The organism is Owenweeksia hongkongensis DSM 17368 (assembly GCF_000236705.1).
Taxonomy (GTDB): domain Bacteria; phylum Bacteroidota; class Bacteroidia; order Flavobacteriales; family Schleiferiaceae; genus Owenweeksia; species Owenweeksia hongkongensis.
This window is the reverse complement of record NC_016599.1, coordinates 2,076,172-2,306,857: the sequence shown is the minus strand read 5'-3', so window position 1 is coordinate 2,306,857 and position 230,686 is coordinate 2,076,172. Positions and strand designations below refer to the sequence as shown.

Here is a 230,686-nt window from a genome sequence, read left to right as displayed (position 1 = left end):
TGGTGGTGCGGCCCAAATATGATACACTACCAGATAAGCGACTGCTGAAACTAGGAGCGGTATCTCTTTATAGAGACTCTCTTAAAGTTGATCAGCAGTCCATTGATTTGAACCGTATTGAGGGCGATCCTGTAATTGTTAAGGTAAAGTTTCAAGCCAGGTCAAGGAGCAGTTGGTTTAGTAAACACTTCAGAATGCATGAGTCTATTGATCTCGCAGAGGTGATTTTCTATGAAGCGCAATTGGATGATGAACAGATCCGAAAAGTAGAAAGCTATTTAGCTTTAAAATATTCTATTAAGATTGATCAGATTTGCTCTAAGAAACAGCCGGAATACCTAGATCTTTCAGGTAATGGACTTTGGAATTATAAGGTGGATGCACTATACAATGAACAGATCATGGCTTTGGGTCGTATGGATCGTGCAAACTTTTTCCAAAGTCAGTCATTTTCACCAGACTCAAAGCGTTTACAGATAGCATTAGATTCACTGGTGATATTAGGCGAAAACCCTCCTGTCTCTATTCAAGACAGTTCACTTATGATAGTGTCAAAAGGATCCGATAAATTAGGAAGACAATGTGGCGGGAATCCTGCTGACTATTTGTTCAAAATCAAACTATTTGATTGGGTAAGTAGCGCAGGTACTTTGCTTATCCAAATGGATACTTTGTTGAACTATACTAATGTGATGGTTTCAGATGGAATGAATAGTGTTCCTGGTACCTATACTACACTTGGAAACAGTACCACTCTTAGTGTACCATTGGCCACATTGAACGATGCTACCAACTATTTTATAGTGGGTGTGGCTACACCAGACACCTGTAATCCCCTTTATAATGTAGCTTTTCGCTATTGTGATAGTGCAGGGTACAATGGGCTTGATCTTGGCCTTGATACTGCTGCACTTCCTGTGGATTGTAGAATAGTAAGCCTGGATGATGGAAGTGTTTTTGACACTCTTGTTTCTCAGCCATTTATCCAGTTATCTAACATGGACGCTGGACATTATGAATTACTGGCTTCCAATCAAAATGGAGTGATTTTGCATTCCGTATTCGCCTTTAACTCCTGTCCTTCGCAGTATTTTATGCATGATGGAGGAGCAAGTCCAGGCTCTCATGATTTTGTTTTTTCAAGTGCCGAAACTCTACCTTCCACATTTAGTTCTGGTAGGACGAGTAATAAGGAAGGCAACTCTATCTATACAAACTCTGCCACTGATTCAGGTATCGGTCATAAAGCCACAAGTCAAAAAAACAGTACCGAAGAGTCGATAAATATTTACCCCAATCCCATACCTCGTGGTGGAAATGTATATGTAAGTTTTTCGAACCTAGATGATCAACAGTTTACGATTCAAATAATGGATAATAAGGGAGCTTTGCTAAGGCAAGAAAACTTTACCCCCAATCTTGGTAATAGGAAATACCAGTTTCCATTAAATGAACCTGGTACCTATTTGGTTCGGGTGCTCCAATCCGCTGATCAATATACTTTACAGACCATTGTTGTAAAATAATCTCAATTAACTTCTTCTTATTCCTCTCATCCATGAAAAATCAAATTGATTTTACGACCAAGGTGGCTGCCTTTGTCATGATTGCCACTATGCTTGGCAATGACCTTATTGCCAGCACAAGGGCTATGCTAAATTTTAATCCGGCTGCGATAAATTATATTGAAGTCGATAGTTTTTCATCTTCAGTTCCAATAGTTGAAGAGCATTCGGAAAATCGAGAGGAAGAAGTTTCATCAGCAAAAGATGAAGAAACTTCACCTTCAAATAATACTGCGTGGGAGGCTAGGTTAAAAACGACTTCAATAGCCTATCTAGGATATCACCACCAAGACCCTTTGCATATGCCAGAGGATGATTTCTTTGAGTTCACCGTTCCTGAAGACTTTAAGACCTACAAGAATGTAATCCTAGAATACGATATTCAAGGGTTGGAAGACGGCCATAATATCCCCAAATCAGTAAATGGGCGGCCTGTTTATTATGGTTCATCAATAGAACCAGGAACGGACTGGCAAAGAGTTTCGGTAGAGTTGAACGAGGCGGAGTTAAAGCCAGGAAATAACACAATACGCTTTGGAATGCCTGAAGGTTTTGGCAGTTCTGTAACCGTAAAAAATGTGGATCTCCTTTTCACTAATGATGAGAGTACCGCTCCTTTAAACGACCGTATGGGTAGAATTGAAGCTAGTGAAGCTGACTTTACCATAGAAGAGCGTTTGGATGAAGATCGACTATTTGAGTTGCTGTCCATGGATATGCCGTCTATTCCAAACGATATAAAAAATGTAACCCAAGGAGCTGATGGTTTCTTACTGGAATCCTTCAAAAAAGATAGTGCTCGCATTACAATAGCTTACCAATCTGACGTAGTTCCATCAGGTTCTGGGATGTCAAGGCTACATCTGTTTTACTTTGATGACGAAAGGCGCACTTGGAAGGTTGCCAGTAATCTGAATTTTGATCCGATAGCTGGAACCGTAACAGGTCAGGCTCCGTCCAATACGGATTATTTTGCTGGGCTAATTTCTTCACCAGAAATGCCAGAAGCCAGTGCTTTTGTGCCTACGGCTATCAGTGACATTAAAGCAGCCAACCCGGCAGCAGGAATTAGCATGATAAACCCTCCCAGTGCTTCGCGTACAGGCGAGGCCTCGGTCAGCTATCCTATTGATATTCCTGCAGGTAGAGCAGGGCTAACCCCATCCTTGATGCTTAACTACAGTAGTGATGGTGGTGCTGGTTGGCTAGGAATTGGATGGAGTATTAATGTACCTCAAGTTGCAGTAGAAACGAGTTGGGGAGTACCCACATTTGGTACGGGAGAAACAGAAGGTTATTTACTGAATGGAAGTGCCTTATATATGGAAGGTGGCTTACGACCTAATAAAACCGCTATGTCCTCAAGTCGCGCAAGTGGTGATGTGCAGTTTATAGAAAGAACAATTAATTCTTATAAGACAATAACAAGAAAGGGTTCTGCCCCTAACAATTATTATTGGGTTGAAAAACATGCAGATGGTACAGAATATTTTTATGGTACCACAGATGGAACTTCTTTTGACGCAAGCTATGTTTTATCAGATGGTCCTGGCGGGAATATTGTAAAATGGTTTTTGGCGATGACAAAAGATCGCTGGGGTAATTACATCAAATACTACTATGATATTGGAACAGAGAACTCAGCAACTGATGCAAAAAAGGATGGACATTATGCTGTTCTCTCAAAAATAGCTTATACAGGCTTTGATGGAGGGGATGCACCACGTTACATCGTAGAGTTTAAGAAAACAAAAGACCGTCAGGATGCTACAATAAACTTAAAAGCCGGCATCAAAGAGCTTGACTATCATTCATTGAATAATATCAAAATACGATATGTAGATCCAAACTTAAGTAATGATACTGTAGAAATAAGCAGATACCATATGACATATGGAAATGGAGATTTTGGAAAGAAGACGCTCCTCAGCATTACCAAGTATGATAAAAATGATGACGAATTTCATGAACATAGTTTTACCTATCATACCTCAGGAAATCGGATTACTTATGGAAATCCTACTCCAATCAATACCAATATTGGGCCCTTTAATAACTTGTTTAGTGGTATGGATGATAAAATCAAGAAAATTGCGCTTCCACTTAGCCAACAAGCAGAGCCTTCAAGTATTAACTCCTCCGTTACTTCGGGCTGGGGAGCTGGAGGTTCGGTAGGGTTGGGTGTCTGTTTTACCGGAAGTAGTTTTATTCCAACCAAGGCATGGACTTTTTCAGGAAGTATGGGGTTGTCACAAAGTGTTACTCAATCCAAGATAAATTTAGATGATTTTAATGGCGATGGATTGCCCGATATTATGTTTGATGCTGGTATTCATAAAGCGTATCTACCATTAAAAACTCAAGCGGATGGTAGTCAGTTTTTTGGTAAATCAAGGAGAATTTCACAACCTGGTTCATTAAATGAATCGATGAGTATTTCATTCAGTACGGGAGTAAATTTTGCCATGCCATTAAACGCGTTGTATTACGGTTTGAATTATAATAACAACCGGTCCTTTAACTACAGGTATTTGACAGATTATAATGCAGATGGTTTTAAGGACTTGGTAAATCAGGGGGTGGTATACTTTGGGAGAATGAATCAAGCTGGTGATTATAGTTTTGATGTTTCCAGTGAACAAACACCAAACCCAGTAATCAAAGGGACATCTGCCTCCACTTATACAGATGACGAGTCTTTACCAGATTTGCAAATGGTACGTACTTGGGAGGCTCCAATGGACGGCTATGTAAATATATCAGGAACGGCTACTTGCGATGTTAATACTGTGGATGGATTAAGACTGGGAATACAAAAGGGTTCAACATTTTTAGTGGCGATGACAGATGTCTCAGGAAGTAGTTCTTTGAATATGGTAGCCAATAATGTTCACGTGAACCGAGGGGAGAAGATTTTGTTTAGAACACAGTCTAAAAATAATGGATATTCTGACTTAGCCTACTGGAACCCTAAAGTAAAATACACTAATAATCTGTCGCGTGTAGACCCCAATGGTATAGACTATGCAGAAAGCACCTATGAAGATGGTTTTATGCTATCCGCTAGCCAAGGTGTTATAACAACCGATGACAAGTACATTAAGGTATCATGGCCTGCTCTTAATAGTAGTGTCAATCTTACCGATGACGTGACGTTCAGAATTTCTGCTCTTTGGACACCTAATGGAGGAACATCCTCGAGTGTCTTTTCATTTTCGAATAAAATAAGTGCTGGGTCTCCACTGAATCTTACAGGTAATTTTGTAGATAATAATGGTAATCCAGCAAATTTTGTGAATTCATTTTTAAAAATCCCGGGTTACGGGACTGGAGGAGAATGGAATGTTTTTTTCCAAGTATTAAGTTCATCTAATGTGGACTGGAAAGCAATTAATTGGCGTCCTGAGGTGAGTTTTGGGGATGACCCATGTGGTCTACCTACCAGAAAAAAATACCCATCGGTAATGTATCATACCTATAATAAGGTACTTCAATTAGAGGCATCATATCCAGTAACGACTTCAGGTGCAGGTTCAGATCAAATGCGATTTTGGCCTGTTGTAAGCTTTAGCAATGTACTTTCTGCATTTACTACCGATGAAATATCTGAAGGATCTCCAAAATATGCTTGGTTTGTTTCTAAAACGGCTGGAGGGTTATTGAGTAAAATGGTCCTTAAAATAAACACCAATGGAACCTATGCGTACTATACGGATAAAAGCTACTCGCAGGTTGTTACACAGGCTAGTTCATCAACTGTTTATGGATTTAGCAGAGAGCAGGTGTTGGAAGGAACTGCTCATGTGGGATGGTTTTGCCAGGATAAGTTGTTGGGCGCATTTTTACGGTCTTCCACCTCTTCTATTTCCTACAAAAATCTCACCCAAGGGGGAATACAAGAAGCGACAAGCGTAAATTTTGACGTGTTTGCTATCAACCGGACAGCACTACAGGATTATCATTTGGGTTGGGGACAGTTTTGCTGGAACGATGCAGACAATCCTGATGCACCGATTGGTGTGAGTGAGATGCAGTTAAATTCCTCAATGATATCTGAAGAAAAAAACTATCAAAAAAACGAACCTGAAATATCCGATATGCAACAGGAAATTACAGAAAGCAGCCCCACACCTGCAACTGATAAATTCCACATGCTTATTGCTCGGAGATGGGAAAGACCGTCTCGCCTTCCTAGCTACATCAAAGAAAATTATGCAAATGGCAGCGATGAGAAACTGGACTGTTGGTCTGCATGGAATGGACATGAAGGAGTTTATGCAAATGATGGGGCTACAAGTCCTGGTAAATTTGCTGAGTCACCAAGAATGATCAAACCTACAGTTCCTGCAAATTCTGGAAATTACTTAGCTGAAGGAATTCCAATTGTTACAACCAGTAATTCTTTGGCTGATAATGTTACCGCTGCAGCTGGTTTACTAGGACAATCGGAAACCCGTAACATTGGTAGTGCCTTCAATTCGAAGCCTCAAACAGCATATTTGGATATAAATGGTGATGGCTATCCTGATATTATAAAGTATGACAATAGTGACCCTAAAATGCAAGTAACGGTTCCACTAGGGGGTTATGCTAATGAAACAGACTTTTTTGACTCGGATGGAAATTTGGGTAAGTCCATATCAGAGTCTGTTACCATGACGATTGCAGGGTCTTTTGCCAACAACGACAAGAGATTTATGAAAACTGGAAATGTTAGCGGTTCTGCTGGTCTAGGGTCAAATTATTCTGAATTCGAGTGGTTGGATATAAATGGGGATGGTTTACCGGATAGAGTTTCATCTGATAACAGCACTGACATATTAATAGAATACAACAGGGGCAATGGGCTCTTTGAGGCAGTGTCGGTTAATACAAGTTTATCCCAATCTAGTTTGAATAAATCCAATTCTACCAGTGGAAGTTTGGGACTTGGCTTGTCTAGCTTAGATGATGCCACTGACAAGGTTGGTGGAAGTTTTAGTGCTGGTATTGGCTTAAATGTTACAGGAGGTGAGGTTGCGAAACAGTTCATAGATTATAATGGCGATGGCTTATTGGATATTGCAGTTTCAAGTGGAAGTGCAGTAAGTGTGTACTATAATCTAGGGACTGAATGGAGTGGTCCTTTTGGAATTTCTGGTATTGATTTAGGTAAGAGTGAGGCTCTTGGTGTATATGGAAACATTGCAGGAACATATAGTTTTCCATCTGCAACCGTGCCACCTGGTGCATCGATAAAAACCTCGCTTAGTGGCAATGCTCAAGCTAATTTTGCTCTCAACAAAACCAATAGCACGCTTCGTGATATGAATGGTGATAATATCCCTGATATTGTGAGTAGTGATGGTTTTGGTAAGTTATCAGTTCGTTACGCTACAAATGTCATTGGAAACAGTAATTTATTAAGTACTGTGACAAATCCACTTGGCGGTAGCTTCAGCATTAATTACCACAGAGAAGGTAATAAATATGGAAATTATCCTGTAGCAATCAAAACTAGTACTTCCGCAGATAATGAAGTAATGGTGTGGGATATGCCATATAGTAAATGGGTTTTATCTCAGGTGGTGATTGACGATGGTTTGGATTTACAGGATCAAGGAGAAGATATTGATGGGGCTGACGATATACAACTTAGTTTTAAGTATGATGGAGGTATTAAGAGCAGACGAGAGCGTGACTTTATTGGGTTTACAAGAGTTCAAACTTTAAGAGAAGCTGACAATCCAATGCCTACTGTTAATACAGATCCGATAGCCAGATATACCTCTACTGTAGTAGAGTATTTTAGACCATCAAGCACTTCGCCACAGGAAATACGAAAGGCTGAGTATTTAAAAGGATATCCATTTTTTAATTATAATTTATATCATGAAGAAGGGTGGTGTGATGTCGAAGGAGATTTGGTTCCATGTCCATTAATACAAGATATTAAAAGAACAAAGAATACTTATGAATACAGGAATGTAATTCAATCTGGAAGCTCTATTGGTATGCTTGAAAAACCTTATGACGAGTTTGTTTTAGTAAATGCAAACGCCCTTAGTGAAACGCAAACTATTTTTCCAGCCCTAATTGAAAAGGAGGATGTAACTTTCCCTGATTATCAGGAGGAAAGCTTGTTTCATTCTTTGGTTTATGAATTGGACTATGATGAATATACCAACGTGACCTGGTACTCAAGAAAGGGGAGCAATGTTATTAGTGGTGTTTCGGATGCTATTGTAGGTGTAATTGACAATTCTGAATATGAATATTTGGAGGACAACAGCCACTTTTATGGCGAGCTTTACGGTTTTACATACCCGTTTAACGATTTTGTAGTAGACCCCAATACTGGAGAAGTGTGTTTTACCCTGCATTCAGATGATTTTGGGCATCATGGTTATGAAGATATTAATATTTGTGTTCCTGAATATGAGTTTCAAAGTCCAAATTCATGCACATCGCAAGGTGGCGATAACCCTCCGATAGAGTTGGTTTTTAGAAAGTATGTAGTTAAGACAACGAATATTACAAAAAAGCAATATGACTGTAATTATCATGCGCCAATTATTGCTGAGATGGATTATTTCCCCCTTGATAATAAATCAGATTATCGAGCGAATGTCTTAAAAAGCCACAAAATATTTATTGGTGTGAATAATTCACCTGGGTTCAGAAGAGGAACCAGCGTAGAGTTAACAGGTAATGGTAAGGGTGTTGCTAAAATTAAGAACGAACTTAATTTCACGGGCTCTAGCTTTACACAAACGGATTTACTTTATGATGGTTTTGGAAATGTTACAAAAATCACATCTCCAAATAACTTGAATAATGAAAGGTTGGTTACCAATTATGAATATGAAACTGACTGTAATCAGTTTGTAAAGCGTGTATGGAATAGTTATGGTGATGAGGCTTGCTATAAATATGAACAGCGGACAGGAAACCTGCTTCGACAAGTTGGGATCAATGGACACGCAACTGCCTATCAGTATGACGGTAAAGATAGATTAAAAGCTGTTTATGGCCCTAGAGAGTATGCTAATCCTGGATCAGCAGCTACAATTTCTTTTGAGTATTATCCAGAAGGTACTGCTGGGGGAACTGTTCCTGTTGCTATAACCAGTCACAATATGGGGGTTTCTGGTACTATGGCCTCCAACCCTCCTTCAATTAATTGTGATAGTGATGATAACTTCAGTAGCAGACCCTCAATGTCTCAGGTGATGCAGACCGCCACTTTTATAGATGGAATGAGTCGTGTTGTTCAGGTAAAGAAGGATGCTGCAGGAAACCTGGAAAGCTCAGGCGTTTATTCTTATAAAAAGGTTCGTGAAGTATCAGGAATAACTGCTTATGATTATTTAGGAAGAGATAGTGTAACAACACTATCCATGCTTGAAGATGGGGCTGATCCAATTTCAGTTATAAATACAGGGGTTTCCAGTACAATAACAAAATCTGTTGCTTATGATTATGTAGGGAAGCCGATTCTTCATGTTGATATACGTGAGCAGGGAGCTACCGTACAAACTCAAATAAAATATAGCTGGAGTGAGGTAAACACCCCATTTGCTGAGAGATGTTTCAATATTGAGACTAAGGTTAACTCAAACAGAACATACACAAATTTTATAAATGCTGAGGGGCAAACGATTGCTAGACAAACAAAAGGGAATTCTTCTGGGGTAAGTCAGTTCACAACTTTTGAATTTGATGCATTAGGTCAATTGTTAAGTAGTACAGACCCTATAGAGCTTGAAACAACTTATGGATACGATGCTTTTGGTAGAATAACTTATGAAATTCATCCGGATAGAGGTAGGACGGATTTCACTTATGATAATGCTGGTAATTTAATTAAACAGAAAACCCCTTTAACTGGTACAGCAGGAATCACTATGGACTACGAATACAATCGAATTAAAAAACGAGTAATGGCTGACTCAGAGTCGAAAAAAACTTATAATGTATATTATTCTTGGGGTAGTGAAGGAGACGGTAAAAATGGTGCTGGAAGAGTTGTTTCCGTAAATCAGGGTAGTCAAAATACAGTGAAAGAAGAATATACCTTTGATGAACTTGGAAATCGTATTACTGAGGAAAAGCAAATATGGACGTTGGACGGGGGTACAAGAAAGTACGACTTTCAATATAAATATGATTCATGGGGTAGGATGCGTGAAATAGTTTATCCTGATGCCGAGATTTTAACCTACAATTATACGCCAACCGGGGAATTACTTGGCATGGATACGCATCATGAGGCAGCAAACCCAATGGATGCGTCCATTGTGGATAACATTTATTATGATGGTTTCGGAAATATTGTGCAGCTAAATTACAGTAACGGAACAACTACAGATTTCGAATACGATAGTTATTCAAGAAGGTTAACAGGGTTAAACTTACTCTCAGGAACAGGAACATTATGGTCAGATAATACAACTTCTAGGACAAATTTATTGACTAAAGATTACACCTACGATCCATATGGAAATGTTAAGACGGTAGGTAATGAAGCCTCCGGTTTTGACTATGACCAAACCTTAGGTTTTGCCTTATTTGGAATTGAAGGTGGAGAGTATGATATGCAGTATAATTATGACGATTTGAATAGGTTAAGTTCAGCTTCAGGTATGTTTGATGGCAGGCCATTAGATTTATCTATGACGTATGATGATGCGGGGGGATTGCTTACGAAAAATCAGGACTTTGATGGCATTGCTTACGAACTGGAATATGAACTCGATACGGAAGAAGAGCTTGAGAAAAGAAAAAGTCATCAGATTAACTCCATTACCGATCACACTACTACTGATGAAACCATTTACCATTATGATGATGCGGGAAATGTAATCCAGATAGACCTGCCTAATGAGCAGCAGGATTTTATTTGGAATGAACTAAATCATTTACGCGGAGTTATGAATGATAATGGAATTTCTCATTATGTGTATGACCAAAATGGGGAACGCATAATGAAAGGAAATTATTTATCTTCTCAAGGTGGATCAAATGAGTCTTTTGACATAAGTAATATGACGCTAGATGGATATACACTTTATGTGAATCCTTATTATGTGGTTACCAATTATAACAATACTGCTGAAGGATCCAAGCACTACTACATGGGAAGTCAGCGTATTGCTAGTGGGCAAATGAGCTATACCTTAACTCCAAAGGTTGATTTTCCACCAGAATCCTATAGCCCCACAAGCCCCGAAACTCCCGGGGGAATAGTCGATTTGCACGATTTATTTTCTAAATTAGCAGTAAGACGAGACCAAGCTTTTGATATAGATTTGTCAACATTGTTAGAAGCTCCGGAGTTATCAGATTTAAAACCTTTTGAGGCCTATGAAATGGCAGTGAATGAGAGTCCATGCCAAACGCTAGAATGTAGGTGCGCTGAGAGTATCTATTGGACAGAGCAAAGTGGTGAAGACTGCGAAGCAAAAAAAGTGATGTATTGGTATCACCCTGATTATCTGGGTAACACGGAGTATGTTACTAACTCAGGAGGACTACCTCATCAGTTTTTCTGGTATAGCCCGTGGGGTGAACCTTTGGTAAGTCAAGATCTTGGGTTTTTATCTGGTTTTAGGTCTCGTTATAAGTTTAACGCCAAGGAACTGGATGAAGAGACGGGGAATTACTACTACGGGGCCAGATATTATAATCCGCAGACCAGTGTGTGGTTGGGAGTTGATGCGATGGCTGCAAAATACCCAAGTCTGTCACCTTACACCTTCGTGGCAAATAATCCAATAATGTTGATTGACCCAGACGGGAATCAGATTGATCCTGCTTTGCTGGATGAAAATAGTCCAAATTATTGTGCTGAAACAGCTCAAGCATTTTTAGACTTTGCTCAAACAAAAGAAGGACAAACCTTTCTTTCTGACTATGCGTCCGAGGGGCAGACTATTGCTGGAGTTACCTATTCGCAGGGCAAATATGATAAGGAGGGATTAGATGTGAAGTTTGATTCCAAAATTATTACAAATAAAGATGGTACTATCAGTAGTGCAAATGGTGTTACAGATGTTGATTTGGATGGAGAAAGGGGTAAAATCACAATCTCACTAAACACAGCTTCAACCAACGAGAATAATTCTAATTATTTGAGTGGTAATATTGGTAAAGGCGAGTATATGTATAATTTGGTTGGAACTATTACTCACGAGGCTTTTATTCATGGAGATCTTTTTGCGGCTGATTTCTTAGATGGAGGTGGTTTTGATTATTCAAATGTACCGAGCACAATAAGTGGTAGCCCGCATCACTATGCATCTAGGAGAGCCGCTCAGAATGGTAACGGGAGATTCTATAATCAAGGATTTAGGATTATGGGACAGATGAATACAAAGTACAAGCAGAATTATTCTAGAGAGCAGATTGTAAATAAGATGTGGCACTTTAGATATTAGTATTATGTTAAGAATATTGTTAGTAGCTCTATGTTTATTTGTTTGTTGTTCGTGTGAGGATGAAGTGTCAGATCAACGGGGCGTAATAGTGTACCAAACAATTAGTTTTGATAGTAACGAATTGATGCAGGTTGATTCTGTTTTTTTTGAAAGAACGGATTGTGGGAGCTTATATTGGTCAAGCGTTTTTGGTTTCAAGTTGAATTTATTATTTGAAAATGATTCAATTAGCTATTGTGATCTGAAACTTAATTGTCGTTGCTGGAAGATTTACGATTTAAAAAATGCAAGTAGAGTTCTTACTCCAGTTGTAGAAAAAAATAAAAATCTTGGATTTATTATGCCTAGTGATACTCGTTTGGTGGAAGTAAAGGAATATCAAATTCATGAAACTAGCACAAGGGTTTTTAAGTTCAAGGTTGATGAATTAGAAAGCTCGCATAGGTTTCGATACGTCTACTTTAGTGGAGAGTTTGGTTTTCTTGCTTTTGCGGATCCGTTGGAGAATAAGTATACTATATCTAAAGGAGGTGATTTTGAAAACAGGGATTTGAGAGTCTTAGGTCTATTGGTAGATAAGGTTCTCAGTGATAGTAGTTTTTTTGAATACCCTGTGTTTATGCCTCCTCCTCCGGTTCCTCAGGGTAGTAGTTTATCGAATCAATAGATTGAATTTCTCCGAAACCTAAAACGTAAAACCCCCGGTAATGTTCCATAGGTGGCTTTTATGATTTGAGGTGTATTTCTTCCTGTAAATAAGTGTCTTAGAGATAAGGTTTGTCTTGATAGAAACCTTACGTATTAGTAAATACTTCTGATAGAAGAGGATTATGAAGGCTTTTTAGAACCTCGTGTTCCATAGGTGGCTAAGTTATTGTCTACTTTTCAATTCCTTTGTTCTAAAAACAAATGAACTGTAGGTACTGTGATGCATTATGTCATAAAAAAGGGATGCGAAATGGAAGGCAAGTATACCGCTGTAAGCTTTGTCAGAAAAGTCAGCGAAAAAGCTACATTAGGCAAAAATATTGTAATGAGCATCGAGAAACGATAGTCATGTTAACCTTAGAAGGAATGAGTATAAGTTCTATTTCAAGGGTACTTGCTATTCCTAAATCTTCAATTTGTAGGCTACTGTTACAAGCAGCGAAAAAAATCCACTCTCCTGAACTAAAAAATACAAATGAACAGTTTGAGATAGACGAACTCAAAACTTTTATTGGCAACAAAGGAAATGAATGCTGGATCTGTTATGCCATCGAGAGGAGTACTAGAAGAGTGGTTCATTTTATAGTGGGAAGGCGGACAAAGAGGAACATTAAAAAAGTGATACAAGCTGTGCTGAGCCTTTCTCCCGGCAAGATTTATACAGATGGATTGAACGTATACCCCAAGCTTATTCCAAAAGAATTACATTCCACAGAAAAGCGGCAAACTAATCACATTGAACGTCTGAACCTAACTTTAAGGACTCACTTGAAAAGGCTGAGCCGGAAAACAATCTGTTTTTCTAAAAGTGCTAAGATGCTTGCAGCTTGTTTGAAAATTTACTTTTGGAAAGATAAGTTTCAATATGCTCGACCTATGTTCGACCATTGCAATAATGCTAGAATGTAAATTGGCTTACATATCCTTATTCATGGGGTTTTCAGGAAATGCAGGATTGAGCCCTGTCAGAGTTTCAAACTCTGACTGAGCTTTTCTCTACGCTAAGGCAGCGAAAGTATTTTCAGAGGATTCACCCCAATGTCTTCCTCACCTTCATTTGATTGGCTACTGTGGTAAACACCACAATGGTAACTGAACTAACGGGCATTAAAATGGCACATACAAGCGGGCTCAGAAGTCCGGCTATGGCAAAGCTGAGTCCTATTACATTATAAGATAGAGAAAGGATAAAGGCCTGATAGGTTACTTTTTTATTCTGCTGGCTTAGTGCTAAAAATTTATCCAGGTGTGCAAATGAGTCTGCCATTAAAAGGGCGTCACTGGCAGGGAAGAAGTTTACATTTTTTTCGCAAAGGCTGATGCCGACATCACTTTGCTGTAAAGCCCCGGCATCGTTTAACCCATCACCAATCATAAGCACTTTTGCATTTTGCTTTTGCAATTGCTGAAGGTGCTCCAGCTTTTGGTGGGGCGATTGGTTAAAATGCAGTTCAGCGTTGCTGCCAAATATTTTTTCGAATCGTTTTTTCTCCGCTTCATTATCCCCACTAAGGAGTGAGATATTGTACTCCTCTTTAAGTGTAGCGGCCAATTCACCAGCTTCTTCTCTTGCTTTTTGAAAAAAGGAAAAGTAGCCTAACGCCTTATTGTTTTTCTCCACGTAAACTGAAGTCGTTTCGGCCCGTTCTTCCAGTTTTAGGAATGAGGCCTTACCCAAACGGTAATTATCATTTTGAATAATAGCAGAAACGCCTTCGCCTGTGGCTTCGGTAAATTGGGTAGCGTGCGTGGCGCTGGCCTTTGTAATATTCAGGAAAGTTAAAAGCGGTTTTGCCAAAGGATGCTGGGCATTTTTTGCAATAGAAGCTATAGCAAGTTTTTCATCAAAGCTTAGTTCATCACCATGCCAGTTTACCTGAATTTGATCTTGATGGGTGAGGGTTCCGGTTTTATCAAAAACGATATGCGTGATTTTTTGCAGACGATTAATTACATCCGAATTTTTAAGAAAAAAGCCATGCTTACCAAAGGCACGCATCATACTTCCGGAAGCAAAAGGTTCGGCCAGGGCCAGGGCACATGGGCAGGCTACAATAAGCACAGCGGTAAAAACGGTTATGGCTTTTGAGGCGTCTACAAATGACCAAGCTACTGCCGAACCGATGGCAATAAGAATAATGGCGGGGGTAAAATATTGCGAGATTTTGTCCGTAAGACCTCGGCTGTTTTTGTGAGCATCATCTTTAAAGCTATCACGGCTCCATAGCGAGCTTAGGTAAGAATGATTTACAGAAGTGGAAATTTTGAACTGTGCGGCACCGCCACTTATTCTAGCTCCGGCAAATACGGTTTCGCCCGCCTGCTTTTGCACAGGGATGGATTCTCCGGTTATATAGCTGTAATCTACCTGCGCATCTTGCTGTAGCAAAACACCATCGGCTGGCAATACTTCGCCTTGGCGAACTAGAACGACATCACCTTCCGAAAGATCATCTATGGAAATTGGTTTTTCAGTTCCATCCTTTAATACAAGGTTTGCGGCAAGCGGTAAAAAGGATTTTAAATCGCGGTCAAAGGTGAAGTTTTCATAGGTTTTTTGCTGATACCATTTCCCGATAAGGAGAAAGAAAATAAGTCCGGTGAGGCTGTCAAAATACCCGGCACCAGTGTGTGAAATAACTTCATAAGCTGAGCGCAAAAACAAAACACTCACTCCAAGGGCAATAGGAAGATCGATGCTAAGAACCCCTGCCCGTAAAGATTTTATGGCATTTATAAAATAATCGCGACCACTAAATAAAATCACGGGCAAGCTAAAGCCCATCATTAGGTAGCGGAAAAATACCTGTAGAGATTTATCTGCCGAAAGGCTGTTGCCAAAATATTCAGGAAAGGCAAGGAGCATAGTATTTCCAAAGAAAAAACCTGCAACTCCCAATTGAATTAATAAGCGGTTTTGCTTCTTTTTGGCACCTCCTAGTTTGGTTTGAAAATCTGGTGTATAACCGATGTAATCTAAAAGTGCGGCCAGTTGCGAAAGGGCAATCTGATCACTTTTGAAAGTGATACTCGCTTGTTTTTTTGCAAAATGCACATTCACTTCCATAATGGACTCTTCCACATCGGGAAGGCTTTCTAAAAGATAAATGCAGCTGGAGCAATGAATAGACGGCAGGTGCATGTTGATGTGCACAAATTTTCCTTCGTCAAAATCGAGAAGCGAAGCCTTTATTTTTGGTTCATCGAGGTAGCCATATTTTTGATGATTGAGTCCCTCGGGGGCGAGGATGCTTTTCTTTTCGGTAAGCAATTCGTCTACCACTTTACAACCGTAGCAGCAATATGTTTTTTGACCATCATCGCTGCTAATTTGGTCTACAACAGGCTGGTGGCAGTGTGTGCATTCAAGTGTAGAAACGGCTTTGCTTTTCATGCGTCAAAGTTGCGGTCAAAAACTTAGGGTGCCAATGACTTAAGTCATATTTTTGTTCCAATATATGAAAACACCTAAAGAAAATTTTGAGGCTCCATCACATTGCCAGCTCTGTAAAAACAGAGGTCACAGCGCCTTTCATAATTTAGGTGCGGAGGACTTGGATAAAATCAGTGCGCTTAAAAGCTGCGTATCCTTTAAAAAAGGTCAGGTAATAATGAATGAGGGCAGCAGACCTCAGGGTGTATATTGCATTCACAAAGGAAAAGCCAAGGTGTACCGAGTGGGTACCGAAGGCAAAGAGCAGGTTATCCGCTTTGCAACGAATGGGGACCTTATTGGGTATAGAAGTATTTTGAGTGACGAGCCCATTAGCGCTTCAATTTCGGCCATGGATGACACGTATGCCTGCTATATTCCCAAATCTTCTTTCTTTCAGGTAATAGAAGAAAATTCAAAGTTTTCATTGAATGTACTTAAGCTTTCTTGCCATGAACTCGGTGAGGCCGGGAAAATGATTGCCAGCCTGGCGCAAAAAACGGTGAGAGAAAGACTAGCGGAAGTATTGCTCATTCTTAGAGCTACTTTTGGCGAAGATGAAGAAGGCTATATAGACCTGAAACTCACCCGCGAAGAAATTGCCAACATGGTAGGGACGGCTACCGAATCTGCCATTCGATTGATATCTGAATTGAAAGATCAGGAATATATTACTACCCAAGGAAAGCGTATCAAGCTCTTAGATGGACCAGCCCTGCGACAGATTGCCGGAGTTTTTGAGTAGGCTGACAAAAATCATTTTACATACTGTAACTCACCTGTAATTTGGCGTTATAATCTTAGCTGAATAATTGTGAGTCTGGAAGATATAAAGGAAGCGTTGCGAAACCTGCTGCCACCAATGGTTGATGAAGCTTTGGTGGAAAATCTGGCCTTACAGAGTTCCCATATTATTTTTGAACAGAAGGACGAATTTCTATTTCGTGCGGGAGACCTTTCCAAAGGATTTTATTGGGTGCTTTCCGGGCAGGTGGTAGAAAAAGTATCGGATAAGATAAGTGTGCTTTCCAATAGAGGCGCCATGGTGGGCTTGGAAGAACTTTTGGAAAAGAGAAAACACATTAGCGATTGGTGCACTACCTGCAAAACTGAGGTTTTGTTTATTGACAGTCGTTGTTTCAAAAATTTAGAAAAACTTGATGTGGGAGGCTTGGTGTCAGAAGAATTGGCACATCGATTAGTTCAGCTAAAAGCTGCTTGCCAGAGTAATCCAAGTGTACTGATACGCCCTGCTTAGTGATAATTTATATTAATCCTGAATTGCAAGGTCCTCTTCTTAAGGTTGGTCAAAAACTTTACATTTGCTTACAATGAGAGCTTTAGCATTCATAATGGCAGCTTATATTCTGGCTTTGGCATTTATGCCATGTGCTGATAATCCATCGGTACATGATGAGGCAGATGACCATGCTGTAGTGCTGGCCGATATTGGTAGCCCTTGTGGCGATCATCATCACAATCCTGAAGACACCTGTTCTCCTCTGTGCTTTTGCAATTGTTGCCACACACATGTAAATCATGAAGAAGCTCACTTCTTCTTTTCATCAATACAGCATCAAACTGTATTAAATAGTTTCTACAACGGAAGAGAAACCTCTTCGTTTGTCAATCCTCCACTCCGTCCTCCGCAAGTTTAGTTCACATATAGCAGGTGTATGTCCTGCATTTTCACATAGTGTTGAACTAAATTTTTAATCTATGATAAATAGAATCATAGCTTTTTCCATTGAGAATAAGCTAGTAATAGGCCTGTTTACAATTGCCCTTATTGTAGCAGGTATATGGAGTGTGAGCAAGGTTCCGCTGGATGCGGTGCCCGATATTACCAATAATCAAGTGCAGGTAATAACTCAGGCTCCCAATTTGGGCACAGAAGATATTGAGCAATTTGTAACCTATCCGGTGGAGGTGGCCATGGCCAATTTGCCGGGCATTCAAGAAATTCGTTCCATTTCTCGTTTTGGAATTTCGGTGGTTACCGTGGTGTTTGATGATGACATGGGTACTTACCTTCCGCGGCAGCTGGTTTCGGAAAAGCTTGTGGAAGTAAAGGATGAAATTCCGGCAGGGTTTGGAGAACCTTTTATGGGGCCGATTTCCACCGGGCTTGGTGAAATTTACCAATATACACTGGCCGTGGATTCGGGTTATGAATATTCAACGATGGAGCTGCGTAGCATTCAGGATTGGATAGTGCGAAGACAAATGGCCATGGTACCAGGGGTTGTTGAGGTAAATGCTTTTGGTGGTGATATTAAGCAGTATGAAGTTGCCGTTGATCCCGATGAATTGCGGGCTATGGGTGTTTCCATAATAGATGTTTTTACGGCTCTGGAGCAAAATAATCAGAACACTGGTGGTGCTTATATTGAGCGAAACCATCAAGCCAATTTTATTCGTGGTGAGGGCTTAGCGCGAAGTGTTGAGGATATTGAGAATATTTTGGTGAGCAGCCAAAATGGTATTCCTATTAAGGTGGGGGATTTGGCCACGGTGCAAATAGGACGTGCGGTGCGCTATGGTGCTTTTACCAAAGATGGCAAAGGCGAAGCCGTAGGCGGCATGATACTAATGCTGAAAGGTGCAAACTCTAATAATGTAATAGAGGATGTAAAAGACCGTTTTGCGCAAATTGCTGAATCATTGCCGGAAGGCGTGAGCATCGATCCTTTTTTGGATAGGAGCACGTTGATACAGGAAACCACTTCTACGGTTTCCAACAACTTAATGGAGGGAGCCCTCATCGTAATTTTTGTCCTGGTATTCCTTTTGGGAAACTGGCGTGGAGGATTAATTGTAGCGTCTACAATACCCATGTCTTTGCTGTTTGCATTTATACTTATGAATGCTTTTGATGTATGGGCAAACCTTATGAGTCTTGGCGCCATCGACTTTGGGATAATTGTGGACGGAGCAGTGATTATAGTGGAAGGCACCGTGTTTTTGGTTACCCGAAGGGTGATGAGTGGTGGTAAGTTGAACCGAAAAGAGCGCGACAAAGAAGCTTATTCGGCATCTTCCAAAATGATGAATTCGGCCTTTTTTGGTCAGTTGATTATCCTCATCGTGTTTTTACCAATCCTCTTTTTAGAAGGTGTAGAAGGCAAAATGTTTAAGCCCATGGCGCTCACCTTTATGTTTGCCATGATTGGTGCAATGATACTTTGCCTCACCTATGTTCCCATGATTTCGGCTTTGTTCATCAAGGTTTCCCCAAAGCATAAAGCAAGCTGGGGAGATAAATTCATCACTTGGCTAGAAAACAAATACGAGCGTGGATTGAATGCTGTAATTCATCACACCAAGTTGGTGATAGGCATTGCGGTGGTATTATTTGGCATAGCCATATTTAGCTTCACGCGAATGGGTGGTGAGTTTATTCCACAGTTGGATGAAGGTGATATTGCATTTCACGTTATCCTACAACCAGGAAGTGCTTTGTCTGAAACCATTGATGCTACAACGAAAGCTGAGCAAATTTTGCTGGATAATTTCCCTGAGGTAAATCATGTGATGAGCAGGATTGGTGTGGCGGATGTGCCTACTGATCCCATGCCTATGGATGTGGTTGATGTAATAGTTACCCTAAAGCCCGTTGGTGAGTGGACTTCTGCAGAAAGCAAAGATGAGCTGGTAGAGAAAATGAAAACGGCTCTTAACAATTTGCCCGGAGTAAATTATGAATTTACACAGCCTATCGAGATGCGTTTTAATGAGCTTCTTACGGGAGTTCGTGAAGATGTTGCTATTAAATTGTATGGCGAAGACTTAGATATTTTAGCCGCCAAGGCAGCGGAAATAGGAAGGCTTATAGCACCGATACAAGGCGTGGGAGATATGAAAGTGGAGGCCACAAGTGGCTTGCCGCAAATGACGGTTCGCTATGATCGTGCAAAGCTGGCGCAATATGGTGTGCACGTAAACGAGGTGAACAAGGTAATTGAAACTGCTTTTGGTGGAGGTACTGCAGGGGTGATATTTGAAGGAGAGAAGCGATATGATTTGGTGGTGCGTTTTCATGAAGATTACCGCCAGAATATCGGCAATTTGCAAAATATGTATATCACCACGCTTGGCGGTTCGCAAATTCCGCTTAGTGAATTGGCTGAGGTAAGCTATGAGCCAGGCCCGATGCAAATAAGCCGTGATAACACTAATCGAAGAACCTACGTGGGCGTGAATGTGCGCGACCGCGATGTAAAGAGTTTGGTGGAAGAAATCCGCGACAAGCTGGATGCTGAATTAGACTTACCAGCCGGATATTACATTCGCTTTGGTGGTGCTTTTGAAAATTTGGAACGTGCTACCGGAAGATTGAAAGTAGTGGTGCCAATAGCTCTTGGACTTATTTTCATCCTCATCTTTTTTGCACTCAAATCTGTAAAACAAAGCCTTATGATTTATATGTCAATTCCGCTCGCGGCCATTGGTGGCGTGTTTTCACTAATGTTAAGAGATATGCCTTTTAGTATTTCGGCTGGGGTAGGTTTCATTGTTCTTTTTGGCGTTGCCGTGCTTAATGGCCTTGTGCTCATCAGTGGCTGGAATGAACTGAAAGAAGAAGGAGAGCAGGATTTGGACAAACGTATTCGCATGGGAGCAAAAAGAAGAATCCGCCCGATTATGCTCACAGCCCTTACAGATGTGTTGGGCTTTTTGCCCATGGCACTTTCTACCACTGCCGGAGCGGAAGTTCAGCAACCCTTAGCGACTGTTGTGATCGGTGGACTCATCACATCTACACTTCTTACGCTGTTTATCCTTCCTATTTTATACAGGTATGTGGAGAGCCGCGAAAATGGTTTCAAAGTTTCTCCAGCATTGGCAAGTATTCTTCTATTGGTGGGAATTTCAATTCCTGGTTTTGCTCAGGAGCAGCCAGTACCGGTAAGTATGGAGTGGGCGATAAACAGAGCCTTGGAAAAATATCCATCAATTCAGGCTTCGCAGTATCAAGTGGAGCAGCAGCAGAAATTGGTAAAAACAGGAGTAGATCTGGGTAGTACTCAACTATACACTGGAGGTGAAGAAATAGAAAGAGGGCAAACCGATGGGGTGTATACTATGATAGGTATTCAGCAGCAAAACATTGACGTGTTTGGAAGTTTTTCAAAAACCAAATCTCAAAAGCGGCAGGTAGCTTTAGCGGAAGCCGCCCTGAATTTGACCAAACAGCAACTCGTGCAGCAGGTAAAAATGGCTTATGGAAACATGATAGTGGCGCAGCGTAAATTAGAGCTTTACGCAAGTTTGGATTCTATTTATGAAGAGTTTGATCGCGCAGTAAGCTTGCAATACGAGGTAGAGGAAATTTCCAGACTAGCTTATGTGGCAGGTGTAAACCAAGTGAGGCAGATGAGTGTGCAAGCCGTGAAGGCTGAGTATGATTATAATTCAGCTTTGCAGCGATTTAACCTTTGGATGGTGAGCGACACCTTGTTTGTGCCCGATGAAAATACAGCCTGGGCAAAGACTGAGCTTGCCGTAAATGATATGGAGCAAACGATTGATGCACACCCACTTTTTCAAATGGCAGAGAAGCAAGTAGAACTAGCAGAAGCCGAGCGAAAAATGGCAGGAGCTAATTTTCTACCAAAGCTAAATGTGCAATATGGTTTGCAGGCAATAGGTATGTCTGAAGATTTTTATACCTACCAATTTGGTATTTCTATCCCTCTCATTTTTAATGGAGAAATGGGCCGAGCACAAGCGGCTAAGGTGGGGCAATATGTAGCGGAGGAGCAACGAGATCAGGCAAGAATGGAATTGCAGGTAAACCTCAATGCTTCTATAAATGAGTATGAAAAATGGCTGCGCACTTACGAGTTTTATCAAAAGGAAGTGTTGCCATTAACCAAAGAACAGCGCGAGGCCGCGCTTCTGGCTTTTGAAGAAGGGGCTGTGGATTATGTAGGTTTTATTCAAAACATAAAAGAGTCAACGCTGCTGGAATTGCAGGCACAGGAGGCTTTGCAGAATTATTTACAGGCGCGATTTAAGCTTGAGTATTTGTTGAATAGCAAGAACTAATAAAGATTTTTAAGAATGAAAATTTCAATTAATTATAAAATAATACTGCTAGCCCTGATGATGGGTCTGGCGGTGGTTTCGTGTAAACAGGCTGGCGAAAATACTGGTGAGGAAGGTGTTCGCGATGGACACGCTCATGAGGAACATGGGCATGAACATGATAATCAAGGAATAGTACGATTAAACTCTGAGCAAGCCAAAGTGCTGAATTTAAAAATAGGGCCAGTACAGCAAAAGGTTCTCGGTGGTGGCGTTCGGGTAAGCGGCAGCTTAAAGGTGCCACCTCAAAATGAAGCCACGGTGACGGCTATTTTTGGTGCAAACATCCAAAGTATAGAAGTGATAGAGGGCGATGATGTGCGAAAAGGGCAAGTGTTGGCCTATCTAAGTCATCCCAATATCACACAGTTTCAGAGCGAGTATTTGGACGCCTATTCTCAACTTGAATATTTGAAGAAAAACTATGAGCGCCAAGAGAAGCTCTACAAGGAAGAGGTAGCCAGCGGCAAAGGGTTTGAGCAGGTAAAAGCTGATTACCTGAGTACTCAAGGTAAAGTGGCTTCACATGAATCACAGCTGCGTCAGTTGGGCTTAAACCCAAAGCAAATTCAGGAAGGGAAATTTTATGATCGAATACCCGTAGTGGCACCCATCGAGGGTTCTATCACTGCTGTGGAAATAAAAACGGGACAATATGTATCTGCCGAAAAGGACCTTTTTGAAATTGTAAATACCCATCATATCCATGCCGATCTTATGGTATTTGAGAAAGATGTGTACAAGGTTGAAAAAGGGCAAATGGTAGAATTTGAAGTGAAAACCATTCCCGGAAAGGTGCTAAGTGCAGAGATTTTCTCGGTTGGGAAGGTTTTTGAAGAGGATCCCAAAGCGGTGCATGTGCATGCTGATATTGTAAACAAAAGTGGTAAGCTAATTCCCGGCATGTATATACAAGGACATATACTTACCGATAGTGCTTCGGTGCAGGCTTTGCCAGAAGCTGCCATTGCACAAATGAATGAAGAAGAGGTGGTATTTATGGAGGTGGATTCACATGATGGTGAGCAGTCTTACAAGCCTATGAGAGTAAAAAAAGGAGCTGCTGCCAATGGCTGGGTAGCTATCGAGTTTTATGAGAAAGTACCGGCAGATGCAAAGTTTGTGCAAAACGGAGCTTACTATCTGGTGGGCGAAATGCAGAAGAGCGAGCTGGAGCATAGTCATTAGATGAATTTGAAATAGGTCATCTAATCCTAGATAAAATGCCGCTTCGGTTATCTGAGGCGGCATTTTGAGTTTTTTGATAAAGAATATTATTCTATCCGGAAGTCGGAGTTGGCTAGTGTTATAGCCTCAATTCTTAATCTATTGTTAAATCATTTATGGGGTAAACCTTAACAGGTAAAAAGGCGTTAGTCTTTCTACTTCAATTTTAAAACAAAATACAATGGAAGATACATTCAAGAAAATAGTATACACGGGCCTTGGCGCATTATCATTGGCTAAATCTAAAATGGATGAAGTGGTGGATGACCTTATCGATCGCGGTCGCTTATCGCGAGAAGAAGGCGAAAAGATCGCGAAAGATTTTAGGAAAGACTCAGCAAGTTCAAAAGAAGCTGTAGAAAGTGAGCTGCAGCAATGGATGGAAAAAGCATTGAACAAAATGGACATTGCCCGCAGGAAAGACCTTGAGCAACTGCAAAAGCAGGTAGAAGAATTACAGAAAAGGGTGACTGTGCTGGAAAGTAAAAATTCGGGAAGTGAGCCTCTGATAAAATGAGTAGAATTTCCCGTTATCGCCAGGTAATACAAACCTTCGCCAAGTATGGTTTTGCAGATCTGGTGGCTGAGCGCTCGTTGCGCAATTTTTTTAAGCGTACCAAAGCTTCAAAGCATGGCAATGGAAAGCATGGAGGTTCCAGAGCTGAGCGCATACGCTTACTGCTGCAGGAGCTAGGGCCTACTTATGTAAAGTTGGGTCAGCTGCTCAGCAATAGGCGCGATATATTGCCCGAAGAATGGATAAAGGAGCTGGAGCATCTACAGGACGAGGTGGAGCCAGTTTCATTTGCTGAGGTGGAAAAGGTGATTGATGAAGAGCTCGGGAGCAATCGGAAGAAGCTTTTCCGGTCGATAGATTCTGAGGCTTTGGCGTCAGCATCCATAGCTCAGGTTCATAGAGCTGAGTTATACTCTGGAGAGAAAGTGGTTCTCAAAATTCAAAGGCCGGGAATAAAAGCTACCATCAAAGATGACTTCATGATAATTCGTGATGTAGCCGGGCTGTTGCTAAAAAACTTTAAGGAGCTTGAAAATTACCAGCCTTTCCGGTTGATAGACTCTTTTGAGTCTGCCATAATGGAAGAGCTCAACTTTAAGCGGGAAGCTATTAATATCAATCGTTTTCGAGAGAACTTTAAAAAGGATGATCGCATTTACGTTCCGCGAGTGTATCAGCAAATGTGTACCTACAAGCTCATTTGTATGGAAGAGGTATCGGGAACCAAGATATCCGATTTAAAAGAACTTCGCGACAAGCATACCGAAAAGTTTGATAAGCTGGCTGCATTAGGCACTGACCTTTATTTTAAGCAAATATTTGAGCATGGCTTTTTTCATGCCGATCCACATCCGGGCAATGTATTTATTTTGGATGATGGACGTGTGTGCTTTTTGGATTTTGGAATAATGGGATCTTTTTTGCCGGAAGAGCAAGATGACCTTGCTGAGCTTATGATACACATGTCCCGTAAAAATATAAGCAGAGTATCGGGCGTTTTACAGCGAATGGCTATCAGCAGCTCCATTCCCAATGAGCGGGCTTTTGAGCGCGATCTTTATGAAATGCTCGAAGTATTTGAGACTGTGTCACTGGATGACTTTCCACTTAGTGACCGCATTCAGCGATTTAGAAATATACTCACAGACAACACTATCGAGCTTTCGCGGAATTATTATTTATTAATGCGCTCTATGGCAGTTTTGGAAGGCGTTACCAAGCAGCTTGAGCCGGATTATAATGTGTTTGGAAACCTGCGTCATTATGCCAAGGAGCTAATGATAAAACGATACCACCCCAAACGAATGGGCAGCAGGGCTTTTGATATACTGGAGGAAGGTTCCATATTTTTAAAAGAGCTGCCTTCTGATGCTAAGTCTATTGTTAAGAAAATGCGCGAGGGGAAATTCCAGATGGAGTTTAAGCACCAAAACCTGGGAGATCTCTACAAAACCTTTGATATAGTAAGTAACCGTATTTCTGTATCCATATTGGTAGCAGCCCTTATTATTGGCTCATCCCTTATTGTGCTGGCCAATATTCCCCCTTATGTTTTTGATAATGTTCCCATCATTGGATTTATAGGTTTTGTGATTTCGGGGCTGCTTGGGTTGTGGTTGGTGATTAGTATTTTGAGGCATAGGAATTTGTAGATGGGTGACGCAACCTGTGGAACCAGCAGAGGTTTTCTTATCTACGGAAGCTTCAAATAGGTATAAAAACCTCCACGCTTTTACAGGAGGTTTCATTTGTGAGGCCTTGGGGGCTTCCCGATATCCGCTATCGCTTCACCGGGATAAACTTCTGCACCCTCGGGCACAAAAAAACCCTCACGCTAGGCGCAAGGGTTTTATAGTGGGCCCTCGGGGGCTCGAACCCCGGACCAAATGATTATGAGTCATCTACTCTAACCAACTGAGCTAAGGGCCCTATTTAGTCCCGTTTCTTTTGAAATCGGGCGGCAAATATAATGTATTATTCATTAGTTGCGCAAGAGCTCGTTGTAGTTTCAAAACAGTTTTGGATTTTCCTTTTGCCACCTCGCGCGAAAAGTTTGGGTATTATGAAAAGAATGGAGTATCAGTGTCTGAACAAATCTTAAGCTAACTGTGGGTGACTGATATAAATTGCCTTTATAAACATCAGCAAAAGTCAAGCTTTTAGAATGGACATCAAAACTAAGAAATGATATAGTTGCAAATGCATGAGGCCCTTCCTATCAAAGACTCCAAAAAGCACTATTTTTTGTAAATGATTTGAACTACGTTAATTCAAATCAACTCCTGCATTATCTATGGAATTATAAAATGTGGGATGATATTTCTTTTTGAAGTGAACATTTTTAAAATAGATGAGAAAAAAAAGTGAATTTTTTTTTCAAAAAATGATTTATCACAAAATAGTGATTATTAAAAGCTTGAGTATTTTTTTTATTGAAAATATACTTTACAACGTTTTGTTTTTTAGTGAGTTAGGTGATTTTTAGTGAACTAAAAAATTACTTTAGCGGAGTATTTCTACATAATGTGGAAATATTCGTCAATGAAACTTTAATACTCAAACTCCAAATTAAATCAATCGTAGACTCCAAATCCACTTTTTACAAACTGAGACAAAACCTTAGCTAATAGTTGAAATAGCTACCTGGTTTTAAACTTTCCTCTAAGAGGAAAGATGGGATTTCTATGTCTATCCGATCTTAAAATAAGTAATCAATTAATTAAATATATCATGAAGCATTGCTCTACTCCAGGCTCTGTTTTTTTGCAATGGTGCCATTCATTGCTCAAAATTGGCCAGCCATCAAAATTATTTACTCTTCTCTTACTCCTGCTGGGTTCTGTGGCTTTCGGCCATGGTGTTTTAGTAGGTTATCAGATAGGTAATTTTCCAAATGGTAACAATACCCGCGTTTGGATTGAACATTGGCATGGACATGCTACTTCCGTATCAAGTTATCCATTGCAGTATCGTCTTATACAAAATGGAACACCAGGAGCTCTAACAACTACCTACGCTACTGGCTATTCCAATGGTGTAGATACCGTAGGGCTACAACAGGCCAATGGTGATATTGTATTTTTGCCAGGTGCATGTGGGAGCGCAAATACTGAGAACAACTGGGTATACTGGGATTTTAATTTAACTGCTTGTGGGAATAATGTGGTTGATTTTGAAATCATAGCAGGAACAGCAGCTACAACGGAAGAGGGATGTGCAAGCCTTTATCCACAAACCATTACTGGTGTAAATGTGCCAGGCATAAATGCTCCGGATGTAGCAATACACACTTGTCCACCATATCAAACTTCATACTCTATCGCTGCTAGCGATCTTTCCAGCTACTATACTATAACAGCGTTATGCGACCCTAATCCCACTACGGTTTTGAATTATATGGGACAGACGTGGACAGAGGGAACTACTCCGGTGCCTAATTGGAGTTTGCCCAAAACTGGGGATACTGTGGGTATTACTGTTACCGATAATACTACCGGTAGAAGTTCCCACACCACTTTCATGGTAAGTTTTAAAGATGCAAAGCCACCTCGGTTTTTAAATTTTCCCTCCGATACTACTATTTATGGAGATGCTAACTGTCAGGCGGTATACAATTTCACTATGCCTCAAGGTGTAGATGGATGTACCGGAACAGCTACAGTTTCACAAACGGCAGGCCCTTCAAGCGGATCTACCTTAAATTTTGGAAATACAGTTTATAGTTTTAAAGTTAGTGATGCCGAAGGCAATGATACTACAGCAAGCTTTACTGTGTCGGTAGCTGATACCTCTTTCAATTTTTCAGATGTAAGCGTGCAGGTAGGAACTAATGGTCAATGTAACGCCTACGTGACTCTTCCTACAATTTCAACCACTAATAATTGTGGAAGCTTTTCAATTTATAATGATCGAACCTATAACACCAATGCAAGTGGAACTTATCCAGTAGGTACAACAACTTTAACATGGTATGTATATAGTTATACCACTGGCAAGCAGGAGATTTACACTCAGAAAATTATAGTGGTTGACAATGAAGCCCCCACAATCTCTACGCGGCCAGCAACTGTTACTCTGGATGCAAGTGGAAACGGAGCATTAGTTTTAGCTGATGTAGTGGTATCTAGTAGCGATAATTGTGGTGTTGATTCAGTTTCTCTGGGAAGAAGTACATTTAGTTGTGATGATGTGGGAATTCATAAGATATCTGTTATCGGATATGATATACATGGCAATCAAAGTATAGATTCAGTACAGATTACTGTAGTAGATACTATAAGCCCGGTAATACAGCCAGTAGCGCAGCAGGTATATTTAGATGTGAATGGCAATGCCTATTTGGATACAAACATACTTCTTAGCTTTGCTACTGACGCTTGTTTGGATACTGTTATTGCTAGTCAATACGCTTTCACATGCACTAACCTAGGTCAGCAAACTGTAAATCTTACTGCTACTGACGAGACGGGTAACACCAGAGTGAGAACTTTGTCGGTTACCACGCTTGATACGGTGAAGCCATCAATCCTAGTAAAAAATGTTACTACCTACCTTAATGCTTCGGGAAGCGCCAGCATCAATGCCACTTTTATTGACAATGGTACTGCAGATGCATGTGGATTGGACACTATTATACTATCTAAATATGATTTTGATTGTGGCAATGTAGGTGCAAATACGATCACATTCACCGCTAAGGATGTAAACAATAATTCAATCAGCACTACAGCAATAGTAACTGTGGTAGATACAGTTGCACCAACTATTCAGTTGCCAATAACTCCCGCTGATACTGTAGAAATCCACTTGGATGCATCAGGCAATATGCCAGTTATGGTGCCGACTAATGCATTTGTATCCAACGGTATGGTGTCGGATAGCTGTGGTATTGACACGGCATATTATGACATTGATACAATTACCTGTACTCATGTTGGTTACTTGCCTATTACCGTTCATGCTAAAGATATCAATGGAAATTCATCATCATTGACTTTTCATTCTGAGGTTTTCGATACGGTCCGACCAACAGTTGTAACTCAAAATCACACTGTATATCTTAATGCAAGTGGAAATGCTACTATTACCACAGCTGATATTGAAAATGGATCTACAGATGCCTGTGGGGTGGCAAGCTTCAGTCTTAGCGAAACTAGTTTTGGTTGTTCAAATGCAGGAGCCAATACCGTGTACCTTTCAGTTATTGATGTAAATGGTAATGTGGATTCTGCTTCGGCTACAGTAACTGTTTTAGATACTATCAGTCCGGAAGCAAAAGTGCAGAGTATTACTGCCTACCTCGATGCTTCGGGTGTGGCTACCGTTACCGCTACTGATGTAGATAATGGAAGTTCTGACAACTGTACCTACACTTTGAGTTTATCACAAACAACATTTGATTGTACTGAAACCGGTCTTAACCTGAAAACATTTACCGTTACTGATGCTAGTGGAAATAAAGATTCTAAAGATGCGTGGATTACAATCAAAGATACCATTAGTCCAGAGCTACATCTTTACAAGTCAATTACTGTTTCACTTGATCAATTTGGAAATGCGACCATCGCACCTTCTCAATTAGATAGTGCTAGTACTGATAACTGTTCTAACCTATTATTCTTTACAGTTAGCAAAACTAAATTCAATTGTAGCAACCTCGGTTCCAATACAGTTACCGTGACCGCTCATGATAATAAAAATAACAGCACCGCAGGTACGGCAATCGTTATAGTAAAAGATTACCAAGCACCAGTGGTGGTTACTCAAAATATCACAGCTTACCTTGATGGTAGCGGAAATGTATCGGTACTGCCAACAGATGTAAATAATGGAACCACTGATAATTGTACCGTGGATAGCCTTTGGTTGGATAAAGACAATTTTAGCTGTGCTGATATGGGTCAGAATATCGTGAAGCTTTATGCAAAAGACCAGAGTGGAAATGTAGCTTTGGCCAATGCGGTAGTCACTGTGGTGGATACTATAAGCCCAATGGTAAGTGCACAAAACATCACGGTTTATCTTGATGCCAACGGTGCAGCCAGCATTACTACTGCTGATATCAATAATGGTAGCACAGACAATTGTGCGATTCAATCGCTGAGTTTGAGCAAAACTGCATTTGATTGTTCAGATGTGGGAGCAAATACGGTAACATTTACTGCGGTAGATGCAAGTGCAAATAGCACCACTGCTGCAGTTACAGTTACAGTAATGGATACTATCAACCCTACGGTAGTTACACAGAATATTACGGTATCTCTCGATGCTACAGGTTCAGCCACAATTGCTGTCTCAGATATTGATAATGGAAGTTCTGATAACTGCGGGGTGCACTTTTCTAGCTTAGATATTACCAATTTTGATTGCACCGATCTTGGAGCTAATACGGTTACATTAACTGTTTTGGATAACAACGGAAATTCTAAAACAGCTAAAGCAACTGTATCTGTAGAAGACAATACGGACCCTACCGTAATCACACAAGACATCAGTGTATATCTTGATGCTAATGGTGCTGCTTCTATCACTGTTTCAGATGTAAACAACGGAAGTTTTGACAACTGCGCTATTCAAAATTTGAGCTTGGATAAGACTACATTTGATTGCTCAGACCTTGGTGTAAATACAGTAACACTTACAGGTGTAGATGGAAGTTTAAACAGCGCTTCGGTATCTGCAACGGTTACAGTAATAGATACTATTAGTCCATTAGTTTATGCACAAAACCACATGGTTTATCTTGATGCCAATGGTGCAGCCAGCATTACTACTGCTGATATCAATAATGGCAGCACAGACAATTGTGCGATTCAATCGCTGAGTTTGAGCAAAACTGCATTTGATTGTTCAGATGTGGGAGCAAATACGGTAACATTTACTGCGGTAGATGCAAGTGCAAATAGCACCGCTGCTGCAGTTACAGTTACAGTAATGGATACTATCAACCCTACGGTAGTTACACAGAATATTACGGTATCTCTCGATGCTACAGGTTCAGCCACAATTGCTGCTTCAGATATTGATAATGGAAGTAGCGATGCTTGTGGAATTCAAAGTATGAGCTTGGATGTAACCGGTTTTACTTGTACCGAACTTGGTGCTAACACCGTAACACTTACGGTAACGGATAATAATTCTAACGTAAGTGTGAAAACGGCTACAGTAACAGTAGTAGATAATGTGACGCCAATTATGGCTACACAAAATATCACTATCTACCTTGGTGCTACCGGAAATGCAGCTATCACTCCTAGTGATGTGAATAATGGAAGTACGGACAATTGTGGAATTACTACCTACAGTCTTGATATAAGCACATTTGACTGTGCAGATCTTGGTCAAAACTTGGTGATACTAAGTGCTACTGATGCTAGTAACAACACAGGAACAAAGAGTGCCTTTGTAACGGTGTTGGATACTATTGATCCGGCCATTACCAATTTGCCGGCAACTATTACTGCTTATGCTCCGGCTAATCAGTGTGCAGCAAATGTGCAGTGGCCTGCAATTATTGGTTCGGATAACTGTGGAGTTTCTATGGTTACAACTTCAAAAGCAAATGGTGCTTTGTTCCAGCTAGGAACTACGGTTGTAAATGTTACTGTAACAGATGCCAGTAGCAATACAATTAGCCAAAGCTTCAATGTGGTAGTGGTGGATACTGTAGCTCCTTCTGTGAGTAATGTGCCAACCAACTATACTGTGATTCCAAATACCAATAGCTGTGATGCTGTGGTGAATTGGATAGAACCAGTAGCTATTGATAATTGTGGTGGTGTTACCTGGACTAAGTCTCACCTTCCGGGTGCTACATTCCCAGTTGGAAATACTACTGTGACTTATACAGCAACTGATAGTGATAACAACGCTACAACAGTAAGTTTTGTAGTTACTGTAACCGATCAGGTTGCACCTGTGGTAAGCGGTGTTCCTGCAAATATTACAGTAAGTGCTGATGCTGGAAGTTGTGATGCAACGGTAAGCTACACCATGCCTGCTGTAAGTGATAACTGTAGTGGAGCTGTTATTTCAAGCTCTCATGCTTCAGGAAGTGTATTCCCAATAGGAACCACAACTGTAACATTTACAGCTACCGATGGTGCTAATAATGTAACTACAGCGAGCTTCACGGTAACGGTGGAAGACAAGCAAAGCCCAATAATAAGCAGCATGCCTGCAAATGATACAGTAGGGTCTTGTGGAGCTACTTATACTTACGCTATGCCAGTTGCCACTGATAATTGTTCTAACGTAAGTGTGGTACAAACTTCAGGGTTGCCAAGTGGAAGTATTTTCCCGGCTGGAATTACAGTCAATACATTTAAGATTAGTGATGCCAATGGTAATGACACTGTGGTAAGCTTTACTTTGGTTGTTGTACCTCAGGGCATGCCTAATCTTCCAAGTCTACTTGAGATTTGTGCAAACATGCCAGCTGTAGAATTATCCTTTGGACAGAATATGGTTTGGAGTGGTAAAGGCATCATTGCCGCGGGTACTCAGTTTGATCCTGCAGCAGCAGGAGCCGGACGTCACCAGCTTAGTTATGTGTTTACTGATGGAATGGGTTGCGATGTGAGCGGTAGTATTTCTGTTACTGTGTTGCCACAACCTATCAAGCCAGTTGTTTCTAGAATTGGATCTACCACCTTGAGCACTGGAAACTATAACACGTACCAGTGGTATCGCGATGGAGTTCTTATTCCTGGAGCTACCAATCAGAACTATGCTTATAACCTTGGTGGTAATTACCAGGTAATGGTAACCAACAACTCTGGTTGTGAAAACTACTCTCATGGAATGGTAGTAGGCCAGGCAGGTGGTGGAATTGGAATTGAAGAAAACCTATTTGGTGATCTTGATTTATACCCGAATCCATCTAATGGCGTAATAACTATTGACATCAATAGAAACGAGCTGGAAGAGCTTAGTTTGGTAATCTTCAACACAGCAGGTAAGATGGTGTATGAACTTACTGAGCAGACTTCTTACGAAGGAAAATTGAGCATTGACCTATCGCATCTACCTGATGCAACCTATATGCTTAGAATTACTTCGGGAGGCGAAGTAGCTGTGAAGAGAGTAGTTATCTATTAATCCAAGACCTTACAAATAATTAGAAAGATGAAAATTTCAATAAAACATATAGCCTTTGCCACCCTGCTTAATGCAGGGTTGGCTTACGGCCAAAACAATCAGCCAGAACTAAAAACCTGGAGCGTGGGAGCACGTTTGGTTCACTTGTATGACTTGCCTTCGTATAAATACGACACCGAGACAAGTCGTGATATGAAAGGACTAAATGGCGATAACACAAAATTTGACCTTGGAGTAGACCTTTATGTAGAAAAACAATTCACTCCTTTTTGGGGAGTGCAAGTAGGTTTTAGAACAGGAGGCCTTACCGGTGCAAATGAAGTGGAGTATTATGAGAACAGTTTTTATGAGGGTACCGCAGATTTACTTTTTAACCTGAGCAATCTTGATAAAAGACACATGGACAGCCGATGGAATTATTATGCTCGACTAGGTATGGGTATGGGTAATTTTACTTCTGAGAGATACTTGACTTTAGATGATAGTCCAAACGGAAACTTTGACGACAATTATTGGGAAGGACGAGTAGGCGCTGGTCTTCAATATGAAATCAACTCTTCATGGAGAGTAGAGTTGGATGTAGCTTATAATCTAGCCTTTAATGATGGTTTTGATGGTTATAATAATTCTACAGGGAACGATCCTTATCTGAGCACGGGCTTGGGTATAGCGTACACTTTTGGTAAAAAAGAGAACAATCCAATGTACGGGGTGAATTTCTTTAGCCCTGAATATTTTGGTGAGCCAGAATCGGCTAAAGTGGATAATAGACCGACTGCTGCGGATAGTGCTTTAGCCAATGAATTGACGGGCGCAAAATCTCAGATGGAGGAAATGAATGCTTTGATCGCTAAGCAAGAAGCTGACTTAGCAGAACTGAAAGCTCAAAAGCAGAAGGTAGAAGCACCAAAGACCCAGAGAGAGTTTGTGTTTTTTGCCTTTGACTCAGCAATATTGAGTGAGGATGCAAAGCGTGAATTGGCAAAAACAATGGCTGAAGTAACGGGAGCTATTAAGGTAACCGGATACGCGGATAACACGGGTGATAGCTCTTATAATGAAAAGCTAAAGATGCGTAGAGCCGAAGCGGTAAAGCAATTTTTGGTTCAAGGGCTTCAGATGAGCGAAGAGTCAATTACTGTTCAACTAGCCGATGAGGTAAAGGATTTGAAAAATAATGAATTCTTAAATCGGAAGGTGGTAGTAGAATTTCAACAATAATTTTTTGGATGTTTTAGGGAATAGGAGAGGTCGCCAAATGGCGGCCTTTCTTTTTTTTGTCCCGTCCTAAATAACCGATACAGGTTTTTATATAGATTAAACATAGTAATTAAACCTTGGTGAAGCTAGCTTCACCAAGGTTTTGTTTTTTATAGGATTTTATTTTGACCTGATCTTGTTTATGCATTTGTTCTGGAGTGTTCATTTGGCAGGAGAGGTGTGGCCTTTGTTTATTATAAATGCTTACACTGTCTTCCACCAAAGGCTTCATGATGTCTAGTTTATCGGCCTTTACTACTTCAATAAATTCTTGCTTTAAAATACCGTTTATACGTTCCGCTATGGCGTTGGCATATGGGTCATAAGACTCTGTCATGCTACAGGTTATTTTGGCTTTAGCCAGTTGTTTTTGGTAATCGGTGCTACAATATTGTAGGTCTCTGTCTGAGTGATGGATCAGAGGTTGGCTAGGGTATTTTCGATTTTTGATAGCTTGCTTTAAGGCAGATAGCGCACCATCCACACTCAAACTGTTTGATACATTGTAGCCTACTATCTTTTTTGAGTAGGCATCGGTAACTAGAGCCAGGTACATGGGGTTTTCTCGGGTACCCACATAAGTTATATCGGCCACCCAAAGCTGCTCTGGCCGGGTAATGGGTAAGTCTGCAATCACGTTTTTGTGTTTGCGGAACCTATGGTGTGAGTTGGTGGTAATATGGTATGATTTCTTGGGTTGTATTAACATGTGATTTGCTTTTAGAATGTGGAACAATTTATCGCGACCCACGCCCAGTGCTTGCAGCTCTGGCTGTAGCAAGTGGTAAAGTTTACGTGTGCCTAGCCGAGGCATGGACATGCGCTTTTCCTGCACGAGTGATACTACTTTTTGCGCACGTTGCTTTTTGGCTTCTTCGGCTTTAATGGCGCGATAATAAACTTGACGGCTATACCCGAACAATCTACAGGTAGCCGTTAGGCTTTCTTGGTAGTGTTCTTTGTATTGGTTGACTGTTCGGGTAAGGAGTTTTTTCTGATTGGAATATTGTACTCTTTCTCGGCTATATCTATCATCATATCAAAGATGATCGCCTTTTTGTCGGCTCGTTCTATTTGATGTTCCAGCTGCTTTTTCTGCTTTTCTAATAGCCGAACTTTTTGCTCTAGTTCCATCAGTTTTTGTTCTGGAGTTTTGGGCATTTGTATTGGAGTTTGATTTTCCCAATCAAAGTTACCATACTTTCTTAACCAACTCAGCACAGTACTGCGAGCCTGAATGCCATATTTTCGGACTGCTCCATGCTGACTTAACTCGCCCCGTTCTATTTCTTGGACAACTTGCAGCTTGAAGTTTAAGCTGTAATCTTTTTGTGTACGCTTTACGTAGCCATTGTCTTTCATAAGGTTACAAATTTGTGTAACGCTATTTCAGGACGTGACATTTATTCCAATAAAAAAACCCTCTCGTTTTACTGAGAGGGTTCTTCCCACTTACCTAAATTAACTACTTGCTACTTTGCTTTTTTAAGAGCCTATCTAAGTTTTACCTGGCAGCTCACCATGTAGGTGTCACCGTTGTAGATGTCTATGGTGTACACACCTTTACTTAGCTTCTTTTTAGGCTCATATTTCATTTCGATACGTCTCGTTACTTCAAAGTCGCCCATTGGTTCCAAGCTTACCATCAGGTCTGATCCATCTTCTATGTCTAGCAAGGTGGCGGTAAGTCCATCTTCCTCCTTATCTATCACGCTACCGTCAGGCATGGTGATTTTGAACTGTACATTCTCCACCACATTCTGAGGAAGGTCAAAGCCCATTTTCAGCTTTTTGGTTTTACGAGCCACCACAGTCAGCTTTTCGCTTTTACCACGGCTGGTTTCCATGCGATAGTTGTTTGCAGCAAAAGCTTTCATTAAATCATTACTAGACTTAAGGTCTTGATTTTTGTTTGTAAGGCTAGCTATTTGCTGGGTAAGGTCACTGTTAGCTCCTTCAAGGCTGGCAATTTGTGCTACAAGGGCTGAAACTTGATTTTCGAGGTCAGAACGCATTTTACGCAGGTTGGCTAGTTCCTTGGTGTTTGAAGTGTTCTTGCCTGCTACTTTCAGTTGACTTTCCTTTTTAGCAAGATCGGCATTGGCCGTAGCCAAAAACTTATCCAGCTCTTTATTTTTGCCTTGTAAGGCAGCCAGCTGCTTTTTGTAATCATTTATTTCTTTATCCAGAGCCAGCTTTTCAGAAAGCACAGTCTCATTTTTCAATTTGGCACCATTCAGCATTTCTTCAAGTGAACGGTTAGAATCGTGAATTATCATCATTGCGATAAGCGCAACAAAAAATAGTGCGGTAGAAGTAGCCGCTATAATTTTATTTCTTCTGTCTGTTGTTTTCATTGCTTAGAAAAATTAATTGTTGTGTTATTTTCTGAAGCAAATGTGCGCCCGTGGAATTAGGACGGAATTAAAACGAAATTAAAATGCGATTAAAATTATGAGTAGGGCATAATGAGGGTAAATGTGGTGCCTTGTCCGAGGGCGGAGGTGACGTCAATTTTGCCGTTGTGCAGGTGTACGATACGATCTACCAAGGATAATCCAATACCATGGCCTTTATAACCCAGTGCATTTGTACCTCTGTGAAAGGGTTCGAAGATATGCTTGAGTTCTTCTTTGGCTATTCCAATTCCATGATCTTTAAAAAGTATATGGAGGTGCTTTGATTTTGGAAGTACAAAGATTTCCATCTTATGATCATCTGAATATTTGCATCCGTTTTCAGCCAAATTGGAAATTGCGGTTTTCAATAGCTGCTCATTTCCGATAACGGTAAGCTGCGCTTCATCTTCCATCGTTTCAGAAAAACCAATCTCTATGAAGTAGTCGGTGTTGCGTTTAGTGAGCTCTTGCTGCACTTGCCAAAGTAAGTCATCTACGCGCACTGGTTTTATATCTACCTGTGAAGTTTCAGAGCTGGCTTGCGCCAAAAGAAGAAGGCGGTTCGAAGTATGATTGAGGCTCTTCATATCATCCAATACGGATGCCATCGTATTTCTGTATTCCTCCTCGTTGCGGTCTTTCATTAGTACAACCTCCAGCTGCCCGGTAATTGCAGTGAGTGGAGTGCGAAGTTCGTGAGATGCATTGGCGATAAAGTTCTTTTGCATCTTAAACGCCTTTTCGAGTCGTTCTAGCATTTGATTAAAAGTATGAGCCAGTTGTGATATTTCATCCTGATTTTTACCTTCATCCAGCCGCAGATTGAGGCTGGTAATACTAATATTATTTACACGCTCTACAAGTTTAGAAATAGGATGGAGCGCCTGGCCGGCAAATAACCATCCCGAAATGGAAACAATGATGATGCTTATCGCAAAAACAAAAAGTAAAATGTTTCGAAGGTTTCGAAGTTTGCTCAATCCATAAATGTCCTTTCCGGCAGCTATTACCACAAAGCGATCATAGGTGTCGGCAAACATAAAGCCTACCACTTCGTAGCCATTTTCCTCATAGCGCACCTCTTCTTCCAGTCGTATTTGGTCAATTAGCTCTTGCGATATTTTTAAAACTCCTTTTTCACCAGTATTAAATATCCGTTGGTTTTTGTAGTTGAAAATCACAATTTTTTCCTCTGGCAGACTTGAAGGATTGTCCTGCTCCATCCGTTGCAAAAGCTTGGCGTCAACTTCCTCCACCTCTATAAGTAACTTGGCAGTGTTTCGGGCTTTGTTAAGCAGGCGGTTATAAAAATCATCTCTACGATAATCGGCTGATGAAATATAAATAGCCAATGAGGAGAAGAACAGAATGAAGGCCACAATGGCAATAAATCGGTAGGTAAGTTTCTTCCGGATTTGCATCGCTATTCGGCATTAAGAATATACCCGGAGCCAATTTTGGTATGGATGAGTTTGGTGTCAAAATCTTTATCCACCTTTTTACGTAGAAGATTTACATATACATCTACCACGTTAGTGCCCGTGTCAAAGGTTACTTCCCATACATGCTCTGCAATCTCTGACCTTGAAATCACACGCCCTTTGTGGCGCATGAGATATTCTAAAAGCGAAAATTCTTTAGCGGTAAGCTCAATCACTTTTTCGTTTCGTAAAGCCCGTTTCTTGTCCAAATCCAGTTCAAGATCTGCCACCTTTATTTTGTTGCCCACGCTCATTTGACCGGTGCTGCGTTTTAGTAATGCTCTAATGCGGGCAAGCAATTCTTTAAACTCAAAAGGTTTCACCAAATAGTCATCCGCTCCGGCATCAAACCCTGTGAGTTTATCATCAGTAGTGCCAAGGGCAGTAAGCATTATGATGGGCACATCTGGGTGAGTCTCCTTGATGCTTTTGCAAAGTTCGATACCATTGATGTAAGGAATGATTATGTCCAGCAGAATGATGTCATAGGAATTTCGTTGAGCCATCTTCAAGCCCATTTGACCATCATAAACCACATCGGTTTCAAAACGTTGTTCGGATAAACCCTGGTTTAAAAAGGCCGCTACTTTAGGTTCATCTTCTACAATCAGGAGCTTCATTCAATAATTTTATTTGGTATAAAAGTATTGTTTTCCAGCACTCATTTACATAGTAAAATGATGATGTAGAAAAGAGAAAATACTATCAGGTAGAATCCACTGTTATGTGCTTAAACCTTCTTCTCGCGGCTCTTTTTATACAATTTGGCTACGATAAAAAATACTACACCAAGCATGAGTAAAAGTCCGAAACCTAACCACAGTCCTTGAAGGTTTTTCCACACGGCCAGCATCACTATTGCGATAAGAACGAGAGTGGGCAACTCGTTGTAAAGCCTAAACCCAAAACTACTGAATGAGGTAGGCTCGGTGCGCAGTTTTTTCATTTGACGATAGTTGCTAAAGTGATAGGCAATGAGGCCAATTACTAAGGTGAGCTTTACGTGCATCCAGGGTTGATTGAGCCAGGAAGGGTTGATGATAAGCATGCCAAGGCCCCCGGTCAAAGTCATTACCATGGCGGGTGTTTGAATGATATTTAGCAGGCGCCCTTCCATTATTTCATACTGCTTACGCAGGATGGTGCCCGTTTCGTCATTTCTATCCCAGGCCTCGCGGTGATATACAAATAGGCGTACGATGTAGAATATTCCTGCAAACCAGCTTACAAAGCCAATGATGTGAAGAGATTTTAAAAAGAGGTAGCTCATGTGGCAAATGTACAGTGTATTGTAAAAAAGAAAACCCCGAATTTCTTCGGGGCTATGCGGCCTTTGATATGTGACTCCTCCCAAATCAATGGGCCTAAGATTTAGTGTTAAACTAAACCTCTCTCAACTAAACTATGTCAAATGTAGAGAAAATTATGGGGAGACCATCGAGCCAATAGGGTATAAATGATAAAGCCCCGGATTACTCCAGGGCTTTGTGGTCCTTGATGTGTGACTCCTCCCAAATCTTGGACCAGATTTAGTGCTCAACTAAACCTCTCTCAACTAAACTAACTTGTGTGATATTTGCGGCTTATAGCCGAGTTACCACAATATTTTACTTGCTTTGAAGCAAGTTTTTCCATGTTTCTTGACTTGAACTTGGGGTTAAAAATAGAACGCAATAAGCGCTTGAAAATATCAATTCGTTGAATGGATAATACCAAAGGATAGATTGGTAATTTGGCCTGATGAATAGATTTGCCAAGTAGAGCCATCAAACGGAACGAGGCAATTGACTCAAAAATAACGTTATAAACTACAATGGATACAGAAATCTGTATAGTGGGCGCGGGGCCAGCTGGGGCTACGCTTTCTCACTTTTTGACCAAGGAAAAAATAAACCATATAGTTCTTGATAAGGGCAGTTTTCCCAGAGATAAAATATGTGGTGACGGCATTACCGTAGATGTGCTCAATGTGCTGAAGCGAATTAGTCCTGAGCTGCAAGAGCGATTTACTCAAGAGTCTGAAATGTTGGCTTCCTGGGGATTTTGTTTTCATGCTTCAAATGGCAAAGAGTTGCGCTATGACTTTAGGGATAATGGCTTCCCTATGGCGCCATTTTACACTTCTCGAAGGTTAGATCTTGATGATTTTTTGGTTCGAAACCTTACTGATGAATACGGCAAACTTTTAAACGAAAGCGAAGTAATAGGAATTATCCGCCATGATGCAGGTGTGGATGTAACTTATGTCAATGGAGGTGTAGAGCATGTAATAAAGGCCAAAATGATAATTGGAGCAGAAGGTGAAAAGCCTATCGTGACACGTCATTTGGGTTTGGAGCACTTTCGTGAGAAGGAGCATTTGATAGGGGCACTACGTGTCTATTACAAAAATGTGAAAGGATTCCATGATGGGAATCACTTGGAATTCTTTTTTGATAAAGAATTGCTGCCTGGATATTTCTGGGCATTTCCACTTAGTAATAATGAAGCAAATGTTGGATTAGGGATGGTGAGCACCGCTATTTCTGATAAAAAAGTAAACCTCAAGAAAATGCTCGATCATGTGATTGAAAACAATATGAAGGTGGCAAGGATGTTTGCGGAAGCTGAACCTTTGGAAAAAACCAGAGGCTGGGGTTTGCCCATAATTACGCCCAAGCGGCAAATTGCTGGCGAGCGATTTGCATTGATTGGCGATGCTGCGGGAATGATTGAGCCTTTTACCGGAAAGGGTATTGGCCCGGGCATGATGTCGGCACGGATTTGCTCCGAGCATATTGTGCAGGCCTTGAAGGACAAAGATTATAACATGACGCACTATCAAGAACACATGTACAGGTATTATAAAAGTGAGATAAAAACGGGCTACACTTTACAGAAAACTTTAAAGTATCCGATTGCCTTAAATAGTGTTCTTGGATTGAGTAATTTGTCAGCTATCAAAAAGTGGTCGCACAACAAAATGGTAACCGAATGGAACAGATGGATATAAAAAATAGGTGGGGGAAATGGGCAGGAAGCTTAGCTGTAATGGCAGTTTTGTTGCTTGTAGTTTTGCCTACAAAGGCCCAAAAGTCGTCCCTTTTATGGAAAATAGAAAACCCGGAAACCCAGGCCACTTCCTACATATTTGGGACGTATCATTTAATTGGCTCAGCGTATTTGGATGAAAATGCTCCTGTGAAAAAAGCTTATGAAGAATCAGAAACTGTAGTGATAGAAACGGAGCTTGATTCATCGGCAATGATGATGGTGGCCATGAAGGCGATGATGCTTGATAACTCTTTGAAGAGCTTGGTAGATAGCGCAGATTATGTTTTGCTAAAGCAAGAAATAGAGCCCATCATTGGGATGCCCATTTCACAGTTTGATAATGTAAAACCCATCATGCTTTCTACGATGTATTCTGTAGCAAAAGCGCAGGAGGTAACTCCTAAAGATTTCACTTTTGATGGAACACCGATAGACTTATTTTTTGCGGAGGATGGAAAAGAGAAGGGTAAGAAAGTAGTGCCATTGGAAACCGCCATGGAGCAAGCTGAAATTCTTTTTGATAGCCAAACGGTGGAAGAGCAAGCAGCAGCTTTGGTAGAAAATGTGAAAGCGGAGTTAGAAGATGATTTGAGTGCAGAGATTTTGGATGCCTATCAAAAACAGGATTTGGATAAACTATGGGAACTAAGTCAGGATTGGGACGAATCGATGGGTGAAATGACTTTATTGCTGGATGACCGAAACAAAAAGTGGATTCCAAAGCTTAAACCTTTGTTGGATGAAGGAAAGGCTTTTATAGCGGTTGGAGCCTTGCATCTGCCTGGTGAAATGGGAGTGCTTGAGTTGCTGAAAGCAGAAGGGTACGTAGTCAGTAGTAGGGAGTAAAAAAACATTGAAAGTATGAAATCTGAGAAGGTAAAATTCAAAAACAAAGAAGGAGTAGAATTGGCAGGTAAGCTGGAATTGCCGTTAGATAAGCGACCTGATCAGTTTGCCATTTTTGCGCACTGTTTTACCTGTGGTAAGGATTTAAAATCTGAGCGAAATATTGCTTTGGCGCTTACGCAAAAAGGATGGGGTGTTTTACGATTTGATTTTACAGGCTTGGGTCAAAGTGGTGGCGATTTTAGCGACAGCAACTTTACTTCCAATGTGAATGATCTTTTTGCTGCTGCTGAGTTTTTAAAGGAAAACCACAAGGAGCCTACATTGCTTATCGGTCACTCCTTGGGTGGTGCAGCTGTGCTTATAGCTGGTGCCAAAATGGATTCGGTTCGGGCGATTGCTACTATTGGGGCTCCTTCGGAACCTGACCATGTGACTAAGCTTTTTACGGAAAGTATAGAGGAGATAAAGGAAAAAGGGGAAGCTAAAGTTCTATTGGCGGGCCGAGAGTTTTCTATAAAAGATCAGTTTGTAAAAGACCTTGAAAACACTAAAGTAGATGAGCTGATAAAAGAGCTGAGAGGAAAGGCTACTTTGGTAATGCACTCTCCACAAGATGATACCGTTGGTATTGCCAATGCGCGTCATTTGTATGAAAAATTACACCATCCCAAAAGCTTTGTAAGCTTAGATGGAGCCGATCATTTATTGAGCTACCCTTCGGATTCTGCTTATGCTGGAGATATGATTGCCAATTGGGTTCAGAGGTATGCGCCTGCTAGGGTAGCGGCAGCTCTTGAAACAGATGAGCAAGTTGTTGTTCGATTGAATGATGGCCCATTTTTAACAGAAATATTAGCAGGAAAGTATCACATTTTGGCCGATGAGCCAAAGAGTGTTGGTGGCGAGGATTTAGGTCCTAGCCCTTATGAATTAGTGTCGGCTGGTCTTGGTGCTTGTACCGCCATGACCATAAAAATGTATGCTAATCGAAAAGATTGGCCGCTAAAAGAAGTGAAGGTTCATTTGAGTTATGACAACAGCTATTTTGAAGATATAAAGCATTGCGATAGCGAAGAGCGCAAGATTGGAAAGTTCATCAGGATAATAGAGGTAGAGGGCGATTTGGATGAAAAGCAACGAGAGCGAATTTTACAAATTGCCAATAAATGTCCGGTGCACAAAACACTGGAAAGCTCGTCAGAGGTGGAAACGAAATTAAAAGAAATATGAAAAATATAGGAGCCGCTATAGCCATCGGTTTAGCTTTGGTAATTACTGCCATAATTGCTGTAAGCGGCATAAAGCAACGGAATGATTATGATGACACCATCGTAGTTACGGGACTTGGTAAAAAGGACTTTGTAAGCGACTTGATTGTATGGAGCGGAAGTTTTAGCCGACTGGAGATGAACTTAAAAGAAGCTTATGCCAAGTTGGATGCTGACCGTGAAATTATTCGTAAGTACTTTGTGGAGCAAGGGGTAAAGGAAGCTGAGTTGGTATTTTCAGCGGTAGATATTTCTAAAGATTATGAATATGAGTATTTACAAAATGGCAACAGCAACCGGGTTTTTAGAGGGTACAGATTGAGCCAAACGGTAAAGATAGAATCAAAAGAGGTGGATAAAGTGGAGAATATAAGCCGTGAGGTTACAGAGCTTATCAATCAAGGTGTGGAGTTTAATTCAAACTCGCCTCAGTTTTATTATACAGGTCTTTCAGATCTCAAACTTGAAATGATTTCTGCGGCTACTAAAGACGGCCGTTTAAGAGCAGAGCGAATTGCAGAAAATGCCAGTGCAACGCTGGGAAACCTTAAAGAGGCCAGCATGGGAGTTTTTCAAATAATTGCCCAAAACAGCAACGAAGATTATAGTTGGGGAGGAACGTATAACACCTATGCTAAAAAGAAAACGGCAACAATCACCATGCGCTTGGAATTTGCAATTAGGTAAATTTAACATAGCTGAGGGTAGGAATTAAATTACATTTGCGTCACCAAAATCGCATTTGACATTTTCACTCATGAATCGTGTATTTTTTGACCTTCCGGCCGTAATAAAATACGATAATATTCCCCTTCGCGAATGCCTTATGGAGGCTTTGCGTACGATTACCAAAACTCCGATTGACCAGCAGGATCTTAGCTGGAATGAGAACTGTAGCGGAGTGCTTATCAATGTTTTTAGAAACAATCTTGGACGCTTCCCATCCAATGAAGAGTATGATGAGGTTCGCGCCCTTTTTAGGGAAAACCTGAAAAAGCTTTTTATTGAAGAAGAGGAAATGTTTGACGTGTGGCCAGGTGTTCAAAACGTATTTGAAAGCATTGAAAAAAGAAAAGACTGGGAATATTATTTGGTGAGCGATTACTGGGAGATAGGTACTCGGTTTATTCTTGACTCTTGTGGGGTACACAGCGGATCATTAAAAATGTGCACAGCTGATAATGCTCTTAGCGGCAGCGATGCTATTCAGCGTATACTCAACGGAAAGGGAAAGTCAAAAAATAGAGGCGAAGCCTTTTTGGTGGTTTCTTCGCACACTAGCACAGCCAAGCATATTGCCATAGATCAGCCAAGTCTTACCATAATCGACCATACTTCCATTACATCTTCTGATGATGTTTACCCACGCTTTTCAGAGCTTTTTGCGGTAGAGGGCTAATCTTGTCTTTTGGCTTAATATTGGAGTAGCCTTTTTATTTTAGAACAAGATTCTAACCTTTTGGTTAAATTTTAAAATATTACTTGCAATGACTAATCCATCACCAGAGTTACCTGGAAGAATAGCAGCTATATATCAATCCCAAAAATTATTTTTTGAGAGCGGATCTACTCTTTCCTATAAGTTTAGAAAAGATCAACTCAAAAAGTTGAAGGATGTGGTGGTTGACTATGAACCACAAATTTTGGATGCGTTGAAGCAAGATTTTTCCAAACCAGAGTTTGAGGGTTATGCCACAGAAGTAGGCTTTTTGCTTGAAGAAATAAATTTCACTTTAGAAAATCTGAGCGGATGGATGGAGAAGGAAAGAGTAAGTAGCCCGCTTACTAGTTGGCCTTCTAAGAGCTACATTTTGCCATACCCCAAGGGAGTAACTTTGGTAATTGGTCCTTGGAATTACCCTTTTCAATTGGCGCTGGCTCCTGTGGTGGCTGCGCTGGCCGCGGGAAATACGGCTATCATAAAGCCGCCAGAACAAACGCCCAAGACTGCAGCTCTTATTAGTAAAATGATTGGTGAAAACTTTGATTCGGGTCTATTGGCCGTGGTTGAAGGCGAGGGGCATGTGGTAGTTCCAGAGTTGATAAACAATCACCGATTTGACCATGTATTTTTTACGGGGAGTACCGGTGTAGGAAAGAAAATCGCAGAAATGGCAGCTCCACACCTTAGCCCAGTTACGTTGGAGCTCGGTGGAAAAAGCCCTGCTATCATTGATAAAACGGCTAATTTAAAAGTTGCGGCAAAGCGAATAGCTTTTGGCAAATGGGTAAATGCGGGGCAAACATGTGTTGCTCCAGATTATCTTTTGGTGCATTATGAGGTCTATGACAAGTTTGTCGAAAATCTGAAAAATGTAATTACAGATTTTTATGGCGATGAGCCTCTAGGTAGTAAGCATTTGGCCAGTCTTATCAACAAGAAGCATTTCGAATCACAGTTAGAATATTTGTCTGAAGGGAAAATCATTTTTGGAGGTAAAGCCGATCATCAAAAACTGAGAATAGAGCCCACGCTTATTACCGATGTAAAGATGGATGATAAGCTTATGCAGAATGAAATCTTTGGACCGGTGCTGCCCATTTTAAGTTTTGAAAGCATTGAAGAAGCCAAGACTGTGATTGCTGAAAATCCTAATCCTCTTTCGCTATACGTTTTTACTTCAGATAGCAAATTTGAAAAGAGCTTTATTGAAAGAGTAGCTTTTGGAGGCGGGGCAGTAAACAATGCTCTTGTACATCTTAGCAATCCTGAGCTGCCTTTTGGAGGTGTTGGAAATAGTGGTTTTGGCAGCTATCATGGTAAATCAGGTTTTGATACTTTTTCGCACAAAAAAGGGATTATGAAAACCGCAACCTGGTTTGATTTAGCAATGAAATATCCGCCTTATGGCAAATTTGCTTTGAAGATGATTCGCTGGCTTATGAAATAAAAAGGTTGTTGAAACCTTCGGCCAGCAGTGGGTGGGCAAAAATGTATTCCTGCAGTTGAGGTGCAGTAATGCCTCCTGAACAAGCCATTTGTAGTACTGTCATCATTTCTCCGCCATCCACACCCAAAATGGATGCTCCAAGAATCTCTTCGCTTTGAGGATCACAGAGTACCTTTATTTTACCGTAGGGTTCGTTTTTTTCAGCAGCACGCGCTACAGAAGACATTGGCATTTCATACAATTTGTAATCTAAATTCTTCTTTTTAGCCTCTTTCTCATTTAAGCCAAAGCGGCCAAGGTGAGGATCAGTAAAAAGCGTGTAAGGAACAGTGCGATGTAAAGTGTTTCTAACTTTTGGCTTCTCAATATTAGCTTTTACCACACGATAATCATCGTAGGCCATGTGGGTAAATTGTGGTGTGCCTGCCACCTCCCCTAAAGCATAAATATGTTCTATCGAAGTGCCCAAAACTTCGTTCACTTCAATTACTCCTTTATCATTCACATTTATCCCGGCAGCTTCTAACCCTAGGTGATCAGAATTTGGAATACGTCCAGCAGCTACAAGTATTTTGTCTGCTTTTAAGGTTTTACCACCTTCCAGTGTCAAGCTTACTCCATTACTCTCTTTAGTAGCCTTTTCAGGAGATTTATTTAGATAAAAAGTAACCCCTTCTTCTTCCAGTTTTTTCTGAAGAAGTTCAATGATATCATCATCTTCTCGACCGACTATTTTATCCCCATGATTTACCACAGAAACCGAAGTGCCAATGCGGGCAAACATTTGCGCAAACTCTAGCCCAATGTATCCTCCCCCAATTATTATAAGTGATTTTGGCTGCTCGGTTAGTTCAAAAATGTTTCGATTGGTAAGGGGACCCACTGAATTTAATCCTTCTACTTCTGGCATGCGCGGGCGTGCACCAGTATTTATATAAAAGAAGTCCGCAGTATGCTGCTCATCAATTAGATTAAATCCTCTGATACTTACTGTTCGATCATCAATAAAATGAGCACGACCTCGAGCTAGTGTCAGGTTTTCGGTATTCTCAATATTGTCTGTAGAACCTTCACTCCAGGTATTGCGAATATCCCGAACGTGCTTCATCAATTTTCCAAAGTCAAAGGAACTCTGAACCGTTAGACCTGCGTATTCAATATGTTGTGAATGATAAATTTTGCGAATGGCTTCATGCATGGTTTTGGAAGGAGTGCAACCAGTATTTACACATGTTCCTCCAACTTTATCTTTTTCGATTATCAGGGTGCTCTCACCTCGGTTTGCCAAAAATATTGCCAAAGGAACTCCGGCTTGCCCTGAACCTATGACTATATGTTTGAAGTGAGCCATGTTTTATTTTTTTTCTTCCTTACCCTTTTCTTTTGCTTGATCTTCGTTCTTCTTATCCCCGTTGAATATTGTTTTGAAAAAGCCCTCGTCTTCTTCAGCGTCATTTACACTTTTCAGGTTTACTGTGCTATCAATATTCTTATTAAAAGATTCAATAAAGGCATTCCTAATTATATTTCCCAAGGTTGTCCAGATGGCAACGTCTGTATCCTTTATATTACCTGAAAAAGGAACTTTAGTAGCAAACTGATCCTTTTTTTGGTTTTCAAACACCTCAATTACTCCTCCCACTACTACTTCCCAAGCTTTGCGCCAAAAGGTGGTAGTACTGTCATCTAAATCTACTACGGATACATTATTGATGAGCGGTTTTACGTACCCATCATACTTTCCATCTTTCATAGCCACTTCTGAAGATACATATAAATTTCCTTCCTTAAAGGTGAAGTTGGCGTAAGCATCAGTAAAGTCTTTCAGATAAGTCAGCTCCATTTTGTCTATTTCCATAGAAAAATCAAAATCAGGAATTTCTTTTAGCACATTTATATCCATCTGCGCATTTAATTTTCCATTACCTGAAGTATTAGAACTCACTGCAACGTGAGAAGGTAAAAGTTCACCTTCATCTACCACATTTCCAAGGTTTGTAGCAAGCACATTAAAATTGGTCAACCCGACATCTACATTAGGGTCAGGTGAATAGTCCTTGTAGCGAATATTCCCATCTATAATCTCAAAGCGGTTAATTTGAAGAGGTACCAAATCCTTTACAGTTTGCACCCAATCATTCTCTTCACCAGCCTGTACTTCTTCACCATCTGGCTCTACGGCAAATATTAATTTCGGTTTCTCTACAATTATTTCACCGACTATAGCTCCGTTAAAAAGAGCTCTCCATTCTATGGAAATGTCAATAGCTTCTGTTGCAAAAAAAGGCTCTGGAAAATCTCCGTTTAGCTTATCAAGTTTCAATGAGTCAATTCGGTAAGCTCCTCGCCAAAGCGCAATGTCCAGATCCTTCACTTCACCCCTATAGCCTTCAATATTATTGAGGGTTTTGTTTACATATTTAAGCGCAATTGGCTCTAATAAAAAGTTGAGTATGACTAGAAGGACAATTAGTCCTAGCAAAATTTTTCCGAATGTTTTCATATAGAGATTGGCTATTCGCCATTAGAGTTATCACTACTTTGAGAGCTAGAATTTCCAGGAGTAGTTGATACCTGTTTGCTGTAGGTGCTAAAAATTGATTTAAAATCTACATCACCAAAATCGAGGGTGCGAATAGGGAATGGGATTGGCACATCATTTTTATCAAATGCTTGCTTAATTCCAATCACACCTTCATCTTGTTTGGCTAAGTATTCAAAGTGTTTATTGGTAAAAGGAATCCAGTAGCGAATCACAAAATTGATACTGCTACCGCCAAAGTCAGTGTAATAAATTGTTACATCATCATTGGTAAGCCCTTCTAAAGATTCAATAGCCTCTTTGGCCACTTTTTTCGCTTTAGGTAGGTCTTCACCATATGTAACCCCCACTGAAATATCAATTCTTCTCTTACCCAATTGTGTGTAATTTATTATTGGATTCTTGAAAACCATTGAATTAGGAATTTGTACAATTTGCCCCTGCATGGTTCTTAATTCGGTAGTCCGAAGGTGAATGTGTTGAATTATTCCAAAGAAGTCATTGGTTTCAATAAGGTCGTCAATTTTAAACGGCTTGCGGATACTCATCATGGTACCAGCAATAAAGTTTGATGCTATTTCCTGAAAGGCAAAACCTAGGGCTAATCCAATTACACCGGCACCGGCTAATAATGAAGTAACGGCACCATCTAATTGTAAGACGCTTAACGCGATAAAAGTTCCTATGGCGACAACGCCTAAATAAAGTATGCTGCTTAGTAGAGATTGCAGGCTTTTATTGTCAGTAATTCTTCGAAATATTTTTTCGAAAAGTTTTTTGAGAAGCTTTCCAATAAGCACAAAGGCTACCACAATGAGTATAGCAAGCACAAAGTTGGGAAGCATTTCTACCGCTGTCTTAATCCAGGCTTCGAGTTTGCCTGTTACCAATTCATAAGCCTTGTTTATGTCAAAATCTACTTGCTTATCCATGGTTTATTTTTTTGTTCTACTTACGAGAGTCTTTTTTATAAGGTTTGCCACAATAAGTACTGATACGGTGATTAAAACTTGTTTTATACGTTTTTTTGGGGGGTAGTGATAATTGGTGAGTTTGCGGAATACACCAATAGCCATTTGACCCCAGTACATTCCGTTTTGAATGGATCCTGCAAAATCCCTGGTTTTATCCGAAGTAGTAAGAAATGACTGATGACGACTGTTACGTTCCGCCATCAATTCTTCTATACGTTTATCAAGCTCCCTGCTGTTCATCTTCTATCTTTTCATTATTAGAAGTTTCTGTCATCGCAGAAATCACAATGTTCGTAAAGGGTTTTATTAAAAGAGTTTTCTTGTATTTGACTGAAACGATCAACCAAATGATATATATTACAGTGGTAATCCCAAATCCAATAAGATGATTGTCAAAAAAACTTGAAAGCAAGAATCCAATCCACATTCCCACCATAAGTACGCATAGGTGAAACATCGTAATAATGAATATAGCGCTAAAGACCATGCCGAGGAATCGGGCTAACTCTTTCACTACTTTGAGTTTGATTAGCTCCTTTTCAGTATCAAAATACTTTTGAAGGCCTCCAAATAGTTTATTTATGATGTCTTTGATGTTCATTGATTTAAATTGAGGGCGCGAAGAATTTCGCGCCCATCAAAAATAGATATTAGGCGTTTTCCATTTTGGATTTCACCTCGTTTTTCAATTTTCCAGCCTCCTTTTCCACCAAGGCAGTTTCTCCTCGTAGGCTTCTTTCGGCAGACTCTTTAACTTCTTTTAATGAATTCATAGCTTTACTAGCTACGTCATTAATGGCATCTTTAGCCTCGTTGGCTTTTTCACCCAATGTTTCGCGAGTTTCTTTTCCACTGGCTGGTGCCAAAAGAATACCTGCTGCAAAACCTACGGCAGCGCCTAGTAGGGTTCCTAAGATTACGTTTCCTGATTGATCACTCATTTTGTTACTGATTTTTAAATTAATATGATTTAATAGAACTACCTGGGTTGTTCTTGATTTTCAACCCGCTGAAGAAAGTTGTTGATAGACTCTGAACTATTTTTCCCGAATCCATCCTGCAGAAATCCATCTACCCCAGTATTTGTAGATAATGCATAAAGCACTTCGTACTCTGCTTCATTGTCTTTATTTACAAATCTGTAGGTGCCATTTAAAGCTACATCATTTATACCAAACTGATGGCCATTTTTATCCTCAATATGATCACCATCTGAAGATAATTGAAAGCAATTTGTATAACCTTTCTCTTCTAGCAATCTTTTGGTTTGCTCTAAAGTAGAGTAGGGGTCGTGACGTGGGGGATCTAGTTTCATTTTATCAAGGTTTATATAAATAATAATGATCAGAGGCTGGTTTTGTTCAAAGCTTCACACGGATTTTTACAATTTTATTGCAGCATTGCTTTATTTCGTATTGTGAAGTTATAAATACTGGAATCTATAATTTGAATTATGACAGATTTTAAAGCCTATAGAATAAAAGTTTTAGGTAAAGTTCAAGGCGTATTTTTTAGAAAACACACGCAGGAAAAAGCCACTGTGCTTGGGCTCGTGGGCACGGTAGAAAACTTAAAGGATGGCAGTGTTTTGATAAATGCTGAGGGTGAAGAGACGGCTTTAAGTAATTTACTGAACTGGTGTTATGAGGGGTCCCCAGCATCTGTGGTATCCGATGTAAAGCATGAAGAGATAAAAAGCGTTGGATATAGTAGCTTTTCGATAAAGCGCTAGTTGCTAATCGCTAACTTTGCCGCATGGATTCTAATAGACTTAAAAAAGTAGCCGGGCAGGTTCAGAAGGATTTGGCCGAGATATTTCGCGAAATGGCGCAATCTCAATTTAAAGGGTTGTTGCTCACTGTATCCCGCGTTACCATTACCACCGATCTTTCATTGGCTCGATGCTATGTGAGTGTTTTTCCTGCTACAGATAAGCAGGGAGTGGTGGATTATCTGAATGAAAATAAGGCGGCTATCAAAAATAATTTGGTGCAAAAGCTGGAAGGGCAGCTTCGCAAAATGCCGGATCTGGTGTTTTATTTAGATGATTCTTATGATCAGGAAGAAGCGCTTAACAAAATATTGAAGGGTGGTGGCGAAAGCCCAATAAAGTGAGTTTTTCGTCCTACATAGCCAAGAGGTATTTTTTTTCCCGGAGCACACGCAATGCTGTGAATGTGATTTCGGGAATTTCCATTTTTGGTATTCTTGTAGGTACATTGGCGCTTGTAGTAGTAATGAGCGCTTTCAATGGATTGGAAAGTTTGGTAAAAGGCTTTTACAACACTTTTGATCCCGACCTTAAAATTTCCCTCAACGAGGGGAAGTATTTTTCAGAAAATGATATTCCGGTTAATGAAATTGGCTCTACCAAGGGAGTGGAGGATTTCAGTCTTATACTGGAAGAACGTGTTTTGTTGGGTTTTAGAGAGAAGGAATACATCGCCAGCATAAAGGGTGTTAGCTCATCATATTCCAAAGTTACTCGTATTGAGGACGCCATTACCCATGGAGAAGATTTACTGAATAGCAAAGGCGTTCCGCGTGCTATATTAGGGGCAGGGGTAACTTATTACCTGGGCTATGGGCGGGTTGCTTTTCAGGATCCAGTGCAGGTTTTTGTTCCGCGTAAAAATGCTTCTGCGTCCAATTTTAATACAGCCTTTTCTTCCGAACTCATTTATCCATCAGGGGTGTTTAGTATTCAGCCAGATTTTGATGAGAAGTACATGATTGCATCTATTTCCTTTGTCAGGAATTTACTGGACAGCCCTTCAGGACTTTCGTCAATAGAAGTAAAGGTAAATGAAGGAGCGGATTTACAAGATGTAAAGTCTCAGCTTAAAACCTTGCTTGGAGATAAATTCAAAGTAGAAGATCGTGATGAGCAGCAAGCGATATTTCTCAAAGTGATGAAAACTGAAAGCTTATTCACTTTTCTGGTTTTTGCACTCATTTTGGCCATTGCCTCTTTTACCATTATGGGCTCACTAAGTATGATGATGCTGGATAAAAAAGATCATCTGCGCACCTTATGGGCCTTAGGTACAGAAGTAAAAGTTTTACAAAGTATCTTCTTTAAAGAGGGTTTGCTTATCAGCTTTGTCGGTGCAGGTTTTGGCTTGGTGGGAGGTGTGCTGCTTGTTTTGGCCCAACAGCATTTTGGCCTCCTCGAAATTGGTGAAAGCTATGTGGTAAATAACTATCCGGTGGAATTGAAGTTGACGGATGTGGGCCTTGTATTAATTACGGTATCCGCCATTTGCGGAATAGCATCATGGCTTACTTCACGCAGGTTGACGGATAAATTTCTAAGGGAAGTTGCGGTTTAGATAAGAATCATTTCGTCTTTAAAGGTCAGAGGTATTTTGTCCAGGGTATCTCTAATTTCTGAAACATCATCCGAGGTTACCAAAGTCATTCTATAAGGTTTGAAATCTTTTATCCCTTTAAAGTAATTGGTGTAATGTCTGCGCGTTTCTTTAATTCCCAATTGCTCTCCTTTCCATTTTAGAGCCATCTCAAAATGCTGGCGAGCAGCTTCTACACGTTCGGCAATAGTTGGAGAAGGTAGTTTTTCTCCTGTTTCAAAGAAGTGTTTTATTTCATTAAAAACCCAAGGGTAGCCAATGCTTGCACGGCCTATCATTATACCGTCTACATCGTAAGTATTGCGCATATGCAACGCCTTTTCAGGAGAATCTACATCGCCATTGCCAAACACAGGAATGTGCATGCGAGGGTTGTTTTTTACTGCAGATATTAAACTCCAGTCCGCTTCACCCTTGTACATCTGCTTGCGCGTGCGTCCATGTATGGAAATAGCTTTTATACCAACATCCTGAAGACGTTCGGCAACCTCCACAATATATTTGGTGTTTTCATCCCAACCTAAGCGAGTTTTTACCGTTACAGGTTTGTTTACCGCTTTTACTATTTCAGAAGTCATGCTCACCATCTTAGGAATGTCTTGCAAGATACCAGCACCGGCTCCTTTACAAGCCACATTTTTTACTGGGCAACCGTAGTTGATGTCAATTATATCTGGGTTTGCTTCTTCTGTAATGGCAGCGGCTTCTCGCATAGATGAAATTTCGTTTCCAAATATTTGGATACCTACTGGTCGCTCGTATTCAAAAATGTCAAGCTTCTGCACGCTTTTGGCCGCATCTCGAATCAGGCCTTCACTGGAAATAAATTCCGTGTACATTACATCTGCTCCATGCTGCTTACATAGCGCTCTAAAGGGAGGATCACTCACATCTTCCATAGGTGCTAAAAGCAACGGGAACTCACCAACTTCTATATCTCCAATCTTAACCACGGATAATCTTATTTTTGGCAAAATTACGAAATAGATAACAGGCAGATGAAAGGAGTATTTAGCGAGAAGAGTGGCACGTTTCAATTCATGCTGATTGTGCTTTTAGGTGTAGCAGGGGCAATGGTATTCTCTTTTCTTGGAGTGGTTTTAGTACCCTTGTTTTTTCCTATCTCTTTTGTAGAACTGATGGAAAACATAAGTTCCATCACTAGCGGGAATGTCGGTATTTTGAAGTTTCTTCAACTGTTTGCTGCCACTGGTACATTTGTAGTTCCAGCGTTGGTGGCGGCCTATTTGTTCTCAAACAAACCAAAGGGGTATTTAAAGGTCAATAGTTTTCCAAAACCAATTTTAGTTGTATTGCTTTTGGTAGTAATATCTCTTGGAGCAAATGCCGTATCTGACTTGTTGTATCGTTTCACCGCAGCTATTCCGTGGCCTGAAGCTTTACATTTTATTAAAGACATATTGGACAAGGCAGAATCAGCAATGACGGCTCAAATGCAGAAGTTCTTGATAATGGAAAATGTGTGGCAGTTTGCATTTTCTTTTTTGGTGATGGCCATATTGCCTGCTGTGGGTGAGGAGCTTTTGTTTAGAGGGGTTATTCAGCGAGTTATGAAAAGAGGTTTTGGAGGAATGCATCTAGCGGTTTGGGTTACTGCCTTTTTGTTTGCTCTCCTGCATCAGCAGTTTTACGCTTTTCTTTCTATAATGGCTCTTGGGGTAGTTTTAGGATATATAAAGGAGTGGAGTGGTTCTATTTGGGTCCCCATCATTCTTCACCTAATTAATAATGGTGCTATTATTTTGGGAGTATATTTTCTTGAGCTTCCTTATGATAATGAAGGCATGCTTGGGGATAAAGTAAACTGGGCTATCAGCCTTCCAATGTTAGTGGTGTTTGCAGCAGCCTTGCTGGCTTTGAAGAAGACATTTGACACCTCAAATAAAAGCCCCCTCAGCAAAACTGAGGAGGCCTTGAAAATTTAAATTCCGTTAGGAATATTATTTCTGAATAACCATTCTTTGAGAAGATGCATAGTCACCACTTCTTAGGGTTACTACGTATACTCCGTTAGTTAGGTTTTCAGTCATTAGCTGCTGCTTGTAGTTTCCACTACCTACATTTCCTAATTCAATAGACTTTACAACCACTCCAGTAATGCTAGAGATTTGGATAGTGTATTCTCCAGGAACTTTCACACTATACTCCATCCATGCATTGTTAGAAGCAGGATTAGGGTAGATGGAAGAAACTTCACCTTTAGCTACATCAAGTTCAGTAATACCAACTCCGCTGTTCATATTGTACATCAGATCATAATAGATATACTGTACAGAAGATGTTACTAAAGTACGATCATCATTAGTAAACTCAGTAGCTGTAGCAGGTACATGAATTTCACCATTGGCATTCGGTGCATATACAATGTGAGGAAGGTTAAACATGTTAGCCGTTCCTTTGTCAGACTGATTGTTGGTCATTACAGAAAGTGGTCCAAGTTGGTCATTATCCACATCAAGGCTTCTCATTTTAATATCCGGAAACAGATTGTCTGCAATTCCAAAGGTTAAGATATCAGTGTCACCGTAAGCATACACAAGCACCGAACCATCAGGGGTACGTGCCACTTGAGGTCGGTTGTCTTCAGCTACCTCAGCTGCAGGGCCGTATTCACCACGGAAGGTACTCGCTGTATCAATAAGGTGTGCTTCCCATGAGCTACCGCCATCAGTAGAGTATATATCCACAATCATGTTTAATGCTGAGTAAACAGAAAATGCAGTACCGGAAGTTCCAGTAGATGTAAGCGTATTATTTGCAGATGGAACTACGTTACAAACAATGTGAGGGTTGCCATTTTTGTCAACTACCAAATCATGTTCAAAGGCAGTAGTTAAAGCACCAATTGCCCATGCCGGGTATAGATCAGATAGACTATCTAGCAAAGTATTACCATGGTTGGTAATTACTAAATTATCTAGATTAACACCAGTCTGTGCACTCCATGTTTTACCACCGTCAGTGGTTTTGATGATCGTTGGTGAGTAAACTCCATAAGGAGCAACATTTGCATCGTCCAAATATCCAATTCCACTTATATAACCCACGCTTCCATCAGGTGAAAAAGCTACTTTGCAGTCACCAAATACTGCGCTTCCAGTAGTACCTGCAGTGTCAATTGCAAATGGGAAATAAGCTTTGCTAAATGACTGGTCTAATGATTTTGTACTAGCATTCCATCTTCCCTTAGTTAAGATGATGGTGTCATTGTACAGCACAGATCCTGAGGTTACATCGTCTCCCTGGTTGATTCCTACTACCATTTGAGAATCGGCTACATAGGTAAAGTCATCAGAAACCTGGAAGAAAATATCATTTGCAGGGTCGGTGGTTAACTCTGTTACATTTAAATCAGTTCCATCAAGTTGGATTGATCCAAAAACCTGGCCACCCCATGAGCCAGCGCTATTTGTTCCATTTAAAGTAGGTGCAAAAAATGCCAAATACGCTGAATCTGGCTGGGTGTTTCCAGTAGGGTTTACTATCACACCTTGAGGATAACGTGCGGGTCCATTAAGCGCACCTTGTGCGCCAGTTGGGCTCCAGATAGGACCTTGGTCAACGCTCCAGGTAGTTCCGCCATCTTTTGATACATCATAGCGAAGATGTCCGCTAGTTTGTGAAGGAAAAAGTCCTATGTCATTTCTATGTGTAAATGTGATTGTATTTATACTTGGGTCGACCCATAGATAAGTTTTAGATCCGAATGCAGTGGAATAGCCATTAGAAGCTTTTCCCAATGATGTACTTACCACCGATGTTCCTTTTTTAATAGGAGTGTAGCTTCCTTCATGGGCAACATTGCCTTTTACCTGGCTATGCGTGACCTCAAGTTGGGAAGACTGCTGTGCTAGAGCTGGTATTGCTGCCATTGCACAGATCCAGAATAATCCTTTTTTCATAATCAAAATTTTAGGGTTTAAAAATCAAAATGGTGCAAATATTTAATCCAGAATATTTGCGGTGTTGAATATAACAAAAAAAGACCGTCAGTTGTTGACGGTCTTTTTCAAAATATTTGATGTCACGTCCTGAAATAGCGTTACACAAATTTGTAACCTTATGAAAGACAATGGCTACGTAAAGCGTACACAAAAAGATTACAGCTTAAACTTCAAGCTGCAAGTTGTCCAAGAAATAGAACGGGGCGAGTTAAGTCAGCATGGAGCAGTCCGAAAATATGGCATTCAGGCTCGCAGTACTGTGCTGAGTTGGTTAAGAAAGTATGGTAACTTTGATTGGGAAAATCAAACTCCAATACAAATGCCCAAAACTCCAGAACAAAAACTGATGGAACTAGAGCAAAAAGTTCGGCTATTAGAAAAGCAGAAAAAGCAGCTGGAACATCAAATAGAACGAGCCGACAAAAAGGCGATCATCTTTGATATGATGATAGATATAGCCGAGAAAGAGTACAATATTCCAATCAGAAAAAACTCCTTACCCGAACAGTCAACCAATACAAAGAACACTACCAAGAAAGCCTAACGGCTACCTGTAGATTGTTCGGGTATAGCCGTCAAGTTTATTATCGCGCCATTAAAGCCGAAGAAGCCAAAAAGCAACGTGCGCAAAAAGTAGTATCACTCGTGCAGGAAAAGCGCATGTCCATGCCTCGGCTAGGCACACGTAAACTTTACCACTTGCTACAGCCAGAGCTGCAAGCACTGGGCGTGGGTCGCGATAAATTGTTCCACATTCTAAAAGCAAATCACATGTTAATACAACCCAAGAAATCATACCATATTACCACCAACTCACACCATAGGTTCCGCAAACACAAAAACGTGATTGCAGACTTACCCATTACCCGGCCAGAGCAGCTTTGGGTGGCCGATATAACTTATGTGGGTACCCGAGAAAACCCCATGTACCTGGCTCTAGTTACCGATGCCTACTCAAAAAAGATAGTAGGCTACAATGTATCAAACAGTTTGAGTGTGGATGGTGCGCTATCTGCCTTAAAGCAAGCTATCAAAAATCGAAAATACCCTAGCCAACCTCTGATCCATCACTCAGACAGAGGCCTACAATATTGTAGCACCGATTACCAAAAACAACTGGCTAAAGCCAAAATAACCTGTAGCATGACAGAGTCTTATGACCCATATGCCAACGCCATAGCGGAACGTATAAACGGTATTTTAAAGCAAGAATTTATTGAAGTAGTAAAGGCCGATAAACTAGACATCATGAAGCCTTTGGTGGAAGACAGTGTAAGCATTTATAATAAACAAAGGCCACACCTCTCCTGCCAAATGAACACTCCAGAACAAATGCATAAACAAGATCAGGTCAAAATAAAATCCTATAAAAAACAAAACCTTGGTGAAGCTAGCTTCACCAAGGTTTAATTACTATGTTTAATCTATATAAAAACCTGTATCGGTTATTTAGGACGGGACATGATGAAATGTTATAGCTCTCCGAACACTTCTCCCTTACGGGTAGAATAGTTTATTTTAAGAGCTTCAGCTTTTCTCAATTCTTGCTTGATATCCGAAACTAATCCCATTTTTACCTTTTCATCAGCTTTGATAGAAACGGTCATCAATGGGCGTTCAGCTTCGTTAATTGCATTTCTCTCTTCGATTACGTACTGCTGTATCTCTCCTAAACGAGCAAAAGCATCATTAAGTTGAATACGTGGCTCAGTACCTACTTGGGCTTGAAGATTCTTTTTAGGCTTACCTACATAAATATAGGTAACCAGGTTTTTCTTCTCCAGCTTCTTGATTTCAGTAGCGAAGGGTTTTTGGTTATCTACCAAAATAGTAACCTCACGCATTACAGTGGTAACCATAAAGAAGAACAAAAGCATAAATACGATATCCGGCAGCGATGCTGTAGATATTGCGGGTGTTCCACCGCCTGAATTTTTCTTAAACTTTCCCATGATTACTTATAAGTTTAATGGTTCTGCTTCCGATATCTTTTGCGGGTAGGCTTCCTGAACTTGCTTGGCTTGTTCTTCACCTAGCTCGTCAAAGTTCTTTCCATATTGACGTTGTGCTAATTCATTACGCAACTCATTGTATGCAGCAACTAATTCGTTTTGCACAGCAATGTAAGTTTTGTAAGAAGTACCACGGTCATTCTGTAATGAAACAATAGCTTTTCCAGGACTATCAGAAGACAAAGGGCTTTTAATTCCTTGACAATAGTCACATTCACCATTACCATTGTTATCTAAAAACTTCTTTGCTAAATCTCGCAAGTCTTCAATTTCAGCATACTCATCTTCTACCAATAATTGATCATTGGCATTTACCAAAACGGTAAAAAGATTTTTCTGCTTAATGGGGGGTGGGTTCTCCAGTTGCTCTGGCTCCCACGGTGGTAATTTTGTACTAATACCGGAGTCAACATCCATAGTGGTGGTCACAAGGAAGAAGATCAATAGCAAGAATGCGATATCTGCCATTGAGCCTGCGTTGATTTCGGGTATTGCTCTTTTGCTTCTAGCCATTTTTACTAAATAAACGGGTTATCTCTACATAAATTATAGATAACACAGCTAGGGCCATTAAAATATAAAAGGCGTATAGCCCGGCACCTACCATGTGCGATGAGCCTTCGGTAACGTCAAGCTTGGCATACATGCCAGTGGCGTCAGAGCCAGTGCTAAGCACGTAAGCAAGACCGCTAACTACGGCCAAACCTACAATGCCGAATAGAGCACTTTTGGCGGCTTTTGGATTTCCAGCTATTTGTGCTACACCAAATATCAAAATGGCAATAATGCCGATCGCGATTAGTGCATACGAAGCATAGATTCCAATATTAATTATTGTCTCGTTCATGCTTAAATATTATTTGTGGCTTGCACCGTGCTTAATCAAAAGGTCGATCAAAGAGATAGAAGAATCTTCCATCTTGTTTACGATAGAGTCAACTTTTGCTACAATGTAGTTGTAGAAAATTTGAAGAATCATAGCTACAATAAGACCGAATACAGTAGTAAGAAGTGCTACTTTAATACCTCCGGCCACAAGAGATGGGGAAATATCACCAGCTGCTTCAATAGCGTCAAATGCTCCAATCATACCAATTACAGTTCCCATGAAACCAAGCATTGGTGCTAGGGCGATGAAAAGAGAAATCCAAGAGATGTTTCTTTCCAAAAGACCCATTTGTACAGATCCGTAAGAGATAATTGATTTTTCAACTACATCGATACCTTCATCCATACGGTCAAGACCTTGATAGAAGATACTAGCTACAGGACCACGAGTGTTACGGCAAACTTCTTTTGCAGCTTCAACACCACCACTCTGTAGGGCAGTTTCGATTTCGTCCAAAAGCTTTTTAGAGTTTGGAGTAGCCATGTTAAGGTAAATGATACGCTCAATACAAAGAGCTAAACCTAAGATAAGGGTAAGCAATACAATACCCATAAATGAAGGGCCACCTTCAATAAACTTCTGCTTAATTACTTGGTGGAAAGATTGCTCCACTACCACTTCCTCTTCAGCAGGGGCTTCTTCTTTGGTAGTTTCCACGGTAACGGGTGTTGCAGTTTCAGCAGCGGCTGCAGAATCTGCTCCTTCAGTCTGCTGTTCGGTAGTGTCGGTTGAACCATCTTGTGCTACAAGATTAACAGTTCCAAAGGCTACAAATCCAAAGATAGCCAGTATAGAAAGTGCTTTTTTCATTGCTCTTTTATTGATTTAAAAATTTTCGTGAAAATATAAAACATCCAGCAAAGCAAAAGTTTTTCGTGTCTTTTTTATTCTAATCATGTTTTTGTGAAGGTATTTTGATTCCATGGTATAGACTACCATTTTTAATTAAGGTTGTATTTCAGGTGGTTAGGATTGTTGAAATTGTTATAATTCGGTAACAGCGCAAATCCTGATGTCAATATTAACATTAAGATAACATTGAGCTGTCCTGTACTGACGGGGTACTAAACTCATTTTACTGCCTAGTATTAACTCAATTACAGCAAAATTATTTGAACACTCATAGCTCCGTGCGCACCAATAACCAACGACTGTTCTATGTCAGCAGTTTTTGATGGGCCGGCAACAAATAAGCCGAAGGAAGTGGAATTAAGGCCAATCCTTTCGTAAGCCTCGTGCATGTCTCCCACTATTTCGTTTTGATCCAACAGTACTAAAAGGTGTTGTGTGATAAATGGAAGAATACGCTCGGGTAAATTCTCATCATCAAACCACATGGCACCGTTTTCGGCTACAGCAAATTGGGCCTTTAAAATGACAACCTCCAACTTTTCTAAATTATGAGGGTCATCGGATAAAACGGTATTTCCTGAATCAAATTCTTTTTCAGCAGAGAATATAGGTAGGTCACTATCTAGGTTTCGAAGCCATTCTTTTGCGTCTTTTTCAGAAACCATTCTGCTTCCGTTTGCCAGAGCCGATTTTTGAAAGGTCAGGTTGATATGATTGGTGTCATGCTGATAACTTGGGACTTCAGGAAGTAAAGTTTTTTCTTGATTGAGCCCGCGGATGGCTTGCAATATCTGATTTCGACTACTCATCTTTTCCATTTTTGTGATACCATTCCTTGAAACTCATTTTTGGAACTTCAGGTAACTCTCTATGCTTTCCCCAATCGTTCAGGCTATTGTAAACCAATGGGCGAGGTAGGTATTTAAGACCGATTCTTGCCATTTTTATTACTCCTTTGTATATAGTAGGATTTGCGAATACCTTATCAGCAGCTTTTGAAACTGCTTCTTTGCTGGCTGAAACCTCATGATTTTTGGCTATTTCCTGACGCCATTCATAAAGCTGTTCGTGTATGTTTATTTTAACGGGACACACATCACTGCAGCTTCCGCACAGGGTGGAGGCAAAGGGTAGGGTGCTGTATTTTTTCAGATCTGTTCCCGGTGATAGAATCGAGCCGATGGGCCCAGGAACTATTGATCCATAGCTATACCCGCCACTCCTTCTATATATAGGACAGGTGTTCATGCATGCACCGCAGCGTATGCATTTCAAACTGTTTTTGAATTTTTTGCGGGCAAGTTGCTTGGTTCGCCCGTTATCAACCAATACAATGTGAAGTTCCTGACCTTTTCTGGGTTTCAGGAAATGTGAATTGTAATTGGTAATGGATTGTCCCGTAGCGCTTCGTGCCAGCAATCTTAGGAAAATACCCAAGTCCGCCATGCGCGGAATGATCTTTTCGATACCCATGCAGGCAATCTGAACATCAGCCAGGTGAGTGCCCATATCGGCATTTCCTTCATTGGTGCAAACCACAAAACCACCCGTTTCAGCAATGGCAAAGTTTACTCCTGTAATAGCTGCTTTAGCACTCAAAAACTTTCCGCGAAGGTGAGCCCGTGCAGCATGGGTGAGGTACACTGCATCTTCTGAGCCTTCTTCGGTATTCAGCTTTTGGTGAAACAGTTGCCCGATTTCCTTTTTCTTCATGTGGATGGCGGGCAGTACGATATGGCTGGGTGGCGTTTTAGCTAGTTGCATAATGCGCTCTCCCAGATCGGTGTCGATTACCTCAATTCCGTTCTTCTCCAAATAAGGGTTCAGATGGCACTCTTCCGTAAGAATCGATTTGCTCTTTACAATATGTTCGGCATTGTTCTTCTTGAGAATATCAAGTACAATGCGATTGTGTTCTTCTCCATCAATGGCCCAATGGACGTGAATACCATTGGCGGTGGCGTTTTTTTCAAACTCTTCTAGATAGTTGTCAAGGTTGGAAAGCACGTTGGCTTTTACCTGTGATGCGAGTTCTCGTAGCTCTTCCCACTCGGGAATGGAATGACCCGAAGCATCACGTTTTTTTCGAACCTGCCATAGAGTTTCGTCATGCCAGGTTACCTTGTCCTGATCGGTCAGAAATTTGGCCGCTGCTTTTGGGTGTCCATTATTGCTCATGATAAACTCTCATTTAGAATTTCAGCAAAATGCATCACCCGAATATTTTTCTTCTGTCTTTTGATCAGCCCTTCCATGTGCATTAGGCATGAGGAGTCACCAGCAGTAATAATTTCAGCACCATGCTTTTCGTGATCGCTAATTCTGTCATTACCCATCCTCACCGAAAGTGCTTCTTCAGCTACGGCAAAGGTTCCTCCAAAACCACAGCACTCATCACTGCGCTCCAGTGGTATGAGATCTACTCCGTCTATAAGATTAAGCAGGTATTGTGTTTTGTTGAAGTCAGGAATGTTCAATTCAGAGGATTTAGCCAGGCGTAATCCGCGTAGCCCATGACAACTGGAGTGCAGGCCAATTTTATGGTTGAAAGTTCCCGGCCATTCTTTCACTTTGAGTACATCAGTAAGAAATTCACTGAGCTCATAAATATTGTTTTTTACCCGACTTACATTGTTATTTAATGAATCCGGATAATGCTCTTTTACATGCAGGGCGCAGCTTCCTGAAGGAGCCACGATATAATCGTAATCGGAAAATACATCCACAAAGTGATGCATGGTTTTTTGAGTGTTGGCCTCAAAACCGCTATTGGCCATTGGTTGTCCACAGCATGTTTGTTCCATAGGGTATTCCACTTCGCATCCCAGCTTTTTGAGAATATTAAGTGTTGCGATTCCCACTTTTGGGTAAAACTGATCGATATAACATGGTATGAACAAGCCTACTTTCATAGATGTGAAAGGCTTACAGGTTCGTGCATCTTGGTGTTGTATTTACTGGCCAGGAATCCGGGTTCTATTTTGCGGTTGCTTACCAATAAAGCGGCTCCAAGTGCGGTGCCCAGGGCGAAGTCAGTGATGAAGATTCTGCAGTTAGGCATCATTAATCCGAGTATGCTTACAAACATAATATTGGAGCTAAATCCACCGTCAATATAAATCTTTTCAACTCCTGAATTACCGATAGCAAGATTGGCGGAGGCCACTTGAAGTTCACACAGTTCAATTAAAAATCTATAGTAGGCTTCTTCGAAGGTTTCAAAAATGGTGTAATCATTCTGAGCTGCCTGGGTAATTCCAAATGCTTCCGGTTGGAGGTATTTGAATCGGAATTTCTTCCCTTCATGGCTTTTAGCCTTTAGATATACTTCCGGCTCAAAAGTCAACTTTTTATAGTATCCCATGGATAGGTTGAAGTGGGCATACAAAGCGCGAATTTGCTCTTTGTGCTCTTCACCCAAAAATAGTCGGCTGGCCTTTATGCTTCGCCCGTCCATTCTCATATAGGTGAGGCAATCTTTGTCCAGTTCACTTTTGGTAAGTGGCTCGTTGTTGAAGTAATTCATGCAAATACTCCAGGTGCCGGTAGAGATGAGCATAAAGGGCTCGGGGCTTACATTCAAGTATGGAATAAGTGCCGAAGAACTGTCGTGAACACCCACGCCCACATCAATAGTTTGACCTCCAATTTGAGTTGAAAAACAGCTATTGCTCGGAACTAATTTCGGTAGCAGAGGGTAGATGTTTTCATCATGCATCCATTGGTGATATTCCTGTTTTTTGAAATTCCAAAGACCAGTATGGCAGCCTAGGCTGGTATAATCTGATACCATTTTACCACTGTAGAGGAAACTTAAGTATTGCGGAAAATGAAGGCTGTGCTTAATATTTTTGAAAATTTCAGGCTTGCGGTATTTTAAATAATACAGTTGTAAACCTGAGTTGAGCATTCCCATCACGGGGCTCGAAGAATTTATGGCGAAATCTCGCAGTCCACCATTTTTCTCGAGAAACTCCTCAAGTAAATCTTCAGGAAACTCTTTGAGGTAATTGTAAAAGCTAGAGGCAACAGCATTGTTTTTATCCAGATGAACCAATGAAGCACCATAAGTGGAGAAATTGAGATGCTTGACTTTTAGGTCGGGATTTGCAAGGGTTTTATCCATGCAATCCTTCATCCATTTTTCCAACGTCTTCAGGTCTTCCGAAGGGAATCCATCTTCATCTTCAATTTGTTCCAGGCGAGTGTACTCTCTTGAAATTTCATTGAGGTCATCGTCAAAGAGGAAAAACTTCTTGTTGGTTTTTCCAATGTCAAATATGGCGGTTACTTCATGCTTTGCCATAACCTTACAGTCCTGTTGAAATAGTTTTCAAGCCGCGCTCGTCAATCAGTTGATCTCTCACTTTAAACTGGCGGTAAGCTTTTATTGGATTCAAAGCAGCTCCGGCTTGTCTTCTGGCTTCTGCCAAAAGCGGACGTAAATCCATACGGTAAGCATTCTGAAGAATTTCTTGAGCTCCGGTAATGTCATTGCTTTCTTGTGCCTGGTCCAAAGCTTTGCGATCTACCACCAAAGCCTGAGCATAGGCTAGAAGAATCGCGTCAACAGACTGTAAAAGGTCTTCCAAAGGGTCTTTCATATTATGACTGGCGTCAATCATCCACGAAAGATCAGGGTTGGAAGTGTTCAACATTCCATCAACAAGCTCATTGAAAATCAGGAATAACTGATAGGGCTTTAAGCTACCAACGGTAAGGTCGTCATCGCCAAACTTACTGTCATTAAAGTGGAAACCGCCCAGCTTATTTTGCATCATAAGTGTAGCCACAATCTGCTCGATATTGGTATTTGGCAGGTGGTGCCCCAGATCAACAAGGCTAAGTGCTTTGTCTCCCAGTTTTTGTGCAAGCAAATGTGAGGTTCCCCAATCCTGGATTACCATCGAGTAGAAGTAGGGCTCATACGGTTTGTACTCAATAAACACTTTCCAGTCGGCTGGCAAGTGATTGTATATTTCCTGCAGCGACTCATAGGTGCGTTCAAAGGCTTTTCTAAAATTGTTCTGACCAGGATGTGAAGATCCATCAGCCAACCAAACGGTAAGCGATTTTGACCCCAGATCTTTCCCGTAGTCAATCACTTCTTTGTTGTGATCAATTGCCTGCTGGCGAACAGCTGCATCCACATGGCTCAATGAACCATATTTATAGGAGTACTTGGCGTCTTCCTGATCCTGAAAAGTGTTGGAATTTACCGCATCAAATTTCAGGTTTAGATTACTGGCTAGTTGGCGAATGGCCTCTGGATTTTCGGGGATGTCCCAAGGAATGTGAAGGCTGATAGCACCACTGTTTTGGTTGAGTTTATGAATCAGGCCAACGTCATACATTTTCTCCTCCAAAGTGCGTGGCTCGCCACCACCACCGTAGCGTCCAAATCGTGTACCTCCTGTACCCAATGCCCAGCTGGGAATGGCTACCTGAAAGTCTTTTAGTTTTTGGATGATGGCATCCAGGTCATGCTTATCGCTTAGCGTGGACTTCAAATTGTCATACTGTTTCTGATGATCAGAAAGGGCAGACTTATTCGCGTCCTCAATATTTTGGTCGTTAAGTATCATTCTCGAAATTTAAAAAAAGCCAACGCACTTTAGAGGTGCATTGGCTACGTTAACACAGAGATCGGGAGTTACCTGGTAAAAGCAGCGGCTACACCGCCATCAACATTCAGAATGTTGCCTGTACTTTTAGATAGGTGTCCTCCCACGAATGCAAATACCCCATTTGCAATATCTTCAGTACTTATGATTTCGTTCAAAAGTGTACGTTTAGCGTAGTGTGCAGGAAGTTCTTCTACGCTTATTCCATAGGCTTTGGCACGGCCGGCAGCCCATTCACCTTCCCATATTTTACTGCCTTCAATCACGGCATCCGGGTTTACCACGTTTACACGGATTTTATCCGGGCCAAGCTCAGCAGCTAATAAGCGAGACATATGTATTTGTGCAGCTTTGGCGGTGCCATAACCCACGTTGTTAGGCCCTGAAACCAGACCGTTTTTGCTGGCAATGTTTACAATGAAACCACCCATTTTCTGACCTTTTAGTACAGAAGCTCCTGCCTGGCTTACTTTAAATTGTCCTTTTACAATTACATTTTGTAGAAGATCCCAATCCTTGTCGGTGGTCTCATTTAGTGGTTTTGAAATGGCCAGTCCGGCACAGTTTACCACAATATCTACTCCACCAAAGGCCAGTGCAGCCTGATCGAATGCATTAGCAATAGAAGCATCAGATGTTACGTCAAGTTCGGTCTGAACTGCTTCATCTTTTCCAAAGTCTTTAACGGCTTCTTCCAGTCTTTCTTTGCTGATGTCGGTAAGAACTACGCAAGCTCCTTCTTCAGCCATTTTATCAGCTATAGCTTTACCTATTCCTCCGGCACTACCGGTTATCAGCGCTACTTTTCTAGAAAGTGGTTTTTCCTTAGGCATACGCTGAAGCTTGGCTTCTTCCAATAGCCAGTATTCAATGTCAAAGGCTTCCTGAAGTGGTAGAGAAACATATTCTGAAACAGCTTCAGCACCCTTCATTACATTGATGGCATTGATGTAAAACTCGCTGGCTACACGGGTAGTTTGCTTGTTTTTGGCAAAGGAGAACATACCAACTCCAGGCCATAGAATAATTACTGGATTTGGGTCTCTTAGTGCCGGGCTATTAGGATGCTTATGATCTTCGTAATACTTGGTGTAATAAGCTCGGTAATCTTCAAAAGCTGTGGCGAGTTTTTCGCGCATCGCGGCAAAATCACTTACATCGCTATCAGCAGGAAGGAAGTCGAGTACTAGCGGACGAATCTTAGTTCTCAAAAAGTGATCGGGGCAACTGGTGCCCATTGGCGCCAATTTTTCCAGATCATTACTATTGATAAACTCAAGTACGCGCATATCATCCGTGAAATGGCCAATCATAGCCGCTTCGCTGGAAGCTAATCCTCTCAATACAGGTGCAAGTTTTGCGGCCTGTGATTTTCGCATTCCCTCGTCAAGAGAGTTAATTTTTACTCCGCCAAATACTGACCTTTTCGTTCCGTAATTGTTTTCCAAATATTCAGAAGCGCGATCAATTACTGAAAGGCTATTGATGTAGCAATCATAAGCAGTGTCACCCCAGGTGAAAAGCCCATGGCCCCCAAGAATGATACCTCTGATTCCGGGATTTGCGTTCAAGGCATCTCTTAACTGAAGCGCCAGGTCAAATCCAGGACGTTGCCATGGAATCCAAGCCAGTTCTCCATTAAATAGATCCTTGGTTATTTGCTCACCATCTTTGGATGCGGCAATAGCAATGATGGCATCCGGATGGAGGTGATCAATATGTTTGTAAGGTAAAAAAGCGTGTAAAGGCGTATCAATTGAAGGAGCCTTTGAGTCCAAATCATAAATACAGTGATTGAATAGGGCTACCATTTCGTCCTCAAACTCGATGCCGCGGTATACATTTTCCAGCGCACGAAGCTTGTCTACATAAAGCCCTGCAAGTCCCGAGCGGGTAAGTGTGCCGATGTCACCACCAGAACCTTTTACCCACATTATCTCTTTTTCCTGATTGGTCAAAGGATCTTTTTCGATGGTCTTGCAGCTGGTGTTACCTCCACCATAGTTGGTGATTCTAAGGTCGGCACCCAGAATGTTGGATCTGTAAAGAAGAAGAGCAACTTCGTCACCTTTAAGTTCAGCTGCTTTTTTTTCGTCCCACAGGTAATCTACGTGCTTATAGCTTGTATCCACGTCCATGATTTATGTCTTAAGAAGTTTATTTTCCATTATCGTGATTCGAAAGTAGGTCATAGGTTGACCATAGCTATCCTGTACTGTAAGGTAGTGTTGTAACTTTTTTTGGATGAAATACCCAGTGTAAGTTTATGTAATTGGGCTACAAACCTTGGTGGAGCTGATGGTTGAGATAAATCCATTTTTTGTAAAATTGTAGACATGAACCCTCGTTTTTTAGGATAATCTTAACGATTGATGGTGTTCTTTAACTCTCAGGTAACACTATGACGGAATTTTTATTGAATATCCGGATTGATCCCAATTCGGACAGACCTAAGTACAAACAGCTGGTGGATGCCATTATAAGAGGTATTGAGCATGGTCAGCTTGGATATGGCCAAAAAATCCCTTCTATAAACAACCTTAGTGCAGAGTTTCATCTTAGCCGGGATACGGTTGAAAAGTCATACATGGAGCTAAAGCGTATTGGGGTAATACAGTCGGTAAGGGGTAAAGGCTTTTATATAAAGCATGCTAATCCGCTGAGTAAAATTAGGGTGATGCTTCTCTTTAATAAGATAAGTGCGTACAAAAAGGTTATCTACAACAACATCATTAATACGCTTGGAGATAAGGCTGAAGTGAGATTGTATGTGTATCACTGCGAAGCGAGTTTGTTCAAAAAGATACTTGAAGAAAAGAAACGTAACTATGACTACCTGGTGATGATGCCTCATTTTAAAAGTGAGAAAGAGCACGATGAAATAAGACACATTCTGGAATCCATCTCACCAAAAAAACTGTTTGTACTCGATAAGCATCTTTCCCGGATGGATGGTGATTTTGGGGAAGTAGTTCAGGATTTTAAAGAAGATATATATAAAGCACTGGATGAGGCGAAGCCATTGCTGGAGAAGTACAACAGGATAAATCTCGTTTTTCCCAAAAAGGTGGAGCACCCCTATCCATTAGAAATAATGCAGGGCTTTAGAAACTTTGTTGTGAATAACAATTTCGCTTTTGAGATTATGGATGAGATTCCTCCCGGCCATTCGGTTAATGAGGGGGAGGTATATATCACTATAGAGGAGACAGATTTGGTAAATATCATTAAGGCGGTAAAGGATTCAGACAATCTTGAGCTGGGGAAAAACATAGGAATCATATCCTATAATGACACACCGCTCAAGGAGGTGCTTGCTAATGGCATTACCGTGATTACAACAGATTTTGAGGAAATGGGTGTTACCGTAGCCCAAATGATTCTTAACAAAGTGAGATATAAAACCAAAAATACTTTTAGATTGATAAAAAGAAACTCCCTTTAGTGGGTTTCGGTTCTTTACATGACAGTACAGGATATCCCCAAATAAGAGGCATGCTACATTAGCCAGACTACTAATCTTATCAGGTAAAAATATAGAGTATGCAAATCATATCAGGGATTCTGTTTCATTTTATTGGAGGTGTTGCCTCGGGGAGTTTTTACACTCCGTATAAAAAAGTTAAAGGTTGGGCTTGGGAATCTTTCTGGATAGTAGGGGGGATATTTTCCTGGCTCATCGTTCCCTTTATTGCTGCCACACTTACTATAGATGGCTTTTGGGACATTATAGCTAATGCAGATGTCAGCACACTAAGTTGGTCATATACCTGGGGTGTGCTTTGGGGGATTGGGGGGCTTACGTTTGGTCTTGCAGTTCGATACCTGGGAATATCCCTCGGTCAAACCGTAACCCTCGGTCTTACTTCAGCATTTGGTTCGCTTCTTCCTCCTATCTATAGAGATATTGTAAATGCCGATTCGGGTGAAACATTTACCGGGATGTTGGCAAACACGGGTGGTCAGATAGTTTTGCTCGGTGTTTTGCTATGTCTTATCGGAATTGCGGTAAGCGGCAAAGCTGGCGTAATGAAGGAAAAGGAGCAGACACCTGAAGAGAAACAAACCAGTGTTAAAGAGTTTAACACCAAAAAAGGATGGGCTGTAGCTATTGTTTCCGGGGTATTGAGTGCTTGTTTTAATTATGGTATAGAAGCGGGAAAACCCATGGCTAATGTTGCTGTAGAAGCCGGGAATAATCCTTTATTTCAAAATAATGTAACCTACATCGTGCTGCTCTGGGGTGGGCTTACTACCAATTTTATCTGGTGTATGTATCTCAATAAAAAGCACAAAACTTTTGGTGATTATACCAATTCAAAAACGCCACTGTCTTCAAATTATATCTTCTCAGCTATGGCCGGAACAATCTGGTTTATGCAGTTCTTCTTTTATGGAATGGGGGAGAGTAAAATGGGAAATGGAGCCAGTTCTTGGATACTTCACATGGCCTTCATAATTCTTATTTCCAATCTATGGGGAATTATACTCAATGAATGGAAAGGTGTGAATAGAAAAACAGCACTGACCATCATTTCAGGTATAGGTCTGATTATACTGTCGGTGCTTTTGGTGGGGTATGGAAATTCACTCTAAAATGTGCTAATATTCTTGTATTACTGCGCTTTAGGGATTTGTTGATATGAATATTTTTTTTGAGAGAGCAGGACAATACAGGATGGTTCGGATTTGAGGTCCATATATCTTTAGCAGTACAACAGGGTCGGATTTTGATAATTATTCAATAACTGAACCTGTCTCTTCAAAAAATAGATTTTTATCAAAAACCAACTTACTATGACAAAACGACTACACACAAATCTCCGTTGTTTCTCATTGATCAGCGCGAAACGAAGGGTGATGGTTCTGGGCTTATTTCTGCTTTTTATTAATAGCTCTTTAATAGCCCAATCCGGAGTAATCAAAGGGACAGTGAAAGCTTCAAACGGAGAGGTATTAATCGGAGCAACGGCTTACGTTGAGTCGCTTAAAAAGGGAGGGTCTGTTGATGCAGAAGGAAAGTTTATCATCAATGATGTGGCGGATGGAACTTATCAGGTTGCGTTCGAATTTATTGGATACAAGGATAAAGTTCAATCAGTAACCGTATCAGGAGGGGTTGGTACGGTGAATGCAGTTTTGGAAGAAAGTTCTGAGGTTATGGACGAGGTTATCGTAACGGGGGTTTTTGACGAGCGAACGAAACTTCAATCATCAGTGGCTATCTCTACCTTAAATTCTAAAGAGATTGCAAGGCTTTCGCCAACCAGTGCGGCTGATGTGCTTAAAGATGTTCCTGGAGTATTTGTAAACTCATCTTTGGGAGAAATCAGAAATGTGGTGTATTCGCGCGGTGTGTCGGCAAACTCTACCGATGGTGATAGAGGATACTATTACGTTTCTATGCAGGAAGATGGACTTCCAGTAACCAATGTAACTTACGGTAACTATGGGCCTGACTACTTCCTTAGAAATGACATAACCGTAGGGAGAGTGGAAGCGGTTCGTGGAGGTTCAGCTGCTATTTTTGGACCTAATGCTCCTGGTGGTATTTTTAACTATATCAGCAATACCGGTAAAAAGGATTTTGAAGGAGCTGTACGACTTAAGGCAGGATTGCTAAGCGGAGAAAATCCATATTACAGGGCAGATTTGAATCTTAGTGGAGCGTTGAATGAAACTGGAGATCTGACCTATAACCTAGGTGGTTTTTATCGCTATGATAATGGTTACAGGAACCCTGGATACGCCATGAACTATGGTGGTCAGCTCAAAGCAAATATTGTGAAGCGATACAGTACCGGTTCTATTAAGCTTTATGCTAAAATGCTTGATGATCACAATGCCTGGTTTGAGTTTTCACCAGCAGTAAATTATGATAATCCACAATTGGCTCCGGGTGTATCAAATACTGATGCGTATTTGCCATCAAAGGATTTGACCTTTAAATACAAGGACAACTTTGGTGAAGAGCACGAGTATGATCCTACTAACCTTGTGCATTCTAAAGATTATGCTGTAGGTATGGATTGGAATCAGTTATTGGGTAATGGCTGGAAGATCAACAACAACATGAAGTATACTTCTAAGCAAGCTAATTGGAACACGGGTGCGGTAATCACATTTGTTGGATTGGAGTCTGTATTTCCATACTTGTTTACCAATACATTGAATCCAAACTCCGCAGGAACCTATACTTTTACTGATATGGTAACCGGTCAGGAAGTAGCGCAGGTATTTTCAGCTTCAGGATTTGATCACACAGTAACAAATTCCGACAATCTTCCAGGACAGGATATTCAGGCTAACTCGGTGATGCTTCAAGGTTTGTTTGTAAACCAAAACCGCGTAAACGAACTGATGGATCAATTTATCATCTCTAAGAAATTGGATAAAATGACTTTCTCATTAGGAGGTTTTGTGGCCCAGTCTAACGTAAAGAGTAGAGCCAACCTGGCAGCAGTAGCTCTTAGTACTATTGAAAATCAACCGCACCCACTTAACGTGACTATTACTGATGGTTCAGGAAATGTTAAGCAGGTAACTGATCCTAACGGGGTAGCAGGTGCTGGAAGAGCAAGTTTTACAGGTTCTGATGTGATTCAAAACCAGGCTGCCTTGTTTTTCGGTCATAGCTGGGAAATTACTTCAAGATTGCACTTAGATTATGGAGCCAGATATGATGTGGTATCGGTAGATGGTACAAACCTATTAGCTTCATCAGGAGTGGATGACGGAACCGGTGGTGATGATGGGGATGTTTCTACCCTTTATGACAACTACGCTTATAGCGAAGGCGATCGTGTGCAATACAATCACACAGTTAAAACTTTCTCGTATTCAGCTGCTTTGAATTATATGCTAAATGAGAAGATGGCCATTTATGGACGCTTCTCTAATGGTAAAAAGTCACCGGATTTGCTGTATTATCTGAGTGCTAATTCAAAATTTGCTGCAAGCACTTTGGATCCAAAGGCACAGGATTTGAAGCAGGCTGAGATTGGTTTTAAAACGACTTTCAAGAACCTGAATATTATAGCGACACCATTTTATAGCTTGTTAAGTAATGTTCCTACTTCTACTACAGGGTTGGATACTGCAGGTTTGAACTACAATACGCCAATACTTTTAAATGAAATTGAAACTTTCGGTCTTGAATTGGAGCTTAACTATAAAATCAAGAAGTTTAGTGTAAGAGGTGTGTTTACCGCTCAGAAAGCTACAGCTAAGAAGTGGGAAATCTGGATTTTGGGTAATGATGGAATGGATGACGATGTAACAGAAGATTACTCAGGTAATGCTGCGGACAACAATCCTAAGTTTATGTTCAACATTAGCCCGGCTTACTCCATTACCAAAAACATTGATGTGTTTGCCAACTGGAGATTTATGGGAGCAAGACCTGCTAACGTAGCTAACACATTTGAGCTTCCTTCGTTCCATCAGTTTGACCTGGGAGCTACTTACACTCCTTCTCAAAAATGGGATTTGACATTTAATGTAGTGAATCTTTTGAATGGAACCGGAGTAATGAGCTGGCAAGCACCAGGAGGCTTCCCTGCGTCATTAGATCGCCAAGGGTTTACTCCTGACGTACTGGCTGCTGACCCTAACAGTACTTTCGGTATCGTTACCATTCAGCCAAGATCATATTACCTGACTGTAACATATAGGTTTTAAGAATAGTAGCTTAACAAATGGAGCCCGTCATGAGTGGACTCCTTTGCTTTAGGCAAAAATGATTAGGAACGAAGCAAAGGTTAAGGAATTAAATAAGGAAAGAATGAAAAGACAAAGTATAGCCGCATTAGGTTCTGCGCTAATGGTAATGCTCACGCAAGTGCAGTGTTCCAGTTCGGAGCAGAGCAAAGTTGTAGATGCGGACATTAGCGAATTGAGAGAGAGCTTTAAAACTCCGCCAAACGAAGCAAAGCCACGAGTATGGTGGCATTGGATGAATGGAAACATCAGCAAAGAGGGGATTAAAAAAGACCTACTATGGATGCACCGAGTGGGTATTGGAGGGTTCCAGAATTTTGATGCCGGGTTGTTCACTCCACAAATAGTGGATAAGAGACTTACCTATATGACTCCTGAATGGAAGAAGGCTTTTGCCTACACCACACATTTGGCGGATTCGCTGGGTCTTGAGATGGCCATTGCGGCTTCTCCCGGATGGAGTGAAACCGGAGGCCCATGGGTAGAGCCTAAAGACGGTATGAAAAAGCTGGTTTGGAGTTCTACGGGTGTGGAGGGTGGAAAGAATTTTTCTGGGGTTTTGCCTGCACCACCATCTGTTACCGGTGTCTTTCAAAATGTAAAGTATGCAAACCATATCGGTATTGCCGGTCCGGGTCCTGAACCTGGCACGTACTACAATGATGTAAGGATTATTGCTTATAAGCTGAGTGATAATGACAAGCCTATCAAGGATTACAATCCGAAGATTACAAGCAGCGGAGGCAACTTCAACCTGGCGCAGCTTACAGATGGCGATTTAGCGACAACTTCTTTTTTACCACCTAAAAAGGTAGGTGAGTATGTCTATGTGCAATATGGTTTTGATGAGCCAACAACTATTAGCTCGGTAACCGTTGCCGGAGGGGGTGAAGTGCCTGAGTTTAATGATATACCTGCTGAGGACTTTAGAACTTTGGAAGTGAGTGATGATGGTGTGAATTTTAAAAAAGTGCAAAACCTGCCCTTGGGAAAAATGCCGCAGGTGACGTATACATTTGATGAACCACTTACGGCAAAGTACTATCGATTTAACTTCATGACAGAGGAGACAAAGCCTAATAGAATTGCAGTTATGATGGGAATACCTCAGAATCCTCCAAAGCCGGAAGGTGTAGAAGTGGCCGAGATAAACTTGCACACAACAGCGCGCATTGCTGATTTTGAGGAAAAGGCTGGCTATGGTGTTCAGCGTGCCTACAAAGGATATTATAATGACTGGACACCTGCTTCGGATGATGCGGTAGATATCAGCACTGTGGTAGATGTTACCGATAAAATGGAGGCTGACGGAAAATTGAATTGGGAAGTGCCAGCGGGTAAGTGGAAAGTGTTGCGCTTTGGATATTCACTTACTGGTCGTCAAAATCACCCGGCCTCGCCTGAAGCTACAGGTTTGGAGGTTGATAAGCTTGATGCTGATGCCGTACGCGCGTACATCAACAACTTCTTAGATCAATATAAAGATGCCAGCCAAAATGGTATGGGTGACGGTGGTCCTTTAGACTTTATCATTACCGATAGCTGGGAAGCAGGAGTGCTTAACTGGACAGAAAAAATGCCGGAAGAGTTTGAAAAGAGAAGAGGCTATAGCCTTATTCCATGGATGCCTACATTGGTGGGTGAGGTGGTTCAAAGCCCTGAGGCGAGTGATCGTTTCCTTTGGGATTTTAGAAGAACCCTCGGAGAAATGATTAAGGAAAATCACTACGATGTGCTTGGCGAAGAGTTGCACAAAAGAGGAATGGGGCGCTACACAGAATCTCATGAAGTTGGTAGGGCCTACGTTGGTGACGGTATGGCCATAAAAAGTAAGGCTGATGTCCCTATGTCTGCATTCTGGACTCCGGGTGCTATCGGTGGTCCTGAAGAAGAAGGTCCGGCAGTGAGATATCAGGCGGATATCAGGGAGTCATCGTCTACTTCTCACCTTTATGGACAAAAGTATGTGGCTGCAGAGTCAATGACCGCAATCATGAACAGCTTTGCTTTTCATCCTGAAAAGTTGAAGCCCACGGCAGATATGGAGTTGGCGAGCGGATTGAACCGTTATGTAATACACACTTCGGTACACCAACCTTCGGATGACAAAATCCCGGGACTAGGCCTTGGGCCATTTGGTCAGTGGTTTACTCGCCATGAAACCTGGGCTGAGCAAGCCAAACCTTGGATTAGCTATTTGTCTCGGGGATCTTATATGCTTCAGCAAGGTCAAAATGTGGCGGATGTAGTGTATTACTATGGCCAGGACAACAATATTACTTCGCTTTACGCGGAAGAGTTGCCAGCAGTTCCAAAGGGTTACAGCTTTGACTTTATTAATGCAGATGCTATCAGAAATGAGTTGAGCTACAGTGATGGTACGTACAGCACCAAATCAGGTGTGCAGTATAGAATTCTGGCCCTGGATTCCAACAGCAAATACATGTCTTTGGATGTGATGAAAAAGATTGCTGAGTTTGCGAAAGCAGGAGGTGTAGTGGTAGGCCCTAAACCTGTGGGCAGCCCGAGCCAGACAGATGATCAGGAAGAGGTGACTAAACTAATAAATGAAGTGTGGGGCGGAAGTTTGAAAAATGTAATGGTTGATGCGAGCATTGCTTCTGCTTTGGAAAGTCAGGGTATAAAACCAGACATGGCTTATACCGGAAATGCAGACTTGAGGTTTGTACATAGAACTACCCATGGTGCCGAAATCTACTGGATTAGCAATTGTGAAAAGGGTAATACCCCAACCGAAGCTACCTTTAGAGTGAGTGGCAGAAAGCCTGAGCTATGGAATCCGCAAACCGGAGAAATCAACGAAGTATCTTATACCTCTAAAGATGGCTTGACAACGGTGCCTCTTAATTTGGTTCCAAATGATGCCATCTTTATAGTGTTTACATCATCAACTGATAAGGCATCATTCACCCTTCCTGAAGTTAAGGAGACTGTATTGGCAACAGTAAATGGACCATGGAATGTAGAGTTTCAGGCAGAGAGAGGTGCGCCTGCCAGCGCAACCTTTGAAGAGCTTAGCTCATGGACTGAAAATACAGATGCTGGAATCAAGTACTTCTCTGGTACTGCCGCCTATATCAATACCGTCAATGTTACTGAAGGTGATCTTAAAAAAGGTGAAATAGAGCTTGATTTGGGTGAGGTGAAGAACATTGCTGAGGTGTTTGTAAATGGCAAGTCTCAAGGCATTGTTTGGAAAAAACCATTTAAGGTAAATATCACCGAAGGTTTAAAAGCCGGAGAAAATGAAATCAAAATTGAGGTGACTAACCTTTGGGTAAATCGCCTTATTGGGGATGCTCAGCCAGGTATTGAGGATAAAATTACTTATACAGCAATTCCTTTTTATAAAGCCGAAGATGAGTTGCTGACTTCTGGATTGATTGGCCCTGTAGGACTAGTACTGAAAGTTGCTGAATGAGACTTGTATTAGGAAGATGAGGTTCATCTTCAAGGGATATTTGGTTATCTGATAGAAGTAAAAAGCCCGTGAAACTCACGGGCTTTTTTATTTGAAATCGATAATGCATGATTACTCGCTCCGATCGTGATCTCTGTGGGGGGACCGAGATCAAGTCAAAAGCTCTAAGCCGTGGCAGCCTTTTGCTTTTTGTTGTCCCACCTTTAGCTTGTGCGATGTTATGATTTGGTTGACTGTGTATTGCTTTGAGTTATGCTTTCCAGAAAAATCCGTGAAATAAGTGCAATCTGTGGCTACGTAATCTAACCCGCGTCATCCGCGTTACTTTTGGTCAGAGATTTGAGATTACTCGCTCCGATCGTGATCCCTAGGGGAGAATGTTATCAAGTCAAAACCCAGTAAGCCTGCTGGCGCAGACTATGGTTTTTAGTTTTTCGATTTTCACTTGAGCAAGCTCAGCTCAATGAAAAAACTAAAAACCCCGTAGCACATTGTGCTACGGGGTTTTGTCTTGCGGAGAGAGCGGGATTCGAACCCGCGGTACGGTTGCCCGCACACACGCTTTCCAAGCGTGCTCCTTAAGCCACTCGGACACCTCTCCTTTTGGAAGGGCGCAAAATTACAAAACGCAACCTAATTGGAAAGCTCTCCTCGTAGATTTGTTTGGTAGAGCTCTGCAAAGTCTTCGGTAGGGAAATTGGCCAGCAAAAACATCATTTTAGTGAGCCCAGCTTCAAAGGTCATATCTCCACTACTGATAACGCCCATTTGCTTTAGCGCTCTACTGGCTTCATATTTTCCTTGAATCACTCCACCACCACTACACTGTGAAATGTTGACCACTTTTACACCACGATCTATTGCCTCGTGTACGGTTTCTAAAAACCATGGGTCGGTTGGAGCATTGCCAGAGCCAAAGGTGCGAATCAGCAGTCCTTTGATGGACGGGTTTTCAATGACCGGTTTTATAAAACTTTCCTGCATTCCTGGGAAAACTGTGAGTACGCCAATATTGGGATCGAGCTGGTCATAAAGCTTGATGCTGTCTTTGGTAGGATGCTCAATAAAGGAGTGATTATACTTTATATGAACTCCCGCTTCGGCTAGCTTTGGGTAATTCAGCGACTGAAAAGCCTCAAAATCTTCAGTGCTCATTTTGTGAATTCGGTTTCCCCTGAAAAGGGCATACTCAAAATAAACGGCTACTTCAGGAATCATGGCAAGGTTATCCTTTCTGCGAGCCAGTGCTATTTCCAAAGCCGTCAAAAGGTTTTCGCGAGCATCCGAACGACTGATGCCTATTGGCAATTGTGCCCCGGTAAAAACTACGGGCTTTGCCAAATTTTCAATCAAAAAGCTAAGTGCCGATGAAGAGTAAGCCATGGTATCCGAGCCGTGAAGAATCACAAAACCATCATATTGATTGTAGCCATCATAAACACGTTTGGCCAACCTTAACCAATGCTCAGGTTTCATGTCTGAAGAATCGATTGGTCTGTCCAGGCTATCTGTTTCTATTTCACAATCGAGCAGGCGTATTTCCGGGATTTGCTCCAAAAGATGTTCAAAGTCAAAAGGCTTGAGACCGCCAGTTTCGGGATCTGTCATCATACCGATGGTGCCACCGGTATACAGCATCAATATTTTGGATTTGGTCATTTTTCGAAAATCGCTTTAGCGTTGGCGGTAGTAATCTTATCTACTTCGGCCAAAGGTATATTTAATAGGCTTGCCACACGAAGGGCCACTAGAGCTGTGTAAGCTGGTTCATTACGCTTTCCGCGATGAGGCATGGGTGCCAAATATGGAGCATCAGTTTCTAAAACCAAATCATGGATATTCAGCTTTTCCACCACTTTGTCGAGCCCGGCATTTTTGAAAGTAACTACACCACCAATTCCTAATTTCATATTTAGCGAAAGCGCACGATGGGCTTGTTCTAAGTTTCCTGTAAAGCAATGAAAGATGCCAAAGAGTTTGTCGTCATGATAAGCTTCCAAAATTTCGAAAACTTCATCAAAAGCCTCACGGCAGTGGATAACGATGGGGAGGCCCATTTCTTTGGCTTTTTCAATTTGAATAGCAAAAGCCTTGCGCTGCTCTTCCACGAAAGTTTTGTCCCAATACAGATCCATGCCTATTTCACCAACAGCATAGTATTTCCCATTGTCCAATTCCTCAAACATTACCGCCAGTTGTTCCTGATAATCTTCTTTTACCGAACCCGGGTGCAACCCCATCATAGGTTTGCACTGCGGATAGTTGGCCGCCAGTTCTTTTAGGTTATGAATACTTTTTACATCAATATTAGGAAGGTAAATTTCATCAATGCCTTGCTCTTTGGCGCGAGCCAGCATATCGTCAAAACCTTCTTTAAATTCATCAAGGTAAATATGGCTGTGGGTATCTATCATAGAAAACTGTTTGCGATTGCAAAAGTAGTTTTTCGTAAAGAGGTGACATTGCCGAAAACAAAAAAGCCCCAATATCTTTCGATACCGAGGCTTTCTAAAAATATATACTTAAACCTTAGTTTCTACAACTCAAGGGCTTTTTTTACCACATTGTCACCACCCATCAAAAGTTCTTGTGGGTTTTCCAAAGCTTCTTTTACAGCTACAAGGAAACCTACAGACTCACGGCCATCAATTACACGGTGGTCATAAGAAAGAGCCACATACATAATCGGACGAATTTCTACTTTTCCATCAATAGCTACCGGACGCTCAACGATATTGTGCATTCCAAGGATAGCACTCTGTGGAGGGTTGATAATAGGGGTAGAAAGCATAGAGCCAAATACACCACCATTGGTAATGGTAAAGGTGCCACCAGTCATTTCATCAACGGTAATTTGACCTTCACGAACACGGATCGCCAAACGCTTCACTTCTTTTTCTACACCAGCAAAGCTTAGGTTTTCGGCATTGCGAATCACAGGAACCATAAGTCCTTTTGGTCCACTTACCGCGATGCTAATATCTGCGTAATCGAAAGTGATCAAATCATCACCATCAATCATTGAGTTTACCTGAGGAAATTCTTTCAAAGCACGTGTTACCGCAAGGGTAAAGAATGACATAAAACCAAGGCCTACACCATGCTTCTCTTTAAAGTCTTCTTTGTACTCTGATCTAAGATCAAAGATTGGCTTCATATCCACTTCATTAAAAGTGGTAAGCATAGCCGTTTCATTTTTTACAGATACCAAACGCTTAGCAAGCTTTCTGCGCAAGGAGCTCATCTTTTTGCGATCAGAAGGACGAGCGGCACCAGTAGAAGTCCCCATAGAAGCTTCAGCTTTTACAGCGTCATCGCGGGTAATTCGGCCATCACGGCCAGTACCTTCCACAGCTTTTGCGTCAATTCCCTTTTCGTCAAGAATTTTGCGAGCTGCGGGCGAAGCGCTACCAGAAGCATAAGTTTCTTCTTTTTTGGCAGGAGCTTTTTCAGCTTTAGCTTCCTCTTTTGGAGCATCTGCTTTTGGCTTGTCCTCTTTTTTACTGTCATCACCACTTCCTTCTGGCTTGGCTGCACTAGTGTCAATGGTTCCAATTACCTGGCCCACTTCCACTTCTTCGCCTTCTTCTACAGATATAGAAATAATACCAGATTCTTCAGCTGGCATGGCAAGGGTAGCTTTGTCAGAGTCAAGCTCTACAATTTCTTGGTCTTTTTCTACGTAGTCGCCATCTTCTACTAACCACGAAGCGATTTCTACTTCTGATACGGATTCACCAGGTGATGGAACTTTAATTTCTACGCTCATCTTTATTTTTACTTTATGCGTTAAGTATATCTTTTATTAATTTTTGCTGACGTACAGCGTGTGCTTTGGACGACCCTGCGGCAGTACTGGCACTTGATGGTGGGGCAATAATCTCGTCAATCTCCACAGGGAAATTCATTTTGATATAATATGCTCCACCCATGTTTTTAGGTTCTTCCTGAGCCCAAATTATCTTCTCGGCTTTTTTGTAACTGCCAATCATAGTTTTGATTTGCTCATCAGCCAATGGATACAACTGCTCCAAACGAATGATGGCAGTATGCTCGGGAAATTCCTCATCGCGCTCCTTATCTATATCGTAATATAGCTTTCCGCTAAGGATAACTACGCGGGTAACTTTGTTTTTATCTTCGATGCGCGGGTCATCCAGTATTTCATGGAATTTACCTTCTGCCAAATCCTCAATCGTTGAAACCACCTTAGGGTGACGAAGCAAACTTTTTGGCGACATTACCACAAGCGGCTTACGGAACTCACGAGTCATCTGTCTTCTCATCATGTGGAAGAAGTTTGCTGGAGTAGTAGGGTTTGCTACCTGCATATTGTATTGCGCGCATTGCTGCAACCATCTTTCAAGGCGGGCACTGGAGTGCTCAGCACCTTGACCTTCATAGCCGTGTGGTAAAAGCAGAACAAGTCCGTTTTGAACTTTCCACTTGTCTTCGGCAGCAGAAAGGAATTGATCAACAATAATCTGTGCACCGTTGAAGAAATCTCCAAATTGTGCTTCCCAGATCACCAAAGTTTCGGGTGAAGCCATGGCATAACCATAGTCAAAACCTAAAACTCCATACTCACTTAATAGTGAATTGTATACAGCAAATCGGCCTTCACGACCCTCGATATTGTTAAGAAGGATGAACTCTTCTTCCGAATCCTCTACCTTGATTACAGCATGACGGTGGGAAAAAGTACCTCGCTCTACATCTTCACCGCTAAGGCGAACATTGTAGCCATCGCTTATTACCGAGCCATAGGCCAATAATTCAGCCATACCCCAGTCTAGCGCGTTCTTCTTCTCTACCATCTCAGCACGCTGCTTCAGTAGTCGAGCTATTTTATTGAAGAATTTTTTACCCTCAGGAAGAGTGGTAATCGTTTTAGTGATACTCTTCAGTTTATCAATGTCAAAAGAAGTATCAATGCTTCCATGAAAATCTTCTGGTTTGGAAACGCGATATTCTTTCCACTCATCTTCCATAAACTGGGTGATGGTGTTTTTCTCTATTTTCTTTGACTCATCAAATCGCATTTCAAGCATTTGACGAAAGTCTTTTTCTAAACCATCTAGAAATGCCTCGTCAAGTACACCTTCTTTTTCCAGCTTAGCGGTATATATTTCTTTCGGGTTTTTGTGCTTGCTTATACTCTTATAAAGTAATGGCTGGGTAAAACGAGGCTCGTCACCTTCGTTGTGGCCATATTTACGGTAGCAAAGTAGGTCAATAAAAATGTCGCGACTGTAACGCTGGCGGTATTCCATGGCAAATTGGAAAGCATGAATCACAGCTTCTACATCATCACCATTTACGTGAAGTACCGGTGCTAAAATTACTTTGGCAATATCAGTACAGTAAGTGCTTGATCGGGCGTCAAGATAGTTGGTGGTAAAACCAACTTGGTTGTTTATCACAACGTGAACCGTACCTCCGGTGCTGTATCCATCCAGGCGCTCCATTTGTACTACTTCGTACAAAATACCTTGGGCAGCAATGGCCGCATCACCATGAATAAGGATGGGCATCACTTTGGTTGCATCCCCATCATAATCGGTGTTTATCTTTGCACGAGCAATACCTTCTACCACAGCATCTACCGCTTCCAGGTGAGATGGGTTTGGAGAAAGGTTTAATTTTATTTTGTTGCCATTTTCAAGTTCTTTCTCAGTAGAGTAGCCCAAGTGATATTTTACGTCACCATCAAACTCATCTTCCTCAAATTCTTTTCCTTCAAACTCGCTGAAAATGTCACGCTGTGTTTTTCCAAAAATATTGGAAAGCACATTAAGTCGGCCACGGTGAGCCATGCCCACCACAAATTCTTTTACGCCAAGTTTAGCTGCGGTTTTTATACCAATGTCCATAGCCGGAATCAATGATTCGGCTCCTTCAATTGAGAAACGCTTTTGACCAACGAATTTGGTGTTTAGGAAATTCTCAAAAGCTACAGCCTCATTGAGCCTGCTTAAAATGAGCTTTTTGTCATCAGCACTAAATTGTGGTTGATTGTCGTGCTTGTTCAAGGTTTCCTGTATCCATTTTATCCTTTCCGGATTGCGGATATACATATACTCGACACCTATACTTTGGCAGTAAATGCGTTTAAGGTGATCAACAATTTCGCGTAAGGAAGCAGAGGATTTTAAGCCTAGCTCCTTAGCAGCCTGAAACTGGAAGTCCAGGTCTTTTTCGGTAAGACCGTAGTTTGCAAGATCTAAGGTAGGTGAATACTGCCTACGTGCTCTTACAGGGTTGGTTTCGGTAAAGAGGTGTCCACGAGTACGGTAGTCCTCGATAAGCTCCAGTACTTTAAACTCCTTTTTTATTTCGTCAACTATCTCAGCATGATTGAGCGCATAATCCAAGGCATGTCCGTTGGTATTTGGCTCATCAGCATATTCTTCAAGAGCAAAGTCATAGCCTTGAAAAAAGGCACGCCAGCTAGGCTCAATAGAGTCCGGGCTCTTTAAATATTTTTGATAAAGATCGTCAATGAAAGCAGAGTGAAGTCCTCCAAGAAAGGAAAATCTATCCATGATATTTTTTATTCAACAGCGTGAAATTGCCGACAAAATTAATACTTTCTAAAGAGTAGGAGTTGTTTGTGTGTAAGAGAGTTAAAATTTTGTAGTGTGGCTTTAATACCTTTGTGGTACAATAAGCGTTATGAGAGGTATGAAAAAGTTAATTATTCTACTATTGTTTGTTATGGCAAGTCCAGTGTTTGGGCAGGTTCAGGAGCGTTTTAAAAAAACGGAGAAGGATACAAATAGCCAAGAGCAAACAGAAAATAGAGAAAACCCATCAACAAATAAGCCCACACCATTTGCTGCTCAGCAGGAGCCAAAAAGTGATTTTTGGGATAATGTGATCATAGGTGGTGGTGTGAGTGCCACCTTTGGAAGTTATACTTCTCTATACCTTTCGCCAAGTGTGGGCTATAGGCTTAATGATAAGTGGGTAGTTGGTGGTGGCTATACCTATATGTATTTTAGGTCAAATTTATATTATGCAGGTGGTGGGAATTATGTGTCAGGCGCTACTTATGATAACACCATTCACGGGCCCAATGCGTTTGTGAATTTCTTTCCGTTCAACGGTTTTTATACTGGTGTACAATATGAAATATTGAATCACGATGTACCCTATTATTATGGCGCAAATAATTATGAAGAAGAGAATCAATGGACCTCGGTGCTTTGGTTACAAGCCGGGATTAGCCAGAAGATTGGAAATAACGGCTATGTGCAGCTAGGCTTAAAGTATAATGTACTTCACGATTATGATTCACCTTACGGAACTGCTTGGTTTCCCGTAATTGGTTTTATGTTTTAGACTCTTTGTTTGGCGCGTTGGTTAGCTTAATAGGGAACCCTTCGCCTTTATAATATTTCAATTCTACAATATCGGCAGGTAGCCCCACTCCAGAGCTGGTTAAGTTTTTAAGAACACTGGCAATGACGTGGCTCCTAATGGCGCCAGTGCCATCTTTGTAGTCAAAGGTTTCTACCCAAAATCGTACTTCAAGATTTACAGTGCTTACGCCCAAATCTTTAATGATCACCATTGGCTTTTTGCCTTCATACTGCAATACCTGCTTATGCTCCAAGGTGGCTGCAATGATGGTCTCTACCGCCTTTTCTACACTGTCTTCGTAATCAATTCCCACAATAAACGAAAGGCGAATAAACCCGTCTTTAGTATAATTAACGAGTTCCTCTTTTACAATGGTGTTATTGGGTATAAATACGTCTTTGCCATCAAAGGTTTTTACATGAGTGGTTCTAAGGTTTAGGCTGAGCACCTTACCCATCACTCCAGCAATTTCTATAGTGTCGCCAATGCTAAATGGACGGTTGAAGGCAAGAATAACACCAGCAATAAAATTGGCTCCAATGTCTTGAAAAGCAAAACCAATAACTAAGGCTCCAACTCCGGCACCCGCCAAAAGACCAGCTGCAATTCCAGTGAAACCCATTACATTAAATGCCAAAAGTACCGATAGGACGATAAGCGCCATCCTTAATATTTTGGTAAGGAATAAACTTAGAAGCTGGTCATCCAGGCGTTTGCTTAGCCTGTTTTGAAAAAGAGAAGAAAGCCAACGCGATATCATTATGGCAAGCACCAAAATGATAAGTCCTAAAATGAGCTTTGGAACGTGCTGTAAAAAGCTGTCCCAATAATCTAATACACTTGCTTTTATTTGGTCAATGGCATTCATTCTATTCAGGTTTTTTTCTATAACCTGAACTTACACCAAATTGTTGAGCCTTATGTGTCTTGTGAATATTGAATTCTGAAATAAACCTTTTGTGCTTCACGCGAAAGTATAGCGGCTGTAATGCAGTCAATGGGTGACTCTTGATCCATACAGTTTTTTGCTACATGCTCGTTCAAATCTATGCGGTAAAGCAATTCACCAAGCTGATTGCTGTGTACTTTTTCGCTTAGTATTTGCAGGGTTTCTTTGTAAATAGTTTCAGCATCATGCTCAGAATAAATGATGCGAAGATCTTTTTCCAGTTGGGCAATCAACTGGCTTTTATAAGAATACTGTTCCCCGGTTTTTTCCAGAAACTGGTTCCAGGTTACAGGTCGCGCTTGATCAGCCATTGTGCAAAGGTGGCAAGTTCGGTTTCTATTTCTGTGCTACCATTTGCATCTTTTAGATGTTTAATGGCTTCATCGTAAAACTCATTCATACGTGATTGGGCGTAAACCAAAGCTCCGGTATCTTTAAAAATACCTTTCACGGTTTCCACTTTTTCGGCATCACTTGCATAGTTAGCTTCCAGAGAAGCAAGCTGCTCAGGGCTGCTATTGTGTGTTGCGTTAATACGCAAAATGGTATTCTTATTATTAAGAATGTCGCCACCAGTAGCTTTTCCAAATTTTTCGGGGTCACCAAAGGCGTCCAAAATATCATCCTGAATTTGAAAAGCAATACCGATGCTTTCGCCAAAACTGTAAATAGCATCTGCCTGTTTTACGCTTGCTCCGGCAATAAGAGCTCCTATTTCCAGGGCACAGCCCAAAAGCACTGAAGTTTTAAGACGAATCATTTCAATGTAATCGTCTTCCAAAACGTCATCCTGAGTTTCAAAGTTGAGGTCATATTGTTGACCTTCACAAACCTCCAAAGCCGTTTGGTTAAACACTTTTATTACGGATGGTAAAATCTCCGGCTTCACCGAAACAATGTATTGGTAAGCTTTTACCAGCATGGCATCACCGCTAAGGATAGCTACATCACTATTCCATTTTTCGTGAACGGTTTTCTTACCTCTGCGCAAAGGTGCTTTGTCCATGATGTCATCATGGATAAGCGAAAAGTTGTGGAAAATCTCGATTCCAAGAGCTGGCACCAAAGCCTCTTGAGGGTCGCCTCCAAAAAGCTCGCAAGCTGCCAAAGTAAGGGCTGGGCGCAAGCGTTTTCCTCCCAGTGAAAGGATGTAACTTATCGGTTCGTAAAGTTCAATGGGCTTGTCGTTAAAATCCTGACGAGCCAAGGTGCGCTCTATCAGTGCGGTGTAGCCGTTGATTTTCTCCATAATTTAATCTTCCAAAAGGCGCATCAGATATTCACCATATCCGCTTTTTACCAATGGATTAGCAATTTCTCTTAGTTGATCAGCATTTATAAAACCTTGCTGGTAGGCGATTTCTTCGATGCAACCAATTTTCAAACCTTGACGTTCTTCTATCACATGAACAAATTGTCCAGCCTGCATAAGGCTGTTGAATGTACCGGTATCTAGCCACGCAGTACCTCTATCCAAAATGCCCACTTTAAGCGTACCTCTTTTTAAGTACTCTTTGTTTACATCAGTAATTTCATATTCACCACGAGCCGAAGGCTTTAGGTTTTTAGCAATTTCTACCACGTCATTATCATAAAAATAAAGACCTGGAACGGCATAGCGAGATTTAGGCTTTGCGGGTTTTTCTTCAATAGAAATTGCCTTAAGATTTTCATCAAAATCAACAACACCGTAGCGTTCGGGATCGGAAACCTGGTAAGCGAAAACAATTCCGCCACTAGGGTCTTTGCTTTCTTTTAGCAAATTGCCCATCTCTGTACCGTAAAAAATGTTGTCTCCTAAAACCAAAGCAACACTATCATTACCAATGAATTCTTCACCAAGTACAAAGGCTTGTGCAAGTCCGTTTGGCTCATGCTGAATGGTGTATTCAAATTTGCACCCGATGCGGCTACCATCACCCAAAAGTTTTTGGAAAAGCGGCATGTCATGTGGTGTGCTGATGATAAGGATTTCCCTTATTCCCGCTTGCATCAATGTGCTTAGCGGATAGTAAATCATGGGTTTGTCATAGATGGGCATCAGCTGCTTGCTTACGGCAAGTGTCAAAGGATGTAGTCGTGTTCCGGATCCACCGGCTAGAATAATTCCTTTCATGGTTTACGGGGGTTTTTGGTGTTAGTTATTTTCAGATTCGTCTTCATCCTCCTCTTCCTCTTCATTATTGTTGTAAAGAGTAATCATTGGATGATCAAAGTTTTTATTGGCTACCCTTCTTTCCAAACTCAGCAGCAAGGTAGGAAGCAATAATAGGTTGCTAAGCATTGCAATTATCAAAGTGATGGAAACGAGCATTCCTAAAGCTGTAATGCCGCCAAAGCTGGATGTGAGAAATACGCTAAAGCCAAAGAATAGCACAATAGATGTGTAGAACATACTTACGCCAGTTTCACGAATGGCAACCAGTACGGCATTTGAAATATTCCAGCCATTGGCTCTGAGTTCCTGCCTGTATTTTGCTAAAAAGTGAATGGTGTCATCTACTGAAATTCCGAAGGCAATGGAGAATACAAGGATAGTTGAAGGTTTTAATGGTATTCCAAAATAACCCATAAGTCCAGCCGTCATTAGTAACGGAAATAAGTTAGGAACCAATGAAACCAAAACCATAGCCGCTGAGCGGAAAAGTAGAGCCATAATTATGGCGATCACACTAATGGCCAAAGCAAGACTTACTATCAGGTTTTTGATAAGGTAGCTAGTGCCGTGAAGAAAAATAACAGATGCACCAGTGATGATTACATCGTAGCGTTCGGGATCAAATATTTCATTCACCTTGGCTTTGATTTGCTTCATCATTACTGCGCTTTCCTCGGTGTCAAGGTCAGCTGCCTGAATGCTAATTCGCGCTCTTTGCCCAGTGCTATCTACCAAGGAATTTAGCATTGAAAGACCTTCTTTCTGCTTTGGAATATAGCTGAGGATAAAGTTCTTCTCCTGACTGGTGGGTAGGCTATAAAATGAAGAATCACCATTATAATAAGCTTGCTTGGCAAACTTGATTCCGTCCACTATTGAAAGTGATTTCGACAAATCGGGCATAGTGGCTAGTTCGGCCTGAAGCTGATCTACTTTTTTGAGAAAAGATAAGCTTTGAACACCATTGCGCTTTTTGGTGTCAATTACAATTTCTAGCGGTACAGTGCCTCCAAAGTTCTTCTCCAAAAATTTAAGGTCCAGAATGAGAGGGTCGCTGTCCTTATATTCTTCGGTAATGTTTCCGGTGGTCTTTATCAAAGTAGTACCAAACCCTGCAACGATAGCGAGGCCAATCACCACCACATAAACAATCTTGCGATGCTTCGAAACAGTGTTTAAAAGAAAACCTATAAAACCGTTTATCCAGTTTTTTTCAAGGTGGTTGTAATGACGTTTCTTAGGTGTTTTGGAGTAGCTGTAAAAGATTGGAATTACAATAATGCTAATCACAAATACAATAAGAATGTTGATGGAGGCTACTAAACCAAACTCTTTAAGGATAATACTGTCCGTAAGAATAAGAGCGGCAAACCCAAGTGCTGTAGTGGTGTTGGTAAGTAAGGTAGCAGCACCAATTTTGCGGATAACGCGCTGTACTGCTTTTATTTTATTCTTGTGATCCTTGTATTCGGAGTGATACTTGTTGATGAGGAAAATACAATTGGGCACCCCAATCACAATTATCAAAGAAGGTATAAGTGCGCTCAGCATACTTATTTGATGACCAAAACTTGCAATAAGACCAAAAGACCAGATTACCCCAAGGATAACCACCGTCATGGTGATAAGTGTTGCTTTGATGCTCCTCATAAAAAGGAACATAATAAGGGTAGTTACAAAAAGGGATAGGCCCACAGTAAGACCAATTTCACTGCTGATTTTTTTGGTACTCGCCATACGTATATAGGGCAGTCCGCTGGCGTGTACTTTATGGCCCGTATTGGTTTCATAAGTAGCAACCACTTTTTTGATAGACTCGATAATGCGAACAATGCTTTTGGTGTAAAGCACATCGTCCCCAATTTGCACAAGCATCAAAGGGGCACGTTCATCTTTGCTGTAAAGTAGTTCTCGGTAAAAAGGAAGGCTATTGTAAAGCTTACCTAAACTATCGCTGGTGTTGGCGTCAAAGTTCTTTTCAAAGGAAACAAGTTCTAATTTTTTGAGGCTGTCATTGCGCACCAAATTGTACGCATTAATTGGAGAAAGGATGTTTTTTACCCCCGAAATGGTATCGAGGTTTTTCTCCAGACGCATCCAATCCTTGTAGCTTTCTGGCTCAAATACATTAATGTTTTCAGCGGCAAGAATTACAGTATTTCCCGATTGTTTGAATTCCTCCTGAAACTCTTGATAAGTTACCTGTGTAGAATCGGTGAGTGGGAGCAGGCGAGAAAACTCGTAACTCATCTCTATTTTACGCCCCTGAAAAAGCATAAAAGCGGTAGAAAGAATCACTATGCTCAGCATGGTGATTCGGTTTCTCAGTATTAATCGCGCTATGAATGTAAACATATTCTCTGCCTAATGAACCCTGTGAATTTCGGTCGGCAAAATAACGACAATTATATCTAAGACCTTAAACCTCCTTCAATTAAATGATTTTAAAAGGAGTATTTGGAAGTGATTTTGAAAGCAAAATTTTCTTCAAAGCTCGGAAGGCTCTCTGGGCCTAATCTATAATAAGTTCCAATTCCTATGGCCACAAGGTTTTGACTGATAAGTTTATTAAACTCTAAACCCGCTTCATAGTAGCCTTTGTCAGGAGTTTTGGTAGAAATGTTTTTATGTAAATCAGGGCTTCGAAGATCCCCCCACATGGCACGTGCCACCAATTCTATGTGTGGTGAAAATTCTTTTCGTCTAAATAGAAGTGATTTAAAATCCTGGCGAAACATAAAGTGAACATAGGTGTCGGACATAAACTCGTTAAAGCGCATGGTTTCAAAGCTGTGGCGATCGGCCAGCATAAAAGATCGTTTCCAAAAGTCATCGCTGTTTATCTGGTTTGCGGTGGCAGTGTAAAGTTTTGAATAAGGTACATCTTGCAATACGGTTCCCCCCTGAAGCTCAAAACTGGTTACGCCAAGCGCAATCTTTTTTATACGGTGAATTAGTTTTAGGTCTATTTTATCATAATCAAATTCGGAATCCCAAACTCCTGAGATACCACGAGTATATTGTAAATCAATTACAGGGTAGCCTGTTTCAAAAATTAGTTTACCAAAGTCAGGGCCCTCTACATATTTTTGAGATGGTACATATTGAGCGGCAGCCACCACTTCAAAATAATTGAAACCATTTACGAAGTTCCCATCATTAGATTCGTCATACCAATAATCACCCACCATGTAGCGATTTTCGCGTTGTGTCAATAGCTTAAGATGTACATTTGGCAGTGGGTCAAAAGTGAAGCCCGCGAAGTAGCGAGAGGTTTCATCCCACTGCGGAATGAAAAGCCTACGGTAATTATCTGCAAAAAAGCCAAGGGTAGGCTCTGCAATAAAATTTACTCCGCCACTTTCAAAAATGTCAAATTGATAGCCACCCAAAAGCTTTAGATTGCTATGCTTGTGAAGTATGATTTCACTGTCCCAGCCATATTTGGTTACTTCATCTTTAAAACCATAACCTACATATCCACCTATTTTAAACCACCTCGAGAATCGACTATTGGTGTGAGCTCCAATCCCTAAGCGAAATCCTTCGTAGGTGTTGTAACTAAGGATTTTATCAATGTCTAAGTCGATGAAATAGATGGGAACTTTCCCCGTGGCTAGGGTGGTTAATATCTTTAGTCGCTTATCCAGATTTTCGGCTTCACTAAGCGAATCCATAAAAGTATAGGTGCTTTGCTCTTGGCTGGAAATACTATCCACACGATACTGGTTCAAAATCATGTCAGCATTTGTTACGGCCAATTCATCAATGCTTACCTGAGCGCGGGAGACATCCTTTTTCTTAATGTCAGCTCCCACCTTTATATCCTTTAGGTAGGTTCTGGCGCGAGCTACAGGTTTAAAATTATTTAAAGAAATAGTTCCAAAACTGATTTCTGCGCTAAGCTGATCAGGAAACCAAATGTGTGGAGCGTAGGGTTTATAGCGTTGCTCAATGGCGATGCGAGTGCCGTCATTTTCATAAGGCTCGGCAATTACACTTTGTATGGCCCAGTCGGAAGAGTTGATGTATACCACACCTTTCAAAGGTTGGAATCCGTAATTGGGTTTTGGTCGATAAGAAATTACATAGACTGTGTCGGTAGGCGAGTTATAGGTAGTGTCTTCAATTATAAAAAAGTAGCGCTTAGTGCTTCCTTTGGTAATAGGGTTTAAGAAATCTTGGCCAGCAATGGAAATATAATCACTGTAAAAAGAGAAGGATTGCAGCTGTGTGATGAGTAAAGAAAACAAAGGATTTTTAAAACCTGAACTCCGGTTGGCAAGCACCGTTTCGTTGTCACGTGAAGGTGGAAGGTAGCTACGTTCGGTTACCGTTTCCATAAAAAACAGGTGTTGTTTTTCCATCATTTGGATAATGTCAAGATCTAAAGAGTCGCCTCTTGTCAAAGCTGAATCCAGCGTATTAGTCATTGCTGTGTCGGTAGCCAAACTGTCTTCATCGAGGGTGACCACAAATTTGCTGTAGGTTTTGTAGGTAAAAGAAGGAAGGTTTTCGGGAGCGTTTTCGTCTTTATGAGCTACAGCATTTTTGATAATTCTATGCGCAGGGTTTTCACCCGGAAATACAGCTGCCTCTTCAAGTTGCTCACTTGTTTCCACCATTGCAATGTTTAGCTTTGATTGTGTTGCCGTGATTTGTTCGCTTTGCTTTTGGTATCCTATAAATGAAAAATTGATGGTGTGAGGGCCAGGGTTTAATGTAAGGTTGTAGTTTCCGTCAATGTCGGTCGCAGTGCCAACTTGCGTATTGTTAACTGTTACATTTACAAATGGCATCGCTTTTTTAGTGGAAGCATCAATCACCTTTCCGGTAAGGGTGCGGACTTGGGAATAGCTAAAAGTTGCAAATAGGAGAGTGAGGAAGGTGAATAAATATTTTTTCATCAATTCATTTAGTTTGGGCACTATTGTATAGACACCCATTTGATAGACAAAGGTTGCTAGGGAGGAAAGATAAATCCAAAACTACTTTGGGGCAAAGTCGAATGCGTAAAAGAACAAAATCGAAAAATAGAGGGTTGTTGAAATAGATATTTTATAAATGAAGAAACCAAGTATTCCCGCCATTGCGTCCATCACAATTATTTTAGTTGCTGTTGGATTTTATTTTTTCAACAATGAGTTTCAGCAATGGGCAAACAAGGCTTATGATGCTTTTAGTACAGGTGAAGTAAAAGAGGTGAAGAAGTTTCTGGAGCCTTATCGTGAAATTGGATATTTGATTTTACTAGGAGCGTTTCTGTTTCAGCTGTTCTTGTTTTTTATCCCCTCAGTTTTGGTGATGTCACTGAGTATAATGATGTATGGCCCATGGCTCGGTGGAGGACTTTGTTTGCTGGGCGTATTTCTAGCTTCGGTGTTTGCATACTTTTTAGGTCATGCTTTGGGAACTTACACCATTGATAAAATTATAGGTCATGACAGTCGGGAAAAGATGGAGACATTTTTGGAGAAATATGGATTTTGGACGGTGACTGTGTTTCGGCTTTCTCCTTTTTTGAGCAATGATGCCGTAAGCTTTGTGGGAGGTTTGGTAAATATGAGCTTCTGGAGATTTATTGGAGCTACCATGCTTGGGATTACTCCGCTTACTATTATATTGGCCTGGATGGGAGAAGATACCGAGCGTGTGAAAATTGGATTTATGATTCTTGGAGGTATAAGTATTCTGGCACTTGGGCTATATATTTTTATTGATAAAAGGAAGGCCGCTAGTTGAGTGAGGAACTAGTTAATTTGTTAAATAGTTGATTGGTTTTGAGTTTTCAATTTTTACCACAGAGTTTACAGAGCTTCACAGAGTTTTCTTTGCGTGCCTTTCTTTGCGGCCCGCTCCGAAGCATTTCGGAGATTTGCATGAAAACGTAGCGCGTAGATGACGCGGATGAGCCCAGAGATAATCCGTGAAATTGATGAAATTGGTGGTTTGTTTTTACCACGGAGAGCACAGGGTTTCACAGAGTTTTTTGCGTCAGTTTCTTTGCGTTTATACGTGAAAATATAGCAAGTAGATTTAGCAGAGTTAATCCTTAGTCATCCAAACAATCCGTGCCATCAGCGTTCCAGTTTTTTCTTTGCGGCTTTGCGTGAAATTATTGCGTAAAACTTTTCCGCGATTACCCACACAATCTGTGTAATCAGTGTTCCAGTTTTTTCAACAAAAAAAGCAGGACCCATTTCTGAATCCTGCTCTTAAATATTAATATGTGTACCAGTTAACAAATCAACCAATACACTAGTTAACTAAATTACAAAGTACCTCTTGACTCTTGCTCTCTTTCGATAGCTTCAAAAAGCGCTTTAAAGTTTCCTTTTCCAAAAGAAGTAGCTCCTTTTCTTTGAATGATTTCGAAGAAAAGTGTTGGACGGTCGCCCACTGGTTTGGTGAAGATTTGAAGAAGGTAACCTTCATCATCTCTGTCAATCAGAATACCTAATTTCTTAAGAGGCTCCAGGTCTTCATCAATTTTACCCACACGGTCTAACACATCTGCGTAGTATACATCTGGTACACGCAAAAACTCAACACCACGCTCAGTCATTTGAGTTACGGTTTCGATGATATTGTCAGTAGCCAAAGCTACGTGCTGCACACCTGCGCCATTGTAAAAGTCAATGTACTCCTCAATTTGAGATTTCTTTTTACCCTCAGCTGGCTCGTTGATTGGAAACTTAATACGGCCATTGCCATTGGTCATTACCTTACTCATTAGAGCAGTGTAGTCGGTAGAAATATCTTTATCATCAAAAGAAATAAGCTGTGCAAAGCCCATTACTTTGGCATAAAACTCTACCCACTTATTCATTTCATTCCAACCTACATTACCTACCATGTGGTCAATGTATTTAAGGCCTACACTTGCTGGCTTGTATTCAGGATTCCAAGTAGTGTATCCAGGAAGGAAAGGGCCGTCATAAGCGCTGCGCTCTACAAAAATGTGATTGGTTTCACCATAGGTGCGGATAGCCGAAAGAACAGCTTTTCCATTTTCATCTTCAATGGTTTTGGGAGCAAAAGTAGACTCAGCACCACGCTTGGTAGTTTCCTCATAACTTTTTGCAGCATCATCTACCCAAAGGGCAACATTTTTAATTCCATCACCATGCTTGTCGATGTGTTCATTAATAGGGCCACCTTTAGTAAGAGGCGATGTAAGTACGATGCGAATTTTATCCTGTACTAATACGTAGCTGCTGCGATCTTTTACTCCGGTTTCTAGACCTGAATAAGCTAGTGGCTGAAAACCAAAAGCCGCTTGGTAAAAGTGAGCCGCTTGCTTGGCGTTGGCTACATAAAGCTCTACATAGTCGGTTCCGTTTAGAGGTAAAAAGTCTTCAGCCTCAGGGAATTCCTTCTTCAACTTCAATGAACTGTTATCGTATGTTGTCTCCATATCTATTATTGCTTTTTGGCAAAGGTAAGAAATGTGGTATAGGGCGGAAGTTTGGATTGGGTATAAATAATTTCCTTTCTTTGAAAGACTAATCTGACTCACCAAAACTCCCAAATGAAAAAACTAACACTACTTACCTTTTTTGCCTTGCTCAGTTCAATGGTTTTGGCTCAAACCGAATACATTTTCCACCAGAACGAATCCCTCGCCTTATTCGATTTGAAAATGGTAGGGAATAGTGTTTTTATTTCACTACAGTATAGAGATGGTAGTGGAAATGCGGAAAGTTTTATTGTACGCGGAGATAAATCAATGTCATACCGGGATACTTTGTTTCTTTCATCGGTGGCCCCTGGGAAGCGGGTGTTGTCAATAAGTGATCCTATTGGCGATTCTCTTTTTATTGTGCTAATGGCTAAAACGGAGTCTGGCCAACCTTATGAAAGCGAATTGCTATTTATGGACACAGCTCTAAATGTGAGCTCTCGTAAGGCCTTGCCGCCAACTACTGTGCTCCCTCATGATTTGTTGGTGGTTGGTGATTCTCTACTATATCTATATGGTGGTGACGTGTGGAGGCGAAGGGATTTTTATGTGGGTAAATACGACCTGAGTGGAAATCTTATAAAAGATACTATTTTTCTAAATGGGACGTACATTTTGGAGGCTGCGCTAGAGATAGATGGTGGAGATTTGTTGTTGATTAGGGGGGAGACTAGAATGCGACTGGACGGTGTTACCTTGGAGTTGGATACAATTGCAGGTTACGGAACCTCTTTCGTACATAAGGTTTTGCCGCATCCAGATGGACATTTTTATGTTACAGGATGGGTTATGGCTCAATCACTTCCAGTAGAGATTGGGGTTTATATACATAAAACCGATAGTGCAGGTAATTCGATTGATAGTGCAGCTTTTACTAAGCTTTATGGGTATGACATGTATACTTATTACAAGGAAGGATGTGTGTTAAAGTCAGGTGAGTTGCTGTTGCCATATAGGTGGGATAGTTTATACTTAGAGGATATTCCCTGCCTTAAGATAATGTTTGTGGATGAAAAATTACAGTTGAAAAAGACCATCACACGTTTTTTTAACCGGGATATTTGGGTGGTAAATAGCGTGGCTACGGATGATGGTGGAGCAATAATTATAGGGGAAATAGAGGACACTATGAATGGAGGTTACGATACCTACTACCTCCACCTCGACAGTCTCGGCAACTTCAGCCCACTCACTATTTTTGATACTGATGCTCCAAATCAGGGGCAATTGAGTTTATACCCCAACCCGGCAAATGATGTTATTTTTATAAAAGGACTTGACGATCAGGCTATAATTGACGTTTTTGTGACGGATATATCGGGTGCTGTGGTGGAGAAAAAGGAGCTTACTTACCCATTTCGCATGGAAACAAATCATTTAGTGTCAGGCGTGTATAGCTTGCTGGTAGCGGACAAACGTGGAAACTCATTCACGCTCAAAATGATAAAAAACTAAAATATGTGTCCCACGCGCTCTTATTCCTTCATATCATTATATTTGCGCCTTCATTAAAAAAGGTTGGTTGGGGTTGTCATGTCTTCTTCTAAGGCCTTTTAAAAAACGAGCCGCTGAAATTGATTTTATGAGATTGAAAGGAGCAAAGGAGAGTATTTTGGAAACTATTGGCGATACACCGCTAATTCGCCTTCAGCAGGCATCCAAAGACTTGAACACTAATGTATACGCTAAGTTAGAGTCATTCAACCCCGGACATTCTGCCAAAGACCGCATCGCTTTATATGCTATTGAAAAAGCGGAAAGGAATGGCCAGCTTTCGCCCGGAGGTACAGTAATAGAATCAACAAGTGGCAATACTGGCCGTAGCTTAGCTATGGTTGCTGCACTTAAAGGATACAAATGTGTTCTTTTTACCACCACCAAAATTTCTTTTGAAAAGAAAGCTTTGATGGAGGCTTATGGAGCCCAAGTGGTTATTTGCCCTAAAGAGGCTCATGCCGATCACCCGGAGTCATACTATGAGCGTGCAAAAACGCTTCACGCAGAAACTCCAAATTCAGTATACATCAATCAATATTACAACGATAGTAATGTTGAGGCTCATTATGCACTTACCGGTCCTGAAATTTGGAAACAAACCGAAGGAAAGATTACACACTATGTAGCTTGTGTTGGTTCTGGTGGTACCATATCTGGTACTTCTAAGTTTCTAAAGGAGCAAAATGCGGATATCCGAGTATTGGGTGTAGATGCTTATGGATCTGTATTAACGAAGTATCACACTGATGGTGTGTTAGATGAAAATGAAATAAAGCCGTACAAATTGGAAGGTGTTGGAAAAAGCATCATCCCGAGTTCCGTGCTTTTTGAAAATATTGACAAATTTTATCAGGTAGATGATAAGCCAAGTTTGCTGCGTGCTCGTGAATTGGCAAAAACGGAATCTATCATGCCTGGGCCTTCTGGTGGAGCAGCTGTAGAGGCTCTTTATCATATGAAAGATGAATTTACACCTGACTCTGTAGTGGTAGTTGTACTGCCAGATCATGGAGCAGGATATCTGAGTAAATTATATAGTAATCAATGGATGAGTGAAAATAATTTTCTCAATCGCGTTGATTATGAACCAAAAACGGTTGAAAAAAGCGGCTTGCAGCTGTAATAACTAAGGCGCTAAATGTTTACATTACATTTTTAGCACCTCTCTCAAAACGGAGTTTTAGGAAACACGATTTCCGCAAACAATATTAAGTATAGATTAGGGTATGGAAGCAACAGACCAAAAAGTGGGAACAGTTGATCTTTTTTCAAAGATCGTAACCAACAAAGGGCCATTAGGCCAATATGCAGACGCAGCAGAGGGATATTACATTTTCCCAAAGCTTGAGGGTAGAATTTCTAACCGCATGAAGTTTCACGGAAAAGAGGTTATCTGCTGGAGTATCAACAATTACCTTGGATTGGCAGAGCATCCTGAAATTCGCAAGGCTGATGCTGAAGCATCTGCTGACTGGGGGTTAGCTTATCCAATGGGTTCTAGAATGATGTCTGGAAACACAGATTATCATGACCAACTGGAGAATGAACTTGCCGAATTTGTAGGTAAAGAGAAGGCAGTATTGGTAAACTTCGGTTACCAGGGAATTATGTCTGCCATTGATTCTGTACTTGACAGAAACGATGTGGTAGTATATGATTCAGAAAGCCATGCATGTATTGTTGATGGTGTACGTATGCACTTAGGTAAGCGCCTTGTGTATGCTCACAATGATATGGACAGCCTTGAGAAAAACCTTCAGCGCGCTACCAAATTGGTAGACGGTACAGGTGGAGGTATCCTTGTAATTACTGAAGGTGTATTTGGTATGCGTGGAGATCAAGGTCTACTTAAAGAAGTAGTAGCTCTTAAAGAGAAATACAATTTCCGCCTTATGGTGGATGATGCTCACGGATTCGGTACTTTGGGTAAAACCGGTGCTGGAGCTGGAGAAGAGCAGGGTGTGCAGGATGATATCGATATTTACTTTGCAACTTTCGCAAAGTCTATGGCTAGTGTAGGAGCTTTCCTTGCTGGTGATAAAGACATCATTCAGTACCTACAGTACAATATGCGTTCACAGATTTTTGCTAAATCGTTGCCTATGCCATTAGTGGTGGGTAACCTTAAGCGTCTTGAGCTATTGAAGACCAAGCCTGAGCTTAAGCAAAAGCTATGGGAGAACGCTAGTTCACTACAAAAGCATCTTACTGATGCAGGTTTTGATATTGGTGTAACCAATAGCTGCGTTACTCCTGTATACATGAAGGGTTCTGTAGAAGAAGCTACTCAAATGGTGATGGATCTTCGTGAGAACTTCGGTATTTTCTGTTCAATCGTAGTATATCCGGTTATTCCTAAGGGAATGATTTTGCTACGCCTTATTCCTACTGCAATGCACAACGAAGAGGATATTGAATTGACTATTGAGGCCTTTAAGAAAATGGGTCAACGCCTTAGTGAAGGTTATTATAAGCAAGAAATGATCAATCCTGCAAAAGAGGGATAAGATCAATTATTATATAGTTTTAAGAAAAGGGATGCCGAAAGGTGTCCCTTTTTTTGTGAAATCAATTTAGCTATTGATTTCAGGCAAAGCACCCGAAATGCTTCGGAGCGGGTCGCAAATAAAACTCTGTGAAACCCACTGTACTCAGTGGTTAATATTATGGGTGCTCGGAGTTCTCCGTGGTCAAAACTTTACCAAAGCCAAAAAAAAGGAGCCCGAAAGCTCCTTTTACATTTTTATGTTTCAGTGTGGATTATTCTACCCAACTGTTCCAGTATTCACCATCATCAAGATCCAAAGCTGCTTGAGTAAGTCTTAGTGGCTTAAAAGTATCTACCATCACAGCCAGCTCTTCCGTTACCGTTTGGCCAATAGAACGTTCCATAGCTCCAGGGTGCGGCCCGTGAGGTATCCCGGCAGGGTGTAGGCTGATAAAGCCCTTGTCAACGTGATTACGGCTCATAAAATCACCATCTACATAATACAGCACTTCATCACTGTCAATGTTGCTATGGTTGTAAGGTGCAGGAATTGCTTCTGGGTGATAATCATATAAACGTGGACAGAATGAGCAAACCACAAAACCGGCTGCTTCAAAAGTTTGATGCACGGGTGGTGGCTGGTGTACTCTACCAGTTATCGGTTCAAAATCTTTAATATTAAATGCATACGGGAAATTGTAACCATCCCAACCTACAACGTCAAAAGGGTGTGTGGCATAAACCAATTCGTGAAGGGTTCCTTCTTTTTTGATTTTCATCACAAAATCGCCTTTCTCATCATGTGTTTCCAGGTTTTCAGGTCTGCGAAGATCGCGCTCACAAAATGGAGAGTGCTCAAGCATTTGACCAAACCAGTTGCGGTAACGCTTAGGTGTGTAAAGTGGAGAAAATGAATCCACAATAAACAGGCGGTTGTCTTCAGTGTCAAACTCAAATTGGTAAATCATACCACGAGGAATCACCAAATAATCACCATAACCGAATTTTATGTTTCCTAAAAAGGTGCGTAAAGTTCCTGTGCCTTTGTGCACAAAAATCATTTCATCAGCATCGGCATTTTTGTAGAAATACTCGGTTTGTGATTTGCGCGGAGCGGCCAATGAAATTTCAAGGTCATTGTTTACCAAAACGGCAACACGTGATTCAAGGTAATCATCAACGGGCTTTACATTCCAGCCTTGTAGCATGCGGCTGGTGATATTTTTACTCACCACTACTTTTGGAGAAACGTCTTTTTGACCAATGATTTTTTTCACCTGTGTAGGGCGATGTACGTGGTACAAAAGTGATGACATACCGTCAAAACCTACCGTTCCGAATAGCTCTTCGTAGTAAAGGCCACCATCAGGTTTTTTGAAAGTAGTATGTCGCTTATGCGGGATATTTCCCTGTTTATGATAAAAGGGCATATTTATTCTGATTTATGATGCCCCAAATTTAACAATTCTAAAACCCATGAGTAAATGATAATCATCAGGGTTTTGAAGAGAATGAAAAAGTCCTGCACCATAAACCTTCAAGTCTAGAAAACTTAAAAAGTTATTGAAAAAAAGAACCGCTCCAAAACTAATTCGAAGCGGTTCGTATTCCCATTTTTCTACAATCAATCTACTATTTCGTAATCTTATGCGCCTCACCTGTTTTAGTTTCCACCAAAAGATAAACGCCTTTTGCAAATCCTTGGGTTGGGATAGTACGTTTTGAATCTGAATCTACATCAAATTTGGTCATCAGTTGGCCAGTGGTGGTATACAGTTCAAAACTTAGGTTTTTATCCTCATCATTAATAATAGCCCATTCCGCAGAAGCGGTATTAAAGCTTAGTTGATAGTTTTGATTTGCCTTGTAAGCATTTATGCCTACGGTACGCACTGGCTGATTGTTATAGTTGTTTCCTAGGTTTTCTAGTAGTTCATTTATTTTCCCATAACCATGGTCAACATTCGCATTGCGAGCCCATACATATGCTGTTGCTACTGTAAATTCTTCACCTTGGTTCAGGTTAAATGGTCCGGCAATGGCGAGCGATTTTACATCATTGCTGCTATTGGGAGAGGCAAACCAATTGGTTGCACTACTAGGTAAGGAGTTGCCAGTGGTGTCATAAGTGTCACCTGGAAAGGAAAACAGTGTGGTAGGCCCTACATTATTTGCTACATAACCATCACCATTGTTATTATCTAAAAAGCCAGAAGGATTTTCAATGATTAAATCATTTCCATTTTTCCACTTGCTCTGCAGATATTGGTGATAGTCCAAAGGAGTATCTGGGTTACCTTGGTTACCAGGCATGTTGTAATAATGCATGGAGCCACTTAAAAGTATTTGCTCGCGAACACCTGTTGCTAAGTTTTCCGGTACGCATACACCACTGGCGTTTCTCACACCATCTCTACAACCATCTTTGTCATTATCCTTACCATCACCAAAAGGAGCTGGTGGGCCTTGTAACATTCGCATACCACATGTTGCTAAGTTTAAACCAAATCCCGCTGGGCCTTCATCATCTGAGTCTCCGTTATAAGAGAAAACACTATTTGCCCAAATATTGGTGCCATTCAAATCGTCTCTCGAATTGCCCAAGTCAAAGTCAGCAAAAATACCCATATAAGCACCAGAGTAAGATCTATTAGAACGATTGATAATGCGGTATTCGCGAAACAGAACACTGTCTTCAATACCACCGGTTCTATACCCATAAAGCATTGAGTGTACTTCTACACCAAGACCAACTCCGGCAGGGGTAGTTCTGCCGTTGGCGTCATTGAAAATAGTGTAAATGGCTTCATCACCTCTTATCTGTGGATAATCGCCATCCGCTGGAACATAATGCCCATCATTGTTTACATCCACAAAAGGGGCTAGATAGTAAGCTTCACCCATGGTGGTGTCGCCATGCGCAGGCCAGTCTGCTATTTCTTGAGGGATACCACCGGTATTACCATTTTTGAAATCGGTAAGTGTTTGAAGGTTTACCCGATATACTTTGTCCCATTTGGTGGTAGCATTTGGGTCATTTGAAACGGGCCCAGGCACAAAGTCCAATCCATCCTGGCGATAGGTTTGAGCAGATTGATGTAGCGTATTAGTGGACGTGTCATAGCTTGCCAGCCAAAGTCCATCAGCATATAGCAGGGTATTGTATGTAGTGTCATCAAAGGTTTGCATTTCTTCAATGCCACCATCTGAATATACACGGGCTTTTAAGGTGTTGATCTCTATAGAATCTACCGCTAATTGAGAGTAAGAAAATGTGGAAAAAAGTATTCCACCAATTGAGAGAAGTGTAGCTGATTTTTTCATGTTTAAGGGTTTTGTTTATATAGTTATGGACGCATAACATTTCAACCCGTTGCATGAAAAGGCCTACATATTTTAAGAATATTATTCTTCTCCCTTGAGATTCACCTTTTTATGACTATGAAATATCTTCTTTTGCTTTTTGCCTTGACGTAGTTTTTTTTGCTCTTCCTCTGGTAAATGAATTATTTCCTGACATTTTGGTGTGCAGGTTCCTTCGTGCTTTTCAGCACATTCATCACACTGTATAAATAGAAGATTGCACTCCTTGTTAGCACAATTTACATGCTTATCGCAAGGCTTTCCACATTGATGGCAGTGTGAAACCACTTCTTCAGAAATACCTTCACCAAGGCGGTCATCAAATACAAAGTTTTTTCCGCGAAAGCGGTTGGGGAGCTCTTTAGTCTTTATTTGACGAGCGTAGTCAATGATGCCACCATGTAATTGATTTACATCTTGAAAACCATGGTGTTTAAGGTAGGCACTTGTTTTTTCACAACGAATACCTCCCGTACAATACAAAAGCACTTTTTTGTCTTCTTTCCCTTTTAATAAGTTCAATACCTCGGGGAGCTCGTCTCTAAAGGTTTCGGCTTCTGGCAGCAAGGCGTTTTCAAAATGACCAATCTCACTTTCATAGTGATTGCGAATATCCACCACTACAGTTCCTTCGTTATCCAAAGCTTCGTTCCACTCCTCTGCATTTAGGTGTCGGCCTACATTGGTCACATCCCAATCATTTTCATTAAGGCCATCGGCCACTATCTTTTCACGAACTTTTACCGTAAGCTTCAGGAATGATTTGCCATCATCTTCTACCGCAATTTTGAAGGGAACATCTTTAAGTTCGGGATGAGAATACACCTTTTCTACAAAGGCCTCCCAGTTGTGCTCGGGTACATTCATCTGGGCATTAATGCCTTCGCGAGCTACATAAATTCGTCCGTTGCAATCCAACTCTTGCCACTCACGGTAAAGTGTGTCGCGCATATCCTGCGGATTTGCAAGAATAACATACTTGTAAAAGGAAACCGTCTTCCTTTTAAAAGTTTCGGCCTCGAGCTTTTTGATAAGCTGTTCGCGACCATACTTATTGATCATTCCTTTTTTTCCTGCGTTGGGATCCATTCTGCATCAATTTTAAAGCGCTGCAAATTTACAAAAGCTTGGGGCTATGAGCACAATGATAAATATCAGGATTGAATGAGATAACAATTCCATACAAGCTCGCTACCTTATTTTCTCGCTTTAGAAAGTAAATTTTTAACTAAAATAAAGGTTTACAAGGTGTGATTTTCTGTTGATTTTGGAATATTTTAAACACTTGATATTTATGAGCTTATAAATTGGTGCTTAAAAAATAAAGATGGACTTGAATTGCAAATAATGGCTGTATCTATCTGGTTGTGTGTGTTTTATGTTTGATTTTTTTGAGTAGGTTGCATATATTTGCTTTGTAGAAAAAAATTGTTCTACCGTCATTGAAACTCCAACCTTATTGATTCACTTTCCAATCCGCTTTTGTGTGGGTAGGGGATGTTATAATGGTAGTGAGTATGACGCATAATTAACTGCTCAATTACTATTATTATGAATCAATCTTTATTCTCCAAATCTTGGTTGCTACCTTGCCTATTGGTAGTTTCTGGTAGTGCTTTTTCACAAGATTTATTTGTAGACTCAGGAGATACTTTATGGGTAGAACCTGGAGGCATTCTCACGGTAGAAGGCTCCATTACTTCTAATGGCACTATCTATCTAAATGCCGATGCCACAGGCTATGCTCAACTGCTTCAAGTGAATAATGTGGGTAATATAGGACAGTTAGATATGGAAATGTATCTGACCGATATGACCACAGGCTGGCGTCAATTGGGGATTCCGTTTACCAATCAAGTTCAAAATCTTAACACAGATGGTATAAGTTTTATAACCAGTGCCAATGATGGAGGTGTGGCAGGTAGACGCAATATGTACTATTGGGATGCCACAGACGCTGGTGCCGGTGAAGCTATCGGCTGGACTGAAGCAGCCCCCACCACTACTGGCTCTCGCTCATACACAGTGTTTGGTGACCAAAATGGGGTGCATGACTTTACGCAAACTATCAGGATAGGAGGTACGCCTTCAAATGGTAATCAAGCGTTTGCTGTAAAAAACACCTATGACATTGGTCAAACAGGTAATGCAAACGCCCAGGGATGGAACTTCATCCCAAACCCTTATCCTAGTAATGTAAGTGTGGATAAGCTTTTTGCTTTAGGAAGTTTTCCGACTTACGAAGCTATCCATGTGTGGGATAATGTAAATGGCCAGTACGAAGCTCTTACATCTAGCGGAGTAACAGTATACAACACTAACGCTACAGCAAGCGGAGCTTCACATATACAGCCATTTCAAGGTTTTTGGATAAAAGTAGATGCGGATGGTACTTTTACTCTTGATAATACCGTGCGTGAGCCAGATTCTACGGCCACTGCTTTTATGAGTTCAAGACCTTACGATTTATTAAACCTAAGTGTTACCAATACCAATGATTCCACCTATGATAGAATGGTGGTTTTCTTTGGACCAGATGCCACTATAGGTATGGATAATGGATATGATGCCTATAAGATAAAATCAACCCGAGATGTGCCAACCATGTATATGGAGTACCAAGGATTGGAGCTGAGCATAAACCATCTGCCTGTGGCTGGGTACAGCATACCGGTTACCGTAAAAACACAACAAGCGCAAACCCTTCACACTTTTAGCTTAGATGACAATCAACTTGACCCGGCTTGGAAGGTGGAGCTCGAAGACCTGGCAGGAGGCAAGCGCATTGATTTGCGAAAGCAGGACATGACGGTGAAGGTGGATATGAATGACAATGACAAACGCTTTGTACTTCACTTAAATCAGCAAGGAGTAGCCTTGAATGCAGAGCAGACACTTCCAGAAATAGTGGGTTGGGTAAATGCTGAAGGACAAATAGGAATTAGAAAAATAGGCATGGACAACGGAACCTTAAAATTATATGGATTGGGAGGAAAATGCTTTGCCACCAAACGTATGGAGAGTGACCAAACCGTGCTTAGTCCTCGCTTGGCAAGTGGAGTATACCTACTACAATTTACTGACGATAATCTGAAATCATCTTCTACAAAAATATTAGTACCATGAAAAATATAAACACAATTGCTTTGGTGGCTCTCGTATTCATCGGGTCTACTTTATTGCTTAATGCCCAGCCTGGAAACCCTACTTCACCTGCTCCATTAGATGGAGGGATAAGTTTGCTGTTAGCAGCTGGAGCAGCATTTGGTGGTAAAAAGTATTATGACGCAAAGAAGAAAATTGATTAAAGTATAATTATGAAAAAGTATTTATTTACAGCAGTACTGATAGCAGCAAGTTTCATTACAGTAGCCCAATCAGGAAATGTTGGAGTGGGCACCACTGCACCACAGGCCAAGCTACACGTTGAAGGTAGCTTACGTGTAGATTCACTCAAAGCGATAGATTATTCTAAGTATAATTTGGTTTTGGATTCTGCATCAAAGAAGGTGGCAATACAGCTCATACGATCTAACCGGGATACCTTAGTTAGAATTTATGCGAAAACAGGTGGAAACTCAGTTCCGCATCTTACAGCTACACGCATTGTTTGGTCAGGTACAGATATCAATACGGTGCCATCTGCCTGGGACGCTTCGACAGGTATTTTTACAGCCCCCCACAAGGGTTTCTACCGCATTTCGACCAATCTCACTTTTAATCCCAACACGGGGAATAATGCACAGCATACTGTAATAGTAAGAAAGAACGGTGCTGATTTTGCCGCAGCTGGAAATTTTGATTCAAGTGGAGGTGGGAGCATTTACAAACCTGCGGGCAGCCTTTCCACCATGGTTGAATTAAATGCTGGAGAAACTGTTTCAGTATGGGCATTTCAAGGGGTTGGCTCTACCCAAACACTTTATAATTCGGTATGGAACTTTCTGAGTATTGAAGAACTCCCATAGGTTTGAATATTATCATTTGGTATATTATTGAAAATCAGTATTTAATTTTAAATCAATACCAATCTTACAGAAGCTAAAACGCAGTAGCTTTTAATACTAAAAACAGACTCTAAACAAATTTAATTGACATGAAAACAAAAATCATTATGGCCATATTAGTCTTAGCGAGTTATATAGTCAGCGCTCAATCAGGAAATGTGGGTATTGGAACTTCTTCACCACAAGCCAAACTCCACGTACAGGGCGACTTGCGGGTGGATTCGATGAAAACAGTGACAACCTCCTCCATGAAGGTTGTTTTGGACACTGCTACTAATACATTTGCGTTACAGTCCACCAGACCTGAATCGGATACTTTGGTACGTATTGCTGCCCAGACAGTTAATAATTCTATTCCCACTAATACAAGTACACTCATCGTTTGGTCATCTACGGTGGTGAATACCCTGCCCTCTGCTTACGATGCCAGCACTGGAATTTTCACAGCGCCACGTACAGGTTTGTATCAACTATCAGTCGGCACAATGTTAAGTTCCAACAATGCCAATAGTGACGAAGTCAATGTTTCTGTTTTCGTAAACAATGTTGAGATTGCAACAAGCGCAAACTATGATTCGAATGGGGGAACCAGCCAAAGTAAGCCTACTGGAAGCCTGATGGTATTAAGACCCTTGTCGCAAGGCGACACAGTGGAGTTTCGGATGTTTCATACTATAGGCTCCACTCAATCTTTAATAAATGAAAGCCGCTTCAATAATATGAGTATTGTGGAGCTACCTTAGGGCACATCTCAAAACTTTTAACTTCACCTTTCCCTTATGAAAAAACTATTCTTTCTTACCCTTATTTTTCCTTTAACAGGATATATAGCTACAGCCCAAACAGGAAACGTGGGGGTAGGTACCAGTTCACCGCAAGCCAAGCTTGATGTAAATGGGGATGTCCGCATAGGCAATGTGCCCCTCAAAACCAGCAATACCATGAATGTGGCCTTAGATACCGCTACCGGCCAATTGGTAAAACAAGAAGGTATTACCAAAGCTTCAGGTTTTGTAAATGCTGGAGTACCCGTTTCACTCGGAAACATAAGCGTTCAGGTGTCCACCAGCGGAAACCGTTCCTTAATGATACGGATGGACAGTACCGCCACGCTGAGCGGTGCCAGCATTAACAATTATCACGGGGGAGCGCTATCGGTGGGTGGCGCGTCCAGTACTGTGACAGGTTATACGCGTAGATCCGACAGTTTTGCAGGTGGCACGTTTTACCGCTGGCAATCTTCAGCAAACTTCACTCATCACGGCAATATTCAAACCATTCTTTTTACAGATGAGACAAATCGGTATGCTTACAGGGCCACTCTAATAATTGGTTCAGGTTATGTCAACAATTTCGTAAGTATCGAAAGGCTTTGATCACCTAACCAACTTAAAATTCGAAAAAAATGAAAACCAAACTCACAATTGTCGTATTTGCTCTGTTGGGATTTATGGCCAACGCCCAAACAGGAAACGTGGGGGTGGGCACCAGCTCTCCAACGGAAAAACTAGAAGTAAACGGAAATTATAAAGATTCCGCTTTTTCCACTACCTGGAAATCTCAAACGAATGGAGGCACTTATTACACATCGGACTATATTGTTATTTACAACGGTACTTTTTACAAAAATCTAACTGGCACAAACACAGATGCCACTCCTGATGCGGATGTTACAAACTGGGTAAATTTATGTCCAGTAGCACCAACACCAGAGTTTTTGCACGCCAGGATGAATGCAGATGAGAATGTACAAGTAAATAATAATATTGATAACCTTACGATATTAGCTTCTGCTGGCAATGTAGGTACAGCTGGCTTTAGTGCTGGTGGCGGTACTGTAACGCTTACCGCTGGTGTTACCTATAAATTAACAGCTGCTTTAAATGCGGTACATGTTGCAAATATGGATTATGTGGTCTATTCTTGGTACAACATTACGGCAGGAGTTAATATTGGAAATAGAGGTTTCTTTTACGCAGTTAATGACCCTGATAATATCTCATCACAACCAACTGCTGTAGCATATATAACACCTACCGTTACTACTACTGTAGATTTAAGAATAATTAGTGTAGGAGGTGTAACCACGGCTACAATAGATGCAGAATATGGATATATAACTGTGGAAGCACTATAAAGAATAGTTGCTTGATACTTTAGGCCGCAAAACCATAATTTTATTTGAATAAAAGAAATGTCGACTCAATGCTTGGGTCGGCATTTTATCTTTGTGCCCTTATTTAAAAAGAGATTCAGGAAAGGATATTGGTACGTGGCTCCTCGGGCCAAATAGGTATGACCTTATAAAAACACTTCGCCAGTCATATGGTAACAAGCGTAGCGGGTTCTGATATAAAAGAACCGGGAAAGAACATGCGCTAGGGGCCAACCCTTTTGAAGGTATAGATGCCTCTGATTCCGCTCGGCTGAAAGAGCTGTTGGTTTTAATGGTTTTTTCGCAATGGATGTTACACGTACAGTACCGAAGTATTTTTTACGTACCTAACCTTTTGGGGTTTTCAGCAGCTCAGACAGCTCCTCATTAAAAGGTTCCTCTTACAGTCATTCAATTAATTCTTCGCGACCGTACTTATTAATCATACCTTTTGTTCTTGGGTTGGGGCCTATTTTCCATCAATTTTAAAACGCGCAAGTTTGCAAAAGCTCACTCGAAGGGAGTTAGGACAAAAGTCAGTAATAGACGATGTAAATGATGGTGAAGAAAAGAAGAAAGATTATTCCAATATAGCTCAACCATCGCATGAGAGCAGAGGGCTGCTGGTCCTTGTCAATATATTTCCCAGTCACAAGCCTGAAGTTGACAAGTGCGATAATAGGAGCTACTATAAATGAGATGGTGGTGGCTAAGTCCACAAGGTCCTTTAATGAGGTACCAAAAAAGTAGATAATTATGTAAGCGCCAACTCCTACAAACAAAAGACTAAGGTGATAAGAACCCGTTTTGGAGGCTGTACTTTTATTTGCCGTATCACCTTGCAAAAGCAGGGTAGCCACTCTTTCTGTGGTGCGTGCATAACCGTCAAAAACTGCTATGCAGGTTCCAAACATTATAGAAAAACCAGAAGCTGCAATGAGTAAATAACTCCAGTCGCCCATGGTTTGAGTAAAGAGCTCAATAATACCATTAGCAAAAGCAGCTGAGTTGCCGGGCATGCTGTAGCCAGTACCGTATAATAGGTATGCACCCAACAGCAGAAAACAGGGGGCGAGGATGGCGGATACTATGTAGCCAAAATTAAACTCGCGTAGGGTTTCTCGTAATGAAGGTTTAAAGTTGGTTTGCTTGATGCGTTCTAAGGTCCAAAGGCTTGTCCATGAAGAAATATCCAAAGCAGTCGGCATCCACCCCATAAGGGCAATAGCAAAGGCAAACCCGGCACTTGATGGGTCGAGTATAGATGGTTCGAAAAATTGATGCTGAGAAGAAACAGGTCCTTTGATAAGAGTAAGAACAAATGCGACCACGGTGGAAAGGAGAAGTACTGCTCCAACAATTTTGATCAGTGAATCAAGAATTTTGTATTGACCAACATATAGAATGAGAATGCATACTACAAACAAAATGGGTAGGAGGTATTGAACGGCACCAGGCCCCAGCGAGGAAGAAATACCAAATAGATTATCAAAAAAACCAGCAGTAACAGCGCCCACTGCAGCTGTAACAAAGAACATGGTAGATAGCGTAACAATGGCGTATAACCAAAGCATCCATTTGCCCAAGCGAAGGTAGCCATCTATAATGCTGGTGCCTGTAGCATTTGCATAGCGAGAAGCATATTCAAAAAAGGGGTACTTAAAAAGGTTGGCAGCCATCACAGCCCATAGAAGTCCAAAACCATAAAGTGCTCCGGCTCGGGTGCTTTGCACCAAATGACTTACGCCAATACATGTGCTGGCAAAGAGTAGGCCGGGGCCAAGAGATTTTAAAAAATGGGCAAGCTTTTGTTTCATAGGCCCAAATATAGAGGGTAATTCAGTTAATGAAGTTTGTGAGTCTACTTGTAGTAGTTGGTTTTTGAAAATGTTGTAAACGGTTGTTTAAGTTTTAATAGATAATCTAGAATGCCGGCTCAATACTTGGGTCGGCATTTTTATCTTTGCGCCCTTATTCAAAAAGAGATGCAAGAAAAGATATTGGTACTTGGCTCTTCGGGCCAAATAGGTACTGACCTTATAGAAACACTTCGCCAATCCTATGGCAACGAAAATGTAGTGGCTTCAGATATTAAAGAACCAGCAAAGCACATTTTGGAGTCTGGTCCTTTTGAGATAGTGAATGCTATGGATCGTGACCGTTTGGAGGAAGTGGTGGCAAAGCACGGAATTACTCAGATTTATCACTTGGTAGCCATGCTTTCGGCTACAGCCGAAAAAATGCCTATGAAGGGCTGGGACCTTAATATGGTGAGTCTTTTTCATACGCTTGAAATGCTTCGCGAAAAGCAGTTCAATAAGCTGTATTGGCCAAGCTCTATTGCTGCATTTGGGCCAACTACTCCAAAAGTAGATACTCCTCAGCACACGGTAATGGATCCGGGAACTGTATATGGAATAAGTAAACTTAGCGGTGAGCTTTGGTGTGATTACTACTGTAAAAAATACGGGGTGGACGTGCGGAGTATTCGCTACCCTGGATTGATATCTTATAAAACTGAGCCAGGTGGAGGGACTACAGATTATGCTGTAGATATTTTCCATAAGGCAAAAAAGGAAGGCAAGTACGAATGCTACCTTGCAGAAGATACTGCCTTGCCAATGATGTACATGCCTGATGCGATTAAAGCAACTATCGGCATTATGGAAGCGCCAGCTGAAGATGTGAAAATTCGCACCAGCTATAATTTGGCAGCTTTTAGCTTTACGCCAAAGCAGTTAGCGGAAGCCATTAAAAAGCATATTCCTGATTTTGAAATCACTTACAATGTAGATAGCCGAAATGATATCGCATTAGGATGGCCTCAGGAAATTGATGACCAGGTAGCACGTCAGGATTGGGGTTGGAAAAACGATTTCAGCTTGGACGCTATGGTAGAAGATATGTTGAAAAATGTATAATATTATGAAAAAGACAATTGGCGTTTTAATGCTTGTATTGATTGCGTTTACCGGGTATTCGCAAGATTTTGAGGCTCTTCCAGATATGGGATTTGAAACCAAGGAAGACTACAAGAATCATGAAGCTGAGGTGCAAGAATGTGCTAATTACATTTTGAATCAAAATGTAGTGGACAATGAGCTGAATAGGTTGACCTGCACTGCTTTTATGATGGATTGGATGGAAGGAACACCAGATTATACTTTTAGTATAGGCTCTGAATTTATGGATTATTGCAAAGGGCAAATTGCCCTGCAAAACGTTTATATGGCTTCGCTGGTGAAGGTAGCATTAGATGGTGAACCTGGAGCTGATCCTCAACAGATAAGTGACAATGCGAGAGAAATATTTTTGGATTATTGCGCGGATGAGAACAACAAGGTGAAGAAAAATCGAGCAATTAAAAAGGCGCTAAAAGCACGCGAAGAAGCGAACAATGCTGAGTAATAAATTTGACGAATGTCCCGTCCTAAATAACCGATACAGGTTTTTATATAGATTAAACATAGTAATTAAACCTTGGTGAAGCTAGCTTCACCAAGGTTTTGTTTTTTATAGGATTTTATTTTGACCTGATCTTGTTTATGCATTTGTTCTGGAGTGTTCATTTGGCAGGAGAGGTGTGGCCTTTGTTTATTATAAATGCTTACACTGTCTTCCACCAAAGGCTTCATGATGTCTAGTTTATCGGCCTTTACTACTTCAATAAATTCTTGCTTTAAAATACCGTTTATACGTTCCGCTATGGCGTTGGCATATGGGTCATAAGACTCTGTCATGCTACAGGTTATTTTGGCTTTAGCCAGTTGTTTTTGGTAATCGGTGCTACAATATTGTAGGCCTCTGTCTGAGTGATGGATCAGAGGTTGGCTAGGGTATTTTCGATTTTTGATAGCTTGCTTTAAGGCAGATAGCGCACCATCCACACTCAAACTGTTTGATACATTGTAGCCTACTATCTTTTTTGAGTAGGCATCGGTAACTAGAGCCAGGTACATGGGGTTTTCTCGGGTACCCACATAAGTTATATCGGCCACCCAAAGCTGCTCTGGCCGGGTAATGGGTAAGTCTGCAATCACGTTTTTGTGTTTGCGGAACCTATGGTGTGAGTTGGTGGTAATATGGTATGATTTCTTGGGTTGTATTAACATGTGATTTGCTTTTAGAATGTGGAACAATTTATCGCGACCCACGCCCAGTGCTTGCAGCTCTGGCTGTAGCAAGTGGTAAAGTTTACGTGTGCCTAGCCGAGGCATGGACATGCGCTTTTCCTGCACGAGTGATACTACTTTTTGCGCACGTTGCTTTTTGGCTTCTTCGGCTTTAATGGCGCGATAATAAACTTGACGGCTATACCCGAACAATCTACAGGTAGCCGTTAGGCTTTCTTGGTAGTGTTCTTTGTATTGGTTGACTGTTCGGGTAAGGAGTTTTTTCTGATTGGAATATTGTACTCTTTCTCGGCTATATCTATCATCATATCAAAGATGATCGCCTTTTTGTCGGCTCGTTCTATTTGATGTTCCAGCTGCTTTTTCTGCTTTTCTAATAGCCGAACTTTTTGCTCTAGTTCCATCAGTTTTTGTTCTGGAGTTTTGGGCATTTGTATTGGAGTTTGATTTTCCCAATCAAAGTTACCATACTTTCTTAACCAACTCAGCACAGTACTGCGAGCCTGAATGCCATATTTTCGGACTGCTCCATGCTGACTTAACTCGCCCCGTTCTATTTCTTGGACAACTTGCAGCTTGAAGTTTAAGCTGTAATCTTTTTGTGTACGCTTTACGTAGCCATTGTCTTTCATAAGGTTACAAATTTGTGTAACGCTATTTCAGGACGTGACAGAAGCAAATTAAAAAATGTCCATCCAGACTGGATGGGCATTTTTTTTATCCTTTCTTTAGCGTAAGCACCGTTATCTCCGGCCATATTCCCACTCTTCCCGGGAAAGCTAGAAAACCAAAGCCACGATTCACATAAAGATAGCGTCCTAAATCCTCGTATAAACCAGCCCATTTCGGGTAGCGATATTTTACAGGGCTCCACTTTATAAACCCTGGAATTTCAATGCCAAACTGCATTCCGTGGGTATGCCCGCTTAGGGTGAGATGGATTTTTTGAGCGAAATTTTTCACTTCATAGTCAAAATGAGAAGGATCATGAGACATCAGTATTTTGAAGGAGTCATGCGCCAATCCTGAAACAGCCTTTTTCAAATCACCGTGTTGCACGAAGCCGTTTCCCCAGTTTTCTACCCCCACCAAGTCAATGGTGGAGTTTCCTTTTTTAAGCTGTACGTTTTCATTACGTAAAAGCCCAAAACCTATGCGCTCATGCACTTGGTAAAGCTTCTCCATGTTTTCTTGTTTGACAGCATCAGAAGGCCAGTTTACATAATCGCCATAATCATGGTTGCCCAAAATGGAGTACTTACCCATGGGTGCTTTTAGTTGAGAAAAAACATCTATCCATGGTTCCATTTCTTCAGCTCTATTGTTTACCAAATCACCGGTAAAGAGGATAAGATCTGATTGCTGCTCATTGATAAGATCAATACCGTACTGTATTTTTTCAGGATTGTCAAAACTCCCAGAGTGCACGTCTGAAATCTGAGTGATAGTGAGTCCATCAAACTCTTCGGGTAAGTCATCAAATGTCAAAGTCTTGTTGATCACGCGATAGCGATATCGACCAATAAGCACTCCGTGAATAATTCCGATAAAAGGAATGGCCGAAAGCACCAGTGCCGTTTGGCTTACAAATTTTCTTCTATCGGGAAGAAACTCGTCAGGCTTCTCTTTTGCAAATAATTTTAAAGTTCCTTCACCTACTCTCCAAATATCTTCGCTAAGCATTACTGTAAGTATAATGAGCTTGGGCACGATGGATAAAATCATGAGAGCCATCAAAAATGAAAAGCTGGTTTGAGGTGGGGTGTCGCGGCTAAACGTTAAGAAGGCATAAACCACACCTATCATTACGGCCACCGAAAATATCCAGTAGGCCATTCTGAAAAAGGAGCTTGCTCTAAAAGTAGTTTTGAAAGCCTGATAGGCGTAAAGATCAATAAGGACCAGAACCGCCAAAAAGATGGCGATGCGGATGAATAATGTGATTGAATTCATGAAAAATGTAAATGCAAAATTCTAATAATCAATGTGTGAAGTGGGTCAGCAAATATCCTTTTTAATAGGGAAGGCTGTCTCTGATGATAAACCTTATTTTTACGGAAATTTAGATTCAAATGTCCGAAAACCCCAAGAAACTATTCCTGCTAGATGCCTATGCCTTAATATTCAGAGCCTATTTTGCTTTTATAAGCAATCCTAGAGTTACCTCAAAAGGACTGGATACTTCGGCTATTTTTGGTTTCATCACCACACTTCTTGAGGTGCTTGAAAAGCAGAAACCGAGCCACATTGCGGTAATTTATGATTATCCCGGGCCAACCTTTAGGCATGAAAAGTTTGAAGCCTATAAAGCCCAGCGTGATGAAACACCCGAAGGGATAAAATTGGCAGTGCCTTATATCCAAAAGTTGATGGAAGCTTTTCGCATTCCTTTTTTGGGTGTAGAAGGATTTGAAGCGGATGATGTGATTGGAACTTTGGCCAAGCAAGCGGAGAAAGAGGGTTTTGAAGTGTTCATGATGACACCTGATAAAGATTTTGGGCAGTTGGTTTCTGAGAATATAAAAATGTATCGCCCAGCTCGTGCAGGCAATGGTGCCGAGATATGGGGAGTGGAAGAAATCAAAGCGAAATTTGATATTGATGATGTAGACCAGGTCGTGGATTACTTGGGCATGATGGGTGATTCGGCTGATAATATTCCTGGATTCCCTGGGGTGGGACCAAAAACGGCTTCTAAACTTTTGAAGCAATATGGCAGCATGGAAAATATGCTGGAGCATGCTGATGAAATCAAAGGGAAACTCGGTGAGAAAATCCGCGATAATGCAGAGCAAGGAATAATGTCAAAAATGCTGGCGCGTATTATTTGTGATGTGCCTATTCAGTTTGATGCTGAGGTTTATATTAAAGAGGATCCCGATACCGAGAAAATCAGCGAGATTTTTCAAGAACTTGAGTTTAGAACTTTATTAAAAAGGGTGACGGGTGAAGTAGTTCCAAAGGCAGCGGCAGCACCTTCAGCAGCTCCCGATGGACAAACGGATTTGTTTGGAGCGGTAGAGGAGATGGTAGAAGCAGCGCCTTCCGGTGAATATCAAACGATTGAAAATTCGGATCATTTATACCAATTGGTGGAGCATCCGCGTGAGCGAAAAATGCTGCTTGAAAACTTGATGAAACAGCCTTCGGTTTGTTTTGATACAGAAACGACTTCACTGGAAACAGCAGAAGCTGATTTGGTAGGAGTGGCATTTAGCTACACTCCTGGCATCGCCTATTATGTGGCCGTTCCTGAAGGGCAAGGAACTGAAATTATGGCTGAGTTCAAGCCTTTTTTTGAAAGAGAAGATGTTGAGATTATTGGTCAAAATTTGAAGTATGATATTTCTATTCTAAAGAATTTTGGGGTAGAGGTAAGAGGAAGGCTCTTTGACACCATGCTGGCTCATTATCTTATAAATGCGGATATGCGTCACAATATGGATGTGTTGGCCGAAACTTATTTGCATTATAAGCCGGTGAGCATTGAGACCCTTATCGGAAAGAAGGGGAAGAAGCAGGGCAACATGCGTGATGTAGACCCAAAATTGGTAAAGGAATATGCTGGCGAGGATGCGGATATTACATTTCGCCTGAAGCAAATATTTGAGCCTAAGCTTAAAGAAGGAAACGCCACTAAAGTATTTGATGAAATAGAGTTGCCATTGGTGCCAGTGCTTTCGGATATGGAGCTACAAGGCGTGAATTTAGATACTGAAGCACTTTCAAAGCTTTCAAAAAAACTTGAGGAAGACATTGCTGAGCTCAGCAAAGAAATAATTGAGCTAGCAGGTGAAGAGTTTAATATAGCCTCGCCAAAACAGCTTGGCGAAATACTTTTTGGTAAGCTAAAATTGCTTGAAAAACCCAAGAAAACAAAGAGCGGACAGTATGCTACTTCTGAAGATATATTGAGCGATTTGGCCAAGGAACATCGTATTGCTGAAGCTATTTTGGATTATCGCCAGATGGTAAAATTGAAATCTACCTATGTGGATGCTTTGCCAGAAATGGTGAATTCGAAAACGAAAAGGATACACACTTCATATAATCAGGCCGTAGCTGCTACAGGTCGTTTGAGTTCGGTAAATCCGAACCTTCAAAACATTCCAATCAGAACTGAGCGTGGAAGAGAAGTTAGAAAAGCTTTTATCCCCCGCGATGAAAATCACTTGATGTTGGCTGCAGATTATTCTCAAATAGAATTGCGACTGATTGCCGAGCTAAGTGGTGATAAAAATATGATGGATGCCTTTTTGAATGAAGAAGATATTCATACAGCTACGGCTGCCAAAGTTTTTGGTGTAAACCTGGATGAGGTAACCCGTGAGCAGAGGAGCAATGCTAAAACTGTAAATTTCGGGATTATCTATGGGGTGAGCGCTTTTGGCCTTAGCCAGCAAACCACACTGAGTCGTGGTGAGGCAGGTGATATTATCAAATCATATTTTCAAACCTATCCGGGAATTCAGGATTATATAGAAAGCCAAAAGGAGTTTGCTCGTAAAAATGGTTTTGTGGAAACATTGCTGGGAAGGAGAAGGTATCTAAAGGACATTAATTCTAGAAATGCGGTGGTACGAAGCCATGCAGAGAGAAATGCTGTGAATGCGCCTATTCAAGGTACGGCTGCTGATATCATTAAGCTAGCCATGATTAAAATATATGACGACCTAAAACCATTTGATACCAAAATGGTGCTTCAGGTGCATGATGAATTGGTTTTTGACGCACCAGCTGGTGAGATCGAAACTTTAAAGCCAATCATTAAATCTGCAATGGAAAATGCGGTAGACCTGAAGGTGCCGCTAACGGTAGAATTTGGGCATGGTAAAAACTGGCTTGAGGCGCATTAGCGTACTATAGGCAGAGTAAGTATCTTATTTTGTCTAACGGTTACTCTTCCGGTATTTGGGTCTACAAGCAAGATCTCTATCTCTGCAGTTGAAGATTCTGCATCACACTCTGCTGGAGCTCCACGCAGGCTGAATGATCTTCTGGGGTTACTCGTGAAATCGGTGTCTTCTACTTGAACTACTTGAATCTCTCCATCCCAGTTTTCTTCTAAACTTTGAATAAAAGCTTCATCCAAGCGGCCGGTAAAGAGTGTTTTGCATAAGGTATCACCAAGACCGTTGGTAATTACATCAAGTCTTGTACTGTCCACGGTCATGTCCAGCCTGTTTACAAATTCACCACTTGTGTAAAATTCACTTTGTTTAAAATTTGTTCCACTTAAGTCATCATCCAGAATGTCTTTTTTAAGGCAAGCCGATAGGCAAAGTCCAGTGATAAGTATGTATAGTATCTTTTGCATCAGTCTAGTGCTATAGTTAGTCCCACTCCGTAACCACCGTATCTGTTTGGCATAAAACCAACTTGGTCTACTTTGAAAGGATTTTTATCTTTTTCCAGTTCAGGCTTTGGATTTTGCTTTAGCCATTGAATTCCTTTATATAAAAAATAACTACTAACAGCTAGTGCAGCATACTCTACAAATTGTGCGTAGTAATAATTTCGATACTTGTCTTGTGCCTGATTGAACTCGGCTTCTTTTTCCGCAATATCTACACCGGCATATTTGTATTCTAGGTATTTGGCATCAGCTTCATCGTTTAGCTGCTTTCCTTTGAAGTAAGTGAAAATGAGAGCCCCGGCACTTATGGCGGTTGCCGTTACGGGCAATGCTACATGTACGTTTCGCTTCTTTACGTAAGCTTTCGTTTCTTCTAAATAACTAATGTAATTTTCGTTATTCTCAAATCGATAAAAGAAGCTTAAGATTTCACCTGCTTTGATTTCTATAACGGTATCTAAAACGGCCTTATTGGGACACCAAGCTTGTACAAAGTACTTTCCAGGTTTTAATTTAGCTGAGTTTCCAAACTCCATCAACTCACCGTCAATGGTTACAGCTTCAGCTGGAGGGGTGAGGTATAGTCGAAGAGTTCCTTCATTTTGAGCAAAAGCCAAAAGGCTAGTACTCAAAATAAGTGCGGTTAGTATTTTTTTCATTCAATAATGAGCTTTTGACTGTAAGTGTCCTCTCCATCAGTAAAGGACAACACATAAATTCCAGAGGCCAAATTAAGGTTTTCGATATTAAATAAAGAAGTGTTTTTATCAATAGTATAGTCACTTACCTGCTTACCATATAAATCATAGATCACGAGGTTGAGATCAGATTGTGGCTGCTGACTAAGGCTTACGCTAAAGTTTCCATTTGTAGGGTTAGGAAATACAGAAAGACTTTGATTAAGTGGTACTTCAGCTAGACTGATGTTGCTGGCAGTTACGTTTATGTTATCCAGATAGAAATTATTTCCACCACCCGATCTAAAAGCAAATTTAATTAGGATGGGACCTTCGCTCTCATACTTGTCAAGTGATATTGAAAAATTATCCCACTCTGAACTTGAAGGAACAAAGCCGCTAGTACTGTTATTTGCTGCCGTGGCAAGCTGTGCCGCTCCAATTATTCTTAAGGTGCCCCAAGTATTTCCGCAATCTGTAGATACGTAAATTATGAATAGGTCATTATTCAGTGTAACCTTTTTGGTGTAAGCATAGTCAAAGCTTAGTGTAAGGTTTTGACCAAAAATGGTCTGGATACTTGGGGAAATAAATTCGTCTATATCCTGATTAGTCTCAGCTTGAAAATTGTTGAGAAAAAGTGATTGCGAGCTATTATTTCCAGCTTTATTAGTAAGTCTATAAGTGGTAGAATCAATTCCCGAAATGATAGAAACCTCAGGCTTACTTAAAGAAGCGGCTTCAAAATTTTCGCTCCATTGAGCTAGGTTAGAAAATTGAGGTTTTACAGAAACAACTTGAACCTTGGCAGAGGTAGAAGTACCTGCTGCATTGGCTGTGGTAAGTGTTACATCATAAGCACCGGCTGTGGGGTAATATATTATAGGGTTTGGGTCTGTTGAGGTATTAGGTACACCTCCAGGGAAAGACCATGCATAGGTATCAGGGTCTCCATCTTCCGTTTGGTCGAAAAATTGAACGGTGTCACCAGGGCAAATTACCGAATTATCAATTTCAAATTCGGTTGTTGTTAAGCAGGCGGGAGGGTTTATAACACCCGTAGCAAGCATATTGCTGGCAGAAACTAATTGAGATCTATACTGTGATGAGGACAGCGTAGAGCGCATTGCATTTTTTTGAAGAGACGTAAAAGTATTTTGGCAAACTCCATCTGAATAATCCATAAAATTCTCAATCATATCCGGATAGTCAGGTGAATCGTTGTTGCAACTATTTTTATTAAGGTTGCAACCATAACTAGCGGATGCTACAGGGGGAGTGTCAGATATTCCATCTCCTTGATTACATCCACTTTGGAAGGTGTGGAGTAAGCCAAGATAGTGCCCCACTTCATGTGTAAGAGTTCTGCCGTCATATGCTGCGGTTCCTATTACTCCAAGTGCATCATTGCGAATTACGATCCCATCGGTTGATGCAGGCATCCAAGGGAAGTTAGCAAACCCCAAAATTATACCCGTAGTACTGCTGCTGCTCACAATGCTTTGAACCACCCAAATATTTAGATATTTATCAGGATCCCATTGCACAATAGTTTTTACTCGGTCTCTTGGGTTGGCATCTACAGATAGTGGTGTTGAAATACGATTGATTCCATCGGTACAATTACCGTTATCATCAATTTTAGCAAGAACAAACTCTATTTCCGCATCTGCTTGACGCGATTGAAAAATGGCTCTAATATTAGATGCATCAGGATTTTGAAGGTTGAAATCTTCATTTAGAATTCGTAATCCGTCAAGGATTTGAGCCTTGGATATATTGTCTTCTGGTGAGTCATATAGTATATGAAAGACTACAGGTATGGTTACAACGGCTTGTGTTTTTTTGCGGGAAAGCTCTGCATTTTGATCGGCTAGTTGAAAAAACTCTTGCCTTCTTTGTTCAAAAACACTTTCTAATTCTGGATTTTGATCGATGACTTCTGCAACGTATTCATCTGTACCACAGTGATGTTTTACCTGCTGAGCGTTTACATTCAATCCAAATACAATAACAGCAAGTAATACGAGACACTTTTTCATAAATAGGAATTTTAAAGGGAGCGCAAAATTAGTGATTTTCAATTAAATGACTTTTTTGCAGGTATGACGTTACACTGTTGCTAGGGTTTAATGACTTTGTTAGTATTGCAAAAAAAAACATCACTCCGTAAGACGTTTGCAATAAGCTTGCCAGCGACTCAGCTTAGTTATCAACATTTTAAGTTAAATAAGTTTGGTCAATTGTGAATTTTAGTTGTAAGTTTGCAGCCCCTTTTTAGAGGGGGAGATAAAACGATCGTAACAGGTTAAAAATAAAACAGTTGTGAATACAATAAGTTATAAAACTGTATCTGCAAACAAACAAACCGTTGATAAGAAATGGGTGTTGGTTGATGCAGAAGGGGAAGTTCTAGGAAGATTGGCTTCAAAAGTTGCTTATATTCTTAGAGGTAAAAACAAAGCGAATTTTACGCCTCATGCTGATTGTGGTGATAATGTTATCATTATCAACGCAGGCAAGGTAGCGCTTAGTGGAAACAAGGTGCAGGAAAAAGAATACGTTCGTCACACTGGTTATCCAGGTGGACAACGTTTTAGCACTCCTCAGGAGTTGCTAAAAAAGCAGCCAAACAAAATTGTGGAAAATGCCGTTCGTGGTATGCTTCCAAAAAATAAGCTTGGTCGCGATTTGTTCCGCAATCTAAAAGTGTATGAAACTGCTCAGCACAATCAAGAAGCTCAGCAGCCTACCACTATCGATCTTAACACTATTATCAAATAAATAAGATGGCAGTAACTCACACCATTGGTAGAAGAAAAACTTCTATCGCTCGCGTTTTCTTGAAGGAAGGTAGTGGAGAAATCACTATCAACAAGAAAAACTTCAAAGATTACTTTGATACGGCTACACTTCACTACAAATTGGAGCAGGCATTCGATCTTACTGAAACTAAAGGTCAGTACGATGTAACTGTAAATGTAGAAGGTGGCGGTATTACAGGTCAGGCAGAGGCTATCCGTTTGGGTATCTCTAGAGCACTGGTAGAAATCAACCCTGATTTCAAAGCAATGCTTAAACCTGATGGCCTAATGACTCGTGACCCACGCATGGTGGAACGTAAGAAATTTGGTCAGAAGAAAGCGCGTAAGAAATTTCAATTTAGCAAGCGTTAATATTTTTATAAATCGTTTAGTATCCAAATTCGTGGGGCACACTTCCTTAAGCTTGGTTTAAGAATGACCACCCTCGGATTGAGTTAGAGAACGTAAACACAATTAAAATGGCAGACAACAATATCAAAGAAATGCTGGATGCAGGTGTTCACTTTGGACACCTTACCCGCAAGTGGAATCCAAGCATGGCTCCTTATATTTTTATGGAGCGCAATGGTATTCACATCATCGATCTTTACAAAACTGAAGCAAAATTAGAGCAAGCTTGTGAAGCTATGGCTAAGATTGCTGCAAGTGGCCGTAAGATTATGTATGTGGCTACAAAAAAGCAGGCAAAAGACATTATTGCAAACAATGCAAATGATGTGAACATGCCTTACATTACTGAGCGCTGGCCTGGTGGAATGCTTACAAACTTTGTTACGATCCGTAAGGCTATCAAGAAAATGCAGTCAATCGATAAAATGAAAGAGGATGGAACTTTCCTTACCCTTTCTAAAAAAGAGAGACTACAAGTAGATCGCCAGCGCGAAAAATTGGAAAGACAATTAGGTTCTATTGCTGATATGACCCGTCTTCCAGCTGCTTTGTTCATCGTTGATATCAACAAAGAACACATTGCTGTTGCTGAAGCCAAAAACTTAGGAATACCTACTTTCGCTATCGTTGATACAAACTCAAACCCACATGCGGTAGATTTTGCTATCCCTGGTAATGATGATGCTACCCGCTCAATTGATGTGCTTGTAAGAAGAGTTACTGAAGCTATCAAAGGTGGATTGGCAGAAAGAAAAGCGGATAAAGAAAAAGCTTCAAAAGACAAGTTGAAGAAAGCCGCTAATAAAAAAGAAACTGCAGAAGTAGCTGAAGAAGGTACTTCTGAAGATTAAGCGATCTTAAATATTATTTCACAATAGGTTGATACAGGAGAAGGGATGAAAAGTGATTTTTATCCCTTCTTTAATTTACAAACACAAACGATAAATTTACAGCCATGGCTAATATCACAGCAGCAGACGTAAATAAACTAAGAAAACAAACCGGAGCCGGAATGATGGACTGCAAGAAAGCACTTCAAGAGGCAGAAGGTGATTTTGACAAAGCAGTAGATGTGCTTAGAAAGCAAGGACAAAAAGTAGCGGCAAAGCGTGCAGATCGCGAAGCTACTGAAGGTTGTGTGCTTGCAGGTGCTACCGCTGACAATAGCTTTGGTGCTGTTGTAAGCCTTAACTGCGAAACTGATTTTGTGGCAAAGAATGATAGCTTTATCGCTCTTACCCAAAAAATTCTTGACAAAGCTTTAGAAACTAAAGCGGCCAACACTGAGGCTCTTTTGAAAGAATCTATCGATGGTATGACTATCGAAGATAAACTTACTGAGCAAACAGGTGTGATTGGAGAAAAGCTAGAAATTGGTGGATACGAAGTATTGGAAGCTGCTTTTGTAGCTACTTATATTCACGCTGGTAACAAGCTTGCTGCAATAGTAGGAATGAACGAAGAAGCAGAAGAAGCTGGAAGAAACGTAGCTATGCAAGCTGCAGCAATGAACCCAGTATCATTAAGCCGCGATGGTGTTTCTCAAGAAATTATTGATAGAGAACTAGAAGTAGGAAAAGATCTAGCTCGCCAAGAAGGTAAGCCAGAAGCAATGCTTGATAAAATTGCTGAAGGTCGTTTGAACAAATTCTTCAAGGAAAGTACTCTACTTGAGCAAGATTATATCCGTGACGGAAAGTTGAGCATCACCAAGTATTTGGATTCTGTAAAGAAGGGCTTGACCGTTACTGACTTTAAAAGAGTTGGTTTAGGAGTATAAGCTTCAAAACAATTTGACATAAACCCCGTTACTCCACGAGTATCGGGGTTTTTTTGTGCCGAAAATTAAATTTTAACTTTCGTTAACTGTTTATAAGGCACTTCGTTATAAGTTTGCCAACCCTATATTCTGTGCAATCCCGCAATGGATTATATAAATGTTCAAAAGATGACTAAAAAATTATGTTTGATGTTATTGTGTTTGGCCACAATGACTCAATATGCTTATGCGCAAAACTACACCCTAAAAGGGCGGGTAAAAGATGCCGCAAATGGTGAGGACCTTATTGGTGCTGCTGTGGTGGTTGAAGGAGTTTCTGGAAAAGGCGCTACAACCAATACGTATGGTTTTTACTCTCTTACACTTGCAAAAGGAACTTATCAAATTAGTATCCAATACATAGGTTATCAATCGGTGATAAAGGAAGTGGTTTTGGATAAAGATGTGAGTCTGGATATAGAGTTAAGGGAAGAAACAGAAAGCTTGGAGGAGGTAGTTGTAAGTGCGGAGGCAGCTAATGCTAACGTGACTAAAACGGAGATGAGCGTTGCCAAAATTTCTCCTAAAGATGTAGAAACGGTGCCCGTTCTTTTTGGTGAAAAAGACATCATAAAAATGGTGCAATTACTTCCTGGAGTAAAAACTTCTGGTGAAGGTGGGAGTGGGTTTTCGGTAAGGGGTGGAGGTCTAGATCAAAACTTGATACTGCTCGATGAAGCCCCCGTTTACAATGCCTCACATCTTTTGGGATTCTTTTCGGTTTTTAATTCTGATGCGATAAAGGATGTAACCCTTTATAAAGGAGGAATGCCAGCAGAATATGGTGGTCGAGCATCCTCGGTGATGGACGTAATTATGAAGGATGGTAACGCCAAAAGGTTTGGTGCTTCTGGAGGCATTGGACTTATTTCTTCTAAGCTTACGCTTGAAGCTCCAATAGTAAAAGATAAAGGGTCATTTATTGTTAGTGGGAGACGCACTTATGCCGATTTGTTTTTGAAGTTATCCAGTAATGAGGATTTGAAAAATACTACACTTTACTTTTATGATCTAAACCTTAAAGCTAATTATCAAATTACGGATAGGGATAGAATCTATGTGAGCGGATATTTTGGTAGAGATAACTTTGGCTTTGATGATGAGTTTGGCTTTAGCTGGGGAAATGCTACAGGAACTTTGCGCTGGAATCATATTTTTAATGATCGCCTTTTTGGAAATACGTCACTCATTTATAGCGACTACGACTATGCTTTTGATATTGGTGCAGACGAAGAAAAGTTTACCCTTGAATCTGGAATTAAGGACTGGAATCTGAAGCAGGACTTCTCTTATTTTTTAAATTCAAATAACACTATCAAATTTGGCGCTAATGTGATTCGTCACAATTTTGTGCCGGGTAAAATAAGTACTGGATCTGAAAGCAGTTTTGCAGCTGAAGATATTGATGAGCAGTATGCAGTGGAAGGCGCACTTTATGTACAGAATGAGCAAAAGGTGGGACTTAGGTGGAGTTTTACATATGGTTTGCGATACAGCTTATTTGATTACATGGGAGCCGGAGAGGCTTACGAAATTGATGATGATGGGGTAGTAACTTCTACACAAGCCTATGGGAACTGGGAGTCGATACAGTTTTACAATGGGCTGGAACCCCGCGCTTCCGCTAAATACCTTTTGAACGAGAAGAGCTCACTCAAGGTGGCTTATAATCGAAATTATCAGTATATGCACTTGCTTTCTAATTCTACATCAGGCTCCCCAACGGATAGGTGGGTACCAAGTAGTAACAATGTGAAGCCACAGATTGCAGATCAAGTGGCCGCTGGGTATTTTAGAAATTTTAAAGATAATATGTTTGAGTTTTCAGCTGAAGTGTACTATAAAGAGATGCAAAACTTAATTGATTACCGTACTGGAGCAGACTTAGTTTTTAATAGTAGCGTGGAGACAGAGCTTGTTTACGGAAGTGGAAAGGCATATGGTTTAGAACTTTTATTGAAAAAAACCCAAGGAAAATTCACGGGCTGGCTCAGCTACACACTATCACGATCGCTTAGAGAATTTGATGACATTGATGATGGCAAGATATTTCCATCTCGACAAGATCGTATTCATGATCTATCGGTTACTGCAATTTATGCTTTTCACCCAAAGTGGACAGCTTCTGCCAATTTTGTGTTTTATACAGGAGATGCAGTTACCTTTCCTTCAGGAAAATACGAGTCAGCTGGTAGGCAGGTACCATATTACACCGAGAGAAATGGTTATCGATTTCCCAATTATCATCGCATGGACTTAGGCTTAACCTGGACCGTTAAGAAAACAGAAAAATTTGAAAGTAGCTGGAATTTCTCAGTGTACAATGCCTACGGAAGAGAAAATCCGTATATCATAAATTTTGAAGAAAATGAAGATACTGGACAGACAGAAGCTGTACAGTTTGCTCTTTTTAAAGCGATCCCATCAATCAGTTACAATTTTAGATTTTAAGATATTATGAAAAGGTTTTTAATACTTTCTGCCGTGGCACTCATATTGGCTTCTTGCGAAAAGGTTATAGATGTGGATCTCAACAGTTCCGACCCACAAATGGTTTTAGAAGCAAATCTTCCAGCAGGGGAGGATAGTTTGTGGATTTCCATTAGCCAAACAGCGGATTATTTTAGCAATGATCCAAATCCTGTAGTGGATGGCGCAGATATTGAATTCACTGATGGAGATGGAAACATAATGCAGGCTAGCCCAATGGGAAACGGTCGGTATTTAGTGATGGGAGTAAAATCGATGGTGAACAGAACCTACAGCATAAAAACAGACGTGCAAGGACAAATTACACAGGCAGAAAGTTATATGCCACCAACTGTCTTGCTTGATTCCATTACTTTTGAGTACTTCCCTCCAAATGATTTTTCAGATGCTTCATATAGTATCAATGTTGCCTTTCAAGATCCACCGGATACAATCAATTATTATCAAATTGTAGTGCGTGTTAATGGTCAGCCTGAAGGAGATATTACTGTTTTTAGTGATAAATTTAATCAGGGTACGTATCTGAATCTACCACTTTTTGGATATGAAATTGGGCAAGGTGATGTAGTAGAAGTGGAGCTTCAAAGTATAGATGCTGACGTGTATGAATATTTTGTTACCCTGGCATCAATAGTTAGTCAAACAGGCCCTCCTGGAATCGCCCCTGGAAATCCAACCACTAACTTAAAAGGTGATATTCAATTAGGATATTTTGGCACATATAGCCACAGCTCTATTTTGGATACCATTCAGTAGAATGATATGTCAATTTGATAATGTACTTACGCTCATAATGTATGCTAAGCACTTGGTCTTTAATGCTTGTTGCTATTCCAGCAAAGCGTTTACTTTTGCAGCCGCTAATGAATTGAGCATCGTAGGTTAACCTTAAGGGTTGAATAAATATAGTGACTATGGCATTCGGGATTTTTGACTTTTTATCGCTCATTGGAGCTCTAGGCCTCTTCATTTTTGGAATGAAGGTGATGAGTGATTCTATTCAAAAAGTAGCAGGCAATAAGCTTAGGGAGATTCTGGAAGCGATGACCTCCAATCGTCTGTTAGGCGTGCTTACTGGTGTGCTAATCACCACCATGGTGCAATCTTCATCAGCCACTACAGTTATGGTGGTAAGCTTTGTAAATGCAGGACTGCTTTCTCTCATCCAATCTATTGGAGTAATAATGGGAGCTAATGTGGGAACCACGGTCACAGGTTGGCTTATTTCACAGCTGGGCTTGGGTAAGTTTAGCATTGCCAGCATGTGTTTACCGATTATTGCTATTGGTTTCCCCATGATGTTTAGCTCTCGTGAAAAGCTTAAGCTTTGGGGCGAAGTGCTGCTTGGTTTTGCCATTTTGTTTCTGGGTCTTAATTTCATGAAAGAAGCAGTAGGCGGTCTCCAAAATGAAGAGTTGCTGAGCTTTGTAAAGAATGTTGACTACGCTGGTCAGCCATACATAAAACAGTTTTTTATAGTACTACTTTTTGTAGCTATTGGTACTGTGCTCACCATTGTGGTACAGTCGTCTAGTGCGGCCATGGCTCTTACTCTGGTAATGTGTAATGAGGGATGGATTTCCTTTCCATTGGCCGCAGCTATTATTTTGGGTGAGAACATTGGAACCACCATTACCGCCAATTTAGCGGCACTTATAGGAAATGTGCATGCTAAACGAGCAGCTCGGGCACACTTTGTGTTCAACGTGTTTGGCGTACTTTGGATGCTGGCCGTTTTTCCCTTTTTTGTAAATCTGATAGCCGGAGCCTCTGTTGATATTTTTGGAGCAGATCCCATGAAAACGGCAACAGGTATTCCTGCCGCGCTCGCTTTATTTCATACCTCATTTAATATTTTAAACCTATTAATACTGGTAGGTTTTGTTGGCTTTATAGCCAAAGTAGTAATCAAAATGGTACCTAGCCGCAGTGAGGATGACGAAGTATTTAGCCTCGATTATATAGGCAGTGGAATGATGGAAACGCCTGAGCTTTCTATTTTGGAAGCGCGGAAGGAGGTGGTGAAATTTGCGGATATCGTAAGGCGGGCCTTTAAATATGTGCCAAGGCTCGTTACCGAAATGGATGAGAAAAAGCTTAGGTATTATACCGATCAGTTGGAAAAGTATGAGGACATTACCGATAGGATGGAGCTGGAAATTTCAAGTTATCTGAGTAAAGCAGCCAAAGGTGAATTGAGTAGCAATGGTGGACATCAGGTAAGGAGTATGTTGAATATTGCGAACTACCTTGAACGCATAGGCGATATTTATTTAGAGATAAGCAGAAACCTTACTATGCGGAAAAAGAAGAAGGCATACTTTACCCAAGAGATGCGTGACAGAGTGGCTGAGATTGCCGCTTTGGTAAAGAAGTCTTTGGACCTGATGGTGGAAAACTTAGAGGCTTACGAGAGAGATATTGATTTTGCGAAGGCCGAAGAGTTGGAAAACGAAATTGATGAAACATACAAGCGCCTGCGTAAAGAGTATATTAAGAAAGTGGAATCAGGAAAATTCCAGGTAAGAAGTGGTGTTTACTATAGTGATTTGATTTCGGAGCTTGAGCGAATTGGTGACCACGTTCTTGGGGTGACTGAATCTTTGAAAAAAGACAACGAACTTATAGTGGAGGAATAAATATTCCTGGCGAAGTAGCTACATTACTCTTATTTCCCGCTCTATCTTTTAGAACTACCTCAAACTTTATGGTGTCTACATTGGCATTTGAAGGAAATCCTAAAAAGATAAAGGGAGCGTAAATATTACCTTCCAATATCTTATTTTGCCCTTCAGGGGTGATGTCTGGAAACCTTTGGTGGAAGTATAAACAACTGGTAGTGTCTACCGGAAATACTTCTTGGTAGCTGCCACCTACTTTTTCAAAGTAGCGAATAAATAAGTCGTAAGATTGTGAATTGCAAGTGTCGTAAGCATTTTGACTTCCGGAACCAATATCTCCGTCACCATCTGTGAACGCTAGGTTTAGCACAATTTCATCGATGGGGCCGTTTTCCGGCATAATTTCATAATCATCCCATTTAAGGTTAGGGGTGTCTGGAAATGCTTTGTCTTTTTTGCATCCCACGTAAGTGAGGGTAAGAAAAAGAGCGCAGAGTAGTATTTTTGGAAACTGTATTTTCATCGATTATATAAACGCAGCTATAGCATCAAACGTTGGTTAACAAGCAATATTTCAAAGATAGGGTTTTCGGTATACAGACAGAGGAGGAGTTTGAGCAATTAGCATTAGAGTTGTTTCGCTTTCAGGCTGAGAATAATACGGTGTACAAAGAGTATTTATCGTATTTAAAGTTACATGCATTCCAGATTGATCGTGTGTCGGAAATTCCTTTTTTGCCGATTTCTTTTTTTAAAACTCATCAGATAAAAACGGGTGTCTTTGATTCTGCTATTTCTTTCAGCAGTTCGGGTACTGGTGATGGAACTACCAGTAAACATGCTATTGCCGATCTTTCTGTTTATGAAAATAGTTTCAATACTGCTTTTGGGCAATTTTATGGAAATGCTAAAGATTGGTGCATTTTGGCACTATTGCCTTCCTATTTAGAGCGCCAAGGTTCTTCTTTGATCTATATGGCGGAGGCACTGATTCAGCAATCAGAAGATGCGGATAGTAATTTTTATCTCAATCAATGGGATGAGCTTTATGCTGTTTTGCAAAAGAAGAAAGGCGAGGGTAAAAAGACACTTTTGCTTGGGGTGAGTTTTGGACTTTTGGATTTTGTTGAACGTTACCAAATTTCATTTGATGATCTTACAGTTATGGAAACCGGAGGGATGAAAGGAAGGCGAAAGGAAATGATTCGAACGGATTTACACGCTATTTTGAAGCAAGGCTTTGGTGTAAAAAATATTCATTCGGAATATGGAATGACGGAGCTTTTGTCTCAAGGATATTCCAAAGGTGAGGGAAGATTTAACTGTCCACCATGGATGAAAATAATTACTCGACAAACAGATGACCCTTTTAGTGCAACTAGAAAAGGGAAAACGGGTGGAATCAATGTGATAGATTTGGCTAATATTGACAGCTGCGCTTTTATTGAAACTCAGGATTTGGGAAGAATTTATGAAGATGACAGTTTTGAGGTAATGGGGCGTTTTGATAATTCCGATATTCGGGGCTGTAACCTAATGGTAATTTGAAAATTTATGAAAAAACTAATTGCACTTGCTTTACTAGGATTGGCATTTACGGCCAAATCACAAATAATTGAAGAAACAGCCAAGGTTCTTTCAAAGCCAAGTGGCGAAGCACTTTTTAGCCTTGAGGCTGATGAAAAGGTATTTTCATTTGCACCAGAAGATGGCTGGTATAAAATCCGTAAGGAAGTGTATGTAGACCCAAAAAATGTGGTGGATGATAAGTACATCATTTCCGGGGCTGATTTCTTTACCAAAGAAAATGTGAAAATAGGAAGCACGTTGGCAGAGATAAAAATAAAAGAAGGTGTGAAGGTAGAGGCCTTTCGTGGCAATGACCGCTTTAGGGCAATTGTTGAAGGCTATCTGTTTAAAACAAAGTTTGTGGACGGAAGTGTACCCGAAGAAAGAATTTCTGAGCTTCTTGCCTTGAAAAACCGCAACGAGCAAGCCGCAGGTTTTAAGGAGTTATTCGAGACCTATAAGTTTGAAGAAAAGAAGTTTGAAGAGCTAGTAGTTCACGTTTATCGCGAGGAAAACAAAACCTTAAAAGAAGACAAGGATTTCCGTGTAATAATGATTTTTAGGGGAGAAACTAGCCCTTACGCTGTGATGACTAATGACCATGAGGTAACGGCACCTAAAATCAAGCAGACCTGGGAAGAGTATGACTTCAAGGTGATCTATTTTTACAAACCAACTTCTACGCAAGAGGAGTTAGTTCAGGATAAAATCTTGTATACGTTTATGGGTTTGTGAAAATATTAATGAAGCGCTCAGTTTATTTTTTCAATCAGAGGACATTGGATAGATCAATAAGCTCAATAGGCTTAACTCTAAAAACATGGGCTAAAAGAAACAATTGTTCAACCCTAAGCTTTTGCCGACCGCTTTCCATGCGGGCATAAGTAGGTTGAGAAACATTCAAAAAATCAGCTAGTACTTCCTGCGTCATTTCATTCTGTTCTCTCAAAGCTTTGATTTTTCCAGTTCTCACCATAACGTTAGTTGCATGAGGTACATAAAAGTATGTCTTCTCCTTGAAAAATAGGTAACTATAACTAGGTATGATGAATCGCTAGTTTTGGTGAGCTTCATTTTTAGGCTATTCACACATTGAGATTATTCAGATTTCGAATAAGCAAAAGCTTGGTAGCTATTTACCTTTATCTATTCACTTACATAACGTAATGAATACCTACAGAAAAATTGTTTAACATTTCAAAAAACCAAGCTTTATGGAAAAATTAGTTTATATACTACAACAGAGGTGTGCAGTATCGTGGATGCTATTAGTTTTCGCAGTGTTGCAAACGGAAGTGGCAATGGCACAATCATCCCTAGAGAATCTTTTTTATGAAAAGTATACAGTTCAGGAAGATGTATACTACTTATTGCCAGACTCCACCTCTCATAAAGATATGACAGAATGGGACTGGATAGACATGGAGCCACGGCATGAAATCCGAACACATGAAAAAGCAATAAGTCCAACTTGGCTGAAAACTGAAAGGATTGACATTGATAGTCTTAGCCCTATTGAAAGTTGGGAGAAGCCCATGGGGCATATCATTATTGATAATCTTGGGGCAAAAGTTTATTCACTCGAGGGAAACCTAATATCGGATCTACCCCATTCAGAGTTTTATCTTGCCAATGAAGATACCTTGATGGACGCTATCATAGAGGATGGCCTTTCGCCCATGCTTCCCTTTCCGCTATTTGAAGATTTGCCAATCGAAGAGCTACAAAATGGAGGATATGAGGTGAGTTATTCCAACCAAAGCTACACTATAAGTACTAGTGATGGGTCACACCAAATATTCATTGATCCTATAGAAAACCTGCGTGTTTATCAGAATTTTGATAATGTAGTTGACGAACCCTATTATAGTTTGGAGTCTTTTGTGACAACCACTCAAGGATATTTGAGGCTGGGGCTTTCAAAATCTAAAGTACGAAGACTTTCGAGAAAGGGAAAGTGCTTGGTAGAAGTCAGAACTGAATCTTACAGTGGCTATCAATTATTTTATGATGAGGCTATAATAACTGAGCAGGAGATTAACTTAGAGGATGATTTTGCAATGTTCCCCAATCCCGTGAGTAGCGTGCTTGAAATGACTTATAGCGGCACCGAGTTCGAAAACAGCGACATCAACTTTATTATACTGGATCAGTATGGTACAGAATACATTAACACTTCTATAAACCCAGCATCGGTGATGTACGTGGATGTCAATGCGTTGACCGCAGGGCTTTATATAGCCCGCTTTATTATGCCCGATGGTAACCAGTTTACCAAAAACCTTATTAAAAACTAAGCTATGAAAAACCTGAAATTATTACTAATAGCAGCTGTATGCGTGCTGACAGGAACGATAAAAACAAACGCACAATGTGATCCGGGCGATACGGTAATGGTAACCCTTGGAGATACGATAATGGATATTGCGCCTAAAGCATTGAATAATGTGGTGCACTTTTATAAAACAGCTTCAGATAGCGACCGGGTAATATTCCTTATGCCAGGCTTGGGCGGTGACCAGAATGCTTGGCAAGATGTACATGACGAAACAGATGGGGTTACCAATGAGGATCCGCTTTATGCTGCCCGAAAGGCTGAGGTGGTAAAGTTTGGAGAGCCAAACGGCCCTGGATATACAGAGGCTGCTGGACTTGCAGCCGCTGGTGGGGATATATATGACGACATGGTAATACAAAATCTGGCGTTTAGCCCGCCAAATCGTGAGAATAATATTGCTATTGGTCATAGTCAGGGAGGTTTGGCTCTTAGAGCTACAGATTACTACATGAGAAATACGTCTGGCAAAAACCCGCAATTTGGTGGCTTGGTAACCTTTGGTTCGGCCCACCAGGGTGCTGAGATATTGACCAATGGATTACCAGCAAGTATGGGGGGGCAGGGTATGATAGGGGATATGGCTAATGAAATGTGTGATGATTTACTTGCTGGGCCTCTTTCCGAAGCTATATACGGATCTAATGCATTTTATGCGAAACTGGTCAGACTACTAAATATTGATGATGATATTTTGGATGCTAAAACTGCATTTTGTGATTTTGTAACAGGTGATTCCGTACTGTCCGTTGTTGCAGCAAGTGTAACACCCAATATCACTACCGATTATATGGCGCATAATGAAAATTATTCTGGTTCAAATTATTTGCTAAATACGCTTAATAGCTATGCACCGAATATTCCGATGGTTGCTTTTTATGGAGAAGAAGAAGAGCCTGTATTTTGGAGACAAATGGGGTCTTTGCGTAAGGGTGTTTATACTTATAATGCGTTTCAGGCAGATCCAGATCAACAACACGTTGATGATGCTAATGACATGAGGATAAATTACTATACCAAGTATTTAATATATAAAGGTCATGCTGAATGGCAACAAAACCAAATTGATAAGATTGCTAACATGTGGCACTACTTTTTTAACCCTGTTTCTACTATCATACAGCTAAATATTCACACAAGTAAACGAACACGGTATTTGAAGGTGATGGGTGACTATCATGTAGGTTATGATTTCTTAAAAAACACCAATAAGCAGTGGAAAGCCATAATTGGTGCCTATAAAACAAACGTTCAGCAGAATGGCTATATTTGTGAATGTGAGGAGCTTAATGGAGGGAATGGGGTTTCGATAAATTGGGTGGCCACTGCGGCTGAGTGCCCTCCGGGTGTGACCTACTTGCCGGGAGGTATAAAAAGGATTTGTTTGCGTTATCCAAATATAGAAACCGTAGTAACCCATAAGCCCAGCGATGGTATAGTATTGGCCGAAAGCGCCAAAAACCTACCTGGGGCTACAGTAAACCCGGCTTTGAGTGATGACGATTATAAACTGGAAAACACAAACCATCAGCAATTGAGAAATAGTAGTGAAACACGGGAGAAGTTGAATAGGTTGTTTGATTATAATGACTATTCTAATTTCTTTATCACCAAACCGAGATAGATATGAAAATGGTATTCTATTTATCTATGCTAATTATGGCTTGGGCTTGCAAAAAGCCTGAGCCACTCTCTCCAACTCCACCCGGGACTAATGGTAAAGACACTTCGTTACTGCAAATGGTATGGAAAGTACCCATGGCACCTGATGAAAGACAATCGCAAGGAAGACAACCTCTAATGTATAAGGGCGACCTGATTTGTAACTCAGCACCTTCTATGAATGGCTTCTCAATTTGGAGACTGGATGGGAAGAGCGGTGAAAAAAAATGGAGTTGGAATGACTTCGGAGGAACTCCTTCCATTCCTTATAATAACCATCAATTAATTTATGAAGATAAGTATGCGGTGAATAATAATTATGAGACTAATGTGATTGATTTCGAAACGGGGAATCTCAGTTGGCAATATTTAGTTCCCAATAAAAATGGGCACCCAGGTATTACAGAGGTAGATGGATATATTTATCACAAGCATACTTCAACATCTTGGCCTGCGTCAAAAGTTTATTTGGTTAGATCTCCGTTCAATAACGTGAGGTGGGATACTATTTTTACATTGTATGCAGATTCAATAGATGGTTATTCACCATTTATACACGGCCCCACCTTATGGATGAGCCCTTCCAATGATAGCATATTGGTTATTCAAAACCGTAGCTGGAAGTTTGGATCTAACCAGGATGGACAGATTGACCTGTATGGTTACAATCTTTCTAAAAAGAAGGTGGAGTTTGTAATGGAAGACATTGAGCCAACGGGTAATTCCAATGTTCTTCCTCCCGTGATTGAAGATAACAGGGTGTACGTACTTGGAAACCGCAATCTGCACTGTATAGATTTAGTAAAGCGCGAGTTTATCTGGCAAAAGGGCTTCCCCGGATCAGGGCATCACTTAATGCTTTCTAATTTAATTATTGATGGAAACCGTTTGATAGTGAAGCCGGACAATGATGCTATTTATGCTTTTGATAAATATACGGGTGATTTGCTATGGCATACTTTTGAGGCAGGTCATAGCCCTTCGCACATGCAGTTTTATAATGGTATGGTGTTTTACACAGCGGAGGGCGATGGAAAATTGTTTGCCGTTCGTACCGCCAATGGCCAGATTGTATGGGAAGAGGATTCGCCCCATGATGGCGATAGGAAATACACAAGTGCTGCGTTTCAAAATGGTGTGGCCATCAATGAAGAGCTGGGCTATATCTATGTACACGATGAATACTTTATGATGTGTTTTAAACTCCCGGAATAATTTAACCCAAGTAACTAACAAAATGAAAGCAATTAGAACAACTCTCCTTTGCCTGTTATTAGCAACTTATGGCAATGCTCAAAAAGTAAGTGTAAGCCCTGTGGTTTCGGCAGGTTATTCTCTAATAAAGTACTTTAATGACGATGGGAGCAAATTAGAAACTGATGAAGGAAAGTTCCCTACTCCTGCCTATACCCGTGGCATGGCTCTTCGTTTTTCGATAGATTTATTTGATTGGATGGATTTGAGTTTGCAAATGGGAGTTCAATACACCTATTTCGATTTGTTTATTGATGGGGACTTTAGTATGAAAGGGTATGAAAATGCTCCAGACTACACTCTTGATTGGATACACATGGGATATGAACAAAATTTAATGTATTTTGCTGTTCTTCCTGAGTTTAGCATACTTCCCGAAAAGCAATTGTTTGTTCGCTTGGGGCCTGCCGTCAACTTCCCCGCCAAAGACGGATATTTAAACACAGGTTCACCTAGTTATAATCCGATATCAGTTATAGATAAAGATGGATATCACCATTACGGAGTTGAGGATTTTAATCCTAATCAGTCACACCCTTATATGCTTCTCTTTAACATTGGTGGCCAGTGGGGGACTGAAAAATTGAAATTCCTGGTAGAGGGTGGTTACATTCATATACCAAAGTCAAAATTTGAAAAAGGTGATTATGTGTTTAGCGGACATTATTTGCCTAGTACGGGCTTTAGTATACTTCAAGTTTCAGTTGGGGTTAATTATTATTTCAACTAACCCGCCACAGGCTCGCCATACACATACATCCGTTCGATAGTGGGTGAAGGCACACCACCAGCTTTTTCAAGGGTTACCGCAAAAGCATCAGCACCAGGAACTTTGCCCATAGCCATTAAGTTTTCTTTGGTGTCGTCAGCATCAAATACACCCATATCTATAGGCTTTCCATCTTTCAAGGCCCATAGTTGGTACTGCATTCCTTCGGGGGCATCAGGCAAAGCTTTTACGTCCAGATATACTATTTCTGATGTTGAATTCCAGTGTACATCGGCACGATATTGAGGGTCACGACCTTCAATGGCTTTCATAATAAAGGTGGCAGTTCCAGCATCTCTAAGCACTGCAAGGTTGCTTTGAGCATCTTTAAAGTTGGCTACCATCACCTCATTCTCACTTTCTAGTTCAGCAACTCGCAGTTGGGTTTTAGATATTTTCTCTTCTTTATCCTGAATAGATTGATACTGCATGGCATTGTAGCCAAGGCTAATAAGCAGTGCTACAGAAGCAGCTATTGCTATAGGTGAAAAGCCAGACTTTTTGTTTTCAGCGGGAGCCATGGTTCTTACCACTGGTTCTTGTTGTGTGTCTTTTTTGGTAGGAGTAGATTTTTGGCCTTGTGAATTATTTGCCGCTAAGGCAGCTGCTAATATTTCGTCTTTCCACTCGGGCTTGGGAGCCACACTATGGGCGGTAGCATAGCCTTCTAGGCTAGCACGCATTTCATCAATGGCCTGTTGCACTTCTGGGTGCTTTTGGGCCATTTGCTTTACCTCGGAAGCTTCGGCATCAGTAAGCATCCCTAGTACGTAGGTTTCAATAACTCCTGATTCTATGTATTCTTTAGTATTCAACTTTGTTCTTAGTTTTCCGGTTTAAAAAATTTGCGCAGCTTCTCCATGCCAGCTTTGGCTCTACTCTTCACTGTCCCCAATGGAATGTCAAATTCTTCAGAAATTTCTTTCTGTGTATACCCGCCAAAATAGGCGAGGTCAATCACTTGTTTTTGTTCGGCCGGAAGGCTGTCCACAACTTCTTTAAGCCCGATGTGATCGGGACTAAAACCTGAGTGGCTTTCAAATGCATATACGTGATTATCCAGCTCTTGGTTTTGGTTCTGGTTTTTATTTCTCTTAGAACGCAAATAGTCAATGCAATTATTGCGAGTAAGGTTTAGCATCCACGTGTACAACGCACCCTTGGTGGCATCGTACTTGGCATGGTACTTCCAGATTTTAATAAAAGTTTCTTGGAGGAGGTCGCGGCTGAGGTCGCTATTGCGCGTCATTTGCAAAAGCACCCCGTACAACGCACCGGAATAGGCGTCATATATAAAGCTCAGCGCAGCTTCATTACCAGCTGTAAATTCCTCAATGAGGTTTGCTTCGGTAATTGTGTGTGATTGATCTAGCAAAAGTTAAAGTTTAACTTGTTTAAACCCAAAATCCAGGATTTGTTCAAATCTAATCATATTACCTTAATGAGGAAATAGTTCTTCTTCCCCTTTTGAGCAAGAATGTATTGGCCACTGATTACATCATCCTGAGTAATCTTCTTTTCCAAAGTCACTTTATTTTTGTTGATGCTAAAGCCATTAGCCTGAATCATTTTGCGGGCTTCACCATTAGAACTAAAAATTTGCGTTTGCTGTGCCCCAAAGGCAATTATGTCCAATCCATCATTAAGTTCGGCAGCAGTAATTTCAAATTGAGGTACACCGGAAAAAATATCAGCCAGGGTTTCTCCATCAATATTGCGAAGTGAATCTTCTGTAGCTTTTCCAAAAAGGATTTCAGAAGCCTTAAGAGCGTTCTCCAAATCTTCTTCAGAATGGACCATGGTGGTCATTTCCTCCGCTAACTTCTTTTGTAGGGCACGCTCATGTGGAGCTCCTTTGTGCGCAGTTACCAAGCTGCTGATTTCGTTTTCATCCAGCATGGTGAAAATCTTGATATAGCGCTCAGCATCATCATCAGAAGTGTTTAGCCAAAATTGGTAAAACTTGTATGGGCTGGTCAGTTTCTTATCTAGCCACACATTACCTTCTTCTGTTTTCCCGAATTTGGTTCCATCAGCTTTGGTAATAAGTGGGCAGGTAAGGGCAAATGCAGTTCCTTGCGCTTTTCTGCGAATGAGTTCAGTACCGGTGGTAATATTTCCCCACTGATCCGAACCGCCCATTTGCAACTTGCAGTTCATTTCCCTGTAAAGGTGAAGAAAATCATAACCTTGTACCAATTGGTAGGTAAACTCTGTGAAAGACATTCCCTCAGCATCTTCGCTGGTAAGACGTTTTTTTACAGAATCTTTAGCCATCATGTAATTTACCGTAAGGTGCTTACCGATGTCTCGGATAAAATCAAGGAAGCTAAAGTTCTTCATCCAATCGTAGTTGTTTACCAACTTGGCGGCATTGGGCTCGTCAGATGTAAAATCAAGAAAGCGCTCTAATTGCTTTTGGATAGATGCCTGGTTGTGGCGGAGGTCTTCTTCCGTCAGCAGATTGCGCTCCTTACTTTTACCGGAAGGGTCGCCAATCATACCTGTAGCACCACCGATAAGAGCTAATGGACGGTGGCCTGCACGTTGAAAATGCTTCAACATCATTACTCCCACCAAATGACCAATGTGTAAAGAGTCGGCAGTAGGGTCGATGCCCACATAGGCCGAAGCCATTTCTTTTTCAAGCATCTCTTCAGTTCCGGGCATAATATCATGGAGCATGCCTCTCCAACGTAACTCTTCTACAAAATTTTTCTTCATCGGGGGATATAATTTCTTCGATTGACGGGCAAAAATATAACTTCGCGCAGGCTAATCAAAGATTACGAAAGGCATTGGACGAAACTATTTTGGTAACCGGGGCAACCGGGATGTTAGGAGCTCACGTTTTGTATGAGCTAACAAGTGCAGGCAAGGCGGTGAGGGCTGCTTATCGCGATGAAGCTAAGCAGGATTTGGTGGCCAAAATATTTTCCTACTATACGGACTCTCCCCAGAAATTATTGGATAAAGTACATTGGGTACAGGCTGACCTGATGAACATTGCGGATGTTGAAGATGCGATGTCTGGAATATCAGAGGTATATCACTGTGCTGCTTTGGTTTCTTTTGATGATAGGGATGACGACAAGCTGATGAGCGTAAATCCACAAACTACGGCCAATGTGATAAACGTTGCTCTGGAATTTAAGATTCGCAAACTGGTTCACGTAAGTAGTGTTGCAGCTTTGGGAAGAGCTACACAGGGTAAGCCTATAGACGAAAAAGCCCAATGGGTAGAAAGTAAACACAATAGTGTGTATGCAAAAAGCAAGTATCTCTCTGAGCTAGAAGTGTGGCGAGCTACTGAAGAAGGTCTTGATGCGGTGATTGTAAACCCAACTATTATTCTTGGTCCGGGAAATTGGAAGGAGGGAAGCGCGGCTATTTTTAATACGGTGGCCAAAGGTTTTAAGTTTTACACGGAAGGTGTAAACGGCTATGTGGATGCTCGTGATGTAGCGGCAATTATGGTAAAGCTTATGGCTAGTAATGTTTCAGCGCAGCGCTTTGTAGCTGTTGGTGAAAACGTAAGTTACCGTGAAGTTTTCAATCAAATAGCGGAGGAGCTTAATGCTCCCAAACCTACAGTACATGCCAAGCCTTGGATGGGTAATATTGTGTGGAGAATTGAAAAAGTGAAATCTATTCTATTTGGCGGAAGGCCCATGATTACAGAAGGGACGGCCAAAACTTCGCATCAAAAAAACTATTATACCAATAATAAGGTGCAAAAAGAACTTGATTTTGAGTTTCGCCCTTTAAGAGAAACTATTAAAGACCTTTCTGCTTTTTACAAGCAAGATTATTCTTCCTGACCTTTTTTTGTTGAGTCATTAAGCGAATCGTTTTGAGCCTTTACTTTCTTCGTAATATCACTTAAAGGCCGTGCAATAGTGGTTTGCTCGCGCATAATATCATCCTGAACAGAAGAGCGAGGAGCAGTAGCCTCTATCTTATTTAGGTTTTCAATTACCTTTTCATAAATCCCCTCCATCAAATCTGGATTGGAGGTGTAAAATCGAAAACTCTTTTCAAACTCTGCTTCGGTAAGATTGTACTTTTGATAAACCTTGGCTGTATAAACTGTAGCCGGAATAGTATCTCCCATTATTTTGTTCCCCACCTTAGCGCCTTCTACCAAGTGAAAATCGGTTAGGATTTTCACCATCATAGAGTCAGAAACAGTGCCCTCAGGAACAATTACTTCTACAGGATTGCCACAGGAAACCAGTGCAAATAATACTATCGGAATTAGCTTAGCGGTCAAATTCAAGGCGCATCCCTTTTTTGCTATCGTTGATTTTACCATTATCAAATACCACATTACCATTCACCAAAGTGTGAGTAACGCGTGAGCGGAAAGTAACCCCTTCAAATGGTGACCATTTACACTTGTACAAAATGTTGTCCTTATTCACAGCCCATGGGCGCGATGGGTCTAAAATCACCAAATCAGCAAAATACCCTTCGCGAATAAACCCTCTGTCTTTTACTTTAAAGATAGTTGCTGGATTGTGGCACATTTTGGTTACCAAAGTTTGGATGGTCATTTGCTCATCACGCACAAACTCCATCATGGCAGGTAAAGCATGTTGCACCAAAGGACCACCGCTCGGGGCGCTGGTGTAGGGTTGTAATTTTTCCTCAAGCGTGTGTGGGGCGTGGTCAGTAGCAATTACATCAATTCGGCCGTCTAGCACTGCTTTCAAAATAGCATCACGATCAGAAACTTCTTTTACCGCAGGGTTCCACTTTATGAGTGTTCCTTTTTCAGCATAATCTTCAGCAGAGAACCAAAGATGATGAACGCATGCCTCGGCAGTAATCATTTTTTTGTCAAGCGGCTCTTTGGTAAATAGCTCAGTTTCTTCAGCTGTACTTATGTGGAAAATATGTAGACGCGTTCCGTGCTTTTTAGCAAGCTCCACAGCAAAGCTGGAAGACTTTAAACAAGCCTCGCGACTACGGATGTCCGGGTGAAATTCAATCGGAATGTTATCGCCATAACGATCTTTATATTGCTCAAAGTTGAAGCTGATTATACTTTCATCTTCACAGTGAGTAATTACCGGTACCGGGCTTTCGCTAAAAATGGCATTCAATGCATTTTCATGATCTACCAACATGTTTCCAGTGCTGCTTCCCATAAATACTTTTACCCCTGGTATAAGCTTTGGATTTATCTTTTTGATTTCGTCAACATTGTCATTGGTCGCACCAAAGTTGAAGGCAAAGTTGGCCACCGAGTCTTGCGTGGCAATCTTGTATTTATCTTCAAGAATATCTAGTGTAACCGCTGCCGGACGAGTGTTGGGTTGCTCAATATAAGAAGTGATACCACCTGCAATGGCAGCTCTTGATTCAGAGGCAATGGTAGCCTTATTGGTAAGTCCGGGCTCACGAAAGTGAACCTGATCATCAATAACTCCCGGGATAAGATATTTGCCATTGGCATCTATCAAATGGGTGTCGCTGTTTATTTGGCTAAGGTGCTTATCAATTTTGGCAATGCGGCCATCTTCTACCAGCAAATCACCATCAAACACTTTACCCTCATTTACTATCCTGGCATTTTTTATCAGGACTCTTTTCATAAAAATAACTCTTGAAATTATTTATACCTCTTCATGATATTACGCATCTTAAGCTGTAATACCCCAAAAACTGCTTCGCGAATAATATTGTTCGACATCTTGGAAGTACCCACTGCACGATCAGTGAAGATCACAGGTATTTCCTTGATTTTAAATCCAAGTTTAAAAGCTACGTATTTCATTTCTATCTGAAATGCGTAACCAACAAATTTGATGCTGTTAAATTTGATGCGCTCAAGCACCGCCCTGCGGTAACACATAAATCCTGCCGTAGTGTCTTCTACAGGTATACCTAAAATTATACGGACATATCTTGACGCAAAAAAGCTTAGTAATACCCTGCTCATCGGCCAGTTTACCACATTCACACCCTTTATATATCTTGAGCCAATGGCTACGTCATAGCCCTCGTTGGCGCAAGTTTCGTAAAGCCTTACTAAGTCTTCAGGGTTGTGTGAGAAGTCGCAATCCATCTCAAAGAAATATTCAAAATCACGCTCTAGCCCCCACTTAAAAGCATCTAGATAAGCTGTACCCAAACCTTTTTTGGCTCCACGCTGCATCAGATGAAGCTCTTCGCCATATTCTTTTTGCAAACGCTGCACAATATCAGCTGTTCCGTCAGGCGATCCGTCATCTACAATGAGGACGTCAAACGGACGTGAGAGGGAAAAAACCTTGCGAATCATAGGTTCTATGTTATCCTTCTCGTTGTAAGTGGGAATTACTACTACAGCGTTAGACAATGGTTTACAGCTTTGATTTAAATATTAAAGTGGCAAAAATAACCAAACAAATGGCTCGCACGCGAATTCATCAAAACGATTAGTAAATGACATTGGTATAGTGAGGTGCAATATTTAACAATTTGTTTTGTTTTGTACTAGCAATTAAGACTACACATGGATTTTTACGGAAAAAAGAACCTTTGGAAATTTATACTTTTCATGTTTGCGGTGCTAATTGGTGCTGCTACTTTGTGGTACACGGAGTCCTTTTTGGATGAGTTACGCGATCAGGAGGTGATCAAAGTAAAGCAGTTTGGATTAGCCATGAGTAATATTATTCTAGCGGAGAATAATAGTAATATAATTTTTGAGCAGGAGTTCATTCAGTCAAACAATACGATACCTATTATTATAGTAAATGAGGGTGGCGGTGTAGTTATGAGCAGGAATGTTGATCTACAAAAGAGTAAAGATCCTAAGTGGCTTGCCAATAAAATGGCGGAAATGGAGGCTGAGTTTACGCCAATTGAAATTAAGGTGTCAGATGAGATTACTCAATACCTGTATTATCAAAACTCAATACTACTTACCAAGTTGAGGTATTATCCTTTTGTGCTTTTAGGTGTAATATCCTTATTCATTATTATAGCATATATAGCCTTTAGCAATGCACGTAAAAGCGAGCAAAATCAGGTGTGGAATGGTTTGGCAAAAGAAACAGCTCATCAAATAGGAACTCCACTTTCGTCATTGATGGGGTGGATGGAGTTGCTTCGCGCGAAAGAAACCGAACAGGTGATGGTAGAAGAGATGGAGAAGGACATTAACCGTCTTAACACAATTACCGATCGATTTTCTAAAATTGGCTCTAAGCCGTCAATTTCTAATCAAGATATTGTGGCGATTACTGAGGAGTCAGTTTCTTACCTAAAGGCTCGAAGTCCAAGGAAAGTAGAGGTGATTTTTAATGCTGAGGAGGCTGGGGCGTCAGCGCTAAGTGTAAAACTAAACAAACCCTTATATGAGTGGGTGATTGAAAACTTGGTAAGAAACGCCATTGATGCACTGGAAGGAGCCGGAAAAATTGAAGTACGCATAAGCGATATGGGTAAGCGCGTAAAAATTGAAGTAGAGGATAATGGAAAGGGTATTCCTGTAAACAAGCAAAAAACAATTTTTAGGCCTGGATTTACTACCAAGAGCAGAGGTTGGGGTCTGGGACTCAGTCTTGCCAAACGAATAATTGAAGAATATCACGGTGGAAAAATATTTGTTGCACAATCAGACCCCGGTAGAGCCACAATTTTCCGTATTTTGTTGGATAAAGAAACCTAGACTTGTCAGGCATATATATCCACATTCCGTTTTGTAGTAAAGCATGCGTTTACTGCGATTTTCATTTTTCCACTTCTTTGAGCAAAAAGAAGGAGGTGATGGACGCTATTTGTAAAGAAATAGAGCTTCAGAAACATTACCTGGAAGATAAAAATATCAATAGTATTTATTTTGGAGGCGGCACGCCATCCTTGATGAACAGTGAAGAATGGGAGCCTGTGTTTGAAGCCATTGATATACATTTCGACATATCACGCGATGCAGAAATTACACTTGAAGCGAATCCGGACGACCTTACTAAAGGAAAATTAAAGCAGCTTTATAGTTCACCGTTCAACAGGCTTTCTATCGGTGTGCAATCTTTTGATGAGGAAGATTTGCAGTTTATGAATAGGTCGCACAATGCGCTGCAAGCCAAACAATGTATTGAAGAGGCACACCATGTAGGTTTTGATAATCTAACGATTGATTTGATTTACGGAATGCCAGGTCGGAGTGAAGAGCATTGGGAAAAACAGCTTATGCAAGCTTTAGAATTTGACCTACCGCATATTTCGGCTTATGCCCTTACTGTAGAAAAAGAAACGGTGCTTGAAAACTGGATAAAGAAGGGTAAGGTGCAACCCGTGGATGAGGTGTTGGCTGAGCGCAATTATTATTTTTTAGGTAAGATACTGGAGCGAGCTGGGTATGAGCATTATGAAGTTTCAAACTTTGCAAAACCGGGAATGCGCGCCAAGCATAATTCCGCTTACTGGCAAGGTGTTCCCTATTTAGGTTTGGGGCCATCGGCTCATTCTTTTAATGGTGATTCACGCCAGTGGAACGTGTCTAATAATCATCTTTACGTTAAGGCCATTCAGGAAGATGATGTGCCAATGGAAAAAGAAACCTTATCGGTGGCTGATCGTTTTAACGAGATGGTGATGACCTCTTTGCGAAGATGCGAAGGGATTGATTTAAATAAAGTGGATCACGATTTTGGGGCAGATTTTACCGAGCACCTTTTTGAAGAAGCAAAGCTCATGATGAAATCGGGTAAGTTGGTTCATGAGAACCGACATCTTTTTATTCCGGATATACATCGCTTTTTTAGTGATGGTATTGCTTCGTCACTTTTCTATATTTGAGATTTTACAAAATACTTAGAGCATGAAGTTTACAATCGAGCACTGCGGTGATGCGTATGAATCTGATTTTGCCCAAGGCATAGATTTATCCTCTGTGTTAGGTCTTCCCGGCAAGGAGCTTAAAGCTTGGTGGGCAGATGATGTGGATATTTCTCCTGTGGTAAATGGCGATTGGATTGGAAGCGTAGAAAAAGGTGCGCCAGTAAATTTCTTCAACATTAAGTTCAATCCCCATGGAAATGGGAGTCATACCGAAACGTATGGGCATATTTCCAAGGAAAAAGAAAGCGTACACAATTATCTTAAGAAATATCACTTTGTAAGTTGGGTGGTAAGCCTAGCTCCCGAAAAAGCTAAAAATGGAGACTCAATAATTACACTTGAAGCTCTCAAGAAATCTCTTACCAAATGGCACGGGATTGAAGCGTTGATAATAAAAACAGGAGACTACAAAGATGGTCATGATTTTAGCGGAAGCAATGCCACCTATTTTGAACCTGAGCTTTTAGCTTTTATTCGAGATAGAGGTGTTGAGCACGTGCTGGTGGATTTGCCTTCGGTAGATAGAGAAGAAGATGAGGGTAAGCTTTTGGCACATCATGCTTTTTGGAATTATCCTGAAGATCCGCGCGATGGATGCACCATTAGTGAACTTTTGCAAGTGCCTTCACAAACTAAGGATGGACTTTATCTCTTGAATCTGCAAGTGGCAAGTTTTGCAAATGATGCATCGCCATGTAGGCCGGTAATTTATCCACTTACTAAAGTTGGTTTTTGATTTTAGCTTCTGAACATTTCGCTGCATTTACAATTATATTTAATACTTTTGCCGACCTTTTTTAGTATTAATCATTTGAGACAAAAGCCCGTAAGCTTATGAAAATGAAACTTTCGCATTTCACCTATGACCTTCCAAAAGAACTCATAGCTGATCGCCCAACCCCACATCGTGATGATAGCCGCCTAATGGTGGTAAACCGCAAAGCAGGAACTATTGAGCACAAGATGTTCAATGAAGTTCTTGATTACTTTGATGATGGTGATATCATGGTGTTGAACAACACTAAAGTTTTTCCAGCCCGTATGTACGGAAACAAGGAAAAAACTGGTGCCCGTATTGAAGTATTCTTGCTTCGCGAACTGAATGGTGAAAGCCGCCTATGGGATGTGCTTGTAGATCCAGCCCGTAAAATTAGAATTGGTAACAAACTTTACTTTGGTGAAGATGATAGCCTTGTGGCTGAAGTTATCGATAACACTACTTCCCGTGGTCGTACACTTCGCTTTTTGTACGATGGATCGTATGAAGAATTTCGCGCTAAACTTGCCGAGCTAGGTGAAACTCCACTTCCAAAATATATTGGTCGTGAGCCAGATGAAGAAGATGTGGATCGTTACCAAACGATTTTTGCAAAGCATGAAGGTGCTGTAGCAGCTCCTGTTGCTGGTTTGCACTTTAGCAAGCAGCTGATGAAGCGCATGGAAATAAAAGGAGTAGACTTTGCTGAGCTTACCTTGCACGTGGGATTGGGAACTTTCCGTCCTGTGGAAGTGGAAGACCTTAGTAAGCACAAAATGGATAGCGAGCAGTTTTGGATTTATGACGAAACCGCAAGAAAGGTGAATAAATCTATTGATGCCAAAAAGAAAGTGTGCGCTGTGGGTACCACTGCCATGCGAGCCATGGAAAGTTCAGTAAGTACTGATGGACACTTGAATCAATTTGACGGATGGACCAATAAATTTATTTTCCCTCCTTATGAATTTGAGGTGGCAAATTGCATGATTACAAACTTCCACCCGCCACAAAGCACATTGATGATGATGACTGCTGCATTTGGTGGTTATGATTTGATAATGAAAGCTTACAAAGAAGCAATCAAAGAAAAATACCGCTTCCTAAGCTATGGTGATGCCATGCTTATTATCTAAGCAATAAGACAATCCCTATATGTGAAGAGCCCCGTTTTCTGAAAAGAATTCGGGGTTTTTTTGTTGTGGATGTAAAGTTGGAGTTTTATGTTTTTATATATTTAAAAATCAATAACTAAAGACTATTACGATTATGAGAAAGTACCTTAAAGGGTTGTTTTTTCTTTCAGCTCTTCTTCAATGTCAATTATCCATTTCACAACCAAGTAGGCTGAAGTTTGATTTAGGAACACCTACTAAAGAATTTCAAGGTAATTTCAGATACTTTTTGGGGGGAGATGCTCAAAATGTGTATTCCAGGCAGCCTGAAGGAAGAGGGAACTTCATTTTTAAAATGTATGATGGTAGATATTATCGTGAAAAATACCAGGTGCATGTAGATGGTAAAACTGGTAAATATGGGGAGTATAAAGGTCTTGTTTTAAGCAACGGTTCGGCTAGAGTTTTTTCCAGTGACTTTGATGCAAAGGCCGATATAATGAAGCTATTAGTAAAAACTGTTGACAAAGATGGGAGGGAGTCTGATTTTAGCATACTTAGCCAGTTTGCAACAGATAAAAAAGGTACTGGTAACTATGTTGTTAGAGCTTCAAAGGACAATTCAAAAATAGTAGTCTTTAAGATATACCAATATGACGAGGAGGGTAATGAGAAAGCCGGAGTTGAAGTTTATGATTATGATCTAAAACTTCTTTGGAAGAAGGATTATGAGTTAGATTATTTGGATAAGGATTTTAGATTTCAAGATATAAAGCTGAGTAATAATGGGGATGTCTATGCTATTGGGAAGTATTTTACAAAAGATAATAGCATTTTAAGCATACATAAATTTACAGAAGCTGGTAATAAAGAATTGCCTGTAGAAATGGTGAATTATGGCATAAGCAACTTTGAGCTTGATGCGGATGCGGCAGAAGGGATGCTTTACTGCTACGGATGGCTTGTTCTATCTGGTGGAGGCAAGCAACATGGGGTGGATTTAAGAGTGGTGGATCAGCAGAAGTTTCTCTATAGTGAGGTTAAGGAGCTTGTGTTTAATGAAGAACTCACAAATTTACTTAGGCGTGAAAAGCGCTTTAAAGGTAAGCCACGAATTTTTGCTGATTTTGATTTCAAAGGTTTGGTTGCTAAACCAGATGGAAGCTTGTATTTGTTGGCTGAAAAGTATTATGAAAGAGGATATGAAAGCTCCTCAGGTCATAAAGTAACGGAGGAGAGGTATTTTGGTGAGATTTTAGCGGTGTCCATAAATGTAGAGCATAAAGTGGATTTTATGAAAGTGGTGCCTAAAAATCAACTAGCTAAGGCAGGAGATTTCATGGATGATAAGTATTCCTTTGCTAAGTTGGTGGATAAGGATGGTAATCTTCACATATATTATAATGACGACCCCGAGAATAAAAATTATGTACCGGGTACTGATGAACCTGCCGAAATGAAGAAAGTGGAAAAAAGTGTGTTGGTGGATTACACTATCATGGTTGATGGAAGCACCGAATACAATATTATAAAGCAAAATTCGTCAGAACACTTACCTGAGTTTCGCTTGAGTAAAAATATTGAACCGAATGTAACTTTGATTTCGATAGCAAAAAAACGTGGGGGCATGGTCTCAATAGGGACGATGATATTGCTTTAGTAGCAGAAGTAAATGAAGAGCCCTGTTCTCAATCAAGAATTCAGGGCTTTTTATATGGGTAGGTTTTTGCTCAAGTTTACTCTACTGAGTATCTTTTAAAGTCTTGATGCTTACTCCACCACCCAGCTGTTTTTTCCTTTTATCAAAGTATCCAAATCGCCTTCGCCTTGTATTTCTATGGCTTTGTTGATTTGGTTTTGCATGGCATCCTCGTAGATGAATCTATCTTCCTGATAAAAGATACCGAAAGGACGTGGACCATCATCGCTAAACATGCGGCTTAGCAAATGCGCTTTCATGGGGTCTTTAGAATCGTGAATCCACAAGTCATCGGTTGAATCTCCGTCTAAGTATTCTACTATTTCGGGTTTCCAACCATTCAGGCGCATAGCCTTTGTGTTGTTGGAAAAAAATAATGGTTCGCCCTCTACAAGATTGATGGTGGTATCTGGCTTTTGCTTTTTGTCGGTATACTGTTCAAAAGCACCATCATTAAATACGTTACAGTTTTGGTAAATCTCCACAAAGGAAGTTCCCTTATGCTGTTCAGCTTGTTTCAATATTTCACGCAAGTGAATAGGGTCGCGATCCATGCTACGAGCTACAAAAGTAGCATCAGCGCCAAGCGCCAAAGCCAATGGGTTGAAAGGGTGGTCAATGCTCCCTAGCGGGCTAGACTTAGTGTATTTTCCTAATTCAGAAGTTGGAGAATATTGTCCTTTCGTTAAGCCATAAATCTCATTATTAAAGAGAAGGATATTGATGTCGAAGTTTCTGCGTAAAGCATGAATGAGGTGATTTCCACCAATAGAAAGTCCATCGCCATCACCGGTAATTACCCATACGCTTAGATCTGGGTTTGCTGCTTTTAGCCCTGCCGCCACAGCTGGTGCACGCCCATGAATACTGTGCATACCGTAGCTATTCATGTAATATGGAAAACGTGAGCTACAACCAATTCCAGAAATAAACACCAAATTTTCACGCTCTATCCTAAGTTCTGGAAGAACGGTTTGCATCTGTTTCAATATGCTGTAATCACCACAGCCAGGGCACCATCGAACATCTTGGTCGGTGGCAAAATCTTTTGCTGTAAGGGTTGCGTTTGTGCTCATCTCAATTTATTTTTTGCTGCCGCGCGGCTGTGCCGCGTGTGCAAAGTAACATATCATTATCCGACTAATATTATTTCCAGTTCTCCTTTCTCTCCTGCATAATTTTTGGCGCTACTATACTTATAGTCCCAAGGGTTTCTAACAAAACCCGCTTTAACTGGGTTTTGATGGATGTAATTCAATTTTTGCTGGATAACATGATTGCTATAAACCTCAATTGGTTGGTTGTCATGCTGCCAAAGTTGATAATTTTTTACGTTGCTCGATTTAGCCCCAGCTTTTGCAAAAGTATCTAGCATCCTTTGACTGTTTATTTCATTGGGCTTTTCACTAATCACTTTAAGAAGTTGCCGAGCCGTAAAAGCTTTAAAGTCTCTTAGGATATCAGAAAGTGTAGATTTACCACCAGCACGTATCATAAGATGCACATGGTTGCTCATAATGCACCATGCAAATATTTCTAGCCCTTTCACTTTTTGACAATACCTCAAACTATCCACCACTATATCTTTGTAAGGGTCATAAGCAAATACATCCACCCATTCTACTACCGCAAAGCTTATAAAGTAAGCCCCTTCGGGGTTTCGGAATTTGTAGTTTCGACTCAAGAGGGTAGTTTAAAATTTTAGTTGGCACACGCGACACAGCCGCGCGGCAGCATAGGTTACTTAGGCGAATTTTTTTATTTCTTCAAAGATTTCCTTTGCTCTGAAAGGCAACCCTTGTATTTTATTTAAAGGAATAATTTGTCCTGAAAACTCTTGATTCAATACTTTGGAAAGCTGACCATTGTTAAGTTCAGGCACAATTATGGTATCAAACTTAGCAAGTGATTTTTCCAAATTATGATGGAAAGGGAAAAGATTTTTGAGGTGCAACTGAGAAACGGATAATCCTGCTTCTCTCGCCCAACGAACTGCAACTTTTGAAGCGCCCATGGTACTGCCCCAACCAACTACGAGTACTTTTCCTTTATCCTCACCTTGGACAAACTTTAATGGAGAATAGGTATCAGCAATCTTAGCCACTTTTTCCGCACGGGTTTTTACCATTTGCTCATGGTTTTCCGGGCTGTAGCTTACATTTCCTGTAATAGCTTCTTTTTCCAATCCACCTACTCTGTGCTCTTTTCCGGCCATACCGGGAATAGCCCATTGGCGGGTAAGATTTTCATTTCTTGCATAAGGTTGGTATTCTTCTCCTTTTGCAAAAGGAGGAGTAATCTTGGCAATGCTTGCTGCTTTTGGAAATTTCCAAGGTTCGGCACCGTTTGCCAAATATCCATCGGATAAAAGGATAACGGGTGTCATGCGCTCCACAGCAATTCGGCAAGCTTCAATGGCTGTTTCAAAACAATCCGAAGGTGAATTGGCAGCAATTACCGGAATGGGCGCTTCGCCATTTCTACCATACAATGCCTGAAGCAAATCAGCCTGCTCAGTTTTGGTGGGCAATCCTGTGGATGGGCCACCACGCTGTACATTTACAATTACCAGCGGAATTTCCAGCATCAAAGCCAAACCAAGCGCTTCGCCTTTTAGAGCCATTCCTGGACCAGAAGTGGCGGTAACGGCTAATGCTCCACCAAAAGATGCTCCGATGGCAGCAGTTACGGCAGCAATTTCATCTTCTGCCTGAAAGGTTTTTACACCAAAGTTTTTATTTCTGGAAAGAAAATGAAGAATATCAGAAGCAGGGGTAATCGGGTAGCCAGCAAAATATAAGTCCAGTCCCGACTTTTTTGCAGCTGTTATTAATCCTAATCCCAAAGCTTCGTTTCCTACTATATTTCTGTATTCACCAGGCTCAAGGTGTGCTTTTTCAATCGTGTATCTTGTGGCAGCTTCTATGGTTTCACCATAATGATAACCTGCTTTTAAGGCGCGAATATTAGCCTCGAGTATCTCCGGTTTCTTTTGAAACTTATCTGTTAAGAAATTAAGAGTGGGCTCCAAACTTCTGTGGTAGAGCCAGTAAATCAAACCTAGCACAAAAAGGTTGCGCGATTGATCTTTTTCCTTGTTTCCAAGGCTTAGGTCTTTTACTGCCTCACGGTTTAGCGCGGTTACATCTACGCGAAGAACTTTATAATCAGAGGAATTTATTCCCACAAGAGGATTTACATTCTCATCCATTTTTGCCAAACGCAAATTGCGCTTATCAAACCCACTTTCGTTGGCAATTAAGGTTCCGCCCTTTTTCAGGTTTTTGAAGTTCTTACTAAAAGCAGCGGCATTCATGGCTACAAGCACATCAGGCTCAGCTCCGGGAGTGTCAATCTCTACACTTCCAAAGTGAATTTGAAAACCAGAAACACCAGCCACGGTACCTATAGGCGCACGAATCTCAGCCGGAAAATCCGGAAATGTGCTGAGGTCATTCCCCTGTAGGGCAGTGGTATTGGTGAATTGGCTTCCAGCCAGTTGAATTCCGTCTCCTGAATCACCAGCAAAATGAATGGTGACCTTTTGAAGAACTTCTGTGTGCGACATATTTACGCTTCCTTGATCATTCCTATTTCTAACACTCGGCTAACTTCCGGGGCATGTTTTTTAATGGTCATTTCCACCCCACTTTTCAAAGTCATTTGGTTTACCGAGCAACCGATGCAAGCGCCATGAAGCTCTACTTTCACCGTGCCATCGTCTTCAAGGTCTATAAAACTGATGTCTCCGCCATCAGATTTTAGGAAAGGACGGATTTCATCCAGAGCAACTTTTATTTTATCTATCGTTTGTGCCTTATCTGCAATCATAATCATGCGTTTTCTTTGGCGGCAGAACATCCTGCCATCGTTGTAATTCTGGTAACCTCGGTTGGAGGCATTGTATCGTTTCTTTTTACCAATTCTTCCACCATACGTTTGGTGATTTCATCAAACGCTTTGCTTACGGGGGTGTTCACCTGAAGTGCGGCTGGGCGGCCCACATCACCGCTTTCGCGGATGCTTTGCACCAAAGGAATTTCACCAAGGAAAGGTACATTTAATTCTTGGCTGAGGTGCTTCACACCGTCTTTTCCAAAAATGTAATATTTGTTATCAGGAAGCTCGGCTGGAGTAAAGTGCGCCATGTTTTCAATCATACCCAAAACAGGTACATTGATGTTTTCTACCTTAAACATCCCCACACCTTTGCGGGCATCAGCCAAAGCTACAGCTTGAGGAGTACTCACAATAACAGCTCCGGTAATCGGCACTGCCTGCACAGTACTCAGGTGAATATCGCCAGTACCCGGAGGAAGGTCGATAATCATAAAATCCAGTTCACCCCAGTGGGCATCACGTATCAGTTGGTTCAAAGCTTTACTGGCCATTGGTCCACGCCAAACTACTGCCTGATCTGCTCCTGCAAAGAAACCTATCGAAAGTAATTTTACTCCGTAGCTTTCGACCGGCTCCATTTTGTTTACACCATCAATGGTGATAGACCCGGGTTTTACGTTTGGAACGTCAAACATGGTGGGCTGCGAAGGCCCATAAATATCAGCATCCACCAAACCTACTTTAAAGCCTTTTTCTACCAGGCTTACCGCTAAATTGGCCGACACTGTAGATTTACCAACACCACCTTTTCCGGAGGCTACGGCAATAATGTTTTTTACACCCTTGAGCTCAGCTCCACGAATCATGTTCGCTTCTTTCTGGGCTACTTCAGGGACTTCAAGGTTTATTTTGATTTTCAGCTTTTGATTTACTTCCTCGTGGATAGCTTTCAAAATCGAAACTTCAAGTTTCTTTTTGATGTGTAAAGCAGGCGAAAGGCTGATGGCGTCTACCACCACTTCATCACCAAAAATCTGAACGTTTTTTATATGCCCGGCTTCTACCAGGTTACTCTTATTGTCTGTTGATTGCACCGTTGCCAGCGCGTCTACTATTTCTTGCTTTGTATGAGCCATGAATCGGGTTTTCTTGCCTGCAAAGGTAAGTAATGTGGAAGCTTTCTAAATACTGATTTTAAAGAGAATATGTGGGTATAGGTTTTTGTGATGAGGGAGAGGGGTAGTCGATAGTCCACAGTCCACAGATCGCCTATAAAAAATTAGCAAAGTCAGCGAGAATCAGTGAAATCCACAAGTAATTAAATCCACGCAGATTCCACCGATAAGCTCAGAAAAAGAATTAGCAAGATCAGCGGAAATCAGCGAAATCTGCGTGCTAATTCAAGCTGTAGCTAAAGCCAATACCTCCACCAGCCATTAATAGAGGGTTGCCATAATCGGCTTCATTTCTCCAGAGTAAATTGGCTTCACCAAAAATATGCATTGCCCACGGGTTATTTCTTTTAAACCTAAATTGATAGATGGGTTTTAGGTAAAAGCCATATAGGATGCCGTATTTAAAATCATCCTCCTCGTAGCGGTGTCTTTTTACCCAATCGTTATCATCAATCTTTGTTTTGATTTTAGAAAGAAAAGGGAGGTATCCGCTGGCACCTGCTGTAAGCGTTAAACTGTGTTTTCCTTCAGCTGCTCTTATTTTATATCCTACTCCAGCCTTAATTCCTATTCCACTATAAATGTATTTAAAGGTCACTTCATCCGGAATGAAAGGGTCATTTGGCATTGATGGATAAAACTCATCCTGATAGTGTTCGGCTTGGGCATTTAAGTAAGAAACTTGTCCTTCCCAAATGAAATTAGATTTCTTAATGTTTGAACTATAGCCAAGGTTAAACTCAATACCAGGTGTTTTGGAAGTAGGGTCAGCAAAATTGAACTCATCTGGTTGCGAAAGCACGGAGGCATCAAAGAAAACCTGCTTTTGCTGGGCAAAGGAGTTTTGTGAAAAAATAAGAGTAAACAGCAATAGGATCGAGAAGTTGATATTTTTCATGTGAGAGGTTTATGAATTCAAATATAACATTGCTAATTACAGATGTTTCACGTTTTTTCCCCTCGGAATAACTTTCATTGCTTTGGGTGGGAATAAATGTATATCAAATCCGATAAAGTACTCTCCAAACGCAGACCATTCTTGATTTTTATCTAAGGCCCAGGCCAAAGCCATTCCTACATCTAAATGAAAAAAGCGGGAGAATGCCCAGTCAAAACCTGTGGCGCCACCAAAGAAGTTTAGACCTTTTTCATGGTAAGGTGTGAGCTCCTGACAAGCACAAAAATCAGCTCTATGATAGTTAGCTTCCAGAAATAATCTATGCTTTGTGGCGGGCAGTACATCAAGTTGAAGAAACCCTCCATACATATTAAAAGGCCCATCCCCAAAGTTGTTGTAAATACCAATGCGTTGCACCCCCGCTCTTAAAAAACGATTAAGGTCCGTGGCAATGTTAGTCGTCCAGTGGTATTCCCAATAATCATAAGGAGAACCATCGGGCATAGCATTAAGGTCATCATAAAGTATCGACCCAGAATTGCCAATAATGATGTTTCGAAAAGGTTTTACTTCCGCTCTCTGAGCTATGAGCAAAGTGCCTGACAGGAGAAGAATGAGTAGGAGGTGGGGTTTTTTCATATTCAGGATTTCAGAATAAAGAACGCAATCTGGAAAATATTCGTGCTCTGCTTTGGTGAAAGTTTATCTCTGTCGACCAAGGACTGCACATATAAATTTATTCTCCGTTAAAATTGCTCAAATCTGTTCTCCTGAATTACTCCCCAAATTTCTGCCTCACCCTATCCATAAAGCGCATTTCAAACTCTTCTTTTTGGCTCCAGTCGTACTCAGGTTTTATCATGTTCTCAATAAAATCTTCTGCTTCCTGAAAGCTTTCCAAAGTATTGATTTGGGAAATCACGCGGTTCAAATCTTCCTGCTGACCACCAAAAAGTTGGTTTACAAAAGCTATTCTATCATTTAGGCCTAGCGTAATTGCTCCTGTGCCGTAGCGCTCATTTATTGACGAACTTTTGCTTGGAGTTTTTGGCGCAGAACTTTGACGAAGTACTTCCTCCATTTGCTGTTGCTGTGGAGTTTTGTCGTCTACCAGTTCCTTTTCTATCACCGGGCTTTCGTTTATTGGCTCGGGTTTTTGCTGCACAGGTTGAGGTGGAGCAACCGATTTTGGAGCCTCAGCAATGGGTTCCACTATTTCTGGTTTCTCTTCAACTACCGGCTTTGGTGGCTCTGGTTTTGGGATTTCTTGAACAGGTGGCGGAGCAGGAGCTTCTACTTTTGGTTCAGGTTTGGGCGCTTCTTGTGCTGTTACTTGGGGCACGCTTTGCTTTCGCGAACTCACATAATTGAGCACCAAAAGTTTTTCATATAATGATTGTACCGAAGCCAGTTGCTGCTCGATGTCAGTAGCTTGGGTGTTATTGAGTATATCTTGGCAAATTTCTTCCAGTTCCTTTCTCACATATTCCTCCATAGGGGTGGGTATCTTTTGAGTAGTTTTGTGCTTTGTAAATTAAGGCCTGAAAGTACTAAATGTTTCTTGAAAACCCCGTAAACCAGCACAAACACACCGGATGGATGGAAGTGATTTGTGGTTCAATGTTTAGCGGAAAAACTGAAGAGTTGATTCGCAGACTAAAGCGTGCGCAATTTGCCAAACAAAAGGTGGAAATCTTTAAACCCATGGTGGACACCCGCTACGCGGAAGAGGATGTGGTAAGCCATGATAAAAATGCCATTCGCTGTACTCCGGTAGAAAATAGTTCCAACCTTCTCCTTTTGGGCGATGGTGTGGATGTGATTGGAATTGATGAAGCGCAATTTTTTGATGATGGTATTGTGGAGGTTTGCAATGAATTGGCCAATCGTGGTTCGCGTGTTATTGTAGCCGGCTTGGATATGGATTTTAAGGGAAAACCTTTTGGCCCCATGCCCAACCTTATGGCTACGGCCGAATATGTAACCAAGGTTCATGCAGTATGCGTTCGCACAGGAAATCTTGCCAACTATTCTCATCGAAAGACTACTAATGAAAAGCAGGTAATGCTTGGCGAACACTTAGAATACGAGCCGCTGAGCCGGGCAGCTTTTAATGAATTGTTAGCGGAGGAGAAGAAACAGAAATAGGCTAAGCAAGTACTAAGAATATGACCTGCTTGCATTAATTTAGGCACAAAATAATCTATGGCACAACTCGCGATTTCAAAAATAGCTGAATTGCTAAATGCTGAATTTTCGGCTCTTTATCCTTCTGAAATCGTTACTCGTATTTTATTGGATTCCCGTCAGTTTTCATCGGCTGAGGGTGTGCTGTTTTTCGCTTTGCGCGGAAAAAATCACGATGGACATAAATACATTGAGGATTTAGTAAAGAAAGGTGTCAGTCATTTCGTGGTGGAACAAATGCCTACCCAAACTTTTGATGCCAATTTTGTGGTGGTGCCCGATAGTTTGAAAGCATTACAGGATTTAGCTAAACACATCCGTGAGCAGTCATCGGCTGCTGTAATTGCTGTAACGGGAAGCAATGGCAAAACGGTAGTTAAAGAGTGGATGGGGCAAATTCTGCAAAAGCAGTTTTCTACCTGTCGAAGCCCTAAGAGTTACAACTCGCAAATTGGCGTTCCACTTTCGGTGTGGGAGCTGGAAGCCAAAAATGAGTTTGCGGTTTTTGAAAGTGGTATCAGTGAACCTGATGAAATGGAAAAGTTGGAGAAAATCCTTCAGCCGGAAATAGGAATCTTTACCAATATCGGTTCGGCACACGATGCTAATTTTGAATCGAACTCAGAAAAAATAGCGGAAAAGTTAAAGCTGTTCAAGCATTCCAAGCAATTGGTTTACGAAGCCAACGGAAGCAACTTAGCTAAGCAAATAGAAGTTTTTACGGAAGAAAGAGGGATTCAGCTTTTATCATGGACGCGGGAAAATGGCCCTGCTGATTTAAGAATTGAAGTGAAAATTGAAGAGGCACAAACGGTACTAATAGGTACTATGGACGAGCGTACGCACACTTTACAAATCCCTTTTACCGATGCCGCCTCTATCCAAAATGCGATTCATTGCTGGCGCCTGGGTTTAGAGCTTAGCTTGGATGAGGAGGAGATGAAAAAGTCTTTTGCCAAACTAAACCCGGTGGAGATGCGCCTTCAGATGAAAGCCGGGAGCAATGGCAATATTATTATAAATGACGCCTACAATTCGGATATGGAGTCGCTACGGGTGGCTCTTCATTATTTAGAAAACCAGGCTGGGAATCGGAAAAAGGTTTTAATAATTAGTGAGCTTCAGCAAAGTGGCTTGGCTTCTGAAGAGCTGTTCAGCAGAATGGCCGAGGTGATTAATCGCTTTGAGCTGGATGAGATAATTGCCATAGGTAAGGATTTGAAAAACGGAGCTTTTGCACTGAATTCCACCGCTATTTTTTACCCAAGCACAAAACACTTTTTAAAGAATATTTATAGCCATAGTTTTAAGCAATCGGCTATTTTACTAAAGGGCGCCCGCTCTTTTCATTTTGAAGAAATAAGTTCGGCCCTAGAGGAAAAGTCGCATCAAACGGTACTCAATATTTATATGAACCGAATGGTTTACAATCTAAATTACTTTAGAAGTAAACTCAATGGTGGTACGCGCATTATGGCTATGGTAAAGGCATTTTCATACGGAAGTGGAACGTATGAAATCGCCAATTTGCTACAGTTTCATAAAGTAGATTATTTGGGAGTAGCTTATACCGATGAAGGTGTGGCTTTGCGCAAAGCTGGGATATCGCTGCCGATATTGGTGCTCAATGCTGAGCCATCTTCTTTTCATGATTTGGTAGAGTACAATTTGGAACCAGAGGTTTACAGTTTTCATCAATTAGAAATGCTGGAAAATGCTCTCAAAAATTACAATCTCAGTGAAGCATTTAAGGTGCACCTAAAAGTAGAAACAGGAATGCACCGCCTGGGTTTTGTAGAAGACCAGCTGAAAGATTTAGCGGAAAAGCTAAAATCTCACAGACATATAAAAGTAGCATCGGTGTTCTCACATTTGGCAGCAAGCGATGACCCTGAACAGCGTGACTTTACGCTAGGTCAGGTGGCTAAGCTTAAGCAAATGACGGATAAGTTGAAAAGTGATTTGGGGTATAGTTTCCTTCGTCACATTTCCAATTCCAGTGGAATTTCGCAATACCCTGAAGCGCATTTTGATATGGTGAGGCTTGGCGTGGGCTTGTACGGTATTGGCTCCAATGTGGAGGATAAAAAGCATTTGAATGTTGTGAGTGATTTAATGGCCTCTGTGTCTCAAGTAAAACAGCTAAAAGTGGGTGATAGCGTAGGTTATGGCCGAACCTTTGTTGCTGAAAAACCAACAACTATTGCGGTAGTTTCCATTGGCTATGCGGATGGATTTCGAAGAAGCTTGAGTAATGGTGTGGGCGAAGTGGTCATTAGCGGAAAGCGCTACCAAGTGGTAGGCCGCGTATGCATGGATATGGTGATGGTGGACGTTACCGGAAGCGATGTAGCCGAAGGAGATGAGGTGGAAGTTTTTGGCCCCACCATATCGGTATATGAGCTAGCACAAAAAATGGACACCATACCTTATGAAGTGCTCACCGGAATTTCTTCCCGCGTAAAGCGTGTGTATTTTATGGAATAGTTTTTAGCTTAAAGCTTTATTCCACATAAGTGAAAGACGATGTATTACCTTTTCGGTGATGCTGCGCTTCTCATTAAGTTTTACCTCCTTAAAGTCACGATCCTTTCTAATCATCATAAACTGATAATCGTTTTCTACCCAAATGCTATAGGTTTCAAAAAGGTGCATGAACAGACCATTGTCTTCCACATTTTTGGCAATAGCGGTAAGCGGGATGGGCTGATCGATTACCTGAAGAACTTCGGGCTGATGAATGCGGTCGTACTCTATATATTTTGGGTTTGGAATGTTGATGAGGAGCGTGGTTTTCTCAGTCATAATGCTGGCCAAATTCTTAAAAAGATCAGCGTGGCGCTCAATGGGAATGTGCTCAATTACATCAAAGAGAGTGATAAAATCAAAGTCGCTTTGCTTGGGTGTATAATTCACTACATCGGCCGCATAGCCTTTTATAGCCGGGTTGGAAATGGAGGAGTTTAGCAGCTCAATAGATTTTGGGCTGAGGTCCACAGATTCCACAAGACCTGATTTTACCTTTTTAGAAAGAAGATAAGTCATGGAGCCAATGCCAGAACCGAGTTCCAAAATTCTGGAAGATGATGAGAGGCCATATTTTTTCATTCGCTGGTAAAGCGAAAATATGCGCTCGTTTACACCTACCTTCATTTGGTGCGCTGAAAAGTTGTCGTAAAAGTCTTCGATTTTCTTTTGATCCATGCTCGTTTTACTCTTCCGCCAAAAATAGGTTTTCTGCCGAAAGGCTAGCGCTTTTGGTCATCAAGAAAAAAGCGATAATGAAAACGAAGCTGAAGGATAAAATTATCCTTCTGATCATGGTTTAGCTGGGTGCGGTTGTCATTAAAGGTAGCTCCTGTAAATACAAAATCTACTTTGTCATCCGTGTCAAACATGCGGTAATGGCGAAAAGCAGAATGTCCCAGTTTCAGCATAAATACAAAGTTTTTCGCGGGGCTATAATTCATATATAGAAAAGGCTCCTGTGTAGATTTTACAATGTACTCATTACCGGAATTAAAAAGAGGGTCATTAAGATAATAGGATCGAAGCATGGCGTCAAAATGGATACCGGTGCTAAACTTGTCATTTATTTTATAGTTGATATCGGCATCAATAGGAAGCCTAAAATCCCAAGTCCATTTCTTATTTTCAGATTTATGATAAAAACCAGCCACTACAAATACTGCTGGACCATACAATGCGGAATTGTAAAATGCACCAAAGCGATACTGGGTGCGTTCGCTTTTTTTGTAGCTCACAATTCCGATGGCGCCCATTTGTACATCGTTCCAACCAAAGCCTTTCAGGTCACTGGCAATTTGCGGAAGCAACACATACTGACCACTCCACTTTTCATTGTGCTGCCATAAAACACCCAAGCGCGGACTTATTGTATATAAGTTTAGAACCTCTGTGTTAGGTTCCGGCATTAAAGTGGTGAGTTCGGCATGTACTCCTAGAATCCAAGCATTACCATCGCCAAATGGGCGGGGTACCATTATTTCAGCACCATATTCATTTATGCTAGTGGTGCCATCTACTCCGTCATACCCAGTGTTGGGCGAGGTGGCAAAGTATAGCTTCAAAGGGTCAATATATTCCTGGCTGTAAAGCACAGAAATAAGCAAGGTCATACAGAGTGTGGTGACTACTCTCATGAGGCTTGTGAAATGGAAATAGGGGTGTGTGACAAAACTTTCATTGCTTTATAGTAAAACAATACAAGCCCAAAGTAGGGGCAATTGTTTGCCGCAAAATTAGTCTAAAGTAATTGTGCTTTTACCAGAGGTTTTCTCAATGTGGCAATCACCTTCGTTCAGTACGTAATTTTCACTGGCTACCAGAAAAGAACCTTGGGAAGTAGTCTGATACGCATCGAAACGAAAAGTTGCGGTACCTGAAATTGCGGTATTGTCATCTGCTAAAATGTAAACTCCAGAAGTAGTGGGTGCTAAAATGGTAGTGTCACTAGTTGCCAAATCTATCCAATAAACTTCATTCAATTGAGCGGCAGTACCGTCCAGGTTTTTTACGGCAACAGTAATTCTTTTGAATTCCTCGGTGCAGTTTTCATCGTCTTTGCAAGAAGTAAAGCTAAAGGACAAAACCAATAACAGCATTGAAATTTGAAGGGTGGTTTTCATTTTAATGTTTTTGAGACAATTACTTTGGCAAAAGTATGAAACGGGGAATTGTGGGATTTGTTTTTGAAACAGAGGAGTACAAAAGTGAGAGTTATTGTGGAAGGAACGGGCGAGGGCTTCGCACGAATCAGCTGCAAAACTTTTCCAAAGTTTCAAACTTTGGAAAAGTTATAGAAGAGAAAAGGCCACCTCAATTGAGGCGGCCTTCATTATATCAGTACGATCGACTAATTTACAAGTCAACTAATCACCAATTTACTTCTCCGGATGATAATCCATAAGCTCGTCTAATGTTTCTCTGGAAACTGCGTGATAATTAGGGCGGGCCTTTTTATAAATATCCAAAGCCATATCTTTTTTATCGCTTTCAATCAAAGCTTTGTACGTAGGGGTAAGGAATTTTCTACGGCCCACACTTATCAAAAAGCTTTCTACTTTGCCATACACTGGTTCATAGTTGCTGCGTATAGTGGGCTGAAACCAAGCTGCAGAAATTTCGCTGTTTCCACTTTTAGTAAAGCCATACTCGGTATCAAGTGCTGCAAGTTTCTCAGTACCCATTTCGCGAGGAAGTCCGTTGATGAAATGTAGCCATTCATGAGTAGTCCAGTTTTCTGTAAGCTCTTCCATTGGCAAAATGTCGGTCATTAGCCACTGGCCGCGTGCAGTATCTACCACGTTAAAGCGATTAGACTTTACAACAGGAAGGTTATCAGGAATACCAGTTTCATAAATCCATTCATTAAGTTTAAGCTCATCCATTTGCTCTTTGGTAAGAAGGTTTTCTTCTAAGTAATCCAAAAATTGCTCAGTGGTCATCACGCTAAATTTGTTCATCTCAAAGTAGTTTTTTAGGAAAGCATCAAACTTTTCACGACCTACTTTTTCTTCAATCAAGCGAAGCATAAAATATCCTTTGTTGTAAGGAATTGAGGTAACACCATCATCTGGGTTTCTACCTTTCAGGTCAAGCTTAAGCTTGGTGTCGTTTGGCATAGTTTCCATCATGTCGTGTGCAGCTTCGATAAGCTCTTGGCGGGTAAGGCTGGCCAACATTTCTGAGTAATCCTTACCATATACTTTTTCCATAATGCGATGCTCAAAGTATACTGTAAAACCTTCGTTCAACCAGAAGTCGTCCCAGGTAGCGTTTGTTACCAGGTTTCCGCTCCAGCTGTGTGCCAGCTCATGTGCAACAAGGCTTACCAATGATTTGTCTCCCGCCAAGATAGTGGGCGTAGCAAAGGTTAAGCGTGGATTTTCCATTCCTCCAAAAGGGAAAGAAGGAGGAAGAACGATAATGTCATACTGACCCCATGCGTATGGCCCGTAAAGGCTTTCGGCAGCTTGCACCATGTTTTCAAGGTCAGAGAATTCATAAACGGAAGTGTCAAGCAGGCTTTCTTCAGCATATACTCCGGTGCGAGTGCTGATAGCTTTAAACTGCACATCACCAACTGCCATTGCAAGCAAGTAAGATGGAATTGGCTGTGGCATTTTGAAAGTATACTCTCCGGTTTCGTTACGCTCTTTTGGGTTGTCAGCACTCATCAGAGCAATCATGTCTGAAGGTACTTTTACCTTGGCATCATAAGTAAAACGAATACCTGGGCCATCCTGGGTAGGTACCCAGCTTCTTGCCAAAATAGCTTGTGATTGAGTGAAAAGGAAAGGCTTTTCTTTTCCGGCAGTTTGTTCAGCATCTAGCCATTGTAAGGCGCGTGCATTGTTACCGGTGGTATAAGTTATAGCAACTTTCTTAGCCTCAGGGGTGATGTCAATAGTAAGCGGGCTTCCCATGTTTTCATCAAAATCACCAACAGTAAATTTAGCTTCAGCGCCATCTACGGTTACTTTTGAAACATTAAGGTCAAAAATGTCAAAGGTGATTTGCTTTGCATCTTCTGAAGTTTTGATATCCCAGGTAGCAGTAGCGCTTATGGTTTTGGTGTCAAAGTTTACATTAGCATCCCAGTTGAGGTGTGTTACTACAGCTTCATCTGGTTTAGCGTAGGTATGCACATCTTCTACAGTATGCGTATGAACATGTTCTTCGGCTTTCTTTTCCACGGTTTCTTGATTATTGCATGAAAATAAAAGGGAACTTGCCCCTGCTGCAAACAAAAAGGTTTTAATTTTCATTATTGTTTTAATTTAAAGGCTGCAATTTGCAAATTTTAGTATGAATACACTTATTATAAAATTGATTGTAAACACACTTAGTGTTTTTATTGCCGCATGGATACTTGGCGACTCAGTAGCTTTGAGTGGTTTTGGCACCGCAATTTTGGTTGCTCTAGTGCTTGCGGTTTTTAATGTTACCCTTAAGCCAATCCTCGTTTTCTTCACACTGCCAGCCACTTTGGTCACATTTGGGCTTTTCCTTTTTGTGATAAATGCACTAATAATTATGGCGGCCGATGCGCTGATTAGTGGGTTTTATGTTGCCAACTTTTGGTGGGCTCTGCTTTTTAGCTTAGTCCTTTCGGTAGTTAATGCGATGCTTTTTAGTTTGGGAGATGGGGGACGGAGAGAAAGGGGGTAGTCGTTTCAAGCTCTAAATCCGAAGTTCTAAACTCGAAACAAAATTTCAAAGCATAAATTCTAAAACTCAAATCGCGGGAGTATTGGTTTAAATGACATTCGGGTTTGTTTCGGATTTATTTTTTAGGCTCCAAGTCATCATGAACCGCACGCTCCACTTCAGTAACACCCCCGCTTACAGTGTACTTCATTAAGTCAGACGGATTTACATTTAGAGGCTCCACATAACTAGCAGGAACCAAAAAAACATTCCCAGAAATATTATATGAGTGAGGAAGATACACCGTGATCAAGTCGTTAGAATCAGTTAAGTCTCTAAAATTTTCATTGGTAATAAAACCAAGCCTGCGCACTTCTGAGTTTTCAAAAAGCTTTACTACTACAGGTTTTTTAAAGCTCTTCTTGTCCCCCACAAAAGCGTTCAATAGATCTTTTACTGCAGTGTAAATTACATTAATGAGTGGTGCCCGCTTTAGGGTGCCTTCAAAGAGGTCGCTGATTTTGTCTGAGATTAAATGCCTACCAACAACGCCCATTACTGTGATAAATATCACCACGATAAGTAGACCTAGACCTGGAATTTGAATAGGAATAAGACCATCAATCATCATGAAGGCTTCATAGATTACGTAGAGCGTAACCGTAATAGGAACTACATAAAGTAGACCTTGAAGGAAATATTTAATTAGGCTTTTCATAAATTTTTAAGTGTTTCTTTATCCGCTTTTTTTAAGCTTGCCACTATCAAATCGTAGCTGTTATCAATCCATTCGCGCAGCTGGGCATTACTAAAGGAGCCATCTACACTTACCGTGTTCCAGTGTTGTTTGTTCATATGGTAGCCAGGCTTTACGGCCGAGTATTGCGCTCTTAGTTCCAAAGCTAATTCCGGGTCACATTTTAGATTAACGGAAGTTGGAGTAGCCTCCAAAGCCATTAGTGCAAACATTTTGTTCATAACCTTAAAAACGAGAGTGTCAGGCCCAAATGGAAGACCCTCGGTCACTCCTTTTTTGTCCAGGCAATACTGTCTTATTTCTTCAATATTCATCTTATCACTCTTTGTTTCGAGACCCCAAATTTCACACATTATTATTACTTTTAACTGATACACTTTTAAAGAATTGAAGGATGAGTTGGATGGGAGTGAATTTGGAGCAGGAACTGCGAACTGAGAGACGAAGAAGGGGAAGGAAAAGTGATGATGAAACGCTCCGCCTATTTAAAAAAATGCTGGAGGAGGATGATAAAATGGATGAACGGGTATTAGCCAATATTTTTGATGAAGAAATGTTGAAGCAGTATAATTTGAACCTTCTGGAGAAAGAGAGAATTTACAACTTATCGGATATAAAAAAGCTTTGCATCAATTACAGGTTGCGATTTCTGGACGCATCACTTTTTAGAAATGAAATACCTTATGAAGCCATTTCGAAGATTAAAAAAATACAAAAGCAGCAGGATGTTGAGTTGTCTGGTTTTAAGATTTTAGCTCCGGCTCCAATGTTTAATCTCCAGCGGAAGGATAGAGATCCACTTCTCTTTCTGAATTTAGGAAAGGATAATTTTTATCTAATACACAAATGGGGTGGTGAATTAAATCCTATCAGAAAAATATTAGTCTTTCCTTTTCGAAGTTTCAAAACCATCTTGTTATGTGTGGCTGGCCTGGCGGCACTTTTGGCGTGGAGTTTTCCTGATAGTTTTTTGGGCGGCCAAGCGAACTCAACAATTCGAGTGTTCTGCTTTTTTTACCTGTTTTTTGGGTTTTCGGCACTCACAGTATTATACGGCTTTAGCCGAATGAAAGACTTTAACTCCAATTTATGGAATAGTAAGTATACCGACTAGGCAGTAGGGAGAATAGAATTCACAAACTCCAAAACATCAGTGGCATCGTCAATTTTAGAATCACCAATGCGAGTTCTGCGCAAAGCAGTAAGGTGAGCTCCGGAGTTTAAGGCGATTCCAAAATCATGAGCCAGGCTCCGGATGTATGTCCCTTTGCTACAGCTTACGCGAAAGTGTACATTTTGCCCTTCAATAGCTGTTATTTCAAACTCACGGATGTTCACAACGCGGGCGTTTAGCTTCACATCTTCACCCTTACGAGCAAGCTCATAGGCGCGTTCTCCATCTTTTTTAATAGCTGAAAAAAGTGGTGGAACCTGCTCAATGTCTCCAATAAAGTTTTCGGTGGCCTTGTGAATGGCTTCTTCGGTAATGTGATTGGTAGGAAAGGTTTCATTTACCTCAGTTTCCAAATCATAACTAGGCGTGGTTTCGCCTAGCCGAATAGTGCCTGTGTATTCTTTTTCTTGCCCCATGTATTCATTTATTTGCTTGGTAAATTTACCTGTACAAATAATGAGAAGTCCGGTAGCCAGAGGGTCTAAAGTTCCGGCATGGCCTACCTTTATTTTCTTTAAAGAAAACCGTTTTTTAATAGCATACCTTATCTTGTTGACAGCGTCAAAAGAGGTCCATTCCAAGGGTTTGTCAATAAGTAGCACTTGACCGTTTTGAAAGTCACTAGCCGATTTGGAGGTAGTAGTCAAAAGCAAAGGTTGAAAGGATAGCAAGTGTACCTATAATGAAACAGTACAAAGCGAAATAATTGAGACTGGCACGTTTTACAATGTCAAGCATCCAGGCGCAAGCCCAAAGCCCAGTAACAAATGCACCACCGAAACCTAACATAAGATGCATAGGCTGGATTACAGTAACATCAAAAGCACCATCAAGAATATCTTTGGCCATTTTTCCGAAAATCAATGGAACAACCATTAAGAATGAGAATCGAGCAGCACGCTCTTTGTCCATTCCCAAAAGGATACTGGTAGAAATAGTGGCTCCACTGCGGCTAATCCCGGGCAGTATTGCTATTGCTTGAGCAACACCAATTATTAAAGCACGGCCATAGTTGATGCGCTTTTCACCTGATTTTGCATTGTTGGCAAATATTAAAAGAGCACCAGTAACAAGTAGCATGGCTCCTACTAAAAAGACCTGGCCGCTAAAAAGAGACTCAATAAAATCATTGAAGAACACCCCTACTATGGCCGCAGGTATCATTGATATAATGATACTAATACTCAGTTTACGGTGTTCATTGTCTTTAAATTCGAAAAGGCCGCGAATGATAGCAAATATGTCGTGGCGAAATACAATAATAGTAGCTAGGGCTGTGGCAAAGTGTACTACTACGGTAAAGAGTAGACTTTCTTCAGGTAAGCTATTATCTCCAAAAATGGCTTTGGCAAGTTCCAAATGACCACTACTACTTACAGGCAAAAACTCGGTAAGACCTTGGATTATCCCAAGGAATAAGGCTTCTAATCTACCCATTAAATGTTATTTTCCTTTTACCATTATCGCAAAAACCTCTATCAAAAGGCCGGCTAAGATAAAAATAGGAGCTAAAATTATTCTGGTAAACGAGAAGATTTCAGGATTAAACACATTTGGGTCATCACTACCACCACCGCTCATCAATATATAACCGATTACCATAAGCACGATTCCGCCTATGAGCATCATGTAGTTCTTTTTTTCAAATACAAATGTTTGATTTTCCATATCAGTAGTATAATTGATCTGTAGTAAGTTTTAAATATTTCCTAAGCGCAAAGAAGGTGCAAGACATTGAGATAAGTATCCCAGTCAAAAGCACTCCTGCATAAAGTAAAGCTAGCTTTACTGGGTTCTGCAGTTCAGTAAACCCAGGGACATTAAGGCTAACATAGTAAATTAATAGGGTAAGAAAACCCAAAGCCACAAGACTACCTAGTAAACCATGACGCAAACTACGCCAAATAAATGGCTTGCGAATAAAAGTTTTGGTAGCACCAACAAGCTGCATGGTTTTTATTAAGAACCTTCTTGAATATATGCTTAAACGAATAGAACTATTGATGAGTGCAATTGCGATTAAAGATAGCAGGATGGAGCCTGCGATAAGAAATAGGCCAATACGCTCAATGTTTTCGTTCATCATTTGAATGAGTGGTTTGTCATACACTACTTCATTCACAAAACTCTTCTTGCTATATTCTTTTTCCAAAAAAGTAAGTTGCTCTTCGTTTACATAATCCGCTTTGAGGCGAACTTCAATGCTATTCAATAAAGGATTGTATCCTAAAAAATCCATAAAATCCTCATCGAGTTCCTCTTTTAACTCGGCCGCTGCTTCTTCTTTGGAGATAAACTCGGTTGTCTTTACATAGGGAGTGAGCTCCAGACTTTTTTGAAATTGTCTTACCTCTACTTCAGGAGCATCATTGTTGATAAGGACTGTGATGGCAAAGTTTTCCTTCACCTCGTTGGCGATTACTCTTGCATTAATCACCAAAAGGCCAAACAGTCCAAGCACAAAGAGTACAAGCGAAATGCTTACTACTACTGAGATGTATGAAGATCGAAGTCTTCTTCGTGTAAATTTATCAGGTAAATTGCTCACAGATTATAAATTGCGGGCTAAAATAGAAAATTTTGAAGGCGTAACAGGTTAATGCTTCGTTAAAAGCAAACCTAAAGAAATGCTAAAGAGTAGCTTGTCTTTATAAACTTTTGAGGAAGACATTTTAAGATGCGTTTTGATTTTACGCAGTTCATCGATCTGAAACGTGGGAAGTTCAGGAAATTGTGTAAATATGCAGACCACCTTTGGCTTTGTTAAAAAGTATCATCTTAAAATAGAGTCATTAGAAAGAAGATAATTTATGAGTAAAGGATTGAAAAAGGCTTGGCCCTATATTGTAGTTCTTTTGTTGCTGGCTGCTGTAGCAGTTTTTACTGGGGATGAATTGCCATTTGACATTTTTGGAAATGAGAAGGAGTCGAAAGACTCTATTGAATTACCTGTGGACTCAGCAGTTGTAGATGAGGTGATTCCTGCAGATACAGTGATGGTGGATACTGTATCAATGGAGGTGGAGCCAAAGTTGGTAGATGAAAGCACGGTTAAAGAATGGCGACTAGTAGTTGCAAGTTTGCCTAATAAAGAGCATGCTGAAAGAATTGCAACTTCCTTGGGGGGCGAGGCAAACACAATATATGTGGAGTACTTGGACACCTATAGGGTGGTATATAACAGTTATAGTTCTTTGCCTGAGGCGCAAAATGGATTTGATGAAATAAGCCAGCAATACCCCAAGGCCTGGCTGGTATATTTCTAAGAAAAAAGAATGAACCCGCTTATTCTATTCGGGTTCATTCTTTTTAAGCAATTTTTTAATTCTTGTAGAAAGCTCTTTAGGGCTAAAAGGCTTGGTCATATAATCATCTGCACCTAGTTCAAAAGCTTTTAATACAGCGTTTTCTGAATTGAGTGAAGTAAGAAGTAGAACAGGAGCATGTGATCCTCTTTCTTTAAGGATCTTAAGAAGTTCAAATCCACTGATGAAAGGCATCATTACATCAGATATGATGATGTCATATTGAATTTCGTCAATTTTTTCAATAGCTTTTTCTCCGTCTTCGGCAGTATCTACCATATAGCCTTCTTTGGTAAGCTTAAAGGCCAGAGCATCTCTTATTAGAGGCTCGTCATCTACAATTAGTATTTTCACTTTATCAGTCATCGTTGGTGAGAACAGTATTTTGATACATTCCGCAATTTATAAACCAAAAGAGCAAAACGGATTGCGAATATATTATATATAGTAATTTAAACTATGCATAATTAGATAAGTAACGTAATTTTAGGTTGAAAAATTAATATTTCTAAATAAATTCAGTATTTCCCTATATGAGAAATTTACGGCCAGGATGTCGCATAGTGGTGCTTTCGGGTGCTGGTGTAAGTAAAGAAAGTGGCTTGGCTACTTTTAGAGAGAACAATGGACTTTGGGAAGAACATGACGTGTATGAGGTGGCTACTCCTGAGGCTTGGAACAGAGATCCGGAAGTGGTGCAGCGCTTTTATAATGCCAGAAGAAAACAGTTGTTGGAGGTTTTTCCAAACGATGCACATAAGTATTTAGCAAAGTTGGAAGAGGTATTTGAAGTAGTGGTGGTTACTCAAAATGTGGATGATTTGCATGAGCGTGGCGGTTCTTCAAATGTAGTTCACCTTCATGGCGAGCTAAGAAAGTCGAGAAGTACGTTAGATGAAAGTTTGGTTTATGATGTAGATGGATGGGAGGTAACGATGGAAGAAAGATGTGAGAAAGGAGGTGTTTTGAGACCGCATGTTGTTTGGTTTGGGGAAATGGTGCCTATGATTGAAGCGGCAGCATCTATTGTTCGAAGTGCTGATCTTTTGTTGGTGGTGGGTACTTCGCTTTCAGTGTATCCTGCAGCGGGTCTTTTGCATGAGGCTTCTAGCGATGTTCCAGTGATTTTGATTGACCCAGGTGAATTGAATACTAGTGGGTTGAGAAATGTTCATCATATTAGAGAAAAGGCTACCGTTGGTGTTAAAAATCTGGTATTAAAAATGTTGGAATATCAAAAGGATGGCTAGCTTAATAATAATGTTTATATTTGCGCCCTCAAAGAGAGGGGACCGAAAGTCCCCTCTTTTATTAGCACTACATGATTGATACGGAAAAAGTAAAGGAATTGACAGATGCGGCTATCAAAGAGCAAGGCGCTTTTTTGGTGGAGTTTTCTATTGGTTCTGACAGCAGAATAAAGGTTTTAGCTGATCACCCTGAAGGTATTACACTTGAAAAGTTGACAGCTATTAGCCGAGGTATTGAGCATAATTTGGATAGAGAAGAGGCTGATTTTGCCTTAGAAGTGTCTTCGCCAGGTATTGGTCATCCATTTGTTGTAGAAGAACAATATGCAATGAATGTGGGGCGATTGGTAAAAGTAACACTTCAAGACGGGACAGTGCATGAAGGAGATTTAGCTGCTTACGATGGTGATTCACTCACGTTGACTTGGAAAGAGCGTGTGCCAAAGGAGGTGGGTAAAGGGAAACGAACCGTAGTTCGTGAAGAGAAAATTGAGTTAGAGAGAATTAAAGAAACACGATTAGAAATTAGATTTTAATCAACAGTAAAATGGAAAATCAGGCTATAATAGAGAGTTTTTCTGATTTTAAGGAAGAGAAAAATATAGACAGGGTAACCCTGATGGCGATTATTGAAGACGCTTTGCGTAATCAATTGAAGAAGAAATACGGTGATGACGAGAATTTTGACATTATTGTAAATCCCGATAAAGGTGACCTTGAAATTTGGAGAAATAGAACCATCGTAGCTGATGGTTTTGTGGAAGATGACAACCTTGAAATCGAGCTTACAGAGGCATTGAAAATTGAACCCGACTATGAAGTGGGTGAAGAAGTGTCTGAGGAATTGAAGCTTATTGATCAGGGAAGAAGATTTATTTTGGCTTTCCGTCAAAATCTTGTACAGAAGGTGCAGGAGCATGACAATAGTATTATATACAAGAAGTACAAGGATCTTGAAGGAGAGATAATGACCGGAGAAGTACATCATGTGCGTCCTCGTGCAGTTATTATTTATGATGATGACCAAAACGAACTAGTACTTCCAAAGGATCAGCAAATCCCAAGTGACTTTTACCGTAAAGGTGATACTGTGCGCGCTGTGGTAAAAACTGTTGATCTGAGAGGAAATAAGCCAGTGGTTATCCTTTCGCGTACAAGCGAAAAGTTCCTGGAAAAACTCTTTGAACAAGAAATCCCTGAAGTATTTGACGGGCTTATTATAGTGAAAAACGTGGTGAGAGAACCAGGTGATAAAGCTAAAGTAGCCGTTGAGTCTTATGATGATCGTATTGATCCGGTAGGAGCTTGTGTTGGTATGAAAGGAAGCCGAATTCATGGAATCGTTCGTGAACTTGGAAATGAAAATATTGATGTGATTAATTACACTAGTAACACATCCTTATATATACAACGTGCTTTGAGCCCTGCAAAAATCACTACCCTCAATATTGATGAGGAGAATGGTAAAGTAGAGGTTTTCTTAAAGCCGGATCAGGTTTCTTTGGCAATAGGAAAGCGTGGTTTGAATATCAAATTAGCTGGTAGACTTACTGGTTATGAAATTGATGTGTACCGCGATGTTGATGAAGACGAAGATGTAGAGTTGACTGAGTTTTCTGATGAAATAGAAGCTTGGATCATTGAAGAATTGAAAGCAAAGGGCTGTGATACAGCTAAGAGCGTATTAGACCTAACCGTAGAGGAATTAGTATCCCGCACTGACCTTGAGCAGGAAACTATAGAGGAAGTACGTAGCATATTGAGGTCAGAATTTGAAGAATAAATTAGATTAGAATACATGGCAGAAAAGTCTTTGAGACTTAGTCAACTGGCGAAAGAGTGTAATACGGGTGTGGCAACCCTTATTGAATTCCTTCAGAGCAATGGAGTAGAAGAGAAGCTGCGTCCAACGTCAAGGATAGATGGTGAGTTTATCCAATTGGCATTGGATAAGTTCGCTCCGGATATGGCTAAAAAGGAACAATCTGAGAAGGTAAGCCAGCAGAAGAAAGAGGAGAAAGAGAAGCTTAAGGCTGAATTGGAGGGTAAGGATGAAGTATCCAAGCCAGCTAGTGAGGTTATCAAAGCGCGCTCTTCATTGAGTGGTCCTAAAATGGTGGGCAAGATTGATCTTGACAAACCAACTAAGACCGCTGAAGAGGTAGCGCCTGCACCTGAAGCTGAAAAGCCCGAAGCTAAGCCAGAGCCGGTAAAAGCTGAGGAGGTAAAGGAAGTTTCTGAAAAGGAAACTGTGGCTGAAACTCCCAAAGAGGTTGAAGCTCCAAAAGAGCAAAAAGAAGAGCCTAAGCAGGAATCGCCAAAGCCTGCCAAAGCGGATGAAAAGAAGGAAGAGGTAAAAGCTGCCGAAGAAAAGGTAGAAGAGCCAAAACCTGAAAAGAAAGAAGCGCCTAAGGCTGTCGAAGAAAAAGCAGCAGAAGAAAAAGTGGAGGCACCTAAAACCGAGGATAAACCCAAAGTAGAGGAAGCTAGAACTGAAAAGGCAGAGGTAAAAGAAGAGCCTAAAGCTAAAACTGAAGAAGAAAAGCCTAAAGCCGCTGAGGAAACTAAAGTTTCTGAGGAGGCAAAAGCTGATGCCTCAACTCCTGCAGGAAAAGTTACCGATGATGAGGGTAACGAGAGAACTGTAGACGCTCATAAAACACAATATACTAAGCTTAGTGGTCCCAAGTTTACTGGTGAGAAAGTTGATCTTTCAAAATTTGCAAAACCAAAGAAAAAGGTAGCAAGTAGCACTGATAAGAAAGGTGATAATAAGGCTAAGCCTAAACGTAAACGTATTCGTACTAATCCGGGTTCTGGAGCAGGTGGTCCTGGAGCTGGTGGTCAAAATAGACCAGGTCAGTTTAAGAAAGGAGGAAACCGCGGCCCAGGTGGAGGTCGTAGAAACGAACCTAAGCGCGAGCTGACGGAAGAAGAAGTACAAAAGCAAATTAAGGAGACCTTAGAGAAACTTACCGGTGGTGGTAAGAAATCTAAGTCGGCTAAGATGAGACGTGAAAAGCGTCAGGAAAGAAAAGAGCAAGATGCTCTTGATGAACTGCAACGCGAAGAGGATAGCAAGACAATTCAGGTAACGGAATTTGTTACTGTAAGTGAGCTTGCAAACATGATGGATGTTTCGGTAAACGAAATTATCTCAGCATGTATGTCTCTAGGTATGATGGTAACGATGAATCAACGTTTGGACGGGGAAACTCTACAAATTGTAGCTGAGGAGTTTGGTTACGGAGTTGAGTTTGTAAGTGCTGATGTGACTGAGGCTATTGAAGAAGAAGTTGATCAGGAAGAAGATCTTTCTCCTCGTGCGCCAATTGTTACAGTAATGGGACACGTTGATCATGGTAAAACATCTTTACTTGATTACGTTCGTAAGGCAAATGTTATTGCTGGTGAGTCCGGTGGTATTACCCAACATATCGGTGCATATTCTGTAGAGCTGGAGCAAGGAGGAATGATGACGTTCCTGGATACTCCGGGTCACGAAGCGTTTACCGCGATGCGTGCTCGTGGTGCTCAGGTTACTGATATTGCAATTATTGTGATTGCCGCTGATGATGATGTGATGCCTCAAACTAAGGAAGCTATTAGCCATGCTCAGGCGGCTGGTGTTCCTATTGTATTTGCAATCAACAAGATTGATCGCCCAGGTGCAAACCCCGAAAAAGTAAAAGAAACACTTGCCCAAATGAATCTTTTGGTTGAAGATTGGGGAGGTAAAATACAGTCTCAGGATATTTCTGCAAAAAGCGGACAAGGAGTAAATGAGCTTCTTGAAAAAGTATTGCTTGAGTCGGAGTTGTTAGATCTTAAGGCTAACCCGGATCGTAATGCGGCAGGTAGTGTTGTAGAGGCTTCTCTTGATAAAGGAAGAGGTTACTTATCTACAATCTTAGTTCAAAACGGGACACTTAAAATTGGAGATTATATTCTCGCTGGTCAATACAGTGGTAAGGTAAAAGCTATGCTCGATGAGCGCGGACACCGTGTGGAAGAAGCTGGTCCTGCCAGACCTGTGAGTGTTTTAGGTCTTGATGGTGCACCCCAAGCAGGTGACAAGTTCGTGGTAATGGATGATGAGCGTGAAGCAAAGTCTATTGCCAGCAAGCGTACACAGTTGCAGCGTGAACAAAGTGCTAGATCTCAGAAAAACCTTACCCTTGAGGAAATTGGTAGACGTTTGGCTATCGGTGACTTCCAGGAACTGAATGTGATTGTGAAAGGTGATGTTGATGGTTCTATTGAAGCATTGTCGGACTCTTTACAGAAATTGAGTACTGATGAAATTCAGGTAAACATTATACATAAAGCCGTTGGTCAGATTTCAGAATCTGATATTCTACTGGCCACAGCTTCTGATGCAATTATTGTTGGATTCCAGGTACGTCCTTCTGCAAGTGCACGTAAGTTGGCTGAGAAGGAGCAAGTGGATGTTCGTTTGTACTCTATCATCTATGATGCGATTAATGAAATCCGAGATGCAATGGAAGGAATGCTTTCTCCAGAAGTTAAGGAGAAGGTGGTTTGTAACATCGAAATCCGTGAAACCTTCAAGATTTCTAAAGTTGGAACTATTGCCGGATGTTACGTACTAGATGGTACTGTGACGAGGAATACCAAGGTTCGTGTAATTAGAGATGGTGTGGTTGTTTATACAGGAGTTCTTGGTTCGCTTAAGCGTTACAAGGATGATGTTAAAGAAGTAAGTAAAGGTTATGAATGTGGTCTAAACGTTCAAAACTTCAACGATATCAAAGTTGGCGACAACATCGAAGGATTTGAAGAAGTAGAAGTGAAGAAGACATTGTAATCTTTTTATATAATTAGTTTTTAGAAAGCCTCCATTTATGGGGGCTTTTTTCATTTGGGGTCAAATGCTAACTAATAAGTGGTAGTTGTATTTTAATAGTTGATGTGGTTATAGTGCTGAATAAGAGCTTATTTAATTAGTGAATAACCCTAATTTTCGCTAAATTCAAAGTCCTAATTTTAAACCTTAACTTATGAAAACACATTACCCAAGTGGGGTCGGTCTGGCCCCTCGATGGAAGCTGTGGAGAACAGCATCCCTAATTTTAATGATCTTTTTCCTGTTCGCGGGGAGCGCATCAGCTACTCATTACCGCTATGGTACTATTAGCTGGAAAAGAGTGCCGGGAGCTGCTCCTGGTACATGTGATATTGAGGTTACTGTTAAGCAGGCCTGGAGAACCAGTTTCCCTTGGGGGACAACGCCCGTTCTTGGCGGTACTGTTCTTACAACATCACTTACTACAACACCAATGTATGGAGGTCCAGGTGGAGTAGGTTTTCTTTCAATTGATTTAAAAGTAACTTCCATTAACCCTGTCGATGATTGGTTTTTTGGAGAATGGAAGGATACATTAACCCTTCCTTCAGATACTGCTCACTATATGCTAGCTTATGGGGGGTGTTGCAGGATAAGCTCATTGATAAATAATTCTGATGACGATTTTCGAAGTGAGTCTATTGTTACGCCTTGCAAAAAAGGCAATGATTCACCGGTAAGTACACAAATACCAATAGTTAAATTACCTAAGGGAGTGGCGGTAAATTCCTTTATGGTAGCCGCTACTGATCCAAATGTGGACCCTGTTTCTTATAGGTTGGGAACAACTGCCGAAGCTTCAGGAGTGGCCTTTGTGTCAAATCCGGTTGGGTTTTCCATTACATCTGGTGGGATGGCGAGTTTCAGCACGGTAGGTAAAGCCACAGGGGATTTGTATAATGCATTTGTGTATATAACGGATACAGCCGGTGCAAGTACAATGGCTGATTTTCTAATTGAGATTGTCGATTCTTCGGCAGCACCTATTTTCGACTATGCGATCACGCCATCTCCAGCCTCTTGTTTTGAAGTAAAACCGGGTGATACAGTTAAGTTTACCGTTAAGGCTTTTGATCCTGATGCGGGTGATTCTGTTTTTATTAGTGCCGTGGGTTTGCCAGCAGGGGCAGTCCTTGCACCTGCATTGCCAACTCCAGGTGGAAATCCAGATAGTGTTGTGTTTACTTGGTATCCAAGTACAGCAGATATTGGAACGACTGTAATTAGCTTCACAGCGGAAGATACCTCTGGTGTATCGACAAGTACATCGGTTTGTATTGTTGTGAGTCTTAAACCAATTTTTGCCGTACCCCCAACTCCACCAAAAGGGACACATATTACGGTATCTTGTGGCGATACAATAGATTTTGATGTTGAGGCCTATGATCCAGATCCTGCAGATTCAGTTCAAGTATTTAAGGTAGAAGGAAAGTCAATGGGAGGAGCTAAGATTCCGCTTTATCCTGGAGCTTCTTTTATGCCATTACCTACACCATGGGCCAATCCTACAACTGGGCATTTCCATTGGGTTGTGGATTCGGCAGATTGGGGGATGAAACACGTTTTCTTTACCGCGAAAGATGGTTTAGGGGAGGTAACAGAACATGAAGTACCAATCTTGGTAAATACCACACCTAAGTTTTTATCAATGCCAGACACATGTTTATATGTGGATAGTACCTATTGTTATGCGATAGAAGTATCTGATAAGGATACCGCCTATGGTGATAGTTTAGTCTTATTTGGTTTTGGGCTACCTGGATGGATGACTTTTATTGATAGTGGAAATGGTCGAGGTTCGCTATGTGGAACTCCAACCGCGGCAGATTTGGGCTTACATGCAATTTTACTTGAAGCGGATGATGTTTTTCACCACGACAATGGAACTGCTTTACAGGCGTATGTGATTACAGTTAAATCTGATAGCATTATCCCTCCAGATACTGGGTGTGTTGCTGTAGAAATACATTGTCCATCCGATAGTACTTGGGAGTTGAGTACAGAAAAGGGACCAAGTGATTGGGGTGGTGATTGGTTTGGAGCTACAAGCCTTCCACATGATAGCACATATACCCTAATGGCAATGGTTGGTCAACCATACCCCTGGGGAGGAATACCAGTTTTAGATAGTACAGAAGCTATCAAAGCAGACAATAATGTAAGCTTTTATAGGAAGAATATTACTCTAACTAGTACAGTTGATCTTAATGCAAGAATTAGAATGTATATGGATGATGGTGCAGAGGTATATGTTAATGGACACCTCCTAGTTCGTGAAGAAAATGTTGAGGCATCTAATTGGTCTGGTGTTCCACATGATGTGAGATATCATTCGGGTGGTGTTACAAATGGTTATGCAGGAAATCAAATGTTTGATTATGCCGTTGGAGTGTCTTTGGACACCATCTTTGTAGTAGGTGTGAATGAAGTTATAGTTGCCTTAAGGAACCTAAGAGGTGCTTCTAATAAAGGAGGGTTCTCGATGATGTTAGATGTTTGGGCCGATTGTCCCTCAATTCCTCCAGTTGCTGGAACTCCTGTTGATAGCTGTGTTTCTGACAGTAGCTGGATGAAGAGTACTGAAATAGGACCTGCAGGAGGGTATCCTTGGGAAGGTGTGCCATCACTACCTCATGATTCTACATTTACACTACCTGTGGAAATTGGTCAGCCTTATCCATGGTTCTCTATTTTGAGTGTTCCGGGTTCGTATGTTATCAAAGCACCTAGTTATACCACATTCTACCGTAAGGAATTTATATTGACAGATCATGTGGATGTAGATGCTCGTTTTAGAATGTACTTTGATGATAATGTTGAACTCTACATTAATGGTTATCTAATGGCAATAGAGGATGACATTGTTGGAACTACACATTTTACAGGTGCTTATCATGATGTTTTGTTCACTCCTGGAGGAGCTTCTATAAATGGTCACATGGGCGGAGATATGTTTGATGGAGTTTCCGCTGAAGATTTAGATGGTGTTCTGATCACAGGAACAAATGTTCTTACCATAGCACTGCGAAACAGAAAGCCTGCTGACAAAGGAGGATTCTCATTCCGCATGGATGTGACAAAAGGAGGTTCTACTGTTTTGGCCAAGAGTGGAGAGAATACATCTCGTCAATCACAGCCTGTTGCTGAAGACGACCACTTCCCAGTTCAGATTTATCCAAACCCAACAGCATCAAGTGTGATGGTGGCAATGCCTGCAATAGAAATGCACGCACAGGGTGAGCTTATACTGACGGATATGAATGGGAAAGTACTTTATACAAGGGATATTGCTCTTGGTGAAGTTTCTATTATGGAGTTGGATTTATCTGATTATGCAACTGGAGTTTATCTGTTGAAGGTAGAAGCAGGTGAGTATAGAGATGTTCAGAGAATTCTTAAGAAATAATTTAGAGTAACTTGTCCCGTCCTAAATAACCGATACAGGTTTTTATATAGATTAAACATAGTAATTAAACCTTGGTGAAGCTAGCTTCACCAAGGTTTTGTTTTTTATAGGATTTTATTTTGACCTGATCTTGTTTATGCATTTGTTCTGGAGTGTTCATTTGGCAGGAGAGGTGTGGCCTTTGTTTATTATAAATGCTTACACTGTCTTCCACCAAAGGCTTCATGATGTCTAGTTTATCGGCCTTTACTACTTCAATAAATTCTTGCTTTAAAATACCGTTTATACGTTCCGCTATGGCGTTGGCATATGGGTCATAAGACTCTGTCATGCTACAGGTTATTTTGGCTTTAGCCAGTTGTTTTTGGTAATCGGTGCTACAATATTGTAGGCCTCTGTCTGAGTGATGGATCAGAGGTTGGCTAGGGTATTTTCGATTTTTGATAGCTTGCTTTAAGGCAGATAGCGCACCATCCACACTCAAACTGTTTGATACATTGTAGCCTACTATCTTTTTTGAGTAGGCATCGGTAACTAGAGCCAGGTACATGGGGTTTTCTCGGGTACCCACATAAGTTATATCGGCCACCCAAAGCTGCTCTGGCCGGGTAATGGGTAAGTCTGCAATCACGTTTTTGTGTTTGCGGAACCTATGGTGTGAGTTGGTGGTAATATGGTATGATTTCTTGGGTTGTATTAACATGTGATTTGCTTTTAGAATGTGGAACAATTTATCGCGACCCACGCCCAGTGCTTGCAGCTCTGGCTGTAGCAAGTGGTAAAGTTTACGTGTGCCTAGCCGAGGCATGGACATGCGCTTTTCCTGCACGAGTGATACTACTTTTTGCGCACGTTGCTTTTTGGCTTCTTCGGCTTTAATGGCGCGATAATAAACTTGACGGCTATACCCGAACAATCTACAGGTAGCCGTTAGGCTTTCTTGGTAGTGTTCTTTGTATTGGTTGACTGTTCGGGTAAGGAGTTTTTTCTGATTGGAATATTGTACTCTTTCTCGGCTATATCTATCATCATATCAAAGATGATCGCCTTTTTGTCGGCTCGTTCTATTTGATGTTCCAGCTGCTTTTTCTGCTTTTCTAATAGCCGAACTTTTTGCTCTAGTTCCATCAGTTTTTGTTCTGGAGTTTTGGGCATTTGTATTGGAGTTTGATTTTCCCAATCAAAGTTACCATACTTTCTTAACCAACTCAGCACAGTACTGCGAGCCTGAATGCCATATTTTCGGACTGCTCCATGCTGACTTAACTCGCCCCGTTCTATTTCTTGGACAACTTGCAGCTTGAAGTTTAAGCTGTAATCTTTTTGTGTACGCTTTACGTAGCCATTGTCTTTCATAAGGTTACAAATTTGTGTAACGCTATTTCAGGACGTGACAACTTTTAAAAATGAGGCGCCCCGCAATGTTGCGGGGCGCCTTTTTATTATACTACACTACCTCTCAGAAATTAAGGGTGGTTTTATGTTAGTTTTTACCACCAATCCACTTCCAAGGCTTTCCTGTACTTCACTAAGAAACTTCTCTGCTTCTAAACGGGTACGAAAGTCTCCTGCTTGAATTTTGTATTCTGGAGCTTCATATAAGGTGTATATGGCTACCTTAGGAAACGCAGAAATGAATTCTGATCGCTTTTTTAAGGTCTCAGCTTTGTTTCCATTATATATCTGAACTCGAAACCCTGAGATTGAACCGTCCTTTTTATTTTGCTCCAAGTATTTACTTTGTAGTTCAGAAATCCCTTTTTCAGGAACAACCTGAAGATGGCCTTTGGAAGAATCCTGAGCTTGAGAATAGGATAAGGTGCAAAATGATATCAAAGAGAGTGTCGCGATTGTTTTTACCAACATGATTTATCTAATTAAAAAGCAAAGCTATAGCTTTTATTCAAGGGCTAGGAGGGGTGTTAATTTTATTTAGAACCATTATAAATTTAAAACCTTTACAACGGGGTATATTAAAAACGGCTTTATATACTAAATTTGCGCCCTTAGAACGACAGGCTATATTTAGGCAACAGATAATGAGAAAACGTTTTACTGACCGAATTTCGCACATATTTCTATCATTAATTTTAGTGCTAACTGCCACTTTTGCAACCGCTCAGGATGCTAAAGCTGGTAAGTCTCTATTTAATGCGAATTGTGCCGCTTGCCACAAGTTGGACAAGAAATTGATTGGGCCGGCACTTGCTGGAATCACCGAAAAAAGAGACGCTGAATGGCTTCATGCGTGGATTAAGGACAATGCTGCTCTAAGAGCTAGTGGCGATGCGGATGCAATTGCCATCTTTGAGGAGTACAACGGTTCTGTGATGACCGCTTTTCCTAATCTTTCTGATGAGGATATTGATAACATTCTTGCGTATACTGCAGAAGTGCCAGCTGCTCCTGTTGCTGGTCCGGCCACTGGGGCTGAGGCTGTAGTAGTGGAAGAGGACAACACCGTTTTCTTAATTGGCCTTGGGGCAGTTTTGTTGCTGCTTATCGTGCTTTTGGTTCGTGTGAAAAACACATTGAAGCAAGTAAAAGGTCAGCCTGCTACAAATCTGATGGAGGATGCGAATATTATTACTCGCACCGCTCTAAAGAATCCAAGAATCATGACTTTGATTACCATAGTAATTGCGGTAATCTTCCTTCAGCAATTGTTCTTAGCGCTTAATAAAGTGGGCGTTACTCAGGATTATCAGCCTGAGCAGCCGATTGCGTTTTCACACAAGCTTCACGCTGGAGATAATCAAATTGATTGTAATTATTGTCACTACGGTGCTCGTAAGAGTATGGAGTCTAATATTCCTTCGGCTAACGTGTGTATGAACTGTCACATGAATATTCAAGAAGGACCGACTACCGGAACTGAAGAAATTAGTAAAATATACGCAGCTGTAGGTTTTGATCCTGAAGCTGGGTCTTATATCGAAGGGTATGAGCAAAAGCCAATCAAATGGGTGCGTATTCATGATCTTCCAGACCTGTCTTACTTTAATCACTCTCAGCACGTAACTGCTGGTGGTTTGGATTGCCAAACTTGCCACGGTCCTGTTGAGGAAATGGAAGAAGTGTACCAGTACTCTCCACTTACGATGGGGTGGTGTGTGAATTGTCACCGCGAAACTAAAGTGAAGGTAGAGTCTAACGATTACTACACTGAGATGCATGAGAAGCTGAAAGAGAAGTACGGTAAAGATGCTAACATCACCGTAGAGATGATCGGAGGTTTGGAGTGTGGTAAATGTCACTATTAATAAAGAAAAATCTTTCCCCTACTATAATGGCTGAAAACAAGAAATACTGGAAAGGAATAGAGGAGTTGGTGGATTCTGAAGTTGTGAACAATGCTCGCAACAACGAATTTCCGGCTGAACTTGCTGCTGACGAATTTCTCGGTAACGAGGAAAAGTTAGGAGAATCTTCTACTTCAAGACGTGATTTCCTTAAGTATGTTGGATTTTCTACAGCTGCCGCTACTTTGGCTGCTTGCGAATCTCCAATTAGTGAGTCCATTCCTTACGTAGTAGCTCCTGAGGAAATTATTCCCGGAGAAGCTAATTACTACGCTACATCTTATTATGATGGACATGACTACGCTTCTGTATTGGTGAAAACCAGAGAAGGTCGTCCTATCAAAATTGAAAACAACAAACTTGCTCCTATTAATGGTGGTGCTAATGCTCGTGTGCACGCTTCTGTGCTAAACTTGTATGATGCAACTCGTGTGCAAGCTCCAATGATCGATGGTCAGGAAGCTAACTGGGGCGATGTTGATGGTGCTGTAAAGAAAGGTGTTGATGCTGCTAATGCTTCAGGAAAGCAGGTGGTGATGCTTACTTCTACAGTATTGAGCCCTACTGCTCAAAAATTGATCAACGAATTTGGCGCTAAGCAAGGCAACTTTAAGCATGTGCAGTATGATGGTTTTTCATACTCTGGGAAGCTTGATGCTTTAGCCGCAGCTACAGGAAAGAGAGCTTTGCCTATGTATAATTTCGCTAAGGCGGATGTGATTGTAGGTTTTGGTGCTGACTTCCTTGGAGATTGGATTGGTCAAGGTGTATCGGCAGATTATGCTTCTCGCAGAAAACCGGGCAAGAATATGTCTCGCCACATTCAGTTTGAAACAAACATGACGCTTACCGGTAGTAGTGCCGATAAGAGATATAAAATTAAGCCTTCACAAATTGGTGCTGCTCTTACTGCTCTTTATGCAGAGTTGGGTGGTTCAGTAAGTGGTGGTAAAACCTCACTTAGCGCAGAGATTAAAGCTGCTGCTAAAGAATTGAAAGCGGCTGGTAGAAATGGTCTTGTAGTATCAGGTACAAATGATGCTGATATCGAGGCAATGACTATCGCTATCAATAATCTTTTAGGTAATGGTGGCAACACTGTAGATTACTCTAAGAGAACTTATTTCCGCAAAGGAGATGATAAAGCAATGAACCAACTTATCGCTGATATGAATAGCGGTAATGTAGGTACGGTAATCATCGATAACCTAAATGTGGCGTACGTACTTAGCGGTAATGCTAAGCTTGCCAGCGGAATGGAGAAAGTAGCGACTAAGGTGTACATCTCTGAAAAAATGGACGAAACTGCTAAGCTTTGTAACATCGTTGCAGCTAAGCATAACAACTTAGAAAGTTGGGGTGATGCAATGCCTGCTGACGGAATGTACAGCATTATGCAGCCTACCATCCGTCCATTGTTTAAAACAAGACAAATGGAAGACTGTCTACTTAAGTGGAGTGGCAATTCTTCTTCTTATTATGACTATTTGACTTCTAATTGGAATACTGGAATTCTTGCAGGTTCTGATTGGAGTAAAGCTCTTCATGATGGTGCGTTGGTTTCTACTTCTAAAGTAGTGAACGAAGGAGCTGAAGGAGAGTCAAAAGGTTTTATCGCTAATCTTTTCGGTTCTTCTGATGAAGAAACTACTGAAACAACTGATGCTGGTTCTGTGAACATTTCATCTATTGCGGGTAGATTGAACAAAGGAGCCGATAGCGGTATGGAAATGGAATTTTACCAGATGACTGGTATGGGTATCGGAACCATCGCCAACAACCCTTGGCTATTGGAATTCCCGGATCCTGTAACCCGTGTAAGCTGGGATAACTTTGTGACTATGTCAGCTTCTGATGCAATTGCACTGGAAGTAAACAACTGGCATGTGTCCAACGGTGCCTTGAATGGTAATAAAGTAAACATTACTGTAAACGGAACCACCATTGAAAATGTACCTGTGTTTATTCAACCAGGACAAGCTCAAGGAACTCTTGGTTTTGCGGTAGGATACGGAAGATCGGGAGCTGGAAAAGCTGCTGACGGTGTTGGTCACAATGCTTTTGCATTGATGGCTAATGGGTCTCACGCTGCAGGTGTAGAGGTGAGCAAAGCAGAAGGCGAGCATGAGTTTGCTTGTATTCAGCTTGCGCACACCATGATGGGACGTAAGATTGTAAATGAAACCAATCTTGATACTTTCCTTAACGGAAACCCGGAGCAGTGGAATGAGAAGACCATTTTCCAAACTTTCAAAGGGCCACTTTCATCTGACGAAACAAATCTTTGGGATGACTTTGACCACGAAACTGGTCACATGTGGAACATGTCTATCGACATGAACCTGTGTAACGGTTGTGGTGCATGCGTTATCGCTTGTCATTCTGAAAATAACGTACCTGTGGTAGGTAAGGAAGAGATGCGTAAATCTCGTGATATGCACTGGTTGCGTATTGACCGCTACTACAGCAGTGATATGACTGAAGAAGTTGCTGACGAAGAAGGCGTAAGTGCTATCGATAAGTTTGCAGCAATGGAGCATCCATCAGAAAGTCCTGATGTATACTTCCAGCCTGTAATGTGTCAGCACTGTAACCACGCACCTTGCGAAACTGTATGTCCGGTAGCTGCTACCACTCACAGTTCTGAAGGTTTGAACCACATGACTTACAACCGTTGTATTGGTACTCGTTACTGTGCAAACAACTGTCCTTATAAGGTTCGTAGATTCAACTGGTTCCAGTATAACAATGGAAGCCAGGAGAAATTCAACGTGAACTATTCAATGAATGACGACCTAGGTCGTATGGTATTGAACCCTGATGTAACAGTACGTGCTCGAGGTGTAATGGAGAAATGTTCATTGTGCGTTCAGCGTATTCAGCTTGGTAAGCTAGAAGCTAAGAAAGCAGGTCGCCCTGTAAAGGATGGCGATGTGCAGGTAGCTTGCCAGGAGGCTTGTGATACCAATGCAATTTCATTCGGTGATGTGAATGATAAGAGCAGTCAAGTATTCAAGTTGAAGCAAGACCCAAGGATGTATCACTTACTTGAAGAAGTAGGTACACAGCCATCAGTATTTTATCAAACTAAGGTTAGAAACAGAGCTTAAAACAATATAAAGTAGACGCATGCATTACGAAGCTCCCATAAGAGAACCCCTAATTAATGGCGACAAGAGCTACCATGATATTACGGTAGATGTAGCACGCCCTGTAGAAACAAAGGCCCCACGTATGTGGTGGATTGTGTTTAGTCTTGCATTAATCGCCTTCCTTTGGGGTATAGGCTGTATACTTTACACCATTGGTGTAGGTATCGGTACCTGGGGATTGAACAAAACCGTGGGCTGGGCCTGGGATATTACCAACTTCGTTTGGTGGGTGGGTATCGGTCACGCGGGAACTTTGATTTCGGCAGTACTTTTACTTTTCCGTCAGAAGTGGCGTATGTCAATTAACCGTTCGGCTGAGGCGATGACCATCTTCTCAGTAATCCAGGCAGCATTGTTTCCTGGTATTCACATGGGACGTATTTGGTTGGCTTACTTTGTATTCCCAATTCCAAACCAATTTGGTTCACTTTGGGTAAACTTTAACTCACCACTTCTTTGGGACGTTTTCGCAATTTCAACTTACTTCTCGGTATCCGTAGTATTCTGGTATGTGGGTCTTATTCCTGATTTTGCCATGATTCGTGACCGTGCAGTACGTCCTGTTACAAAGCACATTTACAAAATCCTTAGCTTCGGTTGGGGTGGTAAAGCAAAGCACTGGCAGCGTTTTGAAGAAGTATCTTTGGTACTTGCCGGTTTGGCAACTCCACTTGTACTTTCTGTACACACGATTGTATCTATGGACTTTGCAACTTCTGTAATTCCAGGATGGCACACCACCATCTTCCCTCCATACTTTGTGGCGGGTGCGATTTTCTCAGGATTTGCGATGGTAAACACCCTTCTTATTATTGTAAGAAAAGTGTTTAAGATGGAAGACTATATTACTGTAGGACACATTGAAATGATGAACATCATTATTATGCTTACCGGATCTATAGTGGGGGTAGCATATATTACAGAGTTGTTCATCGCATGGTACTCAGGTGTAGAATATGAGCAGTATGCGTTCCTAAACCGTGCTACCGGACCTTACTGGTGGGCGTACTGGAGTATGATGACCTGCAACGTATTCTCTCCACAGTTTATGTGGTTCAAGAAACTAAGAACAAGTTTGATGTTCTCATTCTTCATCTCAATTATTGTAAACATCGGTATGTGGTTTGAGCGTTTCGTAATTATCGTTACCTCTTTGCACAGAGACTACCTTCCATCTTCTTGGAGTATGTTCTCACCCACATTTGTAGATATTGGAATTTTTGTTGGAACCATAGGTTTCTTCTTTGTACTGTTCTTGCTTTATGCACGTACATTCCCTGTAATTGCTCAGGCTGAATTGAAGACTATTTTGAAATCATCTGGGGAGAACTATAAAAAACTACACGAGAAAGATGGCCACCACTAAGAGTAAACAAATCATTAGTGCCCTGTACGATGATGATGACGTACTATTGAAGGGTATAAAAGACGTAAGAGATAAGGGCTTCAATGTAGATGAAGTATATTCTCCATTCCCTATTCACGGGCTAGATCCAGTAATGGGACTTAAGCGTACACGTATTGCTATTGCTGCATTTCTTTATGGAGTGCTTGGTCTTACTACAGCTATTGCCATGACTTATGGAATGCTAATAGTAGATTGGCCAATGAATATTGGTGGTAAACCTAGCTTTACCTGGGGTGAGAACATGCCGGCTTTTGTGCCAATTATGTTTGAACTTACTGTATTCTTTGCTGCTCACCTTATGGTGTGGACATACTTCGCAAAGAATGGATTGTACCCAGGAAGAAAAGCTCAAAACCCAGACCCTCGTACCACTGATGATAAGTTCCTTATGGAAGTTGATTTGGGTAGAGGTGATAAAGAAGAGTTGATGACACTTTTGCGCGACTCAGGAGCAATTGAGATTAGTGAAAATAGTAAATAGGAGACTACCGATGCTAAAAAGAAGAATCTTAAATATGGCAGCAGTTATTATGGGAGGAGCCCTTGTGCTTACTTCTTGTAATAATGATAGCCAATTCAGAGGGTGGGTGTACATGCCGGACATGTATGATGGGCCCGCGGTAGAAATGTACCAACCATACAACGATACTATATCTGCACGTAAGCCGGTAGAGGGAACACTTCCTCGTGGTTTTATGGCTTATGATAAATATGCTGCTGACCAGTCAGGTTATGATTCAGCAAAGGTTAACCTTAAGATGCCAGCGGATTTTCCAACGGACTCTATTACCCTTGCAGATGGAGCTAAACTATACGGTATTTTCTGTGCACAATGTCATGGTGATAAAGGAGACGGTATGGGTGTTCTTGTAAAGAATGAGGTTTTCTTAGGAGTACCTAACTACAAGGATAGAGATATTAATGAAGGAACCATCTTTCACGTAATCACTTACGGAAAAGGTGTGATGGGAAGCCATGCTTCACAAGTTACTCCTAGCGAGCGTTGGGAAATTACTCAACACGTATTGAAGCTTAGAGCTGAACTTACTGGAGAAGGAAAGCCTGCTGCTAAGGAAGAGGCTCCAAAAGAAGAAGCGGCTTCTACGGAGGTTGCTGCCACTGAAACTACTGAATCATAAGAAGGGATAAATTCTTAATAAGAAGAAACAATGTTTGAATTTACCGGAAAATTAAAGACTATATCAATCATTCTAATGGTTATCGGAGTGATATCTGTTGGAGTGAGCTTTTTCATGGGGGGTGGCGATCATCACGAAGGTGGAGAGCATACTGAGCAAGCTGCACACGGTGAGCGTGCTACTGAAGGACATGGAGAAGCGGCTCACGGAGAGCATCATGAAGCGCCAGCGCATCACGCAGATGCAGGACATCACGGTGAGGCAATGCCTGATACCGATGATTATACTTATCACAAAACAGCTTCAAGAGCTATTCCTGAAAACAATCATTTTCATGCTAGCCCTACGCATCACGATGCTGAGCACATTCATCACCAAATTGAAAACAAGCCCTGGGCAAACCTTTTGACCAATAACTTTTTCTTTTTGTCAATCGCTTTAGGAGCATTGTTCTTCATGGCTGTACAGTATGCTGCACAAGCTGGTTGGACAGTAGTATTGCTTCGTGTGATGGAAGCTATGACTTCTTTCCTTTGGATACCTATGGTGATTATGTTAATCATTATTGGAGCTGGAGTAATGCACATGGGAGGCAACCACATTTGGCACTGGATGGCTGAAGGTGTTATGGATCCTGCAAGTGATAATTACGATTCTATTATCGCAGGAAAAGAAGGATATCTAAACGGACCATTCTTCATCATCAGAACTTTGATTTACTTCATTGGCTGGGTTGGTGGAGCAATGCTTATCCGTAAGATGAGTATGAAGATGGAAAACAATCCATCTGAAGCCGGAGCAATTTGGAAAAAGACTAGAAACCTATCTGCTGGATTCTTGGTATTCTTTGCAGTTACTTCTTCTACCAGTGCTTGGGACTGGATTATGAGTATCGATACTCACTGGTTTAGTACTCTATTTGGATGGTATATTTTTGCTGGTATGTTCGTTACAGCACTTACTGTACTTACGCTTATCGTGATTTATCTTAAGTCAAAAGGATACTTACCAGAAGTAAACAAAAGCCACATCCAGGATATGGGTAAATTTATGTTTGCCTTCTCCATCTTCTGGACTTACCTATGGTTTTCACAGTACATGCTTATTTGGTATTCAAACATTCCTGAAGAGGTAACCTACTACATGGCTCGTTTTGGCGACTATAAAGGTATCTTCTTCACCATGGTAGCCTTAAACTTATTATTCCCGATACTTATTTTGATGAGCCGCGATAGCAAGAGAAACTTTGGTTTCCTTCTTACCGCTGGTATATTCATGATTATCGGTCACTGGTTGGATGTTTACATCCTTATTCACCCGGGTAGTGTAGGTGGTCAGTGGAGCATTGGTTTGGTAAACTTCGGAACCTTCTTAGGTTTTGCTGGTCTGTTCATCTACGTGGTGTTCAGCGCACTTACCAAAGCACCACTTATGCCTAAAAATCACCCCATGTATGTGGAGAGTGAGCATCATCATATTTAAAATATAAAGAGCAAGAAAGGAAATGGAGACTTTTCTAATCATAGTAATAGCAGTTCTTGGGCTAGTAGCCTTTGCACAAATCGTCAGAGTATTTGAATTATCCTCAGACCTTAAGGGTAAGGAGGATAGCAATGATGTAAACGAAAAAGACAACAACATTCAGGGTATCCTTATGGGAATCTTCGGAATCCTATTGGTGGGTGGCTTTACCTGGATGTGGATTGGATACGATAAGGTTCTTTTGCCTGTTTCAGCATCAGAGCACGGAGTGGAGATCGATAACTTGATGTGGATTTCCATGGCAGTTATTATCGCAGTATTTTTTATCACTCAACCTATTCTTTTTGGTTTCACCATGAAGTTTAGAGGTATCAAAAACCGTAAGGCGGTATATATGGAGCATAACAATAAGCTGGAGTTTATCTGGACTATTGTTCCTGCCGTAGTTCTTGCTTGCCTTATCATTTATGGTCTTACTACCTGGAGCGATGTAATGAATCCTGCAAACGAAACTGAAGAGCCAATGGTTATTGAAGTTTACGCTCAGCAGTTTAAGTGGACAGCTCGTTATGCCGGTGATGATAATGCTCTTGGATATGCCAATGTACGCATGATCGAAGGTGTTAACTCTTTAGGAGTTGATGTGAATGACGTAAATTCTTTAGATGACGTGATCACCAGCGAACTTCACTTGCCAGTTGGAAAACCTGTACTACTTAAATTTAGAAGTCAGGATGTGATTCACTCGGCTTACTTGCCTCACTTCCGTGTACAGATGAACTGTGTACCGGGAACGAATACTCAGTTTCAATTTACCCCTAGTGTAACCACTGTGGATATTCGCAAAGAGCAAAAAGTAATTGACAAGGTAGCTCGTATCAATGAGATCCGTGCTGAAAAAGGCGAGGATACTTACGAGTATGATTACTTCCTACTTTGTAATAAAATTTGTGGATCTGCCCACTACAACATGCAAATGAAAATTGTAGTAGAAACTCAAGAAGAGTATGAGCAATGGATGAGTGAGCAAAAAACATTTGCTGACGCACTTTAAGTTTAAGATAGTATTTAGAAAATATTTAGAGAGAAGAACGACATGGCACACGATTCACACGAGCACGATCATCATCACGAGGAAACGTTCATTAGTAAGTACGTTTTCAGCTTAGACCATAAAATGATCTCCAAGCAGTTTCTTATTACCGGTATGGTGATGGGAGTTATTGGAGTTACAATGTCTCTTTTGTTCCGTCTTCAGTTGGCATGGCCTGATAAGCAATGGCCAATCCTTGAAACCCTTTTGGGTAAATGGGGTACTGACGGTATTATGGATCCAAATATTTACCTGGCATTAGTTACTATTCACGGTACTATCATGGTATTCTTTGTACTTACAGCTGGTCTTAGTGGTACGTTCTCCAACTTACTTATTCCGCTTCAAATTGGTGCCCGAGATATGGCTTCAGGATTCCTGAACATGCTATCTTACTGGTTCTTCTTTGCTTCTAGTATTGTGATGGTTATTTCTCTTTTTGTAGAGAATGGTCCTGCATCTGCTGGTTGGACGGTATACCCACCGCTTAGTGCTTTGCCACAAGCAATGCCAGGTTCTGGTATGGGTATGACGCTTTGGTTGGTAAGTATGGCTCTCTTTATTGTGTCTTCACTTTTGGGAGGTATCAACTATATCGTAACTGTATTGAACCTTCGTACTAAAGGTATGTCGATGACTAGATTGCCACTTACCATTTGGGCATTCTTTGTAACGGCTATACTTGGGGTACTTTCTTTCCCGGTATTGTTATCAGCGGCATTGCTATTGATTTTCGACCGTAGCTTCGGTACCAGCTTTTACCTTTCTGATATAATGGTAGCTGGTGAGCTATTGACTAATCAAGGTGGTAGCCCAATCTTGTTTCAGCACTTATTCTGGTTCTTGGGTCACCCTGAGGTATACATTATTCTTTTACCTGCATTGGGTATTACTTCCGAAGTAATTTCTACCAACTCGCGTAAGCCAATCTTTGGATACCGCGCGATGGTAGGTTCAATTCTTGCAATTGCATTCCTATCGTTTATCGTATGGGGTCACCACATGTTTATCACAGGTATGAATCCATTCCTGGGATCGGTGTTTACCTTTACTACGCTATTGATTGCGATACCTTCGGCTGTAAAAGCATTTAACTACATGACCACCCTTTGGAAGGGTAACCTTAGATTGACTCCAGCAATGTTGTTTTCAATCGGTCTTGTATCTACATTTATCACTGGTGGTCTTACAGGTCTTATCCTTGGAGATTCAGCTTTGGATATTAACGTTCACGATACTTATTTCGTGGTAGCTCACTTCCACATTGTAATGGGACTATCAGCTATCTTCGGAATGTTTGCTGGTGTGTATCACTGGTTCCCAAAAATGTTTGGTCGTAGAATGATCAAAGGTCTTGGATATATCCACTTCTGGGTAACCATCGTCTGTGCTTATGGAGTATTCTTCCCAATGCACTTCTTGGGTCTTGCAGGTCTTCCACGTAGATACTACACCAATACATCTTTCCCAATGTTTGATGATTTGGCTGATATCAATGTATTGATTTCAATCTTCGCAATTGTTGGTGGTATTGCTCAGGTGGTGTTCTTGTTCAACTTCTTTTACTCTGCACTTCGCGGTAAGAAGTCTACTCAAAACCCATGGAAATCTACTACTATGGAATGGACTACTCCAGTGGAGCATGTTCACGGAAACTGGCCAGGAGAAATTCCAGAAGTACACCGTTGGGCTTACGATTATAGCAAGCCAGGTATGGATGAGGATTTTGTTCCACAAACCGTTGCACTTAAACCAGGTGAAGTAGAGTCAGGTCATTAGGATCGGATTTAGAAAATATTAAAAAGGCTGTCTCTTGGAGATGGCCTTTTTTAGTTTAATAATAGGGTATGGAGGGATAGATTTTTAAGTGTACTTCTTCGCCCTATATTTGTAAAAATTGCAGATTGCATGGATAGGATGATGGATGCTGATTCGGCTAATTTCTCCTCCGAGGAATTAGAGATAGAAAAGAAGTTGCGCCCCATAAGTTTTGATGACTTTGCGGGACAGGATAAGGTATTGGAAAACCTGAAGATATTTGTTCAGGCAGCCAATCAGCGTGAAGAAGCTCTGGATCATGTTCTTCTGCACGGCCCTCCCGGATTGGGTAAAACTACTTTGGCTAATATTTTGGCCAATGAGTTAGATGTAAATCTTAAAATCACCTCCGGCCCAGTGATAGACAAACCCGGTGACTTGGCAGGTTTACTAACTAATCTTGAAGAGCGTGATGTTCTATTCATTGATGAAATTCACCGACTTAGCCCTATAGTAGAGGAATATCTGTATTCAGCAATGGAAGATTATAGGATTGATATCATGATCGAATCCGGACCCAATGCGCGCAGTGTACAAATTAATCTGAATCCTTTTACGCTTATAGGTGCAACTACACGCTCAGGCTTACTTACTTCGCCTCTAAGGGCTCGCTTTGGTATAACCAGTAGATTGCAGTATTACACTACTGAATTGCTTTCTACCATTATTGAGCGTTCTTCAGATATTTTAGATGTACCCATCGAACCTAATGCGGCAATAGAAATTGCAAGACGCAGCCGAGGGACTCCAAGAATTGCAAATGCCTTGTTGCGGAGAATGCGTGATTTTGCGCAAGTAAAGGGCGAAGGAGTGATCACCTTGGAGATTGCCCGTTTTGGCTTGGAAGCGCTAAATGTGGACGAGTATGGTTTGGATGAAATGGATAACCGTATTTTGACCACGATCATAGACAAGTTCAAAGGGGGCCCAGTTGGTGTAGGAACTATTGCTACAGCCGTGGGGGAGCAGGGAGGAACCATCGAAGAAGTGTATGAACCCTTCCTTATCCAACAAGGTTTTTTGATGCGAACGCAGCGTGGACGTGTGGTTACTGACAAGGCGTACACACATCTTCAAAGAGATATGCCGCACCGTCAAGGAGGGTTGTTTGACTAGTAAATTAAAATATTCAGAAATGATAAAAGCCGAAGCTAAGCGCCTTGGCTTTTTAGATTGTGGCATCTCCAAAGCTACCTTTTTGGAAGAGGAAGCTCCCAGACTCGAAGAGTGGCTAAAGCGCGGCTATCAGGGTGAAATGAAATGGATGGAAAACCATATTGACAAGCGTCTTGACCCAAGAAAGTTAGTGGATGGAGCAAAGTCTGTGGTTTCTGTGATCTTAAATTATTACCCCGAAGAAACTCAAAAGCATCCCGATGCTCCAAAGATTGCCAAATACGCTTATGGTGAAGATTATCACTTTGTAATTAAGCGAAAGCTTAAGGAGCTCACAGAGTTTATCCAAACAGAAATAGGAGAGGTGAGTGGTCGAGCTTTCACGGATTCAGCTCCGGTGATGGATAGAGCTTGGGCAGAGCGTTCCGGCCTCGGTTGGACGGGAAAACATTCTCTCTTGTTATCTAAAGGCACAGGCTCGTTTTACCTTATCGGTGAATTAATTCTCGATTTGGACCTTGAAGATGACACACCCGTAGCGGACCATTGTGGTAGTTGCACCAAGTGCATAGATGCGTGCCCGACGAATGCAATTGTAGCTCCTAAGCTTGTGGATGGCTCCAAGTGTATCTCGTACCTAACCATAGAACTGAAAGATCAAATCTCGCCCTCATTTAAAGACCAAATGGAAGGCTGGGCTTTCGGTTGCGATATTTGCCAGGATGTCTGCCCATGGAATCGTTTTTCAAAACCAACCAAGGTTGAAGAGTTTTCGCCACATCCGGAAATGTTGGACATGAACAAGCAGGATTGGCAAGAAATAACTGAAGATGTTTTCAGAAAGGTGTTTAAGAAATCGGCTGTAAAACGAGCAAAGTATGCGGGCTTAAAGCAGAATATTGATTTTCTGAAACCTACTTATTGAATTTGTAAACAAGCGCGAATGTGAGCACATCATTGCGCATACCGTAGCCACCAAGTGCTGTAATACTAGGTGTTTGGCCAGCAGCTACTACATCACTTATTGGAGTTACAGAATGATTGGTACGTAGTGTAATACCCCAATTTTCGCTAAAATTATAGGTAACACCAAACAACACCATCATACTAATTGGTTTATAATTGACGTCTGAATCAAAGTTGCCACTGATATTAGATTCCTTTTTACTTACTAAAATGTCGGCTCCCAGCCCAACTTCAAAAGCCAGATCCTTCCAGTTGAGGATGTAAACTATAGGAACTTCAATGTAATTAAGTTTAAGCTTAAAGCAATTGCCGCAGCCTGTGCTGTCATTTACTGGTTCTTTAGCCCCTTTTTGCAAAAAAGCAAGCTCCAGTCTTAAATTAGATTTTTTGCCAATATCGATTTGTGTGAAGAAGCCTAGGTTAAAACCACTCATGTTAAAACCTTGTTGGCCATCACCGTCTACTTGAGAGGTGGAAAGGCCTGCAAACAGGCCTCCATCTAGTTTTTGACTATATGTGAATCCACTTATACCAAGGAGTATAACGATAAAACATAAGTTCTTCATTATAGGTGAACCTCAATAGATTGAATTACCTCGTAAGTGTCATGATCATATACGTAAAGCACAATATTACAATTGCTCCATTCCCACTCAGAGTCTACAACTATTTGGCGTGAGTCACAGCTAACTGAATTTGGACTGCCATCAAAATTTTCAATCGGGGTACCAAATGCTGTGTTAAAACTTGTTCGTAAAACATGTTTATGGATATAAGAATCATTGTGTGAGCCATCAGGCATTTTTTGAGCGGCCATTATGTCGTTTTCAACAAGGTATGCAGACCAATAAATATCGCGACCAGATACATCTGCTATAGCTTTGAATTTTGGTGTAAGGCAAACGGTACGACTACTCTCATCAGCGTTTACTACAGCTTTTATTCCAATTGCTGCAACAGGAGTGGATGCTAAGATATCATCAACCTTATTGGCCCATACATTGTAGAATTTTGAGAAACTATTGGTTCCAAAATCAGATCTATCAATTAGTCCTGAAGGTACTCCAATTGGGTCTGTGAAATCATAAATTTCTGTGCCCTCCGTAGTACGGAAGTCCGCTGGGTATTCGGTAGTAGGTACTGCAAAATTGCTTGAATGTATGCTGATCAGATGAACCTGATCTGGATACAAGTCCATTAATCGTTTAGCTTCTGCCGCAGCTTTTGGGCAGTTATTACAAGTCACTCCTGTGAACTCTTCAATCAAAACAGCTTTTTTGGTGACAAATGTATCGGTAGGTTGTACCTCACAATCTCCACAGGAAGTTCCTGTTTGCTTAATGGGATTGTCAATTTTATCGCAGCTGGAAAAAAATGCTGCCATGGCTAAAAGTATAATTGCCTTTTTCATCTGTTAAAAGTTTGATGTTATGCTTAGGCTAAACCCATTGGAGGCTGGTACTGTTCGACATATTCCACCAACGCAGAACACTCCTTGTTGTTGCCTTCCGTAGCCCAATTGAAAACGTGTTCTATCGAGAGTGTAGCCTGCTGTTACGCTAATATAGTGAACTCTAAGGTCTTTTACAGCATTTCCGTAATTCCAAGCGTCTTGTACAGCAAAAAACCATTTTGGAGAAATTGAGTATTCAAAAAGCGCCAAAGCCCAATCTCCTCGATCACCTTCGGTCCATAACCCTTGTAGTTCTGTACGCAGTGAGTGACCGGGTTTGGTTTTCCAAAGTAGCTCTACTACAGTTGAGTGAATATTGTAGGCGTGTGGTGTACCTCCACTTGTGTCAAAGCCAATATCAGCTACACCAGCGACACCTTTTCGTAGTGCATCTTCGTTGAAGTGAAAGAAGTATTGGCTGAAATTTAGCTTTAACTTTTTATTGAGTTTCTTCTTGAAATCTAAGTGTAGGTCGGTGAAGTATAGGTACTCACCAAAGCCCCAGTTTTTGGTATCAAACACGCTCTTATATCCATCTGTTCCACTTATTGTTTGCACCCCAGTGCCGTCATCACGAGTTATATATTCTTTGTCAATACTCTTACTTACTGCAGCGCTAAGACCTATGTAGGTTCCATATTTTCCACCAAGTGCTGTTTTACGAGGAAACTTGTAGCTGGTTTCAATTTGAAAGCCTTGCTCACCCGTAAGTACTGTATTGTAGGCATACAGGGCTGGGAGTGTATAGGTATGTAATGTGGTGGCCGATGGCAGATAACCAAGTAGTAATTGCTGAGGATCTGTATTAGGCTGAGATCTCCATGAAAAGTTATCGTATCGTTTGGCACTAAAAATAACTCCGAAGTTATTTTTTGCATAGGAAGCGCTTAGATAAAAGGCTTCTCCAGGTTTATAAATTTCAAAGTTATCTGCGCTCGGGTCGTTAGCCTTATAGGCATATTCACCATAAACATTAAATGCTCCTGTAATCAGGTTGAAGCGTAAAGCTCCGGAAGCCACATTGTTTGGGTATTCGTAAGTGGGACTGTCAAATTCTTGGTACTTACTTACAAGACCAGCTCCCAAAATCAGGTTAATATTACTTTCCCATTTCAGTGAGTTTTTCATGTTCCAGTCAGTATCAAAGCCTCTTACAATGCTATTGGATTTATCAAAATAGTTTCGTTGGCGTCCAACAATTGCTCTATAGGTAAGACCATCAGCAGGTGTCACCTTCAATCTAACTCCATCAAGGTTGTTATCAATTCCCAGACCTCGCTCCTCGTAGGCTCTCAAAATAAGCCCGGAGCCAAATTGCTCATAAAAATTACCAACGGTAATATCTATTTTATCTCCCATGTAGCGGGCGTAGCGATAGGTAATACCTTCACCTTTATAACCGGGGGGTAAACCAACACGGTTATTTTGATAATTTTCATAACGAACACCAGCCATAAAATTCCCGCGGGTATACGTCAAGTTTAAAAAACCTGTAGTTAATAGGCGCTCATCCGGATAAGCCTCGCCCGTTGGGTCAATGAGGGAGTCCCTAAAATAATATTGAGCATCAGTTTGGAAGTTTCCACTAATCTGACCTAAGTCTAGTTTGCTTTGGGCAAATGAACCATATGCTCCAGCTAATATAGCCGTAGCGACTAATAATTTTTTCACAGAATACGCGGGTTTGGGTGCTTTACTCGTTGATGTCTTCTCCGTTCACCAATTTGGTGATTAGCTCATATAAATGATCCTCATCACCGGGTATGTAACCATTGTGTTGCCACACGATCTCACCTTCTCCGTTAAGTAAAAAAGTATGAGGGATGTTATTCACATTTAAAGCACGTCTAAGTTCAGAGTTCTCATCTAAGTACACCTCGTATTCCCAGCCTTGGCCAGTTACAAAAGGACGAACCTTACTTGATAAACGGCTATCATCGATAGAAATAGCGATTAACTTAACACCAGTCTCATCCTGCCAGTCAATGTAGTCATCATTAATGGTGCTTAGCTCGCGAATACATGGTTTGCACCAAGTTGCCCAAAAGCTTACAACAATAGGTTTTCCGTCATTACTCAAAGTAGATGCATCCACTTGGTTACCCATTAGGTCTTTAATTTGAATGCTAGGCAACCCTTCTTGAGCTAAGAGACCAATTGAGCAAATAAGACTAAGGAAAAGGGTAGGAATAAATTTATTCATCGAAAATGTATTTAATAATTAAGCCACGACCAACAATTCTGTCGGTCGTGGCTATTAAGGTTCAAAAACTAACCCAAAGATTAATCTGCAATAGTTACTCTTTGAGAAGAAGTACCATTATCAGAAGAAATATTCAGAATATAAACACCTTTAGCTAGGCCGTTAGTGTTGATTTCCGCTTTTGTGGTTTTAGTAAAATCAGCAACTCTTACTACTTGACCAGTAGTAGTGCTAAGCTGTACATTAAAGTCAGTAGGCTCATTCAATTCTACAAAGAATTTATCCGTTGCTGGATTAGGATAAACGCTTGCAGTTTCAGCAGCATTTATTTCAGCAAGACCGATTGGCTTGCCATCAATCATTAAGTTATCAAAGTAAAGGGCATTACCTAGGGCAGAAGTTCCTTTTATTTTGATCATTACTTCAGCAGCTCCGTCTATACCAGAGATGTATGCGCTAATAGTTTTCCAGTTATTAGCAGCTATTGGGTAAAAACGACTTCCAGAAGCAGTAGCAGGTGCAGTTTCAAGCCCTGAACCAGCAGTTGCATCCCAAATTCTAATCCAGTTTTGACCGCAGTCTACAGAAACAAATGCTTCTAGCATATCTCCTGTACTTGTACCACGAACACCGTATGCATAGTCAAATTGAACTTCAGAACCATTTGCGTTTGCAAGGCTTACTTTTTCAGATACTAAAGAAGACACAGTGCCTGGATCAATAGTTGCAAAGTCAAAACGGAAAGAAGTAACAGATTGTCCGTATCCTCCTAGTGGAATAGGAAGACCAGTAGCAACACTTTGATCTACTGCATAAAGACGACCAGTGTTGTCCTCTACAATCATATTGCTTGGTAAACCTCCCAATGGTAATCCTTCAAAATCATTCGCCATAGGATAATTGTTTACGGTAGAACTCACCATGTAGACATCATCAGCAGATGCATTGTTATTAGCTGCAGTTACATCAATATACTTGTATACACCAGTTACAGATGTTGAGAAACTAAAAGTATTAGCTCCAGCTACCAAGTTTTGAGATGGAAAAGTAACTAGTTTGGTTCCATTTGCAGGAATGTTAGTTACCCATTGTGAAATAGGAGCACCACCATTCATTACCAAAATTGCTTCAGCACTATCTACAGCAAAACTCTCATTGTTTTGAATAGTAAACTCAGGAGTTATTGAAGTTTGGCAGTAACCACCATTATTGGACATGGTACTCACAGCTTCCAAGTCAGCAGTGCTTACTCCAGCAGGAAGTGTAAAGTTTACCGGACCTGTAGCACCAGTTACGATAACTTGTTGTGTTTCGCTGATAAAAGCTGCAATTTCAAGATCTCCCATAGAAACAGGTACACCATTGATGTCAGCTGGAATAGGCCATGTGTAAGAATATGAATTCACAACATTTTGAGTTGTTGGAATATCAATACCCCATTGACCAGTTAACAAATCACGCAACATATGATCGTGGTAATATACACCATTAACTACCTGTGTAGGGTTCGCAGCCATTCCAGTTTGTGGGCCAGGAATATTACTTTGAAGTACAGCTACATTCAATTTTACAGTAGATCCTGGAGCAGCTCCGGTGAAGTAAGTTTCTACATCAATGGTAAGAGTATTGGCTGCATAGTCGATATCGCCTTCAATAGCAATATTAGCATAAGATGACTCACCAATTACTGTAGTACCAGCTGTAGCCCAATCGCCACGGCTCATAGCGGTACCAGAACCATTTTGTTGCATTCCGGTGAACTCTCTTCTATTCATTGTTCCTGCAGGGTATCCAGCAAGGTTACTTTGACCTGCAATAGCAGCACCATAAGGAGTACGGAAATCAGGATCACCTGCTCCTGGAGCAGCATAGCCACCAGTGTGAATGTTAATTAAGACAACATCACCAGGGTTTGCGGTAGAAAAATCCTTTGCTCTTTTATGCCCATCAGGACAAAACTGACAGTAGATTCCAGTGAATTCTTCAAGCACGGCATTTTTGTTTTCTGCAGATGTGCTTACAGGTAATTGAGCCATGCCTACAACGGAATACGCTGTAAAAATGGACAGGGATAATAGTTTTTTCATAATTTCTAATAATTTAGGGAATATGTGACGAATGTAAAAAAATCCTAACACTAAGTATACATTTGGATAAAAGTTATTGTATGCATGCATCGTTTAGTGGGGCTTAAAGTGTGTTAAATCTTATAATAAGATGATGTTCTTATGAAGTTTATTTATCTTCGCCTATCTAAATGTATATGATTATGAAGTTAAAATTACTTTCCCTTTTGCTGTGTGCAGGATCTATGGTGATGGCGCAAAGCCTTACTATCGAAAATGTTGATTCATCTCATACAAGCGGTGATGCTGTTACAGCGGATGATTTAACTATTGATATAAATATCCGTAACAATAGCTCTCAGGCTATTGAGGTGGGATGTAAGAGAATAGACAAGAACTACAATGCTTTAACCGATAGTAACGCCATTTGCTGGGTTGTTTGTTATAAGGCATCAGTGTCGGTTAGTCCAGGTACAATTACAATTGGGGCAGGCCAGGCTACTGGTGGAGGTGATGTGTTTATTGGCCATGTGTATCCAGATCAAGATGGTGTAAATAGAAGCGGACCTATTACATATGTATGGTATGATGTAGACAATCCTTCTGACTCAGTTGCTTTTACTGCAAATTATGAGGTGACAGGAGGAATAGGAATTGAAGAAAAGTCTTTTGACGAATTCGCGGTATATCCAAATCCGGCTTCAGGCATTCTTAATGTGAAGTATACAGGCATGAGGGGTGAGAGTGCAAGCTTTGAACTAGTAAGCATGGTGGGTACTAAGGTGTATAGTCGAGAACTTACCGAGGTAGATGATCAATTGAAACTGGATGTTTCAAAATTGTCTCGTGGAGTTTATTTTTACATCATTAAATCTAATGGTGAAGTAACAACTTCTAAGAAGCTGGTTATAAAATAGAGTCTTAACATGTTGATTATGAAGCCACGCCAAGCGCGTGGCTTTTTTTGTTTTGTAGGTATATGAAATTTCTATTTTTGCCGTTCTTAATCCCAATCAAGGACTAAACTTGCAGAACCTTAAACTCTACTTGCGCGAATGATATATTATATAGAAGGGAAATTGACAGAGGTAACACCAACCTATGCGGTGTTGGACTGTGCCGGTGTGGGATATTTAGTCAATATTACCCTATCTACATATTCCAATATTTGTGCCAAACCTAGCGTGAAGTTATTTACTCATGCCATATACAAAGAAGACTCTCAAACACTATTTGGGTTTAATGCTAAATCAGAAAGAGACATTTTTATTCAACTGATTTCGGTGAGTGGAGTGGGAGGTAATACGGCTAGAGTCATTTTAAGTAGCCTTTCTTCTGAGGAAGTGATTAGCGCAATTTCATCTGAGAATGTACGTTTATTACAATCCATAAAAGGCATTGGTGCCAAAACAGCCCAGCGAATTATCATTGACCTAAAAGATAAGGTAACAGGTATTGAAACTTCGATTACCACAATGGGGGCACCGGCCGGTGTAAAAGTAGAAGCAGCTTCTGCTTTGGAAGTACTAGGGTATACTCCAAAACAAACAGAAAGACTCTTGGTGCAGCTAACGGGTGAAACGCCTGATGCTGGAGTGGAAGAGATCATAAAGCAAGCGTTGAAGAGATTATAATGAAGAAGGGATTACGTGCGCCTCTTAGCTTTGTCATTTTTATGGCTGCGGCAATTGCCTTGGCTGGCTACACGGGTTCACGATATGTGTACTTAGAGGTGGAGCGTAACGGTATTCTTATTCCTCAAGATTCTACTGACCCTGATTCTACATTGCCTTACCCGTTTGGGGATGAGTCTGGTGGTCTTTATATGAATGACCCTTCCAATTATTCGAACGATGTAGAATATGATGATGAGACGGGGCAGTATATAGTTACCGAAAAAATAGGTAACCTTACCTCAAAGCCGCCCATGTTTATGACACCAGATGAATATCGCGATTACGTGGCTCGTAAGCAGGTAGATGATTACTGGAAGTCTAAAACACAGAGTGCTCAAGCGGATGCGGATGAAGGCCGTGATCCCGGTAGCTCACTTATACCGCAAATTCAAGTAAATAGTGAACTGTTTAATAAGCTATTTGGTAGCAACACTATAGATATTCGCCCTCAAGGGTATGCCGAGCTGCGCTTTGGCGGAAGGATTCAGAAGATTGACAACCCACTAATTCCAGAAAGAAATAGAAGCACTTTTACGTTTGACTTTGATCAACGTATTCAAATGAACATTACTGGTAATGTTGGTGAAAAATTAAAGATTACAACAAACTACGATACCGAAGCTACCTTTAGTTTTGAAAACCAAATGAAGGTTGAGTTTACAGGTGACGAGGATGACATCATCAAAAAGATAGAACTTGGTAATGTTAGTCTTCCGCTTAATAGCTCACTGATAAGTGGGGCTCAAAGTCTGTTTGGAGTAAAAGGGCAGTTTCAGTTTGGAAAGCTAATGGTAACGGGTGTGTTCTCTGAGCAAAGAAGTCAATCATCATCGATTAATGTGCAAGGTGGTGCTACTACTACAGATTTCGAAATCTCTGCCGATAATTATGATGCGAATCGTCACTTCTTTCTTTCGCATTATTTCCGTGAAAACTATGAAGCCTTTTTGGCTAATCGCCCATTGCTTACTTCACCCGTGCAAATTACCAAAGTAGAAGTATGGGTGACCAACACACGCCAAGCCACGGAGGACAATAGAAATATTGTAGCCTTTATGGATCTTGGTGAAAGCGATGGTCCTGGTGCATACCGAAGTACTACGGCTAATATTCCGGGTCCTGATATTTATGGTAGGTTCTATCCAAACCAAGGTTTTCCTGATAACCGAAACAACGCATTAAATCCAGAAGTGTTAGAAGCAGACGTGCCTGGTATTAGAGATATTTCGAGGGCTACCAGCTCGCTGCAATCAGCGGGATATCAAGAGGCAATAGAATTTGTAGACCTTACTAATGCTCGAAAACTTAGTAGCGGAGAGTATAGCTATAATTCACAGTTGGGTTATATATCACTTAGTAGTTCACTAAATCAGGATGAGATCCTGGCTGTTGCTTTCCAGTTTACGGCAGGTGGCAAAACATATCAGGTGGGTGAATTTTCTACAGATGGTGTGGCTGCACCAAAGCCACTTATGACCAAAATGCTGAAGAGTTCTATTCTAAATGTGAACCTTCCTATTTGGGATCTGATGATGAAAAACATCTATAGCTTGAATGCCTATCAGGTAAATCAAGAAGATTTTAGACTAGATGTACTTTACCGTAATGATGAAACGGGAACTCCAATTCCGCTGTTACCGGATGGAGAATTGAGTGACGAACTATTGCTACGCGCTACTGGTCTGGATAAATTGAATGCAAACAATGACCCATCGCCTGATGGATTTTTTGACTTTATCAATAACATTACCATTACTCCACAAAACGGAAAGATAATTTTCCCGGTACTAGAGCCTTTTGGTAGCAACATAGCCCGGCAGCTAAGTGATCCTGATGATAGGGAAAAATATGTCTTTCAACAGTTGTATGACTCTACACGATTTAAGGCGCAAAATGAAGCCCAGCTAAATAAGTATTTGCTGAAAGGACAATACAAGTCTACTTCTTCTTCCGAAATTTCTTTGAATGCTTTTAATATTCCACAAGGCTCGGTAGTGGTTACAGCTGGGGGCAGGCAACTTATAGAAAATGTGGACTATACCGTAGATTACAATTTGGGGAGAGTAAAAATTATAGATGAAGGTATTCTGCAATCGGGTACTCCCATTAAGGTAGACTTTGAAAATAATGCGGTATTCAATTTCCAGACAAAAACTTTTATGGGGGTTAATGCGGATTATCAGTTTAATGAAAATTTAAGTATTGGCGCTACTGTAGTTCGCTTGTCCGAAAAGCCGCTTACGCAAAAAGTAAATATTGGTACAGAACCCATTGCTAATACCATGTGGGGGCTAAATGGGCAGTATAGTAAAGATGCCCCATATCTTACTCGGGCAGTAGATGCGATCCCATTTATTGAAACCAAGGCACCTTCCAGTATTACCGTTCAAGGTGAGTTTGCACAATTGGTACCAGGTTCTCCTCGCGGTATTGAGATAGATGGCGAGGCTACCACATACCTCGATGATTTTGAAAGTAGCCAGACGACTATTAACATAATGGCACCACAAGCTTGGAGGTTGGCCAGTACACCGGCCGGTCAGCTGGATTTATTTCCCGCTGGAGCCTCTACAGGTATCGAAAACGGCTTTAACCGAGCAAAGCTAGCATGGTATACTATTGATCCACTTTTTCATCGTAATAGTGATGGGGCATTGCCACAGCATATGAAGGATGATCCGGAGTTCCAATCTGGGCAATTTGTAAGACAAGTTACTGTGAGCGAAGTTTTTCCAAATATTCAACAAGATGCCTCGCAGGTAAACTATATATCGGTGCTGGATTTGGCGTATTATCCAAAAGAACGTGGTCCGTACAACTATGATGTAGAGCCTACTTCAGTTTCAGCGGGTATTAATGCAGATGGTGAGCTTAACAATCCTGAACAACGATGGGGAGGTATTATGAGAGATCTTTCTACCACCAACTTTGAGGAGCAAAATATTGAGTTCGTACAGTTCTGGGTATTAAACCCTTTTGAAGGGGACGAAGCTTCTCCTTCCACCTTGGAAGGAGACTTGTATTTAAACTTAGGTAATGTTTCTGAAGACATACTTAGAGATGGTAAGCAAGCCGTAGAAAATGGAATCCCAGCTGATGGCGATGTTTCTAAACTAGACTCTACTGAATGGGGGTACGCTCCGGCTGTGAGACCAGTGGTAGTAGCTTTTGATAATGACCCTGCTGCTCGTGATTTTCAGGATGTAGGGTATGACCTTATTGGTGACAATGAAGAAGGTAGCTGGACGGATGGGCCTTATGATCCGTATTTAACAAGAATTATAAATACACTTGGTCAGCAAAGTATTGCCTACACCTCCGTTACAGGAGACCCTGCTGCTGATAACTTTAGATATTACCGTGGTAATAGCTTAGATCAGGAAAAGGCAACAATCCTAGAGCGGTACAAAAATTATAATAACCCAGAAGGAAACAGTGATCCTACCGAAGTAGATGGCGTAATTGCCTTTGCCACCAACACTCCGGATATTGAAGATGTGAATCGTGACCAAACGATGAACAAAATTGAAGCATACTATCAATATCGGATCAGTATGAGAAAGGAGGATCTGAATAAAGTGGGTAAGAATTATGTGACTGATATTAGAGTAGTGCCGGTAGAGGATCAACCTGTTCAGCCCAATGGTAAAAAGGTAAACGCTACCTGGGTACAGTTTAAAGTTCCTGTTTTTAGTCCAGATAAAAAGGTAGGGCCTATAAGTGATTTCAGATCTATTCGTTTTGCCAGAATGTTTATGAAAGGGTTTAAGAATGATGTGGTGCTGCGCTTTGCAAAACTTGAGTTAGTACGAGGTGAGTGGAGACGATATGCTTATGACCTGGATGGAGACGGTGATCGCTTAAATGATGATGCTAGTGATAACACAATTTTTGAGGTAAATGCAGTGAGCATTGAACAAAATGGTGATCGTTTACCAATCCCCTATGTAGTGCCTCCGGGAATTGATCGTCAGGTGGTTTTTGGAACAACTTCTTCGCAGCAGGCAAATGAACAATCGCTTTCGCTTAGATTATGCAATTTGAAAGATGGCGCATCCAGAGCGGTGTTTAAAAACATTGAATTTGACATGCGTAATTATAATCGCCTAAAGATGTTTGCGCATGCAGAAGATGGGGTGGTGAATCAGGATGATAGACAGGGAGCCCTTAAAGATGGAGACCTCATGCTTTTTATACGTATGGGTAGCGATTATGAACAAAACTTTTACGAGTATGAAATTCCTCTGACGGAAACAGAGCATGGTACATCGGATGAAGATCTAATTTGGCCAGAGGCCAATGATGTAGACTTTGAGCTTGAGGATTTGAAAGAAGTAAAGCTTGCCAGAGATAGAGCTTTCCGTTCAAGCAATACAAGTATTACCGAAGAGTTTAGCCAAGTAAAGGGAAAAGCAACCATAACCGTGGTGGGAGCGCCAAACTTAAGTAACGTGCGCACCATAATGATTGGGGTGAGAAACCCTAAGAGAAGAACAGTGAATAGTGCAGATGACGGTTTGCCAAAATGTGCTGAAGTTTGGGTGAATGAATTGCGACTAAGCGACTTTGATCAACGTGGCGGATGGGCGGCTAATGCTAGAGTGGCAGCGCAGCTTGCCGACTTTGCAAATATTAGCGTAAGCGGTAGAACAAGTTCCATTGGTTTTGGAAGTATAGATCAAACGGTAAGTGAGCGAAACAAGTTTCAAATGTTTGCTTATGATTTGCAGAGTAGCTTTGAGCTAGGCAAGTTTTTCCCTCAAGATGTAGGACTTAGAATCCCAATGTTTTTTGGAACAGGAGAAGAGTGGTTAAACCCTCAATTTAACCCCCTTGATCCGGATATTGAGTTTCAGGATGCATTGGCCAATTTGGAGACTGATGCCGAAAGGGATGAGCTCAAAGAAATGTCTCAAGACTATACTAAGAGGCAGTCTATAAACTTTACCAACGTAAGAAAGGATAGAGTAGGTAAGCGAGCTCAGGACAAGCCAATGCCATGGGATATAGAAAACTTTAGTGCAACTTATACCTATTCTAAGATTTTTCAACGAAACATTAATGTGGCATTTGATGAAAGAAAAGATTATCGAGGTAGCCTAAACTATACATTCCGTCATTCACCAAAACCGGTGGAGCCTTTTAAAAAGGTGAAGTGGATGAAGAATGATTATTTGCGAATTGTGAATGATTTTAATTTCTATTTGCTGCCAAAGCAATTTACGGTAATTGGAACTTTGGATAGAAGCAAGCATGCCATGCAAATGCGAAATACAGCTTATCCCGATAACCCTTTGTTTGATTTGGATACCACGTATAATAATAGTTTTAATTTCAACCGACAGTATTCTTTACTTTATGATATTACAAAAACACTTAAAGTAGATTTCACCGCGAATATGCGTACACGAATAGATGAGGCTACACCCGATTCTATTCCAGATGAAGCGAGAAGGAAAGAAATTATTTGGGATAACTTAAAAGACTTTGGCCGCCCTACTAACTATCACCAAACGGTAAACGTAAACTGGCAGGTTCCCATCAATAAAATTGTCTTTTTGGATTGGGTAAATACACAGGCCAGCTATACTGGGGATTATGATTGGCAGGCCAATTCGCTTATCGCAAATAATGCTGGGGCTTCAGGAAATCCAGATTTGGATTATGGCAATACGATTCAAAATAATCAGAGGATTCAATTAAATAATAATTTTAATCTGATAAGTCTGTACAATAATGTGCCTTACCTGAAAAAAGTAAATGATGGTAAAACGGCAGGAAGAGAAGTGCGACCCAGAGGTCCCCGATTGCCAGGGCAGGGGCGAGGTGAAGATTCTGCAAAAGAAGATGAGGAAGAAACTACTTTGCAAAAAGTACTAGCAGGTGTTGCCCGCACCCTTATGATGTTTAGAAACGCATCTGCCAATTATTCACTAGCTGAAGGAACTTTGCTGCCCGGTTTTAATGGTACGCCCAGTATTTTGGGAATGGATTTAGATAATAATAATGCACCGGGGTTTTGGTTTACCATGGGTGGGCAAACTAATGTTCAGCAGGATGCGGTAAGTAATGGTTGGCTTACACAGTCGGAATTGCTTCCTACACAATATACCGAAACATATAGTGAGAATATGAACTTTAGGTTGACAGCAGAGCCTGCCAAAAACTTTAGAATAGTGTTTAATGCCCAGCGGACCGAGTCACACAGCTTGTCTGAGTTTTTTAGGTATAATGGTGAAAATGATATGTTTGAAAGTCAAAATACTTTTGAGACAGAAAACTTTACCATCAGCCACATTATGATTGGTACGGTGGGCGATCAGTTTGAAGATTTAACCTATGATTCAGAAACGTATAGCAACTTCTTAGAGTATAGAAAAATTATAGCCCAAGAGATGGCGCAGGACTACGCTTCGCAAAACCCGGGATATAATGTGGTGGAAAACAACGTGCCTTCGGACTCATCGGCAGCGGGCTACAAGTACTTTAGTTATAATGCTCAGGATGTGCTTATTCCTGCATTTGTTTCGGCATACTCAGGTACAAATATCAATGACGTAGAGGTGAACTATGCCGAGATGAATCATAAAAAGAAAATTCCATTGCCAAACTGGCAAATTACCTACGATGGACTTACCAATATTAAAGCAGTAAAAAATTGGTTCAATAGTGTGGTGGTTACTCACGGGTACCGCTCTACATACACACTTGGAGGTATTTCTACCAACTTGCTTAAGCAACAAAATATTCAGGATCAACTGGATGCGGGAGTTCCTGAAGATGAATTGAAGCCAGCATTAAATAATAACGGTGATTTGATGCCAGACTTTCAAGTCGGGTCGGTTATTCTTTCCGAGCAGTTTGCACCACTCGTTGGTTTTAATATGAAAACCAAGAATAATGCAACCTTACGTATCGAATACAAGAAGGATAGAAATATAGCATTAGGCCTTACCAACGCTCAGATTACTGAAACCAAAGGACAAGAGTGGGTGATAGGTGCAGGTTACATTATTAAAGATGTGAAGCTGGGATTTGTACAACTAGGGGCACGAAGAAAGAGTCCGGTAAGTAATCTTGAGCTTAAGGTGGACTTAGGTATAAGAAGAAACATTACACTTATCAGAAAAATTGTAGAGCAAACCAACCAGGTGTCACAGGGGCAAAGAGTGACTACCCTCAAATTCTCGGCAGATTATCAGATTAGCAAGAGGGTTCAGACCAAACTTTTCTATGATTTGAACATGAGTAAGTATGAAACATCAAATTCATATCCGCTTACTACTCATCAGTTTGGAATCAGTCTTAGATTAAATCTTGGTACATAAAAAGGAGTAACCAGAAATAAAATTAAATTTGCCCAAAAATTATACAGCATGAATTTTCCAGCAGAACTAAAGTATACTAAAGATCACGAGTGGATTAGCATTGATGGCGATGTAGCAACTATCGGTATTACCGACTTTGCACAGTCAGAACTTGGTGATATTGTATTTGTTGAAATCGAAACTGAAGGTGAAGAATTGGATAAAGAAGAAGTGTTTGGATCAGTAGAGGCTGTGAAAACTGTTTCTGATTTGTTTATGCCTATCTCTGGTGAGGTTTTGGAAATGAATCCAAAAATTGAAGAATCTCCAGAAGTGGTAAACTCTGACCCTTATGGTGAGGGCTGGATGATAAAAGTAAAAATAAGCGATGCTTCTGAATTAGTAGATCTACTGGATGTAAATGCCTACAAAGAAGCAGCCGGAGTCTAAGCACTCTGCATATATCATATTACATTTTACCCCAGCCTTGGTCTGGGGTATTTTTATTTTATACTTCAGCACTATGCCCGGCCCTGAAGTTCCGAATGTGTTTCAATCGCTCAACGATAAGCTCATTCACGCAGCCATATATTTTGTGGCTACAATTCTAATATATTTTGGATTTCTCCGTTTCAAATACGGTAATCCTATTTCGGGCAAAGCTCTATTTATAAGCTGCTTAATCAGCATTGTTTTTGGTGGAGTTATAGAATTACTTCAATCTTACTACGTGCCTGGCAGAGTTGGTGATTGGTTTGATTTTGTGGCCAATACTTCTGGCTCCTTGAGTTTTGTGCTAATGCTTGTTGTGTCACATCGGGCTTTAGCCTGATTGTTCCGCATATTGGAACCCACTCTTACAACATCATTCTTATTTTTTATGGATTCAAAAAAAAGCCCCAAGGCCGACTTAGGAAAGAAGAGCGCTATGTTTTTCATGATTGGCATTACACTCTCATTGCTATTTGTTTTAATAGTTTTTCAGTACAGACAGGAAATTTCTCAGCCCATATTGGAAGACCGGCCAATTGAAGCTGGACTTGGCCCTGATATTCCAATTACTATTACACCAGTAAAAGAGTTGGAAAAACCGGAAACTCCCAAGTTTGATATAAATGAGAACTTACCACCGGAAGAGGGAGAGGATCATAGCCCAAAGCTAGATTGGGATAAACTATTAAATACAGAAGAAAACCCGGAAGAAGGAGTTGACGATATTGGAGAGGAAGAAGAACTGGAAGAGGAGCCGCTAGAGTTTTATATGATGGAAAAAATGGCACGCCCATCGGATTGTGAACTTGCCATAAACATTGATGAACAAAAGCGGTGCTTTAATGACTGGATAAATGAATATATAAATTTAAACACCAAATACCCGGCAGTTGCGCAAAAACTAAGGTTGGAGGATAAAGTGTACGTTTCCTTTATTATTTCAAAATCTGGAGAAGTGGAAAGTGCGGAAGTGGTACGGGGAAATTACGAATCATTAAATACCGAGGCATTGCGGGTGATTGAGAATATGCCAACATTTGTGCCTGGTACTCAACGAGGAAAAAAGGTAAAGATGAAAATGACCATTCCCGTGAATTTTAAACTATCCAGATAATGAGGATTTAACGTAATTGTAATCAAATTTCATTTGTAGAGCCCAATTGAATTTATGTATCTTTAGCCCCGATAAAAAAGCATTAATGGAACCAAAGAAAAATCCGAAAGCTGACCTGGAGCAAATGAGAGGAATCTTCCTTCAGGTAGGTTTGGTTATAGCATTAGTTTTGTCCATTGTTATGATTCAATGGCGTACTTCCGAAGGAGGTCTTTCTGATCTTGGAGAAGTAGACGTGGAAATTGACGATGAGATCATTCCGATTACACAAAGGCAAACTGCCCCACCACCCCCACCACCTCCACCGCCACCAGAGGTGATCGAGGTTGTAGAGGATGATGTTGAGTTGGAAGAAGAGCTTGAGATTCAATCTACAGAAACGGATGAAACTGAAGAAGTGGAAATCATAGAAATGGAAGAAGAGGTTTCTGATGAAGTTCTAAGCTTTGCAGTAGTGGAGTCGGTGCCTGTTTTTCCGGGGTGCGAAGAAGCGTCTACAAACGATGAAAAGAAAGCTTGTTTTCAACAGCAGATTCTTAAATATGTAGGTAAGAACTTTAAGTTTCCTGAAATGGCTCGTCAGATGGGTATTCAGGGGCGTGTATATGTAAACTTTGTGATTGAGAAAAATGGAGCTATTTCTAACGTACAAGTTGTTAGAGGTGTAGATCAGATGCTTGATGATGAAGCGGTACGCGTAGTAAAGTCTTTACCAAAAATGACTCCTGCTAAACAAAGAGGTAAGTCAGTACGTATGAGTTTTACGCTTCCTATCAATGCGAAGCTTCAATAATATATTAGTCTAATTGGCTATTTGAAACCCCTGCATTTTGTGGGGGTTTTTTATTGCTACTAACATTTTTTAATCATGACCACAGCCGATCTAAAAGTTTTACTTCAGGATGCTATTGTAGCTACTATTGATGGAGGAAAGGAAATTCTTGATGTATATGTGAATGAATTTGATGTTGAATATAAGGAAGACAATTCGCCTCTCACCATTGCTGATAAACGTGCCCATAATGCAATTATGAAAACTCTTGAGAAAACGGGTGTTCCTGTTTTGAGTGAGGAAGGAAGATCGATTGCTTTTGAAGAAAGGAGCAAATGGCCTTTGCTTTGGGTGGTTGATCCATTGGATGGTACTAAAGAATTCATAAAGAGAAATGGTGAGTTTACCGTAAACATTGCCCTGGTAAAAAATGGAGCGCCCATTATGGGGGTGATTTATGTTCCTGTGGAAGACACATTATACTTTGGGGCAGATGGTTTTGGTAGCCGTAGACTTACAGAAGCCGCGGCTAAAATCTCAAAGAATACTTTGGAAGATACCTTAAATGCATCTGATGCCTTGCCGGAAAAGCAAAAAAGAGTATTTACTATGGTGGGCAGTCGCTCGCATATGAGTGATGAAACCGCTCAATATTTTGAGGGAATAAGAAAAGAATACCCGGATGCGGAGGTAATGTCGCGCGGAAGTAGTCTTAAAATATGTATGGTAGCCGAAGGTAGCGCAGATGTATATCCTCGATTTGCTCCAACGATGGAGTGGGACACGGCAGCGGGTCACGCTATTGCAAAATATGCAGGCTTTGAGGTAGTACGCCCAGACGATAACCTACCACTTGAATACAATAAAGAAGATTTGTTGAACCCTTGGTTTATTGTGAAGAAGGGGTGAGAGGTTAATTTGTTGAGTGGTTAAATAGTCAACTCGGTAAGGAGTTGTGTGTGTTTTTTGATTGACCAGTTAACTTGTTGTCAAATTAACAATTCAACCTCCCTTAAGTTAGAATCATTCTATTTTGGATACCCGATTAATGGGTAGTAAATTTGCCGCTTCAAAATCAGTACTTGGAAGAAATTCAAAAAATAGAAACCCAGAGTATTAGCCTTTCTGGAAAGTTTAAGGCAGTAACTGAGCTTACCAAGGCGCGGCTCAATCTGAGCGTGGTATATTCAGCTATGGCCGGATATCTTTTGGGTGCTAATGCCATTTCTGGACTTACCATGTTATACTTAGGTATTGGTGGGTTTTTAGTGGTAGGTGCTGCCAATGGTTTTAATCAAATTATAGAACGAGATCGTGATCTTTTGATGAAAAGAACCATGAATCGTCCGTTGCCTACTGGTCGTCTTTCGGTGTTGGAAGCTATGATTGCCTGTACCATTATGGCATTTGTTGGGTTGTATCTTCTTTTTCTTATTAATCCGCTGACTGTAGGTTTTGGGGCCTTTGCACTTTTCATGTATGTGTTGGTTTACACTCCTTTAAAAGCAGTAGGACCAATTGCTGTTTTTGTAGGTGCCTTGCCGGGAGCTATTCCTGCTTTGCTTGGATGGGTAGCTGCTACCAATGATTTTGATATTGAGCCGGGAGTGTTGTTTGCCATGCAGTTTTTATGGCAGTTTGCTCACTTTTGGGCTATTGGCTGGATAGCTGACGAAGAGTATAAAAAAGCTGGTTATGTGCTTTTGCCTTCAAGGGAAAGAGACACACGCACAGCTACTCAAATAGTACTTTACACCTTATTTACGATTCCTGTTTCATTGTTGCCATTTTTCGGGATTACCGGAAGTCTTAGCTTAAGCTGGGTAGCCGCTTTGATTATTTTGGCAGCAGGAATTTTCTTCCTTATTAAAGCTATTAAGCTTTTCAAAACGCGCGAAATTAAAGATGCTCGTGCGCTGATGTTTGCCAGTATTATATACCTGCCTGTGGTACAGTTGGTATATGTAATCGATAAATTTATATAAGTAGTGGGCGTATTACTTCCCGAACAAAAGAGAAAGGTTCGCAAACCGCTACTCTGGATTGGTATTGCTAGTATAGTGATGACCTTTGCAGGTTTGACCAGCGGATATGTGGTGAGCAGATCGGCATTGATGGCAGAAAACCGTTGGTTGCAATTTGAGTTGCCAATACAGTTTTATTATGCTACCGCAGCCATAGTTCTTTCTAGCGTCACTATGATAATTGCGCATAGAGCGGCCAAAAAAGGCAATGCTCAATTGGTGAAAATTGGTGTTTTGTTAACTTTGGTTTTAGGAGTAACCTTTGCCATTTTACAATACTATGGCGCAGGAGATTTGATAGACAGAGGTCTTTACCTTACGGGCCCCGGAAGTAACAATGCCACTTCTTGGGTTTATGTGATTGCCGGCTTGCACTGGTTTCACGTTTTGTCAGGTATTATAGTATTATTAGTAACATTGTTTCAGGCAAATAAAAACGCTTATACAATTGAGGATCATCAGGGATTAGATATGAGCGCCATTTACTGGCACTTCCTTGATGCTCTTTGGATTTATTTGTTCTGCTTTTTGGTATTTATTCGCTAAACTTGCAAAAATTTTAAATGATGGCTGACGGAGCTACAATGGAACACAACGCACGCCCATTATGGGGTGGAGGAAGGCAACCTTTTGGTGCTAGCTATGGTAAACTGATGATGTGGTTTTTCCTATTATCAGATGCCCTTACTTTTTCAGGATTTCTTGCCGCAATGGGGCTTGTACGTTTTAAGTACGAAGATACCTGGCCTATTGCCGAAGAAGTATTTACTCACTTCCCTTTTGTAGAAGGTGATGCACCGCTTCTTTATGTGGCGCTGATGACCTTTATTCTTATCCTTAGTTCGGTAACTATGGTAATGGCAGTAGATGCCGGCCATAAGATGAACAAGAAAGGTGTGATGCTCTGGATGGGACTTACCATTATTGGTGGTTTCTTTTTCTTGGCTTCACAAGCTTGGGAATGGGGTCACTTTATCAATGGAGATAAAGGAGCTATTCAAATTGAAGACCGAACTGTAGTTTACATTAGTGATATGGAAGGTAAGGTGGTGCCGTTGCGTACCCTTATTGATGGTCCTGATGCTCATGGTCATGGAACTGAGTATACTGATGAGCAAATGTTCAATGCTTTCAAAGCTAACGATCAGTACACTCTGCGCAGACCAGGTAAAAATGGTGAAATCTTTGAAAGAGGTGAAGCCCTTAAACTTGCTGAAAAGGCAGGTGTAGTGCAAGGAGCAAACTTGGTACAGAACGAATACGGAAATGTGCTTTTTGCTGATTTCTTCTTCTTTATCACTGGTTTCCACGGTTTCCACGTATTCTCTGGAGTGGTAATCAACATTATCATTTTCATTAACGTGGTAATGGGTACTTATGAAAAGAGAGGACATTACGAAATGGTAGAGAAAGTTGGTCTTTACTGGCACTTTGTAGACCTTGTATGGGTATTCGTATTTACCTTCTTCTACCTTGTTTAATTATTTCAGAATAAACTTTATAAAGTCTTTTAGATATGTCACATAATCCTAATCTTCCAAGTGAGCACCACGAAAGTCCAGAAGGAATCTGGTGGATATGGAAAGTTTTTATTCTTCTATTGGTAGTTACTGCGGTAGAAGTAATATTGGGTCTCATTAAGCCTGAGTTTCTAATGGGTCATTTTATGGGAACTTCAGTATTGAACATTATTTTCATCGTTCTTACTTTGGTAAAAGCATTTTATATCGTTGCAGAATTTATGCACGTTAAGTTTGAACGAAAAAACTTGGTTTGGACACTTGCCCTTCCTGCAATAATTCTTATTCCTTACCTGGCATTTATCGTGCTTTCAGAAGGTAGTTACATGAAGGTGTAATTGTGATATGAATAATACAAAATATCTTAAAAGGGTAGTGCTGGTTTCTATATTAGTACTACCCTTTTTAGTTTACTTTTTCTTCGTTTATAGTGCCGAAGAAAACTTCTTTATTAAACTGAAATACGTTGGTCCTAAAGAAGCAATAACTGTATTAAATGATGATGGCGAAGAAGTGGTGGATACAGCTTATTACACCATTCCTTCATGGGAATATACCACGCAAGATGATAGCACACTGTCATCAAAAGATTTGGAAGGTAAAATCTACCTAGCCAACTTTTTCTTTACATCCTGCCCAAGTATTTGTCCTGCCATGAACTATAATGTAGCGCAGGTTCAAGAGCGGTTTAAGGGGTACGATCACTTCAGAATTGTTTCCTTTTCGGTAGACCCAAACCATGATACAGTTGAAGTTTTAAAGGCATACGAGAAGAGAATCGGTGCTACTCCCGGTCGCTGGTATTTCCTTACGGGAAATCAGGATGAAATCTATAAAACAGCTCAGGGTTATTTTACAAATGCCATGGAGGACGAATTTGCCGATGGTGGATTTCTTCATTCAGAAAACCTGGTGCTTGTAGACTGGAAAGGAAGAATACGAAGTGGGTTGGATGAGCACGGCAACATCAAAGCTGTGTATAATGGTTTGAGTCCGGATGAAGTGAATAAGCTAAAGGACGACATCAAAGTGCTGATTGCTGAGTTTGAAAAGCAGAAATCGGTAGACGAGTATCGCGAAAGCAAAAAGAACAAAAAGAAGAAATAGTATGGCGGATTTACGTGCTGCTAAAGAAAATTATAAAAAACAGAATAGTGATAAGGTTGCTGTACCGGTAATTGTGGCGCTTTCTATTGTTGTGCCATTAGCCGTGGCAGCTCTTATTCTTTTTCCGGATGTGCTTAGCATTGACATGGGAATTGAGCGTTCTACTCTTCCTGCATTTCATGCCATTTTGAATGGTAGCACAGCTATTCTTTTGATTTTAGGACTGTGGTTTATTCGTAAAAAAAATATTGCCGCACATCGTGCAGCCATGCTTACAGGTTTTGGTTTCTCGGCCATATTCTTGGTTTCTTACGTTATCAGTAAGCTTAATGCTGATCCAATTCCTTATGGAGGAGAAGGGTTCTTAAAAGGCCTATACTTCTTCGTTTTAATAACCCATATTGTTTTAAGTGTGCCCGTGCTGCCACTAGCTATGTTTGCTATTTATCGTGGCTTATCTGGCGAGTACGGTAAGCACCGCAAAATCGTGCGCTGGACATTTCCTATTTGGTTATACGTGGCCATTACCGGAGTGCTAGTGTATCTTTTTATGGCTCCATATTATTAAATGATAAAGGCACTGCTAGTGCGTTTTTACATCTTATATTTGCCCTATGCAAAAATGGATTTACATAATAGTGTGGCTTATCCTTTTTCCCTTGGCGGGAGAAGCGCAATGCGCCATGTGTAAGGCTATTGCCGAAAGTAGCCGGGCAGGTGGTAGTTCAATAGCTGATGGCCTTAATGGTGGAATCGTTTACCTTATGGCCTTCCCTTATTTGCTAATGGCAGGCGTTGGTTATGCCATTTATCGCAATAAAAAATCCCGCACATAATAGCATTTTTGTGACTGGCAGTTTCTGCTATCTTTGTGAGGCTGCTTGGATTTTTATTTCAAATTTCTTTTCATGAAACTTAACATTAGCGTTGTCCTCGGTATTTTGATGTGTCTGAATGCCACAGCGCAAGATACAGGTAAGGTTTGGGGTATTGAAGAGTGTGTTAATTATGCGCTCGAAAATAATATTCAAATTAAGCAAACAGCCCTTCAGGTAGAGGCTAATAAAACCAGCCAGCAAAGTGCCAAATGGGACATAGCTCCAAACTTTAACCTGAATAGTAACTACGGTTGGAATTTTGGTTTGAACATTGACCCTGTTACCAACGAAATTAGCCAAGCTCGAAGGCAAACAGCCTCGTTAAACTTACAAGGAAATTGGGTCGTGTTTAATGGTTTGCGCAAGCACTACAATATTTCAAAATCTAATCTCGATTATTTGGCGGCTCTTTATGATTTGGAGGATATCAAAAATGATATCAGCCTGAATGTGGCGGCATCCTATCTCCAGATTTTATTGAACAAAGAAATTTTAGTTGTAGCTAAAGAGCAGGAAAGAGTATCGCAACTACAGGTAAATAGAACTACAAAACTGGTGGAGGCTGGAGCTAGTCCAAAAGGTGATCAACTTCAATTGGAAGCTCAGCTAGCCAGAGATCATCAAAATGTGATAGCAAGCGAAAACGCTCTTACCATAAGTAAACTGCAATTGGCAAATCTGCTTCAGCTAGAAAACCCTGATGATTTCGAAATTTCAAGCCCGGATCTTGATGTACCGGAAGCTGCTCTTGTTGCTCGTGATCCTGCAAGTATTTTTGCAACAGCCATGGACTTGCAACCTGCAATAAAGGGTGCTGAAACCCGGGTGGAGAGTAGTGAGAAAAATGAAGCCATTACCAAATCGGGGGCCTATCCCACACTGAGTGTTGTTGGTCAGGTAGGAACCAGCTATTCCGATCAAATATTGGAGCCTGCTGGTACGGAAACCGTAAACATACCCCAGCCTACATATGATCAAAATGGACAGGTGATATTTATCCCTTTCAGTCAAACAGTTCCTATTGGTCCATATGAAGAAAAGAAATTTGGTAACCAAGTGGGTGATAACTTGAACGAGTATATAGGATTATCTCTAAGCGTCCCATTATTTAATGGGTTAAATGTGCATAGCAATAAGCAGATTGCGGAGATTAATACGAAGCAATCTCAGTTGCAACTGGAGATGGAAAAGAACACTTTAAGGCAAACTATTTATCAGGCGCATGCAGATGCCAAGGCTTCTTATAATTCATATTTGGCAGCAGAGGTAACTGTAGAGTCTAGCGAAGAAAGTTTCAAGTACTCGAAAGAGAGATTTGAAGTTGGAGCCCTTAATCAGTTTGATTTTGAAAATGCCAAGAATAGCTTGGCTATCGCAAAATCGGAAATGTTGAGGTCAAAGTATGATTATATTTTCAAGACTAAGGTTCTCGAATTTTACCTAACCAATCAGATAAAACTATAAACCATGAGTAAAAGGCTACGCTATGGACTTATTATTGGCGCGGTAATTTTGGTAATTGCCTTGGTGGTAGCCAAAAAGAAAGGTGCCATCGGCTCATCTGATGCTACCGAAGTGACCATTGGTAAAGTAGAAAAACTTACCCTGGAAGAAACGGTAATAGCCAGCGGTAAAATTCAACCAGAGGTAGAAGTAAAACTTAGTCCTGAGGTTTCCGGAGAAATCATTGAACTGCCCATCGAAGAAGGGCAGGATGTAAAGAAAGGGGACCTTGTGGTACGCATCAATCCAGATATTTATCAGTCGGCTGTTAATCGTGCTAAAGCCGCTTTGAACAGTAGTAAAGCAGCTTTAGCGAGTAGCAAGGCTCAGCAGGTGGAAGCCAAGAATATTTTTGACAGAAACGATAAGCTGTATAAGCAAAAAGTAATAAGTGATGCTGAGTATGATGCGGCAAAGCGTGGTTACGATGTGGCCAATCTAAATGTAGAAAGTGCCCAGTTTCAGCAACAAAGTGCAGAGGCTACCTACCGTGAGGCACTAGATAATTTACAGCGAACTACAATTTATGCACCACAGGATGGTACCGTAAGCATGCTGAATGTGGAAATTGGTGAACGTGTGGTTGGTACTGCTCAGATGGCTGGAACTGAAATTGCCCGTATTGCAAACCTCGAAAATATGGAGGTGCTAGTAGAGGTAAATGAAAATGATATTATACGTGTAAGCATGGGTGACACTGCCATCGTAGAAGTGGATGCTTATTTGGATAAAGAGTTTGTAGGTGTGGTTACAGAAATAGCTAACTCGGCTCAACTTACAGGTGTAAGTGCTGATCAGGTGACCAACTTTGAAGTGAAGGTAAGGGTGCTAAAAGAATCATACGAAGGAATGCTTAAAGAAGGTGAAAAATCGCCTTTCAGACCGGGAATGACCGCTTCTGTAGAAATTAAAACAGAAAAGAAAAAAGATGTAATTGCAGTGCCTATTGAATCTGTAACTACCAGAAGCGATACGAGCACAAAAGCTAAGTCTTATAAAATAGGAAGGGAAGACACTGAGAGTAAGGAAGATTATGAAGTGGTGTTCTTATATGCAGATGGTAAGGCAAAACTTCAGGTGGTGTCCACGGGTATTCAGGATGATGAAAATATTGAAGTATTGAGCGGACTAGAAGATGGTCAACAGGTAATTACTGGCCCATATAGCCTTGTGAGTAAACAGCTCGTGAATGGCGATAAGGTGGAGGAAAAGGATTCGAAGAAAGAGGAAAAGTCCAAAGACAAGTAGTAAGAAGCTCATGGCATTGATTCTTAGTATAGAAACTTCTACCAAAAATTGCTCGGTGGCTTTGGCCGAAAATGGCAAAGTAGTTTCATTAAAAGAAGAAACGAGCGATAAATATATTCACTCAGAAAAGCTTCATTTATTTATTCAGGAATGCATGACCAAAGCTGGTCGTGAGTTGAAGGAACTTTCAGCTGTAGCTGTGGGCAAAGGTCCCGGCTCTTATACAGGGCTTCGCATAGGAGTTTCTGCAGCCAAAGGTTTGTGCTATGCTTTGAGCATTCCGCTTATTAGCGAAGATGGTCTCACCATTTTGGCAAAGGACTTATTGTCAAAAAATGAAATTGCCGAAAACGAGCTTATTATGCCCATGATAGATGCTCGAAGAATGGAAGTTTACACAACAGGTTTTGATGCACAGGGAAGTGCTTTAAATCCTATAGAAGCGATGGTGATAGAAGAGGGCACTAGCTTGTATCCTAGTCACTCAAAAATACATTTGCTTGGTGATGGTTCGTCAAAGTGTAGGGATGTTTTGTCCGATGCCCGTTACGTTTATCACAACTTAGAATACCCTTCTGCCGCAGCTTTGGCTCCTATTGCTCAGGCAAAATTTGAGAACGAGGATTTTGAAGATATGGCCTATTTCGAGCCTTTTTATCTCAAAGATTTTATTGCGGGTAAGCCGAAGAAGCTTCTCTAAACCTATTTTCCAAACCGAAAGCAGTCAATAGTATGGTCGTTGACCATGCCACAAGCTTGCATGTGAGCATAGATTGTGGTTGATCCCACAAACTTGAAACCTCGCTTTTTAAGGTCCTTGCTCAAGGCATCAGAAATTGGACTTGTGGCAGGAACATCTTTCAAGGTTTTAGGCTTATTAATTATCGGCTTGTGATCTACAAATCCCCAAATGTATTTGCAAAAGCTGCCAAATTCCTTTTGTACTTCCATAAATCTTTGGGCATTGTTTATGGTAGCTCGTATTTTTAGTTTGTTTCTTATGATGCCGGAATCGTTCATTAATCGGTCAAAATCCTCATCATTGAATTGAGCTATTTCCTTGTAATTAAATTGAGCAAAGGCTTCTCTAAAGTTTTCTCTTTTTTTGAGAATAGTGAACCAACTTAAACCCGCCTGAAAAGTTTCTAGCAGGAGAAATTCAAACATTTTTTGATCATCATGAACTGGTACACCCCATTCTTCATCATGATATTTAATGTAAAGAGGGTCATTATTAAGCCAGCCACAGCGATTAATTTGTTGATCCATAAAACGTATTTAGTGGTAAATTTAAGTCTTATGCTAAGAGAAGTACATAAATCCCAAAATGTATTATAAATTTAAAATGTGGTTTGAATAAAAAGCATTTGACCCATATTGCAGTCGTGTTTGAAAACAGAAGCCTCTACATCGTTTCATGATAAAGAAAAAAAAAGGTAATCATCGCTTTTACCGGAGTGTAGATATTGCAGTTTCCATAGCTGTAGGTCTCGTGCTTTCTATATTGGTGGCCTACATTTGGCAGCTATATAGTAAAGATATTCGTGAGGCTCGATCAAATAAAATGGAGGTTACTGGCCAATTTATTAGTGATCAATTTCAACATGTAATTGAAGATAACACTCAGTTATTAAACAACCTGAAGCAGAGGATAGAGGTTACTAATGGCGATTATCTTAAGTACTGGAAATTCGATGCGCAATTGATGATCAGTCAAAATCCTTCTTTTCAGTTGGTAGAATGGATTGATAGTAACATGGTTATCAGGGATGTTGAGCCACTTGAGGGGAATGAGGCTGTTATTGATTTGGATATATCCAATATTCCATATCGAAGAGACGCATGGATTAAAAGTTCATTAGACTCATCCATCAATGTTACGAAGTGGGCAAACTTAACTCAGGGAGGAAACTCTTTTTTAGTTGATGCACCTGTATATTATGATGGAACATTTCAGGGAACTATTACCGCGGGGATGGTTTTTAATAATCACTTTGATGCGGTTATGGCCGGTCGTGAGGAGTATAGCCTTGTTTTGTATGATGATAAGGGAACTCTATTCTACTCGGTGGGAGACACAAACCTCTTTCCTCAGGCTGAGAACTTCATTTTTGAAAGCAAGGTGCCTGTAAAACTAGGAGCTGATCAGCTTTGGACACTAAAGCTAAAACCAACCAAGTCTTTTTTTGGCTTCAATACCTGGTTCGAGAGCAACCTAGGTTTCATATTGGGGTTGATAATAGCATTGATGATGGGGATTACCTTGTTTTTGTTATTACAATCCTCAAGGGAAAAAAGACGTGTTTCACATATTAATAGGGAACTAAAAAAACTGAATAGCGCACTTAGCAAAGAGAAACATAGAGCCGAGGAGGCATCCATGGCAAAGTCTGAGTTTCTATCAAATATGAGCCATGAAATAAGAACCCCTCTCAATGCAATCTTAGGCTTTATTGATATCCTTAATCGTAAGAAACTGGAAGATGAGAGTATGAAGTATTTGCGTATGATGACTTTTTCCTCGAAAAATTTGCTGGCTTTAGTAAATGATGTCCTAGAGATAGATAGAATAGAATCAGGTAAAGTAGAGTTGCTAGCGCGTGACTTTAATCCGCTGGAAGAGGTGCGTCTGCTGCTGGATTTGTACGAGCAATCATTTGAGGAAAAAGGCTTGAACTTAACTTTAGATACGGAGGTGAAGCAAGGGAAAGTTGCTCTGGGTGATTCACTAAAGTTTAATCAAGTACTAACTAATTTGCTGCGAAACTCATTTAAATTCACACAGTTGGGCGGTGTAAAGCTTGAGTATACTGAGGAAGTAGTAGGTGAAAATCTGAATGTAAAAATAGTGTTGGAGGATACTGGAATTGGTATTCCAGCAGCAAATTTGGACAAGATTTTTGATAGGTTTTCTCAGGTGGAAACAGGCTACACTCGTAAATATGAAGGAACGGGTTTAGGGCTCGCTATTACGAAGAAGTTGATTGATGCCATGGGAGGCAGCATAAGTGTGAGTAGCATAGAAAATCAAGGAACTGAATTCTCAGTAACTTTTGTTTTTCCATTGGGAGATTCTGACTTTGGGCAAGGGGCAGAGAAGGAAGAAGAGGCTGTAAGTTATTTGGGCAAGGAAATTCTCATAGCTGAAGATAACCCTATGAACGTGCTCGTGCTTAGCAAGCTTTTAGAGCAGTTTGGGATAATGGCCGATGTGGCAAGTGATGGGCTGGAAGCCTTGCAGAAGCTTGAAACGAAAAGCTATGATCTGATTTTTATGGATCTTCACATGCCTGAGATGGACGGGTTGGAAGCAACTCGAAAAATTCGAGGTAAGGGTTTGAATTTGCCGATAGTGGCTCTTTCTGCTAATATCACCAAAAAGTCAAGAGAAGAATCTAAGTCTTCAGGGATGCAAGATTACATCACAAAACCCTTTACGAGAGAAGTGATTTTGAGGATACTTTCAAAGTACTTGAGTTAAAAATACCAATAGGTTTCACCTTCTTTTAAATGGAGGTTTTTCAAATAGTTTTCCATTTTCAGCTTTTCTTTTTTGGGCGGATAAACGGCCAAAATAAGCTTCACTTTTTCCATTCCTTCTATTTCCCTAAAGGGGAGAATAACTTGGTCGAAAATACCATCAGGATATTTTTCGGGATGTAAATCCATCCAGGTAAATGGAGTAGAATTTTCTAAAAGTAGTTTTGCCGTAAGGCGAGCTTTTACTCCAGTTCCCCAGAGTACAAGATTTTCGATTGGCTTTTCAAATGCTAAGAAGCGTTTTACTTTGAGTTTAAAGAAGCTTTCCTGCGCATAATCTTCCGAGTTTCGAGAAGTTCGTGCAGGGTGTTCTCTCCATTTTAGTAATATTTCGGGGACTGCCTTTATTTTAAACTCACGTTTATAGAGTTGGAAAACGAGGTCATAGTCCTCAGGATATTCAAGACTATCAAAGCCTCCAATATCTCTTAGCTCTTGAGTTTGCAGCATCCAGCAGGGCGAAGCAATGATACATTCGCGGTACACATTTGACCAAGGGTTTTCTGCCTGAATATTTTGGTTTAGCCAATTTTGATAGGTTCTGTATCCAGAGCTTACTTCTGTGTTGGAAAAATATTCAACCAAACCAGTCACAACTGTTTTTGGAGATGCAGCATTCAAAGCTTCCACCATCTTCAAAAGCCGATCAGCAGGCATAATATCATCAGCATCCATCCGTGTAATAAAATGTCCGTTTGCATTTTTTAGCGCAAGCGAAAGGGCAGGAATTATACCTTTCTTAGTGTTTTTTATAATCCTGATTCGTCTATCAAAAGACGATGCCTCTTCCAAAACTTTGAAAGAGGCATCAGTAGAAAAATCATCAATCGCAATGAGTTCCCAATTACTGAAACTCTGTTGCTGAATAGATTTTAGGCAGTCAGCCAAAAAAGGTGCTGCATTGTATACCGGCATTATGATAGAAACCAAATTGTCCGGCATGGTAAGTTCTAGTCTTTTACTTTATTGAATTTTAAAGCAGCAAGCATCCATCTTGGAAGTGGTTTTTCGGGAGCACGATTTTTAATATTCAAATACCAGTTCCACTTTTCCATTACGGGTACTTTATGTGTTTCCACAAATTCTATCCAAGCGCCATCTGGATCTTCTATATAAGAAAATCTTCCTGCAGCTTTACCCATGTCAAATGAGTTGTTGCTATCTACGGTAAAAGGAAATCCAGCTGCTTCGCATTCTTTTTCCAAGGCTGCAATGTTGCGCACATCAAAGCAAAGGTGAATGTAACCAAGGTCTCCCCAATAACGGTTTTCAAATATCTTGCGACCTTTATTATCCAGGTCTTGAATAAGTTCGATTTGGCTATTGCCCAGAAGTGGCCCAAATGCACCCTGACGGCTTTTAGAGTTTTGAAGCAATACTCTTCTAAATTTACCTTCGCCACCTTTTAGTGATTTTAAGTCATCAAAAGTTCCGGTTTCGTCATAAATCACTTGGTCGTGCTCCAGCACATCGCGGTAAAGCTTCAAGCTTTTTTCCATATCGCTTACACCAATCACCATCCCAAATGCTCCACCAGTGAGGTGCTCATTGCTGCCAAACCAGCTATCACCTTCCACCACTTCAAAGATATTTCCATTGGGGTCTTTTACATAAAAATGTGGACGCCCGGCAGGGTCATTGCTTAGCTCTCCTACGAGGTCGAGCCCTTTGGCTTTAAAACTTTCATAAGCCTTTTTTACATCTCTGGATTTCATCTTGGCAATGTAAAGACCCAAATCTCCCAATTTGGTTTCAAAAGCTGGTGGCTGTGCTTCGCGGCTGGTAAATTGCCAGATTTCAAATCCACCACCACCTTGCATATTTACAGCAAGTGCAGCATTACGGCTTTGTACTTCGCCTCCGGTATAGATGGTCATTAGTGGCGCAGGTGCAGCTTCTTCAAAGATGCCGATATCCATGCCAAAATTTTGGCGATACCATTTCCAAAGAGGATGTACGCCACGGTTTCCTATGCCGATTTGTTGAATTCCGGAAATTACTTTTTTACCACTCATGAGTATTGAAAATTATTGAAATTAAGGTTTGCGTTTTTGGAGCATTTTGAAAAATAGCTCAGGCAAAAACTCCTTTATTTTAGTAGAAAAGCGCTGTGCACCTTTTCCAATTATTACTTCTTTCTTGTTGTTTTCAATGGCCGCTACCATTTGTGAAACGCAATCATCTACGGCAATGCCTTCTTCTTGCATGGCACTTGTTTTTGCAAAGGGCTTGCCATTTCCGTCAAGTGCATTTTGTGAAATACCTGTTTTAATACCAATCGCGCAAAGCATGTTTACGTTTACATTGTGCTCTGCTTCTTCCAGTCTCAAAGATTCAAAAAAGCCGTGCAGTGCAAACTTAGATGCCGAATAAGCCGAACGTTCATAGAATCCGAATTTCCCAGCGAGACTGCTGTTTACAGCAATGTTGCTTTCAGTTTGCTTTTGCAAAAAGGGCAATAAAATTTTGGTAAGTGCAACAGGCCCAAAGTAGTTTATCTCCATCAATCTTCTGTCTACGGAAATGTCAGTTTGAGCTGCATACGAACGCTGGCTTATACCAGCATTGAGGAATAGTAAGTCAATCTTTCCAAATTTTTGAATCACCTCCTTTACCTTGTCGGTAAAAGTAGTGGGAGCTTCCATGTCAATAGTCATCACGTATGACTTTTCAGGGAAGGGAAGCGATTGTTGAACTTTTTCCAGAGCTTCTTTTCTGCGGGCAGAAAGAATAATGGTAGCTCCTTTTTGATTGAGTTGGCGAGCCATTTCTTCGCCAATACCGGCACTAGCTCCGGTTATCCAAACTATTTTGTTCTGAAAATTTTTCACGAGGCAAATTAAGTGAAAAATGAGAAAGGATATGTTGAGAAGATTGTGGCCTGTCTAAAACCAAAAAAGCAGCCCGAGGGCTGCTTTAATTATAGGATCAAGAAATTGTTTTCTTAAATACTAGTAACGATCACGGTTGTATCCACCGCCGCCGCGATTTCCACCACCGCCACCGCGGTTAAAACCACCGCCACCGCCTCTGCGCTCGCCTTGTGGTTTTGGCTCTGATTTGTTAACAACGATGTCTCTTCCGCCAAACTGAGAACCGTTAAGTTCGTCAATTGCTTTTTGTGCAGCGTCATCATCAGGCATCTCAACGAAGCCAAATCCTTTACTTCTACCGGTAAATTTGTCAGTGATAATTCTCACTGAATCTACTTCACCATAGGCCTCAAAAGCGCCTCTTAAATCTTCTTCCTCTGTTGCCCAAGGAAGGCTTCCTACGAAAATGTTCATCTTAAAAAACTAATTTATTAAAGGTCAAAGGTAGTCTTTTTATACACAGTTCAATTAGTTTCTAATTTCTTGTATGATATTTTTTCGTCCTTGTTATCAGATTGTTAGGTCTAAGTTGACTTAAATATCATACAAGTGTGGAGCTTTTATTTCCTAAAGGGCTAATACTACGAGTCATTTTGGCCAAATAGAGGGGCAATGTGTAGCTTTGTGGCCGTTAAAAAAAGAGGACTTAATGCCACAATTGGAAGAGGGTGATTATTACAAATCTCCTGAGGGATATATAGTGTTTACCAAGCAGTACCACCTGAAGCGTGGCTACTGTTGTCAAAATGGTTGCAAGCACTGTCCCTATGGTTTTGACAAGAAGTCTGGGAGGTTTAAAAAATAGACTTTCATAGTTTTATTATAAAGAAAAGAGTTTAAGGATATGCCAAGCTTTAAAGATTTGATAATACAAGGGATTCCAAATGAATTACCTGCCAAAAGAGATTACAAGCCTGAGGTAAGCCACGCACCTAAGCGAAAGGATATACTTAGTGATGAGGAAAAAGTGCTTGCGCTAAAAAATGCTCTTCGCTACTTTCCAAAAGGTTGGCACAAAGAATTGGCAAGTGAATTTGCCGAAGAGCTGAAAAAATATGGACGTATATATATGTATCGTTTTCAGCCGGAATATGAAATGTATGCCCGGCCAATAAGCGAATACCCGGGCAAGTGTGAGCAGGCCCGCGCTATTATGGTGATGATCCAGAATAACCTAGATCCTGCAGTGGCACAGCACCCTGATGAATTGATCACCTATGGTGGAAATGGAGCTGTGTTTCAAAACTGGGCACAGTACTTATTGACAATGCAGTATTTGGCCGAAATGACTGACGAGCAAACTTTGCACATGTACAGTGGCCACCCAATGGGACTTTTCCCTTCGCACAAAGATGCTCCGCGTGTAGTGGTTACAAATGGTATGACTATTCCCAACTATAGCCGACCAGATGATTGGGAAAAAATGAACGCATTAGGCGTAAGCCAATATGGGCAAATGACGGCTGGTAGCTATATGTATATCGGGCCACAGGGTATCGTTCACGGCACTACCATTACTGTTTTGAATGCTTTGCGAAAAGTGGGCAAGGAGCCAAATAGTGGAGCTTTGTTTGTAACTGCTGGACTTGGTGGCATGAGCGGTGCGCAGCCTAAAGCTGGAAATATTGCCGGATGTATTTCGGTAACGGCAGAAGTAAACACTGCTGCTTCGCGCAAAAGATTTGAGCAAGGCTGGGTTGATGAGTTGATTTCGGATATGGATGAGCTTGTCGCTCGCGTAAAGAAAGCCCAAGCGAATCGAGAAACCGTTTCTATTGCCTACGAAGGAAACATTGTAGATGTGTGGGAAACTTTTGATCAGGAAGATATTTATATTGATTTGGGCTCGGATCAAACATCGCTGCACAATCCATGGGCAGGCGGTTACTATCCGGTAGATGTAAGTTATGAAGATGCGAATGTGATGATGGCGAATGAGCCAGACCGCTTTAAAGAATTAGTTCAGGAAACTTTGCGCAGACATGCCAACGCGGTGAATAAACACACTGCAAAAGGCACCTACTTTTTTGATTACGGAAATGCTTTTCTATTAGAAGCGAGCCGTGCTGGAGCTAATGTGATGAATCCTAACCCTACTATAGGACGTGAGTTTAAGTATCCAAGCTATGTGCAGGATATTATGGGGCCGATGTGTTTTGATTATGGATTTGGCCCATTCCGCTGGGTGTGCACTTCGGGTAAGCCAGAAGATTTAGCTTTTACGGATCAGTTGGCTTCAGAAGTTTTGGCTGAGTTGGCAGCAAGCGCTCCAAGTGAAATTAGCCAGCAGATGGAAGATAATATCCGTTGGATAAAAGCTGCGGGTGAGAATAAATTGGTTGTTGGTTCGCAAGCACGTATTCTTTATGCCGATAGCGAAGGACGAATTAAAATTGCTTCAACATTTAACAAAGCCATCAAGGAAGGAAAGATTGGGCCGGTAGTTTTAGGTAGAGATCACCATGATGTGAGTGGAACGGACTCTCCATACCGCGAAACTTCCAATATATATGACGGTTCACAGTTTACCGCTGATATGGCTATCCAAAATGTAATTGGCGATAGCTTTAGAGGCGCTACCTGGGTGAGTATTCACAATGGTGGCGGAGTAGGCTGGGGTGAAGTAATAAACGGTGGCTTTGGAATGTTACTGGACGGAACTGCCGATGCTGACCGCAGATTGGAAAACATGCTTCTTTATGATGTGAATAACGGTATTGCCCGCAGAAGTTGGGCGCGCAATGAACCTGCCATGTTTGCCATAAAGCGCGAAATGGAAAGAACGCCAGGTTTGAAGATTACGTTGCCTGAGGTTGTAGATGAGGATTTAAACCGATTATTTTAATATATTCACATAAAACAAAGTGCAGGTCGTATCCGTTTAAATAATTAAATTTGTATTTACTAAAGTCGAATGATGACACTCTTAATGGATAAGAAGAATCCTCTGAAAATAAATAACCCAAGAATTGAAGCTCTTGACGATGCCTATAAATGGTTTTTAGAGGTCTTGGATAATTTTGCAACAGAAAAAAACATTACTGCTGAAGAGATAGCTGACCTTAAGAAAATTGTTTTTAAGGAATATATGAATAAGAAAATGTCATATACACTAGATCATAAGCTTTCTATACTTAGTAAGTATATTGACTCTTCAATGTGCTCAGCTCTTAGGGAAAACTCTTTAAAAGAGAAGCCCTCTACAAGCCTAGTTTACATGAAACATACAAAGCATCTTTTATCGAATGAGCAGTATTGATAAAATACCAAATAGCTCAGAAGGTGATGCAGACGAGGTTGAAATGAATCCACCCTCCAGCAAAGTTGAAGGAATGTTGGAGCAGTTTGAGATGTTTGCGATGCAACAGAAAGGAGCCAAAAACTCTTTCGACACCAGCAAGTTTACTCCGCAACAGACAGACAAGCTTTTGGATATACTAGCAACTAATGAGGATAATGCATATAAATTTCATAACAAGAGGTTAGATACTGTTGAGAAAATACAATTGAAGGCGATTGAATCTTCCACCATTAATCAGAAAACTATAAGATATGGACTAGTTGGAATTATAATTGCAGTTCCAATTATTACCATACTCATTCTTTTTTTTAAGGAGAATTATTTTATTCCTTGGTTAACCTTTATGACGGGTCTGGCAGGTGGATTTGGATTAAGCAAGGTTTCGAAGCATATTTCAAAAGGCTCTGATCCAGAGAATATCCTTCCTGCAAGTGATAGTGAGGAAGGCTGAGCTCTCAGATGGCAAAGATTTGTATGTGCTAAGTTATAGATCAGTTTAAAATACACCACGCTATTACACTACTGCATTACCCTTGGCCTGTTGATTAGTACAAGACCAATTATTTACCCTAAACGCCCCCCAACTTCACCACCAAACCCTCTGGAAACATCGTAAACGTAAAAATTTCTTTTACCTCTTCAGGTTTTACGGCAAGCTCCAAATCAAAGTTTTTGCAAATCATAGAAATGGCCATTTTCATTTCCTGAATGGCAAGATTGCGGCCA

Annotated in this window: 189 protein-coding genes, 2 tRNA genes and 4 pseudogenes (2 of these 195 running past the window's edge); 105 read left to right on the top strand and 90 right to left on the bottom strand. The window is 40.9% G+C overall.

Annotated features, from left to right (window positions below; translation table 11 throughout):
- The 4 genes from OWEHO_RS10280 to OWEHO_RS10265 form a co-directional block, all read left to right on the top strand.
- Positions 1-1,526, top strand: partial view of a T9SS type A sorting domain-containing protein gene (locus OWEHO_RS10280; protein WP_014202407.1) — the 3' portion only. It extends 271 nt beyond the left edge of the window; only the last 1,526 of its 1,797 coding nucleotides appear in the window; the start codon falls outside the window, past its left edge; the stop codon is at positions 1,524-1,526.
- Between the two features lie 32 nt (positions 1,527-1,558).
- Positions 1,559-11,983, top strand: coding sequence for a SpvB/TcaC N-terminal domain-containing protein (locus OWEHO_RS10275; RefSeq protein ID WP_014202406.1), 10,425 nt, complete (start codon positions 1,559-1,561; stop codon positions 11,981-11,983).
- Positions 11,984-12,323: 340 nt separating this feature from the next.
- Complete coding sequence (locus tag OWEHO_RS18385) at positions 12,324-12,650, top strand: hypothetical protein (protein ID WP_143764571.1); 327 nt, start codon at positions 12,324-12,326, stop codon at positions 12,648-12,650.
- A 242-nt stretch (positions 12,651-12,892) separates the two neighbouring features.
- The gene (locus OWEHO_RS10265; protein WP_014202404.1) at positions 12,893-13,600 is read left to right on the top strand and encodes an IS1 family transposase; all 708 of its coding nucleotides are present in this window, start codon (positions 12,893-12,895) and stop codon (positions 13,598-13,600) included.
- 121 nt (positions 13,601-13,721) lie between these two features.
- On the opposite strand, the gene OWEHO_RS10260 is transcribed toward OWEHO_RS10265, so the two are convergent.
- Positions 13,722-16,085 (bottom strand): heavy metal translocating P-type ATPase, encoded by a 2,364-nt coding sequence (locus OWEHO_RS10260; protein ID WP_014202403.1) that lies wholly within the window; start codon positions 16,083-16,085, stop codon positions 13,722-13,724.
- A gap of 64 nt (positions 16,086-16,149) precedes the next feature.
- Here OWEHO_RS10260 and OWEHO_RS10255 point away from each other — a divergent pair, with 64 nt between their 5' ends.
- The 7 genes from OWEHO_RS10255 to OWEHO_RS10225 all read left to right on the top strand — a co-directional run bounded on the left by OWEHO_RS10255 (position 16,150) and on the right by OWEHO_RS10225 (position 25,610).
- A complete protein-coding gene (locus tag OWEHO_RS10255; RefSeq protein WP_014202402.1) occupies positions 16,150-16,869 on the top strand; it encodes a Crp/Fnr family transcriptional regulator in 720 nt (239 codons plus the stop codon).
- A 69-nt stretch (positions 16,870-16,938) separates the two neighbouring features.
- Complete coding sequence (locus tag OWEHO_RS10250) at positions 16,939-17,382, top strand: cyclic nucleotide-binding domain-containing protein (protein WP_041627552.1); 444 nt, start codon at positions 16,939-16,941, stop codon at positions 17,380-17,382.
- A 73-nt stretch (positions 17,383-17,455) separates the two neighbouring features.
- Positions 17,456-17,782 (top strand): DUF6660 family protein, encoded by a 327-nt coding sequence (locus OWEHO_RS10245; protein ID WP_014202400.1) that lies wholly within the window; start codon positions 17,456-17,458, stop codon positions 17,780-17,782.
- Positions 17,783-17,843: 61 nt separating this feature from the next.
- Positions 17,844-22,175 (top strand): CusA/CzcA family heavy metal efflux RND transporter, encoded by a 4,332-nt coding sequence (locus OWEHO_RS10240; RefSeq protein ID WP_014202399.1) that lies wholly within the window; start codon positions 17,844-17,846, stop codon positions 22,173-22,175.
- A 15-nt stretch (positions 22,176-22,190) separates the two neighbouring features.
- Positions 22,191-23,402 carry an efflux RND transporter periplasmic adaptor subunit gene (locus tag OWEHO_RS10235; protein ID WP_014202398.1) on the top strand — a complete coding sequence of 404 codons (1,212 nt, stop codon included), beginning with the start codon at positions 22,191-22,193 and terminating at the stop codon, positions 23,400-23,402.
- Positions 23,403-23,622: 220 nt separating this feature from the next.
- Positions 23,623-23,958, top strand: coding sequence for a phasin family protein (locus OWEHO_RS10230; protein ID WP_014202397.1), 336 nt, complete (start codon positions 23,623-23,625; stop codon positions 23,956-23,958).
- Entirely contained in the window at positions 23,955-25,610 is a 1,656-nt protein-coding gene (locus tag OWEHO_RS10225; RefSeq protein WP_014202396.1) for an ABC1 kinase family protein, read from the top strand. The genes OWEHO_RS10230 and OWEHO_RS10225 overlap by 4 nt, the downstream gene beginning before the upstream one ends.
- Positions 25,611-25,813: 203 nt before the next feature.
- Here OWEHO_RS10225 and OWEHO_RS10220 read toward each other — a convergent pair.
- A tRNA-Ile gene (locus OWEHO_RS10220) sits at positions 25,814-25,887 on the bottom strand.
- 801 nt (positions 25,888-26,688) lie between these two features.
- On the opposite strand from OWEHO_RS10220, the gene OWEHO_RS10215 reads away from it, so the two are divergent.
- Together OWEHO_RS10215 and OWEHO_RS10210 are read left to right on the top strand one after the other, a co-directional pair.
- Positions 26,689-33,057, top strand: coding sequence for an HYR domain-containing protein (locus OWEHO_RS10215; protein WP_014202395.1), 6,369 nt, complete (start codon positions 26,689-26,691; stop codon positions 33,055-33,057).
- Positions 33,058-33,084: 27 nt separating this feature from the next.
- Entirely contained in the window at positions 33,085-34,278 is a 1,194-nt protein-coding gene (locus OWEHO_RS10210; protein WP_014202394.1) for an OmpA family protein, read from the top strand.
- Between the two features lie 109 nt (positions 34,279-34,387).
- On the opposite strand, the pseudogene OWEHO_RS10205 reads toward OWEHO_RS10210, so the two are convergent.
- The 6 genes and pseudogenes from OWEHO_RS10205 to hemJ form a co-directional block, all read right to left on the bottom strand.
- Positions 34,388-35,257: pseudogene (locus OWEHO_RS10205) on the bottom strand (IS3 family transposase); the annotation flags it as partial.
- Positions 35,254-35,679, bottom strand: coding sequence for a helix-turn-helix domain-containing protein (locus OWEHO_RS18650; RefSeq protein ID WP_014201344.1), 426 nt, complete (start codon positions 35,677-35,679; stop codon positions 35,254-35,256). The gene OWEHO_RS18650 and the pseudogene OWEHO_RS10205, both read right to left, overlap by 4 nt.
- Before the next feature lie 131 nt (positions 35,680-35,810).
- Positions 35,811-36,674, bottom strand: coding sequence for a hypothetical protein (locus OWEHO_RS10195; protein ID WP_014202392.1), 864 nt, complete (start codon positions 36,672-36,674; stop codon positions 35,811-35,813).
- A gap of 95 nt (positions 36,675-36,769) precedes the next feature.
- Positions 36,770-38,137 carry a sensor histidine kinase gene (locus OWEHO_RS10190; protein WP_014202391.1) on the bottom strand — a complete coding sequence of 456 codons (1,368 nt, stop codon included), beginning with the start codon at positions 38,135-38,137 and terminating at the stop codon, positions 36,770-36,772.
- A 2-nt stretch (positions 38,138-38,139) separates the two neighbouring features.
- Positions 38,140-38,817, bottom strand: a complete 678-nt coding sequence (locus OWEHO_RS10185) for a response regulator (RefSeq protein WP_014202390.1) — start codon at positions 38,815-38,817, stop codon at positions 38,140-38,142.
- A gap of 110 nt (positions 38,818-38,927) precedes the next feature.
- The gene (gene hemJ / locus OWEHO_RS10180; RefSeq protein WP_014202389.1) at positions 38,928-39,467 is read right to left on the bottom strand and encodes a protoporphyrinogen oxidase HemJ; all 540 of its coding nucleotides are present in this window, start codon (positions 39,465-39,467) and stop codon (positions 38,928-38,930) included.
- A 543-nt stretch (positions 39,468-40,010) separates the two neighbouring features.
- On the opposite strand from hemJ, the gene OWEHO_RS10170 reads away from it, so the two are divergent.
- The 6 genes from OWEHO_RS10170 (at position 40,011) to OWEHO_RS10145 (ending at position 46,238) form a co-directional block, all read left to right on the top strand.
- The gene (locus OWEHO_RS10170; RefSeq protein WP_014202388.1) at positions 40,011-41,189 is read left to right on the top strand and encodes an NAD(P)/FAD-dependent oxidoreductase; all 1,179 of its coding nucleotides are present in this window, start codon (positions 40,011-40,013) and stop codon (positions 41,187-41,189) included.
- Positions 41,171-42,076 (top strand): TraB/GumN family protein, encoded by a 906-nt coding sequence (locus OWEHO_RS10165; RefSeq protein ID WP_014202387.1) that lies wholly within the window; start codon positions 41,171-41,173, stop codon positions 42,074-42,076. Before OWEHO_RS10170 ends, OWEHO_RS10165 begins: the two co-directional genes overlap by 19 nt.
- A gap of 15 nt (positions 42,077-42,091) precedes the next feature.
- Positions 42,092-43,309: a bifunctional alpha/beta hydrolase/OsmC family protein gene (locus tag OWEHO_RS10160; protein WP_014202386.1), complete on the top strand. Its 1,218-nt coding sequence runs from the start codon at positions 42,092-42,094 to the stop codon at positions 43,307-43,309.
- Positions 43,306-44,034 carry an SIMPL domain-containing protein gene (locus tag OWEHO_RS10155; RefSeq protein ID WP_014202385.1) on the top strand — a complete coding sequence of 243 codons (729 nt, stop codon included), beginning with the start codon at positions 43,306-43,308 and terminating at the stop codon, positions 44,032-44,034. The genes OWEHO_RS10160 and OWEHO_RS10155 overlap by 4 nt, the downstream gene beginning before the upstream one ends.
- Before the next feature lie 70 nt (positions 44,035-44,104).
- Positions 44,105-44,746 (top strand): hypothetical protein, encoded by a 642-nt coding sequence (locus OWEHO_RS10150; protein ID WP_014202384.1) that lies wholly within the window; start codon positions 44,105-44,107, stop codon positions 44,744-44,746.
- Positions 44,747-44,834: 88 nt separating this feature from the next.
- Positions 44,835-46,238 carry an aldehyde dehydrogenase family protein gene (locus tag OWEHO_RS10145; protein WP_014202383.1) on the top strand — a complete coding sequence of 468 codons (1,404 nt, stop codon included), beginning with the start codon at positions 44,835-44,837 and terminating at the stop codon, positions 46,236-46,238.
- Here the strand turns inward: OWEHO_RS10145 and OWEHO_RS10140 are convergent.
- From OWEHO_RS10140 to OWEHO_RS10110, 7 genes are read right to left on the bottom strand one after another with little or no spacing between them, the layout of a single operon-like run.
- Entirely contained in the window at positions 46,228-47,589 is a 1,362-nt protein-coding gene (locus OWEHO_RS10140; protein ID WP_014202382.1) for a dihydrolipoyl dehydrogenase family protein, read from the bottom strand. The two genes, OWEHO_RS10145 and OWEHO_RS10140, sit on opposite strands and share 11 nt — an antisense overlap.
- Positions 47,590-47,592: 3 nt before the next feature.
- Positions 47,593-48,741: a DUF748 domain-containing protein gene (locus OWEHO_RS10135; RefSeq protein ID WP_014202381.1), complete on the bottom strand. Its 1,149-nt coding sequence runs from the start codon at positions 48,739-48,741 to the stop codon at positions 47,593-47,595.
- 11 nt (positions 48,742-48,752) lie between these two features.
- Complete coding sequence (locus tag OWEHO_RS10130; protein ID WP_014202380.1) at positions 48,753-49,712, bottom strand: mechanosensitive ion channel family protein; 960 nt, start codon at positions 49,710-49,712, stop codon at positions 48,753-48,755.
- Between the two features lie 3 nt (positions 49,713-49,715).
- Positions 49,716-49,994 carry a hypothetical protein gene (locus OWEHO_RS10125; RefSeq protein ID WP_014202379.1) on the bottom strand — a complete coding sequence of 93 codons (279 nt, stop codon included), beginning with the start codon at positions 49,992-49,994 and terminating at the stop codon, positions 49,716-49,718.
- Positions 49,975-50,355: a hypothetical protein gene (locus OWEHO_RS10120; protein ID WP_014202378.1), complete on the bottom strand. Its 381-nt coding sequence runs from the start codon at positions 50,353-50,355 to the stop codon at positions 49,975-49,977. The genes OWEHO_RS10125 and OWEHO_RS10120 overlap by 20 nt, the downstream gene beginning before the upstream one ends.
- A gap of 49 nt (positions 50,356-50,404) precedes the next feature.
- A complete protein-coding gene (locus OWEHO_RS10115) occupies positions 50,405-50,695 on the bottom strand; it encodes a YtxH domain-containing protein (RefSeq protein ID WP_014202377.1) in 291 nt (96 codons plus the stop codon).
- 38 nt (positions 50,696-50,733) lie between these two features.
- Positions 50,734-51,069 (bottom strand): hypothetical protein, encoded by a 336-nt coding sequence (locus OWEHO_RS10110; RefSeq protein WP_014202376.1) that lies wholly within the window; start codon positions 51,067-51,069, stop codon positions 50,734-50,736.
- Positions 51,070-51,207: 138 nt separating this feature from the next.
- On the opposite strand from OWEHO_RS10110, the gene OWEHO_RS10105 reads away from it, so the two are divergent.
- The 3 genes from OWEHO_RS10105 (at position 51,208) to OWEHO_RS10095 (ending at position 53,086) form a co-directional block, all read left to right on the top strand.
- Positions 51,208-51,486: an acylphosphatase gene (locus OWEHO_RS10105; RefSeq protein WP_014202375.1), complete on the top strand. Its 279-nt coding sequence runs from the start codon at positions 51,208-51,210 to the stop codon at positions 51,484-51,486.
- A gap of 23 nt (positions 51,487-51,509) precedes the next feature.
- Positions 51,510-51,869 (top strand): ribosome-binding factor A, encoded by a 360-nt coding sequence (locus tag OWEHO_RS10100; protein ID WP_014202374.1) that lies wholly within the window; start codon positions 51,510-51,512, stop codon positions 51,867-51,869.
- A 62-nt stretch (positions 51,870-51,931) separates the two neighbouring features.
- The gene (locus OWEHO_RS10095; RefSeq protein WP_143764569.1) at positions 51,932-53,086 is read left to right on the top strand and encodes an ABC transporter permease; all 1,155 of its coding nucleotides are present in this window, start codon (positions 51,932-51,934) and stop codon (positions 53,084-53,086) included.
- Here OWEHO_RS10095 and dusB read toward each other — a convergent pair.
- A complete protein-coding gene (dusB, locus tag OWEHO_RS10090; RefSeq protein WP_014202372.1) occupies positions 53,083-54,078 on the bottom strand; it encodes a tRNA dihydrouridine synthase DusB in 996 nt (331 codons plus the stop codon). The genes OWEHO_RS10095 and dusB overlap by 4 nt on opposite strands.
- Positions 54,079-54,123: 45 nt before the next feature.
- Between dusB and OWEHO_RS10085 the strand changes: the two genes are divergently transcribed.
- Positions 54,124-55,071, top strand: coding sequence for a CPBP family intramembrane glutamic endopeptidase (locus OWEHO_RS10085; RefSeq protein WP_014202371.1), 948 nt, complete (start codon positions 54,124-54,126; stop codon positions 55,069-55,071).
- A gap of 15 nt (positions 55,072-55,086) precedes the next feature.
- Here OWEHO_RS10085 and OWEHO_RS10080 read toward each other — a convergent pair whose 3' ends face one another.
- On the bottom strand, positions 55,087-57,048 hold the full coding sequence (locus OWEHO_RS10080) for a T9SS type A sorting domain-containing protein (protein WP_014202370.1): 1,962 nt from the start codon (positions 57,046-57,048) through the stop codon (positions 55,087-55,089).
- A 160-nt stretch (positions 57,049-57,208) separates the two neighbouring features.
- On the opposite strand from OWEHO_RS10080, the gene OWEHO_RS18645 reads away from it, so the two are divergent.
- Together OWEHO_RS18645 and OWEHO_RS10070 are read left to right on the top strand one after the other, a co-directional pair.
- Entirely contained in the window at positions 57,209-57,634 is a 426-nt protein-coding gene (locus tag OWEHO_RS18645; RefSeq protein ID WP_014201344.1) for a helix-turn-helix domain-containing protein, read from the top strand.
- A pseudogene (locus tag OWEHO_RS10070) lies at positions 57,631-58,500 on the top strand (IS3 family transposase); the annotation flags it as partial. The gene OWEHO_RS18645 and the pseudogene OWEHO_RS10070, both read left to right, overlap by 4 nt.
- Before the next feature lie 62 nt (positions 58,501-58,562).
- On the opposite strand, the gene OWEHO_RS10065 reads toward OWEHO_RS10070, so the two are convergent.
- From OWEHO_RS10065 to OWEHO_RS10020, 10 genes are all read right to left on the bottom strand, one after another.
- Positions 58,563-59,042, bottom strand: coding sequence for an ExbD/TolR family protein (locus tag OWEHO_RS10065; protein WP_014202369.1), 480 nt, complete (start codon positions 59,040-59,042; stop codon positions 58,563-58,565).
- 6 nt (positions 59,043-59,048) lie between these two features.
- Positions 59,049-59,615, bottom strand: coding sequence for an ExbD/TolR family protein (locus tag OWEHO_RS10060; RefSeq protein ID WP_014202368.1), 567 nt, complete (start codon positions 59,613-59,615; stop codon positions 59,049-59,051).
- Positions 59,608-59,949, bottom strand: a complete 342-nt coding sequence (locus tag OWEHO_RS10055; protein ID WP_014202367.1) for a hypothetical protein — start codon at positions 59,947-59,949, stop codon at positions 59,608-59,610. Before OWEHO_RS10055 ends, OWEHO_RS10060 begins: the two co-directional genes overlap by 8 nt.
- A 9-nt stretch (positions 59,950-59,958) precedes the next feature.
- The gene (locus OWEHO_RS10050) at positions 59,959-60,801 is read right to left on the bottom strand and encodes a MotA/TolQ/ExbB proton channel family protein (protein WP_014202366.1); all 843 of its coding nucleotides are present in this window, start codon (positions 60,799-60,801) and stop codon (positions 59,959-59,961) included.
- Between the two features lie 287 nt (positions 60,802-61,088).
- Entirely contained in the window at positions 61,089-61,652 is a 564-nt protein-coding gene (locus OWEHO_RS10045; RefSeq protein WP_014202365.1) for a LutC/YkgG family protein, read from the bottom strand.
- Positions 61,645-63,021, bottom strand: a complete 1,377-nt coding sequence (locus tag OWEHO_RS10040; protein WP_014202364.1) for a LutB/LldF family L-lactate oxidation iron-sulfur protein — start codon at positions 63,019-63,021, stop codon at positions 61,645-61,647. Before OWEHO_RS10040 ends, OWEHO_RS10045 begins: the two co-directional genes overlap by 8 nt.
- Complete coding sequence (locus OWEHO_RS10035; RefSeq protein ID WP_014202363.1) at positions 63,018-63,755, bottom strand: (Fe-S)-binding protein; 738 nt, start codon at positions 63,753-63,755, stop codon at positions 63,018-63,020. The genes OWEHO_RS10040 and OWEHO_RS10035 overlap by 4 nt, the downstream gene beginning before the upstream one ends.
- Positions 63,752-65,149, bottom strand: a complete 1,398-nt coding sequence (locus tag OWEHO_RS10030; RefSeq protein ID WP_014202362.1) for an FGGY-family carbohydrate kinase — start codon at positions 65,147-65,149, stop codon at positions 63,752-63,754. Before OWEHO_RS10030 ends, OWEHO_RS10035 begins: the two co-directional genes overlap by 4 nt.
- 4 nt (positions 65,150-65,153) lie before the next feature.
- A complete protein-coding gene (locus OWEHO_RS10025) occupies positions 65,154-66,428 on the bottom strand; it encodes a TIM barrel protein (RefSeq protein WP_014202361.1) in 1,275 nt (424 codons plus the stop codon).
- 68 nt (positions 66,429-66,496) lie between these two features.
- The gene (locus tag OWEHO_RS10020) at positions 66,497-68,605 is read right to left on the bottom strand and encodes a bifunctional rhamnulose-1-phosphate aldolase/short-chain dehydrogenase (protein WP_014202360.1); all 2,109 of its coding nucleotides are present in this window, start codon (positions 68,603-68,605) and stop codon (positions 66,497-66,499) included.
- A 263-nt stretch (positions 68,606-68,868) separates the two neighbouring features.
- Between OWEHO_RS10020 and OWEHO_RS10015 the strand changes: the two genes are divergently transcribed.
- The 4 genes from OWEHO_RS10015 to OWEHO_RS10000 all read left to right on the top strand — a co-directional run bounded on the left by OWEHO_RS10015 (position 68,869) and on the right by OWEHO_RS10000 (position 77,628).
- Positions 68,869-69,912 (top strand): GntR family transcriptional regulator, encoded by a 1,044-nt coding sequence (locus tag OWEHO_RS10015; protein ID WP_014202359.1) that lies wholly within the window; start codon positions 68,869-68,871, stop codon positions 69,910-69,912.
- 98 nt (positions 69,913-70,010) lie between these two features.
- Positions 70,011-71,063 (top strand): L-rhamnose/proton symporter RhaT, encoded by a 1,053-nt coding sequence (rhaT, locus tag OWEHO_RS10010; protein WP_014202358.1) that lies wholly within the window; start codon positions 70,011-70,013, stop codon positions 71,061-71,063.
- 201 nt (positions 71,064-71,264) lie between these two features.
- Positions 71,265-74,147: a TonB-dependent receptor gene (locus tag OWEHO_RS10005; RefSeq protein WP_014202357.1), complete on the top strand. Its 2,883-nt coding sequence runs from the start codon at positions 71,265-71,267 to the stop codon at positions 74,145-74,147.
- Between the two features lie 103 nt (positions 74,148-74,250).
- Positions 74,251-77,628 (top strand): glycosyl hydrolase, encoded by a 3,378-nt coding sequence (locus OWEHO_RS10000; protein WP_223252682.1) that lies wholly within the window; start codon positions 74,251-74,253, stop codon positions 77,626-77,628.
- Positions 77,629-78,142: 514 nt separating this feature from the next.
- Here the strand turns inward: OWEHO_RS10000 and OWEHO_RS09995 are convergent.
- The 5 genes from OWEHO_RS09995 to OWEHO_RS09975 form a co-directional block, all read right to left on the bottom strand.
- Positions 78,143-78,229, bottom strand: a tRNA-Ser gene (locus OWEHO_RS09995).
- 32 nt (positions 78,230-78,261) lie between these two features.
- Positions 78,262-79,287, bottom strand: a complete 1,026-nt coding sequence (locus tag OWEHO_RS09990) for an asparaginase (protein ID WP_014202355.1) — start codon at positions 79,285-79,287, stop codon at positions 78,262-78,264.
- Entirely contained in the window at positions 79,284-80,042 is a 759-nt protein-coding gene (locus OWEHO_RS09985) for a TatD family hydrolase (protein WP_014202354.1), read from the bottom strand. The genes OWEHO_RS09990 and OWEHO_RS09985 overlap by 4 nt, the downstream gene beginning before the upstream one ends.
- Positions 80,043-80,164: 122 nt before the next feature.
- Positions 80,165-81,397 carry a 2-oxoglutarate dehydrogenase complex dihydrolipoyllysine-residue succinyltransferase gene (odhB, locus tag OWEHO_RS09980; protein WP_014202353.1) on the bottom strand — a complete coding sequence of 411 codons (1,233 nt, stop codon included), beginning with the start codon at positions 81,395-81,397 and terminating at the stop codon, positions 80,165-80,167.
- A gap of 13 nt (positions 81,398-81,410) precedes the next feature.
- Positions 81,411-84,173, bottom strand: a complete 2,763-nt coding sequence (locus tag OWEHO_RS09975; protein ID WP_014202352.1) for a 2-oxoglutarate dehydrogenase E1 component — start codon at positions 84,171-84,173, stop codon at positions 81,411-81,413.
- 139 nt (positions 84,174-84,312) lie between these two features.
- On the opposite strand from OWEHO_RS09975, the gene OWEHO_RS09970 reads away from it, so the two are divergent.
- A complete protein-coding gene (locus OWEHO_RS09970; protein ID WP_014202351.1) occupies positions 84,313-84,972 on the top strand; it encodes a hypothetical protein in 660 nt (219 codons plus the stop codon).
- Here OWEHO_RS09970 and OWEHO_RS09965 read toward each other — a convergent pair.
- The 6 genes from OWEHO_RS09965 to OWEHO_RS09940 form a co-directional block, all read right to left on the bottom strand.
- Positions 84,962-85,861, bottom strand: a complete 900-nt coding sequence (locus tag OWEHO_RS09965) for a mechanosensitive ion channel family protein (protein ID WP_014202350.1) — start codon at positions 85,859-85,861, stop codon at positions 84,962-84,964. The two genes, OWEHO_RS09970 and OWEHO_RS09965, sit on opposite strands and share 11 nt — an antisense overlap.
- A 50-nt stretch (positions 85,862-85,911) precedes the next feature.
- Positions 85,912-86,253 (bottom strand): hypothetical protein, encoded by a 342-nt coding sequence (locus OWEHO_RS09960; RefSeq protein ID WP_014202349.1) that lies wholly within the window; start codon positions 86,251-86,253, stop codon positions 85,912-85,914.
- On the bottom strand, positions 86,229-87,191 hold the full coding sequence (locus OWEHO_RS09955; protein ID WP_014202348.1) for a polyprenyl synthetase family protein: 963 nt from the start codon (positions 87,189-87,191) through the stop codon (positions 86,229-86,231). Before OWEHO_RS09955 ends, OWEHO_RS09960 begins: the two co-directional genes overlap by 25 nt.
- A 3-nt stretch (positions 87,192-87,194) precedes the next feature.
- Positions 87,195-88,058, bottom strand: a complete 864-nt coding sequence (gene rfbA, locus OWEHO_RS09950) for a glucose-1-phosphate thymidylyltransferase RfbA (protein WP_014202347.1) — start codon at positions 88,056-88,058, stop codon at positions 87,195-87,197.
- 21 nt (positions 88,059-88,079) lie between these two features.
- Positions 88,080-90,455, bottom strand: coding sequence for an efflux RND transporter permease subunit (locus tag OWEHO_RS09945; protein WP_041627547.1), 2,376 nt, complete (start codon positions 90,453-90,455; stop codon positions 88,080-88,082).
- An 89-nt stretch (positions 90,456-90,544) separates the two neighbouring features.
- Positions 90,545-93,007: a DUF5686 and carboxypeptidase-like regulatory domain-containing protein gene (locus tag OWEHO_RS09940; RefSeq protein ID WP_169312779.1), complete on the bottom strand. Its 2,463-nt coding sequence runs from the start codon at positions 93,005-93,007 to the stop codon at positions 90,545-90,547.
- A 157-nt stretch (positions 93,008-93,164) separates the two neighbouring features.
- Between OWEHO_RS09940 and OWEHO_RS09935 the strand changes: the two genes are divergently transcribed.
- Positions 93,165-93,842 (top strand): TVP38/TMEM64 family protein, encoded by a 678-nt coding sequence (locus tag OWEHO_RS09935; protein WP_014202344.1) that lies wholly within the window; start codon positions 93,165-93,167, stop codon positions 93,840-93,842.
- A gap of 529 nt (positions 93,843-94,371) precedes the next feature.
- On the opposite strand, the gene hppD is transcribed toward OWEHO_RS09935, so the two are convergent.
- Positions 94,372-95,517: a 4-hydroxyphenylpyruvate dioxygenase gene (gene hppD, locus OWEHO_RS09930; protein ID WP_014202343.1), complete on the bottom strand. Its 1,146-nt coding sequence runs from the start codon at positions 95,515-95,517 to the stop codon at positions 94,372-94,374.
- 114 nt (positions 95,518-95,631) lie between these two features.
- On the opposite strand from hppD, the gene OWEHO_RS09925 reads away from it, so the two are divergent.
- The 3 genes from OWEHO_RS09925 (at position 95,632) to OWEHO_RS09915 (ending at position 99,566) form a co-directional block, all read left to right on the top strand.
- The gene (locus OWEHO_RS09925) at positions 95,632-97,017 is read left to right on the top strand and encodes a T9SS type A sorting domain-containing protein (RefSeq protein ID WP_014202342.1); all 1,386 of its coding nucleotides are present in this window, start codon (positions 95,632-95,634) and stop codon (positions 97,015-97,017) included.
- A gap of 127 nt (positions 97,018-97,144) precedes the next feature.
- The gene (locus OWEHO_RS09920) at positions 97,145-98,182 is read left to right on the top strand and encodes a PLP-dependent cysteine synthase family protein (protein ID WP_041628152.1); all 1,038 of its coding nucleotides are present in this window, start codon (positions 97,145-97,147) and stop codon (positions 98,180-98,182) included.
- Positions 98,183-98,285: 103 nt separating this feature from the next.
- On the top strand, positions 98,286-99,566 hold the full coding sequence (locus tag OWEHO_RS09915) for an aminotransferase class I/II-fold pyridoxal phosphate-dependent enzyme (RefSeq protein WP_014202340.1): 1,281 nt from the start codon (positions 98,286-98,288) through the stop codon (positions 99,564-99,566).
- Positions 99,567-99,819: 253 nt separating this feature from the next.
- On the opposite strand, the gene OWEHO_RS09910 is transcribed toward OWEHO_RS09915, so the two are convergent.
- From OWEHO_RS09910 to trhO, 3 genes are all read right to left on the bottom strand, one after another.
- Positions 99,820-100,977: a homogentisate 1,2-dioxygenase gene (locus OWEHO_RS09910; RefSeq protein ID WP_014202339.1), complete on the bottom strand. Its 1,158-nt coding sequence runs from the start codon at positions 100,975-100,977 to the stop codon at positions 99,820-99,822.
- Between the two features lie 202 nt (positions 100,978-101,179).
- A complete protein-coding gene (locus OWEHO_RS09900) occupies positions 101,180-102,871 on the bottom strand; it encodes a hypothetical protein (RefSeq protein WP_014202338.1) in 1,692 nt (563 codons plus the stop codon).
- Between the two features lie 81 nt (positions 102,872-102,952).
- Positions 102,953-103,999 carry an oxygen-dependent tRNA uridine(34) hydroxylase TrhO gene (trhO, locus tag OWEHO_RS09895; RefSeq protein ID WP_014202337.1) on the bottom strand — a complete coding sequence of 349 codons (1,047 nt, stop codon included), beginning with the start codon at positions 103,997-103,999 and terminating at the stop codon, positions 102,953-102,955.
- Between the two features lie 462 nt (positions 104,000-104,461).
- On the opposite strand from trhO, the gene OWEHO_RS09890 reads away from it, so the two are divergent.
- The 6 genes from OWEHO_RS09890 (at position 104,462) to OWEHO_RS09865 (ending at position 109,054) form a co-directional block, all read left to right on the top strand.
- Positions 104,462-106,036, top strand: a complete 1,575-nt coding sequence (locus tag OWEHO_RS09890) for a T9SS type A sorting domain-containing protein (protein ID WP_143764567.1) — start codon at positions 104,462-104,464, stop codon at positions 106,034-106,036.
- Positions 106,033-106,218, top strand: a complete 186-nt coding sequence (locus tag OWEHO_RS09885) for a PID-CTERM protein-sorting domain-containing protein (protein WP_014202335.1) — start codon at positions 106,033-106,035, stop codon at positions 106,216-106,218. The genes OWEHO_RS09890 and OWEHO_RS09885 overlap by 4 nt, the downstream gene beginning before the upstream one ends.
- A gap of 9 nt (positions 106,219-106,227) precedes the next feature.
- Positions 106,228-106,878, top strand: coding sequence for a complement C1q domain-containing protein (locus tag OWEHO_RS09880; protein WP_014202334.1), 651 nt, complete (start codon positions 106,228-106,230; stop codon positions 106,876-106,878).
- A gap of 146 nt (positions 106,879-107,024) precedes the next feature.
- A complete protein-coding gene (locus OWEHO_RS09875) occupies positions 107,025-107,660 on the top strand; it encodes a C1q-like domain-containing protein (protein ID WP_169312778.1) in 636 nt (211 codons plus the stop codon).
- 36 nt (positions 107,661-107,696) lie between these two features.
- The gene (locus OWEHO_RS09870; RefSeq protein ID WP_014202332.1) at positions 107,697-108,293 is read left to right on the top strand and encodes a hypothetical protein; all 597 of its coding nucleotides are present in this window, start codon (positions 107,697-107,699) and stop codon (positions 108,291-108,293) included.
- Positions 108,294-108,322: 29 nt separating this feature from the next.
- A complete protein-coding gene (locus OWEHO_RS09865) occupies positions 108,323-109,054 on the top strand; it encodes a hypothetical protein (protein ID WP_041627544.1) in 732 nt (243 codons plus the stop codon).
- A 554-nt stretch (positions 109,055-109,608) separates the two neighbouring features.
- On the opposite strand, the gene OWEHO_RS09860 is transcribed toward OWEHO_RS09865, so the two are convergent.
- On the bottom strand, positions 109,609-110,889 hold the full coding sequence (locus OWEHO_RS09860) for an Nramp family divalent metal transporter (RefSeq protein WP_014202331.1): 1,281 nt from the start codon (positions 110,887-110,889) through the stop codon (positions 109,609-109,611).
- Positions 110,890-111,057: 168 nt separating this feature from the next.
- Here OWEHO_RS09860 and OWEHO_RS09855 point away from each other — a divergent pair, with 168 nt between their 5' ends.
- Both OWEHO_RS09855 and OWEHO_RS09850 read left to right on the top strand, forming a co-directional pair.
- The gene (locus OWEHO_RS09855) at positions 111,058-111,993 is read left to right on the top strand and encodes an NAD-dependent epimerase/dehydratase family protein (RefSeq protein ID WP_014202330.1); all 936 of its coding nucleotides are present in this window, start codon (positions 111,058-111,060) and stop codon (positions 111,991-111,993) included.
- 4 nt (positions 111,994-111,997) lie between these two features.
- The gene (locus OWEHO_RS09850) at positions 111,998-112,480 is read left to right on the top strand and encodes a hypothetical protein (protein WP_014202329.1); all 483 of its coding nucleotides are present in this window, start codon (positions 111,998-112,000) and stop codon (positions 112,478-112,480) included.
- 65 nt (positions 112,481-112,545) lie between these two features.
- Here the strand turns inward: OWEHO_RS09850 and OWEHO_RS09845 are convergent.
- The 3 genes and pseudogenes from OWEHO_RS09845 to OWEHO_RS09835 form a co-directional block, all read right to left on the bottom strand.
- Positions 112,546-113,415: pseudogene (locus tag OWEHO_RS09845) on the bottom strand (IS3 family transposase); the annotation flags it as partial.
- Positions 113,412-113,837, bottom strand: a complete 426-nt coding sequence (locus OWEHO_RS18640; RefSeq protein ID WP_014201344.1) for a helix-turn-helix domain-containing protein — start codon at positions 113,835-113,837, stop codon at positions 113,412-113,414. The gene OWEHO_RS18640 and the pseudogene OWEHO_RS09845, both read right to left, overlap by 4 nt.
- Before the next feature lie 85 nt (positions 113,838-113,922).
- A complete protein-coding gene (locus tag OWEHO_RS09835) occupies positions 113,923-115,158 on the bottom strand; it encodes a metallophosphoesterase (protein ID WP_014202328.1) in 1,236 nt (411 codons plus the stop codon).
- Positions 115,159-115,277: 119 nt separating this feature from the next.
- On the opposite strand from OWEHO_RS09835, the gene polA reads away from it, so the two are divergent.
- Positions 115,278-118,061 carry a DNA polymerase I gene (polA, locus tag OWEHO_RS09830; protein ID WP_014202327.1) on the top strand — a complete coding sequence of 928 codons (2,784 nt, stop codon included), beginning with the start codon at positions 115,278-115,280 and terminating at the stop codon, positions 118,059-118,061.
- Here polA and OWEHO_RS09825 read toward each other — a convergent pair.
- The 3 genes from OWEHO_RS09825 to OWEHO_RS09815 are packed head-to-tail and all read right to left on the bottom strand — an operon-like array spanning position 118,058 to position 121,280.
- Positions 118,058-118,522 (bottom strand): hypothetical protein, encoded by a 465-nt coding sequence (locus OWEHO_RS09825; RefSeq protein WP_014202326.1) that lies wholly within the window; start codon positions 118,520-118,522, stop codon positions 118,058-118,060. The genes polA and OWEHO_RS09825 overlap by 4 nt on opposite strands.
- Positions 118,522-119,220 (bottom strand): peptidase associated/transthyretin-like domain-containing protein, encoded by a 699-nt coding sequence (locus tag OWEHO_RS09820; protein WP_014202325.1) that lies wholly within the window; start codon positions 119,218-119,220, stop codon positions 118,522-118,524. The genes OWEHO_RS09825 and OWEHO_RS09820 overlap by 1 nt, the downstream gene beginning before the upstream one ends.
- Positions 119,217-121,280 carry a M43 family zinc metalloprotease gene (locus tag OWEHO_RS09815; RefSeq protein WP_014202324.1) on the bottom strand — a complete coding sequence of 688 codons (2,064 nt, stop codon included), beginning with the start codon at positions 121,278-121,280 and terminating at the stop codon, positions 119,217-119,219. The genes OWEHO_RS09820 and OWEHO_RS09815 overlap by 4 nt, the downstream gene beginning before the upstream one ends.
- A 283-nt stretch (positions 121,281-121,563) precedes the next feature.
- On the opposite strand from OWEHO_RS09815, the gene rplM reads away from it, so the two are divergent.
- The 7 genes from rplM to OWEHO_RS09780 all read left to right on the top strand — a co-directional run bounded on the left by rplM (position 121,564) and on the right by OWEHO_RS09780 (position 129,401).
- Positions 121,564-122,022, top strand: coding sequence for a 50S ribosomal protein L13 (rplM, locus tag OWEHO_RS09810; RefSeq protein WP_014202323.1), 459 nt, complete (start codon positions 121,564-121,566; stop codon positions 122,020-122,022).
- Positions 122,023-122,027: 5 nt separating this feature from the next.
- Positions 122,028-122,414 (top strand): 30S ribosomal protein S9, encoded by a 387-nt coding sequence (gene rpsI / locus OWEHO_RS09805; protein ID WP_014202322.1) that lies wholly within the window; start codon positions 122,028-122,030, stop codon positions 122,412-122,414.
- Between the two features lie 107 nt (positions 122,415-122,521).
- On the top strand, positions 122,522-123,304 hold the full coding sequence (gene rpsB / locus OWEHO_RS09800) for a 30S ribosomal protein S2 (RefSeq protein WP_014202321.1): 783 nt from the start codon (positions 122,522-122,524) through the stop codon (positions 123,302-123,304).
- 104 nt (positions 123,305-123,408) lie between these two features.
- Complete coding sequence (gene tsf / locus OWEHO_RS09795) at positions 123,409-124,233, top strand: translation elongation factor Ts (protein WP_014202320.1); 825 nt, start codon at positions 123,409-123,411, stop codon at positions 124,231-124,233.
- 168 nt (positions 124,234-124,401) lie between these two features.
- Positions 124,402-126,723, top strand: a complete 2,322-nt coding sequence (locus OWEHO_RS09790; RefSeq protein WP_014202319.1) for a TonB-dependent receptor — start codon at positions 124,402-124,404, stop codon at positions 126,721-126,723.
- Between the two features lie 6 nt (positions 126,724-126,729).
- Entirely contained in the window at positions 126,730-127,518 is a 789-nt protein-coding gene (locus OWEHO_RS09785; RefSeq protein ID WP_014202318.1) for a DUF4249 domain-containing protein, read from the top strand.
- A gap of 158 nt (positions 127,519-127,676) precedes the next feature.
- Positions 127,677-129,401 carry a Na/Pi cotransporter family protein gene (locus OWEHO_RS09780; RefSeq protein WP_014202317.1) on the top strand — a complete coding sequence of 575 codons (1,725 nt, stop codon included), beginning with the start codon at positions 127,677-127,679 and terminating at the stop codon, positions 129,399-129,401.
- Here the strand turns inward: OWEHO_RS09780 and OWEHO_RS09775 are convergent.
- Positions 129,385-129,906, bottom strand: a complete 522-nt coding sequence (locus OWEHO_RS09775; protein WP_014202316.1) for a hypothetical protein — start codon at positions 129,904-129,906, stop codon at positions 129,385-129,387. The two genes, OWEHO_RS09780 and OWEHO_RS09775, sit on opposite strands and share 17 nt — an antisense overlap.
- Before the next feature lie 32 nt (positions 129,907-129,938).
- On the opposite strand from OWEHO_RS09775, the gene OWEHO_RS09770 reads away from it, so the two are divergent.
- A complete protein-coding gene (locus OWEHO_RS09770) occupies positions 129,939-130,931 on the top strand; it encodes a LuxE/PaaK family acyltransferase (RefSeq protein WP_014202315.1) in 993 nt (330 codons plus the stop codon).
- A gap of 6 nt (positions 130,932-130,937) precedes the next feature.
- The gene (locus OWEHO_RS09765; protein WP_014202314.1) at positions 130,938-131,687 is read left to right on the top strand and encodes a hypothetical protein; all 750 of its coding nucleotides are present in this window, start codon (positions 130,938-130,940) and stop codon (positions 131,685-131,687) included.
- Between the two features lie 34 nt (positions 131,688-131,721).
- Here the strand turns inward: OWEHO_RS09765 and OWEHO_RS09760 are convergent, their stop codons facing one another.
- The gene (locus OWEHO_RS09760; protein WP_014202313.1) at positions 131,722-131,928 is read right to left on the bottom strand and encodes a helix-turn-helix transcriptional regulator; all 207 of its coding nucleotides are present in this window, start codon (positions 131,926-131,928) and stop codon (positions 131,722-131,724) included.
- 238 nt (positions 131,929-132,166) lie between these two features.
- Here OWEHO_RS09760 and OWEHO_RS09755 point away from each other — a divergent pair, with 238 nt between their 5' ends.
- The 4 genes from OWEHO_RS09755 to OWEHO_RS09740 are packed head-to-tail and all read left to right on the top strand — an operon-like array spanning position 132,167 to position 136,933.
- Entirely contained in the window at positions 132,167-133,249 is a 1,083-nt protein-coding gene (locus OWEHO_RS09755) for a T9SS type A sorting domain-containing protein (protein ID WP_014202312.1), read from the top strand.
- 3 nt (positions 133,250-133,252) lie between these two features.
- Complete coding sequence (locus tag OWEHO_RS09750) at positions 133,253-134,911, top strand: lipase family protein (RefSeq protein ID WP_014202311.1); 1,659 nt, start codon at positions 133,253-133,255, stop codon at positions 134,909-134,911.
- A gap of 2 nt (positions 134,912-134,913) precedes the next feature.
- Positions 134,914-136,164, top strand: a complete 1,251-nt coding sequence (locus OWEHO_RS09745) for an outer membrane protein assembly factor BamB family protein (protein ID WP_014202310.1) — start codon at positions 134,914-134,916, stop codon at positions 136,162-136,164.
- A 22-nt stretch (positions 136,165-136,186) separates the two neighbouring features.
- Complete coding sequence (locus tag OWEHO_RS09740) at positions 136,187-136,933, top strand: hypothetical protein (RefSeq protein WP_014202309.1); 747 nt, start codon at positions 136,187-136,189, stop codon at positions 136,931-136,933.
- Here OWEHO_RS09740 and OWEHO_RS09735 read toward each other — a convergent pair.
- From OWEHO_RS09735 to tyrS, 3 genes are read right to left on the bottom strand one after another with little or no spacing between them, the layout of a single operon-like run.
- On the bottom strand, positions 136,930-137,787 hold the full coding sequence (locus tag OWEHO_RS09735; protein WP_014202308.1) for an anti-sigma factor: 858 nt from the start codon (positions 137,785-137,787) through the stop codon (positions 136,930-136,932). The two genes, OWEHO_RS09740 and OWEHO_RS09735, sit on opposite strands and share 4 nt — an antisense overlap.
- Positions 137,788-137,795: 8 nt before the next feature.
- Positions 137,796-138,347 (bottom strand): RNA polymerase sigma factor, encoded by a 552-nt coding sequence (locus OWEHO_RS09730; RefSeq protein ID WP_014202307.1) that lies wholly within the window; start codon positions 138,345-138,347, stop codon positions 137,796-137,798.
- Positions 138,348-138,400: 53 nt separating this feature from the next.
- Positions 138,401-139,696: a tyrosine--tRNA ligase gene (tyrS, locus tag OWEHO_RS09725; protein WP_014202306.1), complete on the bottom strand. Its 1,296-nt coding sequence runs from the start codon at positions 139,694-139,696 to the stop codon at positions 138,401-138,403.
- Between the two features lie 74 nt (positions 139,697-139,770).
- On the opposite strand from tyrS, the gene OWEHO_RS09720 reads away from it, so the two are divergent.
- Positions 139,771-140,793: an NAD-dependent epimerase/dehydratase family protein gene (locus tag OWEHO_RS09720; protein WP_143764565.1), complete on the top strand. Its 1,023-nt coding sequence runs from the start codon at positions 139,771-139,773 to the stop codon at positions 140,791-140,793.
- On the opposite strand, the gene OWEHO_RS09715 is transcribed toward OWEHO_RS09720, so the two are convergent.
- Genes OWEHO_RS09715 through OWEHO_RS09705 form a run of 3 tightly spaced genes read right to left on the bottom strand, consistent with a single transcriptional unit; the run spans position 140,781 to position 143,318 of the window.
- The gene (locus tag OWEHO_RS09715; RefSeq protein ID WP_014202304.1) at positions 140,781-141,251 is read right to left on the bottom strand and encodes a DUF4296 domain-containing protein; all 471 of its coding nucleotides are present in this window, start codon (positions 141,249-141,251) and stop codon (positions 140,781-140,783) included. The genes OWEHO_RS09720 and OWEHO_RS09715 overlap by 13 nt on opposite strands.
- Positions 141,235-142,572, bottom strand: a complete 1,338-nt coding sequence (locus OWEHO_RS09710) for a dihydroorotase (RefSeq protein ID WP_014202303.1) — start codon at positions 142,570-142,572, stop codon at positions 141,235-141,237. Before OWEHO_RS09710 ends, OWEHO_RS09715 begins: the two co-directional genes overlap by 17 nt.
- A gap of 17 nt (positions 142,573-142,589) precedes the next feature.
- Positions 142,590-143,318: a polyprenol monophosphomannose synthase gene (locus OWEHO_RS09705; RefSeq protein WP_014202302.1), complete on the bottom strand. Its 729-nt coding sequence runs from the start codon at positions 143,316-143,318 to the stop codon at positions 142,590-142,592.
- A gap of 156 nt (positions 143,319-143,474) precedes the next feature.
- Here OWEHO_RS09705 and OWEHO_RS09700 point away from each other — a divergent pair, with 156 nt between their 5' ends.
- From OWEHO_RS09700 to OWEHO_RS09680, 5 genes are all read left to right on the top strand, one after another.
- Positions 143,475-144,635 carry a sensor histidine kinase gene (locus OWEHO_RS09700; protein ID WP_014202301.1) on the top strand — a complete coding sequence of 387 codons (1,161 nt, stop codon included), beginning with the start codon at positions 143,475-143,477 and terminating at the stop codon, positions 144,633-144,635.
- 2 nt (positions 144,636-144,637) lie between these two features.
- Positions 144,638-145,765 carry a radical SAM family heme chaperone HemW gene (hemW, locus tag OWEHO_RS09695; RefSeq protein WP_014202300.1) on the top strand — a complete coding sequence of 376 codons (1,128 nt, stop codon included), beginning with the start codon at positions 144,638-144,640 and terminating at the stop codon, positions 145,763-145,765.
- A 22-nt stretch (positions 145,766-145,787) separates the two neighbouring features.
- The gene (locus OWEHO_RS09690; RefSeq protein ID WP_014202299.1) at positions 145,788-146,543 is read left to right on the top strand and encodes a cyclase family protein; all 756 of its coding nucleotides are present in this window, start codon (positions 145,788-145,790) and stop codon (positions 146,541-146,543) included.
- A gap of 104 nt (positions 146,544-146,647) precedes the next feature.
- Positions 146,648-147,697, top strand: coding sequence for a tRNA preQ1(34) S-adenosylmethionine ribosyltransferase-isomerase QueA (gene queA, locus OWEHO_RS09685; RefSeq protein ID WP_041628150.1), 1,050 nt, complete (start codon positions 146,648-146,650; stop codon positions 147,695-147,697).
- Positions 147,698-147,830: 133 nt separating this feature from the next.
- Positions 147,831-149,336 (top strand): hypothetical protein, encoded by a 1,506-nt coding sequence (locus OWEHO_RS09680; protein WP_014202297.1) that lies wholly within the window; start codon positions 147,831-147,833, stop codon positions 149,334-149,336.
- Between the two features lie 110 nt (positions 149,337-149,446).
- Here the strand turns inward: OWEHO_RS09680 and OWEHO_RS09675 are convergent, their stop codons facing one another.
- From OWEHO_RS09675 to OWEHO_RS17900, 8 genes are all read right to left on the bottom strand, one after another.
- A complete protein-coding gene (locus tag OWEHO_RS09675; RefSeq protein ID WP_014202296.1) occupies positions 149,447-150,451 on the bottom strand; it encodes a 2-oxoacid:ferredoxin oxidoreductase subunit beta in 1,005 nt (334 codons plus the stop codon).
- Between the two features lie 56 nt (positions 150,452-150,507).
- Positions 150,508-151,059: an REP-associated tyrosine transposase gene (locus OWEHO_RS09670; RefSeq protein ID WP_014202295.1), complete on the bottom strand. Its 552-nt coding sequence runs from the start codon at positions 151,057-151,059 to the stop codon at positions 150,508-150,510.
- A 60-nt stretch (positions 151,060-151,119) separates the two neighbouring features.
- A complete protein-coding gene (locus OWEHO_RS09665; protein WP_014202294.1) occupies positions 151,120-152,943 on the bottom strand; it encodes a 2-oxoacid:acceptor oxidoreductase subunit alpha in 1,824 nt (607 codons plus the stop codon).
- Between the two features lie 2 nt (positions 152,944-152,945).
- The gene (locus OWEHO_RS09660) at positions 152,946-153,206 is read right to left on the bottom strand and encodes a NifU family protein (RefSeq protein ID WP_014202293.1); all 261 of its coding nucleotides are present in this window, start codon (positions 153,204-153,206) and stop codon (positions 152,946-152,948) included.
- Between the two features lie 2 nt (positions 153,207-153,208).
- Positions 153,209-154,351, bottom strand: a complete 1,143-nt coding sequence (locus tag OWEHO_RS09655) for an Mrp/NBP35 family ATP-binding protein (RefSeq protein WP_014202292.1) — start codon at positions 154,349-154,351, stop codon at positions 153,209-153,211.
- Between the two features lie 259 nt (positions 154,352-154,610).
- Positions 154,611-155,288, bottom strand: a complete 678-nt coding sequence (locus OWEHO_RS09650; RefSeq protein ID WP_014202291.1) for an outer membrane beta-barrel protein — start codon at positions 155,286-155,288, stop codon at positions 154,611-154,613.
- Between the two features lie 36 nt (positions 155,289-155,324).
- Positions 155,325-155,927, bottom strand: a complete 603-nt coding sequence (locus tag OWEHO_RS09645) for a hypothetical protein (protein ID WP_014202290.1) — start codon at positions 155,925-155,927, stop codon at positions 155,325-155,327.
- Between the two features lie 136 nt (positions 155,928-156,063).
- The gene (locus OWEHO_RS17900; protein ID WP_014202289.1) at positions 156,064-156,783 is read right to left on the bottom strand and encodes a hypothetical protein; all 720 of its coding nucleotides are present in this window, start codon (positions 156,781-156,783) and stop codon (positions 156,064-156,066) included.
- A gap of 59 nt (positions 156,784-156,842) precedes the next feature.
- On the opposite strand from OWEHO_RS17900, the gene OWEHO_RS09635 reads away from it, so the two are divergent.
- Complete coding sequence (locus tag OWEHO_RS09635; RefSeq protein WP_014202288.1) at positions 156,843-157,436, top strand: thymidine kinase; 594 nt, start codon at positions 156,843-156,845, stop codon at positions 157,434-157,436.
- A gap of 57 nt (positions 157,437-157,493) precedes the next feature.
- Complete coding sequence (locus OWEHO_RS09630; protein ID WP_014202287.1) at positions 157,494-159,962, top strand: bifunctional UDP-N-acetylmuramoyl-tripeptide:D-alanyl-D-alanine ligase/alanine racemase; 2,469 nt, start codon at positions 157,494-157,496, stop codon at positions 159,960-159,962.
- Positions 159,963-159,965: 3 nt separating this feature from the next.
- On the opposite strand, the gene OWEHO_RS09625 is transcribed toward OWEHO_RS09630, so the two are convergent.
- From OWEHO_RS09625 to OWEHO_RS09610, 4 genes are all read right to left on the bottom strand, one after another.
- Positions 159,966-160,679 (bottom strand): class I SAM-dependent methyltransferase, encoded by a 714-nt coding sequence (locus OWEHO_RS09625; protein WP_014202286.1) that lies wholly within the window; start codon positions 160,677-160,679, stop codon positions 159,966-159,968.
- Between the two features lie 44 nt (positions 160,680-160,723).
- Positions 160,724-161,638 (bottom strand): DUF6268 family outer membrane beta-barrel protein, encoded by a 915-nt coding sequence (locus tag OWEHO_RS09620; protein ID WP_014202285.1) that lies wholly within the window; start codon positions 161,636-161,638, stop codon positions 160,724-160,726.
- 99 nt (positions 161,639-161,737) lie between these two features.
- Entirely contained in the window at positions 161,738-162,124 is a 387-nt protein-coding gene (locus OWEHO_RS09615; RefSeq protein ID WP_041627538.1) for a hypothetical protein, read from the bottom strand.
- 255 nt (positions 162,125-162,379) lie between these two features.
- The gene (locus tag OWEHO_RS09610) at positions 162,380-164,266 is read right to left on the bottom strand and encodes a M1 family metallopeptidase (RefSeq protein ID WP_014202283.1); all 1,887 of its coding nucleotides are present in this window, start codon (positions 164,264-164,266) and stop codon (positions 162,380-162,382) included.
- 40 nt (positions 164,267-164,306) lie between these two features.
- Between OWEHO_RS09610 and OWEHO_RS09605 the strand changes: the two genes are divergently transcribed.
- Positions 164,307-164,669: a phage holin family protein gene (locus tag OWEHO_RS09605; protein ID WP_014202282.1), complete on the top strand. Its 363-nt coding sequence runs from the start codon at positions 164,307-164,309 to the stop codon at positions 164,667-164,669.
- Between the two features lie 115 nt (positions 164,670-164,784).
- Here OWEHO_RS09605 and OWEHO_RS09600 read toward each other — a convergent pair whose 3' ends face one another.
- Together OWEHO_RS09600 and OWEHO_RS09595 are read right to left on the bottom strand one after the other, a co-directional pair.
- Entirely contained in the window at positions 164,785-165,366 is a 582-nt protein-coding gene (locus OWEHO_RS09600; protein ID WP_014202281.1) for a DUF502 domain-containing protein, read from the bottom strand.
- On the bottom strand, positions 165,363-165,719 hold the full coding sequence (locus OWEHO_RS09595; RefSeq protein ID WP_014202280.1) for an MmcQ/YjbR family DNA-binding protein: 357 nt from the start codon (positions 165,717-165,719) through the stop codon (positions 165,363-165,365). Before OWEHO_RS09595 ends, OWEHO_RS09600 begins: the two co-directional genes overlap by 4 nt.
- A gap of 80 nt (positions 165,720-165,799) precedes the next feature.
- Between OWEHO_RS09595 and OWEHO_RS09590 the strand changes: the two genes are divergently transcribed.
- A complete protein-coding gene (locus OWEHO_RS09590; protein ID WP_014202279.1) occupies positions 165,800-166,519 on the top strand; it encodes a hypothetical protein in 720 nt (239 codons plus the stop codon).
- Here the strand turns inward: OWEHO_RS09590 and truB are convergent.
- From truB to OWEHO_RS09570, 4 genes are read right to left on the bottom strand one after another with little or no spacing between them, the layout of a single operon-like run.
- Positions 166,516-167,232 carry a tRNA pseudouridine(55) synthase TruB gene (gene truB / locus OWEHO_RS09585; RefSeq protein ID WP_014202278.1) on the bottom strand — a complete coding sequence of 239 codons (717 nt, stop codon included), beginning with the start codon at positions 167,230-167,232 and terminating at the stop codon, positions 166,516-166,518. The genes OWEHO_RS09590 and truB overlap by 4 nt on opposite strands.
- On the bottom strand, positions 167,201-168,016 hold the full coding sequence (locus tag OWEHO_RS09580) for an undecaprenyl-diphosphate phosphatase (protein WP_014202277.1): 816 nt from the start codon (positions 168,014-168,016) through the stop codon (positions 167,201-167,203). The genes truB and OWEHO_RS09580 overlap by 32 nt, the downstream gene beginning before the upstream one ends.
- Positions 168,017-168,022: 6 nt before the next feature.
- Entirely contained in the window at positions 168,023-168,247 is a 225-nt protein-coding gene (locus tag OWEHO_RS09575; RefSeq protein ID WP_014202276.1) for a DUF3098 domain-containing protein, read from the bottom strand.
- 1 nt (position 168,248) lies between these two features.
- On the bottom strand, positions 168,249-169,127 hold the full coding sequence (locus tag OWEHO_RS09570) for a cell division protein FtsX (protein WP_041627537.1): 879 nt from the start codon (positions 169,125-169,127) through the stop codon (positions 168,249-168,251).
- Between the two features lie 262 nt (positions 169,128-169,389).
- Between OWEHO_RS09570 and OWEHO_RS09565 the strand changes: the two genes are divergently transcribed.
- Positions 169,390-169,845: an SPOR domain-containing protein gene (locus OWEHO_RS09565; RefSeq protein ID WP_014202273.1), complete on the top strand. Its 456-nt coding sequence runs from the start codon at positions 169,390-169,392 to the stop codon at positions 169,843-169,845.
- Between the two features lie 24 nt (positions 169,846-169,869).
- Here OWEHO_RS09565 and OWEHO_RS09560 read toward each other — a convergent pair whose 3' ends face one another.
- On the bottom strand, positions 169,870-170,250 hold the full coding sequence (locus tag OWEHO_RS09560) for a response regulator transcription factor (RefSeq protein WP_014202272.1): 381 nt from the start codon (positions 170,248-170,250) through the stop codon (positions 169,870-169,872).
- Between the two features lie 167 nt (positions 170,251-170,417).
- On the opposite strand from OWEHO_RS09560, the gene OWEHO_RS09555 reads away from it, so the two are divergent.
- The 5 genes from OWEHO_RS09555 (at position 170,418) to OWEHO_RS09535 (ending at position 179,407) form a co-directional block, all read left to right on the top strand.
- Positions 170,418-171,134, top strand: a complete 717-nt coding sequence (locus OWEHO_RS09555) for an SIR2 family NAD-dependent protein deacylase (RefSeq protein ID WP_014202271.1) — start codon at positions 170,418-170,420, stop codon at positions 171,132-171,134.
- A 71-nt stretch (positions 171,135-171,205) separates the two neighbouring features.
- Positions 171,206-171,670 (top strand): ribosome assembly cofactor RimP, encoded by a 465-nt coding sequence (gene rimP / locus OWEHO_RS09550; protein ID WP_014202270.1) that lies wholly within the window; start codon positions 171,206-171,208, stop codon positions 171,668-171,670.
- An 11-nt stretch (positions 171,671-171,681) separates the two neighbouring features.
- Positions 171,682-172,917 carry a transcription termination factor NusA gene (gene nusA / locus OWEHO_RS09545; RefSeq protein ID WP_014202269.1) on the top strand — a complete coding sequence of 412 codons (1,236 nt, stop codon included), beginning with the start codon at positions 171,682-171,684 and terminating at the stop codon, positions 172,915-172,917.
- Positions 172,918-172,932: 15 nt separating this feature from the next.
- On the top strand, positions 172,933-175,962 hold the full coding sequence (gene infB / locus OWEHO_RS09540) for a translation initiation factor IF-2 (RefSeq protein ID WP_014202268.1): 3,030 nt from the start codon (positions 172,933-172,935) through the stop codon (positions 175,960-175,962).
- Positions 175,963-176,155: 193 nt separating this feature from the next.
- Positions 176,156-179,407 (top strand): T9SS type A sorting domain-containing protein, encoded by a 3,252-nt coding sequence (locus OWEHO_RS09535; protein WP_014202267.1) that lies wholly within the window; start codon positions 176,156-176,158, stop codon positions 179,405-179,407.
- 64 nt (positions 179,408-179,471) lie between these two features.
- On the opposite strand, the pseudogene OWEHO_RS09530 reads toward OWEHO_RS09535, so the two are convergent.
- The 3 genes and pseudogenes from OWEHO_RS09530 to OWEHO_RS17895 all read right to left on the bottom strand — a co-directional run.
- Positions 179,472-180,341 (bottom strand): annotated as a pseudogene (locus OWEHO_RS09530) (IS3 family transposase); the annotation flags it as partial.
- The gene (locus tag OWEHO_RS18635; RefSeq protein ID WP_014201344.1) at positions 180,338-180,763 is read right to left on the bottom strand and encodes a helix-turn-helix domain-containing protein; all 426 of its coding nucleotides are present in this window, start codon (positions 180,761-180,763) and stop codon (positions 180,338-180,340) included. The gene OWEHO_RS18635 and the pseudogene OWEHO_RS09530, both read right to left, overlap by 4 nt.
- A gap of 96 nt (positions 180,764-180,859) precedes the next feature.
- Positions 180,860-181,273, bottom strand: coding sequence for an SPOR domain-containing protein (locus OWEHO_RS17895; protein ID WP_014202266.1), 414 nt, complete (start codon positions 181,271-181,273; stop codon positions 180,860-180,862).
- 173 nt (positions 181,274-181,446) lie between these two features.
- Between OWEHO_RS17895 and OWEHO_RS09515 the strand changes: the two genes are divergently transcribed.
- The 10 genes from OWEHO_RS09515 to queG all read left to right on the top strand — a co-directional run bounded on the left by OWEHO_RS09515 (position 181,447) and on the right by queG (position 194,842).
- Complete coding sequence (locus tag OWEHO_RS09515; RefSeq protein ID WP_014202265.1) at positions 181,447-182,670, top strand: c-type cytochrome; 1,224 nt, start codon at positions 181,447-181,449, stop codon at positions 182,668-182,670.
- Positions 182,658-185,819 carry a TAT-variant-translocated molybdopterin oxidoreductase gene (locus OWEHO_RS09510; protein ID WP_223252680.1) on the top strand — a complete coding sequence of 1,054 codons (3,162 nt, stop codon included), beginning with the start codon at positions 182,658-182,660 and terminating at the stop codon, positions 185,817-185,819. The genes OWEHO_RS09515 and OWEHO_RS09510 overlap by 13 nt, the downstream gene beginning before the upstream one ends.
- 19 nt (positions 185,820-185,838) lie before the next feature.
- Positions 185,839-187,227 carry an NrfD/PsrC family molybdoenzyme membrane anchor subunit gene (gene nrfD / locus OWEHO_RS09505; RefSeq protein ID WP_014202263.1) on the top strand — a complete coding sequence of 463 codons (1,389 nt, stop codon included), beginning with the start codon at positions 185,839-185,841 and terminating at the stop codon, positions 187,225-187,227.
- Positions 187,214-187,750, top strand: a complete 537-nt coding sequence (locus OWEHO_RS09500; protein ID WP_014202262.1) for a DUF3341 domain-containing protein — start codon at positions 187,214-187,216, stop codon at positions 187,748-187,750. Before nrfD ends, OWEHO_RS09500 begins: the two co-directional genes overlap by 14 nt.
- A gap of 34 nt (positions 187,751-187,784) precedes the next feature.
- Complete coding sequence (locus tag OWEHO_RS09495; RefSeq protein WP_014202261.1) at positions 187,785-188,408, top strand: c-type cytochrome; 624 nt, start codon at positions 187,785-187,787, stop codon at positions 188,406-188,408.
- A 30-nt stretch (positions 188,409-188,438) separates the two neighbouring features.
- Entirely contained in the window at positions 188,439-189,890 is a 1,452-nt protein-coding gene (locus OWEHO_RS09490; RefSeq protein ID WP_014202260.1) for a hypothetical protein, read from the top strand.
- A gap of 22 nt (positions 189,891-189,912) precedes the next feature.
- Positions 189,913-190,944 (top strand): cytochrome c oxidase subunit II, encoded by a 1,032-nt coding sequence (locus OWEHO_RS09485; protein ID WP_014202259.1) that lies wholly within the window; start codon positions 189,913-189,915, stop codon positions 190,942-190,944.
- Positions 190,945-190,986: 42 nt separating this feature from the next.
- Positions 190,987-192,762, top strand: coding sequence for a cytochrome c oxidase subunit I (locus OWEHO_RS09480; RefSeq protein ID WP_014202258.1), 1,776 nt, complete (start codon positions 190,987-190,989; stop codon positions 192,760-192,762).
- 129 nt (positions 192,763-192,891) lie between these two features.
- Entirely contained in the window at positions 192,892-193,917 is a 1,026-nt protein-coding gene (gene ruvB, locus OWEHO_RS09475) for a Holliday junction branch migration DNA helicase RuvB (protein WP_014202257.1), read from the top strand.
- 19 nt (positions 193,918-193,936) lie between these two features.
- On the top strand, positions 193,937-194,842 hold the full coding sequence (gene queG / locus OWEHO_RS09470; RefSeq protein WP_223252679.1) for a tRNA epoxyqueuosine(34) reductase QueG: 906 nt from the start codon (positions 193,937-193,939) through the stop codon (positions 194,840-194,842).
- Here queG and OWEHO_RS09465 read toward each other — a convergent pair.
- From OWEHO_RS09465 to OWEHO_RS09445, 5 genes are all read right to left on the bottom strand, one after another.
- Positions 194,832-195,449 (bottom strand): porin family protein, encoded by a 618-nt coding sequence (locus tag OWEHO_RS09465; RefSeq protein WP_014202255.1) that lies wholly within the window; start codon positions 195,447-195,449, stop codon positions 194,832-194,834. The two genes, queG and OWEHO_RS09465, sit on opposite strands and share 11 nt — an antisense overlap.
- Positions 195,449-196,294 carry an Omp28 family outer membrane lipoprotein gene (locus tag OWEHO_RS09460; RefSeq protein WP_014202254.1) on the bottom strand — a complete coding sequence of 282 codons (846 nt, stop codon included), beginning with the start codon at positions 196,292-196,294 and terminating at the stop codon, positions 195,449-195,451. Before OWEHO_RS09460 ends, OWEHO_RS09465 begins: the two co-directional genes overlap by 1 nt.
- A 3-nt stretch (positions 196,295-196,297) precedes the next feature.
- Complete coding sequence (locus tag OWEHO_RS09455) at positions 196,298-198,007, bottom strand: DUF6029 family protein (RefSeq protein WP_014202253.1); 1,710 nt, start codon at positions 198,005-198,007, stop codon at positions 196,298-196,300.
- A 22-nt stretch (positions 198,008-198,029) separates the two neighbouring features.
- On the bottom strand, positions 198,030-198,539 hold the full coding sequence (locus tag OWEHO_RS09450) for a TlpA family protein disulfide reductase (RefSeq protein ID WP_014202252.1): 510 nt from the start codon (positions 198,537-198,539) through the stop codon (positions 198,030-198,032).
- An 80-nt stretch (positions 198,540-198,619) separates the two neighbouring features.
- Positions 198,620-200,626, bottom strand: coding sequence for a T9SS type A sorting domain-containing protein (locus OWEHO_RS09445; protein WP_169312776.1), 2,007 nt, complete (start codon positions 200,624-200,626; stop codon positions 198,620-198,622).
- Positions 200,627-200,808: 182 nt separating this feature from the next.
- On the opposite strand from OWEHO_RS09445, the gene OWEHO_RS09440 reads away from it, so the two are divergent.
- From OWEHO_RS09440 to tsaB, 18 genes are all read left to right on the top strand, one after another.
- A complete protein-coding gene (locus OWEHO_RS09440; protein WP_014202250.1) occupies positions 200,809-201,522 on the top strand; it encodes a T9SS type A sorting domain-containing protein in 714 nt (237 codons plus the stop codon).
- Positions 201,523-201,660: 138 nt separating this feature from the next.
- Positions 201,661-202,239 (top strand): Holliday junction branch migration protein RuvA, encoded by a 579-nt coding sequence (gene ruvA, locus OWEHO_RS09435; RefSeq protein ID WP_014202249.1) that lies wholly within the window; start codon positions 201,661-201,663, stop codon positions 202,237-202,239.
- Positions 202,239-209,609: a T9SS outer membrane translocon Sov/SprA gene (gene sov, locus OWEHO_RS09430; protein ID WP_014202248.1), complete on the top strand. Its 7,371-nt coding sequence runs from the start codon at positions 202,239-202,241 to the stop codon at positions 209,607-209,609. The genes ruvA and sov overlap by 1 nt, the downstream gene beginning before the upstream one ends.
- A gap of 48 nt (positions 209,610-209,657) precedes the next feature.
- A complete protein-coding gene (gcvH, locus tag OWEHO_RS09425) occupies positions 209,658-210,038 on the top strand; it encodes a glycine cleavage system protein GcvH (RefSeq protein WP_014202247.1) in 381 nt (126 codons plus the stop codon).
- Positions 210,010-210,420, top strand: coding sequence for a VanZ family protein (locus OWEHO_RS09420; protein WP_014202246.1), 411 nt, complete (start codon positions 210,010-210,012; stop codon positions 210,418-210,420). Before gcvH ends, OWEHO_RS09420 begins: the two co-directional genes overlap by 29 nt.
- A gap of 48 nt (positions 210,421-210,468) precedes the next feature.
- Positions 210,469-211,194, top strand: coding sequence for an energy transducer TonB (locus OWEHO_RS09415; RefSeq protein WP_014202245.1), 726 nt, complete (start codon positions 210,469-210,471; stop codon positions 211,192-211,194).
- 85 nt (positions 211,195-211,279) lie between these two features.
- Positions 211,280-211,987 carry an energy transducer TonB gene (locus tag OWEHO_RS09410; protein WP_014202244.1) on the top strand — a complete coding sequence of 236 codons (708 nt, stop codon included), beginning with the start codon at positions 211,280-211,282 and terminating at the stop codon, positions 211,985-211,987.
- Positions 211,988-212,062: 75 nt separating this feature from the next.
- Entirely contained in the window at positions 212,063-212,875 is an 813-nt protein-coding gene (cysQ, locus tag OWEHO_RS09405) for a 3'(2'),5'-bisphosphate nucleotidase CysQ (protein ID WP_014202243.1), read from the top strand.
- Between the two features lie 173 nt (positions 212,876-213,048).
- A complete protein-coding gene (gene cyoE, locus OWEHO_RS09400; protein WP_014202242.1) occupies positions 213,049-213,951 on the top strand; it encodes a heme o synthase in 903 nt (300 codons plus the stop codon).
- A gap of 3 nt (positions 213,952-213,954) precedes the next feature.
- On the top strand, positions 213,955-214,536 hold the full coding sequence (locus tag OWEHO_RS09395) for a cytochrome c oxidase subunit 3 (RefSeq protein WP_014202241.1): 582 nt from the start codon (positions 213,955-213,957) through the stop codon (positions 214,534-214,536).
- A gap of 17 nt (positions 214,537-214,553) precedes the next feature.
- Positions 214,554-215,471, top strand: coding sequence for a cytochrome c oxidase subunit 3 (locus tag OWEHO_RS09390; RefSeq protein WP_014202240.1), 918 nt, complete (start codon positions 214,554-214,556; stop codon positions 215,469-215,471).
- 35 nt (positions 215,472-215,506) lie between these two features.
- The gene (locus tag OWEHO_RS09385; RefSeq protein WP_014202239.1) at positions 215,507-215,848 is read left to right on the top strand and encodes a cytochrome C oxidase subunit IV family protein; all 342 of its coding nucleotides are present in this window, start codon (positions 215,507-215,509) and stop codon (positions 215,846-215,848) included.
- Between the two features lie 7 nt (positions 215,849-215,855).
- Positions 215,856-216,617 carry an SCO family protein gene (locus OWEHO_RS09380; RefSeq protein WP_014202238.1) on the top strand — a complete coding sequence of 254 codons (762 nt, stop codon included), beginning with the start codon at positions 215,856-215,858 and terminating at the stop codon, positions 216,615-216,617.
- Position 216,618: 1 nt separating this feature from the next.
- Positions 216,619-217,185, top strand: coding sequence for a DUF420 domain-containing protein (locus OWEHO_RS09375; RefSeq protein ID WP_014202237.1), 567 nt, complete (start codon positions 216,619-216,621; stop codon positions 217,183-217,185).
- Positions 217,186-217,231: 46 nt separating this feature from the next.
- A complete protein-coding gene (locus OWEHO_RS09370; RefSeq protein WP_014202236.1) occupies positions 217,232-217,453 on the top strand; it encodes a hypothetical protein in 222 nt (73 codons plus the stop codon).
- A 72-nt stretch (positions 217,454-217,525) separates the two neighbouring features.
- Positions 217,526-218,959 (top strand): TolC family protein, encoded by a 1,434-nt coding sequence (locus OWEHO_RS09365; protein WP_014202235.1) that lies wholly within the window; start codon positions 217,526-217,528, stop codon positions 218,957-218,959.
- 3 nt (positions 218,960-218,962) lie between these two features.
- On the top strand, positions 218,963-220,246 hold the full coding sequence (locus tag OWEHO_RS09360) for an efflux RND transporter periplasmic adaptor subunit (protein WP_014202234.1): 1,284 nt from the start codon (positions 218,963-218,965) through the stop codon (positions 220,244-220,246).
- Between the two features lie 10 nt (positions 220,247-220,256).
- Positions 220,257-220,946 carry a tRNA (adenosine(37)-N6)-threonylcarbamoyltransferase complex dimerization subunit type 1 TsaB gene (gene tsaB, locus OWEHO_RS09355; protein ID WP_014202233.1) on the top strand — a complete coding sequence of 230 codons (690 nt, stop codon included), beginning with the start codon at positions 220,257-220,259 and terminating at the stop codon, positions 220,944-220,946.
- 2 nt (positions 220,947-220,948) lie between these two features.
- Here tsaB and OWEHO_RS09350 read toward each other — a convergent pair whose 3' ends face one another.
- Positions 220,949-221,515, bottom strand: coding sequence for a DNA-3-methyladenine glycosylase I (locus tag OWEHO_RS09350; protein ID WP_014202232.1), 567 nt, complete (start codon positions 221,513-221,515; stop codon positions 220,949-220,951).
- A gap of 148 nt (positions 221,516-221,663) precedes the next feature.
- Between OWEHO_RS09350 and OWEHO_RS17890 the strand changes: the two genes are divergently transcribed.
- Entirely contained in the window at positions 221,664-223,727 is a 2,064-nt protein-coding gene (locus tag OWEHO_RS17890; RefSeq protein WP_014202231.1) for a response regulator, read from the top strand.
- On the opposite strand, the gene OWEHO_RS09340 is transcribed toward OWEHO_RS17890, so the two are convergent.
- The 4 genes from OWEHO_RS09340 to OWEHO_RS09325 all read right to left on the bottom strand — a co-directional run bounded on the left by OWEHO_RS09340 (position 223,724) and on the right by OWEHO_RS09325 (position 227,073).
- Complete coding sequence (locus OWEHO_RS09340; protein ID WP_014202230.1) at positions 223,724-224,728, bottom strand: glycosyltransferase family 2 protein; 1,005 nt, start codon at positions 224,726-224,728, stop codon at positions 223,724-223,726. The genes OWEHO_RS17890 and OWEHO_RS09340 overlap by 4 nt on opposite strands.
- An 8-nt stretch (positions 224,729-224,736) precedes the next feature.
- Positions 224,737-225,801, bottom strand: coding sequence for a VOC family protein (locus OWEHO_RS09335; RefSeq protein ID WP_014202229.1), 1,065 nt, complete (start codon positions 225,799-225,801; stop codon positions 224,737-224,739).
- Positions 225,802-225,822: 21 nt separating this feature from the next.
- Positions 225,823-226,617 (bottom strand): SDR family oxidoreductase, encoded by a 795-nt coding sequence (locus OWEHO_RS09330; RefSeq protein WP_014202228.1) that lies wholly within the window; start codon positions 226,615-226,617, stop codon positions 225,823-225,825.
- Between the two features lie 120 nt (positions 226,618-226,737).
- Positions 226,738-227,073, bottom strand: coding sequence for an RNA recognition motif domain-containing protein (locus OWEHO_RS09325; protein ID WP_014202227.1), 336 nt, complete (start codon positions 227,071-227,073; stop codon positions 226,738-226,740).
- A gap of 235 nt (positions 227,074-227,308) precedes the next feature.
- Between OWEHO_RS09325 and OWEHO_RS18500 the strand changes: the two genes are divergently transcribed.
- The 4 genes from OWEHO_RS18500 to OWEHO_RS09310 all read left to right on the top strand — a co-directional run bounded on the left by OWEHO_RS18500 (position 227,309) and on the right by OWEHO_RS09310 (position 230,411).
- Positions 227,309-227,464, top strand: coding sequence for a DUF5522 domain-containing protein (locus OWEHO_RS18500; RefSeq protein ID WP_014202226.1), 156 nt, complete (start codon positions 227,309-227,311; stop codon positions 227,462-227,464).
- 39 nt (positions 227,465-227,503) lie between these two features.
- Positions 227,504-229,504, top strand: coding sequence for a urocanate hydratase (locus OWEHO_RS09320; RefSeq protein ID WP_014202225.1), 2,001 nt, complete (start codon positions 227,504-227,506; stop codon positions 229,502-229,504).
- 69 nt (positions 229,505-229,573) lie between these two features.
- Positions 229,574-229,918, top strand: a complete 345-nt coding sequence (locus OWEHO_RS09315; protein ID WP_014202224.1) for a hypothetical protein — start codon at positions 229,574-229,576, stop codon at positions 229,916-229,918.
- Positions 229,905-230,411 carry a hypothetical protein gene (locus OWEHO_RS09310; protein ID WP_014202223.1) on the top strand — a complete coding sequence of 169 codons (507 nt, stop codon included), beginning with the start codon at positions 229,905-229,907 and terminating at the stop codon, positions 230,409-230,411. Before OWEHO_RS09315 ends, OWEHO_RS09310 begins: the two co-directional genes overlap by 14 nt.
- Before the next feature lie 118 nt (positions 230,412-230,529).
- Here OWEHO_RS09310 and OWEHO_RS09305 read toward each other — a convergent pair whose 3' ends face one another.
- Positions 230,530-230,686: the 3' portion of a cytochrome P450 gene (locus OWEHO_RS09305; RefSeq protein ID WP_014202222.1), read on the bottom strand. It continues 1,250 nt past the right edge of the window; 157 of the gene's 1,407 nt are visible here — the last part of the coding sequence; its start codon lies off the right edge, out of view; its stop codon occupies positions 230,530-230,532.

What these genes read in the sequence shown, in the direction of transcription:
- OWEHO_RS09700 (WP_014202301.1), top strand. Translation starts at nt 143,475, where the DNA reads ATGGATTTTTACGGAAAAAAGAACCTTTGGAAATTTATACTTTTCATG.
- OWEHO_RS10275 (WP_014202406.1), top strand. Translation starts at nt 1,559, where the DNA reads ATGAAAAATCAAATTGATTTTACGACCAAGGTGGCTGCCTTTGTCATG.
- ruvA (WP_014202249.1), top strand. Translation starts at nt 201,661, where the DNA reads ATGATATATTATATAGAAGGGAAATTGACAGAGGTAACACCAACCTAT.
- OWEHO_RS09590 (WP_014202279.1), top strand. Translation starts at nt 165,800, where the DNA reads ATGAGTTGGATGGGAGTGAATTTGGAGCAGGAACTGCGAACTGAGAGA.
- OWEHO_RS09370 (WP_014202236.1), top strand. Translation starts at nt 217,232, where the DNA reads ATGCAAAAATGGATTTACATAATAGTGTGGCTTATCCTTTTTCCCTTG.
- OWEHO_RS09665 (WP_014202294.1), bottom strand. Translation starts at nt 152,943, where the DNA reads ATGTCGCACACAGAAGTTCTTCAAAAGGTCACCATTCATTTTGCTGGT.
- OWEHO_RS09970 (WP_014202351.1), top strand. Translation starts at nt 84,313, where the DNA reads ATGAAAAAGTTAATTATTCTACTATTGTTTGTTATGGCAAGTCCAGTG.
- OWEHO_RS10000 (WP_223252682.1), top strand. Translation starts at nt 74,251, where the DNA reads ATGAAAAGACAAAGTATAGCCGCATTAGGTTCTGCGCTAATGGTAATG.
- OWEHO_RS10160 (WP_014202386.1), top strand. Translation starts at nt 42,092, where the DNA reads ATGAAATCTGAGAAGGTAAAATTCAAAAACAAAGAAGGAGTAGAATTG.
- OWEHO_RS09535 (WP_014202267.1), top strand. Translation starts at nt 176,156, where the DNA reads ATGAAAACACATTACCCAAGTGGGGTCGGTCTGGCCCCTCGATGGAAG.
- OWEHO_RS09900 (WP_014202338.1), bottom strand. Translation starts at nt 102,871, where the DNA reads ATGAAAAAATCAGCTACACTTCTCTCAATTGGTGGAATACTTTTTTCC.
- OWEHO_RS09410 (WP_014202244.1), top strand. Translation starts at nt 211,280, where the DNA reads ATGGAACCAAAGAAAAATCCGAAAGCTGACCTGGAGCAAATGAGAGGA.
- OWEHO_RS09825 (WP_014202326.1), bottom strand. Translation starts at nt 118,522, where the DNA reads ATGCAAAAGATACTATACATACTTATCACTGGACTTTGCCTATCGGCT.
- odhB (WP_014202353.1), bottom strand. Translation starts at nt 81,397, where the DNA reads ATGAGCGTAGAAATTAAAGTTCCATCACCTGGTGAATCCGTATCAGAA.
- OWEHO_RS09885 (WP_014202335.1), top strand. Translation starts at nt 106,033, where the DNA reads ATGAAAAATATAAACACAATTGCTTTGGTGGCTCTCGTATTCATCGGG.
- tyrS (WP_014202306.1), bottom strand. Translation starts at nt 139,696, where the DNA reads ATGAAGAAAAATTTTGTAGAAGAGTTACGTTGGAGAGGCATGCTCCAT.
- OWEHO_RS09745 (WP_014202310.1), top strand. Translation starts at nt 134,914, where the DNA reads ATGAAAATGGTATTCTATTTATCTATGCTAATTATGGCTTGGGCTTGC.
- OWEHO_RS10040 (WP_014202364.1), bottom strand. Translation starts at nt 63,021, where the DNA reads ATGAGCAATAATGGACACCCAAAAGCAGCGGCCAAATTTCTGACCGAT.
- OWEHO_RS10085 (WP_014202371.1), top strand. Translation starts at nt 54,124, where the DNA reads ATGAAAGGAGTATTTAGCGAGAAGAGTGGCACGTTTCAATTCATGCTG.
- OWEHO_RS09680 (WP_014202297.1), top strand. Translation starts at nt 147,831, where the DNA reads ATGAGAAAGTACCTTAAAGGGTTGTTTTTTCTTTCAGCTCTTCTTCAA.
- rhaT (WP_014202358.1), top strand. Translation starts at nt 70,011, where the DNA reads ATGCAAATCATATCAGGGATTCTGTTTCATTTTATTGGAGGTGTTGCC.
- gcvH (WP_014202247.1), top strand. Translation starts at nt 209,658, where the DNA reads ATGAATTTTCCAGCAGAACTAAAGTATACTAAAGATCACGAGTGGATT.
- OWEHO_RS10125 (WP_014202379.1), bottom strand. Translation starts at nt 49,994, where the DNA reads ATGAACAGCAGGGAGCTTGATAAACGTATAGAAGAATTGATGGCGGAA.
- OWEHO_RS10115 (WP_014202377.1), bottom strand. Translation starts at nt 50,695, where the DNA reads ATGAGTGATCAATCAGGAAACGTAATCTTAGGAACCCTACTAGGCGCT.
- OWEHO_RS09910 (WP_014202339.1), bottom strand. Translation starts at nt 100,977, where the DNA reads ATGCCCTTTTATCATAAACAGGGAAATATCCCGCATAAGCGACATACT.
- OWEHO_RS10060 (WP_014202368.1), bottom strand. Translation starts at nt 59,615, where the DNA reads ATGGCTAGAAGCAAAAGAGCAATACCCGAAATCAACGCAGGCTCAATG.
- OWEHO_RS10170 (WP_014202388.1), top strand. Translation starts at nt 40,011, where the DNA reads ATGGATACAGAAATCTGTATAGTGGGCGCGGGGCCAGCTGGGGCTACG.
- OWEHO_RS09310 (WP_014202223.1), top strand. Translation starts at nt 229,905, where the DNA reads ATGAGCAGTATTGATAAAATACCAAATAGCTCAGAAGGTGATGCAGAC.
- OWEHO_RS09350 (WP_014202232.1), bottom strand. Translation starts at nt 221,515, where the DNA reads ATGGATCAACAAATTAATCGCTGTGGCTGGCTTAATAATGACCCTCTT.
- OWEHO_RS09365 (WP_014202235.1), top strand. Translation starts at nt 217,526, where the DNA reads ATGAAACTTAACATTAGCGTTGTCCTCGGTATTTTGATGTGTCTGAAT.
- OWEHO_RS09655 (WP_014202292.1), bottom strand. Translation starts at nt 154,351, where the DNA reads ATGGCTCATACAAAGCAAGAAATAGTAGACGCGCTGGCAACGGTGCAA.
- OWEHO_RS09605 (WP_014202282.1), top strand. Translation starts at nt 164,307, where the DNA reads ATGAATACACTTATTATAAAATTGATTGTAAACACACTTAGTGTTTTT.
- OWEHO_RS17900 (WP_014202289.1), bottom strand. Translation starts at nt 156,783, where the DNA reads ATGGAGGAATATGTGAGAAAGGAACTGGAAGAAATTTGCCAAGATATA.
- OWEHO_RS09790 (WP_014202319.1), top strand. Translation starts at nt 124,402, where the DNA reads ATGACTAAAAAATTATGTTTGATGTTATTGTGTTTGGCCACAATGACT.
- OWEHO_RS10215 (WP_014202395.1), top strand. Translation starts at nt 26,689, where the DNA reads ATGAAGCATTGCTCTACTCCAGGCTCTGTTTTTTTGCAATGGTGCCAT.
- OWEHO_RS10225 (WP_014202396.1), top strand. Translation starts at nt 23,955, where the DNA reads ATGAGTAGAATTTCCCGTTATCGCCAGGTAATACAAACCTTCGCCAAG.
- OWEHO_RS09645 (WP_014202290.1), bottom strand. Translation starts at nt 155,927, where the DNA reads ATGAAAAAACCCCACCTCCTACTCATTCTTCTCCTGTCAGGCACTTTG.
- hppD (WP_014202343.1), bottom strand. Translation starts at nt 95,517, where the DNA reads ATGGAGACAACATACGATAACAGTTCATTGAAGTTGAAGAAGGAATTC.
- OWEHO_RS10245 (WP_014202400.1), top strand. Translation starts at nt 17,456, where the DNA reads ATGAGAGCTTTAGCATTCATAATGGCAGCTTATATTCTGGCTTTGGCA.
- OWEHO_RS09710 (WP_014202303.1), bottom strand. Translation starts at nt 142,572, where the DNA reads ATGAAAAGAGTCCTGATAAAAAATGCCAGGATAGTAAATGAGGGTAAA.
- OWEHO_RS10150 (WP_014202384.1), top strand. Translation starts at nt 44,105, where the DNA reads ATGAATCGTGTATTTTTTGACCTTCCGGCCGTAATAAAATACGATAAT.
- OWEHO_RS09850 (WP_014202329.1), top strand. Translation starts at nt 111,998, where the DNA reads ATGAAAAAGACAATTGGCGTTTTAATGCTTGTATTGATTGCGTTTACC.
- OWEHO_RS10165 (WP_014202387.1), top strand. Translation starts at nt 41,171, where the DNA reads ATGGAACAGATGGATATAAAAAATAGGTGGGGGAAATGGGCAGGAAGC.
- OWEHO_RS09315 (WP_014202224.1), top strand. Translation starts at nt 229,574, where the DNA reads ATGATGACACTCTTAATGGATAAGAAGAATCCTCTGAAAATAAATAAC.
- OWEHO_RS09335 (WP_014202229.1), bottom strand. Translation starts at nt 225,801, where the DNA reads ATGAGTGGTAAAAAAGTAATTTCCGGAATTCAACAAATCGGCATAGGA.
- OWEHO_RS09855 (WP_014202330.1), top strand. Translation starts at nt 111,058, where the DNA reads ATGCAAGAAAAGATATTGGTACTTGGCTCTTCGGGCCAAATAGGTACT.
- OWEHO_RS09880 (WP_014202334.1), top strand. Translation starts at nt 106,228, where the DNA reads ATGAAAAAGTATTTATTTACAGCAGTACTGATAGCAGCAAGTTTCATT.
- OWEHO_RS09960 (WP_014202349.1), bottom strand. Translation starts at nt 86,253, where the DNA reads ATGGCTGATCAAGCGCGACCTGTAACCTGGAACCAGTTTCTGGAAAAA.
- OWEHO_RS09820 (WP_014202325.1), bottom strand. Translation starts at nt 119,220, where the DNA reads ATGAAAAAAATACTAACCGCACTTATTTTGAGTACTAGCCTTTTGGCT.
- OWEHO_RS09510 (WP_223252680.1), top strand. Translation starts at nt 182,658, where the DNA reads ATGTCACTATTAATAAAGAAAAATCTTTCCCCTACTATAATGGCTGAA.
- ruvB (WP_014202257.1), top strand. Translation starts at nt 192,892, where the DNA reads ATGGATAGGATGATGGATGCTGATTCGGCTAATTTCTCCTCCGAGGAA.
- OWEHO_RS09620 (WP_014202285.1), bottom strand. Translation starts at nt 161,638, where the DNA reads ATGAGAGTAGTCACCACACTCTGTATGACCTTGCTTATTTCTGTGCTT.
- OWEHO_RS09780 (WP_014202317.1), top strand. Translation starts at nt 127,677, where the DNA reads ATGGCATTCGGGATTTTTGACTTTTTATCGCTCATTGGAGCTCTAGGC.
- OWEHO_RS10025 (WP_014202361.1), bottom strand. Translation starts at nt 66,428, where the DNA reads ATGATACTTAACGACCAAAATATTGAGGACGCGAATAAGTCTGCCCTT.
- OWEHO_RS10185 (WP_014202390.1), bottom strand. Translation starts at nt 38,817, where the DNA reads ATGAAGCTCCTGATTGTAGAAGATGAACCTAAAGTAGCGGCCTTTTTA.
- OWEHO_RS09490 (WP_014202260.1), top strand. Translation starts at nt 188,439, where the DNA reads ATGTTTGAATTTACCGGAAAATTAAAGACTATATCAATCATTCTAATG.
- OWEHO_RS10065 (WP_014202369.1), bottom strand. Translation starts at nt 59,042, where the DNA reads ATGGGAAAGTTTAAGAAAAATTCAGGCGGTGGAACACCCGCAATATCT.
- OWEHO_RS10265 (WP_014202404.1), top strand. Translation starts at nt 12,893, where the DNA reads ATGAACTGTAGGTACTGTGATGCATTATGTCATAAAAAAGGGATGCGA.
- hemJ (WP_014202389.1), bottom strand. Translation starts at nt 39,467, where the DNA reads ATGAGCTACCTCTTTTTAAAATCTCTTCACATCATTGGCTTTGTAAGC.
- OWEHO_RS18385 (WP_143764571.1), top strand. Translation starts at nt 12,324, where the DNA reads ATGCCTAGTGATACTCGTTTGGTGGAAGTAAAGGAATATCAAATTCAT.
- OWEHO_RS10020 (WP_014202360.1), bottom strand. Translation starts at nt 68,605, where the DNA reads ATGGACGTGGATACAAGCTATAAGCACGTAGATTACCTGTGGGACGAA.
- OWEHO_RS09610 (WP_014202283.1), bottom strand. Translation starts at nt 164,266, where the DNA reads ATGAAAATTAAAACCTTTTTGTTTGCAGCAGGGGCAAGTTCCCTTTTA.
- OWEHO_RS09415 (WP_014202245.1), top strand. Translation starts at nt 210,469, where the DNA reads ATGGATTCAAAAAAAAGCCCCAAGGCCGACTTAGGAAAGAAGAGCGCT.
- OWEHO_RS09935 (WP_014202344.1), top strand. Translation starts at nt 93,165, where the DNA reads ATGAAGAAACCAAGTATTCCCGCCATTGCGTCCATCACAATTATTTTA.
- OWEHO_RS10005 (WP_014202357.1), top strand. Translation starts at nt 71,265, where the DNA reads ATGACAAAACGACTACACACAAATCTCCGTTGTTTCTCATTGATCAGC.
- OWEHO_RS18645 (WP_014201344.1), top strand. Translation starts at nt 57,209, where the DNA reads ATGAAAGACAATGGCTACGTAAAGCGTACACAAAAAGATTACAGCTTA.
- OWEHO_RS10130 (WP_014202380.1), bottom strand. Translation starts at nt 49,712, where the DNA reads ATGGATAAGCAAGTAGATTTTGACATAAACAAGGCTTATGAATTGGTA.
- OWEHO_RS10155 (WP_014202385.1), top strand. Translation starts at nt 43,306, where the DNA reads ATGAAAAATATAGGAGCCGCTATAGCCATCGGTTTAGCTTTGGTAATT.
- OWEHO_RS09560 (WP_014202272.1), bottom strand. Translation starts at nt 170,250, where the DNA reads ATGACTGATAAAGTGAAAATACTAATTGTAGATGACGAGCCTCTAATA.
- OWEHO_RS09985 (WP_014202354.1), bottom strand. Translation starts at nt 80,042, where the DNA reads ATGATAGATACCCACAGCCATATTTACCTTGATGAATTTAAAGAAGGT.
- OWEHO_RS09635 (WP_014202288.1), top strand. Translation starts at nt 156,843, where the DNA reads ATGTTTCTTGAAAACCCCGTAAACCAGCACAAACACACCGGATGGATG.
- OWEHO_RS10110 (WP_014202376.1), bottom strand. Translation starts at nt 51,069, where the DNA reads ATGAAACTAGATCCCCCACGTCACGACCCCTACTCTACTTTAGAGCAA.
- OWEHO_RS09975 (WP_014202352.1), bottom strand. Translation starts at nt 84,173, where the DNA reads ATGGATAGATTTTCCTTTCTTGGAGGACTTCACTCTGCTTTCATTGAC.
- OWEHO_RS09485 (WP_014202259.1), top strand. Translation starts at nt 189,913, where the DNA reads ATGGAGACTTTTCTAATCATAGTAATAGCAGTTCTTGGGCTAGTAGCC.
- OWEHO_RS18635 (WP_014201344.1), bottom strand. Translation starts at nt 180,763, where the DNA reads ATGAAAGACAATGGCTACGTAAAGCGTACACAAAAAGATTACAGCTTA.
- OWEHO_RS09445 (WP_169312776.1), bottom strand. Translation starts at nt 200,626, where the DNA reads ATGAAAAAACTATTATCCCTGTCCATTTTTACAGCGTATTCCGTTGTA.
- nusA (WP_014202269.1), top strand. Translation starts at nt 171,682, where the DNA reads ATGGAAAATCAGGCTATAATAGAGAGTTTTTCTGATTTTAAGGAAGAG.
- OWEHO_RS18640 (WP_014201344.1), bottom strand. Translation starts at nt 113,837, where the DNA reads ATGAAAGACAATGGCTACGTAAAGCGTACACAAAAAGATTACAGCTTA.
- OWEHO_RS09595 (WP_014202280.1), bottom strand. Translation starts at nt 165,719, where the DNA reads ATGAATATTGAAGAAATAAGACAGTATTGCCTGGACAAAAAAGGAGTG.
- OWEHO_RS09575 (WP_014202276.1), bottom strand. Translation starts at nt 168,247, where the DNA reads ATGGAAAATCAAACATTTGTATTTGAAAAAAAGAACTACATGATGCTC.
- OWEHO_RS09740 (WP_014202309.1), top strand. Translation starts at nt 136,187, where the DNA reads ATGAAAGCAATTAGAACAACTCTCCTTTGCCTGTTATTAGCAACTTAT.
- OWEHO_RS10255 (WP_014202402.1), top strand. Translation starts at nt 16,150, where the DNA reads ATGAAAACACCTAAAGAAAATTTTGAGGCTCCATCACATTGCCAGCTC.
- tsaB (WP_014202233.1), top strand. Translation starts at nt 220,257, where the DNA reads ATGGCATTGATTCTTAGTATAGAAACTTCTACCAAAAATTGCTCGGTG.
- OWEHO_RS10045 (WP_014202365.1), bottom strand. Translation starts at nt 61,652, where the DNA reads ATGAGTAGTCGAAATCAGATATTGCAAGCCATCCGCGGGCTCAATCAA.
- queG (WP_223252679.1), top strand. Translation starts at nt 193,937, where the DNA reads ATGATAAAAGCCGAAGCTAAGCGCCTTGGCTTTTTAGATTGTGGCATC.
- rpsI (WP_014202322.1), top strand. Translation starts at nt 122,028, where the DNA reads ATGGCAGTAACTCACACCATTGGTAGAAGAAAAACTTCTATCGCTCGC.
- OWEHO_RS10030 (WP_014202362.1), bottom strand. Translation starts at nt 65,149, where the DNA reads ATGGCAAAGCATGAAGTAACCGCCATATTTGACATTGGAAAAACCAAC.
- nrfD (WP_014202263.1), top strand. Translation starts at nt 185,839, where the DNA reads ATGCATTACGAAGCTCCCATAAGAGAACCCCTAATTAATGGCGACAAG.
- OWEHO_RS10105 (WP_014202375.1), top strand. Translation starts at nt 51,208, where the DNA reads ATGACAGATTTTAAAGCCTATAGAATAAAAGTTTTAGGTAAAGTTCAA.
- OWEHO_RS18650 (WP_014201344.1), bottom strand. Translation starts at nt 35,679, where the DNA reads ATGAAAGACAATGGCTACGTAAAGCGTACACAAAAAGATTACAGCTTA.
- OWEHO_RS09420 (WP_014202246.1), top strand. Translation starts at nt 210,010, where the DNA reads ATGCCTACAAAGAAGCAGCCGGAGTCTAAGCACTCTGCATATATCATA.
- OWEHO_RS09940 (WP_169312779.1), bottom strand. Translation starts at nt 93,007, where the DNA reads ATGAAAAAATATTTATTCACCTTCCTCACTCTCCTATTTGCAACTTTT.
- rimP (WP_014202270.1), top strand. Translation starts at nt 171,206, where the DNA reads ATGATTGATACGGAAAAAGTAAAGGAATTGACAGATGCGGCTATCAAA.
- OWEHO_RS09835 (WP_014202328.1), bottom strand. Translation starts at nt 115,158, where the DNA reads ATGAATTCAATCACATTATTCATCCGCATCGCCATCTTTTTGGCGGTT.
- OWEHO_RS09500 (WP_014202262.1), top strand. Translation starts at nt 187,214, where the DNA reads ATGGCCACCACTAAGAGTAAACAAATCATTAGTGCCCTGTACGATGAT.
- OWEHO_RS09690 (WP_014202299.1), top strand. Translation starts at nt 145,788, where the DNA reads ATGAAGTTTACAATCGAGCACTGCGGTGATGCGTATGAATCTGATTTT.
- OWEHO_RS18500 (WP_014202226.1), top strand. Translation starts at nt 227,309, where the DNA reads ATGCCACAATTGGAAGAGGGTGATTATTACAAATCTCCTGAGGGATAT.
- OWEHO_RS09390 (WP_014202240.1), top strand. Translation starts at nt 214,554, where the DNA reads ATGATGGCTGACGGAGCTACAATGGAACACAACGCACGCCCATTATGG.
- OWEHO_RS10230 (WP_014202397.1), top strand. Translation starts at nt 23,623, where the DNA reads ATGGAAGATACATTCAAGAAAATAGTATACACGGGCCTTGGCGCATTA.
- OWEHO_RS09865 (WP_041627544.1), top strand. Translation starts at nt 108,323, where the DNA reads ATGAAAACCAAACTCACAATTGTCGTATTTGCTCTGTTGGGATTTATG.
- rpsB (WP_014202321.1), top strand. Translation starts at nt 122,522, where the DNA reads ATGGCAGACAACAATATCAAAGAAATGCTGGATGCAGGTGTTCACTTT.
- OWEHO_RS10235 (WP_014202398.1), top strand. Translation starts at nt 22,191, where the DNA reads ATGAAAATTTCAATTAATTATAAAATAATACTGCTAGCCCTGATGATG.
- OWEHO_RS09915 (WP_014202340.1), top strand. Translation starts at nt 98,286, where the DNA reads ATGGAAGCAACAGACCAAAAAGTGGGAACAGTTGATCTTTTTTCAAAG.
- OWEHO_RS10190 (WP_014202391.1), bottom strand. Translation starts at nt 38,137, where the DNA reads ATGCAAATCCGGAAGAAACTTACCTACCGATTTATTGCCATTGTGGCC.
- OWEHO_RS09555 (WP_014202271.1), top strand. Translation starts at nt 170,418, where the DNA reads ATGAGAAATTTACGGCCAGGATGTCGCATAGTGGTGCTTTCGGGTGCT.
- OWEHO_RS10210 (WP_014202394.1), top strand. Translation starts at nt 33,085, where the DNA reads ATGAAAATTTCAATAAAACATATAGCCTTTGCCACCCTGCTTAATGCA.
- OWEHO_RS09360 (WP_014202234.1), top strand. Translation starts at nt 218,963, where the DNA reads ATGAGTAAAAGGCTACGCTATGGACTTATTATTGGCGCGGTAATTTTG.
- OWEHO_RS09660 (WP_014202293.1), bottom strand. Translation starts at nt 153,206, where the DNA reads ATGATTGCAGATAAGGCACAAACGATAGATAAAATAAAAGTTGCTCTG.
- OWEHO_RS09385 (WP_014202239.1), top strand. Translation starts at nt 215,507, where the DNA reads ATGTCACATAATCCTAATCTTCCAAGTGAGCACCACGAAAGTCCAGAA.
- OWEHO_RS10015 (WP_014202359.1), top strand. Translation starts at nt 68,869, where the DNA reads ATGACGGAATTTTTATTGAATATCCGGATTGATCCCAATTCGGACAGA.
- OWEHO_RS09450 (WP_014202252.1), bottom strand. Translation starts at nt 198,539, where the DNA reads ATGAATAAATTTATTCCTACCCTTTTCCTTAGTCTTATTTGCTCAATT.
- OWEHO_RS09495 (WP_014202261.1), top strand. Translation starts at nt 187,785, where the DNA reads ATGGCAGCAGTTATTATGGGAGGAGCCCTTGTGCTTACTTCTTGTAAT.
- OWEHO_RS10140 (WP_014202382.1), bottom strand. Translation starts at nt 47,589, where the DNA reads ATGGCTCACTTCAAACATATAGTCATAGGTTCAGGGCAAGCCGGAGTT.
- OWEHO_RS09945 (WP_041627547.1), bottom strand. Translation starts at nt 90,455, where the DNA reads ATGTTTACATTCATAGCGCGATTAATACTGAGAAACCGAATCACCATG.
- OWEHO_RS09870 (WP_014202332.1), top strand. Translation starts at nt 107,697, where the DNA reads ATGAAAAAACTATTCTTTCTTACCCTTATTTTTCCTTTAACAGGATAT.
- OWEHO_RS09765 (WP_014202314.1), top strand. Translation starts at nt 130,938, where the DNA reads ATGAAAAAACTAATTGCACTTGCTTTACTAGGATTGGCATTTACGGCC.
- OWEHO_RS09565 (WP_014202273.1), top strand. Translation starts at nt 169,390, where the DNA reads ATGAGTAAAGGATTGAAAAAGGCTTGGCCCTATATTGTAGTTCTTTTG.
- OWEHO_RS10120 (WP_014202378.1), bottom strand. Translation starts at nt 50,355, where the DNA reads ATGAACATCAAAGACATCATAAATAAACTATTTGGAGGCCTTCAAAAG.
- OWEHO_RS09925 (WP_014202342.1), top strand. Translation starts at nt 95,632, where the DNA reads ATGAAAAAACTAACACTACTTACCTTTTTTGCCTTGCTCAGTTCAATG.
- cysQ (WP_014202243.1), top strand. Translation starts at nt 212,063, where the DNA reads ATGACCACAGCCGATCTAAAAGTTTTACTTCAGGATGCTATTGTAGCT.
- OWEHO_RS09340 (WP_014202230.1), bottom strand. Translation starts at nt 224,728, where the DNA reads ATGCCGGACAATTTGGTTTCTATCATAATGCCGGTATACAATGCAGCA.
- OWEHO_RS09480 (WP_014202258.1), top strand. Translation starts at nt 190,987, where the DNA reads ATGGCACACGATTCACACGAGCACGATCATCATCACGAGGAAACGTTC.
- queA (WP_041628150.1), top strand. Translation starts at nt 146,648, where the DNA reads ATGAAACTTTCGCATTTCACCTATGACCTTCCAAAAGAACTCATAGCT.
- OWEHO_RS10145 (WP_014202383.1), top strand. Translation starts at nt 44,835, where the DNA reads ATGACTAATCCATCACCAGAGTTACCTGGAAGAATAGCAGCTATATAT.
- OWEHO_RS09990 (WP_014202355.1), bottom strand. Translation starts at nt 79,287, where the DNA reads ATGACCAAATCCAAAATATTGATGCTGTATACCGGTGGCACCATCGGT.
- OWEHO_RS09785 (WP_014202318.1), top strand. Translation starts at nt 126,730, where the DNA reads ATGAAAAGGTTTTTAATACTTTCTGCCGTGGCACTCATATTGGCTTCT.
- OWEHO_RS09775 (WP_014202316.1), bottom strand. Translation starts at nt 129,906, where the DNA reads ATGAAAATACAGTTTCCAAAAATACTACTCTGCGCTCTTTTTCTTACC.
- OWEHO_RS09375 (WP_014202237.1), top strand. Translation starts at nt 216,619, where the DNA reads ATGGCGGATTTACGTGCTGCTAAAGAAAATTATAAAAAACAGAATAGT.
- OWEHO_RS10135 (WP_014202381.1), bottom strand. Translation starts at nt 48,741, where the DNA reads ATGAAAACATTCGGAAAAATTTTGCTAGGACTAATTGTCCTTCTAGTC.
- OWEHO_RS09600 (WP_014202281.1), bottom strand. Translation starts at nt 165,366, where the DNA reads ATGAAAAGCCTAATTAAATATTTCCTTCAAGGTCTACTTTATGTAGTT.
- OWEHO_RS09325 (WP_014202227.1), bottom strand. Translation starts at nt 227,073, where the DNA reads ATGAACATTTTCGTAGGAAGCCTTCCTTGGGCAACAGAGGAAGAAGAT.
- infB (WP_014202268.1), top strand. Translation starts at nt 172,933, where the DNA reads ATGGCAGAAAAGTCTTTGAGACTTAGTCAACTGGCGAAAGAGTGTAAT.
- tsf (WP_014202320.1), top strand. Translation starts at nt 123,409, where the DNA reads ATGGCTAATATCACAGCAGCAGACGTAAATAAACTAAGAAAACAAACC.
- OWEHO_RS09760 (WP_014202313.1), bottom strand. Translation starts at nt 131,928, where the DNA reads ATGGTGAGAACTGGAAAAATCAAAGCTTTGAGAGAACAGAATGAAATG.
- OWEHO_RS09615 (WP_041627538.1), bottom strand. Translation starts at nt 162,124, where the DNA reads ATGAAAACCACCCTTCAAATTTCAATGCTGTTATTGGTTTTGTCCTTT.
- OWEHO_RS17890 (WP_014202231.1), top strand. Translation starts at nt 221,664, where the DNA reads ATGATAAAGAAAAAAAAAGGTAATCATCGCTTTTACCGGAGTGTAGAT.
- OWEHO_RS09750 (WP_014202311.1), top strand. Translation starts at nt 133,253, where the DNA reads ATGAAAAACCTGAAATTATTACTAATAGCAGCTGTATGCGTGCTGACA.
- OWEHO_RS09320 (WP_014202225.1), top strand. Translation starts at nt 227,504, where the DNA reads ATGCCAAGCTTTAAAGATTTGATAATACAAGGGATTCCAAATGAATTA.
- OWEHO_RS09955 (WP_014202348.1), bottom strand. Translation starts at nt 87,191, where the DNA reads ATGGAGAAAATCAACGGCTACACCGCACTGATAGAGCGCACCTTGGCT.
- OWEHO_RS09650 (WP_014202291.1), bottom strand. Translation starts at nt 155,288, where the DNA reads ATGAAAAATATCAACTTCTCGATCCTATTGCTGTTTACTCTTATTTTT.
- OWEHO_RS09755 (WP_014202312.1), top strand. Translation starts at nt 132,167, where the DNA reads ATGGAAAAATTAGTTTATATACTACAACAGAGGTGTGCAGTATCGTGG.
- OWEHO_RS09875 (WP_169312778.1), top strand. Translation starts at nt 107,025, where the DNA reads ATGGCCATATTAGTCTTAGCGAGTTATATAGTCAGCGCTCAATCAGGA.
- OWEHO_RS09860 (WP_014202331.1), bottom strand. Translation starts at nt 110,889, where the DNA reads ATGAAACAAAAGCTTGCCCATTTTTTAAAATCTCTTGGCCCCGGCCTA.
- sov (WP_014202248.1), top strand. Translation starts at nt 202,239, where the DNA reads ATGAAGAAGGGATTACGTGCGCCTCTTAGCTTTGTCATTTTTATGGCT.
- OWEHO_RS09465 (WP_014202255.1), bottom strand. Translation starts at nt 195,449, where the DNA reads ATGAAGAACTTATGTTTTATCGTTATACTCCTTGGTATAAGTGGATTC.
- OWEHO_RS10055 (WP_014202367.1), bottom strand. Translation starts at nt 59,949, where the DNA reads ATGAACGAGACAATAATTAATATTGGAATCTATGCTTCGTATGCACTA.
- OWEHO_RS10050 (WP_014202366.1), bottom strand. Translation starts at nt 60,801, where the DNA reads ATGAAAAAAGCACTTTCTATACTGGCTATCTTTGGATTTGTAGCCTTT.
- OWEHO_RS10080 (WP_014202370.1), bottom strand. Translation starts at nt 57,048, where the DNA reads ATGAAAAAAGGATTATTCTGGATCTGTGCAATGGCAGCAATACCAGCT.
- OWEHO_RS10035 (WP_014202363.1), bottom strand. Translation starts at nt 63,755, where the DNA reads ATGAAAGTAGGCTTGTTCATACCATGTTATATCGATCAGTTTTACCCA.
- rfbA (WP_014202347.1), bottom strand. Translation starts at nt 88,058, where the DNA reads ATGAAAGGAATTATTCTAGCCGGTGGATCCGGAACACGACTACATCCT.
- polA (WP_014202327.1), top strand. Translation starts at nt 115,278, where the DNA reads ATGTCCGAAAACCCCAAGAAACTATTCCTGCTAGATGCCTATGCCTTA.
- OWEHO_RS10240 (WP_014202399.1), top strand. Translation starts at nt 17,844, where the DNA reads ATGATAAATAGAATCATAGCTTTTTCCATTGAGAATAAGCTAGTAATA.
- OWEHO_RS09890 (WP_143764567.1), top strand. Translation starts at nt 104,462, where the DNA reads ATGAATCAATCTTTATTCTCCAAATCTTGGTTGCTACCTTGCCTATTG.
- OWEHO_RS09380 (WP_014202238.1), top strand. Translation starts at nt 215,856, where the DNA reads ATGAATAATACAAAATATCTTAAAAGGGTAGTGCTGGTTTCTATATTA.
- OWEHO_RS10100 (WP_014202374.1), top strand. Translation starts at nt 51,510, where the DNA reads ATGGATTCTAATAGACTTAAAAAAGTAGCCGGGCAGGTTCAGAAGGAT.
- OWEHO_RS09625 (WP_014202286.1), bottom strand. Translation starts at nt 160,679, where the DNA reads ATGGATCAAAAGAAAATCGAAGACTTTTACGACAACTTTTCAGCGCAC.
- OWEHO_RS09580 (WP_014202277.1), bottom strand. Translation starts at nt 168,016, where the DNA reads ATGGGTAGATTAGAAGCCTTATTCCTTGGGATAATCCAAGGTCTTACC.
- OWEHO_RS10195 (WP_014202392.1), bottom strand. Translation starts at nt 36,674, where the DNA reads ATGAAAACAACAGACAGAAGAAATAAAATTATAGCGGCTACTTCTACC.
- OWEHO_RS09460 (WP_014202254.1), bottom strand. Translation starts at nt 196,294, where the DNA reads ATGAAAAAGGCAATTATACTTTTAGCCATGGCAGCATTTTTTTCCAGC.
- OWEHO_RS09440 (WP_014202250.1), top strand. Translation starts at nt 200,809, where the DNA reads ATGAAGTTAAAATTACTTTCCCTTTTGCTGTGTGCAGGATCTATGGTG.
- OWEHO_RS09515 (WP_014202265.1), top strand. Translation starts at nt 181,447, where the DNA reads ATGAGAAAACGTTTTACTGACCGAATTTCGCACATATTTCTATCATTA.
- OWEHO_RS09675 (WP_014202296.1), bottom strand. Translation starts at nt 150,451, where the DNA reads ATGAGCACAAACGCAACCCTTACAGCAAAAGATTTTGCCACCGACCAA.
- OWEHO_RS09920 (WP_041628152.1), top strand. Translation starts at nt 97,145, where the DNA reads ATGAGATTGAAAGGAGCAAAGGAGAGTATTTTGGAAACTATTGGCGAT.
- trhO (WP_014202337.1), bottom strand. Translation starts at nt 103,999, where the DNA reads ATGGATCCCAACGCAGGAAAAAAAGGAATGATCAATAAGTATGGTCGC.
- OWEHO_RS10260 (WP_014202403.1), bottom strand. Translation starts at nt 16,085, where the DNA reads ATGAAAAGCAAAGCCGTTTCTACACTTGAATGCACACACTGCCACCAG.
- OWEHO_RS09630 (WP_014202287.1), top strand. Translation starts at nt 157,494, where the DNA reads ATGGCACAACTCGCGATTTCAAAAATAGCTGAATTGCTAAATGCTGAA.
- OWEHO_RS09815 (WP_014202324.1), bottom strand. Translation starts at nt 121,280, where the DNA reads ATGAAAAAGTGTCTCGTATTACTTGCTGTTATTGTATTTGGATTGAAT.
- OWEHO_RS09965 (WP_014202350.1), bottom strand. Translation starts at nt 85,861, where the DNA reads ATGAATGCCATTGACCAAATAAAAGCAAGTGTATTAGATTATTGGGAC.
- OWEHO_RS17895 (WP_014202266.1), bottom strand. Translation starts at nt 181,273, where the DNA reads ATGTTGGTAAAAACAATCGCGACACTCTCTTTGATATCATTTTGCACC.